Below are 230686 nucleotides of genomic sequence, written 5' to 3'. Positions count from 1 at the left end.
GGCATAGCCGGTCAGGACGTTCAACCCGAGCGCGGCCAGCGCGAACACCAGGAACGGGATCAGGATCGCCGAAAACCAGTACTCGCTGCCCAGAAAAGGCACGGCGACGAAGGCCACCGCCATGAACAGCGCAAATACGATCCGATCCTGCCGGATCGGGAAGATCTGGCTGTCGGCGATGTAGCTTGTCTTGAATTGTCCTGCTTCACGGTACAGCATGTTTTTCTCCTATGCCTTGCCCACTGCGCTTCATCTCTTCCCGTTCGGGCTGAGTAGCCGCCATCGGCGGCGTATCGAAGCCAGCGCACATGTGTTTCCGTCCCGCTCCGAAACTGCCCTTCGATACGGCCTGCGGCCTGCTCAGGGCGAACGGCGCCGTATCGCATCCATCCTTTTTCTCACACCCGGTCGATATGCCGTTCGCCGAACAATCCCTCCGGCCGCACCAGCAGGAACAGCAGCGCGAACACGTAGGGAAACCAGCCTTCGATGCCGCCGAAATTGCCGCCGAAGGCGTCCTGCATGACCGGTGGGATATAGATCTCGGCCAGCTTCTCGGAGGCGCCGATGATCAGGCCGCCGACGATGGCGCCGGGGATCGAGGTGAATCCGCCCAGGATCAGCACCGGCAGCGCCTTCAACGCCGTCATGGTGAGCGCGAACTGCACGCCGTTGCGCGAGCCCCAGAGCAGTCCGGCCACCAGCGCGACGAAACCGGCCACGCCCCAGACCACCGCCCAGATGTGCTGCAGCGGGATGCCCAGCGACAATGCCGCTTGGTGGTCGTCGGCTACCGCGCGCAGCGCGCGGCCGACCTTGGTCTTCTGGAAAAACAGCGCCAGCGCGGCCACCAGCACCACCACCATGCCGGAGGCGAACAGGTCGAACTTGGAAATGCCGATGCCGATGCTGTCCATTACCGACATGATGGGCTCGTCGACGATGCCCAGGTCGATCGGGCGCACTTCGTTGCCGAACAACAAGGGTCCCAGCCCCTCAAGGAAGAAGGTCAGGCCGATGGTGGCCATGAACAGCGTGATCGGCGGCTGGTTGACCAGCTTGCGCAGCACGAAGCGTTCGGTCGCCAGGCCCACCAGGATCATCACCAGGAAGGCGCCGATCACCGCCGCCCACATCGGCATGCCCTTGTCCATCAGCCCCACCACCGCCAGCGCCGCGAAATACACCATCGCGCCCTGGGCGAAATTGAACACGCCGGAGGCCTTGTAGATCAGCACGAAGCCCAGCGCCACCAGCGAATACATGAGGCCGGAGAGCAGGCCGCTCAGCGCCACTTCGAAAAAGAATTGCATGTCGTCTCCCGATCGCCTTGCGTTTTTATTTCCGGCCCGTTCAGTGCGAGGTGCCGAGATAGGCCTTGATCACTTCCGGATTGTTCATCACCTCGTCGGGCGTGCCGTCGCCGATCTTCTTGCCGTAGTCCAGCACCACGACGCGGTCGGAGATGTCCATCACCACGCCCATGTCGTGCTCGATCAGTACGATGGTGGTGCCGAACTGGTCGTTGACGTCGAGGATGAAGCGGCACATGTCCTGCTTTTCTTCCACGTTCATGCCGGCCATCGGTTCGTCCAACAGCAGCATGCCCGGCTCGGCCGCCAGCGCGCGCGCCAGCTCCACGCGCTTTTGCAGGCCGTAGGGCAAGCGCCCCACCGGAGTCTTGCGGATATGCTGGATTTCGAGAAAATCGATCACCTCTTCCACCTTGCGCCGGTGTTCGATTTCCTCGTTGCGGGCGGCGCCCCACCACAGCGCGTTCGACAGCAGGCCGGAACGCATCTTGGTATTGCGTCCGGTCATGATGTTGTCGAGCACGGTCATTCCCTTGAACAGCGCGATGTTCTGGAAGGTGCGCGCGATGCCCTGGCGCGCGATCGCGCTCGGGCGCATGCCGCGCCGCTGCTGGCCGCGGTAGACGATGTTGCCCTTTTGCGGATGGTAGACGCCGTTGATGACGTTGATCATCGAGCTCTTGCCGGCGCCGTTGGGGCCGATGATGGCGCGAATCTCGTGCTCGCGCACATTGAAGGAGATATCGGTCAGCGCCTTGACTCCGCCGAAGGACAGCGAAATGTTCTGCAAGTCGAGGATCACGCCGCCGATCCGGCGGCCGCTGGCGGCCGTGCCCGCGTCTTGCGCATCCGGGCTCGATACCGGCGGTTGCCCGGAGGGGATAATTTCTGCAGTCATGTGTCGTTTCATGATCGTATTCATCGATAGGTCAGGATACGCTTGGGTTCGGCCGGACCGACAGGCCCGGTTCGTGTGGCTGCATGCATGCGTCGGCGCGCCGTTCAGGCCGCGCGCCCCAGCGCCGCGAAGGTCTTGGCCTCGGCGATCTTCAGGTCGGCCGCAATCATGCCCTGCCGGCCGTCCTCGAACTTCACCTGCGTCTCGATGTATTGCGACGCACGGCCGTCATACAACGCCTCGATCAGCACCGCGTACTTGTCGGCGATGAAGCCGCGCCGCACCTTGCGGGTGCGGGTCAGTTCCTCGTCGTCGGGGTCGAGCTCCTTGTGCAGGATCAGGAAGCGGTGCACCTGCGAGTCGGCCAGCAACGGATCGGCGGCGAGGTCGGCATTGACCTTTTCCACGCATTCGCGCACCAGCTCGTAGACGGCGGGATTGGCGGCCAGGTCGGTATAGCCGCTGTACGGCAGGTTGCGCCGCTCGGCCCAGTTGCCCACCGCGTCCATGTCGATGTTGATGAAGGCCATGCACTTGTCGCGTCCGTTGCCGAAGGTGACGGCCTCCTTGACGAAGGGGAAGAACTTGAGCTTGTTCTCGATGTACTTGGGCGCGAACATGCTGCCGCTTGCCATCTTGCCGACATCCTTGGCGCGGTCGATGATCTTGAGGTGGCCGTCGCTGTCGAAGAAACCGGCGTCGCCGGTATGGAAATAACCTTCGGCGTCGATGGCTTCGGCGGTGGCGTCGGGGCGCTTGAAGTATTCCTTCATCAGGCCGGGTGAGCGCACCAGCACTTCGCCGTTGTCATCGATGCGCACCTCCACGCCCTTCATCGGCCGGCCCACGCTGTCGAGCTTGACGTCGCCCGAAGGCTGCATGCAGATGGTGACGCAAGTCTCGGTCATGCCGTAGAGCTGCTTCAGGTTGATGCCAAGCGAACGGTAGAAGTCGAACAGGTCGGGGCCGATGGCTTCGCCGCCGGTATAGGCCACGCGCAAGCGCGACATGCCCAGCACATTCTTCAGCGGGCCATACACCAGCAGGTCGCCCAGCGCGTACTGCAGGCGGTCGACCAGCGATACGCCGGGCTTCCTGTCGAGGATGCGCATGCCGACACGGCGCGCCACGCGCATGAAACCGTGGAACATCGTGCGCTTGATCCAGCCGACGTCCTCGATGCGGATCATCACCTGGGTCAGGATGTTTTCATAGATGCGCGGTGGCGCGAAGTAATAGGTCGGGCCGATCTCGCGCAGGTCGCTCATGACGGTATTGGGCGACTCCGGGCAATTCAGGCAGAAGCCCGCCACGTGCTGCTGGGCGAACGAGTACAGGAAGTCGCCGATCCAGGCCAGCGGCAGGTAGCAGAGGATGTCATCGTCTTCATCGAGGCGGTCGAACTCCACCAGCGTGCGCGCGGTGGCGATCATCGCGCGGTGCGAATGGCAAACGCCCTTGGGCTTGCCGGTGGTGCCGGAGGTATAGAGGATGATGGCGACGTCGTCGGGGTTGCCGGCCTTGACCTGGTCCATGAAGAAATCGGGATGCGCGCGCTCGTAGGCGCGGCCCAGTTCCTGGACGCGGGCAAACGACAGCAGTTCCGGCTGATGGTAGTTGCGCATGCCGCGCTCATCGTCGTAGATGATATGGGCGATGCGCGGCAGGTTTTCCTTGATCTCGAAGACCTTGTCGACCTGCTCCTGGTCTTCGGCCATGACGAAGTCGACATTGGCGTCGGCCAGCACATAGGCCATGTCGGCGGCCGGCGCATCCTGGTACAGCGGCACCGACATGCCGCCCAGCACCTGCGCGGCGGACATCGCCCAATACAGGCGCGGGCAATTGTTGCCGATGATCGCCAGGCTCATGCCGCGCCTGAAACCCAGCGCGGCCAGCCCGCAGGCGAAGGCGCGCACTTCGTCGGCCACCTGCTGCCAGCTCGTGGCTTGCCAGATGCCCAGATCCTTCTCGCGGAAGGCCGGGCGCTGCGGCCGTGCCTGCGCGTGCGCAAGCAGCAGCTGCGGAAACGTTGGCGTTTCCGTCTCTTGTCTCGTCTCCACCATCTTCCCACCTTCTTTTTGTAGGTTCGGAGGATATTGCCAGGATGCTGGAAATATCCGGTGTCGGATCAGTCTGTGCCGCCTTGCTTACGTCGGTCTTACTACGTCCGTCGTGAAGTCTTGCGTGCCAGCCGTCCTGTATTTACATATTCTTTTTTTGGATGATAGTAGAGTCAGTTGTTGCCAGCGGATGTCATCTCACCGACAATTGTCAAACTTTCGATATTGCGACGCATCATGATGGAGACACCGATCAGAACCATGCTGGCAAAAAGCATCTGGGCGCAAGCACTGACAGAAGCTCAGTTGGCCCGGGTGGAGGCCGAGGTATCGAGCCGCAAGATTGCCGCCGGCGGCTACGTATGCCGCAAGGGCGATCCGGTGACGCATTGGATCGGCGTGCATGAGGGCTTGTTGAAAATGAGCAGCGTCTCGCCGGAAGGCAAGACGGTCTCGTTCGCCGGCATGGCCAACGGCGGCTGGCTGGGCGAAGGTTCCCTGCTCAAGGATGAACCGCGCAAGTATGACGTGGTGGCGCTGCGCGAGAGCGAGTTGCTCTACATGCCCAAAGCCACCTACATCTGGCTGCTGGACAACAGCATTCCCTTCAACCGCTTCCTGGTCACGCAATTGAACGAGCGCCTGGCGCTGTTCATCTCGCTGGTGGAATACGACCGCATGCTGGAACCGGATGCGCGCGTGGCGCGTTGCCTGGCGGCGCTGTTCAATCCTTACCTCAATCCCGGCATCGGCCTGAACCTGCAGATTTCCCAGGAGGAAGTCGGCAATCTCTCCGGCACCTCGCGCCAGCGCGCCAACCAGGCGTTGCAGGTGCTGGAAAAGGCCGGTTTGCTGAAAGTGGATTACGGCAGCATCACCATCAACGACCTGGATGGGTTGCGCCAGTTCCCCGGATGAACTCCGCTTGGGCGTCCGGCATTTCTTCGCCCAAAGCCGGCAGGCCAGCCTGCGTTAATGCACGGCAACACCAAAGGACAACAAGCGCCGGAACCTGATTCCGGCTAAATCCCACGCTGGCTTTCGCCAAACAAGCGCACCTGCTCCCTCACCTCTTCGAACAAGGCCTTGCCCCAGTTGCTGCGCATCTTCGAGAATCGCACACACGATGCCTTCGGTCATTTCCTTCTTGATTCGGCCTACAACCTTCATCGTCCTCCCTGCTTTGATGTCATCGTCCCTGCGTGGCGGCCTGCGGTCTTTCAAAATTCATTGCCGCGGCGGCCTGGCCAGTTTTCGATATTGTTCTACAGCTGCCTCCAAGGCGCCATCTCCTGCGTCTTCCTCCGCCTTGGAAAAACCTTCGTCCCGGTTGCTGTTTTGGCCATTTACGGCATTCAGGGTGGTGACTACCTCATTGATTGCCACTTGTGCCGGCCGGGCCAGCTCTGCGATCGTCGGCAACGAGAGTGCCCCGCATAGCGGCGAATTCGGCGCGGCGGCGCAGGCGTCAGATGGGGTTTCCGGCGTGGGCTTCGGTATCAGCGTCGCCGTGACCGGGCCATTCCTGTCCGTGACAGTACCGCCGTTTTGCGTGTACGCCGTTGCCGTCATGGCCACCGTGCCGTTAGTCGATTTGACTACCGCCGCATTGCCGATAGTCAGCGTATTGTCCGGGTTATAGCCGGGGCCGGAGATCAGCGCAATCGAGCCGCTGTCCGACAACACCTGGCCATTCACCGCCAACGGGCCATTGGCTTGCAGCGTGATCGCTCCGGCGCCGGTCGAGACAGTGCCGGCAGTCGTCATGCCGCCTGTGTTGGCGATCTTGATGGCGCCGCCATTGCCGCCTCCGGCATCGACCTGCTGTACGTCATGCACGATCAACACGTTCGTATTATTGCCGGTGTTGGCGATATTGATCGGCGCGACCGAATTCGCACCGGCGGTATTGGTAGCAGTCAGTTCAGCCACCCTGGTCAGCAGCGCACTGGCGGCGCTGCCAACGCCGCCGGTGGTATTCAGGGTCAAGGCCTGCCCCGCCAGGGTGCCGGCGCCGCTGATATTGTTGGCTGACAGGCTGATGTTTTGCGTCTTGGCGTCTACCACGCCATCCACCGCGATATTGCCAGGCGTAGTCACGTTGATGGCGCCGCCGCTGCCAATGCCGGTCAGCGTGATGGCCTTCAATGCAATGCTGTCGGCATTGTTCACCGTCAGCGAGCCGATGCCGGGCGCCGTCAGTGCGCCAATGCGATTGGCGGTGCCGCTCAGGTTGGCCGAGCCAGGCGCTGCCACACTCAATAAAGGCGTTGTCAGCGTCGTGTTGTTATTCTGGTTGATGTTGCCGCCCGCCGTCAGCGAGATGCCGGTTGCGCCGCTGATATTGCCATTGATCGTCAAGTCGTTGGCAGCCGTGAAGCCGAAGTTGCCGGTGGTGGCGCTGCCGCTGATGCCGCCCGCCATATTGCTGCCGGTCAGCGCGACCGAACCGGCGTTGACGACCAAACTATTGGCGGTAACCGGCCCGGCGCCACTGACCGAGCCGCTCATGCCGTCCAATGTCAATTGGCCCCGGGTTTTGAGAGCATCGGATACCGTGATCAGATTGCCGCGCAGGTTGAGCTGTTGGTATCCGGCCGCGCTATTGGTCAAGTCGATCGCACTGGCTACTGTCAGTGCGGCGCTGTGGCTCGTGTTCTGGCCGATGTTCAGTATCGGTGCATCCAGTCGATTCAATTCGGCGTTGGTCAGGCTCAGCTGGCCGGCAACTTTGGCGCCGAGGTTGATACCCGTGCTTGTGCTGTAGGTATCGATATTGATGATGCTGCCTGTGACGCTACCATTCAGATTAATGTTGTCGGCAGTGAAGGACAGCGATGAGTTGCTGCCGGCGCTACTGCTGATATTGCCGTTGGCGCCAAGCGTAATAACACCTCCCGCCACGGTGGCATGCGCATCGAAATTGCCGCCGGACATTGATACAGCACCATTAATGGTGACATAACTGCCTTTCAAGGTCGCATTACTGCCGTAAGTGCTCAATGCATCAATACCGCCCAAGTTCGCCACTGTCACCCCTCCTGTGCCGGAGGCGCTGCCGCTGGCAGCATCGTTGGCACTGAGCGTGATGCCTCCATACATGTCAATCGGTGCATTGACTTGAATGTCGTTGCCGGCCTGCGCAGTCAGCGAAACATTGGCGCTGTTAAATATCGCGCTGTTGAAAGTGATGTCGTGCTTGGCTTGCAGCACGACATTGCTCATCGATTCCGAGATCAGGTCGGCCCCGATCGAAGTCACGCCGCTTGCGGGGCCTGTATCGAAGGTCGCCACATCGGTCAGGGCGCCGCCGCGGCCGGATACCACGGCAATATCATACGGATCCAGCAACCAGTTGCCGATCTTGCCTGCGGCCGCGCTGGTGTTGACGCGCGCGCCGGCAACATCGAGATAGCCTCCCGACGTTTCCACCAGCCCGCCATTGCCGCCGGCCGCGCCGCCGCGCGCCGTCAATGTGCCGTACATGCGCGTCGCATCCCGCCCCCACACCACCACGGTGCCGCCATTGCCGTTCTGCGTAGCGTCGGCGCGGATCGTCGCGTCCTGGCCGACGTAGACGGCGTCGGCATTCATCACCGCCGCATTCTTGCCCTGGTAGTCGCCGCCCACCAGCACCTTGCCGCCGCCGCTTTCGCCGCTGGCGTCCACCACGGCATTGCCGGCCACGCCTACCTTGGCGCCCAGCAGCATGATCTCGCCGCCGCTATTGAGATTGCTGCCGGTGGCGCTGGTCACGCTGCCGGCTTCCACCATCGTGGTGTCGCTGGCTTTGAGTACGATCTTGCCATTTTCGCCGCGCACCGCGCTGTTGGCGTTGATGATGCCGCGCTGATTGATCAGCGCGCCGTATACGCCCACCCGGCCGCCCTGCGCCACAATGCTTCCCAGGTTCAACGCCTGGTCCGACGGCGCCGATACCACGACCTGCACATTCGGATCGGCCGAATCGAATAGCTGCACGCTCTTGCCGGCCGCCAGCACCACATCGCCATTGGGTGAGGAAATGATGCCGCTGTTTTCCACCGATGGCCCGATCAGGAAAATCTGTCCGCCGGACGGCGTGGTAATCGTGCCCTGGTTGCTGACCTTACCGGCACTGTCGCTGCCGCTGAAAATATTTTTCCCGGCAAGAAAATCGGCATTGGAAATATTGAGGCTGGAAGCCACCAGGCCGTTGACATCCACGCGCGAACCGGCGCCGAAGATCACGCCGTTCGGGTTGATCAGGAACACCTTGCCGTTCGATTGCAGGGAACCGAGGATCTGGCTCGGATCCTGGCCGGTAATCCGGTTCAGTACCCGGCTGTCGCCGCCTTGCTGGATGAAACGGGTGATTTCCCCGGCCGCAATCGAGAAACTGTTCCAGTTGATGATGGTGTTGGGGGTGTTGGTGATGGTGTACTGATTGCCCTGCTGGCTGAACGTCGCGGCGCCATTGACCACCGTCGGAGCCACCGGATTGGCTTGCGCGGCACCGAAGGCGGCTGCCATCGTAACGGCCAGTGCATTGCGTCGCAAGTGGAATGGGGTGTGCTGTTTCATTTCGGATTTTCCTCGATTAGTAGGCCAGGGCCAGGCGCGCATGCAGGCGATTGGAATCGGCGCGAGGAGTGATGCCGGCGTTGATCACATGGCCGTAATCCAGTTGCAGGTTGGCATAGCCCGACAGCACGAAGCGCACCCCAACGCCGACGCTGGCGATGGTGAGGCTGTCCAGCTCGCCCGGCAGCGCCTTGTTGCGGCTGAGATGAGCGGTATCGTAGAAACCCAGCAGACGGCAATTCCAGCCGGCCTGTGGACACAGATTCGGTGTGTATGCTTCCAGGTTGACGGCCAGGCCGGAATCGTTGGCGAATTCGCGTTCGAGGAAACCGCGCACCGACGCCGCCCCGCCGGCGCCGAATTGCTCGCCGGGGACCAGCGCATCGCGAGTGTACTGGCCGTTGGCGATGGCGCGCAGTTGCCAATCGTTTGCCAGCGCACGGGTAATGCTGCCGCTCATGCGCAGGATCGAATAGTCGGCTTTGGCATTCATGCGGGCCTGCATGAAGGCATGCCGGTCGCCGTTCGGACCACCGGGGATGTTATGCAGCAGCGTGACCAGTCCCGCCACCTCGCCCATCCTGATCGGCGCATTGGCCTGATAACCGATGCTCACCGGATGTACCGTCACGTCGTTGCCCAGTTCTACCCCGGCAAACTGCACGCTGTTCTTGAAAGCCTTGACGTCGATGCCGTACGACAAGGTGGAGCTGAAATCGCTGCGCCGGACTAGGGCCTGGTTGTAGCGTGCGCCATACGCCGAGCCCTTGCCGCTGACTGCCAGGTTGAACAGGCCGGCATTGATGGTGCCGGAATCGATGTTGGAATAGCTGGCATACAGGTCCAGCGAGTCGCCCAACGCATAGAACGGAATATGATAGCTGGCGCCATAGACCTTGACGCGTCCCGGTTCCTCGGCCGAGGTGATGTACTGCAACGTGGCGAGATGGTCGCGGCCGAACAAGTTGGCGTTTTGCAGGGCCACGGCAAGCTGGGTCCTGCCGGTGGAGGCATTGCCGGTATTGGCGGCGCTGCCCATGATTTTCCAGGGCGACTCGTCTTGCACGTCCAACACCACGTCGACGCGATCCTTGTCCTCGCCGCCTTGCAGGCGCATCGTTACCTTCCTGGCCTGGCTTTCGTTGCCCTGCTTCAGGTTGGCAGAGACCGCGTCCAGGTCGGGCGGCTGCCCTTCCTTCAGCGCAGGCAGGCTGCGACGGATATTGGCTTCATCAACATACCGGTTGTCCCTGACCGTCACGCGGCCGACCTTGGTTTCCTCGACCCGCAACGTCACCACGCCACCGTTGAGCTCCTGCTCCGGCAGTTCGATGACGACCAGCTTGTAACCTTTGTCGCGATAGGCTTTTTCCAGCGCTTCCTGCGCCTCCTTGATATCGCCGAAACCACGTTCCTTGCCGGCGTACCTGCTCACTGCGGCGTCCACCTCGGCTTGCGGCAGCAAAGTGTTGCCCTCGACCTCGAAGCGCGAGATTTCAAAACGAACGGCGCTGTCATCCGCGCCCCAGGCCGACGCCATGGCAACGGCCAGAAGGGTGCCGGCAAGCAGACGCTTTAAACCAGGCTTCATTTGCGGATTCATGGTGCTTCTTTCTGATTCTTGTTGTCATGCGCGAGATGGGCGCAGTCACTGCTTGCCATTCTGCAAAACCGCAAGCCGTTTGTCTCTACTGCATATGTAGTATTGACACCTGCTTCGGATACCCGGAAATAGCGCACGGGAGAACGCTCCGATGCCAAAGCAGCCCGGGGGACGGACGGAAAAACGGTGAAAAAAAACCGCTCATTACCTGAGCGGTTTTTCATCTCCATCGATATCAGGCAAGAATACCTAACCGACCGGAAATAAGAATCGGAAGATTCGCTGCGCGAATCAAGGCGTAAACTCCAGGCATAAAACGTAAAAACGCCCGCTTACGCGGTAATGCCGTTCAGTTAAGGCCAATTCTGAAGCACTCATCACAAACCCGTTCGGGCTGAGTAGGCCCGCCAGGGCCGTATCGAAGCCAGCGTGTCGGCCCTACCTACCAGTCTTGCCTGCCCTTCGATACGCTGCTGCGCAGCTACTCAGGGCGAACGGAGTCTGGACTCCACAAACCTCCACAAACAAAAATGCCGTTCAGCGCTTAACTGAACGGCATTACCGCTTACGCGGGCGTTTTTATCTGGCGGAGCGGACGGGGCTCTCCTACACTTGCGCAGGCCGCGGAATCGCTTGCAAGCGATTCCCTTCTCGCCCCGCCGGGAGCCGCGCAGGCGGCTCCCTCCACTCCGCTTCCAATCGGAAGATTCGCTACGCGAATCAAGGCGTAAACGTAAAAACGCCCGCTTGCGCGGGCGTTTTTATCTGGCGGAGCGGACGGGGCTCGAACCCGCGACCCCCGGCGTGACAGGCCGGTATTCTAACCAACTGAACTACCGCTCCTAAACTTGTTCAACTGCTCGATGCCGATGGTGGGTGCTGAGAGGCTCGAACTCCCGACCTAAGCCTTGTAAGGGCTCCGCTCTACCAACTGAGCTAAGCACCCCGATACCTTAACAGTTTTCCGCTTTGTCACCAGCGGCGAAGTCCGTTATTTTATAGCATCTTTCAGCGCCTTGCCAGCTTTAAATTTGGGCACTTTCGCTGCCTTGATCTTGATCGCTGCGCCGGTCTGCGGGTTGCGACCGGTACGCGCTGCGCGCTTGCCGACTGCGAAGGTGCCGAAGCCAACCAGGGTCACGCTGCCGTTCTTCTTCAGCGTGGTCTTCACCGCGCCGATGAAGGCATCGACTGCGCGGCCGGCGGCGGCCTTGGAGATGTCTGCGGCACCGGCAATATGTTCAATCAGTTCGCCTTTATTCACTTACGCCCCTTGTACAAATAAGTTTGATTATTAGTGACAGCGCTTGCGACTCAACGACAGAGCCCTTTCACCGTCGCTTGCCTTGCGGAAAAATTCCGCAGCGGCTATTAAACAAGTCGCAAATCCTTGTGTCAAGCGGGTTTCCGTCTTTTGCGGCAATTTTCAGGCTGGCAGGCCTTTTTCCGGAAAGAAGCCAGGCCGGTAGCGGCTTCAGAAAGAAAAAACGCCTCCGAAGAGGCGTTTTCAACTTGTCGCGTTACCTGTTCCGAGGCAGCGCTTTTCAGTGCTTGACCACCGGATCAACAACGCCGTCCTTGGGGGCGACGGCCGATTCGACGATCGCCTCGTCTTCCGGCAGTGCAACCGGCTGGCGCTCCAGCGCGATTTCCAGGACTTTGTCGATCCAGCGCACCGGGACGATCTCGAGCTTGTTCTTGACGTTGTCCGGGATCTCGGCGAGATCCTTCACGTTCTGCTCGGGGATCAGTACGGTCTTGATCCCGCCGCGATGCGCCGCCAGCAGCTTTTCCTTCAGGCCGCCGATCGGCAGCACTTCGCCGCGCAAGGTGATTTCGCCCGTCATCGCCACATCGGCGCGCACCGGGATGCCGCTGAAAATCGATACCAGCGCGGTCGTCATGGCGATACCCGCGGACGGGCCGTCCTTCGGCGTCGCGCCTTCGGGCACGTGGATGTGGATATCGCTCTTCTCGAACACTTCGTTCTTGATGCCCAGCTTGCGGGCGCGGCTGCGCACCACGGTGCGAGCCGCTTCGATCGATTCCTTCATCACGTCGCCCAGCGTGCCGGTGCGGATGATCTGTCCCTTGCCGGGCATGTTGACCGCCTCGATCGTCAGCAGGTCGCCGCCCACTTCGGTCCATGCCAGCCCGACCACCTGGCCGATCTGGTTTTCCTTTTCGGCGATGCCGAAATCGAAGCGGCGCACGCCCAGGAACTTGTCCAGGTTGCGCGAAGTCACAGTGACCTTCTTCTCCTGCTTTTTCAGCAGCAGCATCTTCACCACCTTGCGGCAGATCTTGGACACTTCGCGTTCCAGCGAACGCACGCCGGCTTCGCGGGTGTAGTAGCGGATGATGTCGCGGATCGCCGATTCGGCGACGCTGATCTCGCCTTCCTTCAAGCCGTTGTTCTTGATCTGCTTGGGCAGCAGGTAACGCTGCGCGATGCTGGTCTTCTCGTCCTCGGTGTAGCCCGACAGGCGGATGACTTCCATCCGGTCCAGCAGCGCCGGCGGGATATTGAAGGAGTTCGAGGTGGCCACGAACATCACGTCCGACAGGTCGAAGTCCACTTCGATATAGTGGTCCGAGAAGGTGTGGTTCTGTTCCGGATCCAGCACTTCGAGCAGGGCCGACGACGGGTCGCCGCGGAAATCCATACCCAGCTTGTCGATTTCGTCGAGCAGGAACAGCGGGTTGCGCACGCCGACCTTGGACAGGCTTTGCAGGATCTTGCCCGGCATGGAGCCGATATAGGTACGGCGGTGGCCGCGGATCTCGGCCTCGTCGCGCACGCCGCCCAGCGCCATGCGCACGAACTTGCGGTTGGTGGCGCGGGCGATCGACTGGCCCAGCGAGGTCTTGCCGACGCCCGGAGGACCGACGAAGCACAGGATCGGCGCCTTCAGCTTGTCGACGCGCTGCTGCACGGCGAGATATTCGAGGATGCGTTCCTTGACCTTGTCCAGGCCGTAGTGGTCGCCTTCCAGCACCTTCTCGGCGTTGGTGAGGTCGTTGTTGACCTTGGACTTCTTCTTCCAGGGCAAGCCCACCAGCGTATCGATATAGTTGCGCACCACGGTCGCCTCGGCCGACATCGGCGACATCAGCTTGAGCTTCTTGAGTTCGCCCTGGGCCTTTTCCAGCGCTTCCTTGGGCATCTTGGCCGCGAGGATCTTCTTTTCCAGCTCTTCCAGATCCGCGCCGTCTTCGCCTTCGCCCAGTTCCTTCTGGATGGCCTTGACCTGTTCGTTCAGGTAGTACTCGCGCTGCGACTTTTCCATCTGGCGCTTGACGCGGCCGCGGATGCGCTTTTCCACCTGCAGGATGTCAAGCTCGCCTTCCAGCTGGCCGAGCAGGTGCTCGTAGCGCTTGGCGACGTTGAAGATCTCCAGGATCACCTGCTTCTGCTCCAGCTTCAACGGCAGATGCGCGGCAATGGTGTCGGCCAGGCGGCCGGCATCGTCGATGCCGGCCAGCGAGGTCAGGATCTCGGGCGGGATCTTCTTGTTCAGTTTCACGTACTGGTCGAACTGCTGCACGATGGTGCGGCGCATGGCCTCGACCTCGGCTTCGTCGCCCTGCTCGGACTCGACCGGGGTCAGGTCGGCCACGAAATGGGTTTCCAGTTCGCTGATGTGGTGGATGCGCGCGCGCTGGGCGCCTTCGACCAGCACCTTGACCGTGCCATCCGGCAACTTCAGCATCTGCAGGATATTGGCCACGCAACCGATTTCATAAATGTCATCGGCGGAAGGCTCGTCCTTGGCGGCGGCCTTCTGGGCCGCGAGCATGATGCTCTTGCCTTGCTCCATGGCCGCTTCCAGCGCTTTGATCGACTTGGGGCGACCAACGAAGAGCGGAATCACCATGTGCGGGAACACAACCACATCCCGTAACGGCAACAGCGGCAATTGCGATTGTTCTGTAAGTATTGGAGTCGTCATGGCGGGCCTTATCAATGAATACTGTGAATGATGTTGGCACGAGTGACCAAAACACAAGTCCGGCTGAGTTAAAAAATCAGTGCAGAAAGACCGATGTCATGATCGCAACAAAATAAAAAAAGCCACACACGAAGTCGCCCTCGGGTGGCTTTGCGATGGAAGCCAGAGTGAATTGCGCCGGTTTATTTTACCGCGTTTGGCGAATACCGGACTTGATGCGGCCTGTTACTGCGTGGAGCGCCGCACTATGCCGCGGCGCTCCCTTGCTGCTGAAACTGTTTCCGGGAATCCCGCGCCCCCTCAGGCGCCGGAAACCTTCGGCTGGTCATGGTAGATCATCAACGGCTTGGCGCCGTTGGTGATGGTGTTTTCATCGACCACGACCTTGGCCACATTCTGCTGGCTGGGCAACTCATACATCACGTCCAGCAAGGCATGCTCAAGGATGGAGCGCAAACCGCGCGCGCCGGTCTTGCGGGCCAACGCTTTCTTGGCGATCGCATTCATGGCGGCGGGACGGATTTCCAGTTCGGCGCCTTCCATCTGCAGCAGCTTGGCATATTGCTTGACCAGGGCGTTCTTCGGTTCGATCAGGATCTCGATCAGCGCGGCCTCATCCAGCTCGTTCAGGGTCGCAATCACAGGCAGGCGGCCGACCAGTTCCGGAATCAGGCCGAACTTCACCAGGTCTTCCGGTTCGGCGTTGAGCAGCACTTCGGAGGCGGTCTTCTCGGACTGGCTCTTGACGCTGGCCGAGAAGCCGATGCCGCTCTTTTCCGAACGGTCGGAGATGATCTTGGCCAGGCCATCGAAGGCGCCGCCGCAGATGAACATGATGTTGGTCGTGTCGATCTGGACGAAATCCTGGTTCGGATGCTTGCGGCCGCCCTGCGGCGGCACCGATGCCATGGTGCCTTCGATCAGCTTCAACAGCGCCTGCTGCACGCCCTCGCCCGAGACGTCGCGGGTAATCGACGGGTTGTCCGATTTGCGCGAGATCTTGTCGATTTCATCGATGTAGACGATGCCCCGCTGCGCCTTCTCGACTTCGTAATTGCAGTTCTGGAGCAGCTTCTGGATGATGTTCTCGACATCCTCGCCGACATAGCCGGCTTCGGTCAGCGTGGTGGCGTCGGCGATCACGAAAGGCACGTTGAGCATGCGCGCCAGCGTCTGCGCCAGCAGCGTCTTGCCGGAGCCGGTGGGGCCGACCAGCAGGATGTTGCTCTTGGCCAGCTCGATATCGTCCTTCTTGCCCAGGTGCTTCAGGCGCTTGTAATGGTTGTACACCGCCACCGACAGGATACGCTTGGCGGTCGACTGGCCGATCACATATTGATCCAGCAGGTCGCAGATTTCCTGCGGGGTAGGCAAATCCGACTTGGCGCCTGGAACAGACTCCACGCTGGCGGCTTCATCCCGGATGATGTCGTTGCACAAATCGATGCATTCGTCACAGATGAATACCGAAGGGCCGGCGATCAGCTTTTTGACTTCGTGCTGGCTTTTGCCGCAGAAAGAGCAATAAAGCAATTTTTCGCCGCTGGAAGATTTTTTCTCGGACATAGAGCTAAAGGAGATAATTTACGGCCTGATCATACCTGCGAAATGCGGATTCGTCACGGCTTGGTCATTTTCGACCATTCGGCCCAATCCCCAATCCATCACATGGCATTTATATGTCATCTCCGGCCCGATTTATCAAGGAAACAGAGCCAAAAAAGCCGTTCTTTGCGACATTCATAAGAAAAATGCCCGGACGGCAATTCGTCCGGGCATTTTCACGCAGCCTGCTGCAGCGCAAACTCAGGCGCGCTCGTGCAGCACCTTGTCGATCAGGCCATATTCCACGGCGGCATCGGCCGACATGAAGTTGTCGCGATCGGTATCCTTGCTGATCTGATCGACCGTGCGGCCGGTCTTTTCAGCCAGGATATTGTTCAGGCGCTCGCGCAGGTACAGGATCTCGCGCGCCTGGATCTCGATATCCGACGCCTGCCCCTGGGCACCGCCCAGGGGTTGGTGGATCATGATGCGGGAGTTCGGCAACGAGAAACGCTTGCCCTTGGCGCCGGCGGCCAGCAGGAACGCGCCCATGGACGCGGCCAGGCCGGTGCACAGCGTCGACACTTGCGGCTTGATGAACTGCATGGTGTCGAAGATCGCCATGCCGGCCGAAACCGAACCGCCCGGCGAGTTGATGTACAGCGAAATGTCCTTGTCCGGATTTTCGCTTTCCAGGAACAGCAACTGGGCGACGATCAGGTTGGCCGAAGCGTCATTGACCGGTCCGACCAGGAAAATGATGCGTTCCTTCAACAGGCGCGAGTAAATGTCGTACGCGCGCTCGCCGCGGCCGCTCTGTTCAATCACCATCGGCACCATGCCGAGCATTTGCGTGTCCAGTGCAGACTCCTTGATCAGACCTGTCATGTGTGCATCCTTAGCGTAAAAGTTTTCCGATACTACGCGAGAAAACCGGATTACGCTTGCGCCTGATTGCCCATCAGTTCGTCGAACGAAACCGGCTTTTCCGAAACCTTGGCCTTGCCGAGAACGTAGTTGACGACGTTTTCTTCCAAAACAAGAGCTTCGACTTCGGCCAGGCGGCGGCGGTCGGAGAAGTAGTACTTCAGCACTTGCTGCGGATCTTCGTAGCTTTGCGCGAAGTCTTCGATCTGCGCCTTGACCTGCTCTTCGGTGGCTTCCAGCTTGTTCTGCTTGACCACTTCAGCCAGGATCAGGCCCAGGCGCACGCGACGCTCGGCCTGGGCGGTGAACAGTTCCTTGGGCAGTTGCATGACCTTCGGGTCCATGCCGCGCTGGGCCATGTCCTGCTTGGCCATTTCCGACAGGCGCTCGACGTCCTGCTCGACCAGCGCCTTGGGCACTTCCAGGTCGCTCGCCTTGATCAGCGCGTCCATCACGCTGTCCTTGGTCTTGGCCTTGGTGCGCGCAGTCACTTCGCGTTCTAGGTTCTTCTTGATGTCTTCGCGCATCTTGGCCAGGTCGCCGTCTTCGATGCCCAGCGACTGTGCGAAGTCGGCGTCGACTTCAGGCATGTGCGCCCATTCGACCTTCTTCAGGGTGATGGTGAATTCGGCGGTCTTGCCGGCCACGTCCTTGCCGTGGTAATCCTCGGGGAACGGCAGCGGGAAGGTCTTGGACTCGCCGACCTTCAGGCCGAGGGTAGCGGCTTCGAATTCCGGCAGCATGCGGCCTTCGCCCAGCACGAACGGGAAATCGTCAGCCTTGCCGCCCTGGAATTCGACGCCGTCGATCTTGCCGACGAAGTCGACCGTCACGCGGTCGCCATTCTGTGCCGACTGGTCGGCGCCGCCGTCGCCGTGCGCGCCTTGCTCGCCCTTGACGTGGTAGTGCACGCGCTGCTTGCGCAGGATGTCGATGGTCTTGTCGATTTCAGCGTCGGACACCGATGCGGTGGTCTTCTCGACTTCGGCGCCGGACAGGTCGCCGATGGCCACTTCCGGATACACTTCGAAGGTGGCGTTGAAAGCCAGTTGGCCTTCGCCGGCTTCTTCGCTGGTCTTGGGTTCGATCGACGGGAAACCGGCCACGCGCAGGTTGTTCTCGACCGCGGCGTCGTTGAATGCGCGGCCGACCTTGTCGTTGAGGACTTCGGTCTCGACCTGGTAGCCGAACTGTGCGGCAACCATCTTCATCGGCACTTTACCTGGACGGAAGCCTGGCGCCTTGGCAGTGCGGGCACGCACCTTCAGGCGCTTTTCCACTTCAGCCTGAACATCGGCCAGCGGGAAAGTCAGGGTCATACGACGTTCGAGTTTGCTCAGGGTTTCGACTGCAGTTGCCATTTAAATCGTCCAAATAATTAAGAATTCCGTAAGCCGGAGCATTCGCTTTCCCATCCGCATCGATGTGCCCGGACGAAAAGCGGCCTGCCCGACCGCGCTAAAGCTCTCTATTTTATACGCAAAAACCGCGCGGAGTCCAAAATTGGACGCGCGGCCGCGCAAAGCCCATCCAAAGCGCCGGCACTGCCCTGAAACGCAGGCCAAGGCTGGCAGTTGCAAGAATTTCATCGCGCCTGGCGGCGGCCGCCTGCAACGCTGATTTCCGCCGGGCAAGCAGCACCGGCGAGCAGCGCCGGACCACCGCAACGGTTACGTTACTTGACCGGAATCGGCGTCGACGCCGCCACCGGCACGGCCGTGACCGCATTCATCGGGCTGCCGTCGATCAGCTTGTCCGAATAGGTCAGGTAGACCAGGGTATTGCGCTTGACGTCCACCACCCGCACCACATGCAGGCGCTTGAACAGGATCGACATGCGTTCGGTAAACACGTCTTCCTGCAGCGGCAGCTTGCCGTTGAATTGCACCGCGGGCGCAACCTGGCGGCAGGCGATCGACGCTTCCGCCTTGTCTTCGGCAAGGCCGACCGTCCCCTTGACGCCGCCGGTACGCGCGCGGGAGACGTAACAGGTCACGCCGGTCACCTTGGGATCGTCATAGGCTTCGATCACCACGCGGTCGTTCCTGCCCAGCCAGCGGAAGGCCGTGCTCACGTCCGCCAGCTCATCTGCCGCCGCGCTGCCTGCCACGACGGCGCCGACACAGAACAAAAGACCCACCAGGGAATGTGCGTTGAGTTTCATGATCATGGATCTCTATATCTGCCAGCTGTGAATGGATGAAAGAAAAAGGCTGCGGCAACAATATGCCAATGTACCGTCAACGCCGGCCGCAACCGGCTGTCAGCGAATCAGTCGGCCAGCCGCTCGAAGCGCGGCACTTGCTTGCCGTCGACATCGACCGTCTCATGGAAGACCTCGCGCGGCCGTATCCACAAGCTGCCGTTGGCGGCGCGATAGACCACCATGGGCGTCAGATCCGACTCCAGCGTGGCTTCGCCGACGAATTCATAGATGCCGCCTTTGTAATGGCGATAGCGTGTCATGGCAATGTCCGAAAAGTGAGATAAACACTGGCGCAACGCCAGGCCCGGCATGGTACTCCCGCACCGGCAAAACGCAACTCCCGGCGGCAGCGCGCAAGCGCGTGCGGCCCCTTGCCCGCGGCGCGCACCGGGCGTTTCCGAAAAACACAGACATGCGCAACGGCTTGCAGTACAATAGCGCGCTTTACGAAAATGCTACCCGCATCGGTAGCGGCAGGCCTGCCGCAACACGGCTTCCAGACTGCTATCGCGCCGATGTCCGACACCTTCAGCGAGGATGGCGAAATTGGTAGACGCACCAGGTTTAGGTCCTGACGCCAGCAATGGTGTGGGGGTTCGAGTCCCCCTCCTCGCACCAGACGATCCCTTGATATTGCATGCCTCCCGGCCCTGAACGATCCAGGCACCCGGAGGCCGTTCAGGCCAGCGCCCAGGAACCACCATGCCGACCCAGGAAGAATTCGACGCCTTGAAGCAAAGCCACAACGCCTTGCTCAACAAATTCATCGAAAACAATACCGCCGACCAGATCCTGTTCTCGACGTTGTTTACCGCCGCCGCGGTGCTGTCCAAGGATGGCCGCCAGTTCACCCAGGGCGCCATGGGCATCGCGCGTTCGCTGGCCTCGCAATTGGCGGCCGGGGGCACCATGCCCAAGTCGCTGCTCGACACCGTCGAAACCCGCATCGCCACCATCGAAGCGCTGCTCCAGGACAAGTTCTGAGGTCTCTCCGCCCGCTGCATGCCATGGCGTATAGTCGACCCCACATTTTGCAACGCGAATAGAAAAGCGGCTTCATGGCTGTCGACCACTACGAAAACTTCCCTGTCGCCTCCCTGCTGTTGCCGGCCCGCCTGCGGCCTGCGGTGAGCGCCATCTATGGCTTCGCACGCAGCGCCGACGATATCGCCGACGAGGGCGATGCCCAGCCCGCGCAGCGCCTGGCCGCGCTGCAAGCCTACGAAGAACAGCTCGACCTGATCGCCGGCGCCGGGCATTGCGAGGCCCCCATCTTCCAGCGCCTGCAGCAGGCCATCGGTCAACACCAGTTGCCGCTGCAGCCCATGCGCGACCTGCTCTCGGCCTTCAAGCAGGATGTCGTGACCACCCGCTATGCGCGCTATGAGGATCTGCTGGACTATTGCCGCCGCTCGGCCAATCCGGTCGGCGCCCTGATGCTGCACCTGTACGGCGCCTTGACCGAACAGAACCTGCGCGACTCCGACGCCATCTGCATCGCCCTGCAACTGACCAATTTCTGGCAAGACGTCGCCATCGACTGGCAAAAATCGCGCATCTACCTGCCGCTGGAAGACCTGGCGCGCTTCGGCGTGAGCGAGCAAGACATCGCCGATGCCCGGGCGGATGCGCGCTGGCAGGCGCTGATGCGGTTCGAGGTGGAACGCGCGCGCGCGCTGATGCTCTCGGGCGCGCCCTTGGCAAAACGCCTGCCGGGACGGATCGGCTGGGAGCTGCGGCTGGTGGTCCAGGGCGGGTTGCGCATCCTGGAGCGCATCGGGCAAGTCAACGGCGATGTATTTCGCCACCGGCCCAAGCTGGGCCGGGCCGATTGGCTGGCAATAGGCTGGCGCGCCCTCACCATGTGACAACGCCCGCCGGGCCATTCCGGCCGGGCGGGCGCAGCAGCGTCGGCAGTGCCAGCAGCTTGCTGATCAGACCAGCAAGGCCGTAGTCAGCGAGCGGATCTGCTCTTCCGAATCGTCCAGCAGACCGCGCAACGACTGGTCGCCGATGTAGTCGTCGACCAGGCTCTCGCCGCCGATGCCGGCTTCTGCCACCGTACGCTGGAACGGCGAAGGCACCGGCGACAACTCCTTGGCCAGCAGCAAGACATCGCCGATGGTGACCGGCGGCAGCACGCGCACGCCATGCCACAAGGATTCGATCGCCTCCGTCACCGGCTGCGGCACCCCCAGCTTCTTGAGCACGGCGCGGCCGATCATCTTCTCGCCATACTCCGCCCAATCCTCGGCCCCGCCCGCCAGCAAATCGGGGAATTCATCGGTGCGCGAGAGCAGGTAAAAACCGCCGACCTCATGGACGATGCCGGCAAACATCGCCGTTTCCGGGTCGCCGTTGGTCAGCTTGGCAGTCAGCACGTGGGCCGTGGCCGCCACGTGGGCGCAGTGTTCCCACAGCTGCGCGGCCTTGATGCGCATGGCCGGGTTGCCGATGGTGCGGCCCAGTTGGCGCACGATGACCGAGGTGGTGATGGTATTGAGGGTGCGAAAACCCAGCCGCATGACGGCGACGCGCACATTGTTGATCTCGCCGCCGGAGCGGTTGTAGGCGGCCGAATTGGCGATGGCGACGGTGCGCGCCGACACCAGCGGCTCGGCCATCACCAGCTTGGCGGCCTGTTCCAGGTGGCAGTCGGGGTCCGACAATGCCTGCTGCAACTTGATCGACGCGCTGACGTTGGCCGGGAACACCAGCTCCCCGCGTCCGGCCTGCGATGCGATGTTGCGAAAGATTTCCAGTCTGTCCATGACGTCTCCAGCCTCCCAGGTTATCCGGCGGCATGCTGCAAGGCAGCATGCCGTCCGCGTGCGTTCTTTCTTGTCCGTGCGACCGTCCAGTTGCTTCCATATCGGCAGGAGCCGTCCTGTTTTTACAGGCTTCGCGCATTTTTTACAGCGGCGATTCGATGCATTCGATGCCTTGAGCTTAATGGACATCGATGACCGCCGCAATACAATGGCCGCGCCGCATTTGCCCTCCCGTGCGCACTCGGCTAGCATAGCGCCTTTGCCGGATTTTGCCCGTCCCGGCGCCAAACGGCCCTCAAAGGCATTTGTACGCCACGCCACCCACCGCCGCCATCCATGTCTCCAGACGAATACTGCCAGCAGAAGGCCGCCGCCAGCGGCTCCAGCTTTTACTACAGCTTCCTGTTCCTGCCGCCGGAACGCCGGCGCGCGATCACGGCGCTGTACGCTTTCTGCCGCGAAGTCGACGACACCGTCGATGAAATCGAAGATGCGATGGTGGCCCGCACCAAGCTGATGTGGTGGCGCAAGGAAATCGCCGCCATGCTGGAGGGCGCCCCGACCCACCCGGTGACCAAGGCCCTGCATCCGCACGTGGCCGTCTACCAGCTCAAGGGCGAGCACCTGCAGGCCATCATCGACGGCATGGAGATGGACCTCGACCAAAGCCGCTATCTCGACTACCCCGGCCTGCAGCGCTATTGCTGGCACGTGGCCGGCGTGGTGGGCATCCTCTCGGCCAGCATCTTCGGCCATACCCAGGGCGGCACCCTGCTCTACGCGGAAAAGCTGGGCCTGGCCTTCCAGCTCACCAACATCATCCGCGATGTCGGCGAAGACGGCCGCCGCGGCCGCATCTACCTGCCCGTCAACGAACTGCAGCAATTCAACGTCACCGCCGCCGACATCCTCCACGGCCGCCACAGCGACCGCTTCGAGGCGCTGATGAAATTCCAGGTGCAGCGCGCCCAGGCCATCTACGACGAAGCCTTCGCCCTGCTGCCCAAGGAAGACCGCCGCGCACAGCGCCCCGGCCTGATGATGGCGGCGATCTACCGCACCCTGCTCGACGAAATCGAGCGCGACGGCTACCAGGTGCTGAGCCAGCGCATCTCCCTCACGCCCATCCGCAAGCTGTGGCTGGCGTGGAAAACCTACGTGTTCGGCTGATGCCCAACCACGCCGCGCGCCACTACGCCGTCATCGGCGGCGGCTGGGCCGGCTGCGCGGCGGCGGTCACGCTGGCGGCGGCCGGCCGCCGGGTCAGCCTGTTCGAGGCCGGCAAGATCCTCGGCGGACGCGCGCGCCGCGTGGAGATCGACGGCCGCACGCTGGACAACGGCCAGCACATCCTGCTGGGCGCCTATGGCGCCTCGCTCAAGCTGATGAAGCAGGTCGGCGTCAAGCCGGCCGCGGCCTTGCTGCGCCTGCCGCTGCAGATGCGCTATCCGCTGCAAGCCGGAGGCGAAGGCATGGACTTCGTCGCGCCGCGCCTGCCGGCGCCGCTGCATATGGCCATCGCGTTGCTGCGCGCCAAGGGGTTGGGCAAGGCAGACAAGATGGCGCTGGCGCGCTTTTCCACCAGCGCGCGCTGGATGGGCTGGCAGTTGCACCAGGACTGCAGCGTGGCCGAGTTGCTGGAACGCTTCGAACAGACGCCGCGCCTGATCCGGCTGATGTGGAACCCGCTCTGCATTGCGGCCCTGAACACGCCCCCGGAACGGGCCTCGGCCCAGGTATTCCTGAACGTGCTGCGCGACAGCCTGGGCGCGCGCCGCGCGGCATCCGACATGCTGATCCCGCGCATCGACCTGAGCGCCCTGCTGCCGCAGGCTGCCGCCGCCTACATCGAACGACGCGGCGGGCAAGCCATCGCCGGCGCCGCGGTCGCCGGCCTGCACGCCAGCGGCGCGGCCGGCGCCTGGCGCCTGCAAGACCGCCAGGGCGGCAACCTTGGCGAATTCGCCGGGGTCATCGTCGCCACCGGCCCCGATGCCGCCGCGCAATTGCTGGACGGCGCCCAGGGGCTGGCCGACGCTTGCGACACCGGCGCCTTGCATGCGCTGGCGTACGAACCGATCACCACCTGCTACCTGCAATACGCGCCGACGCTGCGCCTGCCGCTGCCGTTCTGCGCGCTGGCCGACGACGGGCAGCGCCGCGCCTGGGGGCAATTCGTCTTCGACCGCGGGCAACTGAGCGCCGATGCGGCCGATGCCGGGCTGCTGGCGGTCGTCGTCAGCGCCGCCGGCCAGGCCATCGCCGACGGCCACGCAGCGCTGCTCGACGGCATCGCCCGGCAATTGGCGGCCGACTTCGGACGTCCCGAGTTGTCCGTTCCGCAATGGGGCAAGGTCATCACCGAAAAGCGCGCGACATTTTCCTGCACGCCGGGGCTGCAACGGCCGACCAATGCCGGCCTGCCGCCCGGGCTCGCGCTGGCCGGCGACTATGTGGCGGGCGACTACCCGGCCACGCTCGAAGGCGCGGTGCGCAGCGGCATCGCGGCCGCCCGGGCCATGCTGGCCTGAAGCGGATGCCAAAGCAGATGCCAACGCGGATGCCGCACCGGGAAAATCCGCATCCACATCATCCAAAACCCATAGCGCAGCGCAGGTTGGGCCACTATCCCGGCAACCCGGCGCCATATAAAATTTTCATGGATCGGCGGAAAGGGATTCACCCCACGCATCGCCGCTTTGATCTAGCATACGGACAAGCTCGGAGCAGCCCCGATTCCGGTTCGTGCCGGCGCTCCAACCCGCCCCGCGGCCATGTGCCGCGTTTCATTTTTACGGAGAAAACAATATGCCGGTCATGACCTGTGTCGAAGACTTTCGCCTGCTTGCGAAAAAACGGGTTCCCAAGGCCTTCTACGACTACGCCGACAGCGGCTCCTATACCGAGAGCACCTACCGCGCCAACAACGACGACCTGGCTGCGCTGAAGCTGCGCCAGCGCGTGGCGATCAATGTCGACGAACGCAGCACCCGCAGCACCATGATCGGCCACGACGTCACCATGCCGGTGGCCATCGCCCCAACCGGCCTGACCGGCATGCAATGGGCCAACGGCGAAATGCTGGGCGCCATCGCCGCCGAGAAGTTCGGCATTCCCTTCACCCTGTCGACCATGAGCATCTGCTCCATCGAAGACGTCGCCAGCGTGACCACCAAGCCGTTCTGGTTCCAGCTTTACGTGATGCGCGACCGCGGCTTCGTCAAGTCGATGATCGACCGCGCCAAGGCCGCCAAGTGCTCGGCGCTGGTGCTGACGCTGGACCTGCAGATCCTCGGCCAGCGCCACAAGGACCTCAAGAACGGCATGTCGGTGCCGCCCAAGCTGACCCTGGATACCCTGCTGGACCTGGCCAGCAAGCCCGGCTGGGCGCTGCGCGCGCTGGGCGGCCGCAAGACCTTCGGCAACCTGGCCGGCCACATCAACGGCGGCAACAGCGGCAGCGGCGTGCAAACCCTGTCCAAGTGGACCGCCAGCCAGTTCGACCCGACCCTGAACTGGGACGACGTCGCCTGGATCAAGGAACAATGGGGCGGCAAGCTGATCCTCAAGGGCATCCTCGACGTCGAAGATGCCAGGATCGCGGCCCAGACCGGCGCCGACGCGCTGGTGGTCTCCAACCACGGCGGCCGCCAGCTGGACGGCGCGATGTCGTCGATCCAGGCGCTGCCGGCGATTGCCGAAGCGGTCGGCGACCAGATCGAAGTCTGGTTCGACGGCGGCATCCGCTCCGGCCAGGACATCCTCAAGGCCGTGGCGCTGGGCGCCAAGGGCACCATGATCGGGCGCGCCTTCCTCTACAGCCTGGGCGCCATGGGCGGCGAAGGCGTCTCGCAGATGCTGGAAATCCTGCGCAAGGAACTGGACGTGAGCATGGCGCTGACCGGCACCAAGGACATCAAGGATGTCGGCCGCCAGATCCTCGTGCCCTGATTCCTCACAAGAAGCTGCAGCCAATAAAAATCCCGGACGCCGCAAGGCGGCCCGGGATTTTTTGTATCAGGAAAAACTGTCCAGACATACTACCGCCGTCGCCCGGACGAAGGTCAGGGCCCAGCGTCGTTCAGCGGCCACGGGATACAACGAAAGACACTGGATCCCGGCCTTCGCCGGGACGACGATTTGCAGAGTACCAGGGCTTAACTGAACGGCGGTTCAGGAACGCGGCTTTTCCTGCAATACCCCGATCACTTCGGTCTGCCCGTAGCGCCGCGCCAGGTCCAGCGCGGTCAGGCCATCCTTGTTCTTCAGCGTGAGGTCGGCGCCGCCGTCGCGCAATGCCGCGACCGCCGCCACCCGGCCGCGCATGGCGGCCAGCATGACCGGGGTCATCTGCTCGTCCGGCGACTCGGCATCGATGTAGGCCGACGCTTCCAGCAGCAGGCCGACGATTTCGGCATTGCCGTTGATGGCGGCGTAATGCAAGGGCGCCCAGCCCGGCCGGTTGACCTCGACCTCGCGCGACAGCAGCAGCTTCACCACCGGCACGTTGCCGTAGAAGGCCGCCAGCATCAGCGGCGTATCGCCGTTGGTGGCTTGCGCCTCCAGGTTGACGTCAGGCGCGTTGACCAGCAGGTCGAAGGCCTGCATGGAATCCTCGCGGATGGCCAGCATCAGGCCGGTATAGCCGCGCTTGGGTTCGATCAGGTTGGGTCCCATTCCCCGCTGCATCAACTGCTTGAGGAAATAGACATTGTCCATGCGGATCGCCTGGAAATAGTCCTCATAGGCGCCGGCCCGGGCCGCGCCCGGCAGCAGCATGGAGGTGTACAGCAATACCCGGCCGAAACGGCCGAAGCGGGAACGGATCTTTTCCAGCAAAGACGTCATGGCGCGATTCCAAACAGCTTGAAGAAATTGTCGCTGGTCTGGCGTGCGACTTCGGCGGCGGAAATGCCGCGCAGGTCGGCGATGAATTCGCCGACGTGACGCACATAGCCGGGTTCGTTGGTCTTGCCGCGGAACGGCACCGGCGCCAGGTAGGGCGAATCGGTCTCGATCAGCATGCGCTCCAGCGGAATGGTGCGCGCCACCTGCTGCAGCTCCTTGGCCGACTTGAAGGTGACGATGCCGGAAAACGAGATATAAAAACCCAGCTCGATGGCGGCATCGGCCACTTCCTGCGACTCGGTAAAGCAGTGCATCACGCCCGCCGCGCCGCCGGCCGCCGGGCTGGCGCCTTCTTCGCGCAGGATGCGGATGGTGTCTTCCGAGGCGGAGCGGGTATGGATGATCAGCGGCTTGGCCGTGGCGCGCGAGGCGCGGATATGCGTACGGAAACGCTCGCGCTGCCATTCCAGGTCGCCTTGCAGGCGGTAGTAGTCCAGCCCGGTCTCGCCGATGGCGACGATGCGCGGATGGTCGGCCAGCCTGACTAGTTGCTCGACATCCGGCTCGGGCGTGTCTTCATAGTCGGGATGCACGCCGACCGATGCGTAGATATTGGGATATTGCTCGGCCAGCGCCAGCACTTGCGGAAAGTCAGGCAGGTCGACCGATACGCACAAGGCATGGCTGACTTGGTTTTCGGCCATCTTGCCGAAAATCTCGGGCAAGCGCGCGGCGAGATCGGGAAAATTGATGTGGCAATGGGAATCGATGTACATGGGCACTATTGTAAAGCGATGCGTCCCCGCCTGGGGCTTTGACGGAATGCTACTTCGCCACCGGCCGCTTGGCGAGCTTGCGCTGCAAGGTGCGGCGATGCATGTTCAGCGCGCGGGCGGTGGAAGAGATATTGCCCTCGTGCTCGGCCAATACCCGCTGGATATGCTCCCACTCCAGGCGCTCCAGCGACAGCGGAGCCGCCTCGTCGGCCGGCGGGGCGATGCCGGGCGCCGCCTCCCGCGCATCCCCGTGGGCCAGCGCCGACAGGATGGAGTCGACATTGGCCGGCTTGGACAGGTAATTGTCGGCGCCCGCCTTGATCGCCTGCACCGTGGTGGCAATGCTGGCATAACCGGTCAGCACCAGCAGGCGCGCATCCGGCAATGCCTGGCGCAACGGCGACACCCATTGCAGGCCGGAATCCTTTTCCAGCTGCAGGTCGATGGTGGCGTAGTCGAAGCTTTCCCTGCGCGCCGCCGCCAGCGCCTCCTCGCCGCTGTGGGCCACGGTGGCGCGAAAACCCCGGCGCGTGAGCGAACGCGCCAGGGTACCGGCAAAAACGTCGTTGTCGTCGAGGATCAGGAAAGCGGCGCTCATCAAAAAATCGGGAACCTGTCGTTATCGATACGTAAAACCAAACCGCGTCAGGATACAGGAAACTGCAATTCAGCCACCGTGCCCACCCCCGGCGCCGAACGCAATTGCAAGCGGCCGCCCATGTGCGCCGCCGCGGCGAAGGCCAGCATCAGGCCGATGCCTTGCCCGCCGGAACGGCTGTCCACCGGCATGCGGCCCAGACGCGCCAACAATTCGGGAACGATACCGCAACCGTTGTCGGCAACCCGGATGATAGCCGTCTTTCGCCCAGCCTTGGCGGCGGCGCTGTCGTCGGCGGCCAGCGACAGGCGCACTTCGCCATCGGCGTTGCGCGCCTTGATCGCATGCGCTGCATTGTCGAGCAAGGTCAGCAGGATCTGCGACAAGTCCTGCAACTGGCCCGCAGCCGCGCCTTCCCAGCGCAGGTCGGCGGCCAGCGGCACGGCCGGATGGCGCAGGCGCCAGCCGTCGATCAGCGTTGCCAGCCACGGCCCCAGCGCGGCAGTCCGGTCGGCCTGGGCATCCGCATCCAGGCGCATGCTTTCCAGCGCCGCCTTGCAGACGGCAATCTGTTCCTCGATCACGCGCAAGTCTTCCTGGTACGGCGCCAGCGCGGCGTTGCCGGCCATGTCGCGCCGTATTTCACCGACGATCACGGCCACGGTGGACAGCGGCGTATTGAGCGCATGCGCCGCGCCGGCGGCCTGCGTGCCCAGCGCCAGAATGCGCTGGCTCTGCAACTGGCGTTCGCGCGCCAGCGCCAATTCGCCGTCGCGCGACCTGACGGCTGCGGCAATGCGGGTGACGAACCAAGTGATCAGCAGCGCCGAGATCGAGAAGTTGATCCACATCCCGGCCAGGTGGTAGGCCATCGCCTGCCCCTGGTCGTGGATGTGCAAGGGCTGGTAGAAGTAGACCAGCCCGGAATAGGCGGCCAGCGCGCACAGCGCCAACGCCAGGGCATACGGCCAGGCCAGCGTCGCCGCCCCGGCCGCCAGCGCCGGCAGGTAGAACGAAACAAACGGATTGGTCGCTCCCCCCGAGAAAAACAGCAGGGCCGAGAGCACGGCGATATCCAGCAGCAGTTGCAGGAACAGCTCGCCCTGCCCGGCCGGCGACACCCAGCGCATGCGTCCCCAGGTGGCGCCGTTGATCAGCACCTGCAAGCCGATCAGCGCCAGCAAGGCCGGCAGCGGCAAGGCGATCTGCAACCAGAAATGCGCGCCGGCCAGTACGAGCAGTTCGCCGGCGATGGTGGCCCAGCGCATCCAGAACAGGCGCGCCAGGATCTGGTGCTGCGGCAAGACAGGCACGCCGCCGGAGAAGAGAAAGGGAAAGGAAGGCTGCATGGCCCGATTATAAATGTCCGCCAGCGCAGCGCCCTGGGTGCCGGGCATGTCCGCAACGGCGCATGCCCGGCAGCGATCAGGCCACCCGCTTGCCCAAGATCACCAGGTCGCGCTCCACGCCATCCAGCGTCGCCACGCGCGGCATATGGGCCCAACGTTCGAAAGCGAAGGCTTCGAACAGCTTCAGGCTGGGCGCGTTATGGCCGAAGACGAAGCCCAGCAAGGTATGCACCTTGATCTGCGGCGCATGGGCGATGGCCTGCTCCAGGAAATAACGCCCCAGGCCCTGGCCGCGCGCCTTTTCATGGATGTAGACCGACAACTCGGCGGTGCCGGCATACGCCGGGCGGCCATAGAAATTGGAATAGGACAGCCAGCCGAGGATGTCGCCATCGCGCTCGGCCACCCATAGCGGGCGCTTGCCCGGTTCGTGGTCGTCGAACCAGGCCTGGCGCGACTGGACTGCGACCGGTTCGGTATCGGCCGTGACCTGGCGCGAGGCGATTGTGCTGTTGTAGATGGCGACGATGGCCGGCAGGTCGCCCTGGACGGCGAGGCGATGGGTGTAGTGGGAAGCGCTCATGATAAAAACAAGGGAAACAAAACAGGAATGCCGGCCGGCACGGCCATCAATCAATCAATCAATCAATCAATCAATCAATCAATCAATGAGCGATGACCGATGATCGGTCATCAATCATCGGTCAGTCGAACAGGCCGGCGTAATCGATCAGCATCTCTTCGATAAACAGCTTGGCCGACAACGGATGGTCGGCGATGGCGCGGCGCTCGCCCATGCCTTTGATCGCGCGGGAGATGGCAATGGCGTCGGCGCGTTCGGCCAGCCGGCCCAGCTCTTTCGCATAACGCGGGTAATAACGGATGTGGCCGGCGGACTTCAATGAGAACAGGTCGTACAGCCAGCGCTGCACCCAACCGACCAGCTCGGACACCGGCGCCTTCTGCAGCTTGTCGGCCGTGCGCAATGCGCCATCCACACCCGGCTGGGCCAGATGGCGCAACAGTTCGTCGAGCGCCTCGCGGCTGTCGCCCTGGGCCGCTTCCAGCGCCGCCAGCGGCGCGCCGCCCTGTTCGGCCAGCCAGGCATCGGCGTCCTTGACGCCCTGCTCCTTGAGCCAGGCCAGCGCGGCCTCCCGCGGCGGCGCCGGCAGGGCGAACTTGCGGCAGCGCGAGAGGATGGTCGGCAACAGCCGATCCAGGCGGTTCGACAGCAGCAGGAACATGGTGCCCGGCGGCGGTTCTTCCAGCGTCTTGAGCAAGGCGTTGGCGGCGGCGGTATTGAGCGCTTCGGCCGGGTACAGCATCACCACGCGCAAGCCGGAGCGGTGGGTGGAGACGTTCATGAAGTCGGCCAGCGCGCGGATCTGGTCGATCTTGATTTCCTTGGAGGGCGTCTTGCTGGCCTTGGCGCTTTTCTTTTCCTCGCCGCCCTCGTCGTCGGCGATTTCGTCTTCCAGCGCCTCGGGTCGCACGCGGCGGTAGTCGGGATGGTTGTATTGCGCGAACCAGTTGCACGAAGCGCAGGCGCCGCAGGCATGCGCCTCGGGCGTCGGGGTCTCGCACAGCAGCGACTTGGCGAAGGCTTCGACGAAGACGGTCTTGCCGGTGCCTTGCGCGCCATAGAACAGCAAGGCGTGCGGCAGGCGTTCGCGCAACTGCTGCAGTTGCGTCCAGCTCTCGTGCTGCCAGGGCAGCAGCGTTGAATCAGTGGGTGTGCTCATGGAATGGCGATCTCAATCTCAGCCTCAGAGGGCCGCGACGATGCCGCGCAGCTCTTCCCGGATCTCGGGGATGGGCCGGGTGGAATCGATGATGCGAAAACGCGCCGGAAATTCGGCGGCGCGGCGCAGGTATTCGGCGCGGGTGGCGGCGAAGAAGTTGCTTTTCTCCTGCTCGAACTTGTCCGGCGTGCGCTCGGCATCCAGGCGCGCGCGCGCCACGTCGAGCGGCACGTCGAACAACAGCGTCAGGTCCGGCTGCAGATGCGGATGGACCCAGCGTTCCAGCGCGTCCAGCTTGTCCAGCGGCAGTGCGCGGCCGCCGCCCTGGTAGGCGAAGCTGGCATCGGTGAAACGGTCGGAGATCACCCAGTCGCCGCGCGCCAGTGCCGGCTCAATCACCTGCGCCAGATGTTCGCGGCGCGAGGCGAACATCAGCAAGGCTTCGGTTTCCAGGTGCATTTTCTGGTGCAGCAGCAGTTCGCGCAGCTGTTCGCCCAGCTCGGTGCCGCCCGGCTCGCGCGTGGCGACCACGGTCAGGCCGCGCGCGCGCAGCTGCTCGGCGACGAATGCGATATGCGTCGACTTGCCGGCGCCGTCGATGCCTTCGAAGGTAATGAATTTGCCTGATGCCATGAAGGGATCGCTGAATGGATAAGTGAAGGAATCAACGCTGGTAACGGTTGACGGCCTGGTTGTGTTCGTTGAGGTTGCTCGAAAAATGGCTGGTGCCGTCGCCGCGCGCGACGAAGTACAGGGCCTCGGTCTTGTCCGGGTTCATCGCCGCCGCCAGCGAGGCGGCGCCGGGCAAGGCGATCGGCGTGGGCGGCAGGCCCGAGCGGGTATAGGTGTTGTAGGGCGTATCGGCCAGCAGATCGGCTTTGCGGATCTTGCCCTGGTAGCGCTCGCCCATGCCGTAGATCACGGTGGGATCGGTCTGCAGCAGCATGCCTACCCGCAGGCGGTTGACGAACACCCCGGCCACCATGCCGCGTTCGGATTTCTGGCCGGTTTCCTTTTCCACGATCGAGGCCATGGTCAGGGCTTCGTAGGGCGTGCGGTACGGCAGCGACAGGTCGCGCTTGCTCCAGGCTTCGTTCAGTTTCTTGTTCATCAGGGCGAACGCCTGCCTGTAGACCTGCAGGTCGCTCGCGCCCTTGGCGAAAAGATAGGTATCCGGGAAGAACAGGCCTTCCGGGTGGGTATATTCGGTCGTCAGCTTGGCCAGTACCTGCTGGTCGGTCCAGGTGATGGTGTCGTGCTTGAGGGCCGGCTGTTCGGCGATGGCGCGGCGCATCTGCTTGAAGGTCCAACCCTCGATCACGGTCAGCGCCTCCTGGGCGAACTCGCCGCGCACCAGTTGCTGCAGCAGGCGGGCCGGCGTGTAGCCGGGCTTGAGCTCATAGCTGCCGGCCTTGATGCGGCTGCCCTCGCCGCTCAGGCGCGCATACATGGTGAACAGGTCGGGGTTGATCGGCACGCCCGCCGCCGCAATCTGCTGCGAAGCGCCCGACACGCCGCTGCCCGGCGTGATGGTAAAAGCGATGGCCTGCCCGGTCGCATCGACGATGGGCTGCTTGGACCAATAGAGGCCGGCCGCCGCCACCAGGGCCGCCAGCAAGAGCAATGTCACAAATAACTTCTTCATACCAAATCGAAAATCCCTGTTTCCTGACGCGTTTTTTCGGACATCACTATAATCGAGGCATCAATGATAATCGCTGGCACGGCAGTTGCCTAATTTGCCTGCCGCGCCGGCATCTTTCGGCTGCGATTCGAAGAATTTGCGACAATTTATGACAATTGCAGCAGCAACCGGCAAGCAACACTTCTATCGCACGTTTAAACCGTGCGTAAATTATTTATGACTGAACTGACCGCCTCGACCTCCGTCTGGCTCGACTTCCTCAAACAGCAAGGCGCCCGCTTCGACGCCGACGGCGCCGAACTGCTCGGTTTCGGCGCTGCGGCGCCCGCGCCTGAGAGCCTGGAAAGCTTCATGGCGCCGCTGACCGGCCTGGGCATCATCGGCGTGGCCGGCGACGATGCCGCCAGCTTCCTGCACAACCAGCTCACCAACGATGTGGAGCACCTGGACACCTCGGCTGCCCGCCTGGCCGGCTATTGCTCGCCCAAGGGCCGGCTGCTGGCCAGCTTCCTGATGTGGCGCAATCCCGAGTTCATCTTCCTGCAACTGCCGCGCCCGCTGCAGGTCGCCATCCAGAAGCGCCTGCAGATGTTCGTGCTGCGCGCCAAGGCCAAGCTGTCCGACCAGGGCGCCAACACCGCCATCATCGGCCTGGCCGGCCCGGCGGCGAACAATGCGCTGGCCGAATGGTATCCGGTGCTGCCGGCCGCGCCGTACGCCAAGATCGACAACGCCAACGGCACCCTGATCCGCCTGGCCGATTCCGCCGGCAGCGCGCGCTACCAATGGATCACCACGCCGGAGATCGCCATCGCCGCCTGGCCCAGGCTGTGCCAGCACCTGACGCCGACCGGCCCGCAAGCCTGGCGCCTGTCCGACATCCGCGCCGGCGTGCCGCAGATCACCGCGCCGACGCAGGAGCAATTCGTGCCGCAGATGGTCAACTTCGAGCTGATCGGCGGCGTCAATTTCAAGAAAGGCTGCTACCCCGGCCAGGAAATCGTGGCGCGCAGCCAGTACCTCGGCAAACTCAAGCGCCGCACCATGCTGGCGACCGTGGACAGCGATGCCGCGGCGGCCGGCAACGAGGTGTTTGCCAGCGCCGATCCGGCGCAACCCTGCGGCATGGTGGTCAATGCCGAGGCGGCCGGCCCAGGACACTCGCTGGCACTGGTGGAAATCAAGCTGGCGGCAGCCGACGGCCCGGTCCGCCTGGGTTCGGCCGATGGCCCCGCCCTGCACTTCCACGACCTGCCCTACGAACTGGCCGATCCGCAATAAGCGGACCACGCCCCCAGGCCATGGATCTCTACATTTACTACCGCGTCCCGTCCGCGCAAACGCAGGCGCTGCAAGCCAGGCTCAAGGATGTGCAGGCGGCGCTGCTGGAGCGCTTCGGCGTGGCCGGCGGCATCAAGCGCCGCCCGGGCGAGCAAGACGGCCGGCAGACCTGGATGGAGGTCTATGAACATATCCCATCCGGCCAGGAAGACGGTTTCAGCCGCGCGCTGGAACAGGCCCTGGTCGATGCCGGCATCCCGACCCTGATCGACGGGCCGCGCCATGTGGAACATTTCGAGGATGTCGCCCTATGTGCCTGATCATCTTCGCCTGGAAAGTCATCCCCGGCATGCCGCTGATCCTGGCGGCCAACCGCGACGAATTCTATGCCCGCCCGACGGCCGATGCCGGCTGGTGGAGCGATTATCCCAAGGTGTTCGCCGGCCGCGACCTGCAAGGCGGCGGCACCTGGCTGGGCACCACCCGCGACGGCCGTTTTGCCGCCTTGACCAATGTGCGCTCGCCGTCGGAACGCCGCGCCGATGCGCCGACCCGCGGCCTGCTGGTGTCCGACTACCTGGCCGGCGACATGGCGCCGGACGAATACCTCAGGCACATCGAGCCCACCGCCCAGCGCTACAACGGCTTCAACCTGCTGGTGGGCGACCGCAACACCATGCTGTGGTATTCGAACCGCGGCCTGGACGACGCCCGCAATGGCAAGCCGCTGGATTACGGCGTCTACGGCCTGTCCAACGCCCTGCTCGACTCGCCCTGGCCCAAGGTCACGCGGGCCAAGGCGCAGTTCGCCAGCCTGCTGTGCCAGGGCGCGCCGGAAGAGACCTTCTTCGAGATGCTGACCGATGCCACCCGCGCCAACGACTGCCGCCTGCCCGATACCGGCGTCGGCCTGGAAAAGGAGCGCATGCTCTCGCCGATCTTCATCCGTTCGCCGGACTACGGCACCCGCTGCTCGACCGTGTTGCGCGTGCCCATCGTGGGCGAGCCGCTGCTGACCGAACATGTCGTCGACCCGATGGCCGTGCAATATGCGGCCGAGCCCCGCACCGACGCCAAATGCAAGATCCCCTGCAAACCCGGCGTGCAGCCCGCCGCCGAAGAAACCACGACCGCCGGCAAGACCATCGACGGCATCTGAAGGCATGATCTGAAGGCATGGCCGGGCTGCACAGGGAAGATTCCCACAAGAAATAAGCAAATCGAATATCTGATATTTGAAAGATAAATTGGCCTGATTTGATGCGCAGCAGTAAAGTTGCACCTGTCTCCTCCAATTTCCTCCTTAAAGAATTGGATTCAAGCCCACACCGCAAGGTCGTGGGCTTTTTTTTCGCCTGCACGCGGCCTGTTGGCGCCGCACCAAAAAGAAAAGCGGACCGAAGTCCGCTTTTCCGCTTGCCGGCCATCCCGGCGGCGCCGTTTCCGGCCCATCCGGGGATCAGTTGTGCATCTTGGATTGCGTGCGATCCAGCACGGCTTCCGGTGCACTTGCCTCCTCGTTGGTCTCATTGTTCAGCGCCGCCTGCAGGCGCTTCTCATCCAGCTCTCCACTCCATTTCGCCACGACCAGGGTCGCCACGCCGTTGCCGATGGTGTTGGTCAGCGCGCGCGCTTCGGACATGAAGCGGTCGATGCCCAGGATCAGCGCCAGCCCCGCCACCGGCAAGTGGCCCACCGCCGACAGCGAGGCCGCCAGCACGATGAAGCCGGAGCCGGTGATGCCGGCCGCGCCCTTGGAGGTCAGCATCAGCACCGCCAGCAGGGTCAGCTCCTGGACGAAGGTCATCGGCGTATTGGTCGCCTGGGCGATGAAGACTGCCGCCATGGTCAGGTAGATCGCTGTGCCATCCAGGTTGAACGAGTAGCCGGTGGGGATCACCAGGCCGACCACGGTCTTCTTGGCGCCGGCGTTTTCCATCTTGGCCAGCATCCGCGGCAGCACCGATTCCGACGACGAGGTGCCCAGCACGATCAGCAGTTCTTCCTTGATGTACTTGACGAACTTCCAGATCGAGAAGCCGTGCAGGCGGGTGATGATGCCCAGCACCACGAAGATGAACAGCAGGCAGGTCAGGTAGAAGGTGCCCATCAGCTTGCCCAGCGACAACAGCGAACCGACGCCGTACTTGCCGATGGTAAAGGCCATCGCGCCGAAGGCGCCGACCGGGGCCACCTTCATGATGGTGCCCACCACCGAGAACAGCACGTGCGAGATCTTCTCGATGAAGTCGAACACCAGGGTGCCGCGGCCGCCGAACTTATGCAGCGCGAAACCGAACAGCACGGCCACCAGCAGCACCTGCAACACATCGCCCTTGGCAAAGGCATCGAACATGCTGCTGGGAATGACGTTCATGATGAAGTCGGTGGTGCTGCCCAGCTTGCCCGGCGCGGTGTAGGCGGCAATGCTCTTGGTGTCCAGCGAGGCCGGGTCGATGTTCATGCCGGCGCCCGGCTTGAGCACATTGACCAGCACCAGGCCGATGATCAATGCCACGGTACTGACGATTTCAAAGTACAGCAGGGCCAGGCCGCCGGTCTTGCCGACCTTCTTCATGTCTTCCATGCCGGCGATGCCGATCACGACCGTGCAAAAGATCACCGGCGCGATGATCATCTTGATCAGTTTGACGAAACCGTCGCCGAGCGGCTTCATGGCTTCGCCGGTGGATGGGTAGAAATGGCCCAGCAGCACGCCGATCGCGATGGCGACCAGGACCTGAAAGTAAAGCGACTTATACAAAGGCTGTTTCGCCGTCATTTGTCATTCTCCAAAAAACATCAATTTCCGGCCTGCCCCGGGTAGGTATGGCGTCAGGCGCCGGGCAAACCGCCGGCCCGTCGCCGTTCGTCGCCCGCGCAGGCCATTTCGCGTCCGGGAGGCTCCTCCTCCCCGGTTCGGGCGCAAGTATGTATCAGAGCGGGCCCTGGCCGGTATTGTGGGAAACCACATCGGCGGGCAAAGACGGCTCATCCCGGGCTATTGCACCGGGGGGAACGCACCGGAATGGGAACGGGAAGGCGATTCGCCGGCCGCCATCGGGCGATGGCGCCGGCAACGAGGCATGCTTACCGAGGTATGCTTACGCCAGGCTGGCGCGCATGGTGATGTGGGGAATGCCTGCCTCCATGAACTCTTCCCCTTCGCGGGCAAAGCCATGGGCGACGTAGAACTGCTCGGCGTGGGTCTGGGCGTTGAGGATGACCTCCTTGTCGCCGCGCGCGCGGGCCGCCCCGATCAGGGCCTGCAATACCGCCCCGCCGACGCCCTTGCCGCGCCCCGCCTTCAATACCGCCATGCGGCCCACATGGCCATCCGGCAGCAGGCGGCCGGTGGCCAGCGGCGAACCGTCCTCGGCATAGGCCACGGCATGCACGCACACCGCATCCATCTCGTCGAGCTCGATCTCGGCCGGCACTTTCTGTTCGTCGACGAAGACCTCGAAACGGATCGGCTGCGCGTGGGCGCGCAGTTGCTCCCAATTGCCGACGATGATGTTCATTGGCGTCTCCCTGCGCTTGGCTGTTGCATTACTCATGGTCGAGCTTCCTGCCGATGTCGAGCCGGCGGATCAGCTTGAAGGTGCCCATGGCCTTGGCCACCAGCTTGTCGCCGTTCCACAGCTCGGCCTGGCAGAAGCACATGGTGGTCGAGCGATGATAGGTATGCCCGCGCGCGACGATGGTCTCGCCCGCGTGGCCGGCCGGCTGCAGGAAGCTGCTGCTCATCTCCACCGTGGCCGACGACTTGGCATCCGGCACGCCGGCGCGCGCCGACAGGCCCATCGCCACATCCATCAGCGTCATCGAGATGCCGCCCTGGGCCACCTGCCAGCTGTTCATGAATTCCGGCTTCAGGCGCAGCGCCATCACGGCGCGGTCGTCGCCGTATTCCAGCACCTCCACGCCGAGTTCGTGCAGATAAGGATTCCCCTGCGGGAACACATCGGTCAAGGCAAGGCTCATCGTCTGGCCGCTCAGATTTCGTAATCCATGCACTGGCGCGCTTCGCGCACCGCGCCGATGAAGGGCTTGATGGCCACATGGTCGGGGTGCTCCTGGTAGGCATCCAGCGCCGCGCGCGACTCGAACTCGGAGTACAGCACCACGTCGTAGGTCGCTTCCAGGCCGGGCTGGGCCACTATCGCCTCGAACTTCAGGATGCCGGGCACCACGTTGGCGCAACTGTCGAGCAGCGCTTTCATCTTGACGATGTTGGTGGCGCGGTCGGCGCCTTCGGCTTGCTCTTTCAACTTCCACATCACGATATGCTTGATCACGTCCGGTCTCCGATGACTTTCTTGGGCAAACCGTAATGATAAGCGAAAGGCCTCTTTCCGGCAGGGAACTGCGCCTCAGCCGCGCGCCGCGATCTTCATGAAGGAGCCGACCAGCCGCCCCTCGCGCCGCTCGGCCAGGCAGTACACATAGGTGTGCGTGCTGACCGGGTCGCCCTCGATGCGCACCATGCGAAAACGCGGGTCCGGCACGAACTCCGCCTCCGACACCGTACCCAGCCCCAGCCCGCGCGCCACCGCCTCGCGCAACGCTTCGCGGCTGCCGATCTCCATCACCACCCGCGGCGCCACGCCGGCATCCTGCATGGCCTTCTCCAGCGCCAGGCGCGTGGTCGAGCCCTTCTCCCGCATCAGCATCGGCTGCCCGGCCAGCTCGGCAAGCGCCACCGATTCGCGCTTGTAAAAGGGATGGCTGCGGTGCGCGAACAGCACCACCGCGTGGTCGGCATAAGGCACCGCGAAAAAACGCGCATCGTCGGTGAAGCTGGCCAGCACCGCCACATCGGTGACGTAGTTCTCCAGGTCGGCCAGCGACTGCGCCGAATTGCCCAGCTTGATCGACAGCTCGACCTTGGGAAAACGCGCCCGGTAGGCATCCACGATCTCGATCACATGGAACGGCCCGACCGCGCCGATGCGCAAGTGACCCACATGCAGCGCGCCGGAATTGACCAGCAGGTTCAGCGCATCCAGCTCCAGCTCGGCGATGTTCTGCGCGATCGGCAGCAGGCGCTGCGCGGTCTCGGAAAGGTCCAGCCGGCGCCCGCGGCGGAAGAACAGCTCGACATTGTGCTCGCGCTCCAGCAATTGCACCTGGGTGGTCAAGGTCGGCTGGCTCACGCCCAGGGCGCGCGCCGCGGCGGAAAAACCGCGGTGGCGGGCCACCGCCAGGAAAGCGCGCAGTTGCGAAGGAGTCATCTATAGCTCCAATCAATAGTTGACGGTATTTTTTCGGATTATATCGATAATACAGCCGTCACAAAGCCTCTTTAATCTTTGCCCTGTCCGGACCGAATCCCTCTGTCACCCCCGCATGCCTGCCTCCGCCCGGGCAGCGCCTGCCGACCGCGCCACAAGATTAAGGATAGAACATGAAACGACGCTCCCTCTTCGCCCTCTGCCTGGGCGCCCTGACCGCATCGCTGCTGAGCCAGCCGGTACTGGCGGTACAGCCGCTGACCGTGGGCCTGATCCCGGCCGAAGACTCGCAAGCCATGCTGGAAAACAGCAAGGCCGTCATCGACAGCCTGCAAAAGCAGCTCGGCATGCCGGTCAAGCCCTTCATCGCCACCGACTACAACGGCATCATCGAAGCGCTGCGCGCCAGGAAGCTCGACGTCGCCTACCTCGGCCCGTTCTCCTACGTGCTGGCCAGTTCGGTCGCCAATGTCGAAGCCTTCGCCGTGGCCGAAACCAAGAAGAGCGGCAAGAGCGCCTACAAGAGCCTGATCATCAGCCGCAAGGACAGCGGCATCCAGAACCTGGAGCAACTCAAAGGCCGCACCATGGCCTTCGTCGATCCGTCGTCCGCCTCCGGCCACCTGTTCCCCAGCGCCGGCCTGCAAAAGCTCAATATCGATCCCAACAAGTACTTCTCGCGGGTGATCTTCTCGGGCTCGCATGACGCCAGCATCCTGGCGGTAGCCAACAGGAAGGTCGACGCCGCCGCGGTGGCCGACCGCATCCTGGCCTCCGCCGTTGCCAAGGGCGTGGTGCAGCAGTCCGACCTGAACGTGGTGTGGACCTCGCCCGACATTCCCGAGTCGCCGATGGTCTGGCGGCGCGACCTCGACCCGGCGCTCAAGCAAAAGATCGCCGCCGCCTTCGCCAGCATCAAGGATGTGCAATGGGGCGACCAGAGCATGCTCAACGGCTTCGTGCCCACCAGCGACGCCGCCTATAACGTCGTGCGCGACACCGCCAAGATCCTCAATCTCGACCTCAAGGCAATGAAATGATCAGGATCAGTTCGCTCACCAAGCAATACGGCAGCAATGCCGTGCTGCGCGGCATCGACCTCGATGTCGCCGCCGGCGAGTTCCTGGTGGTGCTAGGCCCTTCGGGCGCCGGCAAGTCGACCCTGCTGCGCTGTATCAACGGCCTGGTCGCACCGACTTCCGGCGAACTGGTGGCGGCCGGATACGACGCCACCGAAGCGCGCAACGTACGCCGCCTGCGCCGCAACGTGGCCATGATCTTCCAGCACCATAATGTGGTGCCGCGCCTGTCGGTGCTCAAAAACGTGCTGACCGGCCGCCTCGGCCAGGTGTCCTCGCTGGCGTCCATCCTGCAGCTGTTCTCGCGGCAGGATGTGGCGCTGGCGATGGATTGCCTGCGCCGGGTCGAGCTCGACCACAAGGCGCATGAGCGCACCGACGCCCTCTCCGGCGGCCAGCGCCAGCGGGTGGGCATCGCGCGCGCCCTGGCGCAGCGGCCGCAGGTGATCCTGGCCGACGAGCCGGTCGCCAGCCTCGACCCCAAGACCTCGCGCCTGGTGCTGCAATACCTGCGCGCGGCCTGCCGCGAACTGGGCATCACCGTGGTGTGCAACCTGCACCAGGTCGACTACGCCCGCGAATTCGGCGACCGCATCGTCGGCCTGGCCGGCGGCAAGCTGGTGTTCGACGGCCGCGGCGACGAGCTGCGCGAGTCGCACCTCAACCTGATCTACGCCGGCCTGGAGCAGCTGCAGGGCGCGGAACCCGGCGCCGCCCACCCGCCGGCGCCGGAACTGGCCTTGCAAGGAGCCCTGTGATGAACACGCCCATGCAATCCGTCCAGGCGCGCAGCAGCTACCACGACTACATCTGGACCGGCCCGCGCCCGCTGAACCTGCGTTCCTGGCTGCTGTGCGTAGCGGCTGTCGCGCTGGCCGCCCTGGTGCTGGCCTGGAGCGCGCAAGGCACGCAACTTTCCTGGAGCGAACTGGCCAGCGGCCTGCCGCAGATCGGCGATTTCCTCAGTCGCTCCTTCCCGCCCAACTGGAGCATCCTCGGCAACCTGCTCGATCCGGCCATCGAAACCGTGCAGATCGCGCTGTGGGGCACGCTGCTGGGCGTGCTGGGCGCCATCCCGGTGTCCTTCCTCGCTGCCCGCAACCTGAACCGCAACCGTGTCGTGTACCAGGGCGTGCGCCAGTTGCTCAACGTCACGCGCAGCATCAACGAACTGATCCTGGCGCTGGTGTTCGTCTCGGCGGTGGGCCTGGGGCCCTTCCCCGGCGTGCTGGCATTGGCGCTGCATGGCGTGGGCATGGTCGGCAAGTTCTTCGCCGAAAGCATCGAGGAGATCGACGACGGCCCGCTGGAAGCGCTGCGCGCCACCGGCGCCCGCCCGCTGCAGGTGATCGCATTCGGCGTGCTGCCGCAGGTCATCACCGCCTGGATCGCCACCGTGCTGTACCGCTTCGAGGTCAACCTGCGCCAGGCCACCGTACTGGGCATGGTCGGCGCCGGCGGCCTGGGCTTCGAACTGGTCAACAGCCTGAAACTGTTCAAGTACCAGGACACCGCCACCTGCATCGTCGTGGTGACGCTGATGGTGGTGGCCGCCGACACGATCTCCAGCCGCCTGCGCCAACTGATCCAGGACGGCCGCGTCCACTGATCCCTCCCATCCGAGAACCCGAACGACAAGCCCCCGAACGACAATCTTATGTGGACCTATCACAACCCGGTATCCATCCACGCCGGCAGCGGCAGCCTGGCGCAATTGCCGGCGCTGCTGGCCGGCCGCCACGCCCTGCTGGTGACCTTCCCGGAGGCCGCCGCGCTGGGCCTGGAGCAATCCATCGCCAATCTGCTCGGCGCGCAACTGGCCGGCACCGAAAATGCCGTGCAACCCAACCCCGACGTCAGCTGGCTGTCGGCCATGCATGAGCGCGTCTGGTCGGAACATGCCGAGGCCCAGTGCGTGGTCGCCTTCGGCGGCGGCAGCGTCATCGACTGCGCCAAGGCCATGCTGGCGTCCACCCCGTCGGGCCGCTTCGACGAATTGCTGGCGCACCTGCGCGACGGCGCGCCGCTGGCCGCGGGCCGCGCCAAGGCGCTGATCGCCATCCCCACCACCGCCGGCACCGGCAGCGAGGTCACGCCCTGGGCCACCCTCTGGGACGCCGCCGCCGGCAGCAAATATTCGCTGCACCGCGACTGGACCTGGCCCGAAGCCGCCATCATCGATCCCAAGCTGATGCTGAGCCTGCCGCCCGGCGCCACCCTGGCCAGCGGCCTGGATGCGCTATCGCACGCGCTGGAGGCGATCTGGAACGTCAACCGCAATCCGGTCTCCTCCAGCCTGGCCGCGGCCGCCGCGCGCGCCATCGTCGCCACGCTGCCGCTGCTCATGCGCAAGCCCGCCGACCTGGCCCTGCGCGAACGCATGGCCATCGCCGCGCTGCAGGCCGGGCTGGCCTTCTCCAATACCAAGACCGCGCTGGCGCACTCGCTGTCCTACGACATCACGCTGCACCACGGCATCGCGCACGGCATCGCCTGTTCGTTTTCGCTGCCGCACGTGATGCGCCTGGCCTTCGGCCGCGACGCCCAGGTCGATACCCTGCTGCTGCAGATCTTCGGCGCCGCCGACCGCGACGGCGCCGTGGCCCGCCTGTCAGGCTTGCTGGAAAACCTGGGCGTGTCGACCGACCCCGCCCACTACGGCATCGCCGATGCCTGGGACACGCTGGTACAGCGTGCCCTGCAAGGCCCGCGCGGACGCAACTTCATCGCCGCCGTCCACTGAAACATACACATACAGATTCATCGATAAAGGAGTCCCCATGCCCACCGCAAACAAAGCCGCCATCGCCCTCGAAGCCGTCATCTTCGATTGGGCCGGCACCCTGGTCGACTTCGGCTCGCTGGCGCCGACCCAGATCTTCGTCGACGCCTTCAAGAGCTTCGACATCGACATCACGCTGCAACAGGCGCGCGGCCCGATGGGCCTGTCCAAGTGGCAGCACATCCGCACGCTATTGGACGACGCCGATATCGCCGGCCAATGGCAGCGCTACACCGGCCATGCTCCAAGCGACAAGAATGTCGACGCCATCTACGCGCGCTTCATGCCGATGCAGATCGCCAAGGTTGGGGAATATTCGCAGCCCATCAACGGCGCCGCGCAGATGCTGGCCTGGCTGCGCGGACGCGGCCTGAAGGTCGGCTCCTGCTCGGGCTATCCGCGCGAAGTGCTCAATGTGCTGCTGCCGCTGGCCGCCAGGGAAGGCATTGCGCCCGACCACGTGGTCGCCGGCGACGAACTGCCAGCCGGCGGCCGCCCCGGCCCCTACATGGCGCTAGCCAATGTGCTGGCGCTGAAGATCGGCGACGTGGCCGGCTGCATCAAGGTCGACGACACCGTGCCCGGCATCGAGGAAGGCATCCGCGCCGGCATGTGGAGCGTGGGGGTGTCGCTGTCGGGCAATGAGGTCGGCTATACCCAACGGCAACTGGCCGGGCTTGAACCTGCCGAGGTGATGGCGCTCAAGGCGCAGGCAGAACAAAAGCTGCGCGCGGCCGGCGCCCATTACGTGATCGATTCGGTGGCGGATTTGCCGGAAGTCGTCGCGCAAATCGAGGCCCGCCTGAAAACGGGCGAGCGCCCTTGACGCAAGCCGAGGCCCGACGCCGCTCCCGGCGCCTTCAGGTCGCGCAGATGCTGCAGCTATGCCCCTTGCAGTTATGCAGCACGCTGCTGCGCGCCGCTCCCGCATGCGCGCCCGGGCCGGCGGCGCCCTGTCCGGCCAGTTGCTCGGCCCCGTTGCGCGGGCGCCAGCGCTCCTTCACCTGCAAGCCGACCCGCCCGCCCGTGAGCATGGGCGCGGCAGCGGTCTCCTGCTGGCAATAAGGGCAAGCCACCTCGCCATGCAGCGCCTGCATACTGAGGAATTTCTCGAAAATGCCCGCGCAGTGGCGGCAACGGATGTCGTATAAGGGCATATCTGACTCCCCCACAAAATGAAGTTCGGATTCGATTCCGCGCGGCTGCGATGGGATCGCGGCCGCGCGGCCACTCTTTTTTGAACTAGCGCGTTCGTCCCCAGTACGACTTGTCGTTGAGCATGCCCTTGGGCGTGATGTCCTGGTCGAAGATGGACGTCGGCAAGGCCACCGTGCAGGCGCAGTTCGGGATATCGACGATGCCGCCGATGCGCCCTTCCACCGGCGCCGCCGTCAGCAACATGTAGGCCTGGCTGCCGCTGTAGCCGAAGTGGGTCAGGTAGTCGATCGCCTTCAGGCAAGCCTGGCGATAGGCCACCGTGGCGTCCAGGTAGTAGTTGACGCCGTTCTCGACGCTGATGCCCTCGAAGGTCAGCCATTGCTCGTAGTGCGGCTTGACGATGCTGGGCATGAAGATCGGCGAGGTGATGTTGTACTTGGCCATGCCGCCCTTGATCAGGTCGAAGCCGACGTGGCTCACGCCATCCATTTCGATGGCGCCGCAAAAGCCGATCTCGCCGTCGCCCTGCGAAAAGTGCAGGTCGCCCATCGAGAAGCCCGCGCCCTTCACGTACACCGGGAAGAAGATGCGCGTGCCGGCCGACAGGTCCTTGATGTCGGTATTGCCGCCATGCTCGCGCGGCGGCACGGTGCGCGCCGCGACCTTGGCCATCTCGTCGAACTTGGCGCCGGAGAGGCCGCGCAGCACCGCGGTGCTCGGATCAGGCGGCTTGGCCAGGCCCTTGGCCGCCAGCGGCGCCTCGCGGCGGTTCCACTCGGCCAGCAGGTCATGCGACGGCAGGCAGCCCATCAGGCCCGGATGGGTCAGGCCGGCGATGCGCACGCCGGGGATGTGGCGCGAGGTGGCGTACAGGCCTTTCAGGTCCCAGATCGCCTTGTCGGCCTCGGGGAAGTAGTCGGCCAGGAAGCCGCCGCCGTTTTCCTTGGCGAACACGCCGGAAAACCCGACCGGCGTCACCGGCTTGATGTCCAGCAAGTCGATCACCAGCAGGTCGCCCGGCTCGGCGCCTTCGACGTGGAACGGGCCGGTCAGCGGGTGCGCGCGCGTGAGGTCGACATTCTTGACGTCGGAGACATCGTCGGTGTCCTTGATCTGGGCGTCGAGGAAGTCCAGCGACTCGATCAGTATCGACTCGCCCGGCTTGACCGACGCCAGGAACGGCAGGTCGGGATGCCAGCGGTTGTGGCCCAGTTCCGGCTGCTCTGCCAGCGGCACGCCGGGCTTGATCTTGAAGTGTTGCATGCGATCTCCTTGGTGGTAAGTAGGTTCGTGGGTTGCTGTGCGTAGAAAAGCACCTGGGCCGGCACCTTCCCTTCGCAGGGGTTTTCCCTGCTTTCTCCTCCCGTTCGGGCTGAGTAGCCGCAACGCGGCGTATCGAAGACGCTCCGGATATTGGCGGACGGCATGTGCGCCTTCGATACGCCCCTTCAGGTCTACCCAGTCCGAACGGAATTCCGGATTCCGGCAATGGAATGCTGTTGCGCGCTCATCCCGCCGGCTCGGCCGGGATTCCCGGCACCGGGCATTCCGGCGTGCCGGCGGTCTTGCGCGTGATGGCCTCGACCTGGCTGCGCGCGCCTTGCGGGTCGGTGACCCAGGTCTTGTAGAAATCGAAGGGGCAATCGGCCACGCCGGCCGGCGATTCGCCTGAGTTGATCTTGCCGGTGTAGCCGCGGTGCAGCAGCTTGAACAGGTGGTTCTGCGACTGCCAGTTGCGGCGCGCGTCGCGGATCGCGCCCACCGACAGCTCGGCGTACTGGATGCCCATCTCCTCGGTGCCGCATTCGCCCAGCGTGCGGCCGTCGAAACCGACGATGGCCGAGTGGCCGAAGTAGGAATACACGCCGTCGAAGCCGGCCGCGTTGGCCACGGCGACGTAGACGTTGTTCATCCACGCCATGGCCTTGGCCACCAGCACCTGCTGCTCCTTGGCCGGGTACATGTAGCCCTGGCAGCGTACGATCAGCTCGGCGCCCTTCATGGCGCAGTCGCGCCAGATCTCCGGGTAGTTGCCGTCGTCGCAGATGATCAGGCTGATCTTCAGGCCCTTGGGGCCCTCGCACACATAGGTCGTGTCGCCCGGATACCAGCCCTCGATCGGCGTCCACGGCATGATCTTGCGGTACTTCTGCACGATCTCGCCCTGGTCGTCGATCAGCACCAGCGTGTTGTACGGCGCCTTGCGCGGATGCTCCTCGTGGCGCTCGCCGGTCAGCGAGAACACGCCCCACACGCCTGCGATGCGGCAAGCCTCGGAGAAGATGCGGGTCTCGTCGCCCGGCACGGTGGCGGCGGTCTCGTACATCTCCGCCTCGTCGTACATGATCCCGTGGGTCGAGTATTCGGGAAACACCACCAGGTCCAGCCCCGGCAGGCCCTGCTTCATGCCGACCAGCATGGCGGCGATCTTGCGGGCGTTGTCCAGCACTTCGCTGCGGTTGTGCAGGCGCGGCATCTTGTAGTTGACTACCGCCACGCCGACGGCATCCTTGCTGCTCGATATGTCTCCATGCCTCATGGCTTCACTCCTTGGCGAAAACTACGGTAAAAATCGGCTTACACCGACAGGTACTTGCTGATGGTCGGCGCATCGACGTGGTCGCGCGTGTCCTCGTAGACGAAGCGCCCCTTGTCGATCACCAGGAAACGGTCGGCGATCTCCAGCGTGAAGCTGAGCACCTGCTCCGACACGATGATGGTCAGCGCGCGGATCTTGCGGATCTCCTTGAGGCTGCGCGCGATGTCCTTGATGATGGACGGCTGGATGCCCTCGGTCGGCTCGTCCAGCAGCAGCACGCGCGGATTGGTCGCCAGCGCGCGGGCGATCGCCAGCTGCTGCTGTTGCCCGCCCGAGAGGTTGCCGCCCTTGCGGCCGCGCATGTCGTAGAGCACCGGGAACAGCGCGTACAGCTCGTCGGGCACCTTGCCGCGCGCGGCCGGGCCGAGGCCGGTCTGGATGTTTTCCAGCACCGTCATGCCGGGGAAGATCATGCGCCCTTGCGGTACGTAGGCCACGCCGCGCGCCACGCGCTGGTGGCTTTCCATGCCGCCCAGCTCGACGCCGTCGATGCTGATGCTGCCGCCGCGCAGCGGCAAGATGCCCATCAGGGTCTTGAACAGCGTGGTCTTGCCCATGCCGTTGCGGCCCATGATGGCGACGATTTCTTCCTTGGCCACCGACAGGTTGATGTCGTGGATGACCGCGCTCTGGCCATAGCCGGAGGCGAGTTGCGAGACGTTGAACATGGCTGGCTCCGGATGGTTTAGTGGCCGAGATAGACGTCGATCACCCTGGGGTCGGACTGCACCTTGTCCATGCTGCCCTCGGCCAGGATCTTCCCCTGGTGCAGCACGGTGACCTTGTGCGCGATGCTCTTGACGAAGTCCATGTCGTGTTCGATCACCACCACCGAGCGCCCCTGGCTGATGCGCCCCAGCAGCTGCGCGGTCTGCTCGCGCTCGGAAACGCTCATGCCGGCCACCGGCTCGTCCAGCATCAGCAGTTCCGGCTCCTGCATCAGCAGCATGCCGATCTCCAGCCACTGCTTCTGCCCGTGCGAGAGCAGGTCGGCCTGGGTATGCAGTTGCCGCTCGAGGAAGATCTCGGCGGCCACTGCCTCCACCCGCGCCACCACATCCGGCGAACGCTTGAAGGTCAGCGCGCCGAACACCTTGCGGCCGCGCGGGAAGGACATCTCCAGGTTCTCGAACACGGAAAGGTTCTCGTAGATCGACGGCGTCTGGAACTTGCGCCCGACGCCGGCGCGCACGATGGCGTGCTCGCTCATCTTGGTAAGTTCGTGGTTGTTGAAGCGGATGCTGCCCGAGGTGGCGCGCGTCTTGCCGCAGATCAGGTCCAGCACGGTGGTCTTGCCGGCGCCGTTGGGGCCGATCACCACCCGCACCTCGTTGCGCTGCACGTACAGGTTCAGCTTGTCGACCGCCTTGAAGCCGTCGAAGGAAACGGTGAGGTCTTCGATCGCCAATACCGGGTGGGCATCCGATTCGAATCCGATGGGTGCGTCGCTCATTTGCTGGCCTCCAGGGTGGCGACGGGCTCGATGCCGTCGCGGGTAGTCTCGGCCACGGCGGCCTTGGGCTTGGCCGGTTCCGGCGCGGTGGCCGGCTTGCCGCGCAGGCGCGCCAGCAGCCGCTTGCCCTGGGTCTGGTACAGGCCGGCCAGGCCGTTGGGAAAGTACATGACCACCGCGATGAACAGGCCGCCCATCAGGAACAGCCAGAGCTCGGGGAAAGTCTCGGAGAAATAGGTCTTGCCGAAATTCACCAGCAGCGTGCCGTACACCGCGCCCAGCAATGACATGCGCCCGCCCACCGCGGCGTAGATCACCATCTCGATCGAGGGCACGATGCCCACGAACGAAGGCGACATGAAGCCCACCTGCAGCGTGAACATGGCGCCGCCGATGGCCGAGAACATGGCCGCGGCGCAAAACACGAAGATCTTGAAGCTGGCCACGTCGTAGCCGGAGAAGCGCACCCGTTCTTCCTTGTCGCGCATCGCCACCAGCAGGCGGCCGAGCTTGGAAGACAGGATGTAACGGCCGGCCAGGATGCAGGCGAACAGCAGCCCGGCATTGACGAAGTACAGGATCAGCCTGGCGCTGTCGGTACGGATGTCCCAGCCCATGAGCGTCTTCAGGTCGGTGATGCCGTTGACGCCGCCGGTCAGGCCCTGCTGGCCGATGATCAGGATCGACAGGATGGCGGCGATGGCCTGCGTGACGATGGAGAAATACACGTCGCCCACGCGCCGCTTGAACATCGCCAGGCCGATCAGGAAGGCCAGCAGCGTCGGCGCCGCCAGCACCGCCAGCACGGTGAAGCCGAAGCTGTGGAAGGGTTGCCACATGGCCGGCAGTTCGGTCAGCTGGTTCCAGTCCATGAAGTCGGGAATGCCCGGGGTCGACTGGATCTTGGTGCTGATGGGGTCGGACGCTTCCAGCTTCAGGAACATCGCCATGCAATAGCCGCCGACGCCGAAGAACACGCCCTGCCCCAGGCTCAGGATGCCGCCGTAGCCCCAGCACAGCACCAGACCCACCGCCACGAAGGCGTAGGACAGGTACTTGCCGACCAGGTTGAGGCGGAACATGTCCAGCGCCAGCGGGAACACCGCCAGCAGCAAGACCGCCATCGCCAGGAGCCCGATCAGGCCTGACTTGCCGCCCAATAATTTTTCATACGCTGCATTCATGGTCGAACCTCGCGGTGGATAAGTCGGGAAAAGGCCGCCGGCATCATTTGCGCACCTTGGACGAGAACAGTCCTTGCGGACGCAGCATCAGGATCAGGATCACCGCCGACAGCGTCAGCACCTTAGCCATCGAACCGGTCAGGAAGAACTCGGCGGTGGACTGGGTCTGGGCAATCGAGAACGCCGACGCGATGGTGCCGACCAAACTCTGCGCGCCGCCGAACACCACCACCAGGAAGGTGTCGACGATGTACAGCGAGCCGCTGGTAGGGCCGGTCGAACCGATCGTGGTGAACGCCGCACCGGCCACCCCGGCCACACCGCAGCCGAGTGCGAAGGTGGTGCGGTCGACCTTGCGGGTATTGATGCCCACCGCGCCGCTCATGACCCGGTTCTGCATCGTGGCGCGCACCTGCAAGCCCCAGCGCGAACGAAACAGCAGCACGAAGATGGCGCCGGTGAGCAGCACCGTCAGCCCCATCATGAACAGGCCGTTGATCGGGATGTCGATCGAGTCGGTCGGCTTGAACGAACCCAGCAGCCAGTCCGGCAAGGTGGCGCTGACTTCCTTGGCGCCGAAGATGGAGCGGAAGGTCTGCTGCATCGCCAGCGACAGGCCCCAGGTCGCCAGCAGCGTGTCCAGCGGGCGCTTGTAGAGGCGGCTGATCAGCAGCAGTTCGGTGAGATAGCCCACGCCGTAGGCCACCGCGAAGGACAGCGCCACCGCGCCGAAAAAGTAGAACGGCTGCAGGCTGGGCGCGTAGGTGGTGGTCAGGTGCGACAGCAGGTAGGTGATGTAGGCGCCGATGGTCAGGAACTCGCCATGCGCCATGTTGATCACGCCCATCTGCCCGAAGATGATGGCCAGGCCCAGCGCCATCAGCAGCAGGACGCAAAATACCGAGAGGCCATTGAAGCCCTGCATGGCGAGGATGGCGCCGAATTCGGATAGAGAAACCATGATTGACTCCCGCCTTGGGAAACGATTTACAGGGGCGGCAGCGCCCGCATGTCACAACAGGCGCCGCCGCTTTGCTGCAGGATGGCCGGGCGCCAATGCCCGGCGATAGCGCTTACTGGTAACCCTTGGGGAAAGGATTGGGCTCGATCAGATCGGACTCGTAGACGACCTTGAACTGGCCATCCTTCTGCGCCTGGCCGATGCGGGTCTTGCTCCACAGGTGATGGTTCTCGTGAACCTTGACGTAGCCTTCCGGCGCGGTCTTGAGTTCGATGCCGGGCGAAGCCGCGACCACCTTGTCGACATCGAAGCTGCCGGCCTTCTCGACCGCCGCCTTCCACAGCCAGGGGCCGAGGTAGGCGGCCTGGGTGACGTCGCCGATCACCGAGTTGGCGCCGAATTTGGCCTTGAACTCGGCCACGAATTTCTTGTTGTTGGCGTTGTCCAGGCTCTGGAAATACTTCATCGAGGCGAAGAAGCCTTCGACGTTCTCGCCGCCGATGCCCAGCATTTCATCCTCGGTCACCGAGATGGTCAGCAGGTTCTGGGTCTTGGCGGTGACGCCGGCCGCCTTGAGCTGCTTGTAGAAGGCCACGTTGCTGCCGCCGACCACGTCGGCGAAGATGACGTCGGGCTTTTTCAGCTTGATCTTGTTGATCAGCGAACCGAACTGGGTATTGCCGAGCGGGTAGTACTCCTCGCCCACCACCGAGCCCTTGAGCACGTTTTCGATATGCTTGCGCGCGATCTTGTTGGAGGTGCGCGGCCAGATGTAGTCCGAGCCGACCAGGAAGAAGGTCTTGGCCTTCTTTTCCTTGGCCACCCAGTTCAGCCCGGCCAGCACCTGCTGCGTCGCCTCCTGCCCGGTATAGAACACGTTCTTGGACTGTTCCAGGCCTTCATAGAAGGTCGGGTAGTACAACAGGCCGTTGTCCTTCTCGAACACCGGCAGCACGGCCTTGCGCGAGGCCGAGGTCCAGCAGCCGAACACGGCCGCGACGCGGTCGTTCTCCAGCAGCTTCTTGGCTTTCTCGGCGAAGGTCGGCCAGTCGCTGGCGCCGTCTTCCTGGATGATCTTGATCTTGCGGCCGAGGATGCCGCCCATGGCGTTGATCTGGTCGATCGCCAAGCGCTCGGCCTGGATCGAACCGGTTTCGCTGATGGCCATGGTGCCGGTGGCCGAGTGCAGCTGGCCGACGGTGACTTCGGTGTCGGTGATGGCCAATTTGGTGGTGTTGACCTTGGCGGTCGGGAACTGCTGCGCCGAAGCCAGGCCCGGCAGCGCGGCGGCAGCCGCACCGGCGGCCAGTCCCGCCAGGATCTTGCGGCGTTGGGGCGAAGGCGGTCTGGAAGAGGAACGGTGCGACATGCGGTACTCCTTTCGAGGCTTTGTTGGATGTTGTAGAAGCGATCGTGGCCTTGCCAGGCCGGCGCCGGAACGGGCCGGTCGAAACGAATGCGGACGGCGCCGCAACTTGGATGCGGGCATGCGAGCTGTTCCCCCGCTGCGCCCGCCGGCACTGCGCTGTCCGTCGTTCTGGGACGAAGAATAGGGTTGGCGATGCAGTGCAACAATACGTTGTTCGACGTAACGGCCGGGCGTATCCGGCCGGGCCCGCGCGCACATGTTTCGAACACGCGCGGCATGTTATTGGTGCATCGGGCATCCATCGCCGCGCCGCGCAAGCCTGCGCAAAACCCCTGGCCTGCGATGTTTTGGTGAAACCGGCGAGAAATGGCCCGGCGGCATACGTCATTTGACGTATGCCCTCGCCGGCCGATTGGTTTGAAAATTGCTAGCAAGAAGCGCAGGAAGCAGCGCCGCCGAAAGATGCTGTCCCGCAGGATGGGACAAGCTCCGCCGGCACGAGCGGGCTTCTCGCGCACGGCCTCCGGCCCCCTGACAACAACGCGAGCAATATGTGACCAATCCCGCCACGCAACGCATCGTCAAAGTCCGGCGCGACTACAACACCTGGGTCGCCAACGAGATGCTGGAAGACTACGCGCTGCGCTATACGCCGCGCTCGTTCCGGCGCTGGTCGGAGTTCCGCCTGGCCAACACGGCGCTGGGCGCGACCTCGTTCCTGGCGCTGGAGGCCATCAGCGGCGCCATCACCCTGAGCTACGGCTTTACCAACACCTTCTGGGCCATCGCCTGCGTGGTGGTGCTGTTCTTCCTGACCGGGCTGCCGATCAGCTATTACGCCGCCCGCTATGGCGTCGACATGGACCTGCTCACGCGCGGCGCCGGCTTCGGCTACATCGGCTCCACCGTCACTTCGCTGATCTACGCCAGCTTCACCTTCATCTTCTTCGCGCTGGAGGCGGCCATCATGGCCCAGGCCATCGAGATCTATTTCGGCCTGCCGCTGGTCTACGGCTATGTGCTGTGCTCGCTGATCATCATCCCCATGGTGGCCTACGGCATTACCCTGATCAACCGCCTGCAGATGTGGACGCAACCGCTGTGGATCGTGCTGCTGGCCCTGCCCTACATCTGCGTGCTGTACAAGGAACCGGAGGCGCTGGCCAACCTGCTCACCTTCGCCGGGCGTGCCGAGGATGGTAGCTCGTTCAACATCCTGCTCTTCGGCGCCGCCGCCACGGTGGCCTTCTCGCTGATCGCGCAGATCGGCGAGCAGGTCGACTTCCTGCGCTTCCTGCCGGAAAAGACCGCGGCCAACCGCGGCCGCTGGTGGACCGCCCTGCTGCTGGCCGGGCCCGGCTGGATATTGCTGGGCGGCGCCAAGATGCTGGGCGGCGCGCTGCTGGCCTTCCTCGCCATCCAGCACGAGGTGCCGATGGCCAAGGCGGTGGAGCCGACCCAGATGTACCTGATCGGCTACCAGTACGTCTTTTCCAATCCGGCGCTGGCGCTGGGCGCGGTGGTGCTGTTCGTGGTGGTGTCGCAGATCAAGATCAACGTCACCAACGCCTACGCCGGTTCGCTGGCCTGGTCCAACTTCTTCGCGCGGGTGACCCACAGCCATCCCGGCCGCGTGGTGTGGCTGGTGTTCAACGTGCTGATCGCGGTGCTGCTGATGGAGCTGGGCGTGTTCAATGCGCTGGAGCATGTGCTGGCGCTGTACAGCCTGGTGGCGATTTCCTGGATCGGCGCGGTGGTCTCGGACCTGGTCATCAACAAGCCGCTCAAGCTGAGTCCGGCCCATATCGAGTTCAAGCGCGCCCACCTGTACGATGTCAATCCGGTGGGCGTGGGCGCGATGGCGATCGCCTCGCTGCTGTCGGCGATCGCCATGTCGGGCGTGCTGGGCAAGCTGGCCGCGGCGATGGCGCCCTTCATCGCGCTGGGCACGGCGCTGCTGTGCGCGCCGCTGATCGCCGTCGCCACCAGGAGCCGTTACTACATCGCCCGGCGCGACACCTTGTCCGACCACAGCCACGCCCAGGGCCAGCTCGACTGCGTGATCTGCGGCAACCGTTTCGAAACGCCCGACATGGCGTACTGCCCGGCTTACCAGGGCTCGATCTGCTCGCTGTGCTGCTCGCTCGACGCGCGCTGCAACGACCGCTGCAAGGCGCCCGCGGCGCGCCTGCCCAACCAGATCTTCCAGACCTTGCGCAGCCTGGTGCCGGCGCGCTTCACGCTCAAGCTCAATACCCGCATCAGCCACTACCTGATCGTGTTCGGCACGCTGGCCGGCGGCCTGGCGGTCATCCTGTGGATGCTGTACTTCCAGCAGATGGCCGACAGTTCCGGCCTGGCGACGGCCGGGCCGGCCTCCATCAAAAGCATCTTCGTCAAGCTGTTTTGCATGCTGCTGGTGCTGCTCGGGGTCGGCTCATGGTGGCTGGTGCTGACCAACGAAAGCCGCGCGGTCGCGCAGGAGGAATCCGAGCGCCAGACCAACCTGCTGCTGCAGGAGATCGAAGCGCACAAGCAGACCGACGCCGAACTGCAGCGCGCCAAGGAAGCCGCCGAATCGGCCAACCTGGCCAAGAGCCGCTTCGTGGCCGGCATGAGCCACGAGCTGCGCACCCCGCTCAACAGCATCCTCGGCTATGCGCAGATCCTGCATGTCGACGCCACCATCCCGCCGGCGCGCAAGGACGCCATTGCGGTCATCCGGCGCAGCGGCGAGCACCTGCTGAGCCTGATCGACGGCCTGCTCGACATCGCCAAGATCGAGGCCGGCAAGATGCGCCTGGCCTCCGACGAAGTGGCGCTGGCCGGCCTGCTGGAACAGATCACCGGTATGTTCGCGCCCCAGGCCGAGCAAAAGGGCCTGGCCTTCAGCTTCGAGAAGATCGGCCGCATCCCGCACATCGTGCACGCCGACCAGAAGCGGCTGCGCCAGATCCTGATCAACCTGCTGGGCAACGCCGTCAAGTTCACCGACCGCGGCAGCGTGACGGTGCGGGTCCACTACATGCGCGAGATCGCCTATTTCGACATCATCGATACCGGCATCGGCATCGCCGACGACGACCTGGAACGCATCTTCCTGCCCTTCGAGCGCAGCAATGCCGCCAACCTGCGCGAAGACATCGGCACCGGCCTGGGCCTGGCGATCAGCCGCATGCTCACGCACATCATGGGCGGCGAACTGTCGGTCAAGAGCGAGGTCGGCCGCGGCAGCAGCTTCCACCTGAAAATCTACCTGCCGGAAGTGCACGTGCCGCGCCCGCGCCTGCAGCTGGAAGACCAGATGACCGGCTATGCCGGCCCCGCGCGGCGGGTGCTGGTGGTGGACGACCAGGCCTCGCAGCGGCGCCTGCTCAAGGAGATGCTGTTGCCGCTGGGCTTCGAGGTGGCCGAAGCCGACAGCGGCATCGCCTGCATGGAAGCGCTGGCGCGGCGCGTACCGGACCTTGTGCTGCTGGATATTGCCATGCCGCTGATGGACGGCTGGTCGGTCGCGCGCGCCATCCGCGCCCGCGGCCTGGCGCAGCTGCCGGTGATCCTGGTCTCGGCCGATGCCTTCGAGAACCTGCACGAACGCAGCGACCCGCCGCTATACGACGACTTCGTCGTCAAGCCGGTGTCGTACAACGAACTGCTGGCCAAGATCCGGCAGCATCTGCGCCTGGAGTGGGTGGCGCCCCCGCCCGCTGCTGCAGCAGCGACGACGGCGCCCGCCCAGCCGGTGATGCTGGTGCCGCCCCGCCATAAACTGCAGGCGCTGCTGGAGCTGGGCGCGATCGGCTATGCCAAGGGCATCCTGCACCAGCTCGACGAACTGGAACGGCACACTCCCGCCTACCTGCCCTTCACCACCGACCTTCGCCAACTGGTCAGGCAATTCCGCCTGAACGAATATGTCACCCGCATCGAGGAGCTGATCCGCCATGATCTCAACGACGTTCGATAGGCACGTGGTCCTGATCGTCGACGACATGCCCGACAACCTGGCCATGCTGTCCGACGCGCTCGACGAGAGCGGCCATATCGTGCTGGTCGCCACCGATGGCCTGTCCGCGCTGGAGCGCCTGGACCGCATCACGCCCGACCTGATCCTGCTCGACGCCATGATGCCCGGCATCGACGGCTTCGAGACCTGCCGCCGCATCAAGCTGATCAGGAGCGTCAACCATGTGCCGGTGGTGTTCATGACCGGCCTGTCGGAAACCGAGCATGTGGTGCGCGGCTTCGAGGTCGGCGGCATCGACTACGTCACCAAGCCGATCCGGCCGCAGGAAGTCGTCGCGCGTATCGGCGCCCACATCCGCACCGCGCGCATGATGTCGCAAACGCGCGGCGTGCTGGAGCATGCCGCGCACGCGGTGATCGTGCTCGGCCACAACGGCCTGCCCCTGTGGCAGACCAGCAAGGCGTCGCTATGGCTGGAGAAGTATTTCGCCGGCGCCGGCCACAAGCTGCCGGCGGCGCTGCAGTCCTGGCTCAACGAAAGCCTGGTGCGCCATCGCCAGGACGGCGGCAAGATCGAAGACATCCCGCCGCTGGCGCTGCGGCAAGGCGAGTGCGAGCTGCGCATCGCCGTCTCGGGCGCCGGCGCCGGCCACGGCCTCACCCTGCTGCTGGAAGAAAAGCACCTTGCCGCGGCAGCGCCGGCCGGCGGCGAAACGCCCCCCTGCATCGAAGGCTTTCGCCTCACCCCGCGCGAGAACGACGTGCTGATGTGGCTGGGCAAGGGCAAGACCAACCGCGACATCGCCGACATCCTGGGCATGAGCCCGCGCACGGTGAACAAGCACCTGGAGCACATCTTCGTGAAACTCGGCGTTGAAACGCGTTCGGCGGCGGCGGTGCTGGCCAGCAACGGCCTGCTGCAATAAATGGCCGGCAATAACTGGCGCGCAAAGACGGCCGGGAAGATATTCCGGCGCGATCGCGGGCTTTGGCATATCCTTGCAGCTGCAGTGCCCGAACCTGAACGAAGCAAGGAAATATCATGCCCAAAAAAGAGAAACTGGATCCGGAAACCGAAGCCCTGATCCAATGGTGCACCGAAGTCGAGCAGTTCCTGGTCAAGGGCGGCGCCACGCTCGACCAGGCCCAGGAACATATCGAAGAACAGGTCGAGTGGTTCACCGACCTCTTCTACGATGGCCTGACGCCGGAAGAAGCCGCCAAGGAAGCGCTGGCCTGAGCCTGCATCGCCCTCCCCAACCCGTCCCGGCCTTGCGCCGGGACTTTGCTTTTCTCACCGCCCGAAGCGGGACTCCAGTTTCTTCAAGGCCTCATACAGAGGCAGCGAGGCATCGGCCAAGCGCTCCAGGCTGGCCTCGCGCAGCGCGTCCAGGTCAACCGTGGCGGCGCCGTCCAGTCCAGCCCATGCCAGCAGCGCCGAAAACGCCTGCGGCGTGTCGAACATGCCGTGCAGGTAGCTGCCGAGGATCTGGCCGTCTTCCGACACCGCCCCTTCGCCGCGGCCATCGATGACGAAGGCCGGGCGCTGCAAGGCCGCGCCTTGCGATACACCCATATGGATTTCATAGCCGCGCACGCCGGCGTCCTCTGCGCCGAAAGTGCAGCGGCCGCTGACCTGCAGCAGGCGCTTGTCGCGCGTGAGCTCGGTGCACATGGCCAGCAGGCCCAGGCCGGGCGTGCTGCCCGGCGCGCCTTCCACGCCGTGCGGATCGTCCACGCTCTGGCCCAGCATCTGGAAGCCGCCGCAGATGCCGATCAGCTTGCCGCCATAGCGCAGGTGCCTGCCGATCGCCTCCGGCCAGCCTTGCTGCCGCAGCCAGGCCAGGTCGTCGCGAGTGTTCTTGCTGCCCGGCAGGATGATCAGGTCGGCCGGCGGAATCGGCCGGCCCGGCCCGATGAATTGCAGGTCCACCTCGGGATGCGCGCGCAGCGCATCGAAGTCGGTGTGGTTGCTGATGCGCGGCAGCACCGGCACCGCCACGCGGAATTGCCCGCGCGCGTTCTGCGATGAGGCGATTGCATCCTCCGCATCGAGGTGCAAGCCGTGCAGGTAAGGCAGCACCGCCAGCACCGGCTTGCCGGTGCGCTGCTCCAGCCAGTCCAGCCCCGCTTGCAGCAGGCCGGGGTCGCCGCGGAAACGATTGATGACGAAGCCGACCACGCGCGCACGCTCGCTCCCGGAGAGGCAATCCAGCGTGCCGGTCAGGTGCGCGAACACGCCGCCGCGGTCGATGTCGGCGACGATGACCACCGGGCAATCGACCGCCTCGGCGAAGCCCATGTTGGCGATATCGCGCGCGCGCAGGTTGATCTCGGCCGGGCTGCCGGCGCCTTCGACGATGATGGCGCGATACTGCGCGCGCAGGCGATGGTAGGACGCCAGCACGGCCTGCATGGCCTCGCTCTTGTAGCGGTGGTAGTCGCGCGCGTGCATGTCGGCGCGCACCTTGCCATGCACGATCACTTGCGCGCCGGTGTCGCTGGAAGGTTTCAACAGCACCGGGTTCATGTCGGTATGCGGGGCGATGCCGGCGGCCTGCGCCTGCAGCGCCTGGGCCCGGCCGATCTCGCCGCCGTCGGCGGTGACTGCGCTGTTCAAGGCCATGTTCTGCGGCTTGAACGGCGCCACCGTGATGCCGTCGCGCCGGAGCAGGCGGCATAGTGCCGCGACCAGCGTACTCTTACCGGCATCCGACGTGGTGCCCTGGATCATCAGGGTATGGAAGGGAAATTCAGCGGCCATCGGCGCTCCATTGCAGCAGCGTTTTTTCCAACGTTTTTTCCAACGCTTGTTCCAGCGCTTGTCCCTGCGCCTGTTGCAGTCGTTGCCAGCCGGCTTCATCCGGCGGCAAGCCGATGCGAATGCCGCCGGCGCCGCCCGTAAACAGCCGCACCCAGATGCCCTGCTGCGCCATCGACGCATGGAACTGCCGCGCCTGCGCCTGCGGCCACGGCCACCACTGGTACAGCGCGCTGCCGGATGAGGCGATGCCATGCCGCGCCAGCAAGTCACGCAAGCGCTCGCCTTCGGCCAACAAGCGCCGCAGCGTGGCGCGCTGCCAGGCAAGGTCGCGCAAGGCGGCCGTACCAATCTGCTGCGCCGGACCGCTGACCGACCACGGCCCCAGCCAGTCGGCCAGTTCATCCAGCAAGGCGGGTTCGGCGGCGACGAAGCCCAGCCGCAGTCCGGCCAGGCCGAAGAACTTGCCGACCGAGCGCAGCACGACCAGTCCCCGTTGCCCGGCATGCGCGGCCACGCTGCGCTCGCGCATGGTATCGCCGAAGGCTTCATCCACCACCAGCCAGCCGCCGCGCGCGGCCATCGTTTCGGCCCAGCGCAGCAATTGCGTCTGCTCGACCAGCGCGCCGGTGGGGTTGTTGGGATTGCACAGCACCAGCACTTCGCAATTGCCGGCATCGACCTCGGCCGCCAGCTGCGCGTAGGGCACTTCGCGCACCGCATGCCCGGCGCGTGCCCAGCAATGCGCATGTTCGGCATAGATGGGGGCTGCCACCAGCACGCGCGCGGGCCGGCCGTCGCGCCGCAGGCGCAGTTGCGGCAGCGCCTGGATCGCGGCCTGGGTGCCGGCCACCGGCAACATGTGCGGCGCGCCGTAGTAGGCGCAGGCAACCTGCGCCAACTCCACCGATGGTTCCGGCAGGCGGTGCCAGGCGTTGGCGCCCAATGCCGGCGCCGGGTACGGCACCGGATTGATGCCGGTCGACAGATCCAGCCACGCGCCGGGCGCACGGCCGTAGCGCGCCATTGCCTCGCTGAGGTTGCCGCCGTGTTCAAGCATGGAAGGCTCCGAAGGAAAGCAACGCCAGCGCGCCCACGATGGCCAGCCACAGCAAGGCGGCCTGCGCCACCAGGCGCCAGGCGCGGACAATGTCGGCGCCCTCAGGCGGTTTGCCGCAGCCCAGCGGCGGGCGCTGTTCGAGTGCGCCGTCATACACCGCGGGGCCGCCCAGCGTCACGCCCAGCGCGCCGGCGCCGGCCGCCATTACCGGCCCGGCGTTCGGGCTGCTCCAGGCGGCGGCCTGTTGCTTCCAGCAGGCCAGCGCCTGGGCGCGGTTGCCGAGCCAGGCGTAAGACCATGCGGTGAGCCGGGCCGGCGCCCAGTTGAGCGCGTCGTCGAGGCGCGCCGCGGCCCAGCCGAAATGGAGGAAACGCTCATTGCGATAGCCCCACATCGCATCCAGCGTGTTGGCCAAGCGGAACAGCAAGGCCCCCGGCCCACCCGCGACCAGGAACCAGAACAGCGTGCCGAACACGGCGTCGTTGCCGTTTTCCAGCAGCGACTCGACGCCGGCCCTGGCGAGCTCGGTTTCATTGGATTGGCGCGTATCGCGGCTGACGATGCGGGAGGCCAGTACCCGCGCCGCCGCCAGGTCGCCGCGCGCCAGCGCCAGCGCGATCGGCAGCGCGTGGTCGCGCAGGCTGCGCAGGCCGATGCAGAAATACAGCAGCGCCGCATGCAACAGGCAAGCCAGCCACCATGGCGCCAGCTGGATGATCCAGGCCGCCAGCGCCACGCCCGGCAGCACCGCCAGCATCCATACCAGGATGCCGCGCAGGCGCAATGCGGGCGCCCGGTTGAACGCGCCCTCGATGCGCTGGGCCAGGCTGCCGAAACCGACCAGCGGATGCCAGCGGCGCGCCTCGCCCAGCATCAGGTCGAGCGCCAGCCCGGCCGCCATCAGCAAGCCCAGCCAGGGCCAGGACAAGCCGCTCAGCATGAGGCGTCCTTGAAACTCAGCGGCAAGCCCGCGGCCACCCATTGCACCCGCTCGCAGATCGCCGCCACCGACTGGTTCAGGCGCCCGGCCTCATCGACGAACCAGCGCGATACCGCGCCGATGGGCACGATGCCCATGCCCACTTCGTTGGACACCAGGATCACCGTCCCCTGCGCCTCTTGCAGCGCGCCGAGAAAGTCCTCGCGTTGCAGCGCAAAGGCGGCCGGCGCGGCGATCGGCCCCAGCTCGGGAAACGCATGGCCTTCCGCGAACAGCAGGTTGGACAGCCACACCGTCAGGCAATCGACCAGCACCACCTTGCCGGGGCCGGCGTTGGCGCGCAATGCCTGGCCCAGCGCCAGCGGTTCTTCCACGGTGCGCCAGCGGCTGCCCAGCGCCTCTCGCCGTTGGCGATGGTGGGCGATGCGCGCGGCCATCTCGGCGTCGGCCGCACTGGCGTTGCGATCGGCGGTGGCAATGCAGACGATTTCGCCCGCGCCGGACCGGGCCGCCGCCAGTGCCTGCTGCTCGGCGTAGGCGCTCTTGCCGGAGCGGGCCCCGCCAAACACCAGGGTGCGCCGCGATTGCGCCGCGTTCGTGGGCACATTCGGGGGCACATTCGGGGGCACATTCGGGGGCACATTCGGGGGCGCGTTCGGGGGCGCGTTCGGGGGCGCGTTCATGGGCCTTTTCCTTGCCGGCGGTGTTCGAACATCATTTCATCCAATCGAAACGGATAGGGGGATAAACAGCCGCGCGGGGGTTCGCGCGCGGCTCATGAGGGCGGAGCGGGTATGACGGATATGGCGGATATGGAGTGGAAATCGAAGCGGAAATGCGCGCAGCGTGCCGTTGCGGCAAAGGCACCGGACGCCGGTAACGGGCATGCGGCTGCGGCCGTCCCCTATGCCGGAAAACCGCCCGGTCCGTGAATTTGTTTCGCGCACGATATAACGACCGGCGCATGCCGGCCTGATGGAGTTGAACAGCGATGGTGGAAGCTGCCAGTATGATCGCCCTCCGCGATGCCACCCTGAATTCGCTTCGGGCCGGTTTCCGGACTGGCGAGATGAAGCCGTCGGCTTCGCGGACAGATGCCTTCCCATGCATGCGCACAGTGGCGTGGTGCGAGCCCTTCTCGCTTACCGTTGCGGGGGCAGCGCCGGCTTTGGCGCCGCCATGGCGATGGCGGGCCGCACCGGCTTCCCGTTTCAATCCCTTGCGCGGCTGCGCGCGGGATACCAGAAGCAATCTTGTGCCGCGCAGTATAAAGGCCGGCCCCGCTTAGGGCAACCGCAGCGCCGGGGTCGGGCCGCCTCCTCAGCTCCCGCTGGAGCGGTCGACGGCGTCGCTGGCCGGGAAGGTATCGGCCAAGGCCTGGTCGATTTCGGCTTCCCGCTTGCGGTCTTGTTTGTCGTGCTCTTTATTGCGTTCGTTGTTGCGCACCGTCTTGTTTTGCTCGGCCAGCTTGCGCGCATCGTCCTCGACGATGTCGCGGCCCGGCTCATTGTCGGAAGCGGCCTGTTTCACTGCGGGTTCGTGCGCGCTGTGGCTGCGCCGGCGCTCCTGCTCGTCGGAGGCCGGCGACGCCGGCGCCACCGGCATGGCAATGAGCGAACCCATGCCCATCGCAAGCATCCTGGCGAAACGGGGAATGAGGAAATCGGGTTGGTGCATGGCAAGCTCCTCTATATGAAACCGGATGCGCTCCGGAACGCGGGGCTATCTTCCTTTTGCCGCATACGGACAGGCTTGTCCGCAGGGCGCGGATTGAGCGGCGGATCCTCGACCGGAATCGGGTCGTCGTCGGGCAATTCCGGCGGCGGCAGATGGGGATCGGGAATCGGCGGCGTTTCCTGCGGGGTATGCAAAGCGTTTTTCAAATGGCGCCTCCTGTTGCGCATCGCCCGGCGGCACGTTCATCCTTGCCGGTTGGGATGCTGGTGGGGAATCGGCTCTTGCGGCGGTGTCGGATCCAGGGGCGGAACCTCCACCGGCGGAACATCCTGGGGTTTGTGCATGATCGTCTCCGTGTGCATGGCGGCTCAGGCAGACCTCAATCCTTGCCTGGGCCGGACATCAGCGCATCGTCGGCGCTGGCGCCCGGGTCTTCGGTGCCGTCCGGTTCCGGCGCCTGGAGCGCTTCAGTCTCCGGCGCCGGCAGCTTGTGGCCGGCGGTCAGCGCGCAATTGCCGCCGAAACGCTTGCCCTTGGTGTCGCGCGCGGGGTCTTGCGCGCCCGCTGGCGCCTGCTTGTCCATATCCGGCCCTCCTGCCTGAATGTATCTGACCATCCTAGGGAGGCGGCAGCGACCGGGCAACCGGACATTGGAGCAATCGCATGTAGGAAGTCCGGAAGAAAAAACGCCGGTTGCCTTGCAGCAACCGGCGTTTGCAGGCAAGCGCGGATACTCGCTCAGCCGGCCTTCAGCGCGCGCGTCACGATCTCCTGCGCCTCGGCGAAGATCCTGTCCAGGTGCGCCTGGTCGCGGAAGCTTTCGCCGTAGATCTTGTAGATGTTCTCGGTGCCGGACGGGCGCGCGGCGAACCAGCCGTTGTCGGTGACGATCTTGAGGCCGCCGAAGGGCTTGCCGTTGGCCGGCGCGGTGGTGCGCACCTCGCGGATAGGCTCGCCGGCCAGTTCGGTGGAACTGACGTCGTCCGGCGAGAGCCTGGACAGGCGCGCCTTCTGCTGCGGCGTGGCGGCGGCTTCGATGCGGCCGTTGCGCGGCGCGCCGAGCTGCTGCGTCAGTTCCTGGTAGATGCGGCCCGGATCGTTGCCGGTGCGGGCGGTCATCTCAGCGGCGAGCAAGGCGGCGGTAATGCCGTCCTTGTCGGTGCTCCAGGGCTGGCCGTCGAAACGCACGAAGGAGGCGCCGGCGCTCTCTTCGCAGCCGAAGGCGATGCTGCCGTCATACAGGCCGTCGACGAACCACTTGAAGCCGACTGGCATTTCCAGCAGCTTGCGGCCGAGATGGCCGGCCACGCGGTTGATCATCTGGCTCGACACCAGGGTCTTGCCGACCGCCGCATCGGCGCGCCATGCCGGGCGGTGGCTGAACAGGTAATGGACGGCGACGGCGAGGTAATCGTTGGCCGGCAGCAAGCCGGTGCTGCCGGCGATGATGCCGTGGCGGTCGTGGTCGGTATCGCATGCCAGCGCGACGTCGAAGCGCTCCTTCAGCGCGATCAGCTCGCTCATCGCGTACGGCGAAGACGGGTCCATGCGGATCTGCCCGTCCCAGTCCTGCGGTACGAAGCGGAAAGTGGGGTCGACCTCGGTATTGACCACTTCCAGGTTGAGCTTGTAGCGCTCGGCGATGGCCGGCCAGTAATGCACGCCGGCGCCGCCCAGCGGATCGACCCCGATCCGGACGCCGGCGCCGGCGATCGCCGCCAGGTCGATGATGTTGGGCAAGTCGCTGACATAGTTGTCGAGATAGTCGTAGCGGCGCGTGGTGCCGGCCTTGAGCGCCTTGTCGAAGGTCATCCGCCTGACGCCGTCCAGGTGCTTTTCAAAATAGGCGTTGGCGCGCTGCTCGATCCATCCCGTGACATCGGAATCGGCAGGGCCGCCATTGGGCATGTTGTACTTGAAGCCGCCATTGTCCGGCGGGTTGTGCGACGGCGTGATGACGATGCCGTCGGCCAGCGCCGTCCGGTTGACGCGATTGTGCGCCAGGATCGCGTGCGACACCGCGGGCGTGGGCGCATAGGGGCTGCCTTCGGCCAGCATGGTCACCACTTCGTTGGCGGCCAGCACTTCCAGCGCGCTATGCCAGGCCGGTTCGGACAAGGCGTGCGTATCGATGCCCAGGAACAGCGGGCCGGTGAAGCCCTTGCCGTTGCGGTAGTCGCAGATGGCCTGGGTGATGGCCAGCACATGCCATTCATTGAAGCTGTGGGCATTGGCATTGCCGCGGTGCCCGGAGGTGCCGAAGGCGACCCGGTGGGTGGCCTCGCCCATGTCGGGGTGCAGGCTGTAGTAATTGGAGAGCAGGACTGGCAGGTTGACCAGTGCCGAGGGTGCCGCGCGTTTGCCGGCCAGTGGATTGGCGCTACTACTCATGGAATATTTTTTCTTGATGGAGGAAAACAGGGTCGGGCGTATTGACAGCCACTGTTCGCGCCATGCTCATCAAGCGCGACAATGACTCTGTCAAAACGGCATTGTAGGGCAAGCTTGCCGTCTCGGACAAAGCGAAAGAAGCCCCTTCCGATGCGGCGGCATCGGGGGAGCCTCGTTTTTCCGGCTGGGCCAGGCTACGCGCGCCTGGAAAACGCCCTCACGATGACGAGCAGGACGATCGCGCCCAGCGTGGCGGTGAGAATCGACGCCAGGATGCCGCCGCCGATGGAGATGCCCAGCAGTCCGGCCAGCCAGCCGCCGATGACGGCACCAACGATGCCGATCAGGATGTCGGCCAGCAAGCCGAAGCCGCCGCCCTTCACCAGCACACCGGCGAGCCAGCCGGCCACGGCCCCGATGATGAGCCAGGCAATGATTCCATGATCCATGATGTTCCCTTTCGTATGATGTTGTGGAGGGGACTTCTTGCGGTTGACGCTGTGCCGATGGCAGCAACGGATGAGGCAATGGTAGGCAGCCGCGCTCCGGCCAGCTATCGGACAGCGGCCCATTTCCTTGTAGGACAAGCGCGGCGTTTTCTTGCTGTTTTCCTCCCGCTTTCCTGCCGTTTTTCTCCTGTTTTCCTACAGGCCAAACAGCGGCTTTCCTATAGCCGGCATCCAGGTCTTTTTTTAAGCTTGCGCCAACCATGAAAAACGGAATCGGCAACCGGCAAGCAAGCCGGAACAATCGAAAAACAGGCCTCGAGCCTGCGCAGCAATGGGAGAGGACGCCACGTTCATCAATCAACCTCTACTTGGGCCTACCATGAAAAAAATCACCAAAGCAGTCTTTCCTGTCGCCGGCCTGGGCAGCCGTTTCTTGCCCGCCACCAAGGCGCAACCCAAGGAAATGCTGCCCATCGTCGACAAGCCGCTGATCCAGTATGCGGTCGAAGAAGCCGTCGAAGCGGGTATCACCGAAATGATCTTCGTCACCGGCCGCAACAAGCGCGCCATCGAAGACCATTTCGACAAGGCCTACGAGCTGGAGAGCGAACTGGAAGCGGCCGGCAAGCAGAAGCTGCTGGAAACCATCCGCAATGTCATTCCCAAGCATATCAATTGCGTCTACGTGCGCCAGGCCGAGCCGCTGGGCCTGGGCCACGCGGTGCTGCTGGCCAAACCGCTGGTGGGCAACGAACCCTTCGCGGTGCTGCTGGCCGACGACTTCATGGATATCGATGCCGGCCGCAAAAATGTCATGGCGCAGATGACCGAGATGTTCGAGCGCGAAGGCAAGAGCCTCCTGGCCGTGCAGGATGTGCCGCGCCAGGATACCCGCCAATACGGCATCGTCAGCGGCACCCGCTACCGCGACCGGCTGGAACAGGTCGGCGGCATCGTCGAGAAACCGACGCCTGAAACCGCGCCCTCCACCCTGGCCGTGGTCGGCCGCTATGTGCTGACGCCGGCCATCTTTACGCGCCTGGAAAACATCACCGCCGGCGCCGGCGGGGAGCTGCAGCTCACCGATGCGATCTCGGCCCTGCTGGCGGAAGAGCAGATCCTGGCATACCGCTACGAAGGCCGGCGCTTCGACTGCGGCTCCAAGCTGGGCTACCTGAAGGCCGCCGTGGCCATGGGCATCAAGCACCAGGAAATCGGCGGCGACTTCGCGCATTTCCTGCGCGACTTCAACGCCGGGCATGAGCTCCAGCCAAGCGCGCCATTGAAAGTTGCCGCCATCAAAGAATTCGAGCCCGCCGCCGCGCAGCAGCGCCGCCCGCTGCCCGCGGCTGCCGACAGCCAGCCGGCGGCGACAACCCGGCGCTTCATGTAATCCCCGGCGGGCAACCCAGCCCATCCGGAAGCCCGGCCGTTGGCGCCGGGCTTTTTCCATTGCGCCATGGCTCCGGCATCGCCTTTCGCCGGACTACGCAACGACTCGCCGCAGCGGGCTTATCCATCGCTGCGGCGAGTTCAAGACACAGTCTGCCAACGATCGGCATTCGAGCAGAGCCGCCTGATTTCCAGTTGCGCGCCCGCGATGAAAGCCTCAACCTCAGGCGCATGTTCGGCCAGATTATCCGGCGCTTCACCAAGATAACCGGCCCTGGCGTTGGCCAGCACCGCCCGATGCCGCGGTTCGATCCGCTCCAGCAGCCAGGTGGCCGAAAAATCCTTTGCGGCGATTTCGCCTGTGGTTGCCGTATACCAGATGCGAGCGAGCGCGAGAATGATGTTTCGCTCCTCGCCTTCCCAGTCTGCTGGCGCGTTCCATTGCGCCACCGTATCCAGGAGCGCGCGCACCAGGTCTGCGCGCGGGACTGCATTGAAGACGTCTCCCGCACTTGATCCGACGATTGCGATGCTGCTGGCCCGGGCTTTGGTAAGGAGGATAGCCAGGTCATGGTCCAACGCGGGTTCTTCGAAAACGCCTGCCAATATGTCCTCGCGCAGCCATTCGCCAAACTGGAGCTCCCGCCTTGGCGGATAACGCCAAGGCACGATCTGCCCAAGCGCCAGCACGGTGACTTCGAGCGCGCGCAGGGACGTTGATGATCCGGGAGCGGCGGATGCCGTCAACAGCTCAGTCATCAACGCGCGTCGGACCTCCTCGCCGGGAGGTTCGGCCACTGTGACAAGCAGGTCGATATCGCTGTAGGGGCGAAGTCCGCCGTCTACCGCGGAACCGAACAAGTGGATGGCGACCACATGGCCGCCCAGATGCCGCTCAATGATGGCTTGGGCCTGCGCCACTTGAGGCGCGATGGAGAGTGGAATGATATCTGTCATGGGGAGCAATAATAGCCGAGAATTCCCATGCAATATCCCCATCCGGCACGAGCGGCCCACAGCCATATTCGGCGACGCTGGCCTGAGCAACCAGCGTCGATCGCAACGTTGGAGAAGCGCCAGGTTTCGCCGGCCGTCATGAGGGCGAGCGGGCCGCGCCAACCGGCCGAAGATGGCAGGCATTTTCCATTTCCCCTCGCTCCCGCCTTGCCGGCCGGCGCGACGTAAATTGTTTTCCGGCGTTGTCACAATGCTTTAACCTGGGCTTGCTAGGATCGCCGGCATGGCATTCGCGCTGCTCCATCCCCTGCTCCGCCTGCGTTCCTGGGCATTTCCCGCCCTCGGGCGGCGGCCGCTTCTTTCCATCCGGTGTGTCTTTTTCCGGCACGGAAATGGCCGATGTAAACGTTTGCAGCGCAAACAGGAACGGATGGAATCGTTCACATCCTGCCGCCACGATTGCGGCAGCGTGACAAACAATATATATTGTTTATATTAATTTTTAACAGGAGGGTTCATGGCAACCAGAGTTCAAGCCGCAACAACCGCAAGAAAAAAAACCGTGGCCAAGGCCGCACCCGCCGCCCGGCCAACCGTGAAGAAGCCCGCCGCCAAACCGGCCGCGCGCCCTGCAGCCAAGGCATCACCCAAGACCGCCCCCAAGGCTGCAGCCCCCGCCCCGAAGGCGCCCGCGGCTACGCCGAAGGCAGCAGCGCCGGCGCCGAAGAAGCCTGCCGTCGCCGTGCCGGCCAAGCCGCTCCAGAAGCCGGCAGCGCTGACCAAGGCGGAGAAGAAAGCCGCCAAGCCGAAGAAGGTCAAGCAGGTGCGCGACAGCTTCACCATGCCGGAAAACGAATATGCGGTGCTGGCGCAGGTCAAGAAGTCCTGCCTCAAGGCCGGCGTCGAGATCAAGAAGAGCGACCTGCTGCGTATCGGCGTGTCGCTGATCAAGAACCTGAAGATCGCCGATCTGAAGGACATCCTCAGCAGCCTGACGCCGCTGAAGGTCGGCCGCCCCAAGAAATAAGGGAACGCTGCGTGGTGCAGCGGTTCGCCAGCGGGCCGCGACATCCAAAAAAAGCGCCGCTCCGAGATCATCGGAGCGGCGCTTTTCGCTTGGAGCCGCCAACAGGAGCCGCAACGCCGCCGCCGGCGTTTTGCCGTCGGAGCTTGGCTCAGAAATTCAATTCCCAGCCGCAGGCCTGTCCCGCGCGTATGCGGCCGCCCATGCCGCCGACCACGATGGCATTCTGGCCGAAGGTCAGGCCGCCACCCACGCGCGGATTGGCGCGGTAGGCTGCCAGCGTATCGAGCGGTTCGTCCGGCCATTGCGGATCGCGCAGGCCGGTGCGCTGGTCGATTCCCGGCACCGGGCAGCGCGCGCAGGGCTTGACCAGCTTGAGCGTCACGACGCCGCCATCGCCATCGTCCAGGGTGATGGTATCGATGAAATCTTCCTCGTAGGCCTCCAGCCCCTGGATCACCAGGTTCGGGCGAAAACGCTCCATCGGCAACGCCGGCGCGCCCTTGGCGCCCAGCCGCGCATTCAGGTCGTCCAGCGATGCCTGGCCGATCACCAGCAGCGGATAACCGTCGGAAAATTGCGTCGTCGCACGGTGCTCGCCGGTCCAGCGTTGGTTGCAGGCGCGCGTTGCATTCGGATCGAAGCGTACCAGGCGGGCGTCGATGCCCAGATAGTCCGAGAACCACTGGCGGGCGCGCGCGCCCTGGTCCAGGGCGGCCACCCTATCCTTCCACACCTGCACCAGAACGCTTGCGCCATCTTCGCCGGCGGCCGCCAGCTGCAGTTCGGGCATGCCGGGGGCCGTCAGCAGCAGCGCGCCCTCCTCGAAACGCGGAACGATGCAGGCCATGCGCGCATGGCTGCGCTGCGTCAGGAACTCCCCGGCGCCGTCCACCACCATCCAGTGGCGGTCCAGCGCCAGCCCGAGCGGGCCGATCTGGGCCTGCTCCAGGGCGATGCCGCCGCACGACTTGATCGGATAGATATTGATTGCGCTGAGTATTGCCATGCCGCTCCCTGTTCTCGATGATCGTTGCCGTAGCGAACGCCGCGATACGACGTTGCCATTAAGGCATGACATTATCACAGCCAGCGCGCCGATATCCGGCGCAACGACACGGGCCGCGCCATCATGCGACAATGCGCCAATCGTTCTTCCAACTGCGCTTACCTGACGAGATTGAAATGCTGCTTGCGAAATTCTTCCATCTGCTTGGGCTGACCATCTGGGTCGGCGGCATGTTCTTCGCCCACATGGCGCTGCGTCCGGCGCTGGCGTCCTTGCAGCCGCCGCAGCGCCTGGTGCTGATGGCGGCGACGCTGGGCGCGTTCTTCATCTGGGTGTGGATTTCCATCGCGCTGGTGCTGGGCAGCGGCCTGCACATGATGCTGCTCATGGGCGGCCACGCGGCGCCCTATGTCCACGCAATGGCCGGCATCGGCATCCTGATGATGCTGGTTTTCGGCCACATCTTCTTCGCGCCGTTCCGCCGCCTGAAACTGGCCGCCGCCCGGCAAGACTGGGATCGCGCCTCGCGCGCCCTGGGCCAGATCCGCATGCTGGTGGGCATCAACCTGTGCCTTGGCCTGCTGACCATCGCCATCGGCGCGCTGGGACCGATGATGGCTTGAGAAGCTGTTCCGCGCGGCGGCCCGGCATGGCCGCGCCATCGCCGCATATCGACAATACGACAACAATAGGGGGAAATAGACGTGCTGAATGAATCGCAACGCCAGCAGGCCGCCGACTTGCTGTGGGACTGCTGGGCGCATGGACGCCGTATCGCACAGCTGCCGCCGGAGCTGTGCCCGGCCGACCGCGCGGAAGCCTATGCCGTCCAGGCGCGACTGGAAGCGCACAGCTTCGCGCCGCTGGCCGGCTGGAAGATCGGCGCCACCGGCCCCGGCGGCCAGAAGCTGCTTAACGTCGACGCGCCGCTGGCCGGCCGTCTGCTGGCCGAGCGCATCCATCGCAACGGTGCCGTCATCTCGCTGGGCAACAGCCTGATGAGCGTGGTCGAGGTGGAAGTCGCCTTCCGCATGCGCACCTCCTTGCCGCCGCGCAGCGCGCCTTATTCGCAAGAGGAAGTGCTCGATGCGGTGGGCTCGGTCTACCCCGCCATCGAACTCCCCGATACCCGTTACGACAACTTCAAACAGGTCGGCGCCGCCCAGCTGATCGCCGACAACGCCTGCGCCGACCAATTCGTGCTGGGCGCGCCGGCCGACGTCGACTGGCGCGCGCTCGACCTGGCCGCGCTCCCGACCTTCGGCCGCATCAGCGGCGGCGAGCAACGCGACGGCAGCGGCGCCCAGGTGCTGGGCGACCCGCGCATCGCGCTGACCTGGCTGGCCAACGAACTGTCCCGGCAAGGATTGACGCTGGCCGAAGGCCAGATCGTCGCCAGCGGCTCGACCATCGTGCCGTTGCCGGTGCGCGCCGGCCAAGGCGTCCTGGCCGACCTGGGGCCGCTGGGCTCGGTCGCCATCGAGCTCGCCTGAAGCGAAGGCGCAGTGCAATAAAAAAAGGGACAGCCAACCGGCTGTCCCTTTTTCATTGGTGCGCGACGCTGGCCAGCCGATGGCCGGCCATCAGCCCGGCTTGACTTCCTCGAAACGGCGCTCCAGCTCCTTGCGCAGCGACTTGCGCAGCACCGCGGCCTCGAAACGGCGCTTCTCTTCCCGGGAGAACGGCCGCAGCGGCGGCACGGCGATCGGCTTGCGCTGGTCGTCCACCGCCACCATGGTGAAGAAGCAGCTGTTGACGTGGCGCGTTTCCTGGGTGCGGATGTTCTCGGCCACCACCTTCACGCCGATCTCCATCGACGACGTGCCGGTGTGGTTGACGCTGGCCATGAAAGTCACCAGTTCGCCCACATGGATGGGCTGGCGGAACATCACCTGGTCGACCGACAGGGTCACCACGTACTGGCCGGCGTAGCGGCTGGCGCAGGCGTAGGCGACCTGGTCCAGCAGCTTCAGGATGGTGCCCCCGTGCACATTGCCGGCGAAGTTGGCCATGTCGGGCGTCATCAGGACCGTCATGGTGAGTTGGTGAGATGGCAGATCCATGGTGCTTGGCTCTCTCTGTATTGCTGTCAGCGTTTGGAATGGATGAAAGCCGGAGCGCATCCCCGCGCAATCCGGCCGGCCGCAGATATTACCAGCCTTGGACGGGCTTGAGGCGCCTCCCGGCCCTCAAAAAACCCGCAAATCCGCCGTTCAGGCCCGTACCGCCGGCTCGGCGGCGGCGAAATGCTCTTCGCAGTTGCGCAGGAACTGTTGCACGGAAGCATCGATCGATTCCGGCGACCAGCCGGCGACGTGCGGCGTCAGCACCACATTGGACAGGCCGACCAGCTCCTGCGGCGGCTTCGGTTCGCTCTCGTAGACATCCAGCCCGGCGCCGGCCAGGCGGCCCTCGCGCAAGGCGGCCGCCAGCGCGGCGGTATCGACGATGCTGCCGCGGCCGATGTTGACCAGGTAGCCTTGCGGGCCCAGTTCATCGATCACGCGCGCCGACACCAGATGCTGGGTATCGGCCCCGCCCGGCGCGGCGACGATGATGAAATCGGCCCAGGCGGCCAGTTGCGCCACATCCGGGAAATAGTGGAAATCGACGTCGTCGCGCTTCTTGCGGTTGCAATAGCCGACTTCGATGTCGAAGCCAGCGGCGCGCCGGGCGATCTTCTTGCCGATGTTGCCCAGCCCGACGATGCCCAGGCGCTTGCCCGTCATCTGCGGCTGCAGCGGCAGGCTGTCGCGCCAGCCGCCGGCACGGGTGGCCTGGTCCAGCGCCGGGATATGGCGCACGGTGGCCAGCAGCAGGCCCATTGCATGGTCGGCCACGCAATCCTCGTTGGTGCCGGCGCCGGTGGCGATGTCGATGCCGGCCGCCTCGGCGTGGGCCACGTCGATGTTTTCATAGCCGGCGCCAAAGGCGCACACCAGTTGCAGGCGCGGCAAGGCGCGCATCTCGTCGGCACGCAGCCCGGTGCTGCCATTGGTCAGCACCACCGCGACATGCCGGGCCGGGCCGGCGATCATGTCGGCGCGGCGCTGCTTGTCGGGAGCGTAGAGGATGTCGTAGTGTTCGCCGATGGTGGCGAGGCTGGTGTCGGAAAGGTGGATCAGGACGAGCAGTGGCGGCTTCATAGGGTCGGGACGTGAATGTGAAAAATCGCGGTGCCCGACATTCTATGGCGAAAAGCGGCCAACCGTATGCACGGCTGCCGCGTCGGGCGGGCGCATTTCCCCATGCGATTTCCATGCCACCGGAGATGCGGCCCGGCGCCGCTGGCGCAGAAACAACACCAGCGACGCCAGCAGCGCCAGCGGCATCGGCTCAGTGATGCGATCCCGGGCCTCGGCGGGACTCCAGCAGCTCATGCGCCACCTGCAAGGCCCCCTGCTCGGCCGATTTTTCATCGCCGAAAGTCTGGTCGGGCAACACCCGTTGCGACGGAAATACCGGATTGCGGTGCATGGGGTTGTGCGACGGCCCAAAGATGGCCACATTGGCCACCCACTCTTCGCCGCCGATCACGCGCACGCCCGAGTACTCGATATCGTAGTCGCCCATGTGTTCGGTTGGCATGACGGTTTCCTCCTTGGTTCATGTGGCATTGCGCACGGCATCATGAAGCGCCGTCGCCGGCGCGGTCGCCCAGGTGGGTAATGGCATAGCCCTTCTGGCTGATCTGCACGAATGCGTCATCCGGCTGCAGCGTGAAATGCCGCCGCCCGTCCTGCTCGACATCGGCGCCCCGTTCATGCATCTGCCAATCGGTATTGGTGACCTCTTGCGGCAATAGCTTCTGGTGCGGGATGAGCAAATAGGAAAACAGTCCGTCGCTGTCCGGGCGTTTGTAAACGTCGACTTTCATCGTGGGGCTCCTGGTCGGGTTGAACACGGTTTGCGCAATGCTGCAAACATCGATGCAAGTACAGCCCGCGCCGTGCCATGGCAACACGGCTTGCTGGTCCGACTTGGGCCTGTTTTATAAGTTCAGGCACGAATGTGCACAGCACCACGCCTTCAACATAGCACTTGCACAGGGGCGATGCCAGTAATCCCGATTCGGTTCCCGCTATGGATCAGCTATTGGCCGGAGATTGCAAGGGAAGAACGCGGCGGGACCGGCAAGCCGCTGGCGGCAGCCTCAATCGGCCTGGCGCCGCAGCCAGGCCAGCGCCCCGGAAAAGCTGCGGAAGTCGGACAGGGAGCGGCATTCGATCTGCGGATGGCGACCGCGCAGCATGCGCGACAGGGCCGCGCAAGAACCCAGCTCCAGCGCGACCGTGACGCCGCGTTCGGCGCAGGCGTCCATGCAGGCGGCCCACTGGATGGTCTCGGTCAGTTGCCTGGCAAGCAAGGTACGCGCTTGCGCCGCGTCGTCGACGGCCTGCCCGGTGATGCCGGCCAACAAGGTCAGCGCCGGCGCTGCGCAGGAAGCCTGCGCCAGCACATCGGAAAACGGCGCGGCGGCCGCCTGCATCAGCGGCGTATGCGAAGCCAGCCCGACCGGCAGCTCGCCGGTGCGCGCGCCCATGGCGGCCAGCTCATCGGCGGCGGCGCGCAGGTCGCGGCTGGCGCCGCCCGCAATCAGCGACTCTTCGCCGGTATCGATGGCCACATAGGCGCCGTGGCGTTGCAGCACCGCGCGCGCCGCGGCGGCGGCCATGCCGCTGACCGAGATCAGGCCCTGCTCGCGCTGCATGGCCGGCGCCTGCTGCCGTGCAGCATCCATCAGGCCTGCGCGCCGGGCCGCGATGCCCACGGCCTCTTGGGCCCCGAACACGCCGGCCACCGCATAGGCGGACAATTCTCCGACGCTATAGCCGGCCACTACCGCAGGCGCGCCGGCGATAGCGGCCAGCTCATCGGCAATGGCATGCCAGGCGGCAAGCTGGGCCGCGACGATCAGCGGTTGCGCATGGCGGTTGGCATAGAGCTGCTGCGGATCGGCCAGCACATCGGCCAGCGGCGCATCCAGCCACTGTTGCAGTCCGCATTGCGCCAGGAAAGCGGCGCCGTTCGCATCGGCGCGCGCCATGTCGAACATGGCGGGATGCTGGCCGCCCTGGCCGGGACAAAGGATCGCCAGCCGCATGTTCAGCCCCTCCCGCGCGACGGCAAGCCGGACGCATCGCCCAACGCGCACGCCTGATGCACCAGGCACGCCGCCGCCAGCAGGTCGGCCGCGCCGCCCGGCGACAGGCGTTGCGCCACGAAGGCGCGGTGGCAATCGAGGGCCATCGCATGCCAGCCGGGATTGGCGGTGCCGCCGGCGGCCAGGAAAGCGGCGCTGCGCGCACGCACCAGCGCAGCCCCCTGCGCACCGCCACGGTGGTAGACATTGGTATCGCTGACATGCTGCATCAATGCAAACAGCGCATCGATCTTGGCCGCTTGCCAGTCGCGGCCGTGTGCCAGCGTCTGGCGCATGCGCGGCAGCGCGATCTCGAACACCGACGGAAATCCCAGCGCGCCCTCTTCGCGCGCGCCGCCCACGGCATGCGCGGCGGCCACTTGCTGGCCGTGGCTGGGCTGGCCCGGCGCCTGCGCATGGGTATGGCCGGCCAGCGCATCGCCCCACTGGATCAACAGCGTGGCGCGTATCGTGGCGTCCGACAGCGGCATCTTCTGCGCCCGGCAATATGCCATCGCCGCACATAGCATGCCCAGCGCGAAAATGGCGCCGCGATGGGTATTGATGCCGCCGGTGGCGCGCAACATGCGCCGTTCCGCGGCAATCGCCAGGCGCTGCAATTCATTGAAGGGCGCGCCCCGCATGCCGGCTTCGGCAATCAGGAAGAAATAACGGCGCAGCGCAAACAGGCTGCGCATGAAAGTGGAGGCATCCATATCGCGATGGCTGCCGTTATCCACCAGCGAGACCAGCCCCGGCTTGGGATATAGCACCAATTCCTGATACAGGCTGCGCAGCGCCAAGCGCGCCAACGTGCGGCTGAAGGCAAGGTTATCGCGCGCATCGCGGCGCTTCTGCGTGTAGTGCGGGACCGGCGCAAGCGCAGCGCGCCAACCGTCTCCGGGAGGATTGGCGGGACGGTTCAGGCCGCGCATGGTCGGCCCTCCTGTAGTTCGCGCCCCTGTGGTTCACTGTCACTGCACGATTGCGGCAGGCTTGCCGCGAGTGCGCCGACGCGTTCCAGCTTCACCGCCTCCGGCGTCTTGACCAGCACCTTGTTGTCGGGATCGCCGCCCTTGACGGCGACCTGCCGCCATTCCTTCCACGACACCGCGGCGCCGCCGGGAAAGACGATTTCCCCATCCAGCGGCAAAAACATCGCGTGGTAGGCCAGCAGGCGCACGCCCTGCGCCAGTTGCGCCTGGCTGGCCGGCTCGAACAGCAGGTCGATGTCGGAGCCGCCGCGCAGATATTGCTGTCCGGTGATGGCCTGCCAGGCCAGCGAGCCGAACACGCCCAATGCAATCCCTTCGCGCGCCATGCTTTCCTGCAATTGCGCCATCGGCTCATGCCATGCCGGCGGCAGGCCCGGCAAGCGCGCGGCGGCGATGTCGCGCAGCAGGAACGGCGCGCGGCGCGACGCCACCTCCGAAGCATGCAGGCGCAAGGCGATGCGCGGCTTGTTGCCGTGCGCATCGGGCGGCAAGGCGATGCCGGCGCAGATCTCGCCGGCATCGGCGTCGATATCGGCATCGGCGCGGCGCACCACCACCGGCCAGCGGTTGCGCTGCCAGTGCGCCATCGCCTCGCGCTGGCGGGCGTCTCCCGCGCGCTCCTGCGCGCGCTGCCAGCCCGCTTCGCTCAGCCAGACCAGGTGATGGCGTGCATCCATGGGGCAATCCCGTTCAATCGAGCGGCACATCGTCGGCCACGGCATCGATCACGCGCTGGGCCAGCTTGCGCCCGCCGCGCTCCAGGCCGTCGATGGCGCGCCGGTCGGTCGAGCGGTCCACCGCCAGCGCCTCGCGCAGCGCCTGCGCCAGGTCGCCGTTCCAGATTCCGGCCACGCCGCCCATGCGCAGATAGTTTTCCGGGCCGGGCGCGAACACCGGGTTGCTCCGGGCCAGTTCGGTCAAGCGCTCTTGCGGCACCTTGGTAATGCGCGCCATGGCCGGCAGGCCCATGACGCGGATGGTGGCGTCCGGCAAGGCATAGCAGGCGTCGGCGATGAGTCCGCTGGTGATGAAGCCGCCCGACAGCGCCTGGTCATAGACCAGCCCGACCACGCGGTGGCCGGAACGGCGCGCCAGTTCCACGCATTTGCCCAGGTGCGCCATGTAGCTGTTGATGCCCAGCATCTCGTCGCGGTGGCGCAGGCGCTGGCCTTGCGTATCGACCAGGATGACGATGGCGCGGCCGGGATGCTCGCGCACCGTCTTGAGTATCTCGGCGGCCTGCGCCAGCGCGATCTCGATGCCGATGGGCGTATGGCCGGTGGTGCCGACCACGGTCACGGCGGCGCCATCGACCCGGGCCGTGCCGGTCAGGAAATTGTCCTGCTCGGCGATGTCATGCCCCTGCGGGAACAGCTGTTGCGCGAGCGCGCGCCAGTCGACTTGTCTGATCTCTTCGGCGGCGGTATTGGCTGCGGTTTGCATGCGTGGATTCCTTATGCTTGGGTGCGGACGCGATGGGCATCGGCCAGGGCGACGAAGGGTTCGGCTTCCAGCATCGGCACCGCCTCCGGTTGCGCTATGCCCAGCGCTTGCCAGATCTCCATCGGGTCGCGGGCCTGGCCGAAACGCGCGATGCGCTGGCGCAGCGCCTCCTGCTCCGCTTCCAGCCCCTGCAGCGTCAGCGCGGTCGGGCCGGCATTTTCCAAGGCCTGCGCAGCGGCGGCGCGGAAGGCGCGGATATCGTCATTGACCAGCGCCTGGCAATCGCCGGTCAGGTAGCGATGCTTGCCGCCGGTGGTGCGCCACACCAGCGCACGGTCGCGCGAGTCGAACTCTTCCACGCCGTTGGCGGTCTCGATCACCTCGGGGCCGGACATGGCCAGCCGCCCTTCTTCCGACATGATCACCGTGCTGGCGCAACGCGCCACGATGCCCATGCCGCCGAAGCAGCCGTTGGCGCCGCCCACCAGCACGATCACCGGGATACCCTCCGCGCGCGCATCGAGCACGGCGCGCATGACTTCCGATACCGCGATCAGGCCGGCGTTGGCCTCATGCAGGCGCACGCCGCCGGTTTCCAGCAGCAGCACCACGCCCGCGGCTTTCTTGCGGATGGCGCGCTTGAACAAACCGACCAGCTTGGCGCCATGCACCTCGCCCACCGCGCCGCCCATGAAGCCACCCTCCTGCGCGGCCGCCATCACCGCGCGGCCGTCCAGCATGCCTTCACCGATCACCACGCCGTCGTCGAACGAAACCGGCGCATCCAGTTGCCCCAGGTGCGGGCTGACCACGCGCTGCGCGGGCGGCAGCAGTTCCTTGAAACTGCCGGCGTCGAGCACTTGCAGGATGCGTTCGCGGGCGCTGGCTTCCAGGTAGCTGACGCTCATTTGGCGTCCTCCACTATGGCTTCCACCGCCTGGTCCAGACGCAGGCTGACCACCGCCGGGGTGGCGCCCATGTCGTTGATGGAAATGCGCGCGTCGGCCAATTGCCAGCGCTGGAAGAAGTCGCCCATCACCGCCTCCCAGATGGCGCCGAAACCGCGCGCGGCGGTCTTGACCTCGATCGCGCAAGCGCCATTGAGCGCGGCGTTCTCGATCAGCACTTCCAGGTTGCCGGAGCTGACCACGCCGACCAGTTCGGGTGCGGCCTTGAGACGGCGCCTGCCGTTTTGAAAGCGAAAATTTAAGGTTTCCATAGCCAATATCGTCGTTGCCTGTGCTTGCGATGCGTGTTGATGTTCATGCCTGCAGCAGCGCCGGCCGCCGCTTGCGTTCCCAATGGGTGGCCTGCTCGTAGGCATAGGCCAGCTGCAGCACTTCGTAGTCAAAGAACCGTTTGCCGATGATCTGCACGCCCATCGGCAGTCCTTGCCTGCCGAATCCGGCCGGGACGCTGATGGCGGGCGTGCCGGCCAGCGACGCCGGGATCACCGCTTCCATCCAGCGATGGTAGGTGTCCATCGGTTTGCCGGCGATACTCTTGGGCCAGTGCTCCTGCGCGCTGAACGGGAATACCTGGGCAGTCGGCATGAGCAGGTAATCGTAGCGTTCCAGCAGGCGATGGATGGCTTTGTACCACGCGCTGCGCTCCACCGATGCGCGGTAGAAATCGCGCGCGCTCCACTTCATGCCGTTTTCCACTTCCCATACGAATTCCGGTTTCATCAACGCGCGCCTGGCCGGGTCGGCGTAAGCCTCGCCCCAGGCGCCGGCCAGTAGCGACTGGCGGTGCACCAGCCACGAATGCCACAAGCGTTCCGGCGCGAAATCCAGTTCGGCCTTGCCGACTTCGGCCACGCTGCAGCCCAGGCTTTCGAACGCGCCGAAGCTGCCGCGACAGACCTCCATGACGCCCTCTTCCATGGCCAGGTAGCCATGCAGGTCACCCAGCCAGCCGATGCGAGTGCCCTTGAAGTCGCGCTGCAGCGGCTGCGCATAGCGCGCCGCATCCTGCACCGTCGACATCGGCGCGCGCTCGTCGTAGCCGACCTGGGTCGCCATCAATCTTGCCAGGTCGCTGACATTGCGGCCCATCGGGCCATTGGTCGACAGCCCGCCGAGATAAAGCTCCGGCCCCGGCCCGCTGGGGATGGCGCCGGCCGAGGGACGAAAGCCGTAGACATTGTTGAAGGCCGCCGGATTGCGCAGCGAACCCATCATGTCGCTACCGTCGGCCACCGGCACCATCTGCAAGGCCAGCGCAACCGCCGCGCCGCCGCTGCTGCCGCCGGCGATGCGGCTCTGGCCGTAAGCGTTGAGCGTGATGCCATAGACCGGGTTGTAAGAGTTGGAACCCAGCCCGAACTCCGGCGTGTTGGTCTTGCCGATCAGGATCGCGCCCTGCTTCCTGATGCGTTCGACGAAGATATCGTCGGTCTTGGGCACATTGTCCTTGAACATCGGCGAACCGAAGGTGGTGCGGATGCCGCGCGTGAGCGCCAAATCCTTCACCGCGTGCGGCATGCCGTGCATCCAGCCCAGATACTGGCCGGCAGCCAGTTGGCGGTCTTTCTCATCGGCCTGCCGCAGCAAGGCATCGCCGTCCTGCAGCGCGACGATGGCGTTGACCCTGGGATTGACGCGTCCGATGTGCGACAGGTAGGCCGCCATCACTTCGCGGCAGGAAACCTGCCGGTCGCGGATGGCGGCCGACAACGACAGCGCGTCGAGCGCGACGATGTCCGGCGGCGAATAACGTTGCGATGAAGTCATGGTCTTGCCGTTGTCTGTTGAATTTGCCGTGGTTGCGCCCGCTGCCGGCCCGGATGCCGCCATGCCAAGCGCAGTCCCTCCCAATAGCAGGCCGCTGCCTGCGACGAACCGGCGCCGTTGCTGGTTCACCTCCGAGGAATCTATACCGCTGATGCCGTCACACTGCCGCATGGTGTCCTCACTATCGGATAACTGCGGTTGAGAATGCCTGCCCAATAACGTGATACGGGGATACAGGCAGGTTGCGTTTTTCGACCGCCTTACCTTCCCGCCAACCGGCTGTTTTCCATCGTTACCAGTTGCGGAACCGCTTGGGCGGGTTGTACAAGCCGCCCGATGCGCGCACCAGGTCCTTCATGTTCTTGGCCGCCAGCAGGTCGCGGGTAGCCAGGCGCTTGTCGATGCCCATGTCTTCGGCGCGGCGGATCACGCCGCGGTCGCGCAGGTTTTCCACCATGCGCTTGTCGCGCCCCAGGCCCACCGGCGTGTAGCCGGCCACGCCGCGGATGGCTTGCTCGCGCTCTTCGTCGGTGCGGCACAGCAACAGGTTGGCGATGCCTTCCTCGGTCAGGATGTGGGTCACGTCGTCGCCGTAGATCATCACCGGCGGGATCGGCATCTTGGCCTGCTCGCCCAGTTGCCACGCATCCAGCCGTTCGACGAAGGCCGGCTGCATGTGCTCGCGGAAGGTTTCCACCGTCTGCACCACCAGCTTCTGGCCGCGCGGGATGGTATTCCTGCCGGCGCGCGCCTGCTGCCCGGCCTTCAACCAGGCGGGGCTGGCGTGGCGCCGGCCGCGCGCGTCGGCGCCCATGTTGGGAGCGCCGCCGAAGCCGGCGATGCGGCCCAGCGTGGCGGTGGAAGAATTGCCCTGCAAATCGATCTGCAGCGTGGAGCCGATGAACATGTCGCAGCCGTAATGGCCGGCCGTCTGCGAGAACGCCCGGTTGCTGCGCATGGAGCCGTCGGGGCCGACGAAGAAGATATCGGGCCGGGCGCGGATGTATTCCTCCATGCCCAGCTCGGAACCGAAGGAATGGATCGACTCGACGAAACCGGCCTCGATCGCCGGGATCAGTGCCGGGTGCGGGTTGAGCGCCCAATGCTTGCAGATCTTGCCGCGCAGGCCGAGCGACTCGGCATAGGTCGGCAGGATCAGCTCGATGGCAGCGGTGTCGAAGCCGATGCCGTGGTTCAGGCGCTGCACGCCGTATTCGGCATAGATGCCCTTGATGGCCATCATCGCCATCAGCACCTGGATCTCGGAAATCTGCGCCGGATCGCGGGTGAACAGCGGCTCGATGTAATGCGGCGTGGGCGCCTTGATGGCAAAGCTGACCCAGTCCGAGGGAATGTCCACGCGCGGCAGTTCATCGACGATCTCGTTGACCTGGGCGATCACGATGCCGCTGGAAAATGCCGTGGCCTCGGCAATCGCCGGCGTGTCTTCGGTGTTGGGGCCGGTGTACAGGTTGCCGTGGCGGTCGGCCGCCTGCGCGGCCACCAGCGCCACGCGCGGCGTCAGGTCAATGAAGTAGCGCCCGAACAGTTCCAGGTAGGTGTGGATCGCGCCGATGTTGAGCTTGCCGGCCGAGGCCAGTTTCGCCAGCCGTCCGGCCTGCGGACCGGAGAAGGAAAAGTCCAGCTTCGAGGCGATCCCCTTTTCGAACACGTCCAGATGCTCCGGCAAGGCCAGCACCGAGAACAGCATGTGCAGGCCGTGCACCCGCGCCGGATCGAGCGCGGCCAGGCCCTTGGCCAAAAAGTCGGCCTGCTTCTGGTTGTTGCCCTCGACGCAGACCCGGTCGCCCGGCTCGATCACCGCATACAGCAGCTCGGCCAGTTGCGCCGCCGGCGCGATCTTGCCTTGCAGTTTTCCGCCCAGCACCGCCGCGGCGCGCGCCAGCCGGTCGTCCCGGTTCTTCTGGCGCACGTTCCAGACGCGTTCGCTACCGCTCATATTTACTTCGCTCCCATCAGTAAGTCAGGCAATACGGTCGCGATGCCGGGGAACATGCACAGCAGCACGACCGCCAGGAACATCAGCGCCAGGAAAGGAATGGTGCCCTTGATGACGTCGCCCAGGGGAATGTCCGGCGCGATGTTCTTGATCACGAACAGGTTCAGCCCCACCGGCGGGTGGATCAGCCCCATCTCCATCACCACCGTCATCACGATGCCGAACCAGATCAGGTCGAAACCGGCTGCCTTCAGCGGCGGCAGGATGATGGGTGCGGTCATCAGGATGATCGACACCGGCGGCAGGAAGAAGCCCAGCACGATCACCATCAGCAGGATCACCGCCAGCAGCAGCCATTTGGACAGGTGCAGGTCGACCACCCATTGCGCCGCCGACTGGCTGATGTGCAGGTAGCTCATCACGTAGGAATACAGCAGCGACATGCCGATGATCAGCAGCAGCATGCCCGACTCCTTGATCGTCGAGGAGAGGAACGGCGCGATCTCGCGCGGCTTGTAGATGCGGTAGACGATGGCGATCAGCACCAGCGCCAAGAGCGCGCCCAGGCCGGCGGTCTCGGAGGGCGTGGCCAGCCCGCCGTAGAGCGCCACCATCACGCCGATCAAGAGGATCAGGAACGGCAGCACGCGCGGCAGCATCTCCACCTTCTGCGCCAGCGTGAAGTGCTCGTCGTCCAGGTAGGCCGACTTGGCGCCGCCGGCGCTGTAGACCGCATGCGCCAGCTTGTATTCCTTGCGGGCGCGGTAGACGGCATAACCGGCGAACAGCAGCACCAGCAGCACGCCCGGGCCGATGCCGGCCAGGAACAGGCGGCCCAGCGACTGCTCGGCGGCCACCGCGTACAGGATCATGGTGATCGACGGCGGCAACAGGATGCCCAGCGTGCCGCCGGCGGCGATGATGCCGGCCGCGAAGCCCGGCGAGTAACCGCGCCGGCGCATTTCAGGAATGCCGGCCGAACCGATCGCCGAGCAGGTCGCCGGCGAGGAACCGGCCATGGCGGCGAACAGCGCGCAGGCGAACACGTTGGCGATGCCCAGCCCGCCCGGCACGCGGTTCAACCAGGCGTGGATGGCCGAATACAGGTCCTTGCCCGCCGGCGACTTGCCGATGGCGGCCCCCTTCAGGATGAACAGCGGGATCGACAGCAGCGTGATCGAGGCGATTTCTTCGTAGACGTTTTGCGTGATGGTGTCCAGCGAAGAGGCCGGCATGAAGACGTACATGAAACCGGTGGCCACCACGCCCAGCGCGAAGGCGATGGGCATGCCGGAACACATGACGGCGATGGTGACGATCCCGTACAGGGCGCCAAGCGTGAGCGGGCTCATTGCGCGCCCCCTTTCGCTTCCACCGTGCCGGTGATGCGCACCAGCACCTGCACCAGCAGTTGCAGCGTGAGCACGGTCATGCCCAGCGCCATCATCGAATAGGGAATCCACAGCGGCGGCGCGAAGGTCGACGATGTGGTCTGGCCATCGACCCAGGCCTCATGGAACAGCGTCCACGATTTCCACGCGAAGAAAGCGCAAAAGAAAAAGGAAAACAGGTCGACGATGAACATGCGCACGCGGTTGGCGGCCGGCGACAGGAAGCCGGCCAGGGCTTCGATGCCGATATGGCCGCGCAGCGACTGCACGTAGGCCGAGCACAGGAAGATCACGCCCACCAGCATGAACACCGAGGCCTCATCCTGCCAGTCGGTGGGATGGTGGAAGAAATAACGCACCACTACCGAATAGGTCAGGATGCACGAGGTCACCACCAGCGCGATCATGCCCAGGAACACCGCCAGCTTGTGGAACTTCTCCAGCGCCGCGGCCAGCCACGCCAGCGGCGCCCAGGCCGGCACCACCGGACGTGCCGCAGCGGCGCCCGGCATCTCGAAACCGTGGCTCATAGGGTTTTCTCCGCCAGCTTCAGCAGGTTGGCGCAGTTGGCGTTACGCGCGGCGAAATCCTTCCAGGCGGTATTGCGGGCGATGTCCTGCCACTTCTTGACCACTTCCGCATTCAGGTCGACCACCTTGGCGCCGGCCTTCTGGTAGACCTGGGCCACGGCGATGTCGTCGGCCTGCGCCGCCTTCATGGCGAACTGCTCCATCTCGGCGCCGACCGCCATGACGACGGCCTGCTGGTCCTTGGACAGGCGCTCGAACACCGCCTTGGACATCATCAGCGGCTCGAACATGTACCAGTAGGCCTTGTCGCGGCCGGTGGTGAGCGCCTTGGCGACTTCTTCCAGGCGGAACGACATGAAGGAGGTCGACGAAGTCATCGCCGCATCCATGGCGCCGGTCTGCATGGCGGCGTAGATTTCGTTGGAAGGCAGCGTCACCACGGCCGCGCCGGCTTCCTTCAGGATCAGGTCCATCTCGCGCGAGCCGCCGCGCACCTTCATGCCCTTGGCATCGGCCGGATCGACGATCGGCTTGCCGCGCGAAGCCACCCCGCCGGCCTGCCAGATCCAGCTGACGATGACCACGCCCTTCTCGCCCAGGATGCGCGCCAGCTCCTTGCCGACTTCGGCGTTCTTCCACGATGCGCCCTGCTGGTAAGAAGTCACCAGGCCGGGCATCAGGCCGATGTTGGTTTCGGGGACTTCGCCGCCGGCGTAGTTCAGCGGCACCAGCGACATGTCCAGCGCGCCCTTGCGCATGGCGGAGAACTGCGCATTGGTCTTCATCAGCGAAGAACCGGGATAGATCTCGAACTTCAGGCTGCCCTTGGTGCGTTCGCTGACCTGCTGGGCGAACATGCGCACCAGGCGGTCGCGGAAGTCGCCTTCATTGATGGTGCCGCCGGGAAACTGGTGCGAGATCTTCAGGTTCGTCGCCTGGCCCCAGGCCAGTTGCGTCCCCGCAAAAAAGGGCGCAGCAGCGAGCGCGCCCAGCAAATGCCGACGTGTCTTGGAAGTCATTTCGTGTCTCCTCCTTAGGATTGATGGATACTGCGTGTGTTTTTATGATCTCATCGTGTATACAATTTCTTAGGAAACGAATACATTGTCAAGCATAAATTCATATAAAATAATTGTCTTGTATGCAATCCCAAAAAAGGATTCCCAAGATGGAGACCGCCAAGAAACGCTCTGAAACCCTGCGCGAATCGATCGAGGAAATGATCGCCGTCGGCAAGCTGGCGCCGGGGCAGCACCTGGACGAGACCTCGCTGGCCGAGGAATTCGGGGTTTCGCGCACGCCGATCCGGGAAGCGCTGATCCAGCTGGATTCGATGGGCATCGTCGAAATGCGCCCGCGGCGCGGCGCCATCGTGGCCGAGATCGGCCCGCAGAAACTGATTGAAATGTTCGAGGTCATGGCCGAGTTCGAAGCCATGTGCGGCCGCCTGGCCGCGCGCCGCATGACGCCGGCCGAGCATGCCGAGCTGATGGCGGCGCACCAGGCCTGCAAGGCGGCGCGCGATGCCTCCGACCCGGACGCCTATTTCTACCTTAACGAAGCCTTCCACGACCGCATCTACGCCGGCAGCCACAACAGCTTCCTGGCCGAGCAGGCGCGCGCGCTGCACCGCCGGCTGCGCCCGTACCGGCGCCTGCAGTTGCGGGTGCGCGACCGCCTGAAGATGTCGTTCGACGAGCATCAGGCGGCGGTCGACGCCATCATCGCCGGCGATGCGGAAAAGACGGTGGAGGTGCTGCGCCAGCACATCATGATCCAGGGGCAGCGCTTCGCCGATCTGGTGGCGTCGCTGCACCAGCTGAAATCGGCAGCCTGAGCCTGTTCGAGACCTGACCCCGCAAAAAAACGGCGGCCCGTCACCGGGGCCGCCGTCTTTCCTTCCTCTCCTGCCTGTCCTTCGTGACTTACTGCCGCTTCAACGGCGCATTCACTTCACCGTATTTACTTCACCTTATCCTGCGCCACGTCCATGATCAAGCGCGTGGACAGGTACAGGCGCGGCACGATGGTATCGAGCAGCACGTATTCGGCATCGTTGGAGTGTGCGCCGAAGCCGCTCAGGCCCATGCCTTCGATCACCGCGCCGCGGCTCTTCAGGGCCGCGAAGGCCGCATCGGTGCCGCCGCCGGTGGCGACTTCGGCGACCTTCAACGGCATGCCGATTTCTTCATAGATGGCGCGCGCATGCGCCGCCACCTTGCGCGAGGCTGGCGTGGCTTCCAGCGGCGGACGACGCATCTCGAACTTGACGCTGACCTTGGCCTCGGGGATCAACTGCTGCCTGATGCCGTCGTTCAGGCGCTGCTGCAACTGTTCGAAGTCGCTCACTTTCAGCGCGCGCGCATCGGCCTGCGCGCTGGCGGCAGCGGGAATGACGTTGCGGTTGGTGCCGGCCTGGGCCACGGTCCAGTTCAGCTTCAGGCCGCGCTCGGGCTGGGACAGCTTGTCCAGCTGCAGCAACTGGTGCGACAGCTCGTACAGCGCGTTGACGCCCTTCTCCGGCGCCGCGCCCGCGTGCGAGGACTTGCCGGCCACCGTCAGGTAAGCCGCGCCGATGCCGCTGGTGGCCAGGCGCAACTGGCCATCGGCGCCGCCGCCTTCGAACGACAGCACCACGTCCTGCTCGGCGCCGTATTTCGTGTGCAGGCTGCGCCCGCCCGGCGAGCTGATTTCCTCGTCGCCGTTGATCAGCACGGTCAGCGTGTCATAGTCCTTGAAACCCGCCTTCTGCAGGATGGCGATGGTATGCAGGATGGTGGCGATGCCCTGCTTGTCGTCGGCGATGCCCAGGCCGTAGGCCTTGTTGCCGTCGACGCGGAACGGCTGGTCTTTCAACATGCCGCGGAGGTACACGGTATCCATGTGCGCGATCAGCATGATCTTGCGCCGGCCGCTGCCCTTGAATTCGGCATGTACGATCTGGCCGATCTTCTCCGGCGTGTCGCCCATGCGGTAGACCTCGGGCGCATCCAGCAGCTCGGCCTTGCCGCCGAGCGCGGCCAGGCGGTCGCGGATCAGCGCGGCGATCTTCGCCAGGCTCTCCAGGTCCTTGCTGCCCGACTCGATGCCGACCAGGTCGCGCATGGTGTCGATCAGGCCGGCCTTCTCTTGTTGCGCCATGTCGTAGAACGGCGCCTGCGGCGCGGCCAGCGCGGATTGCGCGCCGAGCGCGAACAACATGGCGGCAAGGATGTTCAACGGGGTTTTCTTATACGGTGCGAAAGCAGATGTCATCTATGTCTTTCTCTTGGATGGATTGTGATCATGCCGGTACCGATTGTAGCGGTCTTGCCGCTGAGAACCTATCGGCTTCTCAGAGGGTGCGTTCGCTGCGGAAATGGCGCTCGCTGCCGTCCAGCGGATCGATGAAGAACAATGAACGCGCCAGCAGCTTCAACGGCTTGTCGAGGTCATCGGCCACGCCCACCGGCACCGCCTCCGGATAGAACAGGTCGTTGAGGATGGGAATGCCCAGCGAGGCCATGTGCACGCGCAGCTGGTGGCGCCGTCCGGTCACCGGCTCCAGGCGATACAAGCCCAGTTCCCCGCGCGGCTCGACTAGCGAGATATGGGTTTCCGAATTGGGCTCGCCCGGCGCTTCATGCATCTTGAAGAACTGCCCCGGGATCTCTTCCACGCGGCTGCGATGCACCAGCGGCAATGCCAGCTCCGCGCGCAATGGCGCGATGGCTTCGTACACCTTGTACATGGCGCGCCGCTGGAACATGGACTGGTATTTGCCGCGGCTGCCCGGATGGTGCGAGAACACGATCACGCCGGCCGTCTCGCGGTCCAGGCGATGGATCGGCGTGAGATGTTCCAGCCCGGTTGCCTTCTTCAGGCGCACCAGCAAGGTCTCCTGCACGAAACGCCCGGTCGGGATCACCGGCAGGAAATGCGGCTTGTCGGCCACCAGCAGATGATCGTCGATGTGAAGGATCTTTTCCTCCACCGGAATGCGCGCCTCGCCTTGCGGCAATTGGCGGTAATAAAAAATGCAGTCGCCGCTGCGGTAAGGGGTTTCCGGCCGCAGCGCTTCGCCGCGCTGGTTGCGCACTTCGCCGCGCAGCAGGCGTTCGCGCCACACGGGCGGCGGGACGGCGGTGAAGCGCTCGGCCAGGAAGGACAGCATGTCGGGCCACGGCCCCGGCTGCAGCCATAGGTAACTGGGCGCAAGGCCGTCGCGCACCGGCAAGGTCGGCGTCGGCCTCACTGATTTTCTCCTCGCGCGGTTTGCTTGCGCGCCGCGCGCCGCCGCCATGCGGCCACGCTGGCATTGGCGTCGATATGCGCCAGCAGCTTGCCGCGCTGCGCGTCGGTAAACGGCAATTGCGCGATCAGCGCCGGCCAGTGCGTCATGGCGCGCGCTACCGTCTCCACCAATACCGCCTGCAGCTTGGGTTCCGGGATACCCCAGATATTGGCAAGCTGGCGCAGGATCGCCGGCGTGAGCAGTTGCTTGCCCTGTTGCCCCGGCACGAAATTCAAGGCATGGCCATTGCCGCCGACATACGCGGCATAGGCGACGATGTCATAGGCCGGCGACAGCGCGGCCTGCCGCGGCGTGCGGTACAGGAGGCTGAAGTTTTTCAGGTGCGCATCGAAATTGCCGAGCAGTTCATTCACCTTGATCCGCCGCAGCAGTTCGAACACATCGTCGGCGCCGCGCACGCTGCGCTCCAGCAGCACCATGCCGATGGCGGCATAGGTGCCGGCGTATTTGGCGCCGGGCGCGGTGCCGGTGACCTGGGCGAAATCTTCCATGTGCAGACGGCCGGTGGGCGTAGGCGCGTCGCGGTCGAAACGGTGCACCAGCAAGAAACGGCTGGCGTCGTTGCGCAGGCCGAACGGCAGGTGGTCGGCAATGGCCGACAGCGGCTCCAATGCGAACTGGCAGACCTCGACGCCGGCGGCGGCGGCCAGCGTCAGCGAAGCGAACTCCACCTGCGGCATGTTGGGATAGTCGGAGGCCGGCAGCTTGGCGATGAAATGGCTGCCCTGCCGATCCCTGGAACGCATCACATAGCGGCCGCCCTCCTGCACCAGCGCCAGTTTCGGCTGCACGCCGGACAGCGATTCGCCCTCCGGCACCGGCAATTGCCCCGAACTCATTTCGTAGCTGTCATGCCCCTGGCCGAGCAGGCGCCCCAGGTGCCTGTCATCGAGCTGCTCGGCCAGGGCCGAGACATCGCCGGGCAAGTCCTTGCCGCAATAGGCCAGCAGGCCGAATTCGTCATCCGGCGACAAGCCTGCGCGCTGTATCAGGTGCTTGCGCAACTGGCCTTCCGGCAGCAGGTTCTGGAAAAACGGCGGCAAGCCGCCCTTGCCATCGCCGCGGTTGACTGCCAGGGTCGGGTTCAGGAGCTGGGCCGCGGTGCGCTCTTCGCTGGCGGCCTGGTACAGCTGCGACAGCACGGGGCGTGCGGCGTTGGCGGCATAGGCGTCGTCAAACCGGAAATAGCAGCGCCCGTCATCCAGGGCAAACAGCGAGCCGACGTCGTCGAGCCCCAGGCGGATGCGCAGGGAACGCAGCATGCTCATGGGCGGCTCCGCTTATGCATCAGCCCGTGCAGTTGCTCGGACAACTCGGTCATGCTGCCGGCGCCGGCAGCGTCGGCATCGGCGCGGCGCAGCCGGGCTACCGCCTGCGGCACCAGCTCCAGCTCCAGCTCCAGCTCGCTGCAGATGGCCAGCAACCTGGCCAGTTCGATATTGCCCTTGCCGGTTTCCAGCGCCAGCAGCGTATTGCGATGAATGCCGGCCTGGGCCGCGAGTTCGACCGCGCTCAGTTTGCGGGCCTTGCGGGCGCGCCGGATCTGCTCGCCGATATCCAGGATGCTGGCCATGGGATGTGCCTCAGTGTTCAGGTTGAGAATGTATTTTTACCCAAATAACTGTTCAAAACAAGAAATGACTAATTTATTGTTTATTTATATAAAAAATCAATTAAATGGTCATTTTAAAACCCCATTTTTTGATTGCCGCCGGGTCAAGACAGCCGGCCAGCTTGCGCAAAGCCCGCGCCCCCGGCTGGCAGGCAGCCGGTGGGGCCGTCGCATGCTCCCCGCAAGCCATGGACAAAAAAAATCGCAGCCCGAAGGCTGCGATTTCCTAAACCCGACGACAACTGCTCAGGCGGTCGTATTCACGTTCCGCCCGATATTCGGATTGGCCGGCAACTGCGGCAGTGCCTGCAGCAGCCCGATTGCGGCTGCTGCCTGTGTATTCAAGGCTTTCTTGAGCACCAGCATGTTGACCGCATCGGAGGTTTGCGCCGAGGCCAGGTTGGTTGCCACCGAAGCAATTTGAGTAACATCCATGAACCACTCCTTTTGAGGACAAGATCACTGCCGGCCGACTTCAGGCAGGCAGTATCTGCATAACGGCATTCAAACCCGTTTCTTTACATCAATCAATCATTTTAAAGAAATAAGGGGAATTCTTTTCATGGCGCCCTCAATATTTCCAATAAGAAATATTAAAAAATAATCAAGCACGGGCAAAAAAATCGCACCCCGGAGGATGCGATCCAAGCGCATGCGCCCGACTGCTGCGCACAGCATGCCCAGGCGACTAGGCGATGGTGTTGATGATGCGGCCTATATTGATATTGGCTGGCAGGCGGAGAACCGCCCCCACGGTATCGACCACATCGTTCGCCACATTCTTGGCGACCTTGGTCAAATCCACGCCGACGGACTGCGCCGCCTTGTCGGCCAGCCAGGCGGTTGCCGCCCCGCTGGCAATCGTTGCCATCTCCATGAGAACTCCTTGATTGATATGCAACAGGATGCCATCGCGCAAAGCTTGCCCGCCGCATGCATGCCTCCTCCCCGATCTGGCAAGCATACAGGCGTGTTCTTTACCCAATGACCACATGTGTTAGCGGCAAGCGCCATCGAAGTCTTAACCGCGATTGCATCGTCCTTACCTTAATTTTCAGATGTTAATTTCTCCGGCGAGCGAGCACGGTAAACTTCGCCGCTAGACTTGCCCCTTTTCACTGACGAAGACTTCATGCTGCCTGCCCTCGAAAAAATTGCCTCCGCCCCGCTGTCCACCGATCTCTCCGGCATCGCCGAACTGGTCGCCTGCCTGCGCCCGGGGCGCAACGGCGACCCGGCTTCGGCGCTGGGCCGGGTGCAGACGCTCACGCTGCTGCTGCATGACAATGCGCACTACGCGGCGGCGTTGCGCACCCACCTCCTGCATCTGCTGTCGGTACGGCGCCAGGCCAGCCTCTACACGGACACCGGCATCCTCTCCAACGACGGCTTCTTCCATGAGCTGCGCCGGCGCTTCGCCTATCGCGTGCTGCCGCCGGCGCTGGATGAGCGCAACCTGCAGGATTGCCTGGATATCGTTTTCCCCGATGCACGCGATCACCTGTGGTTGCAGGCCATCCCATTCGAAACATGGGATGCGCTGTGGCAAACCATCGCCGCGGCGGAGCCAACGCCGGCCTTGCCGCCCGGCGCCGGCCAGCCGGACCGGGGCAAGACGCTGACTGAATTGCTGCAGGCAATCCAGGTGCTGTCCTACCGCATCAGCGCCATCGGCACGGAACCGGAGCTGATCCGCATCTACAGCGACGTCAAGGCTTTCGAATCGCCGTTCCTGATGCAAAACGTGGAGCTGCATGCCTGGATGGAAAGCTACCGCCGCCGCCTGCAGGACGAGACCGCGCCGATGGAGGATGCGCGGCATGTGCTGGTGCTGCTGGACCAGTGCCAGGAGGTGGTCGACAAGATCCGCAAACATGCGCTGCGCCTCGGCACCAGCGTCTCGCTCACCTACCGCCTGCTGCGCCTGGAACAGAACCTGTTGCGCCTGCGCCAGTTGCTGGCCTTGGCCGAGCCCGACGCCGGCGGGGATGCGCAGGAAAAACGCCGCACCGGCTTCGCGCTGGCGATGGAGCTGGTGGAGGCGCACAACCGCAAGTACACCATCCGCGGACTGCTGGCCGGCAACATCAACCTGCTGGCGCGCAATATCATCGAAAACGCCAGCCGTACCGGCGAGCACTACATCGCCGAGAACCGCCGCGAATTCGGCGCCATGTACCGCTCGGCCGCCGGCGCCGGCTTCATCATCGGCTTCATGGCGCTGATCAAGATCCTGTTTTCCGAACTGCATGCGGCGCCGCTGGTGGAGGCTTTCCTGTTCAGCATGAATTATTCCCTGGGTTTCATGCTGATCCACGTGCTGCATTTCACCGTGGCCACCAAACAGCCGGCCATGACCGCCTCGCGCATCGCCGCTGCCCTGCACCGCAGCGGCGACAGCCGCAACATCGACATCCAAAGCCTGGTCGACATCATCGTGCAGGTGTTCCGCACCCAGTTCATCGCGGTGCTGGGCAACCTGACGCTGGCCTTCCCGATGGCTTACCTGCTGGTGACCGGGTATTTCCGCCTGACCGGCTCGCACTTCGTCGACGCCGACAAGGCCGCCCACCTGCTGCACGACCTCAACCCGATCGGCAGCCTGGCGCTGTTCCACGCCGCCATCGCCGGCGTCTGCCTGTTCCTGGCCGGTCTGATCTCGGGCTACTACGACAACAAGGCGCTCTATACCCGCATGTCGCAGCGCGTGGTGCGGGCGCGCTGGCTGACCGCCATCATCGGCCAGCGTCGCGCGCGGCGGCTGGGGGATTATCTGGAAACCGGCCTGGGCGGCCTGATGGGGAATTTCTACTTCGGCATCATGCTGGGCACGATCGGCACCATCGGTTTCCTGCTCGGCCTGCCGATCGACATCCGCCACATCACCTTTTCCGCCGCCAACCTGGCCATCGCCATGGAGGCGCTGCAATGGGGCGTCGGGGTCAAGGTGTTCGTGCTGTCGGCGGCAGGCGTGCTGGCGGTGGGCGCGGTCAACCTGTGGGTGAGTTTCGGGCTGGCGCTGTTCGTGGCGCTGCGCTCAAGGCAGGTGCGTTTCCGCCAGGGCGGCAAGCTGCTCAAGGCCTTGTCGCAGCGTTTCCTGAAAAAGCCGGGGGAATTCTTCTGGCCGCCCAAGGATGCGCCGCAAGCGGCGGACGGCGCCGCCGACGAGGCGCGCCAGCCGTAAGGACGGCGCATCGCTCAATCGGCCGCAGGCGGCGCCGTTTCCAATTGCGCGTAGACCGAGCTGGCGATGCGCGAGAGTTCATTGCGCGCAATGCCGCCCGAAAGCGCATAGCCGAACTGGCCGTCGATCCAGTAGAACACGTTGACCTTGCCTTCCTGGGCGAAACGGAAGCCCGTTCCCCGGCTTTGCACCTGGTCGCGCGAGACATACAGGGTCAAGCGCTGGCCGCCGGCATCCTGGTACATGAACTGCGCCACCGGCCCGCTCTGCCCCGGCAGCAAGCGGCCGCCGATCAGGTCGTAGCCCAGCGGCGCCAGCTTGGGCGCACGCACATTGGCGCCGATGCGGCGCGACAGCCAGGTGACCAGCGCCTGCTCCTGGTCGGCGCCGACTTCGACCGGACGCCGCAGGTCGGGGCTGTAGACGTTATGCGCCACCGCCGCCTGGCGCGCCAGGGTGATCGGCGCCACCGCCGCCAGCCGGGCGTGCGTACCGGGCAGCCATTGCATCGCCCCATCCTGGGCGGCATCGCGCAGCAGCCAGCCGCCGGCGCCGCCGGCCAGCACCAATGCCAGCATCGCCGCATAACGCAGCCAGGAGGCGTAGTTCGCCGCGCCGGCGGGATTGGCGCGTGCCGCCCCGGTTAAGCGCGCAGGGATGGCCTCGTCCAACACCTCGTCATACAAGGCATGCAGCGCGGCGTTTTGCCGCCGGTAAGCGTGCACGCGCTCCAGCGCTTCCAGATGCGCGGGGTCGCGCTCCAGCCAGTCCGCAACCTCGCGCTGGCGCGCAGCCGGCAACTGGCCGTCGATATAGGCGTGCAGGTCGTTTTCGCTGATTGCCGAGGATTTCATTTCACCACCTTCAACGACGCCGGCCCGGCCCCGTGCGCCCCGCCATCCATCAGCAGGCGCAAACGCTCGCGGCCGCGCGACAGGCGCGACATCACCGTCCCCACCGGGACGCCGAGCGCCGTCGCCGCCTGTTCGTAGGACATATCTTCCAGCACCACCAGCAGCAGGGTTTCGCGCTGCCCTGCGGGCAACAGGCGCAACGCCGCCTCCAGGTCCAATGCCAGGCCGTGGTCGGCCGGCATCGCGCCGGATTCCGGCAGCTCCATCTCGTCCAGCCCGACCATGGCCAGCGCGGGCCGGCGGCGCTGGTCCACATACAGGTTGTGCATGATGGCAAACAGCCAGGGACGCATGTCATCGCTGCGCTGCCATGAGGCCAGCTTTTCCCAGCCGCGCTCCAGGGTGTCCTGCACCAGGTCGTCGGCGGCGCTGCGCTCGCCCAGCAACGCGCGGGCGTAGCGGCGCAAACGCGGCAGGCAGGCGAGCATCAGTTGCTCGTCGGCCTGCCGCGCTGGTTGCTGCCGGGCTTTGCGTCCGAACATATGAGGTGGAAGGGAACGGCCCGGGTCGGGCTTATTGCTTGACCACGTGCCAGATGTCCTTGAAGTTGTCGCCGGCGCGCTCGCCCGGTTTCTGGTCTTTTTCGTACAGGTACAGCGGCTTGCCGTCATAGGCCAGCTGGGCGCTGCCGTCGTCGCGGGTGATGCTGGAATACGGCGCGGCCGGCGTGCCCATCGGCGCCACCGGCGGCCATGCCTTGGCGCAAGGGCCGTTGCAGACGCTCTTGCCGCTGTTGGCGGTGTCCTTGTCGAAGGTGTAGACGGTCATCCCCTTGCTGTCTACCAATATGCCGCCCATGGCTTTCACGCCGGCGCCCTGCGCCGATGCGCCCAACGAAACGGTGGCGCAAGCCAGCGCTACCAGGGAAGTTGCAAGCAGTCTCATGTCATTTTCCTTTCAAAGAACCTGCCCAACTCCCGCCGAGGCGTTGAACAGGTTCTTAACTGGGTTACGCGATGTGCCATACCCTGACTCGGTATACGCCAACCATCCCCGATTATTCCAGTCCGGGAAAAATATTTTTCCTGAGAACAGGCTCTGACAACTGGCCCTAACAACAGGTGCTAACTGCGCGACGCGGTCAGGTAGCCGATCACGGCCGGCAGGATTTCCGGACGCACGCTGCCGGCGGACAGGCCACCGGGGCCGGTCAGCACGACGGCGTTGATCAGCGCCTTGAGCATGCGCTGCAAGACGAAGGTCGCCACGTCCAGGTCGGGCGTGGTGATGCTGCCGCGATGCTTCTCCAGCACGCCGCGGATGGCGTCGAAGAAGCGCTGGCGGATTTCGGTGGAGACCGGCAGGTTGTAGGCGGGAAACTCTTCTTCCAGGATGCGGTTGAGTTCGGGCTCGACCAGGTGGGCGGCGACCAGCGCGTCGATCAGCGCCTCGAAGTCGCTGTGCAGCGAACCGGCGCCGTCGATGTGCGCGGCCACGTCTTCGAACAGCGCCAGCATGCGCGTGACATGGCGTTCGCGCAGCGCGAAGATCAGGGCGTCCTTGTTGGGGAAGTACTGGTACAGCGAGCCGACGCTGATGCCGGCCGACTCGGCCACGAGATTGGTATTGGTCTTGGCGTAGCCGCGCTCGACCAGCACGCGCGACATGGCATCAAGGATAGTGTCGACCATCGCACGGGAGCGTGCCTGGCGAGGTTCTTTGCGAGGTTGCAGTTTCATTTTCCGCTTCAGTGAGGAATCCGCCGTCTCCGACGCGGATTCGCAACATGAGTTATTGTTCGTATCTCAGAGTATAATACAAAAATGAGTTTTTACTCGCCAGCATGCGCGGCGGGCTCGCGTCGATCGGTGCGGGCAGCAGGACTTCCCCGCCGCGCCTGCTCCAGCGCCCGATGCGGCAACGCCGGGCCAGGCGGGGCAAAACCGTTATACGAGATCCCCAAGAAACTCGCATCGCCAAAAATTTTCAACGTGGAGAATTCTATGAAACGCACCATGTCGCCCGCCCTCCGGCCGCGGGCGATCGCCGCTTGCGCCGCCATGATCGGCCTGCTGGGCCTGTCCGGTTGCGCCAGTTTCAGCGGCATCGGCAGCGACCGGCACATCGCCCAGGCAAGCGATTTTGCCACGCAGCGCAGCTTGTCCGATCCGCAGCAGCAAAACGCCGGCCAATGGCCCGGCAGCGACTGGGTCAGGCAATTCGGCGATCCGCAACTCAATGCCCTGATCGAAGAAGCGCTGGCCTCCAGCCCCAACCTGCAACAGGCGCAGGCGCGCATCGCCGCCGCCGGCGCCCTGGCCGAGGCCCGCGGCGCGCCGTTGCTGCCCACGGTCACGGCCGACGCCTCGGTGATCCGCAACCAGTTCTCCAGCACCACGATCTATCCCGAGCCGTATGGCGGCAACTGGTACAACGAGAAGAAGGCGATGCTCAACATCGGCTACGAACTCGACCTGTGGAACAAGAACCATGCCGCGCTGGCGCAAGCCATCTCCAGCGAAAAGGCGGCCGAAGCCAGCGGGCAGGAAGCGCGCCTGGCGCTGACCGCCTCGATCGTCTCGGCCTACAGCCAGCTGGCGGCGCAATATGCGCTGCACGATATCCTGCAGCGCACCGTCGACCAGCGCGAAGCGCTGCAAAAGATCACCATCGAGCGCGTGCGCACCGGCCTGGATACCCAGATCGAACGCAACCAGTCGCGCAGCAGCAGCGCCGACGCCCGCGCCCAGCTTGAGCAAAGCGAAGGCCAGATCACGCTGATCCGGCAGCAGCTGGGCGCCCTCACCGGCCGCGGCCCCGACCGCGGCCTGCAACTGGCGGCGCCGCAGATGACCCGGCTCGCCACGCCCGGCCTGCCGGCCGACCTGCCCCTGAACCTGCTGGGCCGCCGCCCCGACATCGTGGCCGCGCGCTGGCAGGTGGAGGCCGCGACCCAGGGCATCGATGTGGCCAAGTCGCGCTTCTATCCCGACATCAACCTGAGCGCGGCCATCGGCTTCGACACCCTGCTCAATACCAATCCGTTCACCGCGGCCAGCAAGTCGATCGCCTTCGGACCGGCCATCAGCCTGCCGATCTTCGAAGGCGGCGCCCTGCGCGCCGGCCTCAAGGGCGAGTACGCCAATTACGACCTGGCCGTGGCGACCTATAACAAGGCCGTCAACGACGCCTATGCCGACGTGGCGCGCCAGATCGCCTCGATCCACTCCACCGAGCGCCAGTTGCCGATCCGCCGCGAAGCGCTGGAAGCGGCCGAGCGCGCCTACGACCTGGCCAGGGAACGCTATCGCATCGGCCTGGCGTCGCAGCTCACGCTGCTGTCCGCCGAAACCGGGGTACTGGTGCAGCGCCAGGCCATGGTCAGCCTGGAAGCGGCGCGCCGCGACCAGCAGGTGGCGCTGTACAAGGCGCTGGGCGGCGGCTTCGAGGCCCAGCAGGCCGGCCTGGCGCTGGCCGGCAAGCCCGGATCGGGACAGCCGCAACAACCCTGAATGCAAACCTGACATGGCCTGCCGCCGGACTCTCATCCATCCGGCCGGCGGCAGGCCCGCTGTGCCGGCCAGGACGGCGCAGCCAGACAACCGCTACGAAGAAAATCAAACGGAGTAATCCATGAGTGAAAGCACCACCCAAAACGCCAACGGCAACGGTAATGGCAAGGCCAACGGAAATGGCAACGGCAAGCGCAAGCGCCAGTTGTTCCTGCTGACGCTGGCCCTGCTCATCGTCGCCGCCATCTGCTTCCTGTACTGGTTCCTGCACGGCCGCTTCTTCGAAGAGACCGACGATGCCTACGTCGGCGGCAACATCGTGCAGATTTCCGCCCAGGTCGGCGGCACCGTCACTGCCATCAAGGCCGACGATACCCAACTGGTCAGCGCCGGCCAGCAGCTCGTGACGCTGGATGCGGCCGACACCAGGCTGGCGCTGTCGCAGGCCGAAGCCGCGCTGGCCCAGGCCGTGCGCCAGACCCGCCAGCTGTTCCTCAACAACGACACGCTGGCCGCCAATGTGGCTGCCGCCGAATCGAACCTGGCGCGCGCCAAGGACGACCTGCAGCGCCGCCAGGCCGGCCTGGCCTCGGGCGCGGTATCGACCGAAGACGTCTCGCACGCCCGCGACGCCTTCAAGAGCGCCACCGCCGCCCTCGACCAGGCGCGCGCCGCCGCCGCCGCCAACCGCGCGCTGACCGACCACACCAGCGTGACCGAACACCCCAACGTGCAGCAAGCCGCCAGCGCCGTACGCAACGCCTACCTGAACTACGCCCGCGTCAATATCGTGGCGCCGGTGTCGGGCTTCGTCTCCAAGCGCTCGGTGCAAGTCGGCCAGCGCATCGCCGCCGGCAACCCGCTGATGGCCATCGTGCCGCTGGAACAGATCTGGATCGACGCCAACTTCAAGGAAGGCCAGATCAAACACATCCGCATCGGCCAGCCGGTTGAAGTGGTGGCCGACGTCTACGGCTCCGACGTGAAGTACAAGGGTACCGTGGTCGGCTTCTCGGCCGGCACCGGCGGCGCGTTCTCGCTGCTGCCGGCGCAGAACGCCACCGGCAACTGGATCAAGGTGGTGCAGCGGGTGCCGGTGCGCATCGCGCTCGACCCCGAGCAGGTGCGCGCGCATCCGCTGCGCATCGGCCTGTCCACCACCGCCACGGTTGATATCCACGGCGACGGCAAGCAGCTGGAAAACGCCCCGGCCAGCTACCAGACCAGCGTCTACGACGACCTGGGCAAGCAGGCCGACGCCATCGTCGAGCGCATCATCGGCGACAACGCCGGCGGGCTGTCGATGCAGAAAAAGGGCAAGGCATCCGTGGCCGTGCCGCATACCTGATTTGCAAGACCTGACCTGAACCGTACCCGAATCATTTATGGCGAACAGCCCTACTCCCTATACACCGCCACCACCGCTGACCGGCGCCAACCTGGTGCTGGGCACGCTGTCGGTATCGCTGGCGGTGTTCATGAACGTGCTCGATTCGTCGATCGCGAACGTGGCGATCCCCACCATTTCGGGCAACCTCGGCGTTTCCGTCGACGAGGGCACCTGGGTGATCACTTCGTTCGCGGCGGCCAATGCGATCTCCATTCCCCTGACCGGCTGGCTGACCCAGCGCGTGGGCGCGGTGCGCCTGTTCGTCACCTCGGTGCTGCTGTTCGTGCTGGCGTCGTGGCTGTGCGGGCTGGCGCCGACCCTGCCCATCCTGCTGGCCGCGCGCGTGCTGCAAGGCCTGGTGGCGGGGCCGATGGTGCCGCTGTCGCAGTCGCTGCTGCTGGGGGCCTACCCCAAATCCAAGTCTTCGTTCGCGCTGGCGCTATGGGGCATGACGGCGGTGGTGGCGCCGGTGGCAGGACCCGCCCTGGGCGGCTGGATCACCGACAGCTATACCTGGCCGTGGATCTTCTACATCAACGTGCCGGTGGGCCTGGTCGCGGCCGGGGTCACGCTGGCCATCTACCGCTCGCGCGAAACCCCGACCCACAAGCTGCCGATCGACAAGATCGGGCTGGCGCTGCTGGTGACCTGGGTGGCGGCCTTCCAGATCATGCTCGACAAGGGCAAGGACCTGGACTGGTTCTCCTCGTCCACCATCGTCACCCTGGCCATCATCGCGGCCGTGGCCTTCGCCTACTTCATCGTGTGGGAGCTCAACAACGACCACCCGGTGGTGGACCTGCGGCTGTTCGGCCGGCGCAATTTCGCCGGCGGCACCATCGCCATCTCGATCGGCTACGGCGTGTTCTTCGGCAACCTGGTGATCCTGCCGCAATGGCTGCAGCAATACCTGGGCTACCGTTCGATCGACTCCGGCCTGTCGACCGCGCCGATCGGCATCTTCGCGGTGATCCTGATGCCGTTGATCGGGCGCTTCCTGCCGCTGGTGGATGCGCGCAAGGTGGCGACCGCTTCCTTCATCGGCTTCGCCCTGGTGTTCTGGCTGCGCTCGCGCTACAACCTCGATGTCGACCAGTGGACGGTGATCATGCCGACCCTGCTGCAGGGCATCCCGACGGCGATGTTCTTCGTGCCGCTGACGGTGCTGTTGCTGTCGGGCCTGCCGCCGGAACGGATTCCGGCCGCGGCCGGCCTGTCGTCCTTCGTGCGCGTGTTCTGCGGCGCGGTCGGCACCTCGATCTCGACCACCGCCTGGAACAACCGCTCCATCATGCATCACGCGCAGTTGACCGAGCATGCCACGCCGTACAGCCCCTGGCTGCAGCAATCGGTGGGCAACATCAGCAGCCTCTTGGGCCTGGACCAGCAGCAGACGGCCGGCATGATCGAGCGCACCATCACGTTCCAGGCGGCGATGCTGGGGATCAACGACATCTTCTATGTGTCGGCGCTGATCTTCCTGGCGATCATCCCGCTGATCTGGATCATCAAGCCGTCCAAGGGCGGCGCCGGCGCCGCCGAAGCCTCGGCGGCGCACTGATGGCCGCACGGACCGGCCAGGCGCTCAACGCAGCCTGGCCAGTCCGTTCTGCAGCCGGACGATGTCGATCAGCTTGCGCAAGGCCGGATGCGCATGGCGCCGGCTGCTGTAGTACATATGGAAAGGCTCGCTGGGCGCGGCCCACTCGGGCAGCACCACCTCCAGCGCGCCCTCTTCCAGTTCCTTCCTGATTCTTCCCTCCAGCAGGTAGGCAATGCCTACTCCCGCCCTGGCGGCCGCAATCGTGGCGGCCGTATTGTTGATCGTCACCAGCCCCGGCACACGCAGGCGCCGGCTGTTTTTCCCCTTGCCGAATTCCCACTTGTAGCTGGAGTTGTCGCCCAGCAGCAGCTGGATGCAGTTGTGGCCGGCCAGCTCTTCCAGCGCCTGCGGACGCCCATGCCGCTCCAGATAAGCCGGCGAGGCCGCCGCCACCCAGCGCTGCGCGCGCGTGAGCGGCGCCGTCGCCATGCCCTCGGGCACGTAATGCCCATAGCGGATTCCCGCGTCATAGCCTTCGCCGATGATATCGATGGGCCTGTCATCGACCACCACCGTCAGCTTGACCTGCGGGCATTGCCGGACGAATTCGGGAATGGCCGGCTCGATCAGCAGATGCGCCGCATCGGCGAAGACATTGATGCGCAACTGGCCCAGGCTGCCGAGCACGGCGCTGTCCAGGTTGCCCAGTGCGGCGCCGATCTTCTCGAAGCCCTCCTCCAGGCGCTGCGCCAGCTCCGCCCCGGCAGCCGTGGGCGCCACCGCCCGGCTGGAGCGGTACAGCAGCTGCGTCGAAAGCCTTTCTTCCAGCCGCTTCATCGCATGGCTGGCGGCCGATGGCGTCAGGCCCAGCTGGATCGCCGCGGCCTTGAAACTGCCGGTGCGCAGGATGGTGACGAAGATGCGCAGGTCTGAAAAGTCGATGTGATCGAGGAGGGACATGGATGAATTGTGTTCACTTCATGAATTAACACGAATCATCTTAAACCATCCTCACGCGCGCGTGCCGCGCGGTATAAATGACGGTCTGCCATGGATCGGCCTCGGCATGCCGTGCAAGGCGATCCATGCAATGCCAACGCAAAGGAGCAAGCAACATGAAATCAAGACAGTTCGCCCGCACGGGCGCGGCGGTATCGGAAATCGGCTTCGGCGCCTGGGCCATCGGCGGCTCCTGGGGCGATGTCTCCAGCCAGGATGCCAAGGCCGCCCTGCACGCGGCCCTCGATAGCGGCGTGAGCTTCATCGATACCGCCGATGTCTATGGCGACGGCCGCTCGGAACAGCTCATCGCCCAGGTGCTCAAGGAGCGCGGCGGCGCGCGCCCCTTCGTCGCCACCAAGGCCGGCCGCCGGCTCTCGCCCCATGTCGCCGACGGCTACACGAAAGAGAACCTGCAAGCCTTCGTCGAACGCTCGCTGGCCAACCTGGAGGTGGATTGCCTGGACCTGGTCCAGCTGCATTGCCCGCCCACCGAAGTCTATTACCGGCAGGAAGTCTTCGGCGCCATGGATGAGCTGGTCGCCGCAGGCAAGATCCGCCACTACGGCGTCTCGGTCGAGAAAGTGGAAGAAGCCCTCAAGGCGCTGGAGTATCCCAACGTCGCCTCGATCCAGATCATCTTCAACATCTTCCGCCAGCGTCCCAGCGCCCTGCTGATGCGCGAGGCGCAGCGCCGCAACGTCGCCATCATCGCGCGCGTACCGCTGGCCTCGGGCCTGCTGAGCGGCAAGATGTCGGCGCACACCACCTTTGCCGCCGATGACCATCGCCACTTCAACCGCAATGGCGAAGCCTTCGATGTCGGCGAGACCTTCTCCGGTGTACCCTATGAGGTAGCGCTGGCGGCGGTGGAAAAGATCCGCCGGCTGGCGCCGCAGGATGTACCGATGGCGCAGTTCGCGCTGCGCTGGATCCTCATGGAAAGCGGCGTGAGCACCGTCATCCCCGGCGCGCGCAACGTGCAGCAGGCGCAATCCAACAGCGCCGCCAGCGCGCTGCCGGAGATCCCGGCTCCGCTCATGCAGGCCCTGCGGCAGCTGTACCTGGACGACATCGCGCCCTACGTGCACCAACGCTGGTAATCCCTCGCCACTGATTCAACAACAAGGACAATATGGAGCCCATTCAACTTGCCATCGCTGGCGTCGGAAAGATCGTCCACGACCAGCACGTTCCCGCCATCCGCGGCAATGCCGACTATGCGCTGGCGGCCACGGCCAGCCGCAACCACAGCATCGAGGGCGTGCGCGCCTACAAGACCATGGCCGAGATGCTGGCCGCGGATATCCGCATCGACGCCATCTCCCTGTGCATGCCGCCGCAATACCGCTACGAAGCGGCGCGCCAGGCGATCTGCGCCGGCAAGCATGTATTCCTGGAAAAGCCGCCCGGCGCCACCCTGTCCGAAGTCGAGTCGCTCAAGGCGCTGGCAGCGGAACACGGCGTGACCATGCTGGCCAGCTGGCACTCGCGCCATGCGCCGGCCGTGCAGGCGGTCAAACGCCACCTGCAAGAACATCGCCCGCGCCGGGTCCAGGTGATCTGGCGCGAAGACGTGCGCCACTGGCATCCCGACCAGGAATGGATCTGGCAACCGGGCGGGCTGGGCGTGTTCGATCCGGGCATCAATGCCCTGTCGATCGTGACGGAAATCCTGCCGGAAATGGTCTTCCTGACCAAGGCGGCCCTGGAAGTGCCGGCCAACAGACAAACGCCGATCGCGGCGCGGCTGGCCTTCACCGATGCGGCGGGCACGGAGGTGCAGGCCGATTTCGACTGGCGCCAGACCGGTGAGCAGACCTGGGACATCGTCATCGATACCGACAGCAGCCACCTGCACCTGAAGAAGGGAGGCCACGAGCTGTGGATCGACGGCGCCCAGTGCGCGCTGGCGGCCGAGGGCGAGTATCCCTCGCTCTACCGGCACTTCAGCCAGCTGATCCGCGGCAAAGCGTCGGATGTGGATGTGGCGCCGCTGCGGCATGTCGCCGATGCCTTCATGCTGGGGCAGCACATCGTCACGGACGCGTTTATCTGAGGCAGGTGCTGGCAGAAAAGACCCAGGCCAGCCAGTAATGCCGTTCAGTTAATCCGAAATCTTTCTCCGTCGCCCTGACGAAAGTCAGGGTCCTGTGTCGTCCAACGGCCATTGAGGCACAACGAAAGACACAGGCTCCCGGCCTTCGCCGGGACGACGAGTTTCAGAGGGAAGGATTAACTGAACGGCATGGCAGGCCAGCCAGGGATTTAGCGGGTCAGGATGCCGTGATGGAAGCGCAGATGGTCTTCCATGAAGCTCTGGATGAAGTAATACCCGTGGTCATAGCCCTCATGGCGGCGTAGCGTCAGCGGCTGCCGCGCCGCCTGGCAAGCCGCCTCGAACTGCTCGGGCAGCAATTGCCCGGCCAGGAATTTGTCGGCCAGCCCCTGGTCGACCAGGATCCCTTGCGGGAATGGCGAACGCAGTCCCCGCATCAGTTCGCTGGCGTCGTAGGCCTTCCACGCCTGGCGATCGGCGCCGAGGTAATTGCCGAACGCCTTATGGCCCCACGGGCATTGGCTGGGCGCGGCAATCGGCGCGAACGCCGACACCGAGCGGTAGATGTCGCGGTTGCGCAGCGCCAGCACCAGCGCCCCGTGGCCGCCCATCGAATGGCCGAAGATGCCGATGCGTTGCGGGTCGGCCGGGAATTCGCGCAGGATGGCCTGGCGCAGGCCATGCACCACGTACGAATACATGCGGTAGTTCTTCTCCCACGGCGCCTGGGTGGCATCGACGTAAAAACCCGCGCCTGCGCCGAAGTCCCAGCTGTCGCTCTCGCCTTCGATGCCGGCGCCGCGCGGACTGGTGTCCGGCGTCACCAGGATGATCCCCAACTCGGCCGCCACGCGCTGCGCGCCGGCCTTGATCATGAAGGTTTCCTCGGTGCAGGTCAGGCCGGCCAGGTAGAACAGCACCGGCAGCTTGCCGCCGGCCCCGGCCTGCGGCGGGACGAACACCGAGAAGCGCATCGGCAGGCCGATCTCCGCCGATTCGTGGCGATAGTAGCCCTGGACGCCGCCGAAGCAGCCGTGCTCGCTGATGGTCTCCAGCATGCCCGTTCCTTTCATCAGAACTCGACCACCGAGCGGATCGACTCGCCGCTCTTCATCAGGTCGAAGCCTTCATTGATGCGCTCCAGCGGCAGCTTGTGGGTGATCAGGTCGTCGATGTTGAGCTTGCCTTCCATGTACCAGTCGACGATCTTGGGCACGTCGGTGCGGCCGCGCGCGCCGCCGAAGGCCGAACCCTTCCAGACGCGGCCGGTCACCAGCTGGAACGGACGGGTGGAAATCTCCTGGCCGGCCGCCGCCACGCCGATGATGATGGACTGGCCCCAGCCCTTGTGGCAGCACTCCAGCGACTGGCGCATGGTGGTGGTGTTGCCGATGCATTCGAAGCTGTAGTCGGCGCCGCCGTCGGTCAGGCCGATGATGGCGTCGACCACGTTGGGCACGTCCTTGGGATTGATGAAGTCGGTCATGCCGAACTTGCGCGCCATGGCTTCGCGCGCCGGGTTCAGGTCGACGCCAATGATCTTGTTGGCGCCCACCATCCTGGCCGCCTGGATCACGTTCAGGCCGATACCGCCCAGGCCGAACACCACCACATTGGCGCCCGCCTCCACCTTGGCGGTGAACAGCACCGCGCCCACGCCGGTGGTGACGCCGCAGCCGATGTAGCAGACCTTGTCGAAGGGGGCGTCGGAACGGATCTTGGCCAGGGCGATCTCGGGCACCACGATGTAGTTGGAGAAGGTGGAAGTGCCCATGTAATGGAACAGCGGCTTGCCGTCCAGCGAGAAGCGGCTGGTGGCGTCCGGCATCAGGCCGCGGCCCTGGGTGGCGCGGATGGCCTGGCACAGGTTGGTCTTTTGCGAGAGGCAGAACTTGCATTCGCGGCATTCCGGGGTGTACAGCGGGATGACGTGGTCATCCTTTTTCAGCGACTTCACGCCGGGGCCGACATCGACCACCACGCCGGCGCCTTCATGGCCCAGGATGGCGGGGAAGATCCCTTCCGGGTCGGCGCCCGACATCGTGTAGTAATCGGTGTGGCAAATGCCTGTGGCCTTGATCTCAACCAGCACTTCGCCGGCCTTGGGGCCGCCCAGCTCGACTTCCTCGATGGTCAAGGGCTTGCCTGCCTGCCACGCTACCGCTGCTCTTGTTTTCATGGGGATGTTGTCCTTTGTCAATGATGGTGAAATAACTCCGCGCCTGGTCCGCCCGCGGCCGGACACACAAGGCTGCATCGCCTGGATATGCCCGGAAACGACGGGAAATTCCTGATGTTCGCGCGAAACCAAGGCGGTATTATCGCATCGCAAACAGAAATGGGGCAGCGGCGCCTCCTTGCCGAAAACTTTCCCCCCGCCTGCGCAATCCCTCCGGAGATCCATTCCCGGTAGCGATAATGACAAAGGCCGCCGCATGCGGTAAGGTTCGGACAAATAAAAGCACCGAGACGCCCGCAAAAAAAGCAGGCGCGAGTGCAAACGGGAAGACGCACTGGCCTGCCGAACGAACAGCAACAAAACATCCGGCGGGCAAAACAGGGAGTGGCACACTGCCTGGCTGGTTAAGCCAACTTGATGGTATCTGCACGCAACGCATGCGCGCCCTGGTCGCGCGGGATGCGTTGCGGCGGATGCGCGCCTGCAACGCGCCGCATACCGGGCGCGCTGGCGCATTCCCGGCAATGGCCGGCGCCGCCTGTTGCCGCAGGCGGCCGCTGCAAGCTGGCGGCAAGTTGGCAATGGACGGCCGGCAGTGCTAAGCCGCATGGCCGCGGGTGTTATCGATATTCGTCTACATGGGAAAACAGAAAAAGACCGCCGGACGGGCCGGCAGCGCCCTCCGGACCCTGTTGATCTTCGTCGCCTTCGTCGGCTCGTTCATCGTCATCCAGACATGGTGGGAAATCCGCCAGGATCGCCTTCTGACCATCGCAGCGGAAAAGAGCAGCTCGATGGTCGCCGTGCGCAGCGTGCAGGAACACGCCGAGCGCGCCTTCCGCGACATCGATGCCATGCTGTGGGCGACTTCCGAGGCCATCCGGCACGCCGGAGCCGGCCTGCCGGACGACGGCCCCGGCCTGCACCGCCTGCTCGCCGGGCAAAAGCAGCCGCTGCCATCGGTGCTGGCGCTGCGCTATGTCGACCCGGCCGGGATCAACCGCGCCAGCTCCTGGTTGCCCCACGAGCAGGACAACTTCGCCGACGACCTCAAGCTGAAGTATGCGGACCGCGATCCGGCGCGCCCGCGCCTGTTCGTCGGCCAGCTCATGCGCAGCCATTACAACCGGGAACTGGTGCTGCCGGTGGCGATGAACCTGTACGACAGCGCCGCCCGCCCGGCCGGCATGCTGGTGGCCGAACTGCGCGCGGCCTATTTCTTCGACTTCTACAAGCACATCACCAACTACCAGGCGATCGTCTCGTTGCGCAGCGACGACGGCGCCATGATGATCCGCTCCCCCTTCGAAGAGCGCTGGCTCAATGCCAGCATGCGGGATGCCAGGAGCATGGCCAGGATCAGCAGCGGCCCGGAGGAAGGCGGCTTCGAGGAAGTCTCCTACCTGACCGGCGAGCAGTTGCTGTTCACCTACAAGCGCCTGCGGGACTGGCCGATGCTGGTGGTGTATGCGCGCCGCATGGACGATGTGCTGGCCCCGTGGCGCAGCCGGACCGCAAACCGCATCCTGCTGGCCGCCGGCATCCTCGGCTTCATCCTGATCGCGCTGGTGTCCTTCCTGCTTTACTATCGCTACCAGCGCCGCATCGACAATGCGCTCTCGGTCAGCGAATACCGCTACCGCAAGCTGTACGAAGACGGCAACGACCCTATCGTGCTGATCTCGGCCGACCTGCGCTATCTCGACTGCAACGCGGCCGCGGTGCGTTTCTTCGGCGTGCTGGACAAGCAACGCATCATCGGCCGCAAGGTCGGCCTGTTTTCGCGCCACAAGTCGCTGCATATCGCGCAGCCGGACATCGACGACCTGGTCGCCAAGACCCTGTCCGGCCAGCCCCAGCAATTCGAATGGGTGACGATACGCCGCAACAAGATCGTCTATACCGACGTCACCCTGCACCGCGCCGAACTCGACCGCGGCTACGCCATCTTCACCATCCTGCGCGACATCACCGCCCGCAAGCGCGCCGAGTTGCTGCAAAACGAGCAAAACCGCGTGCTGCATATGGTGATGGCCGACGAGGAGCTGGACGCCATCCTCTCCGCCATCGTCAGCTTCGCCGATGCCCAGATTCCCTACAGCGCATGCTGCATCCTGCTGGCCAACGAACATGCCACGCATTTCACCTCGATGCTGAGCCACCGCCATCCGCAGCGCATCGCGCGCATGCTGCAGGGCATGGCCATCCGCCACGGCAACGGCGTGGCGGCCGAAGCGGTGCTGCGGCGCGCGCCTTGCATCGTCACCGACATCGCGCGCGACCCGATGATGGAGCATCTGCGCCCGCTGATCGACACCGAGGCCTATCCCTCCTGCGGCGCCTGGCCCATCATCGGTAAGGAAGGCCAGCTGCTCGGCGTATTTTCCGCCCTGCTCAAGGAAAACCAGGCGCCCAGCAGCGAGTACCTGCAATTGGCCAACATCGCCGCCGACCTGGCCAGCGTGGCCATCGAGAGCCGCCGCGCCGACGAGCGCATCCGCCACCTGGCGCACTATGACGAACTGACCGGGCTGCCCAACCGCTTCCTGTGCACCCAGCACGTGAGCAATGCGATCACCCACGCCGAACATCGCGAGGGCATGGTGGCGGTGCTGCTGCTCGACCTGGACCGCTTCAAGAACATCAACGACACCTTCGGCCATGAAACCGGCGAGGCCGTGCTGCAGGAAATCGCCCTGCGCTTTCGCGGCAGCCTGCGCGAACTGGATATCCTGGCGCGCGTGGGCGGCGACGAATTCATCGTGCTGGTGGACGATTTCGACGATCCGCTGCAACTGGGCGAAATCGCGCAAAAACTGCTGGCCGAGGCGCGCAAGCCCTTCGTCATTGCCGGCCAGGAGGCGACGCTCTCGGCCAGCATCGGCATCGCCACCTATCCCGGCGACGGCAACAATGCGCAAGCGCTGATCAAGAACGCCGACATCGCCATGTACCGCGCCAAGCACCACGGCAAGGACGACTACCGCTTCTTCTCCGACGAGGTCAACACCAACACGGTCGAGCGCATCGCCTTGGAGTCCGAGCTGCGGCGCGCCATCGAACGCGGCGAGTTCGTGGTCCATTACCAGCCCAAGGTCAACCTGGCGGGCGCGCGCATCGTCGGCGCCGAAGCGCTGGTGCGCTGGCAACATCCGGTGCGCGGCCTGCTGCCGCCGGCCGAATTCATCATGCTGGCCGAAGAAACCCGCCTGATCGACCAGATCGGCCTGGCGGTGCTGGAGGCCGCCTGCCGCGATGTCGGCCAGTTGCTGGCGCGCAGCCTGGAATTCGGGCGCATCTCGATCAACCTGGCCGGCAGCCAGTTCGGCGACGCCAACCTGCTGGAAGACATCAAGCGGGTGGTCGAACGCCACGGCACACCGCCCTCCTGCCTGGAGTTCGAAATCACCGAAAGCATGGTCATGCACAACCGCGACCAGGCCATTGCGATCATGGACGGCATCCGCGCCGAAGGCTTCACGATCTCCATCGACGATTTCGGCACCGGCTATTCCTCGCTGGCCTACCTGAAGCGCTTCCCGGTCAATACGCTGAAAATCGACAAGTCATTCATCAGCGACATCCCGGACGATCCCAACGATAGCGCCATCGTGCAGGCCATCATCGCGATGGGCCATGCATTGAACCTGAAGGTGGTGACCGAAGGCGTGGAAACCGAGAAGCAATTGAATGCGCTGCGCGAGTTCGGCTCGGACGATTACCAGGGCTACTACTTCAGCAGGCCGGTACCCTATGCGCAATTCCTGCAGTTGCTGCAAGCCCAGCAACCGGCGTGAGCCGCCGGAGGGATGCCGCCTGCAATGAAAAAGCAGCGCGGCTATACTCCTTTGCTACGCCCACAACGACAAGGAGAAATGCATGCAGTATCGCCAACTTGGCCGCACCGATGCCAAGGTCAGCCTGATCACCCTGGGCACCATGACCTGGGGCCAGCAGAACACCGAAGCCGAAGCCCACTCCCAGTTCGACCTGGCGGTGGAGCGCGGCGTCAACCTGATCGACGTGGCGGAAATGTATCCGGTGCCGCCCAAGGCGGAAACCCAGGGCCTGTCCGAACGCTACCTGGGCACCTGGCTGAAGAAGTCCGGCCTGGGCGACAAGCTGCTTATCGCCACCAAATGCACCGGCCCCGCGCGCAAGCCGCACAACCCGCGCCACATCCGCGGCGGCGTCAACGACCTCGACCGCAAGGGCCTGACCGATGCGCTGCACGGCAGCCTGGAGCGGCTGCAGCTGGATCACGTCGACCTTTACCAGTTGCACTGGCCCGACCGCAGCGTCAACAGCTTCGGCCAGCTCGACTACCAGCACGTGGCCGATGAAAAGACGGTGCCGATCGAAGAGACGCTGAAGGTGCTCTCCGAATTCGTGCAGGCCGGCAAGATCCGCCATATCGGCCTGTCCAACGAAACCTCATGGGGCGTGGCGCAATTCCTGCGCGCGGCCGAACAGCACGGCCTGGAACGCGTGGTCACCATCCAGAACCCGTACAACCTGCTCAACCGCACGTTCGAGATCAACCTGGCCGAGTTCGCCCACCGCGAACAGGTCGGCCTGCTGGCCTATTCGCCGCTGGCCTTCGGCATGTTGAGCGGCAAATACCTGGATGGCGCGCGCCCCGCTACCGGCCGCCTGACGCTGTTCGAACGTTTCGTACGCTATACCAACCCGCAAGCCGAACGCGCCACCGCCCAATACGTGACGCTGGCCAGGCAGCACGGGCTGGATCCGGCGCAGATGGCGCTGGCCTACGTCAACAGCCGTCCGTTCCTGAGCTCCAACATCATCGGCGCCACTACCCTGGAACAGTTGCGCAGCAACCTGGACAGCGTAGAGGTGAAACTGAACGATGAAGTGATCGCCGGCATCGAAGCCATCCACAAGGGCCAGCCGAACCCGGCGCCCTGATGCGGATGCCCTGATACACACTCCCGCACCAACAACAAAACCGGCCTGATGGCCGGTTTTGTTTTCATGGCATTGGCATTGCATCCATTTCAATCGCCGCCGCTCAATCGCCGCCGCTTTCCGTCGCGGCTGCCGCCTGCGCCTCTTCCCTGCGCGCGCCGTAACGTTGCGCCAGCACCGCGCACACCATCAGCTGCAATTGGTGGAACAGCATCAGCGGCAGCAGCACCATGCCGATGGCGCCGCTGGAAAACAGCACCTTGGCCATCGGCACGCCGCTGGCCAGGCTCTTCTTGGAGCCGCAAAAGACGATGGTGATTTCATCTTCCTTGTTGAAGCCGAGGCGGCGGCTGCCGTAGGTGGTGATCAGCATGATGGCGGCCAGCAGCAGCACATTGATCACCAGCACCGACACCAGCATGGTGGGCGGCACCTGGCGCCACAAGCCCTGCACCACCGCCTCGCTGAAGGCGACGTAGACCACCAGCAGGATGGAGCTCTGGTCGACGAACTTGAGCCAGGATTTGTTGCGCTCGATCCAGCCGCCGATCCAGGGACGCAACGCCTGGCCGGCGACGAAAGGCAGCAACAGCTGGTAGACGATCTTGAGGATCGAGCCCAGCGAAGCATGGCCGTCGCCGTTGTGCGCCACCACCAGTATGCCCACCAGCAGCGGCGTGAGGAAAATACCCAGCAGGTTGGAGGCGGAAGCCGCGCAGATCGCCGCCGGCACATTGCCGCGCGCCACCGCGGTAAACGCGATGGACGACTGCACGGTGGATGGCAGCACGCACAGGAACAGCAGGCCGAGATAAAGCTCTGGCGTGATGAAATAAGTGAGCAGCGGCTTGGCGGCCAGGCCGATCAGCGGAAAAATGGCGAAAGTGCACAGCAGCACCGTGACATGCAAGCGCCAGTGCGTCATGCCGGCCACCACCGCCTGGCGCGAGAGCTTGGCGCCGTGCATGAAAAACAGCAGCCCGATCATGAACGTGGTCAGCCAGTCGAAACCGATGGCAACGTCGCCGGTACAGGGAAAAATGGACGCCGTCGCCACTACGGCGATCAGCAGCAAGGTCATGTTGTCGGGAATAAAGCGTGGGCGGGCCATGGCGTTGTCGTTGATTTTTCCGGATGCGTGGTACTTCTTCTGGATGCGGGAAGGCGGCCGCAGGAGGCCGCCCGGGAATCGTTCAGACTTTCTTGACGAACTCGGTCTTGAGTCCCATCGAGCCGAAACCATCGATCTTGCAATCGATGTCATGGTCGCCGTCGACCAGGCGGATGTTCTTGACCTTGGTGCCCATCTTGACCACGCCGCCTCCGCCCTTGAGCTTCAAGTCCTTGATCACGGTCACCGTGTCGCCATCCTGCAGGACGTTGCCGGCGGCATCGCGCCAGACCTTGGTTTGTTCGACGGCAGGCGCGGCCTGCTGCGCCGACCATTCATGCGCACATTCCGGACAAACCAGCATGCCGCCATCCTCATACGTGAATTCGGATTGACATTGGGGGCAGGCGGGCAAGGTACTCATGGCGGATTCCTGTACGAAAAATGGAAAGGCGGGATTGTACCGCGCCGTGCCCGGGCCGGCCTTGCGCCAACCCGGGCCGGCAACAAAAAACGGCAAATTCCTTGATCAGAATTTGCCGTTTTGCCAAACCGTTCAGTGCCGCCATCTCACCAGAGCCAGAACATCAGCAGCCAGGCATAGTTGACCAGGGCCAGGCCGCCCACCAACGGCGCCATGGCGACCAGGCGCTGCGGCCAGGATGTGGCGTAGCGCGCCACCACCTTCCAGGCCAGCACCAGGCTCCACAGCGTCATCGCCGACAACAGTGCGGCGCGAACGTCGTTGGCCCAGTACACCGGCCAGTGCTCGGCGCGCAACAGGCTGATGGTGGTGGCCGACAGGCCGACGAACACGCCGCAGCCTGCCAGCGGGATCAGCGACTGCACCAGGTGGTTGAAGCGGCTCCATTCCCACTTGCCCAGGAGACGCGTGCCAAGGGCGAACAGCAGCGACACCCCGGTGCCCAGCACCAGCGCGGTCGCCATGATGTAACCCACCACCATGGCGCCGTCCAGCCAGGTGAAGACGTCGCTTTGCTGCGGGTAATTGGTCAGCAGCCACCAAGGCGCCTGGGTGCCGAAGGGCCACATGATGTCGCGCTCGATCAGCCAGGTGGCGATGTCCTGCTTGATGGCGATGAACCAGGGGCTGGCGGTCCAGTGAAAGGCGCCGATGGCGATGCCCAGCAGGCCGTAGAGCACCAGGGCGCTTTCCCACAGGTTGTTCTGGGTCTTGCCGAACTTGACCACTTCGACCGTGGGCGCCCGGAAGCTCAGTTCGATGGCGTCGCGATGGCCGCTGCAGCGTCCGCACATATGGCAGTCCGAGGCGCCCTTCATGTTGCGCAACGGCACCAGCGGCGCGCAGTTGATCGGGATGATCTTGTGCTGGGGATGGTAGGAGGCGCGCCAGGCATCCTCATTGACCTTGTAGTGCAGCGGCGCCAGTTTGGCCAGCAGGCCGAACACGCCATTGACCGGGCACAGGTACTTGCACCAGACGCGCTTGTCGCGGCCGTACAGGTAGCCGACGATCATGGCGCCGACGGTGGAGCCGCCCAGCACCAGCAGCACTGCCTTGGGATATTGGTAGACGCTGACCATCTGGCCGTAGACCGTGGTCAGCGCGAACGCGACGAAAGGCCAGCCGCCCCAGCGCATCCATTTGGGAATGGCGCGGCCGCGGCCGTACTTGCTGGCGAATTCAGTGAGCGCGCCTTCCGGACACAGCACGCCGCACCATACGCGTCCCATCAGCACCATGCTCACCAGCACGAACGGCCACCAGATGCCCCAGAAGGCGAACTGGGCGATGAGCGTCATGTTGGACCAGAGGTGGGCGGTTTCGTCAGGCAGCGGCATGAATACCGGCACCAGGATCAGGATGGCGTACACCGCCACCACGATCCACTGCAAGCCGTGGATGAATGCGCCGTTGCGGCGCATCCAATCGCCCGTACGCGAGAGCAGGGTCGGCGATTGCGCACAGGTATTCATAGCGGGCTCAGACGGCTTCTTGCCTCTTGGGCTGAAGCTTGGGTTTTCGGTAAAGGGCCGAGCATATCACAAGCCAATAACCCGCATAGACGATCACCGAGAGCAGCGCCGGGCGCGCGCGGTAGCCGGTCAGCGTCGACAGCAGGCTGCCGATGGTGGAAGAGTCGTCCAGCAGCCAGGAGGTGTCCCACACCGGCGCCGTCAACGTCATGGTCCAGTCGGCCGAGGCCAGCGCGTCGGAGCTTTCCAGCAGCACGTCGAACAGCTTTTCCACGCCGGTGACCAACAGGCCGGCCGCCAGCAGCAGCAGGATCACTTCGGTGACCTGGAAAAAGCGACGCCAGGAGAAGACCTTGCCGCCCAGTTGCAGGATATAGAAGGTCAGGAACGCCAGCCCGAAACCGATGATGCCGGCCAGCACCAGCGAAGCCGTGCTGGCCTCCTGCTGCCCCAGGCCGATGCCGTACAGGAACACGGCGGTTTCGCTGCCCTCGCGCGCGATGGCCAGCGCCACCAGCACGAACACGCCCCACCAGTTGCCGCTCTCAACGCTGGACTGCACGGAGCTTTCCATGTCCTTCTTGAGCGTGCGGCCGTGCTTGCGCATCCAGAACACCATCTGCACGATCAGCACCGAGGCGATCAGCACGATGGCGATCTGGAAATACGTCTGGGCGTCGCCCGACAGCAATTCGGAAAAGCCCAGCAGAGCCGCGCCCAGCGCCAGCGCCAGCAGCACGCCGGCCACCACGCCGCTCCACAGGTACGGCAAGCCGCGGCGCGCGGAGATATCGCCGTTCTTCAGCCAGGCATACAGGATGCCGACCACCAGAAGCGCCTCGACGCTTTCGCGCCAGACGATGAACATGACCTGTCCCATTGAAACCCATCCCTTGCAAAACTTGCTGCGTTCAATTCATTGCGCCCGGCCGCATGGCAGCCGGGACGACGCCGTTGCTCCCCGCGTCTCGCGCTTGGGCGGAATACCGCCCTTTGTTTTTACCCCGCCCCCGGGCGCGCTCCGGTGGGGGTTCCAGGTTGCCCGGGTTATTTGGCGACGATCACGCCTTGCGGCATGTTCAGGTGAAAGTCGTCGAAGAACTTGTACTCGCCGGGACGCAACGGGGCGATCACCACGAAGGACTGGGCGCCGGGCGCCAATACCTTTTCCTTGCGCAGTTCGATGCTTTCGAACTCGGCGGCGGATTTGCCGATGTTGTGGATCTCGATCTTGATGCGCTGGCCGGCCGGCACCTCGATGCGCGGCGGGATCAGCTTGCCGTCCTGCATTTCCAGCTTGAAGGTCGGCAAGTCGGAGGCCGACGCCAGCGACGCGCCGGCCATCAGCAGCGCTGCGCCGAGCATCAGTCGGGCTTTACGTAAAAACATGGGCGCTCCAAAACTCTGGGAACCGGTTCACCCCTGGCCGGGATCTTGAACAGGTTCACAATGGAAGCCGGCTGCTCTGGCGATCAGGCAGCCGGTATTCAACACTGCACATTGGCGGCACCGTGCGGTTCTGCCGCAGGAAGCATCCTTCCTGTCGCAGAACCGGCGCGGATCAGTAACCGCCCTTCTTGCCGATGCCGGCGAAGGTGAAGTCGTAGTTCAGTTCAAACGTCTTGAACCATGGGCCGACACCGGTTTCCTTGTCGACGTGGCGGCCGAAGTGGGCGTGCTCGTTGGCAGTCGGGGGGGAGATGATCAGCTTGAGCTTGTACTTGCCCGGGCCTTCCAGCTTGACGTTGTCGCCATAGTGCGGGCCGTCGTTGGCCACCATCGGCATCATGTCGCCCTTGATGGTCTTGGTGGAACCAACCTTGGTCAGTTCGTACTTGATCGCCAGGTAAGGCATCCAGTCGCCCTCGGCGAAGCCGTTGGGGTTCTTGGCCACGGCGCGGATGTCGGCCTCGAGGTGGATATCGGACTCTTCTGCCTTGCGCATCATGCCGTCCGGTTCCATCTTGACCGGCTGCAGGTAGACGGCATTGACTTCGAAACCGTTCTGGATCTGCGGCTTGCCGATCGGGTATTCGGCGGCCATGGCCACGCCTGCGGTACATGCCATCAGGGCGGCGGCAACAGCGAGTTTCTTGATACCAATCATCGTAGTGTTCTCCTGGTCGATCAAATGATAATGATTAGCATTAATTGTATCATTTCTAAATAGCGGTTGCATGTCCGGATGGAAACCAGGCGGCGCGATTGCCCCGCGCCCTTCCGGGCATAAAAAAAGCCCTTCGTCGAGGTAGTGCCGTTCAGTGAAGACTCATTCTGGGGCGCCCATCACAGAACCCTGTTCGGGCTGAGCAGGCCCGCCAGGGCCGTATCGAAGCCAGCGTATCAGCGTGCCAACCTTACCGATCTTGCCTGCCCTTCGATACGCTGCTGCGCAGCTACTCAGGGCGAACGGAGCCTGGGCTGCACAAACAAAAATGCCGTTCAGCGCTTAACTGAACGGCATTATCCTCATCGAGGAGCTTTCTCTTGCAGCAGGAACACCGGGTTATTTCAATCCCCGCCCTGCCCAACTGGCGGGATCAGAATTCCATCAGAACTCCTCCAACTCCATTTCCAGCTTCTTCACCGTTGACGCATCGCTCCTGAGGCGCGCGCTTTGCGGAGTGATGTCGATGGAACTGCGCGCCATGGCCGGCGCCGCGGCGGCCGGATTGGCCAAGCGGTTGGCATCCAGCTTGAAGACGCTGACCACCCGCTCCAGCGTCTCGGCCTGCTGCTGCAAGGCCTGCGCCGCAGCGGCCGCTTCTTCCACCAGCGCGGCATTTTGCTGCGTGGTCTGGTCCATTTGCGAAACCGCCTGGTTGACTTGCGCAATGCCTGAACTCTGCTCTTCGCTGGCTGACGAGATGTCGCCCACGATCTGGGTGACGCGCCCGACGCTGTCGACGATCTCGCTCATGGTGACGCCAGCCTGTTCGACCAGCTTGCTGCCGGCGCCGACCTTCTCCACCGAATCGTCGATCAGCGCCTTGATCTCCTTGGCCGCCGCCGCCGAACGCTGTGCCAGCGAACGCACTTCCGACGCCACCACCGCGAAGCCGCGGCCCTGCTCGCCGGCGCGCGCCGCTTCCACCGCCGCATTCAATGCCAGGATGTTGGTCTGGAAAGCGATGCCGTCGATCACGGCAATGATGTCGACGATCTTGCGCGAGGAGTCGTTGATCGAATTCATCGTTTCCACCACCTGGCGCACCACGTCGCCGCCTTGCGAGGCGATATGCGATGCCGACAGTGCCAGCTTGTTGGCTTCGCGCGCGTTTTCGGTGTTTTGCTGCACCACCGAGGTCAATTGCTCCAGGCTCGACGCGCTTTCTTCCAGCGCCGCTGCCTGTTGCTCGGTACGGGAAGAGAGGTCGGCATTGCCGGCGGCGATCTGGCGGGCGGCCACGGTCACCGAATCGGTCGAGCTGCGGGTGGTGGTCACCACCTCCACGATGCGCGCCAGCAGCTTGTTGAAGGCGGTGGCGGTACGGCCAATTTCATCCATGCGATCGACCGGCACCGGGCGCGACAAGTCCAGCGTCTGGCTGACATGCTCGAAGGTGTGCTGGATCTTGGACAGGCTGCCGCTTACATTGCGCAACGTCTGGAAACCCAGCAAGGCGGTCAGCAGCACCGCAACGACGATCACCGCCACCATGGTGCGGAAGGCGAAGGCGTAGGCCTCGTCGCTCTCGGCGCGTATGGCCGCAATCAGCTTGCCGCTGGCGACGATATGGTCATCGAAGCCCTTCTTGGCCGCAGCGGCAGTGAGGGCCAGCGGCGTGCCGGCTTCCAGCGTGGCGCGCACGCCATCCATGTCGTTGGCATAGGCGGCTGCGAAGAACGGCACCAGCGCCTTGCGATAGGCCTCGACGTTGGCCTTGTCGACCTCCAGCAGCTTGCGGTCGTCGTCGTTGAACACGCGTTCGCGGTCATAGCGCGCGAACTCGTCATCCAGGGATTTATTGGCCGCGTCGATCGCCTTTTGCAGACCGGTCTTGTCGGACAGGTTGGCGAACACCGACAGACGATAGCCGGCCAGGCGCGAATCGGCAAGGAAACCCTTGAGGGCGTTAAGGCTTTCGATGCCTGGAATGATGCGGTTCTGGATCGTATCCAGGCGTTGCTGGGCACGCTGCAATTGCCACAGGCCGTCGATACCGACGAACAGCAGCGCCAGCAAGGCGGTCGATAAGGTAATGATCAGGCGCTTGGTGATCGTCATGATGAAAAGTCCATGAAATGAGTGAACAAAACCGGAAGCATGTCCGGCGCCGTGGTTGTCTCCGCCTCCGCGATGCCTGGGGCGCCGGCAGGTCCTTATGCCGCCAGCGGCGCCGTCCGTTCCGGCACGCCCAGCGCATCGCCATGCGTACGGCAGAATTCGAGGCCGGCGCGGTAGCCGACATCGAACAGCAATTGCATGTTGGAAGATGACCAGTCCAATATTTCCGGCCAATGCTGCTGCGGCACGTCCCTCATCAGGTCGACCTTGAGCATCTTGCGGCGCGGCTTGCCGGTGGCCGGATCGGTATTGTGCTCGAGTTCGAACAGGCGTTGCTCGGCCTTGGAAATCTTGACCAGCGGCGTGATGATGGAACGCACCCAGGCATCGTAGAGATTGCGCGGCTTGCGGATCAGGCGGTCCTCGCCCAGGATGTCCAGCACCACCAGCGTGTCGACATCGTCGTGCAGCGGCGGCTCGCCGTTGGCGCCCGGGATGAACGGATCGAAATTGAGGGTATCCAGCGCCGCGCCTTCGATGTAGTTCTCGCCATCGATCTCGGTCGGCGCATAAAGGAAGGGAAACGACAGCGAGGCCCGCACATGGGCCGCGGTGATGTCGCGCTTGCCCCAGACCTGCATGCGGTGGCGGTCGATGTTGTAGGCGTTGATGTAGAACTCCGGCCCCATCCTGGCGACGGCGTCGAAGTCGATGGATTGCTCCAGGAACGGCAGGTGCGCGCACAGGCCAAGGCTGCCGGAATGCAGATCGGACGGCGACAGGGCCGACATCAGCAGATGCATCCAGTCGTTCCATTTGGCCGAGGCTTCGGCGAAATGGTGGGTAAACATCTCGGCGAACGGGTTCACCCCCATGCTGGGCAGGCTCTTGAGCTGCGCCATCATCGAATCGCGATAGCTTTCGGCTTGCGATCCGGGTTTCTTGAACACCTTGTAGTTGACTGGGAACAGCTTGTAGATGCTGTCGGCCACGCCGACCTCGGCCCAGCGCATGAGCGCCTCGCGCGGCGATGCATCGCGCGGCGCGGTGTACAGCAAGCCCATCAGGACGCCGGCGCCGGACGCCGAAATGACGTCGAACTCGACGCCCTCTGAAAGGAAGGCCGCCAATGCCCCTGCGATCAGCGTCGAATTCGGCGCGCCGCCCCCGATCACCAGCGCCTTTTTTCCCTGCCCTTGCGAATTACCCATGAAATTCCCCCGTATGCGCATTTGCCCGCCAGGTTTCCCCACCATCGCGCTGCATGAAGTTGCCAGGGAGGCGTGACCTCCCAACGTAACTATCGCGTACGTCGAGAATATATCCGCAAAGCAACTAGCGATTCCCGGGACGCGCGATTTTATTCCCGCATATCAGGCATTCAGAAATTTAATAAGATTGGCCTGGCATAGCCAACAAGGAAAAGTGAACGATCGTTCAGCGGCAAGCCCGACAGTTTGTAATCGTGCCGTAAGGAAATTCGGATACGCCGGGCGATGGCGCGATATCCCGGATCTGGAATTTCAATAAGCCGCAGGCACTTTTCTCCCGCACACCGGGAAAATCAAGATGTCCTCCTACCCTCTTCGTCTTACAATTTCAACAACAATAAAAATCGAAAAACGAATTGGCCTGTCCCGTCGATATGCCTGCTGGCGCGCCCTCGCCCATGTCGCCAGCCCTTTCATTTTATTAATTTATTTACAATATTTATCGTAGTGACGGTGCATTGCCGGCCTCAGGCAATCCCCAAAGGAGAATAAAAATGAAATGGTTCTATGATCTGAAAATTTCCAAAAAACTGATCACTACTTTCCTCGTCATCGTGGCCATGGTCGCCGCCCTCGGCGCCTTCTCGGTACGCGAGCTGGACAAGGTCAACGGCGCCTCCACCGAAATCGCCGTCAACTGGCTGCCCAGCATCCGCACCTTGTCCACCATCCAGCTGACCCTGTCGCGCATCCGCAGCTTCGAGATGCAGCACCTGCTCGCCAAGGATGCCAAGGAATATGAGGAAATCGAGCGCAGCGCCAATACGCAGATCGCCGCCCTGAAAAAAGAACAGGCGGCATACCTCACGCAGATTTCCGAGCCGGAAGAAAAGGCCCTCTATCCTGAGATCGACAAGCAGATCGCCGCCCTCCTGTCCGAGCATGACAAAATCCTCGCCATTTCAAGACAAGGCAATAGCGAAGAGGCGCGCAACCTGCAGCGCGGCGAAGCCACGCTCGCCTATCGCAACGTGCTGCAAGGCCTGGACAAGCTGATCGCCATCAACAACAAGGGGGCCGACGCTTCCAATGCGCAGGCAGATGTCCTCTATGACCAGGCGCGCCTGATGATCATGGGCACCGTCGTCATCTGTATCGCGCTGGCCATGCTGCTGGCGGTCTGGGTTTCGCGCCTGATCGCCCGGCCGCTGGAGCAGGCCGTTTCGGTGGCCCAGCGCGTGGCCGGCGGCGACCTGACCGCAGATATCCGCTCTTCCAGCAAGGACGAAGCCGGCCAGTTGCTGGATGCATTGAGGAGCATGAACGACAGCCTGCTGGGCATCGTCACCGAAGTGCGCCAGGGCACCTCCACCATCACCGTCGCATCGACTGAAATCGCCAGCGGCAACCTCGACCTTTCCTCCCGCACCGAACAGCAGGCCAGCTCGCTGGAAGAAACCGCCTCGGCCATGGAAGAACTGACCTCTACCGTCAAACAGAACGCCGACAATGCGCGCCAGGCCAACCAGTTGGCGACGTCCGCCTCGGAAGTGGCGGTCGCCGGCGGCAACGTGGTCGGCAAGGTGGTCGACACCATGGGAGCGATCAACCAATCCTCGCGCAAGATTTCGGACATCATCGGCGTCATTGACGGCATCGCTTTCCAGACCAACATCCTGGCGTTGAACGCGGCGGTGGAAGCGGCGCGTGCCGGCGAACAGGGCCGCGGCTTCGCGGTGGTGGCCTCCGAAGTGCGCAGCCTGGCACAGCGCTCGGCTGCCGCCGCCAAAGAAATCAAGGGACTCATCGAAGGCTCGGTGGCGCAGGTCGACCTGGGCAGCAAGCTGGTTGAGGAAGCCGGCAATACCATGAGCGAAGTGGTCAACAGCGTGCGCCGCGTGACCGACATCGTGGCCGAGATCAGCTCGGCCAGCCAGGAACAGAGCGACGGCATCGAACAGGTCAATATCGCCATTTCGCAAATGGATGAAGTTACGCAGCAAAACGCTGCGCTGGTGGAACAGGCCGCCGCCGCTGCCCAGTCATTGCAGGAGCAGGCCGAGAAGCTGACCGATACCGTGAGCATCTTCAAGCTCAACCAGCATGCCGTGTCATCGCCTGCCAGGACGGCCAAGACGGCGCCGCCGAAAAGCGCCGCCGCCCGGCCGGCCGCAGCCGCGCGCAAGCACACTGCAGACGTGACGCCGAAGAAAGCGGTATTGCCCGCAAAACCAGTCGCCGCCGCCAGCGCCAAATTGACGGCCGGCAGCGATGGCGACTCATGGGAACAGTTTTGATCAGGACCTGACTTGATTCCGGCGTGCCCGGGATCAACGCATGAACGCATGCGCAGAAGAAGGCGGGCCGTTTCATACGGCCAGCTTTGTTTTCCGGCAACAAGGAAGGCGAGAAAGAAAAAAGGGCCCATCTTGCGATGGACCCTTTATATCTGGTGCGGCTGGCAGGAATCGAACCCACGACCCCTTGGTTCGTAGCCAAGTACTCTATCCAGCTGAGCTACAGCCGCGAAAAACAAAATTATAGCACCGGCCTTGCATTAATGGGAAGCCCCTCTCCTGAAATTTCTCGTTTGCCGGCCTCAATGGCATAGCGACAAGATTTTCCGGCGCGGCGCGCCCGCTTTGCCCTGCATCAACCTTCTGCGCAGCGACCTGGTGACCGCGCTGCGCATGCCGGATATGATTGGCGTTTTCAATTCCGACCGCGCCCGACATGCCCCAGGAAATCATTTCCGGCGACCCATCCGAGGAAGCCCTGTCTCTTACCGAAAAAATCCGCGAACAAGAGCGCGCGCGCATCGCCCGCGACCTGCACGATGAGCTCGGCGCCCACCTGACCGGCATCAAGATGGCCCTGGGGCAATTGCGCGAATCGCTGGCCCAGGCGGCAGGAATGGAAAAACAGCATGACCAGGCGCATTACGCCGAGGAACTGGTTGACGAGGCGGGCGACGCCATGCACGGCATCATCGATGACCTGTGCCCGCCCATCGTCGAGTTCGGCCTGGCCGAGGCGCTCGAGTGGCAAAGCCGCATGTTCACCCGCCAGACCGGCATCGTCTGCCGCCAGCGCTGCGGCGACGGCCTGGAAGGACTGGAGGAATTCGAGGTGATCACGCTGTTTCGCATCGTGCGGGAAGCCCTCAATAATGTCGCCAAGTATGCGCAGGCCGACAACGCCTTGATCACGGCCGGGCGCGAAGGCGATGTGCTGTCGCTGCGCATCGAGGACGACGGATGCGGTTTCGATCCCTCCGCCGCCCTGCGCAGCGGCCACGGCCTGGGCAACATGCGGCGCCGCGCGCAGGCGCTGGGCGCAACGCTGCAGCTCGATAGCGCGCCAGGCAAAGGCACTGTGATCCGGGTGGAGATTCCTGTCGCGCGCTGAGCGAACGCTATAGAATACCGGCTCGCCATATACAGAGGGTCGACGCATCCCGCCCATGAGCAAAAAAAACACCGCTTCCATCAAAGTCCTCATCGCCGACGACCATGCCATCGTGCGCGAAGGCTTGCGCCAGATCTGCGCCGGCACCAAGGATATCGTCGTGGCCGGCAATGCCGCCAACGGACTGGAAGCGATCAAGCTGGCGCGCGTGGGCAACGGCGACGTGATGCTGCTCGACATCGTCATGCCCGACCGCAATGGCATCGACATCCTCAAGCAGATCCGCAAGGAGCATCCCCAGTTGCCGGTATTGATGCTGTCCATCCATCGCGAAGACCAGTATGCGATCCGTGCGCTGCGCGCCGGCGCGGCCGGCTTCCTCAACAAGCAGGTGGCGCCGTCCGAACTGCTGGCTGCGATCCGCCAGGCCGCCACCGGGCGCAAATACATCAGCCCGTCGCTGGCGCAGGAGCTGGCCAACCAGATCGGCTTCGACCATGAGACGCCGCTGCACGAGACGCTGTCGGACCGCGAATACCAGACCATGGTCATGATCGCCTCCGGCAAGACGGTCGGCGATATCGCCGCCGAGCTCTCGCTCTCGGTAAAAACCATCAGCATGTACCGCTCCCGGGTGCTGGCCAAGATGAAGATGCGCCATAACGCCGAACTCACCCACTACGCCCTGAAAAACGACCTGGTGGAATAAAAAGGCATTCCCGCCGGTCGCCCGCCGGCCTTGACAAAAAACCTTCAACGCCAAAACGCTTGACGTAAAATGGCCCGAGATTTTTCGAACCGATCGCAAGCCTTGCGACTGTCGCGCGCATGCAATGCGCGATTGCCAACGGGCCCTAAAGGAAAAGGCCGGATGAGCCGTTACCAGCGCACAATACTCCTTGTCGCAGTGATATAAAGCGGCCAACAACATTGTCTGCCGACATGTCCAAGAAAACGTCCACCTTAAGCCCCGTCGAAATCGCCCGCGAGGCTTTCCAGCGCCTCGGCACCCGCCGCATCGCCCCCACCCCGGAAGCCTATCGCGTCGCCTATGAGGAAATCCTGGGCGGCCCGCCCGAAATCCGCGCAGAAACGGTACTGGCCGACCTGGCCGCCAGCTTGGCCAGGCAGCCGGGCGAGAACGGCCTCCTGGGGATGCGCCTGGTGCGCGCCCAGGAAAACAGCGACTGGGGAGAATATGCGCGGCAACTAGGCGAATTCGCGCAAGAGAACTGGAGCACACGCCCGCTCGTCCCGCACGGCGAACTGATGCCGGTGGACCTGGAGCGGCAGTTCATCCGCGACAGCAAGAAGGAAAAGATGCTGCGCGAAGTGCTGGCGCGGGTACTGGTGTTCAACCTCTCCTCGCTGCTGGAAAGCGCGCCGGAACTGGCCAACGAGTCGAAATCCAGCGGCCAGGACCTGAAGACGGCGTTCTCCGAACAGGCGATGACCGAGATCATCGGGCGCATCAAGCAACTGAGTTTCCAGATCGAGCTCAAGGCCGACGACATGGCGCAGCAGCAGGAATTGCTGATGCGCCTGTTCCAGCTGCTGCTGGAAAACATCAACGGGTTGCTGGAACAGGGCTCCTGGCTCTCCACCCAGATCGAAACCGTGCAAGCCCTGATCGCCGGCCCGATCAGCAAGACCTCGCTGGCCGACGCGACCAAGAACCTCAAGGAAGTGATCTACAAGCAAGGCTTGCTGAAGAACACGCTGGCCGAGGAAAAGGTGGTGGTCAAGAACATGATGCTGACCTTCGTCGACCGGCTCTCGGCGATGCTCTCGACCACCAGCAACTACCAGAAGACCATCAGCGGCTTCTCGCAGCAGATCAGCCAGGCCGGCAACATCAGCGACCTCAACTCGGTACTGAGCGACATCATGCGCGAAACCCAGAACGCCCAGGAAGAAACCAGCCGTTCGCGCGACGCCATGGAAGATGCGCGGCAGGAAGTGGAAAAAGCCGAAGCCCGCATCCATGCGCTGGAAAGCCAACTGGTGCAGATGGGCGAACTGGTGCGCGAAGACCAGCTGACCGGCAGCCTGAACCGGCGCGGCATGGACGAGTCGCTGGAGCGTGAAATCGCCAACGCCGAACGGCGCGACACGCCGCTGTGCATCGCCTTGCTGGACCTGGACGACTTCAAGCGCATCAACGACACCCACGGCCACGACACCGGCGACGAAGTGCTGGTCCACATGGTCAAGGTGATCAAGGAAACCTTGCGCAAGCTGGACGTGATCGCGCGCTTCGGCGGCGAGGAATTCATCGTGCTGATGCCGGAAACCGAACCGCAGGATGCCGTCCAGATCATCACCCGGGTCCAGCGCGAACTGACCAAGCGCCTCTTCATGCATGAAAGCCAGCGCCTGCTGATCACCTTCAGCGCCGGCGTCGCCGAACACCACAAAGGCGAAAGCCAGGCGCAACTGATCAAGCGCGCCGACGTGGCCCTCTATAAAGCCAAGAATGCGGGCAAGAACCGCATCGTCTTCGCCGATCCGCCGGCGCCCGACGCCTTGCCGGCGGCATAGGACGCCGCATCCGGCCTTGTTATTCCGAACGCCGCCAGCTGCGCCAGCCGGCCATCGCCATGATGACGAACAGGCCGTACAGTATCGCCGTCAGCGTCAGGTGCTTGTAGAGGTAGAGGCCGACATACAGCACGTCCACCAGGATCCACACCAGCCAGTTTTCGATTTTCTTGCGCGACAGCAGGAGTTGCCCCACCAGGCTGCCGGCGGTAAGGAAGGCATCCATGTGCGGCACGTCGGTATCCGTATAGCGGCGCAGGAACCAGGACAGGAGCGCAAAGCCGGCGCCCCATGCCGCCAGCGTCAACGCCCAGCCGGCGCGGTCCAGGCGCGACACCGGCAACGGCCGGTGCTGCTGGCCGCCGCGCAGCCATTGGTACCAGCCCCAGATGGACACCGCGACGAAGACGAACTGCAAGCCGGAGTCGCCGTACAGGCGGGCATCGACGAACACTGCCGCATACAGCAACGAAGACAGAATGGAAAACAGCCAGGCCCAATGGTTCTGGCGGATGTTGAGCCAGACGGTGAGCACCGCCAGCAGGAACGACAGCAGCTCCAGCGGCGTGGTGGACAGGCCGGACAACGACAGCGGCGTATCGATCGACATTCGTGCAGGTCCGGGACGGTAGGAAAATGGTCGGGAGATCGGGGGCCGGGCAGGCCTGCATTCGGCTTATCCCGCCGCAGCCTGCGCAACGTGCGCACAACGTGCGGCTAGCGCGCGGCCCTGGGCGCTTCGGCGCTCCCGCCCGACGACGGCGCCGCGGCAGGCACGGAAACGCTGTTGGGCTGGCCGGAGCCTGGCATGTAGGGATTGGGATTGGCCGACGCGAATGGCTTGCCCGATGCGCCATCGATCACCTGGATAAAGACCTCGTTCTGCTTGATCATCCCCAGCTCGAAACGCGCGCGCTCTTCGACCGCGCCCTTGCTCTGCTTCAGGTCGTCGACTTCGGAAGCCAGCTTGGCATTGCGTTCCTTGAGCTCATCGTTCTTCTTGCGCGCCTGCTGGACCTGGCGGTCGAGTTCCCAGACCTTGAGCCAGCCGCCCTTGCCCAGCCAGAGCGGATACTGGATCAGCACCAGCAAGAGTGACAGGCAAAGGATGATCAGGCGCATGGCCGGGAGCTCTCAGCGCGGCGCGTGCATCGGGTTGCGAGGCACGCGCCGCTACGCTTTACTTCAGGTTGTAGAACGCAGCGCGGCCCGGATAGGTGGCGATATCGCCCAGATCCTCTTCGATGCGCAGCAGCTGGTTGTACTTGGCCATGCGGTCCGAACGCGACATCGAGCCGGTCTTGATCTGCAGCGCGTTCATGCCCACGGCGATGTCGGCGATGGTCGAGTCTTCGGTTTCGCCCGAACGGTGCGAGATCACGGCGGTGTAGCCGGCGCGCTTGGCCATTTCGATGGCGGCGAAGGTTTCGGTCAGGGTGCCGATCTGGTTGATCTTGATCAGGATCGAATTGGCGATGCCCTTGTCGATGCCTTCCTTCAGGATCTTGGTGTTGGTGACGAACAGGTCGTCGCCCACCAGCTGCACCTTCTTGCCCAGGGTTTCGGTCAGCAGCTTCCAGCCGGCCCAGTCGTTCTCGGCCATGCCGTCTTCGATGCTGATAATCGGGTACTTGTCGCACCACGACGCCAGCAGGCCGACCTTCTGCGCCGGGGTCAGCACCATGTTTTCGCCGGCCAGGTGGTAGTTGCCGTCCTTGTAGTACTCGGAAGCGGCGCAGTCCAGGCCCAGGGCGATCTGGGTGCCCGGCTCGTAGCCGGCCTTTTCGATGGCTTCGATGATCAGCTTGATGGCTTCTTCATGGCTGGAGACGTTCGGTGCGAAACCGCCTTCGTCGCCCACCGAGGTAGCCAGGCCGCGGTCGTGCAGGATCTTCTTCAGGGTGTGGAACACTTCGGCGCCGTAGCGCAGCGCTTCACGGAAGCTCGGTGCGCCCACCGGGATGATCATGAACTCCTGCAGGTCCAGGTTGTTGTCGGCGTGCGCGCCGCCGTTGATGACGTTCATCATCGGCACCGGCATCTGCATCGAACCGCTGCCGCCGAAATAGCGGTACAGCGGCAGGCCCGACTCTTCAGCGGCGGCCTTGGCCACCGCCATCGAGACCGCCAGCATGGCGTTGGCGCCCAGGCGGCTCTTGTTCTCGGTGCCGTCCAGGTCGATCAGGGTGCGGTCCAGGAAAGCCTGTTCATTGGCGTCCAGGCCCATGATGGCTTCGGAGATTTCGGTGTTGATGTTCTCGCAGGCTTGCAGCACGCCCTTGCCGAAATAGCGGCTCTTGTCGCCGTCGCGCAGCTCGATCGCCTCGCGCGAACCGGTGGACGCGCCCGAAGGGACAGCGGCGCGGCCCAGCACGCCGGACTCCAGCAGCACGTCGCATTCAACGGTGGGATTACCGCGGGAGTCGATCACTTCACGGCCGATGATATCAACGATTGCACTCATTCCAAATCTCCATCAAGGTTTTAAAAATTGTAGGCGGTGGCGCGGGCCTGTCGGGGAGGCTGCTGCAACCCGGCGTGCGCACACAACGAAGCGGCCGCCGGACGGCGGCCGCTTGACGCGCGATCAGGAAAAGTTGTTTTCCAAAAAGCCCGCTTTCTTCACGATGCGGTCCAGCTCGATCATCGTGCCCAGCAAATCCTTCATGCGCGCCAGCGGTACGGCATTGGGGCCGTCCGACTTGGCTTCGGCCGGGTTCGGGTGGGTTTCCATGAACACGCCCGACACGCCCGTGGCGATCGCCGCGCGCGCCAGCACCGGCACGAACTCGCGCTGGCCGCCCGAAGACGTGCCCTGCCCGCCCGGCAGCTGCACCGAGTGAGTGGCGTCGAACACCACCGGGGCGCCGGTCTCGCGCATGATCGCCAGGCTGCGCATGTCCGAGACCAGGTTGTTGTAGCCGAAGGACACGCCGCGCTCGCAGGCCATGAAGTTGTCGGTCGGCAGGCCGGCTTCCTTGGCCGCGGCGCGCGCCTTGTCGATCACGTTGACCATGTCGTGCGGCGCCAGGAACTGGCCCTTCTTGATATTGACCGGCTTGCCCGACTGCGCGCAGGCGCGGATGAAATCGGTCTGGCGGCACAGGAAGGCCGGCGTCTGCAGCACGTCGACCACGGCGGCGACCGGCTTGATCTCGTCGATCTCGTGGATGTCGGTCAGCACCGGCACGCCGATCTCTTTCCTGACCTTGGCCAGGATCTCCAGCCCTTTCTCCATGCCGAGGCCGCGGAAAGACGAACCGGACGAGCGGTTGGCCTTGTCGAAGGACGACTTGTAGATGAACGGGATGCCCAGTTCGCCGGTGATTTGCTTCAAGGTGCCGGCCGTATCGAGCGCCATCTGTTCGGACTCGATGACACAGGTGCCGGCAATCAGGAAGAACGGCTGGTCGAGGCCGACCTCAAAACCGCAGAGTTTCATGCTTTTCCTTTTGCGGCCGCATCGTGGTGAACCAGCGCATGATGGGCCAATGCTGCGCGGATGTACGAAATGAACAGCGGGTGGCCGTCACGCGGGGTCGACTTGAACTCCGGGTGGTATTGCACGCCGATGTAGAACGGGTGGGCGTTCTCGCCGGTACGCGGCAACTCCATGATTTCGCACAGGTCTTCGGTCGGCGTACGCGCCGACACGACCATGCCGGCCTCTTCCACGCGGCCGAGATAAAAATTGTTTGCTTCGTAACGGTGGCGGTGACGCTCGGTCACCGTTTCCCCATAAATTTCAGCCGCCAGCGTGCCCGGCTTGATGCTGCAAGTCTGCGCACCCAGGCGCATGGTGCCGCCCAGGTCGGAATTCTCGTCGCGGCGCTCGACGCGGCCATCGTGGTTTTGCCACTCGTCGATCAGCGCCACCACCGGCTGCTCGGTATCCGGATCGAACTCGGTCGAGTTGGCCTTGGCCAGGCCGGCCTTGTTGCGCGCGTATTCCAGCAGTGCCACCTGCATGCCCAGGCAGATGCCCAGGTACGGCACCTTGTTCTCGCGGGCATAGCGGGCCGCGGCGATCTTGCCTTCCACGCCGCGCTTGCCGAAACCGCCCGGCACCAGGATCGCGTCGTACTTGGCGAGGCTGCCGGTGCCGTTGGCTTCGATTTCTTCCGAATCCAGGTATTCGATGTTCACGCGGCTGCCGGTATGGATGCCGGCATGGCGCAGCGCTTCGGTCAGCGACTTGTACGACTCGGTGAGGTCGACATACTTGCCGACCATGCCGATGGTCACTTCGTGCGAAGGATTGTTCTGCGCGTCAATCAGCTTGTCCCACATCGACAGGTCGGCCGGCTTGGGCGACAGGCCCAGCTTTTCGCAGATGATGGTATCCAAACCCTGGTCGTGCAGCATCTGCGGAATCTTATAGATGCTATCGGCATCCCACACCGAAATGACGGCGTCGACGGCAACGTTGGAGAACAGCGAGATCTTGTCGCGCTCGTCGTCCGGGATGCGGCGGTCGGCGCGGCACAGCAGGGCGTCCGGCGAAATGCCGATTTCGCGCAGCTTTTGCACGCTGTGCTGGGTCGGCTTGGTCTTGAGTTCGCCGGCCGATGCCAGGAACGGCACCAGCGTCAGGTGGACGAAGGCGGTGGCGTTGCGGCCCGAGCGCAGACTCAATTGGCGCGCGGCTTCGAGGAAAGGCAGCGACTCGATGTCGCCGACGGTGCCGCCGATTTCCACCAGCGCAACTTCATAGCCTTCGGCGCCGCGATGGATGAATTCCTGGATCTCGTTGGTGATGTGCGGGATCACCTGCACGGTCTTGCCCAGGTACTCGCCGCGGCGCTCCTTGCGGATCACCGACTCATATACCTGCCCGGTAGTGAAGTTGTTGACCTTCTTCATCTTGGCCGAGATGAAGCGCTCGTAGTGGCCGAGGTCGAGGTCGGTCTCTGCGCCGTCGTCGGTGACGAACACTTCGCCGTGCTGCAGCGGGCTCATCGTGCCGGGGTCGACGTTGATATAGGGATCGAGCTTGAGGAGGGTGACTTTGAGGCCACGCGATTCGAGGATCGCAGCCAGGGACGCGGCGGCAATCCCTTTACCCAGGGAAGACACGACGCCGCCAGTGACAAATACAAACTTGGTCATTACAGATGAGTGCCGAACGGCACATGCGGGAAATTCAAATTATACCCCAAAGCGCTCGTATTTTTAATCCCCTTGCGCCGATATCTGTCTCGCCGCGGCGAAACTTGCGTGGAGAAAACACGGCCCGCGAGGCCTCCCGTCTTGACAACCTCCGCCCCGCTTAGTTCTTCGCCCTTTCCGCTTGCAACAAGGCCTGGATCATCTCGTGCGTGGCCTGGGCCGCCAGCAGCGGCGACTCCATGGGAAACAGGTGGCCGCCGGGGATCTGCCGGAAGTGATTGCCCACCAGGCGCCGGGTGGCGTCCAGCCCGGCCAGCCGGCACTCGACCGAATCGGCGCCGCCGACAAACCCGACCGGCACCGGATAAGGCCGGCGCGTCAGGCCGCCAAGATGATGGGGAATGGTGCGATAGACCGCGGTTTCCGCCTCGCGCGTGAAACGCAGGCGCACGCTGCCGTCCGCTTGCGGCGCCAGGCCATGTTCCACGTAATCGCGCAGCACGCGCTGCGGCCAGGCGGCGAACATGGCCTTGGCGGCGTAATGCCGGTAGGCGCTCTCCATGTCCGGCCAGACATTGCGGCGCTTGACCGACGCCACCGCCGGCGAACGCTTGCCCTCCAGCTTGAGCAATTTGGCCACGCGCAAGGCCTGCGCGCGCCAGCCCGCCACGATGGGCGAATCCAGCAGCACCACGCAGCGCGCCAGGTCGGGACGCTTGCGCGCGGCCATCAGCGACAGGATGCCGCCCATCGAGTGCCCCACCAGGATCGCCGGTTCGCGGTAATTGCGCTCCAGCTCCTCGACCAGCTCGCGCCCCAGCTTGCGCCAGCCGTCATCGACCGGATAACGCGGGTTGTGCGCATGCATGGCCAGCGCGCGCACGTCGTAGTGCTGGCGCAGTTGTTCGAAGAACATGCCATAGGTACCGGCCGGGTAACTGTTGGCATGCGCGAAATGCAAGATCGGCAAGCTCATAGAATGCGATGGAAGAAAGTAATGGCAGCATAGCAAAACCGCAATCACCCTGAGCGTGCTATTTTCCTGGATCGCGAAATATTGCGACTAGCGTCCGTACCAATAGCGCGCATGCGTCTTGCGGTACTCCTCCACATTCAACTGGTCGCCGAAGGTGAGCGTCACCGCCCCCGATTCATCGGTACGCAAACGGCGGATGCCCAGGCGCTGGTAGCGCTCGAAGACTTCCGGATTGGGATGGTTGAAGCGGTTGCGGTAGCCGACCTGGAAGATCGCCACCTCCGGCCGCACGGCGCGCAGGAACGGCTCGGTCGAGGAAGTCTTGCTGCCGTGATGCGGCGCCAGCAGCACGGTTGACGGCAACTGCTCGGCCATGGCGCCATTGAGCATCTGATCTTCCTGTATCGCCTCGACATCGCCGGCCAGCAGAATCGATTGGCGCCCGATCTGCACCTTCAGCACGCAGCTGAGCGCATTGGGTTTCCACTTGGTGCTCTCATAGATGGCCGGCACCGGATGCAGCATGGTGAAGCCGATGCCGTCCCAATTCCACGATTGCCCCGCCACGCAGCGCTGGTGCGACGGCGCAGCCTTGACGATGGGGCTGCCCTCGGCCAGCGACGAATAGACGCTGTCGATACGCACACCCTTGAGCAGGGACAAGGCGCCGCCGGAATGGTCGATATCGCTATGCGAAATGACCAGGCGGTCGATCCGGTCGATGCCACGCGCGCGCAGGTAAGGCAGGAGCACCCGGGTGGCGCCGTCGGATTGCGGCGTGTAGTACGGGCCAGTGTCATACAGCAGGCGATGGCCCGGGGTTTCCACCAGCAGCCCCATGCCCTGGCCGATATCGAAGGCGGTGACGCGCATGGTGCCCTCCGCCGGCGTGCCGGGCGCATTCAGGATCAGCGGCAGCCAGCCGAATACCCCCAGCCAGCGGGCCGGCCAGCCGCGCGGCGCCAGCACCAGCAGCGTGCCGCCCAGCGCCAGCAGGAACATCCACCAGCTCGGCAACGGCGTTTCCCATACCGCGAACGGCAGCGCCTCGAGCCAGCCCAGGAATCCGGCCAGCCACACCAGCAACTGGTGCGGCACCTGCAGCACCCATTCCGCGGCAAATGCCGGCAAGATGCTGCCCAGCAGCGACAAGGGCGTGACCACCAGCCCTACCAGCGGGATGGCGACGGCATTGGCGATCGGGCTGACCAGCGAATATTGGCCAAACAGCAATACCGTCAGCGGCACCAGGCCGAGCGTGATGATGTACTGGGCCTGGGCGCCGGACTTGACTGCCAGCCACAGCTTCTGCCACCAGCGGGTACGCGCCGCCGCCGCCATCGCATGGCGCGGCTGCATGCGTCCGACCGTGCCGTACAGCAGCAAGCCCACGGCGCCGAAGGACAACCAGAAGCCCGGCCACAGCAGGGACCAGGGATCGAGCAGCAGCACCAGCCCCAAGGCCAGGCACAGCACCACCGACACGCGCACGATGCGCCCGCTCCAGAAAGCGACGCCGACCACGATCAGCATGTAAAGCGTGCGTTGCGCCGGCACGCCGAAGCCGGCCAGCAAGACATACACCAGCGCCATCAGCATGCCGGCGATGACCGCTACCTTCTGCGCCGGCAGCAACAACGGCAATTGCGCGCCGGTAAAAAAAGAGCGCCGCCACAGCCAGCTCGCAAGACCGCCGCACATGGCCGCCAGCATGGTGATGTGCAAGCCTGAAATCGCCATCAGGTGGCCGATACCGGTGCGGTTGAAGATGCTCCAGTCGGATTGGCTGATGCCGCGCTGGTCGCCCATGACCAGCGCCGCAACCACCGGCGCGTAGGGTTCGCCCGGCAATGCCGCCAGGATGCGGTCGCGCAGCCAGCCGCGCGCGTATTCGATGGCATTCGACGGCGTCCAGACAAAGGCGTCGAGGCGCCGGTTGGCCGCGCCCGCGGCCGCGCCAGGCGCAGCCGGCGTCCCCACGACGTAGCCGGTGGCGCGCACGTCGTCCTGCAACAGCCACACCTCGTAATCGAAACCGCCCGGATTGGCGTTGCCGTGCGGACGCTTCAGGCGCACCGTCAGCCGCCAGCGCTCGCCGGGCCGGATATCGGCCACCGGCTGGCGTCCCGGCGCCGCCGCTTCGCCATCCTCCACCGGCGCCTGATAACGGCGGTTGCCGTACCACGCCAGGGCCAGCCTGGGCGGCACCGGCGGCGTCACCGCCTCCTGCTGCGTCACCTGCTGCACCACCTGCTCGACATCGAAACGAAAGCGCACGCCCTGTTCATTGCGGTCCGGCAGGTTGGCCACGGTGCCGATCACGGTCACGTCCCTGCCCTCCCACGCCGATGGGAGTTCCTGCTCCAGGTAATAGTGCGCAAAGGCCGCGGCCCACAAGAACCCCACCCAGGCGCCGCAGGTCAGCAGCAACGGGATGCGCAGGAAGGGTTGCCAGAATTTCCATGCGGTGAGCGCCAGCAGCACGGCCAGCACCAGGCCGGCCGCATACCACTCCACGCCAGGCAGCCGCGCCTGCATCTGCAGTAATCCAATACCGAAGGCAAAGCCGATGATCACACTGCGCATCAGAGGCCCAATCCGGAACAGGCAAGCCTCGGCAAGGCGGCCAGGGCATTGGCGCAAGTGGCGGCGGCGATCTCTGACGGCGGCATGCCGCGCAACTCGGCCAGCACCTCGCCGATGCGCGGAATCTGGTCGGGCGTGTTGACGCCGGGATGGCGCCAGGCGGGGGCGATGTCAGGGGCGTCGGTCTCCAGCACGATGGCCGGCAACGGCAGCTCGGCGGCCAGCCGGCGGATCTGCAGCGAACGCGGGAAGGTCATGGCGCCGCCGAAGCCCAGGTGCAGCCCCAGGCCGATAAACGCCTGCGCCTGCTGGAAACTGCCATTGAAGGCATGGGCGATGCCGCCCGGCACGCGGATGCGGCGCAGATGCTTCAAGATGATGTCCTGCGAACGGCGCACATGCAGCAGCACCGGCAGCCCGAAATCCCGGGCCAGCTTCAGTTGTTCGGAAAAGAAGAACTCCTGCTTCTCGCGCAGCGGCGCCTCCTTCAGTTCCGGCACGAAGAAATCCAGGCCGATCTCGCCCACGCCGATGAACAGCGGGTCGGCCAGGGCGCTTTCGATGGCGGCGCGCAAGGCTTGCAGGTCGGCTTCCTGGGCGGTCGGCACGTAAAGAGGGTGGATCCCCAGCGCATAGACGCCATTGCCTACCTCACGCGCCAACTGCGCCACGACGCCGAAATTGGCGCGCGCGATGGCCGGAATCACGATCGCCCGCACACCGGCCAGCGCCGCATCGTCAGCGACGGAGGCGTTATGGCCGCCGAATTCCCCGGCGTCGAGATGGCAATGCGTGTCGACCCACATGTGCGTACTGGTATGGCGTGAAGACTCAATGAAAACACATTAAGAGCCGCCGGCCTGCGCCGGCGCGCACGCAAGGAGGACTGGACTGCCATGATCGTCCTGGCATGCTTCCCCCGAAGCGTATTTTTTTAATGCAGCATACCCGGATTCGTTCCAGGTCCAGGAGAGGGAGTTTACCGTTTAACCGCCGCTTGCAACTCTTAACATGAGTAAAGAAACGGACAAACAGAATTTAACCCGGATAAACCGCAATCCATCCCATCTCCGACAGGACAAACAAAAAAAAGGACGCAATCTCTTGCGTCCTTTTTCCTGAGCCTGGCACGACAAGCCCGGTGCTATCCCTGCAATCTCGTCAGACCGCTTCCAGCGACTTGCCCAGCTTGCGCAGGAACTGCTCGCAATGATCCAGCTGCGCCAGCGTCACGAACTCGTTGGGCTTGTGCGCATTGTCGATGCTGCCGGGGCCGCACACGATGGTGGGAATGCCGATCTGCTGGAACAGGCCGGCTTCGGTGCCGTAGGCCACCTTGCGCGTCTGGCGGTCGCCGGTCAGCGTGCGCACCAGCTCGGTGATCGCCGCCTGCTCGGCCGCCTCCAGCGCCGGGCTGCCGGCGAAATTGTCGATCTCGATGCGGGCGTCGGCGAACTCCGCCTTCATCTTCGGCAACAACACGTCGCGCACGTAGACATCGATCTGCGCCTGGATATCGGCCACCGTCATGCCCGGCAGGTTGCGGAACTCGTAGGTGAACTCGCACAGCTCGGGAATGGTGTTGACCGCGATGCCGCCGCGGATCTGGTTGGTGGTCATGGTGGTAAACGGCACGTCGAAGAACTGGTCGTACGGGCCGTTGGCCTTGTAGGCGTCGGCGAAGTCGCGGATGGCGCAGATCATGCGCGCGGCGTATTCGATGGCGTTGCAGCCCTGCGGCGTGAGCGACGAGTGGGCCGACTTGCCGTGCACCTTGCAGGCGAACACGTTGATGCCCTTGTGCGCCACCACCACGTTCATGCTGGTCGGCTCGCCCACCACGCAGCCGTCGACCTTGATGCCGCGCTTGACGATTTCTTCCAGCATCGCCGGCGCGCCGATGCAGCCGATTTCTTCATCATATGAGAACGCCAGGTGCAGCGGCCTGGTGCGCGGCATGGCCAGGAACTCCGGCGTGAGCGCCATGGCCGTGGCGATGAAGCCCTTCATGTCGCAACTGCCGCGCGCGTACAGGGCGCCGTCCTTCTCGACCAGCTTGAACGGGTCGGTGTCCCATTTCTGTCCGTCCACCGGCACCACGTCGGTATGCCCGGACAGGACGATGCCGCCCTGGGTCGCGCCCGCATTGGCGCCGGCCGTGGCCGGCAGCGTGGCGAACAGGTTGGCCTTGGTCTTTTCCTTGTTGTGGGCGAACCAGGGCTTGATGCCCTGCTGCTCCAGGTTGTCGCGCAAGGCGGCGATCAGTTCAAGATTGGAATTGCGGCTGGTAGTGTCGAAACCGACCAGTGTTTCCAGCCATTGTCGCTTATTCATTTGGTATTACTCCCTTTCAAAACAGGTACGCGGCAGGCGCCCGCTGGGCCCCGCCGCCACCGATGCAGCTATGCAGCAAGCTTACTCCGTAATCGGCCCGGCCTGCTGCAGGCCGTTTTCCGACAATCTCAAGACCCGCCCGCAACGCGCGGCCAGGTCGCTGTCATGGGTCACGATCACGAAGGCCGTGCCCAGCGTCTGCGACAGTTCGAGCATCAGCTCAAAGGTCTTGTCGGCGGTGGCGCGGTCGAGGTTGCCGGTGGGCTCATCGGCCAGCACGCAGGCCGGATGCGTGACCAGGGCGCGCGCCAGCGCCACGCGCTGGCGTTCGCCGCCGGAGAGCTCGCCCGGCACGTGCGACACGCGCTGTTCCAGGCCGACCCGGGCCAGGATCTCGCGCGCCTGCTGCTGCGCCTGGTCGCGCTTGACGCGGCGGATCATCAGCGGCATGGCGACGTTATCCAGCGCCGAGAATTCCGGCAGCAGGTGGTGGAACTGGTAGACGAAACCCAGCGACTTGTTGCGCAGCTCGCCGCGCGCCGACTCGCCCAGGCTGGCGAAATCCCGGCCCTGCAGCACGACCGAGCCGGTGGATGGCGTATCCAGCCCGCCCAGCAGATGCAGCAAGGTCGACTTGCCGGAACCCGAGGCGCCGACGATGGCCACCTGCTCGCCATGACGCACATCGATGTCGATGCCGGCCAGCACCTTCACCGAATATTTTCCTTGGGTGAAGGTCTTGCCCAGGCCGCGCGCGGCCAGTACCACTTGGTTGTTGTCCATTGCCTTATTCATAACGCAGGGCCTCCGCCGGTTTGACGCGGGACGCGGCCCAGCTCGGATACAACGTCGCCAGGAAGGCCAATACCACCGCCACGCCGCCGATGGTGTAGACATCGGACCAGATCAGGTCGGAAGGCAACTCGGAGATCACGTAAATGCTCTTGGGCAGGAACTGCACGTGGAGCGCGCGTTCGATGGCCGGCACCACGACGTCGATGTTGAGCGCCACCGCCACGCCCAGGCCGACGCCGATGGCCGTGCCGATCAGCCCCACCAGCGCCCCCTGGATGACGAAGATCTTCATGATGGAACCGGGCGAAGCGCCCAGCGTGCGCAGGATGGCGATGTCGGCCTGCTTGTCGGTCACCGTCATCACCAGCGTGGACACCAGGTTGAAGGCGGCCACCGCAATGATCAACGTCAGGATGATGAACATCATGCGTTTCTCGGTCTTGACCGCCGCGAACCAGTTGCTGTTCTGCTGCGACCAGTCGCGCAGGTAGAGGTCGCCGGTCAGCGTCGAGGCCAGTTGCTGGGTCACCTGCGGCGCCTGCAGCATGTCGCGGATGCGCAGCCGCACGCCGGTCGGGGCATCGAGACGGAACAGGGTTTCCGCGTCCTGGATATGAATGAAGGCCAGCGAAGAGTCGAACTCATAGTGTCCGGCCTCGAAGATGCCGCCCACCGTGAATTGCTTCAGGCGCGGCAACACCCCGGCCGGCGTCACCTGCCCTTGCGGCGCGATCAGCGTCACCTTGTCGCCGATGCCCACGCGCAAGCCGCGCGCCAGCTCGCCGCCCAGGACAATATTGAATTCACCGGGCTTGAGCGAGGCGAAACTGCCCTGCTTGATCTGCTTGGCGACATCGGAAACCTTGGGCTCCTCTTCCGGCAGCACGCCGCGCACCAGGACGCCGCGCACATTGTCATCGCGCGTCATCATCGCCTGCGCCGCCACGTAGGGCGCGGCGCCCTGCACTTCCTTGTTCTGGAAGGTCTGCTTGGCCACCGCTTGCCAGTCGCGCATGGCGCCGGAAGCGTCGAATACCTCGATGTGCGCCAGCACCGACAGCATGCGATCGCGCACTTCCTTCTGGAAACCGTTCATGACCGACAGCACCACGATCAGCGCGGCCACGCCCAGCGCGATGCCGGCCATGGAAATCAGGGAAATGAAGGAAATGAAACTGTTGCGGCCGCTGCGCTTGCCAGCGCGCGTATAGCGGATGCCGACCAACCATTCGAACGGCAGGTTTTTTATTAGACTCAAAATTGCTCCGAGAGAAGGCTGAATCAAAAGCGCGGCCAATCATGTCCCCATCACGACAGATAGCGGCGCATTTCGACAGGCGAAGCGCGAAGTTTGCCACAGAATGGGCCAGGCGGCCCACCCCGGTCACACGTTCGCTGCCGTGCCGGGATAGAGCCCGGCTTTGCCCATAGGTTCTCGGCGACATGAAGTCTTACATTTGCGGCAAGCGCCGCGGCCATCCCAAAACACGTTCCATCCCGGCAACTTCTGCCGCGCATTTTGCCACGGCGCCGCATCCGATATTGCGCACGGAACTGGTTATATATACAGTACAAAGCTTTAAGCAACACCAACCCCGCCACCCCGATGCTGCCAGATCCAGCCGCCGCCCTTGATACCGCCGCGCCCGCCGCCGATGCCCGCCACGCCCTCTTTGCCAAGCTCAACGAGCAACAGCGCGCCGCGGTAGAACATGGCGGCACGCTGCCGCCCGCCCGGCATGATCCGTTGCTGATCGTGGCCGGCGCCGGCTCCGGCAAGACCAGCACGCTGGCGCACCGGGTCGCCAGACTGGTGCTGGATGGCGCCGATCCGCAACGCATCCTGCTGCTGACCTTTTCGCGCCGCGCCGCCGCCGACATGGGCCGGCGCGTCGGCCAGGTGATCGGGCAGGCGCTGCAACTGCCGCCGTCGGCGCAGCCGCCGCAGTTGCCGTGGTCGGGCACCTTCCATGCGATCGGCGCGCGCCTGCTGCGCGACTATGCGGCGCAAATTGGCCTGGAAAAAAATTTCACCATCCAGGACCGCGGCGACTCGGAAGACCTGATGGGCCTGCTGCGCCATGAGATGGGGCTGACGGCCACCGACAAGCGCTTCCCGCTGAAGGCCACCTGCCTGGCCATCTATTCGCGCGCGGTCAACACCCGCGAAAATCTCGGCACGGTGCTGCACACGCAATTCCCTTGGTGCCGCGAATGGGAGGCCCAACTGGCCGAACTGTTCTCTGCCTACGTCGACGCCAAGGAACGGCAGCACGTGCTGGACTATGACGACCTGCTGCTGTTCTGGGCCGACATGCTGTCCGACGCCGAGCTGGCGCGTCATGCGGGTGAACGCTTCGACCATGTGCTGGTGGACGAATACCAGGATACCAACCGCCTGCAGGCCGAGATCCTGAAGCGCATGAAGCCCGACGGCGCCGGCGTCACGGCCGTGGGCGACGACGCCCAATCGATCTACTCCTTCCGCGGCGCCACGGTGCGCAACATCCTCGACTTCCCCGCGCTGTTCTCGCGCCCGGCGCGCATCGTCACGCTGGAGCGCAATTACCGCTCGACCCAGCCGATACTGGCGGCTTCCAACGCCGTCATCGCCGAGGCTCCCGAACGCCACCACAAGAACCTGTGGAGCGACCGGGCCTCCTCGCAAAAGCCGCAACTGGTGCTGATCCCGGACGAAGTGGAACAGGCGCGCTGGATTGCCAACCGGGTGCTGGCGCACCGCGAACAGGGCCTGACGCTGAAGTCGCAGGCGGTGCTGTTTCGCACCGCCACGCACAGCGCGGCGCTGGAGCTGGAACTGGCCCGCCGCAACATCCCTTTCCTGAAATTCGGCGGCTTGAAGTTCCTCGAAAGCACCCACATCAAGGACCTGCTTTCGCTGCTGCGCCTGGCCCACAATCCCAACGGCCGCATGGCGGGCTTTCGTGCGCTGCAGTTGATCGCCGGCATCGGCCCTACCACCGCCAGGAAGGCGCTGGACCTGATGGCCGCCGCCGACAACCCGGCCGCCGCCCTGCTCAACTTCGCCCCGCCGGCCAATGCGGCGCTGGAGTGGCAGGCCTTCGCCGACACCTATGCGCTGATGCGCCATGCATCCACGCCATGGCCGGACGACCTCCATGCCGCGCGCGACTGGTACCTGCCGCAACTGGAACGCAAGTACGATGACGCCGGCGCCCGCAGCGCCGATATCGAACAGCTGGCCGCACTGGCCGGCGGCTATGCCTCGCGCGAGAAGTTCCTGACCGAACTGACGCTGGATCCGCCCGAAGCCAGCAGCGACTATGCGGAACCGCCCTACCGCGACGAGGACTACCTGACGCTGTCCACCATCCACTCCGCCAAGGGCCAGGAATGGCGCTCGGTGCATGTGCTCAACGTGGTGGACGGCTGCATCCCGTCGGATCTGGCCACCGGCAACGAAGCCGAGATCGCCGAGGAGCGCCGCCTGCTGTACGTAGCCATGACGCGCGCCAAGGAATACCTGCACCTGGTGGTGCCGCAGCGCTTCTACGTCACCCAGCAGACGCCGCAAGGCGACCGCCACGTCAACGCCATCCGCAGCCGTTTCATCACGCCGCGCATGCTGCCGCACTTCGAGGACAGCCTGTGGCTCTCGGCCGAAACCAACGGCGCGCGCACGCCCATGCCCGACAGCGTCAGGATGCTGGTGCGGCAGCGGGCCAGGAATGCCTGGAAGCAAGACTAGGCCCGCCTTCCAGGCGCAAGCCGGTCCCGACTGCGCCAGAACGACGGGTGCAATGCGGGATGCCCGCAGCAACGCCCGCATCGCTTGGGCTGCCAACCGCTAAAATAGCGTCCCATGAATCAACTCGACATCCTGATCCCCTTCGCCCTGCCCCCGGCTGCAATGGCGCGCGACTTGCTGCGCCAATGCCAGGCGCCGGCGCTGGCGATGCTGCTGGCGCGCGGCAAGCACGCCGCGCCGCCCCAATCCCACGATCCTTTTTCGCGCGCCTTGCCGCATGAGCACTGGCTGGCGCAACGCTTCGGCCTGCCGCAGCCGGCCCAGGACAGCAGCCCGGCCGCCGCCGCGGCGCTGATGCGCGGCTTCGGCCACACGCCGACCGCCGGCCAATGGTTCGTGCTGCATCCGGCCCACATCCACGTCGCGCGCGACCATCTGGTGCTGACCGATGTGGCGCAGTTGCAGCTGGATGAGGCGCAATCGCAAAAACTGTTTGCCTCGGCCGCGCCGCTGTTGACCGACATCGGCCATGAAGTGGTGTATGGCGACGCCCGCACCTGGTTCATCCGCGCCGACGCCTGGGCCGGCCTGCGCACCTCGACCCCGTCCGCTGCCAGCGGCCGCAATATCGATATCTGGATGCCGGAAGGCCCGGGCGAACTGGCCTGGCGCAAGCTGCAAAACGAAGTGCAGATGCAATGGTTCTCGGAAAGCCTGAATGAAGAGCGCGAAATGCGCGGGCTGAAGGCGGTCAACTCGATGTGGATCTGGGGCGGCGCCGATGCCGCGGTTGGCGCCACGCCGGCCTATGCCGCCAGCTATGGCCTGAACGGCTGGATGCAAGCGTTCGGCGCCGCGACGGCTACTCCACCCACCGCCGCCGAGGTCGCCGCCGGCAGCGGCCACCGCTTGCTGCTGCTGGACCAGTTGCTGGAAGTCGCCCTGGCCGAGGAATGGGGGCTGTGGCTGCAGCGCATGGAAACCCTGGATCGGGAATGGCTGGCGCCGCTCTTGGCATCGCTGCGCGGCGGCGCCTTCGACGTCATCAATTTGATCCTGACCGGCGCCGACCAGCTGGCGCAGATCTCCACCACGCGCAGCGCGCTGCGCAAGTTCTGGCGCAAACCCTCGTTACAAAGACTCGCCGCATGATCCGCATCGCCACCCGCCCCTATTCCATCCAGCAGTCCGAACAACTGATCGCCGAAGGCGTGCATCCGGTGCTGGCGCGCGTGTACGCGGCGCGCGGCCTGGCCAGCGCGCGCGAACTGGCCAGCGAGCTCAATGCCCTGATCGCGCCGTCCGGCCTGCTGCATATCGACGCCGCCGCCAGTTACCTGGCCGACGCCATCGCCGCGCGCAAGAAGCTGGTGATCGTGGCCGACTACGATTGCGACGGCGCCACCGCCTGCGCCGTCGGCCTGCGCGGCTTGCGCCTGCTGGGGGCGCAGGTCGACTACATCGTGCCCAACCGCTTCGAGTACGGCTATGGCCTTACGCCCGAGATCGTCGCGCTGACCGTGCGCGAAAAGGCGCCGGACGTGATCATCACGGTCGATAACGGCATCGCCAGCATCGACGGCGTGGCCGAGGCCAAGCGGCGCGGCATCGACGTGGTCGTGACCGACCACCACCTGCCGGGCGACGCACTGCCCGACGCGCGCGTGATCGTCAATCCGAACCAGCCCGAATGCGGCTTCCCCAGCAAGAACCTGGCCGGCGTGGGCGTGATGTTCTACGTGCTGCTGGCGCTGCGCGCCGAGATGCGCAAACGCGGCATCTTCGATGCGCAAACCCAGCCAAGGCTGGATACGCTGCTGGACCTGGTGGCATTGGGCACGGTGGCCGACGTGGTCAAGCTGGACGCCAACAACCGCATCCTGGTGGCGCAGGGTTTAAAGCGCATGCGCAGCGGCAAGATGCATGCCGGCATCGCCGCGCTGTTTCGCGCGGCCGGGCGCGAAGCGCGCCGCGCCACGCCGTTCGACCTGGGTTTCGCGGTCGGCCCGCGCCTGAACGCGGCCGGACGCCTGGCCGACATGGCGCTGGGCATCGAATGCCTGACTACCGACGATGAAGGCAGGGCCTGGGCCATCGCCCAGGAGCTCGACGCCATCAACCGCGAACGGCGCGACATCGAAGCCGGCATGCAGGACACCGCGCTGAACCTGCTGGACGACTTCAACCCGGCCGACCGCCGCACCATCGCTGTTTTCGACGCCTCCTGGCACCAGGGCGTGATCGGCATCGTGGCTTCGCGCCTGAAGGACAAGTTCTACCGCCCGACGATCACCTTCGCGCCCGGCGACGAAGGCTTCATCAAGGGCTCGGGCCGCTCGATCGCCGGCTTCCACCTGCGCGACGCGCTCGACCTGGTTTCCAAGCACGCGCCGTCGGTGATCACTAAGTTCGGCGGCCATGCGATGGCGGCCGGGCTGACCATCCATGCCGAGGCGTTCGACGCCTTCGCCCAGGCGTTCGAAGCGGTCGGCCAGGACTGGCTGACGCAAAACCAGCTGGAGCGGGTGATCGAAACCGACGGCGCGCTGGAGGACGCCTATTATTCGGTGCAGTTCATCGGCGTGATGGATGAGCAGGTCTGGGGCCAGGGCTTCGCGCCGCCGGTGTTTTGCGACACCTTCCGCGTGCTCAACCAGCGCATCCTGAAAGAAAAACACCTGAAGCTGCTGCTGGAAAAGAATGGCCAGAAATACGACGCCATCTGGTTCGGCCACGCCGATGCCCTGCCCGACTACGCCACCGTCGCCTTCCGCCTGGACGCCAACGAATACAACGGCAAGACCACCGTGCAATTGATGGTGGAGCACGCCGAACCGGCCTGACAGTTTCCCGCCTCCATCCCGCGACACGATGCGCAAACAGCATGCCCGCCGGATCAGCGTACTGGCAGGAACTGCAGGAACGAACCGCCCAGCAGGTTCTGCACATAGCTGATCCCGGCGCGGCGATATTTCTCGGTGATGAAGGTGGCGAGCAGGTCGAGGCGTCCGACGATCTTGCCGAACTCCCGTTCGAAACTGAGGTTGCGCATGTCGGCGCTGATCTCGTCGGACAGCAGCAGCGGGCCGCCTGCCGCATTGCGGCGGCTGGCCAGGATCCAGGCGCCAATTTCGACATTGCGCGCGGCGTTGTACAGGTGCTGGGCGTCCAGCCCGTCGATGAGGAAAAATTCGATCTTGTTGCCGTGCGCGACAATGAGCATGTCGGCGGTGGCGTAAATGAAGGCGGCCACGCGGTCGCCCTTGAAGTCCGTGCTCAGCGCCAGCGCCATGGCAGCGATATCGCGCTTGCCCTGCAACTCGGGCCAGGGCTGGCGCTTCTCCACCGCCTCTCTTACCTTGGCGAGCGCCTCTTCGCGGCTGGCGGCGGTCTTTTTCCATTCCCCCGGGTTGCGCCGATAGAGCTTGTCCATCAGCAGGTAGAGCCCGTCGAGGTTGGCGCGCATGGCCAGCGTAGACATCCGGTTGGTGTCGGACTGCCCCATCTCGCGCGAACTGGCGTCCGCGCCCTTGACCTGCCCGTGCGGCGCCGGGGAACTGGCGCAGCCGGCCAGCAAGGCGGTGCACAGCAGCGTGATCGGCAGGAGACGCGTTCCGGTTATTGTCATCGGCAGGCAAGTGAAAGCAAGCTGATAGGACTGATCCTAGCAGATTGCGTTCACTGCCCGAATGACGATTTCAGGTTGCGCCCTGCCAGGGCGCCGCCGGATGGGATATCACCCCAGCGGCACGCCGGTCAGGTAACCGACGGTGGCGCCGAAACGGTCCTTGTAGTTGGCGCGCACCAGCGGATCGAGCGTAGCCTTGACCTTGTCGTGCAAGCCTTTCTCCCAGTCGCCGGCGTGCTGGAAATTGCTCATCACATAGGTCCAGCCATTGATCTCGTCGACCGCGTGCAAGCCGGTCGACTCGGCCCCCGCCGGGCAGGACAGCACGCGCGTCAATGCCTTGGTATCGACGTTGTAGGCCCACAGGAAGTTGTTGACGTGCATGCCGCTGTCTTCGCCGATGAACAGCGTGCGCAGCTTTTCCGAGAACTTGATGTTGTCCGGGTTGGCGATGCTGTCTTGCGCTGCCAGGTTGCCCAGCGCGTCCGGCGTCTTCAGGTCCACGCCCACCAGTTCGGCCGGAGGCGCCATGTCGACCGGCACCCATTCGCTGGCGATAGCATGGCCCGCCGCGTCGCGCTGGCCGCCGCGCAGGTTCAAGGCATACACGGCGCCGGCCTTGGGGCCTTGCACCTTGATATGGCCGGAGCCGTCCAGCATCGAGGTCTGCACATAGGACATGGCCGAATAGGCGATCTTGTCGCGCGCGTTGACGGTGGTGCCTTCCATCTTGGTGAAACCCAGGCTGCCGCCGGCCAGCGCGGCGTAGCGGTGGGTTTCGAGGAAGGCCGCGGCCTTTTCCATGCCCGGCTTGAGGCGTACCCAGTTGGTCTTGCCGCCGAACGGAATCTTCGTGAACGAGGCATCCGAGGGATCGCTGGTGCGGATATCCATGATGTCGGCGGCCTTGTAGCGCTCGGCCATGGCCTTGATTTCATCGCTGGTGGCGCTGCCCAGCTTGACCCACGACAGCTTGCCGGCCCCCGGGCCGACGCCCGAGACCTGATCCCAGCGCGCCACATACAGGGTACCCGCCGACAGGTCGGCCGCGCGCTCGGCGATGAACATGAACAGGCCGCCATTGGTGGCGTCGTCGCCCATCAGCACGGTGCGCCGGTCGGGCATGACCTGCACCAGTTCGTGCGAGATGCGGCCCAGGCAATAATGCTTTTTGATCGAACCGGTACCGTCGGCATGTACCGTGACTTCGGGCAAGTGGCCGTAGTGGTAGGGATTGGCGCGGGTTTCGTCGCCGTACAGGTTCTTGCTGAAGGCCTTGAATTGCGGGTTGGAAGCGATGGCCGCGGCGTCCGGCTCGTACTCTTCGCTGGAGAGGTGGGTGTTCCACGGCGACAGGCTGGCGCCGCAGGTGATCCACAGGCCGTTGACCTGCGAAGTGTCGACATTGTGGTACCTGACCAGCGACAGCTTGCCCGAGGACGGGTCCTGGTCCAGCGTCAGCACCGCGATCGGCGATGGCAACTGGCCGTACATCGCGGCCTGCTTCTGGTCGCGCGTGGTGTATTCGAACTGCACCACGGCGAACACCGTATTGCCCTTCACGCCGGGCACGCTGGCGCCCTTGACGGTCAGCAGCGACGAGCCGTCCGGGCAGTCCGAGAAGAACTGGCGCTCCTTGCCCGGCACCGAGCGGTCGATGATCGGATTGTTGTTGATATCGACATAACCGCCGGCCAGGATGGCGCCACCACGGCCGTCCGGCACCATGTCGCCGGTCATAAAGAAAGGCTGGTAGGCCAGTTGGTAGGTCTGCTTGCTGCCGTCGGCGAACGCCACTTCCAGCGCCGAGCCCACGGTGGTGCTGGCCATCGCCGCCGGATCGGCCAGGGTCGGCGCCGGCATGCCGGTGAAACGGGCCGACACGAAAGGCTTGCCCGCGCCCGGCGTGGCGCAGGCCGATAACATGGCGGCGGCGCCGCCGGCCAGCGGCAGCAGCGGCGCGGCGGCCAGCGCCTTGAGCAGGCCGCGGCGGCCGGCCTGCGGGATGCCGTCTGGGGCGTCGGATTGGATGGCGTGTTGCTCAGGCTGTCTCATTGATGTTTCTCCGTATCAACGTATCAACTTAAAGGACCCGCGGCGCATTGCGCCCGAGGCGGCGTCAGTGTTTTGTCAGTCATGCAAGCGCTGCGATGGTAGCGGCCGAAAATGACAGGCTTGTGACGGGGCGGCAGCCGAATTGGCGCGCTCCTCTTGTATAATGTGCGGTTTGATCGCAAAAGAAACCATCATGGAAGCAGAACGCCTCAATTCCCTCCAATCCCTGCTCGACGACCTGGCCACCCGCGCCACCGAGCTACGGAGGTATCTTTGACTTCGATGTGAAGTCGGAGAAACTCGAACAAGTCAACGCCGAACTGGAAGACCCGAACGTCTGGAACGACCAGAAGCGGGCGCAGGACCTCGGCAAGGAAAAGAAATCGCTGGAAGCGATTGTCCACACCCTCATCAAGATCGACGCCGACCTCGGCGACGCCAAGGATCTCTTCGAGATGGCGCGCGAGGAAAAGGATGAAGACACCATCGCCTCCATCGAAAGCGATGCCGAAGGCCTGAAGAAGCTGGTGGAAGAAATGGAATTCCGCCGCATGTTCAGCGGCCAGATGGACGCCAACAACTGCTTCATCGACATCCAGGCCGGCGCCGGCGGCACCGAGGCGCAGGACTGGGCGTCGATGCTGCTGCGCCAGTACCTGCGCTATTGCGAGCGCAAGGGCTTCAAGGCCGAGATCCTGGAACAGTCCGACGGCGAAGTGGCCGGCATCAAGACCGCCACCATCAAGGTCGAAGGCGACTACGCCTACGGCTTCCTGCGCACCGAGACCGGCGTGCACCGCCTGGTGCGCAAGTCGCCGTTCGACTCGAGCAACGGCCGCCATACCTCGTTTTCGAGCCTGTTCGTCTACCCGGAAGTGGACGAATCCTTCGACATCGAGATCAACCCGGCCGACGTGCGCGTGGATACCTACCGCGCCTCCGGCGCCGGCGGCCAGCACATCAACAAGACCGACTCCGCGGTGCGCCTGACGCACGCGCCGTCCGGCATCGTCGTGCAATGCCAGAACGACCGCAGCCAGCACCGCAACCGCGCCGAAGCGTGGGAAATGCTCAAGTCCAAGCTGTTCGAGCTGGAACTGCGCAAGCGCATGAGCGAGCAGCAGAAGCTGGAAGACTCCAAAACCGACGTCGGCTGGGGCCACCAGATCCGCTCCTACGTGCTGGACCAGTCCCGCATCAAGGACCTGCGCACCAACCATGAAACCGGCAACACCAAGGCGGTGCTCGACGGCGACCTCGACGACTTCATCGCCGCTTCGCTGAAACAGGGCGTCTGACGGCGCGCGCCGCGGAGCCCCCGCTCCACGGCGCCGCCTCCTCCGACCGACCGTTCAACATTCAAGAATTCCAACCATGACCACGCAAAACAACAACGCCGCCCAGCCGGCACCTGCCGCCGACGAGAACAGCATCATCGCCGAGCGCCGCGCCAAGCTGGCCGCCATCCGCGAACAGGGCATCGCCTTCCCCAACGACTTCCGCCCGGCCGACAAGGCTTCCGAGCTGCACGCCAAATACGACGGGCTTGAGAACGAAGCGCTGGAAGCCAACCCGGTGAACGTCTCAGTGGCCGGGCGCATGATGTTGAAGCGGGTCATGGGCAAGGCCGCCTTCGCCACACTGCAGGACGCCTCGGGCGAGCGCGCCGACGGCCGCATCCAGCTCTACGTGACCAAGGACGTGACCGGCGACGAAGCCATGGCCGCCTTCAAGCATTACGACCTGGGCGACATCCTTGGCGCCGAAGGCACGCTGTTCAAGACCAAGACCGGCGAGCTGTCGGTCAAGGTGACCCGCCTCAAGCTGATCACCAAGTCGCTGCGCCCGCTGCCGGACAAGTTCCACGGCCTGGCCGACCAGGAAATGAAGTACCGCCAGCGCTACGTCGACCTGATCATGAGCGAGGAAACCCGCCGCACCTTCAAGGCGCGTACCGCGGCCATGTCGTCGATCCGCCGCTTCATGGAGACCAACGGCTTCATGGAAGTGGAAACCCCGATGCTGCACCCGATCCCGGGCGGCGCCGCGGCCAAGCCCTTCATCACCCACCACAACGCGCTGGACATGCAGATGTTCATGCGCATCGCTCCCGAGCTGTACCTCAAGCGCCTGGTGGTGGGCGGTTTCGAGCGCGTGTTCGAAATCAACCGCAACTTCCGCAATGAAGGCGTCTCGCCGCGCCACAATCCGGAATTCACGATGATGGAGTTCTATGCCGCCTACGTGGATTACCAGTGGCTGATGGGCTTCACCGAACAGGTGATCCGCCAGGCCGCGATCGATGCCCACGGCACCGCCACCCTGACCTACCAGGGCCGCGAGCTGGACCTGTCCAAGCCGTTCGACCGCCTGACCATCACCGGCGCCATCGTCAAGTACGCGCCGCAATACACCGAGGCGCAACTGGCCGACATCGCGTTCCTGCGCACCGAACTGAAGAAGTTCGGCGTCAAGGCCGACCAGGCGCCGCTGGCCGGCGCCGGCATCGGCGCGCTGCAGCTGGCGCTGTTCGAAGAGACCGCCGAATCGCAGTTGTGGAACCCGACCTACATCATCGACTACCCGGTTGAAGTCTCGCCGCTGGCGCGCGCCTCCGACACCGTGCCGGGCATTACCGAGCGCTTCGAGCTGTTCATCACCGGCCGCGAGATCGCCAACGGCTTCTCCGAGCTCAACGACGCCGAAGACCAGGCCGCGCGCTTCCAGGCGCAAGTGGCCGCCAAGGACGCCGGCGACGAAGAAGCGATGTACTACGACGCCGACTACATCCGCGCGCTGGAATACGGCATGCCGCCGGCCGGCGGCTGCGGCATCGGCATCGACCGCCTGATGATGCTGATCACCGATTCGCCCAACATCCGCGACGTGATCCTGTTCCCGCACCTGCGCCGCGAAGACTGAATCCCGCTCTCCCGCGCGCTTTCCCGCACCCCGGCTCCGGGGTGCGGGCGCCTTCCCTGTCCCGCCGACGCAACATTGCCGCGGCGACAACATCCATCCCCCTCCAACCGCGCCCTGCGCGCCTTCTCTGCTGCCCAGCCGGCAAGCTGCCGGTTTCACCCTCCCTGCCATTACAAGTTTTTACAACTGACACACTATCCCGATTTTTTTCGACGACATACCTCGCCATAATCACCATCACATCAACACAATAAATGGAGAGGCCATCATGGACACTACCGTAGCCAAGCAATCGTCTTCGAACCGTCTGCACCCGCTGGTCGCCGGCGCGGCCGTTGCCGTCATCCTGGCCAGCCTGGTCGGCGTCGCCGCCATCACCGGCTTGCTGCCGAGCTCGAACAGCGCCAACTCGCCGCAACAAGCGGCGGCCATGGAACAGCAGGCCAACCAGCCGCAGTCCAATGTCCAGCAACCCGTGCCGGCCCAACGGGCTCCGGCCAGACAAGCCGCAATGGCCGGCGCGCCCAGCCAGGCAGCCCCGGCTGCCATCTGCAATAGCTGCGGTGAAGTAGTCGCCGTGCGCGCGATACAGCACACCCCCAGCACCAGCGGCGTAGGCATTGCCGGCGGCGCCATCGTCGGCGGCCTGCTGGGCAACCAGATCGGCGGCGGCACCGGCCGTACGCTGGCCACGGTGGCTGGCGCGGTAGGCGGCGGCTATGCCGGCAACGAAGTGGAAAAACATGCGCGCACCACCACCAGCTATGTGGTCGACGTGCGGATGGAAAATGGCAAGACCCGCAGCTTCCCGCAAACCGCCGACAACTGGCGCCCCGGCGACCAGGTGCGCGTCGTCAACGGCCATCTGGAAGGCCGCGGCTAACCGACCAGCAAAAAACGACAGGCAAGCCCCCTGCCCGGCCCTTCGATGCAAATCGAAGGGCTTTTTTCATTGGGCGGGATTTCCCCTTGCCGGCGGTCGATTTCATGGCGGCAAGGCGGCGCATGTAAACCAAGGAGGGGGGTGTTGCGTTAGAAGCGGATGGCATCGCCCGACTCCCGTCCATTGAAACTCCCCCGCCCGCATGGACGCATCGGAACGATTAACGCTGGCAACATTCAGCCCGGACGGTTAGACTTTTGCAAAAAAGCCCGCCCGCGCCACGGGCGACCATCGGAAATGCATCCGGGAAACACAGAGCGCGCGCCAGGCAGCCGCGCCATCCTGCATGCTCGGGGGCGAATGGTTCGCCAGAAAGATTGCCGGCTTGAATGCGGGCGAATAATGATTTATGGACTCACCGTCATCCACTGACATCACGGCAGCCCTCGCCGGCTCGCCGCAGGCTGAAGAACGCCACGGCGGTCCGCACAAGGAACATGCCGTCATCCTGCTGCACGGCTTGTGCGGCTCCCTGCTCGAGCTGGGCTCGATCCCCAAGCAATTGAAGAAGGCCGGTTGCGCCGTCATCCCGATGGCGATCGACAACTATTCCGCCTCGCTCACCGATCCGCGCGTCTCGCCCAATTGGGAAGACTGGTGCGCCGCCGTCGAAAGCAAGGTGGCGCGCCTGCGGGAAGAGTTCAAGACGGTTTCCGTCTGCGGCCTCAGCATGGGCGCGACGCTGGCGCTGGCGGTCGCCTCCCGCAGCAACGAGCTGCTGAGCGTGGTGCTCCTGTCGCCGGTGCTGCAATACGACGGCTGGTCGGTGCCCTGGTACCAGAAGCTGCTGAGGCTGGTCTACGACGCCGGCATCCGCAACTGGTCGTACAAGGAAAGCGAACCCTACGGCATCAAGAATTTCGACATGCGCCGGCGCGTGGCCAACGCCCTCGAAAAGGACGGCGTGGCGGCGGTCGGCGCGGCGTCGATACCGGCGCGCCACCTGCGCGCGGCGCAGCGGATGATGGCGTATGTGCGCGCGTCGCTGCCGCTGGTGCGCGCCAACACGCTCATCATCCACTCGATCGACGACGAAACCGCCTCCCCGAAGAATGCGGAAATCATCCTGCAAGCCATTTCCTCGGAAGTACGCAAGGTGATCTGGCTGGGCGACTGCTACCACATCATCACCGTCGACAACGAGCGCGAGATCGTCACCAACGAAACGGTGATGTTCATCAAGCGCGGCATCGACCTGCACGGCAACGAACTGTCGCGCAAGTACCTGGCGCACTCCTCGCCGCTGAAAGACCGCCGCCAGTAGGCCGGCGCCCCTGAATACGACATCGGCCGCATGAAAAAGGCTGCCGTAAGTTCTTAGACAGACAAGTTTCTTAACATGAGGCCATTGCACCGTGCTGCAATGCAAGAGAAGATGGATCCGACCCGCACCCACTCCAGAGCCGTCATGAGCCTGATCAAACTCAAAAATGCAAAAAGCTGGCGCCCGCAGGGGTTGCGGCCGCTCTACATGAGCGTGGTCGGTTTCATCGTGGCCTTCGGCCTACGTTACGCGCTGGCCCCGTTCGTCGACGAGGCGCTGTCGATGTTGTTTTTCGCGGTCAATTGCATCGTCATCAGCTACCTGGCCGGTTACCTCTATGCATTGGGGCTGCTGGCGGTCAGCATCCCCACCGCGATGTTCTTCTTCCGCAAGCCGTTCTACATGATCGACGGCATCAACGACAAGGACATCTTCATGATCATCGTCTACACCGTGATCGTCATGACCGCCTCCATCATCATCGAATGGCTGCAGCGCGAGCGCTATGCCGCCGTACTGCAGCAGCGCGTCTCCGAAACCCGCTACCAGTTGCTGATCGAATCGGACCAGGCGCGCCGCGCCGAATATGGAAAACAGTTCGAAGGCGGCGCCGAAAGCTAAGAAACCGCCCTTCCGCCCCCTCCCTGCGTCGCCCCTTCGCTCAAGCCTGTCTGAGCGCCCATAAGGCATCCAGCATGTACTGCGTGGCCGGCTCCGGTTGACCGGTCCGGTGCGCAATCCCCAGCGGCCGCCACAGTTTCGGCTTGAGCGGCCGCATGGCAATACGCGGGTCGGCCGGCGGCACGTCCGTTTGCGGCTGGCCCCGCTGTCCTACCTCATGCGGCAGCAAGGTAGCGCCATAACCTGCCGCCACCAGGCTTTTCACCGCATCGTTGAAATTGAGCTGGATGCGCGCCGCCGGATGTTCGCCCGCGGCCGCGAACCACTCCGCCGTCAGGCGCGACAGCCGCGTATTGGGCGCATTGAGGATCAGCGGCTGCGCCGCCAGCCATTGCGGCGTGACCGTGCGCGGCGCATTCCAGCCGGCCGGCACAAACGCCATCACCGGATCGCGCCGCCACGGCTTGACCGACAAGCCGTCCACCGCCGCCTGCGGCAGCGCCACCAGGCCGATATCGAGAGTGCCGCCGGACAAGCGCGCCAGGGTCTCTTCCGATGTCAGCACCATGACCTGCACATCGATGCCGGGATGACTTTGCCCCACCATTTCCAGCGCCTGCGGCAACAGGTAGGCAATGGCGCCGGTCGACGCCCCCAGCCGCACCCGCCCCTCCAGCCCCTGCACCTGGCGCTTGACCTCCTCCAAGGCCTGCTCGGCATCGGCCAGCAATTGCCGCGCCCGGGCCACCAGCGTCTCGCCCACGCCCGAGGGCCGGACCCGGCCGCGCTGGCGCAGCAGCAAGGTCGCGCCGATGCGGCTTTCCAGCTCGCTGATGTGCAGGCTCACCGTCGGCGGCGCCAGATGCAAAGCCCGCGCGGCAGCGGCAAAAGAGCCCAGGTCGACAATGGCGACCAGGGTACGCAGGCGGTCGAGATTGAGTTCGCGCATGGTGGCTGGTGGAAACAGGTTGGATTGGCTCGGATTCCGGTAGTCATTCATAAAACCTGAATCATCCCTTTTAAATATTCAACTTTTCCAATTATAGGGTTTATCGCAAGATAGCTGCCTGACCCCATTTCAACGCGCCGTACCGGCGCACCGACAGGAGAACCACCGTGAGCAAGCTTCCGCTGATTTTCATCGACGGCGACCAGGGCACCACCGGCCTGCAAATCAATGAACGCCTGCGCGGCCGCACCGACCTGCGCCTGCTGAGCTTGCCGTCGGCCGAGCGCAAGGACCCGCGGCGCCGCGCCGACGCCATCAATTCGGCCGACATCGCCCTGCTGTGCCTGCCGGACGCCGCCGCGCGCGAAGCCGTGTCGCTGATCGACAACCCCAAGGTACGCGTCATCGACGCCAGCTCGGCGCACCGCACCGATCCCCAATGGACCTATGGGTTTCCGGAAATGGCCTCCGGCCAGTCCGAACGCATCGCCGCCGCGCTGCGCGTGACCAACCCCGGCTGCTACCCGACCGGCACCATCGCCCTGCTGCGCCCGCTGGTGCAGGCGGGCTTGGTGCCGGCCGACTATCCGCTGGCGATCCACGCGGTATCGGGCTATTCCGGCGGCGGCCGGGCCCAGGTCGAACAATACGAAGGCGCAGACGCCGCCAACGCGGCGCCCTTCGTCACGTACGGCCTGGCCTTGCAACACAAGCACCCGCCGGAAATGCAGTTGCACACAGGCCTGTCGCAGCGCCCGATCTTCGTGCCGTCCTACGGCGCTTTCCGCCAGGGCATCGTGCTGACCATCGCCCTGCATGCGCGCCTGCTGCCCGCGCATGCAGGCCAGGAACAACTGCGTACGGCACTGCAGCGCCACTATGCAGGCGCACGCCACATCAAGGTGCTGGCGGCCGGGCAAGGCGCCGCCGCTGAACGCCTCGACCCCACCATGCACAACAACAGCAACGACATGACGCTGGGCGTATTCGGCAACGATGGGGAAGGCCACATCCTGCTGTGCGCGGTGTTCGACAACCTGGGCAAGGGCGCCTCGGGCGCGGCGGTGCAGAACCTGGATCTGATGCTGCGCGCCCTGTGAGCCGGCACAGGCGGAAAAACCCAAAGCCGGCAGCCTCCGGGCCGCCGGCTTTTTACGTCATCGATTGATGGTCGATTGATGATCGATTGACGGCAACCGTGTTCAGGCATGCTCCGGGATCTGGTCGAGAAAACCGGTAACGTCCTTGATACGGCCATCCTCCAGCACCACGAAATCGGTGCCCTTGACCGGGCCATCCGCGCCATCGGGTCCCAGCGACCACGAAAAGCGCAGGTAGGAACCGTGCAGGTCGGGCGTGCCCAGCAGGCTGAACTTCCAGCCCGGAAAACGGTTCTGCACGGCCCCGATCAGCCCGTCGATCTGCTCGCGGCCGGCGCCGCTCATCATCGGATCGACGTAACTGGGCGCGTCGCTCCATGCCGACTCCAGCAGCAGCTTGCGTTGCTGCGGATCGCTGGCGTTCCAGGTGTCGAGATAGCTGTGGGCGAGAATGGCGGCATTGGTTTGTACGGTGCTCTGGCTGGCGTTGCTCATGCTGCTCTCCTTCAAGGTAATGAGGTAAGGGCAAATAAATAAACTCGATCGATTGCCGCGGCGCTGCTTCGGACTTCTCCCGTTCGTCACGGTGAGTGAACTATCGCCGCCTTCGCGCGGCCAGTCGATTACCTGCGAGGTAATGGACTGCACGCACGCCGTTGCGCTATCCTGCGCAGCATCATGAGCGCTCCCTCCTCCCCCTCCTCCCTTGGCGACCACCTGCGGCACTGGCGCCAGCAACGGCGCCTGAGCCAGCTGGAGCTGGCGTGCGATGCCGGCATCTCGGCCCGCCACCTGAGCTTCATCGAGACCGGGCGCTCGCAGCCCAGCGCCGAACTGCTGCTGCGCCTGGCCCAACAGCTCGACATTCCGCTGCGCAACCGCAACAGCATGCTGCTGGCGGCCGGCTATGCGCCGCGCTACCGGGAGCGCCCGCTGGACGATAAGGCCATGCAGCAGACGCGCAGCGCCATCGAAGCCATCCTGCATGCGCATGAACCCTATCCGGCGCTGGCGGTGGACGGCCACTGGCACATGCTCATGGCCAACCGCGCGCTGGCGCCGCTGCTGCAAGGGGTGGACGGCACACTGCTGCAGGGGCAAGTCAACGTGCTGCGCCTGTCGCTGCATCCGCGCGGCGTCGCGCCGGCCATCATCAACCTCAGGCAATGGCGTGCGCACCTGCTGCACCGGCTCTCGCACCAGGCCGCGCAGACCGCGGATCCCTTCCTCTCGGCTTTGCTGGAAGAACTGGCCGCCTATCCCGACGAAAACAGCTTCAGCGCCGCGCAGCCCGCTGCGGCACATGACGGCGGTGACGCCATCGCCGTGCCGTTGCGGCTGCATGCGCCCGGCGCGCCGGGAAACCAGCTCTCCCTCATCAGCACCACCATGGTCTTCGGCACGCCGCAAGACATCACGCTCTCCGAACTCGCCGTGGAAACCTTCCTGCCGGCCGACGGCGGCACGGCCCAGGCGCTGCGCGACATGCTGGCCGGCAGCGCCGGGCTGTCGTCCTGACGATCGGCCGTATCGGCTAGAATTCCCGGAGCCACCGTACGTGGTTTCCATCAGACCGACAAAGAACAAGGACCAGCGAGACATGAAGAAACTCATCAACGACGTCGCCCATGTCGTCCCCGACATGCTGGCCGGCCTGGCCGCACTGCACCCACACCTGTCGCTCTTGCAGGGCAAGAACATCGTGCTGCGCGCCGACGCCCGCGAGGCTGCCGCACGCGGCGAAGTCGCGCTGATCTCTGGCGGCGGCGCCGGCCATGAGCCGGCGCACGGCGGTTACGTTGGCGCCGGCATGCTCAGCGCGGCCGTGGCCGGCGAAGTATTCACCTCGCCTTCCACCGACGCCGTGCTGGACGCCATCCGCGCCGTCGCCGGCCCGGCCGGCGTGCTGTTGATCGTGAAAAACTACACCGGCGACCGCCTCAACTTCGGCCTCGCGGCCGAGATCGCGCGCGCCCAGGGGATCGCGGTGGAGATGGTGGTGGTGGCCGACGATGTCGCCCTGTCGGCCCATGGCGACCATGCCGGGCGACGCGGCCTGGCCGGTACCGTGCTGGTGCACAAGATCGCCGGCGCCGCGGCCGCCCGGAGGGCATCCCTGGCCGAGGTGGCGCAAGCCGCGCGCGCAGCCGCCGCCGCATTGGGCACCATGGGCGTGGCGCTCACGCCCTGCACCGTTCCCGCGGCGGGCAAGCCCGGCTTCACGCTGGCCGACAACGAAATCGAATGGGGCCTGGGCATCCACGGCGAAGCCGGCATCGAGCGCGGCATGCTGGTATCGGCCGATGAAGCCGTGGCGCGCCTGCTGCGGCAGATCGCCGACGACCTCAAGCTGGAGCACGGCGATCGCGTCGCCCTGCTGGTCAACAACCTGGGCGGCACGCCGGCCAGCGAACTGGACATCGTCGCCGGCGCGGCAATGAAGCTGCTGGCGCAGCGCGGCATCCGGGTCGAACGCGCCTGGGCCGGCACCTTCCTGTCGGCGCTGGAGATGGCGGGCATTTCGTTGACCCTGCTGCGCGTGGACGAGCAACGCCTGGCGCTGCTGGATGCGGCAACACCAGCCCCGGCCTGGCCGTCCACCGGTGGGCGCGTGGCGGCCGCGGCCGACGCCGCGATGCACGTCGCCCCCGTCCCCCCGCCGTCCGCCCACACCGAACGCCTGTCGCGCGACGCCCAACTGCGCCGCGTGATCGATGCCGTCTGTGCCTGCCTGGAACAGGCCGAACCCGTGCTGACCGACATGGACCAGAAGGTCGGCGACGGAGACCTCGGCATCAGCATGGCGCGCGCCGCGCAAAGCATACGCGAAGAGATCGGCGACTGGCCGTCGGAACAGGATCCGGCCGCGGTATTGCGCGCCATGTCGTCCACCGTGCGCCGCGTGGTCGGCGGCACCTCGGGGCCGTTGTACGCGATCATGCTCATGCGCGCCGCCGCCAGCCTGGAACAGCAAGGCCGCGCCGATGCCGCGGGCTGGGCCGCCGCTTTCAGCGAAGCGGTGGCCGGCGTGATGGAACTGGGCGGCGCCAGGGCCGGCGACCGCACCATGGTCGACGCATTGCTGCCGGCCGCCGAGGCGATGCGCTCTGCCCTGTCATCCTCGACCGATGCCCATGCCGCCGTTGCCGCCGCCGCGACCGCCGCCGCCGAAGGCGCCAGCGCTACGGCAGCGATGGTGCCGCGGCGCGGCCGCTCCAGCTATATCGGCCAGCGCGCGCTGGGCCACCCGGATCCGGGCGCGCATGCCGCCGCCTTGTGGCTCGCATCGGTACGGGATGCCCTGAAGCTCTGAGGCGCCTTGGGCACGCCGCAAAAAAAATCGGCTTGCAATAAGGCAGCCGGCGTCAGTTCGGTCAGTTCATCTTCACGCCAGCGGCTTCGCTTTCCTTGTAGATGGCGTCGATCAGGTCCTTGCCGACGCGCGACGCCATGCTCTTGTGCACGGTCATCAATGCCTTGCGCCACTCGGCCTTTTCTTCATCGCTCAGGTAATAGACCTTGGTCTTGCCGGAGGCCTTGATGGCGGCCAGCGCATCGTCGTTTTCCTTCTGCGCGATGGTGTTGGCATAGGCCGTGGCTTCCTTCATCGCCCCTTCCAGCTGGGTGCGGACATCGGCCGGCAGCGAATCCCAGAACTTCTTGTTCACGATCACCGCATAGCCGATGTAACCGTGGTCGGACACCGTCAGGTTGGTCTGCACCTCATGCATTTTTTGCGTGAAGACGTTCGAAGGCGTGTTCTCGCTGCCATCCACCACGCCGGTCTGCATCGCCTGGTACACCTCGGAGAACGCCAGCACCTGCGGATTGGCCTTCAGGGCGCGGAATTGTTCGTCCAGCACCTTGGAGGACTGGATGCGCATCTTCAAGCCACGGAAGTCCGAGACCTTGTGCAAGGGCTTGTTGGCCGTCATCACCTTCATGCCGTTGTCCCAGTAGGCCAGCCCCTTGATGCCCTTGCCTTCCAGCTTCTGGAACAGCCCCTGGCCGACCGCTCCTTCGGTCACGCGCTGCAGCACCGTGCGGTTGGGGAAGATGTAAGGCAGGTCGAACACCTCGAACTCCTTCACGCCCAGCGGGCCGAACTTGGCCAGCGACGGTGCCAGCATCTGCACCGCGCCCAGTTGCAACGCTTCCAGCTCTTCCTTGTCCTTGTACAGCGTGCTGTTCGGATAGACCTCGACCTTCACGCGGCCGTGGGTGGCCTTCTCGGCCAGTTCCTTGAAACGCTCGGCGCCCTTGCCCTTGGGCGTGTCGTTGGCCACCACGTGGCTGAACTTGATGACGATGGGCTGCTGCGCGTATGCAAATGGCGAGTGCAGCGCCAGGGCGCCCAGGCCGGCCATGGCAATGGCGGCCTGGATCGCCCTTCTCGTGCTGCTGAATGTTTTTTTGGTCATGCCGGGTCTCCTCCTTGTGATGCCTCCGCGCGGAGGCGTTAAAACACGATCAGGTCCCGCAATCCTTCGCCGCTGTGCAAACGGTCGAAGCCGCGGTTGATATCGGCCAGCGCCATGCGCTCGCCCATCAGTTTGTCGATCGGCAGGCGGCCGGCCTGGTACAGCCCGATGTAGCGCGGGATGTCGCGCAGCGGCACGCAGGAACCGATGTAACTGCCCTTGACCGTACGTTCCTCGGCCACCAGGCTGACCTGCTGCAGCGGCCAGCGCGCGTCCGGCGGCGGCAGGCCGGCGGTCACCGTCATGCCGCCGCGGCGCGTCATGCGGTAGGCCATTTCCATCGCCTGCACCGAGCCGGCCATCTCGAACGCGTAATCGACGCCACCCTTGGTGAGCGCCTTGACCTTCTCCACCGCATCCGGGTCGCGCGCGTTCACGGTGGCCGTGGCGCCCAGCGACTTCGCCACTTCCAGCTTGCTGTCGTGCAGGTCGACCGCGATCACCTCGCGCGCGCCGGAGGCCAGCGCCCCCAGCATCGTGCACAGGCCGACGCCGCCCAGGCCCAGCACCACCGCGCTGGTGCCGGCCTTGACCTCGGCCGTATTGACCGCCGCGCCCACGCCGGTCAACACCGCGCAGCCGAACAGCGCCGCCTCGACCGGATCGATGTCGGCCTCGACCTTGACGCAGGAACGGCGCGACACCACCGCATGGTCGGCAAAGGCCGACACGCCCATGTGATGGTTCACATGCCCACCCTGCTGATGCAGGCGGCGCTGGCCCGACAGCAGTTCGCCCAGCGTATTGGTCGCGGCGCCCGGTTCGCACAGCGCCGGCCGGCCCTCCATGCAAGGCATGCAATGGCCGCAGCTGGGCACGAACACCAGCACCACCGGGTCGCCGGCGCGCAGGTCGGTCACGCCGCTGCCCACCTGCACCACCTCGGCCGACGCCTCATGCCCCAGCGCCATCGGCACCGGGCGCGGACGCACGCCGGTAATCACCGACAGGTCCGAATGGCACAGGCCCGCGGCCTTCATCTTCACCAACACCTCGCCCGGACCGGGCGGATCCAGTTCCAGCTCTTCTATCTTCAGCGGCTGGCTCTGCGCAAATGGGTGGACGTCGGTCATTTCGCGCAATACGGCGGCCTGGATTTTCATGTCTCGCTCCTTAGCTGTTGGGAAGAAACATTCAGGTTACACGACGCCGCCGCGTTGCAGGAAGCGCTGCGCCTGCAGGATCACCGGCTTGTCGATCATCTTGCCGTCCAGCGAAATGGCGCCGCCGTCGCTCTTGTCCACGGCCGCCATCACCGCCTTCGCCCAGGCCAGTTCCCCTGCCGTGGGGCGAAAGCCTGCGTTGACCGCCGCCACTTGCCTGGGATGGATGCACAGCTTGGCGCCGAAACCCAGGCGCAGCGAGCGCTGCACGGCGGCCGCCAGGAACGGCATGCCATCGAACGTGGTGGTCACGCCATCGATGGGCGGCGCGATCCCGGCCAGACGCGAGGCCAGCACCATCTCCACCCGCAAGTGCGCCAGCTCGCTCTCGATGGCATCGCATTGCATGCCCAGGTCCACCTGCAGGTCGATGGAGCCGAAGGCCAGCCGCGCCACGCCGGCCGTACGCGCGATGTCGCGCATGGCGGCGATGCCGGCCGCAGTCTCGATCAGGGCGATCACGCCCTGCCTGTGCTCCTTCAAGCGTCTGGCGATGGCGGCAACGGCCGCCGGATGCTCCGCCTTGGGCAGCACGATGCCGGCGATGTCCATACCGGCAAAAGCGGCCACATCGGCTTCGTGCCAGGCGGTGTCCGCGGCATTGACGCGCACCCACAACCTGGGTTGCGCGCCGTTGTGCCGCAGCCATCCGGCCAGCGCGGCGCGCGCCTCATCCTTCAATTGCGGTCCGACGGCGTCCTCCAGATCGACGATCACCGCGTCGGCGCCGCTGTCCAACGCCTTGGCATAACGATCGGTACGATTGGCCGGCACGAACAGGTAGCTGGCTGCGGACATCGTCTGCGGCGCTGCCATCACACCGCCCCCCGTGCGCGCATCGCCGCGATCTGTTCGGCGCCGTAACCCAGCGATTCCAGGATGCCGTCGGTGTGCTGGCCCAGCGCCGGCACCGCATCCATGCGGTAGTCGTAGCTGTCGTTGGCGCCCGGCGGCAGCAAGGCCGGCAGCGCGCCGGCCGGCGAGCCGACTTCGGTCCAGCGCTGGCGCGCGGCCAGTTGCGGGTGCTGCCACAGGTCTTGCATGGTGCTCACCCCGGCGTTGGCGATCTGGGCCTCGTCCAGTCGCGCCACGACTTGCTCTGCAGTCATATCGGCGAACATCTTGAGGATCAGCGCGCGCAATGCGTCGCGATGCTCATGGCGACGCGAGTTGTTGGAAAAGCGCTCGTCGGACGCCAGCGCCGGGTCCCGCAACACCACTTCGCAAAACACCTTCCACTCGCGCTCGTTCTGCAGGCCCAGCATCACCGTCTTGCCGTCGCCGGCGGCAAAGGGGCCGTAAGGGTAGATGGTCGCGTGCTCGGCGCCCGAGCGCACCGGCGCCGACGCGCCCTGGTAGGCGTAGTACATGGGAAAGCTCATCCATTCGGTCAACGCCTCCAGCATGGAGAGGTCAATGTGGCTACCTTTGCCGTCGCGCCCGCGCTTGATCAGCGCGGCCAGGATATTGGAATAGGCATACATGCCGGCGGCGATGTCGGCGATCGAGCAACCGGCCTTGGCCATGTCGTCGCGCGTGCCGGTCACGGACAGGAAACCGGCCTCGCTCTGGATCAGCAGGTCGTAGGCTTTCTTGTCGCGGTAAGGGCCGTCCTCGCCATAGCCGGAGATGTCGCACACGATCAGGCGCGGATGCTTTTGGTGCAGCACCTCGGCCGACAGGCCCAGGCCGGCGGCCGCGCCTGGTGCCAGGTTCTGCACCAGCACGTCGGCTTGCTCCAGCAGCTTGCCGATGATCTTCTTGCCCTCGTCATCCTTCAGGTTCAGCGTCAGGCTTTCCTTGGAGCGGTTGGTCCAGACGAAGTGCGATGACAGGCCATTGACGCGGGTATCGTAGCCGCGCGCGAAATCGCCCACGCCGGGGCGTTCGATCTTGATCACGCGGGCGCCGAGATCGGCCAGTTGGCGCGTGCAGAACGGCGCGGCAATCGCGTGTTCCAGGCTGATGACGGTGATGCCCTCAAGGGGGCGGTTGGAGTGCAGCATGATGTTTCCTTTTTTCCTTCACCCGGGGCGGCCGGGCCGGCCCCGCTCAAAACAGTTCGGAGAGTTGTTTTTCTTCGTGCAGGCGCCAGGCGCGCGCGATGATGTTGCCGATCTCGGCGTCGCTGGCGGCGCCGGAGAAAGCGATCAGCTTGGCCGCCTTGCGCTCCAGCTCGGGGCGCGACAGCGTATTGTCCGGATCGCCCTTGGGCACATCGACGGCCGCCGACAATCTACGGCCATCGGTGGTTTCCACCTCCACCCGGCCTAGCCAGCGCGCGGGATAGGCGCCGTCGACCTCCTTGTCCAGCGTCATCTTCACTTTCTCGCGGAACTGCGCAACGCGCGGATCCTGCAATGCCTGCTGCTCGAACTCGGTCAGGCCGGCCTGCTGGTGCACCGCGATCAGGCCCAGCACGGTGCCCATCGAGAACTTGGCCTGGTGCACCGTCTGCGGATTGAGCACCGGCCCCAGCACATCGATGGCGCCCTGGTGCACGCGCGTGTTGACGGCGGCGATCTGGTCGTGGCGCAAGCCTTCGCGCTGCATCAGCACTTGCAAGGCATCGGCTGCCGGATGCGTATGGCGGCAGGAGGCGTGGAACTTGAACGACGTCTCGGCCGTGGCCCAGCGTGTGCCCAGGCCGTCGGTCAGCCTGGCCGGATCGGCATCCGACGACATGCCGGCGGCCATGCCTTGCGCCCCTTCCAGGATGCGCTGCGCGCCGGTAAAGCCGTCGCGCGTGAGGTAGGCCGCCAGCAGGCCATCGGCGGCGGCCTTGCCGGTATGCAGTTGCTTGGAATCGGCGGCGTCGCGCAGGAATTCCCACAGGCCGGCGGCCTGGGTGCCGGCCGAACCGAGCGCGTGCAGGAACTGGTTGATGTCGAAGTCCATCAGCTTGCCCACCGCCACCGCGGCGGCCAGCGTGCCGACGGTGCCAGTGGTGTGGAACACGCAGTAGTGCGAACGGCCCATGAATTCGCCGATGCGGATGCCCGCCTCGTAACCCGCCACCGCCGCCGCCAGCAGCTCGGCGCCCGACTTGCCGAGATCCTGCGCCGCCGCCAGCGCGGCCGGGAACACCACCGCCGCCGGGTGGAACACCGAACCGTTATGCACGTCGTCCTGCTCGACCAGGTGCGAAGAGGCGCCGTTGACCAGCGCCGCGAAGTAAGGCGAGCTGGACTTGCGGCTGGTGAGGATGGTGCTCGGCCCATCCTGCGGCCCCATCGCGGCGGCATAGCGCTCGATGATCTCGATCTGGCGCGCGCCCTTGCCGGCCAGCGCCGAGGCGAACCAGTCGAGGAACAGGTCTTCGGCGCGGGCGATCACCGCCGGCGGGATGTCCCGGTAGCGCAGGCCGGCCAGGAAGGCGGCCAGGGTGCGGGATGGGCTGTCGCTGGTCTGGCTCATGGGCGTCTCCTTGTTGTTATACAGGCTCAGAACTACAGGCGTCAGAACGAGCGCGGCAGGCCGAGGATGTGCTCGGCCACGTAGGAATAGATCAGGTTGGTCGAGATCGGCGCCACCTGGTACAGCCGGGTCTCGCGGAACTTGCGCTCAACGTCGTATTCGCAGGCGAAGCCGAAGCCGCCGTGCGTCTGCAAGCAGACGTTGGCCGCTTCCCACGAGGCCTTGGCCGCCAGGAACTTGGCCATGTTGGCCTGGGCGCCGCAGGGCTGGTGCGCGTCGAACAGTTCGCAGGCCTTGTAGCGCATCAGGTTGGCCGCTTCCAGTTCGATGAAGCTGTCGGCGATGGGGAACTGCACGCCCTGGTTCATGCCGATCGGGCGGTCGAACACCACGCGCTCCTTGGCGTACTGCGCCGCCTTGTCGATGAACCAGTAGCCGTCGCCGATGCACTCGGCGGCGATCAGCGTGCGTTCGGCGTTGAGCCCGTCGAGGATGTATTTGAACCCCTTGCCCTCTTCGCCGATCAGGTTCTCGGCGGGGATTTCAAGGTTGTCGAAGAACAGTTCATTGGTCTCATGGTTGACCATGTTGAGGATGGGGCGCACTTCCATGCCACGGCCGATGGCCTGCTTCAGGTCGACCAGGAAGATCGACATGCCTTCCGATTTCTTCTTCACCTGGTCCAGCGGCGTGGTGCGCGCCAGCAGGATCATCAGGTCGGAGTGCTGGATGCGCGAGATCCACACCTTCTGGCCGTTGACCACGTAGCGGTCGCCCTTCCTGACGGCCACGGTCTTGATCTTGGTGGTATCGGTGCCGGTGGTGGGTTCGGTCACGCCCATCGACTGCAGGCGCAGCTCGCCGCTGGCGATCTTGGGCAGGTACAGCTGCTTCTGCTGCTCCGAACCGTGGCGCAGCAGCGTGCCCATGTTGTACATCTGGCCGTGGCAGGCGCCGGAGTTGCCGCCGGTGCGGTTGATCTCTTCCATGATCACCGAGGCCTCGGTCAGGCCCAGCCCGGAGCCGCCGTAGTCTTGCGGAATCAATGCCGCCAGCCAGCCTGCCTTGGTCAGCGCATCGACGAATTGCTCGGGATAGCCGCGCGCTTCGTCTACCTTGCGCCAGTATTCGGGGGGAAAGGTATTGCACAGATCGCGCACTGCATCGCGCAAATCGCCATAAGCGTCATTGGGCGCCTGATACGACATGGTAAGTCTCCGGAACGTTATCGGTTATTGATGAATCAGGGGAATCGGGTCAGCCGAGGATCGCCTCGGCCTGCATCGCCAGCTCGCCGCGCAGGTTCTGCGCCCACAGCTCGGCCGACTTGCCGTCGGCGGCCAGCTTGCCGCACAGCTCGAAGCCCTCGGTGTCGAATAGGCTGCCCACCGCGCGGAAATTGAATTCGCGCAGCACCGCCTGCGGCAGCTCGCGCGCCAGCAGGTCGGCCAGCAAGGTGGCGATCAGCGGGCCGTGCACGATCAGGCCGGGATAGCCTTCCACGCCGGTGACGTAACTGCGGTCGTAGTGGATGCGGTGGCCATTGAAGGTCAGCGCCGAATAGCGAAACAGCAGCACCGGATCGGGATCGACGCGGCGCTTCCACTGCGCGCCCGTCGGCGCCGCCTTGGGCGGCACCGGCGCGGCGCCGGGCCGCGGCATGTCGCGGTAGACGATGTCGTGCTCTTCATGGATGCAGACCTGGCCGCCGTAGCCGATCTCATGCTTGACGGTGACGAAGGCCAGCGCGCCGCTGCGGCCCTGCTTGACGTCGACGCTGGCGATGCGCGAGGTCTTGTGCGCGGCCGCGCCGATGGGCAGCGGCGCCGCGAAGCGCAGGCGGCCGCCGGCCCACATGCGGCGCGGCAAGGGAATCGGCGGCAAGAAACCGCCGCGCTGGGGATGGCCGTCGGCGCCGACTTCGGATTGCTTGCACACCGTCCAGAAATAGATCCAGTGCCACAGCGGCGGCAAGGCCTCGCCCGCCTGCGGCTGGCGCGGGCCGTCGATGGTGGCCGCCAGCGCCGCGGCGAAAGCCGGGTTGATGTGGTCTTCGCGGCCTTCGGTCTTGTCCACCCATTGCCGCAGCATCGTCAGATCGAGATCCTGATTCGACATGTGCTCCTCTGCATTCTTGTTGATCCGTTGGAATGCGGGCAAGTCTGTTCCGGCGTCGGCTGGAGGACAATCTGTATTTTTGGAAGGGGGGCTTTGGCAAGGATGAAGCCACGCCCCATGCGTTCCGCGCCTCGGAACAAGGCGCGCATGCGGCGACGCAGCAAGAACAGCCGGCATGGGCATCGGCAAATCGGCGTAACATGGCAAACCACCAAGGCGACGCACAAGCGCAAGATTTCTGTGCAGCGCGAACGCGCCCTCTGCATCCTTAGTCACCATCAGCCGGAACACACCATGCTCTTCGACCTGACCGACCTGCGCCTTTTCATCCTGATCGCCGAACTCAACAGCTTAACGCGCAGCGCCGAGCGCATGAACCTGTCGCTGGCGGCCACCAGCAACCGCATCAAGGAACTGGAAACGCGCTTCGGCACCCGCCTGCTCTACCGCGAAAGCAAGGGCGTGCAACTGACCCCGGCCGGGCAGACGTTGCTGCACCATGCGCAACTGTTCATGCAGCAAGTCGAGCACCTCAAGAGCGATATGCAGCAGTACAACAACGGCATCAAGGGCTATATCCGCATCTTCGCCAATACCACGGCGGTGACCGAATTCATGCCGGAGATCCTGGGCAAGTTCCTGGCGCTGTATCCGCAAGTCAACGTGGCGCTGGAAGAGCGGCTCAACCACGACATCATGCGCGGCATCCAGGAAGGCACCGCCGACATCGGCATCGTGGCCGGTCCGGTACAGGGCGACGGACTGGCCATCCTCAATTTCTCCACCGACCGCCTGGTGCTGGCCACCGCGCTGGAACATCCGCTGGCCGGCGCCGGCGCCATCCCGTTCGTGGAAACGCTGGAGTACGAACACGTCGGCCTGCATGAAGGCAGCACGCTGCATCACTTCCTCAACAAGATCGTGTCGGAGAACGGCCAGCGGCTCAAGCTGCGCATCCAGGTGCGCAGCTTCGAAGCCATGTGCCGCATGATCGAGACCAACGTCGGCATCGGCATCGTGCCGCTGTCGGCCGCGCAACGCCACCAACAGACCATGCAACTGGCCATCGTCGAACTGTCCGACCCCTGGAGCGTGCGCGAGCGCAGCATGGTGTTCCAGGACATCGACACGCTGTCGCCGCATGCGCGCAACCTGGTCGACTTCATCGGCGAGCAGATGGCGCAAGCCGCCGATGCCGCCGATACTGCCGCCGAGGGCAATGTCAGCGCCATCGCCAAGGCAGCGAGGAAGAAACGTCGCAGCGACGTCAAATTCGGATAAGGCAATCCGGCGTCCCCGATGCCGGCGCTGTGCCGGCTACCGGCCTTATTCGTTTTTCCGCCCCTGTGCAGCGCATGCCCCCGGCACGCATCCGACGGTGCCCCGCCATCAAAGACTCTGCAGCAATAATCCCGCTCTGGGGGCAACGGATCTGGGGGCACGGAATAAGACCTGCCGCGCCGCAAACATAAATTTACAAAAGATAACAATTATCATTTAGAATCCCGTTTTTTCGAATATTTACGGATTCTTATGTTTGTCCGCATGGCCAACTCGGCCTCTGCTCGCGTTCTTGCCGCTGGCTTGCTCTCCGCTTCTCCTTTCGCCTGCGCACAAGGCGCCGGCAGCGAAGCCGCCGAAGGCGCCCTGCCGGAAATCCAGGTGTTCACCGACAAGGCCGCCACCCGTTCCTATCGCCAATCCAGCAGCAGCGGCGCCACCCGCACCGACACCCCGTTGCGCGAAGTGCCGCAGTCGGTGCGCGTCATGGGCGCCCAGCAAATCGAAGACCTTGGCGCATTGCGCCTGGCCGACACGGTGGACTTCGTCAGCGGCATCGCCCGCTTGAACGATTTCGGCGGCACCTGGGACAACTTCGGCATCCGCGGCTTCAGCAGCACCGACATGGGTTTCCTGGTCAACGGCTTTCCCGGCTCGCGCGGCTACAATCCCCCGCGCGATACCGCCACCGTGGAACGCTTCGAGTTCCTGAAGGGACCGGCCTCGGCCATCTACGGCAGCAGCGAGCCCGGCGGCACCATCAATATCGTCACCAAAAAGCCGGAGTTCACCTCGCGCAATGTAGCCGACCTGTCCATCGGCAGCCGCGGCCTGCGCCGCACCACCTTTGACAGCACCGGCCCACTCACGCAGAACCTGGCCTATCGCCTGAACCTGATGGCCGAGGAAGGCGACAGCCGCTCCAACCTGCTGCACAACAAACGCTCGCTGATCGCGCCGGCCTTTGCCTGGGTCATCGACAGCAGCACCATCCTCAACTACGAGGGAGAATTCCTGCGCGCCAATACGCCGCTGGACCGCGGCGTAATCAACGTGCGCGGCGTGCTGGGCACGCTGCCGCGCGACCGCGTGCTCAACGAACCGGCCGATGGCAACATGACGCTGACCAGCAATACCCACCAGCTGACGCTGGATCGCACGCTCTCGGACACCTGGCGCGCGCGCTTTGGCGCCAGCTACAAGGAAAGCACCTTCAGCGGCAACTACACCGAAGCCACTTCTCTGGCGACCGATAACCGCACCCTCAACCGCCAGGCCACCTGGCGCCAGCTGCCCTCGCGCGATACCTCGTTCCAGGCCGAGCTGGAAGGCAAGCTCAAGACCGGCGGCATCGAACACACGCTGCTGTTCGGCGCCGAAGCCTCCAGCCTGTGGATGAACACCGAGATCCTGCGTTCGGCCAACTACCCGATCGATATCTACGATCCCATCTACGGCAAGCCGGCGCCGGCGCTGACCAGCCGCACCTCCAGTTCGGACGAGCAACAGCGCGTCAAGGCCCTGTTCGTGCAGGACCAGCTCAGCCTGTCGCCGCAATGGAAGCTGCTGGCCGGCCTGCGCTGGGACCAGTACGACCAGAATCTGCAGAACCGCGTGGCCAACACCGACATCTCGCAGCGCCAAAGCGCGCTATCGCCGCGCGCCGGCGTGACGTATCTGCCCAATGCGTGGAGTTCGCTGTACCTGTCGGCCGGCAAATCCTTCCGCGCCAACAACGGCACGGACATCAATGGGCGCGCGTTCGATCCGCAGCATTCCACCGCCTATGAAGCCGGCTGGAAAATACAGACCGACGACGACCGCCTGGGCGCCAACTTCGCCGTATTCGACATCGCCAAGACCAATGTGCTGACCGCCAGCGACGTGCCCGGCTACTCGGTAGCGGCCGGCGAAGTCAAGAGCAGCGGCTTCGAAGCCGATGTCTACGGCCAGATCGACACCCATTGGCGCCTCTCCGGCAATTTCGCCTGGACCGACGCCCGCGTGACCAAGGACAAGACGCTGGCCGCCGGCACGCGCCTGAGCAACATCCCGCAGTTCAGCGCCGGCCTGCTGGCGATCCGCGAAGACGCCCTGGCCAACGGCAGCCGCTATGGCGTGGGCGGCGGCGTGAACTACGTGGGCAACCGTTCGGGCAACACCGGCGATACCTACTCGCTGCCGGCCTACACCATTGTCAAGCTGCTCAGCTACTGGCAGGTGAGCAAGAGCGTACGGCTCTCGCTGGATGTGCACAACCTGTTCAACCGCAACTACTACACCTCGTCGTGGAATGCGCTGTACGTCACGCCCGGCGCCGAGCGCAGCGTCGTGGCCCGGATCAAGGTGGATCTCTGAACGGGGCAGGCGCCCTTTCCAACGCAAAACGGGGAGCCGCGCTGGCTCCCCGTTTTGCATTGCCCCGCGGCCCCGCTCAGCCGTTGAACATCATCCAGATCGACAAGGCGATCAGCGCGCCGCAAAATAGGATGCGCAAGCGGCGCTCCGGCAGGTGGTGCGCCAAGGCCACGCCCCATGAAATGCTGAGCATGCCGCCCAGCGCCATCGGGATGCCTACCGCCCAGTCGACATGGCTGGCATGGGCATAGGTCCATAGCGCCACCAGCGTGCCCGGCGTGACCATCGCCAGCCCCAGCCCTTGCGCCGCGGTCTGCGTGGCGCCGAAGAAAGCCGTCAGCATGGGTACCGCGACGATCGCGCCGCCGACGCTGAAAAACCCCGCCGACGCCCCAGCCGCCATGCCCACCGCGAAGATGTACTTGCGCGGCAGCACGATGGACGACTGCACATTGCGCTGCCGGCGCAGCAAGGTCCACAGGTAGTACAACGCCAGCAGGCCCATGAAGGCGGCAAAGCAGAAATGCAGGCTGCGCGCATCGATGCTGGTGGCCACGCGCGCCGAGAAATAGGTGGTCACCACCGCCGGCACGCACATCATCAATGCCGAACTCCATTCGATCCGGTTGCGCTGCTTGTAGCGCCAGAAGGCGATCACCACGTTGGGCACGATCATCACCAGCGAGGTGCCCTGCGCCAGTTGCTGGTCCATGCCGTACAAATAACCCAGCACCGGAATGGCGATCAGCCCGCCGCCGATCCCGAACAGCCCGCCCATCGCCCCCAGCACGCCGCCCAGCAGGAAGTTGAGCGCGCTCGACAAAAACAAAGAATCCATCATCGGTGTAAAGTTACGGGTCTGCCGCACAGGCATGGCCTGGCATCACTGCCAGCCCTGCCGTGCGGCGTTCAAATCAGACAAGGAGACTGTCATGAGCGGCGCCATCGTATTCGCGTTGGAAATAGGCGTAGTCGCCATCATCGCGCTGGCCATCTACATGGTGGTCAAGAAGTAGGCTCTGCAGCGCCCCGCTGCATGCGCCTGCCAAGCCCGTCAGTGTAGCGCAGCCGGCCCGGGCTGTCATAAGCCTGGGCATGCGCGCGCCGCCCGGACCGATCTCCTGGAATGCAATGGCATGCATGATGTACCACAATCGGCACAAAAGACGGTCACCAACCGTTCCTCACCTCATGCAAAGGAAGAAAACAAATGGATTTAGGACTCAAAGGTAAAACCGCGCTGGTATGCGCTTCGAGCAAGGGACTGGGCCGCGCCTGCGCGCTCTCGCTGGCGCGCGAAGGCGTGGCCGTGACCATGCTGGCGCGCGGCCGGGAGGCGCTGGAAGCGGCAGCCGCCGAGATCCGCGCGGAGACTGGCGCCACCATCACCACCGTCGCCTGCGACATCACCACCCCCGAAGGCCGCGCCGCCGCGCTGGCGGCCTGCCCCGACCCGGACATCCTGGTGACCAATGCCGGCGGCCCCAAGCCGGGCGATTTCCGCGACTGGTCGCGCGACGACTGGATCGCCGCGGTCGACGCCAACATGCTGACCCCGATCGAGCTCATCAAGGCCACGGTGGACGGCATGATCGCGCGCGGCTTCGGGCGCATCGTCAATATCACCTCCAGCGCCGTGCGCGCGCCGATCGACATCCTCGGCCTGTCCAACGGCGCCCGCTCAGGCCTGACCGGCTTCGTCGCCGGCCTGTCGCGCAAGACCGTAGCGCATAACGTCACCATCAACAACCTGCTGCCGGGCCCGTTCGAGACCGACCGCCTGCGCGCCACCGCACAAGGCGCCGCCCGCGACAGCGGCAAGAGCGTGGAAGAGGTGCTGGCCGAACGACGCAAGCAGAACCCGTCCGGCCGCTTCGGCGACCCGGCCGAGTTCGGCGACGCCTGCGCCTACCTGTGCAGCGCCCAGGCCGGCTTCATCACCGGCCAGAACCTGCTGCTGGACGGCGGCGCCTATCCGGGAACGTTCTAGGTTGGCGTGAAGGCGCGACAATGCCTCGCCCCGCCAATCGGCGGGGCGAGGCATTGCATCACATGACAGGCGCCTTAGCGTGCGGCGGGAGCGGCAGCGCCCGGCGCCGGCGAGCTTTCCAGCCTGGTCACGACGTAGCCGACAGGCGTCCAGCGGTCTGCGGTTTGCACCATCGAGACCTTCTCCACCGTCGGGGATTTAGCGAAACGGGAGGCGAACACCACATTCACGTATTCTCCCGGCGGCAGGTTGGCCGGGTTATTGATGCGCACGATCTGTACCCATTCGCGGCCGCCGGCGCTGCCCAGCTCGCTATGCAGGGCGGCCAGGTACTTGACCCAGTCTTCCTTGCTCACGCCTTTTTGCATGATGGGGCCGCTCAGGCTCCACATCCGATCGGCTTGATTGGCGTCTGCCAGTACCGCCCAGCGCGTCGCCGCGGCGACGGCGGTATCGATCGAGGCGGTTGATTGCGCCGCTGCCTGATGCGCCGACATGATGGCCCCCAGGGAAAATGCAGCGATGCAAGCGGATTTCTTAAGCGATTGGTATGAGGCCATTTTTCTCTTCCTATAAAGTGACACGACAATTCAACGAACAAAGATCGACTACGGGTACTGCATAAAGATGTATTCGCGACAATGCGATTCAACGCAATGTCATCCGACTCAATTCGATGCGACGAAGTTGGCGCACGCCTGATCCTTCCAGTAGGCGCCTGCGACCAGCATGTCATCGTCGAATTGCACCTGATACTGGCAACTGACGATGTCATTGCCCTTGCGGAATTTGAACAGGTAATTCCATGCCCGCACGCGCCAGAAGCCTTCGTCGAAGTGCGGCACTCCCAGCAGGTCCCTCGTCTGGTCCTTGTTCAGCCCGATGGCCACCTTCCTCAGGTTGCCCTGGATCGGAAATACGCCGCCCTTGAGCGTGATCGCCGACAGCGGCGGAAATACCGGCGCGGCCTCTTGCGCCTTGGCCAGCGCCGCCACCGAGAGCAGCGCCGCCGCCATGCAAGCCCCCTTGCAATACGCCCCGATCAGTTTTTTTCTCATGTTGTTTTCCCTTTTTCAATCCGGCACATCACCATTGGAAACCGGCGCCGACCACCGCGCCGGTCTTGCCGCGGCTGTTTGTCGTTGCCGCGGCCTTGATGATCCAGCGACCATTGTCGGTATAAGTCGACAGGCCCAACGCCAGGCCGGTTTGCCCTTCATAGGTGCTGCCGGCAATCGCGACCATGCTCTTGCCAGGCGCCCCAGGTTGCGGCAAGCCGGCCACCGCCATGGCCGATGCCGTGCCGCCGTTGGCATCGTTGCGATACTTGTCCAGGTCGCCGCGCAGATTGCTGATCTGGCTATCGGTGTATTGCTTGGATTGCGTCACCGCGGTGTTGATATCCCCGAGATTCGTCACATTGCCGGGGCCGTTGGTAATGCCGGCCGCCACCGCCTTCAACTGGCTGACGTTGACCGCGTCGGTATCGGCGCTGCCGGCCGCCACGCCGGTGATCTTGCGGTTGCCGATATTGACTTCGCCGGCCGATGTCTGCGCCGCCGCCAGCGCATAGGCTACGTAGCCGACCTGCGCGCCGACCGTCGTGGCCGATCCGGAGCCCAGCGCGATACTGTCCGCATGCGCGGCGTTGGCGCCGGAACCGATGGCGATGCTGGAACCGCCGGCAGCCTTGGCGTTGGCGCCCTGGGCAATCGATTGCGCGCCGCTGGCGATGGCGCCATTACCCATCGCCATGGCATCGGCCTGCAGCGATTTCGCGTTTTGCCCGATCGCCATGCCGCCGACGGCCGCGATGTTGACCACGGTGCCGTTGCCGATGCCAATGCCGTTATCGCCGTTGACCACCGTATTGGGCCCCACTGCCACCGAGTTGATGCCCACTGCCAGAGAATCCGATTCGGTCGAGTTGGCGTGGAAATACTTGGTGGTGCTCGTCGCAAACGAGGTCAGCGCGCCGGTCAGTTGCCGCACCGTGACCGCATCCTGCGCTTGCGTGCCGTCGGCGACATTGGTGATCTGGCGGTAAGTGCCGGCAGCGCTGTCGCCAACCGAGATCGCGCCCAGCAATATCTTGTCCCCCGTGTTGTAGGGAATCCCGGTCGAGCCGACAGGCATAGTGCCGTTCGTTGCCGCAATCACGCGATCGGAGACGGAACCGGAACCCAGCGCCACCCCGCCGAAGACCGAAGCCACCGCGGTATTGCCGATCGCCACCGCATTCTCGAACGATGCCTGCGCGTTGTAACCGACCGCTGTCGCGCCCTTGGCCGACGCATGCGCATCGTCCGCCGTCAGCCCGGTATCGTTGGTGCGCACATATTTGACGCCGCTGCCGTTGTTGGTGATATAGGTTGCCGACGTATTGCCGGCGATATTGTTGATCACGTTACCGAGGTTGGTGACGTTGGTATTGGTCGCGAACAATTGCGAACCGTTGACCGCGTCGGTGCTGGTCGCGCTCAGCGTGCCATCGGCCACATTGGTGATCTTGTTGGTCGGCGATGCGCCATGCGCCGCACTGAAAGCGCCGAGCGCCGGATCCCACAGCAAGGCGTCGCTCACCGTTGCCGCCACCGCCTTCAACTGGCTGACATTGACCGCGTCGGTATCGGCAACGCCGGCAGCCAGGCCGGTGATCTGGCGGTTGCCGATATTGATTTCACCGGCCGACGTTTGCGGCGCGGCCAAGGCGTACGCGGTGTAATTCGTCAACGCCCCCACCGTGGTGGCAGAACCGCTGCCCAAGGCGATGCTGTTGTCCTTGTCGGCAACCGCGCCGGCGCCCATTGCGATTGCTTGCACGCCGCTGGCGTTGGCATCGTCGCCCATGGCGATGCCGCCCTGCAGGCTGGCCTTCGCATTCGATCCCAGCGCCAGCGACTTGATGCCGCCGGCGTTGGCGTTGTTGCCCAGGGCGATGCCTTCAGCGCTCAGCACCGTCGCCGCCTGGCCGATGGCGATGCCGCTGGTTGCCGTACCCTGTATCGTTGCGCCATGCCCGATGCCGATGCTGTCGTTGCCGGCAGCGACGGTACTGGCGCCCACCGCCACCGAATACGTGCCGGACGCCACTGAATCGTCAGCGCCGCCGGCAACCGGCGATTGCGCGTGGAAATACAACTGCCCCGAGACCGAGAACGAAGACAAGGCTCCCACCAATTGGCGCAAGGTCACCGCATCGTTGGCCTGGGTCGCGTCAGCCACGTTGGTGATCTGGCGGTAGCTGCCGCTGGTGCCATTGCCCAGCGATACCGCGCCCAGCAGGGTGCCGTCGGTGGTGTCGTAAGACACCGGGCTGCCGGCAACCTTCCCTTGCGTTGCCGCAACCGCACGGTCGGATACCGAGCCGGAGCCCAGGGCCACGCCGCCGGCCACCGAAGCATTGGCGCCGTTGCCCATCGCCACCGAATTGGCGGCCGAAGCCGTCGCCAACGGACCCACAGCCACCGAATCGGTACCGGTCGGCGTGGAATCGCCCAGGATCGAATTGGCATGGAAATACTTGGTGCCGGTCGTCGTCAGCGCATCGAACACTTGCTGCACGCTGGTATAACTCGAGTTGCCGGCGTAGGTAAAGCCGCCCGTGACCTGGCCGGTGGCCGGGTTGTAGCTGGTGGCGCCGCCGAAGACATTCGAAATCGAATTGCCCAGGTTGGCCGCCGCGCCGGTAAGTTGGCTCACGTTCACCGCATCGGTTGGCGCGCTACCCGCGGCGACGCCTGTGATCTGACGTTCGCCCTGCGTATAAACAGTGCCGTTGTCGGGATCGGTGAAGAGATACCGGCCAACGGCGACTTCACCAATCGAAGTTTGCGCCGAAGAAAGGCCAAAGGCCGTATAACCGGTGTTGGCGCCTCTGGTTGCGCTGGACAGAGACCCCAATGCCACACTCTGGTCCTGATTGGCAAGCGCGCCAATACCCAGTGCCACGCCGCCGCTGCCGCTGGCTTCGGATGCAAAGCCAAGTGCGGTCGCATACTGTCCCGACGTATTTGCGCCGCGACCAATCGCCGTCGAATACAAGCCTCCCGCAACTGCGGCATTACCGAACGCCGATGTGCTGACATTGGTTGCCTGCGCACCTTCGCCCACTGCGGTGCTGTTGGCCGCGCTGGCCAAGGCGCTATTACCGATAGCGGTTGAGATCGTGCCGCTTGCGACCGCGTTATTGCCAACTGCCGTCGCGCTTTGCGCCGTGGCCTTCGCATTCGTTCCCAATGCCAGCGTGTCATTTCCGCTGGTCACGACGTTGTTGCCCAGCGCCAGGGAACCCGTACCGGAGGCATTGTTATTGATACCGATGGCCAGGGAGCCATCGCCCGTTGCGCTATTGTTGTTGCCCAGTGCGGCCGCACCGATGCCGCTGGCCGTATTCGTATTACCGATCGCCAGGGCGCCATCTCCGTTCGCCGTATTGGCATTGCCCAAGCCGACAGCGCCGGTTCCGGTGACGGTGTTATTGGCCCCCAGGCCGACCGCTCCGGTGCCGCTCACCACGTTCGGATCGCCGATCGCCACCGCGCCATCGCCATTGGCGGTATTGCCGACACCGATGGAAATCGCTTTGCCGCCTTTCGCAATCGCGCCATCGCCGATTGCAATCGCGCCATCGGTTTGCGCTTGTGCGTTACGCCCCGCTGCGATGGCGGCGACACCGGCCGCAATCGCATTGGGTCCCATTGCAGTCGAGTCAAGGCCCGTTGCCTGACTGTCGGCCAGGATGGAATTGGCGTGGAAATATTTGACGCCCGCGCCGTTGTTGATGCTGTTGAGCGCGGTATTGGTCGCAAACAATTGCGAACCGTTGACGGCATCGGTCGAGGTAGCCGAAAGCTGGCCCGCCGCGACGTTGGTGATCTGCCGCTCGGCGCCGCCGGCGCCGACGCTGACCACCCCGGCCGGGCTGGCGCCGGCAAAGCCGTAGTTGACGCCGCCGATGGTGGCGCCGGCAGTGCCGACCGCAGCCGTTGTCACGCTGCCCGCGCCCAGCGCCACATCGTTGGCATTGGCGGCAGTCGCGTTGGAACCCAGCGCCACGCCGTTGGCTGCCGAAGCCTTGGCGGTATCGCCCAGCGCCAGGGCGCCGGCCGCCAGCGCCTGCGAAGCATTGCCCAAAGCGACCGAACCCTGGCCGGTGGCCGTGTTGGTATTGCCGAGCGCGACTGCGCCCTGGCCGTTGGCGGTGTTATCGGCGCCCATCGCCACCGCGCCGGTGCCGGTCGCATTGTTGGGGTCGCCGATGGCGACCGCGCCGTTGCCGCTGGCGATATTGCCCAAACCGATCGATACGGCCTTGCCGCCGGTGGCGGTAGCCCCCAAACCGATAGCCACCGCACCGGCCGAATCGGCGACGGCGGTATTGCCGATCGCGATGGAATTACCGCCGGTCGCTTTTGCCGTGTTGCCGATGGCGACATCGTTGGTGATCGTGGCCGCCGATCCCGATACGCCTGCGACCGCACTCAGGCCAATCGCAATGCTCTGATCACCGTAAGAGTTGGAAAGCCGGCCAACGGCAATCGAGTAACTGCCGGAAGCCGCCGCCGCGATACCTACGGCGACAGTACTGAAATTCGAAGCCTGTGCATTGGAGCCCAAGGCCGTGCTGGACGTACCTGAAGCCTTAGCGCCGGAACCAAAGGCTGACGACGTATTGGCGCCAGTAGCTTGTGCGCCGTTACCCACCGCAGTGGCATTATTCGCGCCTGTTGCCTGCGCGTCATTGCCCATGGCAATCGCTTGGCTGCCTGACGCCACGGAGTTCAAGCCCAGTGCAATGGCAGCGGCGCCCGACGCCGTCGCCGTGTTGCCGCCTGCGATGGAATTGCCGCCAGTGGCCATGGCTGCGTTGCCGATGGCTACATCGTTAAGGACCGTTGCCGCGGCTCCCGATACACCGGCCACGGCACTCTTGCCGATGGCAATGCTTTGATTTCCATAAGCGGTCGCATTGCCGCCCGCGAACGAATAACTGCCCGCTGCAGTGGAACCGTAACCGACAGCAACCCCCGCAGAAGCCGATGCAACAGCGTTGTTGCCGACCGCCACGCTGGCGCCGCCTGAAGCATTTGTGTTGGCGCCAAGAGCCACGGCTTGCCCGCCGGAAGCCCTCGCGCCATTACCGCCCGCGAAGGTATTGCCGCCCGTCGCCTGCGCGCTATTGCCGATGGCGACATCGTTGCCAATCGCTGTTGATCCCGAGACACCGGACACGGCACTCTTGCCGATGGCGATACTTTGGGGGCCGTAGGCATTCGCACCGGCCGCTGCAGCGAACGAATAATCTGCCGATGCTGCCGCAAACGCACCGATTGCGGTCGCGCGAACCCCTGAAGCGGTCGAATTACCGCCGAGAGAAGTCGAATACGCCCCCGCTGCGTTGGCCGACGCTCCCAGGGCCGTAGCGGCCTGTGCAGTTCCCCTCGCGCCGTTACCCACGGCCAGAGAGTCTGCGTTGGAGCACGTAGCCACCGCAGCGAATGTCCCCGATCCGCCGATTGCGACGCAAGTGGCTCCGGCTGAAGCGCTGCCTATCGCAAAACCCTGATTATTCCCGGTGGTCGAGACCTGGGCATAAACCAACGTAGGATTGAACAGCGCCAGCGACAGTGCAATCGGCGACACCGACAAGGCCACTGCCCGCGTTATCCACTGCCATGCATCGATATCGTCGGCCGTGGCAACCGTCGAGACATCTGCTGATGCGCCAGCATCACAACGCCCTGCGCTATTGCGCTTGCCCTTGGCCGATGTCAGTTCGGATACAACTACCCAGGTACCGGAAACATGGCTCCAGATGGTGTGGAATGCGCGATTCATTGTCACCCCTTATCAATTCATAGGCGCGAGTTACCCCTATCGGTCAGGACTGGCCTCCGATACCTTTCAACTCGCCTCGGTTTTTTCGATCAGAACTACGTTGTTCTTGGTTTATGGCGCATCTGACTTATTAGTGAACATCTTTCCCCCTCGCCTTCCTCCCCCGAAGTAATGCCGGATGCACATCGGGCTGGGCGCCCGCGTCCGCCTGGCGTTGTGGCATCGATTCCGGCGCCGCAGCAACGCTGTGCTGCGGGCCGGCGATGCGGCATTTTTCTGGCACGCCTCGATTTTCTTGTCATGCGTTGCCAGAAATGCCTCCCCCTCCCCCTCTAAAAACCCCGTCAAAGTCCTTCCTTCAACACTCCCCTCATTCCGCAATCTGGACAAAATCGATCGCGTTGGTATGCGTGCAGATATATCCTTCGCTATAAATATTGCGGATGCCGATCGGCACGCCGGGCAAGGCGCGCAACTTCCGGCGAATCCGATACACCAGGGCATCAACGCGATGCGTGTCGAGACGATCGTTCAATACGCCCAGCGTTTGCAACAAGCGCGTATTGCTGATGGGGAAATGCGGGCTTTCCAGCAAGGCTGAAAAAATCCTGCTTTCGCGATCGGTGAACGTGAGCGTGATGCCTTCCGGGCCGGTCAGGTTGCCGGTCTTGCGGTCGAATTTCCAGGTCACCTGGGCCGGCGCGGCAGTTCCGGGGGCGGTTCTCAAGCGGCGCGACAATGCGGTCAAGGTGGCCGATAATTCCGGCAACTTGAGCGGTTTGGTGAGGTAATAGTCGGCGCCGCTTCCCAGGCTGCGCACCCGGTCCTGCAATTGAATACGGCCAGTGACGACGACGATGCCCATCGATGGGAACCGTTGGCGCAGGTCGGCCAATTCGGGCAATGCATTGCCGTCTGGCAATGTTGGATCAAGGATCAGAATATTCGGCGTCTGCGCCTGCAAAGCATCCTTCATTTCCCGCAGTGTCCCCCCTGCACGCACGGACAAACCGTGACTGGAAAGATGCTCAATCATCATATCGCGCCAATCTAAGTGGTCTTCGATGACAAGAATGTTCACGTGAAACTTTCTATTCGGTTATAGGGAAGAAATAATGCGATTCCTTGCAAAAAATCTGGCCTGGGCCGATTAAAGAAAGAGGTGGTAAAGTGCTCATCCGTATTCTCACCAGAGAGAAAACTAGAAACTTTACCAATGTGTATCTGCTATTTACTACGAGAATCTTTTCGTATTTATACAGAAAAAAAATCTTGAAAATTTACAAAAATTCACAAATACACAATTCACATAAGGACGTGCTGAAAAAACTGTTCCTGTTGTTGTTTTTTTCTTTTTTTCCATTCGGTCTTCCGGCAGCAATCGCCGCTCCCGCCCTCAACGAAGATATCCAGCAAATCGACCTGACACGGATGATGTCGGTATTCGATCCGGCCGGCAGGACGCTGTCTCCGGAAGATCTGGACGCGCCCACCTATCGCGATCAATTCAAGCCCCTGTCGGCAGACCTGGCGGCCGGCTTCGGTGGTCCGCTATGGTTGCGCATCGATTTGACGGTAGCGCATGGTGGCGGCGGGCAATGGTGGCTGGAATTTGGCCCGCCCTATGTGAATTCGGTCCGGCTTTACAGCAAAGACAAGAATGGTTCCTACTCCTATAAAGAAGCCGGCAGCCAGGTCGCCCCCACCATGCGCGACCTGGCCTACCGGAATCCAGTGTTCTTCCTCGACCTTGAGGAGCGGCAAGAGCCTCAGCACCTGTATGTCTTGCTGCAAACCAAAACCACCCGCGCCCTGTTCGCCACCTTGTGGCGGCCGCCGGCGTTTGCGACATCCAAACTATGGGAAGGCCTGCTGTTCGGCATTTTCTTCGGCGGCCTGATTATCACCGCCCTGTCCAATGCCATCTTCGGCCTGTATCTCAAGACCCGCCTGTATCTGGTGTATGCGGCTTACGTGTTCTGCTCGGCGCTGACGCAATCCCTTGGCATGGGCTTTGCCGCGACATGGCTGCCGCTGTCCCTTTTTCATCCGCTGGTGGGAATGGGCATGGCCTTAGGCATCGGCTTTGGCGCCGAAATGCTGCGCGTGGCGCGCGCCGATCTGCATTACCCGCGGTTGTTCCGTGATTACGTCAACATTTCCTGGATCCTGGCCATCGGTGCCTCGCTCATCGCCGTGAGCGGCGCGTTCCAGATCGCCTCGCCGCTGATCCAGGCCACCTACTTTGCGCAGGCTGTCTTCACCTGCATCATCAGCTACAAGCTGCTCAGAAAAGGCGAAGCCGCCGCGTATTATTATCTCGGCGCGTTCCTGGTCCAGATCCTCAGCGCGCCGGTGTTTATCGCCCACAATGCCGGCCTGATCGAAGGCAACAGCATTTCGCGCAACATCTTGCCGTTCTCCACCTATTTGCACATCATCCTGATGAATCTGGCGGTCATCCGTCAAGTCAAAACGATGCGCGAAGAACGCAAGCGCGCCCAGGACGACCTGGTCAGGCACCTGCGACATTCGGAACACAGCCTGGAAATCAAGGTCGCGCAGCGCACACGGGCATTGGAAAGCGAGATTTCCCGGCGCCGCATCATCGAGCAAGAACTTTCGGTGGCGCACGACAAACTGACGGAGGCCCTGAAAACCGAAAGGGAAGCCTGGGAAAGCCAGCGGCAGTTTTTCCTGACCGTCTCCCACGATTTCGGCGCGCCGCTGGGCATCCTGGAAGCCGGGCTGCATGCCCCGGGACCGGCGCATCCGCGACGCCAGCAACAAATGCAACGCGCCGTGGCCGAGTTGATCGACATCGTCGAGCAATGCCTGGTGATCGAACGTTTCGAATCGTCCGGCGCCTTTTTCCCGAAGCCGGCAATCCCCTTGCAGGACATCATCGACTATGCGGCCAAGCGCACCCAGCGCCTGGCAGCGGAGCATTCGCTCCTGATCCAGCCCGCCGCCCCTGGCCTGCATGTCGCCGGCGATGAGTTATGGCTGCAGATGATGCTGGCCAATGTGATGACCAATGCCATCGTCCATACCGCCCCGGGAACCCAGGTCAGCCTGGTCGCGGCCCAGCGGCTGGAATGGATAGATATCGTCGTGCGCGACAACGGAGAAGGCATGCCAGAAGACGAACTGGCGCAACTGTTCACCCGCTTCCGGCGTGGACGCCACGCCAAGGCCAAGGGCAGCGGTCTTGGCCTGTACCTGGTGCGGCAGATTGCGCAACGCCACGGCGGCGTGGTGGAAGTAGCCAACATCGTTCCGCATGGCCTGGAAATCAGGATATCCCTGCCGCGGGCCGATGCTTCCCGCATCCCGGATGCGACAAATGGCGGCGCGGCCTAGACTCCCCGGGCAAGCGGCCAACCCGGCCGCCATCGTCAACGGTCATGCGGCCGGCCCCCGGCGAAAACGCGAACAGGCTGCAGCCCCCGGAAAGGTTTTGGCGCGGCGCAAGTGATGTATAATGCGCCCCTCGCGATGCCTGCCCCGCAGCAGGCATCCGCAGCCAAGGAGGTTTGGGTGAGTGGTTTAAACCAGCAGTCTTGAAAACTGCCGACGGGGTGACCCGTCCGTGAGTTCGAATCTCACAGCCTCCGCCAGAACACCATATAGAACGGGCCTTACAGGCCCGTTCTTCATTTCTGTCCACAAATCGGCCCCAAACGTCATTGGGATGATCTGCATCGGCGAAATCGGATCAAACATGGCGTGAGCTTTTCGGCCTTCACCTTCAACGCATGATCAGGCATCCCCGCGCGCTTGTCGCCGCAGGACGACATGGGTGGCCTTCTCCGACGCCACGAACTCCACGCATTCGTATCCCAGAGCCGGCAAGTCAATCCCTTCGAACAGCGGCTCGCCCCGGCCGAGCAAAACCGGCGAGATCGCAACATGCAGTTCATCAATGAGGCCTTCGCGCAGATACTGCCGGATCGTGTGTGCCCCACCGCCGATCCGCACATCCATGCCGGCCGCCGCCGCGCGCGCACGATCGAGCGCCTCGCGAATGCCTCCGGTGATGAAGTGGAACGTCGTGCCGCCCGCCATCTCGATGGAAGGACGAGCGTAATGGGTCAAGATGAAGACCGGGACGTGATACGGTGGATTGTCTCCCCACCAGCCTTTCCAGTTCGTGTCCTGCCAGTCCCCACGATTGGGGCTGAACATGTTGCGTCCCAGGATCCAGGCGCCGACATTGCGAAAGCCACGGGCCGCAAAATCATCGTCAACCCCGGCCGTACCGCCGTCCGTGCCGAACAAGGCCTGCTGGAACGTGCGTGTCGGAATGAGCCACTGGTGCAGTTCCGTCGCGCCAACGCCGAGCGGATTGTTAATGTCTTGATCCGGACCTGCGCCGTATCCGTCGAGCGAAACGCTGAAGCCCTCAACGCGAACTCGTGTCATCGTTGCCTCCGTTCAGACGCTTAACCATCTTGATGGGAAAAAGTTTCTATCCAGCTGGCTCGCCGTTCCGCCTGACAACAGACCGATGAGCCGCATCGAAAAAGATCCGGCGCCGGACATGCAATTACGGCGATGGCGGCAATACCGAGGAGTGGTGGCTGGTAATCAGCCATTGCCCGCCATCCCAGCGATACGTATAGGTATAGCGCGCATGCACGTCGACCGACCTGGCTTTGAGTGCGAATGTATAGAGGCCGGTATCGACTGCAGTATTGCAACCGATATAGATGCGGCGCATGTCGATTGCGCCGACCGGTTTATTCTGCAGGAAGTATTCGAAGTAATCGATGCGCTCGGCCGTTGTCAGTCTCGGCTTGCTCGATACCGTCGGCAACAGGATGGCGTCCTCCGCATAGTTGGCTGCCACCGCTTTAGGGTCGTTGGTTTGCAGCGAAGCGTTCCAGCGATCAAACAAGGCCGCGATTTCCCGCTCGTCCGTCTTGTGGCAAGCCACCTCGTCAACAGGCTGCTCTGCTCCGCGCCGCGCATTGATGCACACCCCGACAAGAGCAGCAGCGCCGCCCCTGACACGCAAAAAAACTTGTTCATTTCCCCTCCAGGCAAGCCAATGGGTTGTTGGAATTTTCTTTGGCACATACGTCCCCCGCATGAGGGCATCGGCCAATTATGCCATTCCGGAGATGCCTCCCAATGCCCAAAAAATACGACTTCCCCTGCCAGATCAAGGGAGCAGCATCCCAAATTGGCACATGTTTGCCGCTTGGAAACAAAAGGAGTATTCTTCCCCGAAAGCAATAAAAACGATAACGGAGATAACGATGCGTCAGTTCTTGATTGTGGCCGCCTGTGCAGCGGCAATCAGCGGTTGCGGCAGGTCGCCGGCGGAGCAATTGGCCTATGACCATGCCGAAGCGCAATACCAGATCAATCGCGAAAACTCCGCCCGCTACCGGCAATCGGTCGAGGATGCGGCCAATGAAGAGGTCAAGCCCAGGGACGCCTCCCCGCGCCCAAGAAGCTGAACCGATCGCTGAACCGGCAAAGAAAACGCCGCTACGAAGTCATTCGTAGCGGCGTTTTCCATGGCGCCACCGCAATATCCGCTTGGCGTTCTTCCTGACGCTCTTTCTCTCTTTTCCTGGCCGGCGCGCGCCGCATCCGTCCAGTTCAGGCATCGGCCAGGTGATCGCGCCGGATGGCATCGAGGCGGGTCACGCCCAAGAGCCCCATGTCGCGCCTGATCTCGTCATGGATCAGTTTCAATGCATGGCTGACCCCGGCCTCGCCGCCCACGGTGGCGGCGTAGTTGAAGGGCCGGCCGATCCAGGCGGCCTTGGCGCCCAGCGCCAGCGCCTTCAGGACGTCGGTGCCGCGCCGCACGCCGCTATCGATCATGACCGGCATGCCGCCGGCGGCCTCGACCATCTGCGGCAGCACCAGCAGCGGCGCCACGCTGCCGTCCAGCTGGCGCCCGCCGTGGTTGGACACGATCACCGCGTCCGCCCCCATCTCCCTGGCGCGCCTGGCGTCGGCCGGGTTGAGGATGCCCTTGATCACCAGCGGCCCTTTCCATTTCCTGCGCACATCGGCAGCATGCGCCCAGTTCAGGTGGCCGCGGTCGGAGAAATCGCGCAGCACATTGGATGACATGATGGGCGCACCGCGCGTGGCGTAGTTGTTTTCAAAATGCGGCATGCCGTGCCGCAGCAGGGTCTTGATGAAGGTGCCGCACAGCCAGCGCGGATGCGACACGCCTTGCCACGCCAGCGACAGGCTGGGACGCAGCGGCGTCGAGAAGCCGGCGCGGATATTGTTCTCGCGATTGGCCGCGACCGGGGTATCGACCGTCAGCACCAGGGTTTCCACGCCGGCGGCGGCAACGCGCGCGATCAGCGCATCGATCTGGGCCGGCTGCCCGGGCAGGTAAGCCTGGAACCAGGTGCCCGGGGCCGCGTCCATGACCTCTTCCAGCCGGATCAGCGAGGAGCCGCTCATGATGCATGGGGCGCCGGCCTTGCGCGCCGCCACCGCCATGGCGACATCGCCGCGGTAACTGGTGATCGCCGCCAGCCCCATCGGCGCGATGCCGACCGGGCAAGCGTAACGCTGGCCCAGCAGCGTCACCGAGGTATCGACCTGGGAAACGTCGACCAGCACATCCGGCCTGAAGGCATAACGGCGAAAGGCGCTGCGGTTGGCGTTGACGGATTGCTCGTCTTCGACCGCGCCCGAGACATAGGCATACAGCGGAACGGGAAGCCGGCTTTTGGCGGCCGGCTCGAAATCATGCAGCGACAGGAAACGCTTCATCGATCTGCTCAACATGTTCTCCGTCAGGATGGAGTTTACGGCGGGTATCCGGCGGATAAATGGTTAAAGACCGAAGGGCTTGAGCACCTTGTCGAGCCAGGCCTGTTCGAGCTTGCCGTTGGCGATCTCGGCCTTGATCGCGTCTTCGTTGGCGGCGGTCTGGCGGGCGGCGGCGATCAGCGCGGCGGCCTCGGCCTGCGGGAAACTGACAATGCCGTCTTCGTCGCCCACGATCAGGTCGCCGGGGCCAATCACCTGGCCGTCGATGGACACCGGCACATTGATCTGCCCCGGGCCGTTCTTGTACGGGCCGCGATGGCTGACAGCGCGCGCGTAGCAAGGGAAGTCGGCCGCGTAGAAAGCGGCCGTGTCGCGCACCGCGGCATCGATCACGAAGCCGGCGCAACCGCGTTGCTGCGCGTACAGCATGATCAGCTCGCCGACCAGTGCATTGCTGGCCTCGCCGCCGCCATCGACGACCAGTACATGGCCCGGCTGCATCATCGTCAGCGCCTTGTAGATCAGCAGGTTGTCGCCCGGCCGCGTCTTCAGCGTGAAGGCCGTGCCGACCAGTTTCGTAGAGCGATGGATGCGCTGCAGGGCGGTCACGCCGGACAGGCGCTGCAGGTTATCGCTCAGGTGCGAGACCACGATGCCGCGCAGGGCATCGACGACGCCTGCCTCGGCCACGGCCGGCGCGGGATTGATGATGAAAGATGGATTGCTCATGCTTGGCCTCAGGTGGGGAATCGGGAGAAATCCGTGGCGCTCATGCCTCGACCGGTTCGGCAATCGTCAACAGCACCACGAAACTGGCCAGCGAACCGATCGCCATGAAGGCGAATACATAGTCCCAGCCATAGCTGTCGAGCAGCATCCCGGTCGCCAGCGGGGCGATGGCGCCGCCGATCTGGCCGCCCATGTTGACCACCGAGCTGGCGATCGGGAAGGTCTTCTTGTCGGCCACGCCCATCGGGTAAGCCATGTAGGCTGAGAAACCGAAACTCAGCAGCACGCCGGTGGCAAACAGCAGCAAGCCATAGCCCACCGGATCGGCTGGCGAGTTGATCAGCGCATACATCATGCCGGCCGTGGCCAATGCCGAGAGCATCATGCCGGGCTTGCGGCGCTTGGCCAGCAGGCGGTCCGATACCAGGCCGCCCAGCAGGTTGCCGATCACCGCCCCCACCCAGGGTGCGGCGGCAACGAAGCCCATGTTCATGACCGAGAATTTCTTCACGCTCAGCAGGTAAGTCGGGATCCACGCCAGCAGCACATTGGAAATGCCGAGCTGGAAGCAGTAACCCAGCGCGCAGCCCAGCACATTCCACGAGCGGAACACGCTCTTGCTGTCGGTCAGCGGGGCCAGCTTGCGGGCGCGCACGAACTTGTCCAGCCAGGCGGGCGCGGCTTGGCGGGCTGCCGCAGCAGCGGCTTGCTGTTGCGCCTGGGCCAGCGCGCCGGTGATGTAGTCCAGTTCCGCCGCCGACACATGCTTGCTCTGCGACGGATGGTTGGTGACCAGGAAGAACCAGATGATGGAGAAGATGATGCCGGGCACGGCGAAGAAGATGAAGATCTCGCGCCAGCCCCACATGGCGATGATGGCCGCGCAGATCGGCGGCACGATCACCGGGCCGAATTTCACCGCCGACAGGAAGATGCCGCTGGCGGTGCCCTTTTCATGCGGCGGAAACCAGTTGTTGATGGTGGCGGCGATCCCCACCGGCAGGGGGCCTTCGGCCAGGCCCAGGGCGAAGCGGTAGATCTTCAGGCCGAGGATCGAGGTAGTGGTGCCGATCATGCCGGTAAACACCGAGGTCAGGATCATCGCGCCCGAGAAGATGCGGCGCACGCCGAAGCGGCTGGTGGCAAAACCGGACGGCAACTGCGCCAGGGCGTAAGCGAACAGGAACAGGCTCAGCAAGGCGCCCGCCTCGGTGTTGCTCATCGCGAATTCCTTGCGGATGAAAGGCAGCGCCACGCCGATGTTGGCGCGGTCGGCCGCGGCGATCGTATAGATCAGGAAAATCAGTCCGGCCACGACCCAGCGAAAACGGGTCGGCCTTGCAGGCGTCGAAGCAGTGGATGCGGCGGCATCGGCCAGGGGTTGGTTCATCCGGTATCTCCAAATGTGATTATCGTTGCCACACGCGAATGTGGCTGGAATGTGGCTGGCGTGGTGGGCGCGCGTCTTGTGTATTGGGATTGTCGCGATGCTTCCCGCGCGGCTTTGGGCGAATTCTAAATAGGATATTTTTACCAGTAAAATGACAAATATGACGATAAAATAGTCATAAAAAGACTATTTAAAGACGATTAAAGAACTATCATGGGTATCAACGCCCTCTGCCCGAGCTTCCCGCCACCATGTTTTCACAAGCCATCGAGACCTTCCTCGCTATCATCCGCAGCGGCAGCCTGAGCGCTGCCGCCGAAGAACTCAGCCTGACCCAGACCACGGTCAGCAAGCGCATCAAGGCATTGGAAGAGGAACTCGGCATGCAACTGATCGAACGCGGAAAAGGCATGCGGCAGGTGAAACTCACGCCCAGCGGCGAAGAGTTCGCGACACTGGCCGAGCAATGGAGCCTGATCTCGCGCGAAGCCAAAATCCTCGGTTCGCAGGGGCCCCGGCTGTCATTGACCATCGGCGCGGTGGACAGCCTGAACGTGTTCGTGCTGCCGCGCCTGTATCGCGCGCTGCATGCCGAACATCCGTCGATGAAGATGGAAATCCGCACGCTGCACTCCGACGAGATGTACGAAAAAATCGAACAGCGGCAACTGGACCTGGCCTTTACCTTGCGCGAGCGCAGCCTGGCCAACGTCTCGGCGGAAGTGTTTTTCTCCTCGCCCATGGTGGTCCTGAGCCTGGACGGCAAGGCCGCGAGGAAAGGCCAGACGGTACGCCCGCAGGACTTGTCGGCGGACCATGAGCTGTTCGTCCCCTGGGGCCGCCGTTTCGATGCCTGGCATGACCAGTGGTGGGATCCCCTGACGCCGTCGCGCATCAAGCTCGATAGCGGCCACCTGATCCTTTCTATGCTGCACCACCCCAGCCAGTGGGCCATCGTGCCCTTGTGGCTGGCGCGCGCCGCGCTGGACAAGGGCCCGTACATGATCCGCGAACTGAGCGCCCCGCCGCCCCCGTATATCTGCTATCGGCTCACGCACAAGCAGCCGACCACCAGCACCAGCCGCTCCATCGCCATCGTCGACACACTGTGCCGCCAGATCTTCGGCGAGCAGATGGCGCAACCGTACCTGGGCGATGAACCGGTTGCGCGATGAGACGCCTGATGCGCCCTTGATGCTCACTTGATGCATCCCGGCAGCGCAAGAAGCTGGCAGACATCTTCAACTCCCATCGGCCCAGTCGCGGAGAAAAATCCGGGGCAAGGTCAAAAAAGACACTAAAATCTGAACGCCCATCTGAACGCTCGACAATCGCCAGGAACGGCCGGGGCGTGCCTGGCCAATCCATGACATGCACGCATGCATACAAACAGCGACGCAACTTATTTAGCAGACATCCACAGGCCGATACCATGAGCGACCACTTCGAGATTTTCCTGCGCCTGCTCATCGCCATGCTGATCGGCTGCGCCATCGGCATCGACCGCAACCTGCGCGGCAAGCCCACCGGCATGAAGACACTTGGCCTGGTGGCGCTGGGCTCGGCGCTGGCGACCATGGCCAGCATGAACTTCGCGCTCACGGCCGACGGCTACAGCCACGATGCGGTCAGCCGCGCCATCCAGGGCGTGATCACCGGCATCGGCTTTCTCGGCGCCGGCGTGATCATCCATGAACAGGCGTCCGAGAAAGTGCGCGGCCTGACCACGGCGGCTTCGATCTGGGTCACGGCGGCGGTGGGCATCGTGTGCGGCATCGGCTGGTGGAAAGTGGCGCTGATGGCCACCGTGCTGGTGCTGCTACTGTTTACCGTCGGACGCCGAATCGAGAATGTCCTCCACCGCCGCTGGATGAAAAAAGCCGACCACGAGCGCGCCGCCATCGCCGCGCGCGAAGAAGATTGATGGCGCCCCGGCCGGATACGGGAAAACGACCGCAATGAAAACCCTGTTTCTATACCTCTGCACTGCCCTGGCCGAAATCGTCGGCTGCTACCTCCCTTACCTGTGGCTCAAGCAAGACCGCTCCGCCTGGCTGCTGCTGCCGGCCGCCGCCAGCCTGGCCTTGTTCGCCTGGCTGCTGACCTTGCACGATGCGGCCTCCGGACGCGTGTATGCCGCCTATGGCGGCATGTACATCGCGGCAGCGATCGCCTGGCTGTGGCTGGTGGACGGCATCCGCCCATCGGCCTGGGACGCGGCCGGCGTCGCCGTAGCGCTGGCAGGGATGGGGATCATCGCCTTTCAGCCGCGCTAAACGCCTGCCTCCCGCCCAAAACGATTCAATGCACCGCACCATTTGCGCGCAGCATGCACTGCAATACATCACGCGATGATATATATCCATCCCCGCCGGTGTTTCCGCGCGCCGTCCCTCCCTCCTCTCCCTACTCTGTAAAACCGCATACAGCGGCGTTTTCCGGCCGATTGATGACGCTGGCACGGGCTTTGCATTAACCCGTTCAGGATCAAAGGCGATCCCACCAATTTCTGATGCTGGTCTAACGATGGATCCGCAGCGCACAAGGACAATGGCGTCCGCTTGACCCGAGGCAATGCCCGGGCTTGAGCGGGCGCCATTTTGCTTTTAGGGATCAAACATGAGCAAAGCAAACCGTATCGCGTTGTTTTCGCTGGGCACGCCCCAGATGCGCGCCTTCCATCTGACCTGGATGGCTTTCTTCGTCTGCTTTTTCGCCTGGTTCGCCTGCGCGCCGCTGATGCCGTTGATCAAGGGCGAGTTCCACCTCAGCGCCGGCCAGATCGCCAACATCAACATCGCCGCCGTGGCCGTGACCATCCTGGTGCGCCTGGTGATCGGCCCGATGTGCGACCGCTTCGGGCCGCGCAAGGCCTACACCGGGCTGTTGCTGGCGGGCGCAGTGCCGGTCATCGGCGTGGCCTTCGCGCAGAGCTATGAGAGTTTCCTGTTCTTCCGCCTGCTGATCGGCGCGGTGGGCGCCAGTTTCGTGATCACGCAGTACCACACCTCGGTGATGTTCGCCCCCAATGTGGTGGGCACCGCCAACGCGGCCACCGCCGGCTGGGGCAATGCCGGCGGCGGCGTGGCGCAGGCCGTGATGCCGCTGCTGGTGGCGGCGCTGCTGATGCTGGGCGTGTCGCACGGCTGGGGCTGGCGCGTGGCGCTGCTGGTGCCGGGCCTGCTCATGCTGATCATGGCCGCGCTCTACTGGCGCTACACCCAGGATTGCCCGGAAGGCAATTTCGATGCATTGCGCGCCGCCGGCGTGAATATCGAAAGCGGCAAAAAAGGCGGCTGGGCCAGCTTCCGCACCGCCGCCGGCAACTACCGCGTGTGGATGCTGTTCGTCACCTACGGCGCCTGCTTCGGCGTGGAGATCTTCATCCACAACATCGCCGCCATCTATTACGTCGAGCATTTCCAGCTGTCGTTCGAGGCCGCAGGCATGGCCGCCGCCAGCTTCGGCCTGCTGGCGCTGTTCGCCCGCGCGCTGGGCGGCTTTATCTCCGACAAGGTGGCGCTGGCTGGCGGCCTGAACCGCCGCGCCACGCTGCTGTTCGCGATGATGCTGGGCGAAGGCCTGGGCCTGCTGTGGTTCGCCCATGCCGGCAGCGTGGCCGGCGCGGTAGTGGCCATGCTGTGCTTCGGCCTGTTCACCCACATGGCCTGCGGCGCCACCTACGCGCTGGTGCCCTTCATCGACCGCCGCGCCCTGGGCGGCGTGGCCGGCATTATCGGCGCCGGCGGCAACGTCGGGGCGGTGGCGGCCGGCTTCCTGATGAAAGGCATCGGCAATACGCAACAGACGCTGTCGATGCTGGGCGTGCTGGTCGCCATTTCGGCGCTGTGCGCGGTGGCGGTGCGCTTCACGGCATCGGACAAGAACGACGAACCGGTACTGGTCGACAACAAGGCTGCAGCCTGAGGAGCAACCCAACATGAGCATGAACATCATCGTCATCGGCCACGGCATGGTCGGCCACAAGTTCCTGGAATGCCTGGCCGAGAGCGGCGCGCCCGGCCTCAAGGTCACCATCCTGTGCGAAGAGCCGCGCCCGGCCTACGACCGCGTGCACCTGTCCGAATTCTTCGCCGGCAAGAGCGCCGACGACCTGTCGCTGGTGGCGCCGGGCTTCTTCGACGCCGGCAAGAGCCCGGTGCAGTTCGACCTCAGGCTCAACGCCAAGGCCCAGCGCATCGACTGCGTGGCCAGGACGGTGCTGGTCAATATCGGCGGCGTGGAACAGACGCTGGCCTACGACAAGCTGATCCTGGCGACGGGCTCCTACCCTTTTGTGCCGACGGTGGCCGGTAACCAGCGCCGCGATTGCTTCGTCTACCGCACCATCGAAGACCTGGAAGCGATGCTCGAATGCGGCAGGCGCTCCACCAGCGGCGTGGTCATCGGCGGCGGCCTGCTGGGTCTGGAATGCGCCAAGGCGCTGCGCGACATGGAACTTCAAACGCATGTGGTGGAGTTCGCGCCGCGCCTGATGGCGGTGCAGGTCGACGACAGCGGCGGCCGCATCCTGCGCCGCAAGATCGAAGAGCTGGGCGTGACCGCGCATACGCAAAAGAACACCGTGGAGATCGTGGACGGCAAGAACCACACCCACCGCATGAATTTCGAAGATGGCTCGCACCTGGAAACCGACATGATCGTGTTCTCCGCCGGCATCCGCCCGCGCGACGAACTGGCGCGCGAAGCCGGCCTGAAAGTGGGCGACCGCGGCGGCATCGCGATCGACAACAGCTGCCGGACTTCCGATGCGAACGTCTACGCCATCGGCGAATGCGCGCTGTGGAACGGCCGCATCTTCGGCCTGGTGGCGCCCGGCTACGACATGGCCCGCACCGCCGCCAAGCACCTGCTATCGCACATGGATGAAGCGGTCGAAGTACCGGCCTTCAACGGCGCCGACATGAGCACCAAACTGAAGCTGATGGGCGTGGACGTGGCCAGCATCGGCGACGCCCACGGCAAGGAGGCCGGCAGCCGCTCCTTCCAGTTCACCGACGAGCGTCGCCAGATCTACAAGAAGATCGTGGTCTCCGAATCCGGCAAGCACCTGCTGGGCGCGGTGATGGTGGGCGACGCCGCCGAGTACGGCACGCTGCTGCAGATGATGTTGAACAAGATCGAGCTGCCGGAGTCGCCGGAGTTCCTGATCCTGCCGCAATCCGACGGCAAGGCCAAACCAGGCCTGGGCGTGGATGCGCTGCCCGAGTCGGCGCAGATCTGCTCCTGCAACAATGTCTCCAAGGGCCAGTTGTGCGCGGCAGTCGCCGCGGGCGCCGTCACCATCGGCGAACTGAAGGCCTGCACCAAGGCCGGCGCCACCTGCGGCGGTTGCGTGCCGCTGGTGACGCAGGTGATGAAGGCCGAGATGAAAAAGCAGGGCCTGGCCGTCAACAACCATGTCTGCGAACACTTCCCCTACTCGCGCCAGGAGATCTACCACCTGGTGCGCGTGGGCCAGATTCGGAGCTTCGACGCCCTGCTGGAAAAGCATGGCAAGGGCCTGGGCTGCGACATCTGCAAGCCGCTTGCCGCCAGCGTGCTGGCATCGGTCTGGAACGAGTTCGTGCTGAAGAAGGAACATGCCAGCCTGCAGGACTCCAACGACTACTTCCTCGGCAACATCCAGAAGGACGGCACCTATTCGGTGGTGCCGCGCATGGCCGGCGGCGAAGTGACGCCCGACGGCCTGATCGCGGTCGGCCAGATCGCCAAGAAGTATGGCCTGTACACCAAGATCACCGGCGGCCAGCGGGTCGACCTGTTCGGCGCGCGCGTGGACCAGTTGCCCGACATCTGGGAAGAGCTGATCGCCGCCGGCTTCGAGACCGGCCATGCCTACGGCAAGTCGCTGCGCACGGTGAAGTCCTGTGTCGGTTCGACCTGGTGCCGCTATGGCGTGGGCGACAGCGTCGGCTTCGCGGTGCGCCTGGAAAACCGCTACAAGGGCCTGCGCTCGCCGCACAAGATCAAGTTCGGCGTCTCCGGCTGCACCCGCGAATGCGCCGAGGCGCAAGGCAAGGACGTGGGCATCATCGCCACCGAAAAAGGCTGGAACCTGTACGTATGCGGCAACGGCGGCATGAAGCCGCGCCACGCCGAACTGATCGCCTCCGACCTCGATGAGGAAACCCTGGTGCGCTACGTCGATCGCTTCCTGATGTTCTACGTGCGCACTGCGGACCGCCTGCAACGCACCAGCACCTGGCGCGAGAACCTGGAAGGCGGTATCGATTACGTCAAGAGCGTGGTCATCGACGACAAGCTGGGCATCGCCGCCGAACTGGAAGCCGAGATGCAGCACGTGGTCGACACCTACGAATGCGAATGGAAAAAGGCCGTGACGGATCCGGAAACCCGCAAGCGCTTCCGCCACTTCGTCAACAGCAAAGCGGCCGATGGCAACATCCGGTTCGTCGAGGAACGCGGCCAGATCCGCCCGGCCACGATGGCGGAAAAGAAGCTGCTGGAGATTCCGGTGGTGGCGGAAATTGCCTGATCTGATGAAACGGTAACCACGCCTTCGATACGCGGCTGCGCCGCTACTCAGTCCGAACGGTTTTCCGTGCATTGAGATCCGTTCGGGCTGAGTAGCCGCAACGCGGCGTATCGAAGACGCACCAACGCCAACAAGGAGCAAGAAAATGCACAGCGACCAACAAATCAAGCACTGGATCCCGGTCTGCGACCTCGCGGACATCGTGCCCAACACCGGCGTGTGCGCCCTCATCGACGGCGAGCAGGTGGCAGTATTCCACGTGATCGACACCAGCGGCGGCGGCAAGGAAGCGCGCGTGTTCGCCATCGGCAACTACGACCCGAACGCGGAGGCGTCGGTGCTCTCGCGCGGCCTGGTGGGCAACCTGGGCGAGCGCATCGTGGTGGCCTCGCCGATCTACAAGCAGCACTTCGACCTGCAGACCGGCGAGTGCCTGGAAGAGCCGGCCAATTCTGTCACCGCATGGCCGGCCCGCATCGAGGCCGGCCGCGTCTGGATCGGCGCCTGACATGGAGACCCCGGCCAACAAGGATGGCAAGCCGGCGCTGGTCGTCATCGGCAATGGCATGGCCGGCATGCGCACGGTCGAGGAGTTGCTCAAGCTGGCGCCGGAACTGTACGACATCACCGTGTTCGGCGCCGAGCCGCACGGCAACTACAACCGCATCATGCTCTCGCCGGTGCTGGCCGGCGACAAGAGCATCGACGACATCATGCTCAACACGCGCGAGTGGTATGCGCAGAACGGCATCACGCTGCACGCCGGCGACCCGGTCGAACACATCGACCGTCGCCGCCGCGTGGTGCGCGCCAAGAGTGGCATCGAGGTGCAGTACGACCGGCTGCTGCTGGCCACCGGCTCCACCCCGTTCATCATCCCGGTGCCGGGCCATGAACTGCCGGGCGTGATCGCCTTCCGCGACATCCAGGATGTCGACGCCATGCTGGAGGCGGCGCGCAAGCATCGCCACGCGGTGGTGATCGGCGGCGGGCTGCTGGGGCTGGAGGCGGCCAACGGCCTGATGCGCCAGGGCATGGAGGTGACCGTAGTACACGTCACCGACACGCTGATGAACCAGCAACTGGACAAGCCGGCCGCCGAGCTGCTGAAGAAGGCGCTGGAGGCCCGGGGCCTGCGCTTCCTGCTCAATGCCGACACCGCCGGAATCGTCGGCCCGGACCGGGTGAGCGCGGTGCGCTTCAAGGACGGCAGCGAGATCCCGGCCGACCTGGTGGTGATGACCGCCGGCGTGCGCCCCAATATCGCGCTGGCCAAAACGGCCGGCCTGCATTGCGAGCGCGCCATCATCGTCGACGACACGCTGCAGACCTACGATCCGCGCATCTACGCCGTGGGCGAGTGCGTGCAGCATCGCCGTGCCACCTTCGGCCTGGTGGCGCCGATCTGGGATCAGGCGCGCGTGGCCGGCGCGCACCTGGCCGGCGCCGGCCATCGCCGTTACGTGCAGCAAGCCACCGCCACCACGCTCAAGGTGACCGGCGTGGATCTCTATTCGGCAGGCGACTTCATCGGCGCCGACGATACCGAAGACCTGGTGCTGCGCGACCCGCGGCGCGGCGTCTACAAGCGCCTGGTGCTGCGCGGCAACCGGCTGGTGGGCGCGGTGCTGTACGGCGACGTCAAGGACGGCCCGTGGTATTTCGACCTGATCCAGAGCGGGCGCGACATTTCCGCCTTCCGGCGCGAGCTGCCGTTCGGGCAAGCGATGTGCCAGAAGGCTGCCTAGTTTCAAAGGAACCCATACGTGAACCTGTCCCAAACCCCGATCGCCATCGCCGTCTCCACCGTCCAGACCACCTGCCCCTATTGCGGCGTGGGCTGCGGCGTCTCGGCCTCGATGCAGCAGGACGGGAGCATCGGCGTCAAGGGCGACGAGCTGCATCCGGCCAATAAGGGACGCCTGTGCGTGAAGGGTTCGGCGCTGGGCGAGACGCTCGACCTCGGCGGCCGCCTGCTCCATCCCAAGATGCGCGACGGCAACGGCGCCATGCAGCGCGTCTCCTGGGAGGCGGCGCTGGACACCGTGGCCGGCAAGCTGTCGTCCATCGTCGCCGAGCACGGCCCGGATGCGGTGGCGCTGTATGTCTCCGGCCAACTGCTGACCGAGGACTACTACATCGCCAACAAGCTGATGAAGGGCTACATCGGCAGCGCCAACATCGACACCAATTCGCGCCTGTGCATGTCGTCGGCGGTAGCCGGCCACAAGCGCGCCTTCGGCGAAGACCTGGTGCCGCTGGCCTATGAAGACCTGGAACTGGCCGACCTGGTGGTGCTGGTCGGCTCCAACGCGGCGTGGTGCCACCCGATCCTGTTCCAGCGCATCGCCCGGATCAAGGAAACCCGGCCGCACGCCAGGCTGGTGGTGATCGACCCGCGCCGCACCGCCACTTGCGAGCTGGCCGACCTGCACCTGCCGGTCAAGGCCGGCACCGACGTCTGGCTGTTCAACGGCCTGCTGAGCTACCTGGCGCATCGCGGCGCGCGCAACAACGCCTTTATCGAAGCCCACACCAACGGCTTCAATGAGGCGCTGGCGGTAGCCGACGCCGACTGCGCCGATCCCGCCACGGTGGCGCGCATCTGCAAGGTCGACCTGAAAGACCTGCTGGCCTTCTACGAAGCCTTCGCCGCGACCGAGAAAGTTGTCACCGGTTTTTCGATGGGCGTGAACCAATCCTCGGCCGGCACCGACAAGGTCAACAGCATCATCAACTGCCACCTGATCACCGGCCGCATCGGCCGACCGGGCATGGGGCCGTTTTCGATCACCGGCCAGCCCAACGCGATGGGCGGGCGCGAAGTCGGCGGCCTGGCCAACATGCTGGCCGCGCACATGGACCTGGACAACGCCGTGCACCGCGAGATCGTGCAAGGTTTCTGGGCTTCGCCGCGCATCGCCGACCAGCCGGGCTACAAGGCGGTCGACCTGTTCCGCGCGATCGAGGATGGACGCGTGAAGGCGGTCTGGGTGATGGCCACCAATCCGATGGTCAGCCTGCCGGACGCCGACCTGGTACAGCGCGCGCTGGAGAAATGCGAACTGGTGGTGTCTTCCGACATCATCGAAAAGACCGATACCAACGCCTTCGCCCATGTGCTGCTACCGGCGCTGGGCTGGGGCGAGAAGGATGGCACGATCACCAATTCGGAGCGCCGCATCTCGCGCCAGCGCGGCTTCCTCTCGGCGCCGGGCGAGGCGCGTGCGGACTGGAAGATCATCTGCGACGTGGCCCGGCGCATGGGCTTCGAGGGCTTCGACTTCGACGGCCCGCATGCCATCTTCGACGAACACGCGCGCCTGTCGGCGCACCGCAACGGCGAGCCCGAGACGGCTGTCGGCGGCGTCGCCAAATGCCGCCGCGTATTCAACCTGGCTGGCCTGGCCGGTCTCGACAAGCCGCAGTACGACGCCCTGCAACCGATCCAGTGGCCGGTGCAGCGCCTGTCCGACGGCAGCGTGGCCGGCGCCGCGCGCGTGCTGGAAGACCTGCGCTTCACGCATCCCGACGGCCGCGCGCGCTTCGTGGCGACCGCCCCGCGCCAGCCGGCCCACCAGACCTGCGATGCGTTCCCGCTGGTGCTCAACACCGGCCGCGTGCGCGACCACTGGCACACCATGACGCGCACCGGCAAGTCGGCCACGCTGGCCAACCACATCCCGGAATCCTTCATCGACATCCATCCGCAGGATGCGCTGCTGTATGGCGTACGCGAAGGCGGACTGGCGCGCATTTCCAGCCGCTGGGGCGCGATGGTGGCGCGCGTGCAGCACGGCGGCGGCATCCCGCGCGGCAGCGTGTTCGTGCCGATCCACTGGAACAACCAGTCGGCCTCGGATGCGCGCGTGGGCGCGCTGGTCAACCCGGTGGTCGACCCGGTCTCGGGCGAGCCGGAGTTCAAGCACACGCCGGTGGCGATCGAGGAGTTCCGCGTCTCATGGCATGGCTTCATCCTGACCCGGCACGACCTGGCGCTGGACGACATCACGCACTGGACGCGCGTGCAGGGCCGCGACTTCACGCGCTTCGAGCTGGCCGGTCGCAACAACATCGCGGACCATGCGGCATGGGCGCGCAAGCTGCTGGGCGTGGACGATCCCGAAGCCGACTGGCTGGAATACGAAGACCGGACCGACGGCACCTACCGCGCGGTGCACGTGGTGGACGACCGCATCGACATGTGCCTTTTCATGTCGCCCCGCCCCGACCTGCCCTCGCGCTCATGGCTGGCCGGCCTGTTCGCCAAAGAACGGCTGGAAGAAGCCGACCGCGTCGGCCTGCTGGTGGGGCAACCGATCGAAAAAGGCGCCGACGCCGGGCCGACGGTATGCTCCTGCTTCGGCGTGGGCCGCAACACGATCTGCGACGCCATCCGCGGCAAGGGTCTGAAAGAAGTGGGAGAAGTCACGGCTTGCCTGAAGGCCGGCGGCAACTGCGGCTCATGCGTGCCGGAAATCAAGAAACTGCTGGTTGAGATCAGGGTCGCGGATGCTGCCGAGGCAGCCTGAACGCCTCGCCGCAAACATTTCCGCCAAGGCAAGTTGACCTGGATGGGAAGATGCTGCTATTATCTCGCTTCTCGGAGTGTAGCGCAGCCCGGTAGCGCACCTGGTTTGGGACCAGGGGGTCCAAGGTTCGAATCCTTGTACTCCGACCACTCATCAAAACGGGCTGTCTTGCGACAGCCCGTTTTCTTTTCCGCAATCGTTTCGACCTGCTTTCCGGCCTCATCGGAAACGTGACTGCAGAAACGGCTTGCATCTCTGCCCTTAGCTCAACCGGATAGAGCAACGGCCTTCTAAGCCGTAGGTTAGGGGTTCGATTCCCTTAGGGCAGGCCAGCTTTCCTCCAGTTCAACACTTCTGCCGTGTACGAAAAGCGTACCAAGCGCACATCAGGCCAATCGCCCGCAGTTCCTTCTGTTCGCTTATCTCACGGCTCACGGCAGTTTGTAATCAAACTTATAAGAATGCTGCCCTTCAGCAATGGTGATCACCATCCGGCCGGCAAGACCGACAAGATGTCCGGTGCCGGAGCCCGGCACGACACTAATGGACTGCTCGGGTGTTCCTCGCGTCATGGCGGAGCTGTGCTGCAACACGAAGCTGCCGTGACGGCCATGCAACGTGCCGGTTACTGTTTCCATCGCCACGTAGCCTGCCGAGCCCTGCTCGCTGCTACGGAAAGAAAGCATTTCACCTTGGCTGGCAGCGACTAAATCGCCGTCAAATTTCTTGTTGAGGGACATACGTCCAAGGCCTGTTCCTTGCGCAACGTCGCTAAGAGGTTCGGGACTTAACTCGACTTCAAAAGAGCCGTTCGCTTGAGTGCTTGCCATAGGGTGTTCTCAAAAAAGAATAGGCTATCTCAATCGTATCCAGCAGGCTGCAACTAGGCGGCATTCTCCACCTTGGCGTAGATATCCGGCCGCGAGATGTGCCACACGAAATCGCCGCGGGCAATCGCCTCGAAACCGCAGCGCGCATACAGCCATGGCGCCGAGGATGTGGTCAGCATGACCCGCCGCAGCTTGAGCAGCGTGGGATGCTGGTTGCACGATTCGATCAGCCAGCGTCCCAGCCCGTGCCCCCGTTGCCCGTCGACCACGAATACATCGCACAGATAGCCGAAGGTCGCGTGGTCGGTCACGACGCGCGCGAAACCGACCTGCTGGCTGCCGCGGTACATGCCGAAACACAAACTGTTGGCGATCGAGGTGCGCACGGTGTCGATGCCGATGCCGGCGGCCCATGTCGAATGGGTCAGCACGTCGTGCACCAGCGCGATGTTCAGGCGCTCCGGATCGGTATCGATGACAAGATCGTCGCGGCGCCAGATGAGGTGTTCGCTCATATTGTTGATTCCCTTTGTCCTGAGTTTTTGCAATGGAAACGGATCAGCTTCCGCTGCGAGACATTGGCCTTCATGATGCCACAGCACTTGGCTGCAGCGCAGCAGTTGCCATAAAGGAATACATCCCCCGCCCCGGCCGAAGGCCTTGAAACATCGCTTGCAATCCCGTTACACCTGCCTGCGCCATCCTGGCCGATCATGGGTTTATCGTTGGCGCGCGAGGCCTGGCGTTTGCGCACACAGCACAACAGACAGGAGGACGATGTGAACAAGAAGACTCTGGCCTGGGCTACCTGCCTGGTGTTTTCACTGGTATCGGGCATGCCCGCCGCGCAAGCCCAATCCGCTTATTCCGCCTATCCGCCGGCGTCGGCAAGCTACACCCAGGAACAACTGGACCAGATGCTGGCGCCGGTGGCGCTGTATCCCGACTCGCTGCTGGCGCAGGTGCTGATGGCCTCCACCTATCCGCTGGAAGTGGTGCAGGCGCAGCGCTTCGTCGAAGCCCGTCCGGGCTTGCAGGGAGACGGCCTGGCGCGCGCGGTGGCGCCGATGCCCTGGGACCCCAGCGTGAAGTCGCTGGTGCAGTTCCCGTCCGTGCTGGCGATGATGAATGATCGCCTCGACTGGATGCAGCAATTGGGGCAGGCTTTCCTGTCGCAACAGGCAGCGGTGATGGACACCGTGCAAAACCTGCGTGAGCGCGCACAGATCGCCGGCTCGCTGCGCAGCAGCCCGCAACAGCGCGTGCTGGTAAGCGACGATGTGATCGTGATCGAGCCGGCCGATCCGCAGGTGGTCTACGTGCCTTACTACAATCCGGTGGCGGTGTATGGCAGTTGGTGGTGGCCGGCCAATCCGCCGGTGTACTGGGTGCCGCCGCCGCGCTATCGGCCGCCCCAGTACAATCCCGGCGTGACGGTCGGCATCGCCTTCAGCAGCGGCATCGGCATTGGCGTGATCCGCGCCGCTTTTGGCGACGCCCGCCCCGACTGGCGCCAGCGGCAGGTGATGGTGACGCAGACGAACATCAATAATGTGACCAACAACGTCACCAACAATGTCACGGTGAACCGCAACGTGACCGTCCACCAGCGGCCGGTGGCATGGCGCCACGACTATTCCCGCTATGACGGCGCGCGCTACCAGCCGCGGCCCAATGCGCAGCAGTCCAATATTCCACCCTCCCGCCCGCAGCAGGCGCAACCCGCGACGCCATGGCAAGCCCAACAGCAGCATCCGGGGCGCCCGGCCATGCCGCCTGCGGCCAATCCGCAGCAGCGCGTCGTCCAGGAAGACCAGGCCCGCCAGCGCCAGGTGCGCGAACAGCAAGCCAGCCAGGCGCGGGAAGTCCAGGCGCAGCAGCAGCAACGGGAACATCTGGCGCAAGAGCAGCAGCGCCAGCGCGAACAACAAGCCAACAACCAGCAGCGCCAACGCGAACAGCAGGCGCAGCAACAGCAGAGGCTGCAACAACAACGCCAGCAGCAGATGCGGGAACAACAGTCGCATGAACAGCAGGTACGTGAGCAGCAAGCACGCGAACAGCAACGCCAGGCCCGGCAAGCCCGCCCGCAACCGGAACAGATGCATCGTGAACAACAGGCCCGGCCGCCGCAACAGCAGCGCGAGGAACGTCCGCAGGAACGCCGGCGTGACGAACGGCGCGATGACAGGGGCTGAGGCCCGCATTCCCGGCGGGCGGCAGCGTCCTCGAAGGCGTTGTTGCAGGCTTGCAAAGATGGGCCCGGGCATTCCGGATAAGTTATAATCACGCTCTTTCCAGAGCTTTCCGAACATGCTGCGCCGGCCATTGGCGGCGGCGCACGCAAGGCCAGTCAAGGGTTGGATTTTCCAGCCCTTTTTTCATTGGCCGCCAGCCGGGAAGCGCGGCGCCGGGCAGCCGTTTTTCGTTTCCCCGGCGCCCCGACCTGAACCGACAGATCCGACATGCAAGAACCAAGCAACGACATCACCGGCGCCAACGCGGCCGCCGAAGCCAACGAAGGCGGCAACCGCAAGGTGTCGACCGAACTGATCGCGCGCGAAGTCAAGCGCCGCCGCACCTTCGGCATCATCTCCCACCCTGACGCAGGCAAGACCACGCTGACCGAAAAGCTGCTGCTGTTCTCGGGCGCGATCCAGCTGGCGGGCACCGTCAAGGCGCGCAAGAGCGGCCGCCATGCGACTTCGGACTGGATGGAGATCGAAAAGCAGCGCGGCATCTCGGTGGCCAGCTCGGTGATGCAGTTCGAATACCGCGACCACGTGGTGAACCTGCTCGACACCCCGGGCCACCAGGACTTCTCGGAAGATACCTACCGCGTGCTGACCGCGGTCGACTCGGCGCTGATGGTGATCGACGCGGCCAAGGGCGTGGAAGAGCAGACCATCAAACTGCTCAACGTCTGCCGCATGCGCAATACGCCCATCATCACCTTCATGAACAAGATGGACCGCGAAACGCGCGATCCGCTGGAATTGCTCGATGAGCTGGAATCGGTGCTGAAGATCCAGTGCGCGCCGGTGACCTGGCCGATCGGCATGGGCAAGAATTTCCGCGGCGTGTACCACCTGCTGCGCGACGAGATCATGCTGTTCAAGGCCGGCGAGGAACGCGCCGATGGCAATGTCGAGATCATCAAGGGCATCGACAATCCCAAGCTGGTTGAGATGTTCCCATTGGAAATCGACCAACTGAAAATGGAAGTCGAACTGGTGCATGGCGCATCGCATCCGTTCAACCTGGACGACTTCCTGGCCGGTATCCAGACTCCCGTGTTCTTCGGTTCGGCCATCAACAACTTCGGCGTGCGCGAGATCCTCAATGCGCTGCTGGACTGGGCGCCGGGCCCAGGCGGGCGCGACGCCACCGTGCGCAGCGTCAAGCCGACCGAAGAGCCGTTCTCGGGCTTCGTATTCAAGATCCAGGCCAACATGGACCCGGCGCACCGCGACCGCATCGCCTTCCTGCGCGTATGCTCGGGCCGCTTCGAGCGCGGCATGAAACTGAAGCACCTGCGCCTGAACCGCGACATCAAGGTGTCGTCGGTGGTGACCTTCATGGCGTCCAGCCGCGAGCAGGTGGAAGAGGCGTATGCCGGCGACATCATCGGCCTGCCCAACCACGGCAATATGCAGATCGGCGACAGCTTCTCCGAAGGCGAGATGCTGCAGTTCACCGGCATCCCCTACTTCGCGCCGGACTTCTTCCGCGTGGCGCGCATCCGCAATCCGCTCAAGATCAAGCAGTTGCACAAGGGCCTGCAGCAGTTGGGCGAAGAAGGCGCGGTGCAGGTGTTCAAGCCGGTCACCGGCAGCGACCTGATCCTGGGCGCAGTCGGCGTGCTGCAGTTCGAAGTGGTGGCCAGCCGCCTGTTGAACGAATACGGCGTCGATGCGGTGTTCGAAGGCACCAGCATCAGCAGCGCGCGCTGGATCACCTGCGACGACAAGAAGAAACTGGCCGACTTCGAGAAATCCTCGGCCGGCGCCAACCTGGCCATCGATGCGGCCGGCAACCTGGCCTACTTGGCCAGCTCGGGCGTGAACCTGCGCCTGACGCAGGAGCGCTGGCCCGAAGTCGTGTTCCATGCGACGCGGGAGCATGCGGCCAAGCTGGACTGAGCGGCCCTTACCTTACCCGCCGCTCTGACAAGAAACGCCCGGCCAGGTTGTTGCCTGCCGGGCGTTCAGTTAAGGCTCATTCTGAACGGCTCACCACAGAATCCGTTCGGGCTGAACAGGCCTATCGAGCCGTATCGAAGCCAGCGTGCCAACGTCAGCGGACTTGCCTGCCCTTCGATACGCTGCTGCGCAGCTACTCAGGGCGAACGGAATCTGGACTCCAAAAAAAAACAAATGCCGTTCAGCATTTAGCTGAACGGCATCAGGCGCAAGGCCGGTTTCTTGCTACAGCGGTTTGCGACGACTTACTTGGCGGCGTTCTTGTACGCTTCGACGCCAGCCAGGATCTCGGCGCGCGCAGCGTCCGGGCCTTCCCAGCCGTCGACCTTGACCCACTTGCCCTTTTCCAGGTCCTTGTAGTGTTCGAAGAAGTGCTTGATCTGGTTCAGGCGCAGTTCGTTCATGTCTTCCGGCTTTTGCCAGTGGGTGTAGATCGGCAGGATCTTGTCGACCGGCACGGCCAGCAGCTTGGCGTCGACGCCGGACTCGTCGGTCATCTTGAGCACGCCGATCGGACGGCAGCGCACCACCACGCCCGGGAACAGCGGGAACGGGGTGATCACCAGCACATCCACCGGGTCGCCGTCTTGCGACAGGGTCTGCGGAACGTAGCCGTAGTTGCACGGATAGTGCATGGCGGTGCCCATGAAGCGGTCGACGAAGATCGCGCCGGTATCCTTGTCCACTTCGTACTTGATCGGATCGGCGTTCATCGGGATCTCGATGATCACGTTGAAGTCATTCGGCAGGTCGCGGCCGGCGGGAACGTTGTTCAGGCTCATGGGGATTTCTCGCTAAAGGGGAAAGAAAAACGGAAAGCAGGCTTCTGGATTGGCGAATACACCGCCGACATACGCAGAAAACGGCAATTATAGCGGCTTTCTGTCCGAATTCAGGCCCGAACCGACAGGAAAAACCACCACATCGACGCATTGGCACACTATGCCGGCCGCAGCTTACGCCAGCATGACGCCGCGGTAACGCCAGTGGCCAAAGAAAAGGCGGAAGGGCCGTGGCCGCTTCCGCCTTTGTTCTCAACCAACTGCAACCGGCAATGACCGCGGTCAGCGGATCGCCGTCGCCAGCGCGCATTGCTTGTAATGCGCCGCCGCCTGTTCGGACTGGTCCAGCGCCTCGTGCAGCTGCGCCAGCGCCAGGTGCGATTCGCGCACGGTGCGCGGCTCGATGGCGTCCGACAGCGCCTGCTCCAGATGGCGTTGGGCCTTGCCCCACAGCTTCTGGCGCAGGCAGAACATGCCCAGCGTCAGCGCCAGTTCGGCGTCGGTCGGATTCTTGGCCAGCCAGGATTCGCAATGCTCGATCTGCGCCAGCAAGGCCGCCGAACCGGCTTCGGCGGTCGACTCACGGTAGGCGCGCAGCAGGCGGATATCCCAGTCGGCGGCCAGGGCGCGCTCCAGCAAGGTGCGCGCCTCATCGTGCAGGCCGCGGCTGGAGAAGGCATGGGCCGCGCGCGCGGCGATGAAGGGCTTCAGCTTGTCGGCGTTGGGCACCTCCGCCCACAGCCGGCGGATCGATTCGGCATCGTGCGAACGGTCCGACAACAAAGCATCGTAAGACATTTCGCGCAGGCGGTTGGACAGGGCCGGATGCAGCGCGTTGCGCTTGTCCAGCGTCTGCACCAGGCGCAGCACTTCGGTCCAGTTCTTGGCTTGCTGGTTGGCCTTGAGCGCCCATTGCAGGGCCTGGATGTGGCGCGTGCCGTTGGCGTTGAGCTCTTCCACGGTGTCCAGCGCCTGCTTGAACTGGTGCTCGTCGACTTGCAATTCAAGCGCGGTCATCAGGCGCGCGGCCTTGAGCGTGGGATCGACCTCGGTACTGGCCAGCCAGATATCGCGGCGGTCGGCCTGGCGCATGCGGTGCGCGGCACGGGCGCCGATCAGGGCCGAGATGCCGGCGTTTTCCGGCAGGTCGGAAGCGCGGGTGGCGGACTTCTCGGCCTGGCCGAAGCGTCCCTCGAAGTACGCCTTGAGCGCATCGCGCAAGGCCTTGTTGCTTTCATTCTCGCGCTTGGCGCGACGATAGGCGATCACGCGGCCGGGCAGTTTCTGGGTCAGGCGCACGGCGCGGATGACCACGTAGATCGCCAGGAACAGCGCCAGCACCAGGAAGATGAAGAAGTTCAGCGAGAGATCCAGGCGGTATGGCGGGTAGAACAGCACCACGTTGCCCGGATTGAAGCGCGCCAGCACGGCCAGGCCGATGGCGGACGCGAACAGGGTGAGAAGCCAGAGCAGTATTTTCATATCGCTATTCCGTCATCCGCTCAGCGACGGGCTTTGTAGTTGCGCACCGCATTGAGGCTTTCGGCCAGCGAGGGCATCTGGATGGACAGGTTGCTGCCCTGCACTTGCTTGAGCAAGGCCTGCGTCGTCTGCACCTGCTTGGCGCGGGTGTCGAAATACTTGGCGATGTTGTCCTGTGCGGCCGACAGGTCGTTGCGGAAGGCGAACTCGTTGCGCGAGAGCAGCGCCAGGCGCGCGTTGAGCAGGCGCAGCTTCAGGTTCTCGCGCACGAAGTAGGCCTGGCCCGGCGACAGCAGGATCGCGTCCGGCGTCTGCACTTCGCGGATGCGCACCAGTTGCTTGAGCTCGGCCCACATCTCGGTGCTCATGCTTTGCCATGTGTCTTGCGCGCCGGCCAGCCATTGCGACCATGCCGAGGGCGGTTCGGCGGGGGCGTCCGCCGCCTTGGCGTCCCTGGCAGCCTTGCCGTTGGCGGCCTTGGCCGGCTTGATCGGCTGCGGCTGCATGCGCTTGGGTTCGGTGGCCGACTCGACCGGCTTTTCATCCACCAGCAGCGGCATGTTGTCGACCTGGCCGATGGCGCTGTCCAGGCGTACGGCGATGCCGGCGATGTCCACCGTCGGCAATGCCTTGAGGCGGTCGATGTCGCGCGCGATGGCGCGGCGGATGGCGATGAACTGCGGCTTGTCGGAACGCGACAGGTTCTTGTCGGCATTCTGCAAGGCGATCAGCGCGCCCTGCACGTTGCCGGCCAGCTCCAGTTGCTGGTCGGCGGTGGACAGTACGTCCTCGATCTCGGAGAGCGCCCAGTCGTCGCGGTTCTTGTTGAGATCCTGGTACATCTGTTCCAGGGCCAGTTGCTGGCTTTGCGACTCGGCCTGCTTGCTGTCGAGCACGCTGACCTTGGCTTGCAGTTCCTTGGTGTTCTCCTGCACCGCCTTGAGCACGCCCTTGACCTCGTTATTGGTGTTGTCGCCGCTTTGCAGGCGCTGCGCGACCTCGTTGCGCAGGCTGCGCAGCTCGGTATGCGATGTCCACCATTGCGCGGCCAGCGCGGCGATGACCAGCAACAACAGCACGGTCAGGAGGCGCATCCTCCTGCGCAATGCCGCGGCGCCATCCGGCGCGGATGAAAAATGGGGGGAGCTCGCAGGGCTGGTGTAACTCGCCTCCGGCTTGGCTTCCGGCAGATTGGGCTCGGGTGTGGATTGCTGTTCGTTCATGGGCTGGATTGTAACGCGGCAAGTAGTCGTTCGTCGCCCGAACCGGTCAGGGTGACGCTGCAAAAGCCCAATGACTGGGCGGTTTGCGCGATCCTGTGGTGCGAAACGAAGATTCTCTGTCGTTGCAGTTTTACCACACGATCATCGCCTCCGGCTAGTCTTGCCATCTCAAGCAAATTGCGCAATGCCTCGGAACTGGTGATGACCCAGTCGGCGCCGGCATCGGCCAGCGCCAGCAATTGCGCGCGATTGCGTCCATCCAGCGACGGCATGAGGCGGCGATAGGCGGTGACGTAGTCGACCGCGATGCCCTGCCCCCGCAACGCCTCGCCGAGGAAATCGCGCCCGGCCTGGCCGCGCACGATCAATGCGCGCTTGCCGCGCAACTGCGCCAGCGGCAGCGCCTTGAGCAACTCCTCGGAATCCATCTTGTCGGTGCGCTGCGGGCCGAAGATGACGGCATTGCCGTCATCGATGCCGTGCGCGCGCAAGGCCGCGCGGCTGCCTTCGCCGACGATGCCGATGGCCACTTGCCGCGGCCACTGCAGGCGCAGGCGCAATGCCGCGTCGATGGCGTTGGGGCTGACGAACACCGCCAGGGCGAACGCTTCCAGCCGGTCCAGTGCAGCTTGCAGTTCGGCAGCGTCTTGCACCGGCTCGATCGCCAGCAAGGGAAAGATTTCAACCCGGCGCCCCAGCGCTTCGACCCGGGCGGCGAAGGCTGTCGCCTGCTGCAGCGGCCGCGTGACAACAACTGGCACCGCTGCGACCGGCACGGCAGCGCCCGGCACCGCCGGGGATGGATCAGGACGGTTCGGCATCGGCCTGCGCCTTGCAGGCCGCGAGAATGGCATCGGCATCCTTGGCCTTGAGCAAGCCTGCAACCTGCTCGCCCAATGCCTCGGGCGCGTTGACGGAACCCTCGGCTTCGGCCGCGGCGATGCGGCTGCCATCGGGGGTGGCGATCATGGCGCGCAGATGCAAACGCTGGCCGTCGACGGCGGCGTAAGCCGCCAGCGGAATCTGGCAGCTGCCGCCGAAAATACGCGACACCGAACGCTCAGCGGCCGAAGCCACGGCGGCGGTATCGTCATGCAGCGGCGCCAGGAAGCGTTTGAGATCGTCGCGACCGGCCGGGATTTCGATGGCCAGCGTGCCCTGGCCCGGCGACGGCAGGCTTTGTTCGGGATCGAGATAGGCGCGGATGCGCTGCTTCAGGCCGAGGCGGTTCAAACCGGCCACGGCCAGGATGATGCCCGCATAATCGCCGCGATCGAGCTTGGACAGGCGCGTGTCGAGGTTGCCGCGCAGCGGCTTGACCACCAGTTGCGGATAGCGCGCGGCGATCATGGCCTGGCGGCGCAGGCTGCTGGTGCCGACGACGGCGCCGGCCGGCAGCGCGTCCAGCGAGGCGAAGTCGTTGGAGACGAAGGCGTCGCGCGGATCTTCGCGCTCCAGGATGGCCGCCAGTTCGAATCCTTCCGGCAACTCCATCGGCATGTCCTTGAGGCAATGCACGGCGAGATCGGCGCGCCCTTCGGCCATTGCCACCTCCAGTTCCTTGACGAACAGGCCCTTGCCGCCGACCTTGGACAACGTGCGATCCAAAATCTGGTCGCCGCGCGTGGTAGTGCCGAGGATACTGATGCTGCACTGCGGATATAATGCTTTGATCCGGTCGCGCACGTGTTCGGCCTGCCACATGGCCAGGCGGCTTTCACGGGACACGATGACGACGTTCGAAGGAGGAAATTCTTTCAAGGCGGGCTTTCCAATTCAGTCGTGGCACCCGCGGCAGAGGCGGCAGGACAAAGCAGGCGACCGGCGATCACAGACTGAAATTTAAATTTAAATACATAAAAATATCGAGACAAATTCTAGCACCTAGTAGCACGCAACACCCCGGCAGTTCGATCCACAAGCACGACTTTCTTCCTTGAAAACCGCAGCAACCGTCGATCATGGCAACTACAAATAACCAGACTAAACGCAGTGCCCGCTCCGCCCCATCCACCGCTCGTTCCGGCAACACCAAGGCCGCCACCGCCGCCAAACCCGCCCGCAGCACCGACAAAGACGCGCCGCTGAAAGAGGACATCCGCCTCCTGGGCCGCCTGCTCGGCGAAGTGGTGCGCGAACAGGAAGGCGACGAGGTCTTCGACGTGGTCGAAACCATCCGCCAGACCGCCGTGCGCTTTCGCCGCGAATCCGACGCCAAGGCCGGCGCCGAGCTCGACAAGTTGCTCAAGAAGCTTACCCGCGACCAGACCAATTCCGTGGTGCGCGCCTTCTCGTATTTCTCGCACCTGGCCAACATCGCCGAAGACCAGCACCACAACCGTCGCCGACGCGCGCACTTGCTGGCCGGTTCGGCGCCGCAGCCCGGCAGCGTGGCCTATGCGCTCTCGCGGCTGGACGATACCGGCGTTTCCGGCACGCAGGTGCGCTCCTTCTTGAAAGAGTCGCTGATCTCGCCGGTGCTGACCGCCCACCCCACCGAAGTGCAGCGCAAGAGCATCCTCGATGCCGAGCGCGAGATCGCGCGCCTGGTGGCCGAACGCGACAACCCGCTCACGCCCAAGGAACTGCGCCACAACACCGAACTGCTGCGCGCGCGCATCGCCACGCTGTGGCAGACGCGCATGCTGCGCTATACCAAGCTGACGGTGGCCGATGAAATCGAAAACGCCCTGTCCTACTACCGCATCACCTTCCTGCGCGAACTGCCAGCGCTGTACGACGACATCGAAGGCGAGATCGACAGCCAGTTCCCCGCTCGTGCCAGATCAAGCGCCAAGTCGCTCGGCGGCGCCGAGCTGCCGCCTTACCTGCAGATGGGCAGCTGGATCGGCGGCGACCGCGACGGCAACCCCAACGTCAATGCCGGCACCATGCAGCATGCGTTGAAGCGCCAGTCCGCCACCATCTTCGACTATTACCTGGAAGAAGTGCACACGCTGGGCGCCGAGCTGTCGATCTCGACGCTGATGGTCGATGCCAGCCCGGAACTGCTGGCGCTGGCCGCGGCCTCGCCCGACCATTCCGACCACCGCGCCGACGAGCCCTACCGCCGCGCGCTGATCGGCGTGTACGCGCGCCTGGCGGCCACCGCCCGCGCGCTGGGCGTGGTCAACATCCTACGCCAGGAAGTCGGCGCCGCCGCCCCCTACGGCACACCGGCCGAATGCGTGGCCGAACTGGATGTGCTGGTCGCCTCGCTGCAGGCCAACCACGGCGCCGCGCTGGTCAAGCCGCGCCTGGCCGGCCTCAAGCGGGCGGTGGAAATCTTCGGCTTCCACCTGGCCACGCTGGACATGCGCCAGAGCTCCGACATCCACGAGCGCGTGCTGGCCGAGCTGTTCGCCAAGGCCCAGGTCGAAAGCGACTACGCAAGCCTGGCCGAAGAGCGCAAGGTGGCGCTGCTGCTGGGCGAACTGGGCAAGCCGCGCCTGCTGTACTCGCCCTACCTGGAATACGCCGACGAAACCAATTCCGAGCTGAGCATCCTGCGCACCGCGCGCGAAATCCGCCGCCGCTATGGCGAGCGCGCCATCCGCAACTACATCATCTCGCACACCGAGACCCTGTCCGACTTGCTGGAAGTGCTGCTGCTGCAAAAGGAAACCGGCCTCCTGCACATCGAAGGCAACCAGTTGAAGGAACTGGAGCTGATGGTCATCCCGCTGTTCGAGACCATCCCCGACCTGCGCTGCGCGGCCGGCATCATGGGCGGCTGGCTGGCGCTGCCGCAGGTCAAGCCGCTCATCGCCCGCCAGGGCAAGCTGCAGGAAGTCATGCTGGGCTATTCGGACTCCAACAAGGATGGCGGTTTCCTGACCTCCAACTGGGAGCTGTACAAGGCCGAGAACCAGCTGGTGGCGCTGTTCAATGAGGCCGGCGTCAAGCTGCGCCTGTTCCACGGCCGCGGCGGCACCGTCGGCCGCGGCGGCGGCCCCAGCTACCAGGCCATCCTGGCGCAGCCGCCGGGCACCGTGAACGGCCAGATCCGCCTGACCGAGCAAGGCGAAATCATCGCCTCCAAGTTTTCCAATCCGGAAATCGGGCGCCGCAACCTTGAACTGCTGGTCGCGGCCACGCTGGAAGCCAGCCTGATGCCGCCAGCCACCGATGCCAAGGAAACCCGCAAGCTGGCCGAGTACGAACGCGTGATGGAAGAGCTTTCCGAACGCGCCTACCGCGCCTACCGCAACTTGGTCTACGAAACGCCCGGCTTCACCGACTACTTCTTCGCGGCCACGCCGATCGCCGAGATCGCCCAGCTCAACATCGGCTCGCGCCCGGCCTCGCGCAAGGCCACCCAGCGCATCGAAGACCTGCGCGCCATTCCCTGGGGCTTCTCATGGGGCCAGTGCCGTCTGCTGTTCCCGGGCTGGTACGGTTTCGGCAGCGCGGTCTCGGGCTGGCTGGCCGATGCCGGCAACGCCAAGGAAAGCGCCCGCCGCCTGGCCACGCTGCGCGGAATGTGCAAGGAGTGGCCATTTTTCGCCGCCCTGCTGTCCAATATGGACATGGTGCTGTCCAAGACCGATCTCGCCGTGGCGTCGCGCTATGCCGGGCTGGTGGCCGACCGCAAGCTGCGCAACGCCATCTTCGGGCGCATCGCCGATGAGCATGAACGCACCAGCGCCATGCTCAGCACCGTCACCGGCAGCAAGGAACGCCTGGCCGCCAACCCGCTGCTGGCGCGCTCGATCAAGAACCGCTTCGCCTATCTCGATCCGCTCAACCACCTGCAGGTCGAACTGATCAAGCGCTACCGCACCGCCATCGCCGCCGGCCGGGCGCCGGAAGAACGCGTGCAGCGCGGCATCCACCTGACCATCAACGGCGTCGCCGCCGGCCTGCGCAATACCGGTTGATCGTCGCCCCCTCCCCGGCATGGCCGGCCAGCAACGGCTGGCCGGCCATGCCGCTCATCCCCTCTTCGCTTTTCCCGTGCCGGCCCATGACAGGCCGGCACGGGCCTTCCTGTTCCGGCAACCTTTCCCGCCCGCCTGGAAAAAGATGAAACGCCCCGTCTCAAGAACTGCGTTTCCTTGCCGTTAACGTTTCGTCAGGGGTGTATCTGGCAGCCGGGCAACTGTGTTGCGCCTGCCGTACAGCTGGGTGTTTTCATGCGCCGGATCGGTTTTTTGCGCCAAAAGGATCTGCCGTAACCTCAGCGCCGCCCTCCAATTTTGTAAAATGGAATCTCATCAGGATTTCAACCGCAGCTGTCGCAGCCGGGGTGTTGGCTTTATCGAAAGACCAACATGTACGGCGCGTGGAGACAAGCCGAGAACGGCGGCGCGGGCATCGACACGAGGAATCACACAACATGCGTATCCGGGGAAAATCTCTCGTCTCGTTTTGCGTCGGCGCTCTCTTTTTCGCAGCCGCGCCCGTGTTCGCCCAGACCGCGCCCAATGCCGCGCCGTCGGCGCAGCTGGTTGCCGAACGCGTCTCGCTGACCAGCGTCGACGGCAAAGGCGGCAAAGCCACCGCGCTGTATGGCGTGTGGATCAAGGCGCGCAAAACGGCATCCACTGACAAGAATGGCAAGCGCCCGACCGTCATCGCCCTGCATGGTTGCGGCGGCCTGTACAGCATGATCCGCGAAGGCAAGGGCGAATTCACGCCGCGCCACCTGGCCATGGCGCGCGTGCTCACCGATGCCGGCTACAACGTGCTGTTCCCGGACAGCTTCACGCCGCGCGGCCGGCGCTCGATCTGCCAGGACAATGCCACCCAGCGCGAAGCCAGCGTCATGAACCGGCGTTACGATGTGCAGGCGGCGCTGCACTGGGTCACTTCCCAACCCGATGTCGACATGTCGCGCGTGGCGCTGCTGGGCTGGTCGCATGGCGCCAGCACCGTGCTGGCCGCGATGAACCTGGCCGACACCGATGTGGCCGTGCGCAAGGTGCAGCCGCGCGCCGCCGTGGCTTTCTATCCGAACTGCCAACCCTACGCCAAGCCCGGCACGCCGTTCAAGCCGGCCGCGCCGCTGCTGGTCCTGATGGGCGAGAACGACGACTGGACGCCACCCCAGGCTTGCGAAGCGATGGAAAAGAAGATGGAAGGCAGCGATACCGAAATCGCCTTGCGCCTGTATCCGGACACCTACCATGACTTCGATGCCCCGGGACTGCCGGTCCATGTGCGCATGGACATCAACGGCATCGGCAAGCCCGGCTCGGGCGTGACCAGCGGCAGCAATCCGGACGCGCGCGCGATGGCCTACCGGTCGATGCTGAACTTCCTCGAAGCCAAGCTCAACTAAGAACCTGTTGACGATACCTCCGAGGTTGTCGGGTCGCCGTCGCACCGCCACGCGACGCCCGCCCCAAAAAAATGCCGGCACATTTTGTGTGCCGGCATTTTTGTTGAGCGACGATTGGCGCGTCAGTCGATCATGTCCCGCATGCCCTCGCCCAGCTCGGCCAGCGGCGGCATTTCCTCGGTGAAGGTTTCCAGCGTCAGGCCCAGCTTTCCGGCCACCTCGGCCGGGAAGGTCGACTCCAGTTCATCGGCCGAATACCGGTTCTCTTCGGCGCGGGCGCGCCAGGCGGCCAGGTGCACGATGGCGGCGAACTGGTCGAACTTGCCTTCCAGCGGCTGCGGGAAGGCCTTGATCACTTGCGAGAACTCGTCCGGGAAGCGCCAGCGCTTGGCCAGCTCGGCGCCGACGTCGGAAAAATCGTAGCCGAAGGATTTGCGCTCCACCTCCAGGCGGCGCGCATCCAGCGGCCCCGCGATCTTGTCTACCTGCAATGCCTGCTCCGGCATGCCGGCATGCATCACCAACTGGCCGATGGCGTGCATCAGGCCGACAATGAAGGCGAAATCGGAATTGGCCCTGACCCGCTTGGCCAGCCACCTGGAAATGATGGCGGTGTCCAGGCTATAGCGCCAGAACAGCTTGAGGTCCACCCCCGGCAGCTTCTTGAAGCTGCCCGCCATGCCGGTGGACACCACCAGCGTGCGCACGGTCATGAAACCCAGCATCAGCACCGCGTCCTCGACGGTGCCGATGGTGCGCGAGACATGGTAGTAGGATGAGTTGGCCAGGCGCAGGATCTTGGCGCTGAGCACCTGGTCTGCCGTCAGTTTCTTGCCGATCTCTTCGATGGAGACGGATTCGTTGTTGAAGCTTTCGATGACTTCCTGCACCACCCTGGGAATGCTGGGCAATGCGGTTTGCTGCTGGAACAGTGCCTCCAGATTCATGACCATTTCTCCTGTATCAGTAAGACGACCCCCGAACATCTTTCCAATCTCTCAGCGAGTGCCGCTTAACTTTCCCCTTGCTTTCCAGTTGAGCCGGCCAGTCATCGCGGCTCAAGTATAGCGACTTGATTTGCCAATCATGCAAGCTTTTTACGGGTTGCATTACGGGTTGCATTCTGGGCTGCCGACAGGCTGCTCAGGAGCGGCATGCGCCAGCGATGCCGCACGGAAATATCGTGTGCGTCGCATCAGGTGATGGGAATCCGAAAACGGGAAGAGGGAAAAACATGCATGCCGCAGTGCGGCAGATGCGAAAAAGCCGCGGCACGCAGCATTTCCGGCTGCCGCGACATGGCTTGACGCTGCCGCGCTTGCTATAATCGCCCATTCTCCGGAATTCCCAATATGACAGACCAATTTTCGAAAAAAGGCGAAGCCTGGTCGGCTCGCTTTTCTGAACCCGTCTCCGACCTCGTCAAGCGCTATACCGCATCGGTCTTCTTCGACAACCGCCTGGCCCAGGTCGATATCCAGGGCTCGCTGGCCCATGCCGAGATGCTGGCCCACCAGGGCATCATCAGCGCCGCCGACTACGCTGACATCCAGCGCGGCATGGCGCAGATCAAGGGCGAGATCGACGCCGGCAAGTTCGAATGGCTGCTGGATCTGGAAGACGTCCACCTCAACATCGAAAAGCGCCTGACCGAACTGGTCGGCGACGCCGGCAAACGCCTGCACACCGGCCGTTCGCGCAACGACCAGGTCGCCACAGACATCCGCCTCTACATGCGCGGCGCCGTGGACGACATCATCGGCCTGCTGCGCGAGTTGCGCGGCGCCCTGCTGGACCTGGCCGAACAGCACGCCGACACCATCCTGCCGGGCTTTACCCACATGCAGGTGGCGCAGCCGATCACCTTCGGCCACCACGTGCTGGCCTATGTCGAGATGTTCGGCCGCGACGCCGAACGCATGGCCGACGCCAGGAAGCGCATCAACCGCCTGCCGCTGGGCGCCGCGGCGCTGGCCGGCACCACCTTCCCGATCGATCGCCTGCGCGTGGCCAGGACGCTGGGCTTCGACGACGTCTGCCGCAACTCGCTGGACGCCGTCTCCGACCGCGATTTCGCCATCGAATTCTGCGCCGCCGCCGCGCTGGTGATGACCCACATCTCGCGCATGTCCGAAGAGCTGGTGATCTGGATGAGCCCGCGCGTGGGCTTCATCGACATCGCCGACCGCTTCTGCACCGGCTCCTCGATCATGCCGCAGAAGAAGAATCCGGACGTGCCCGAACTGGCGCGCGGCAAGACCGGCCGCGTCAACGGCCACCTGGTGTCGCTGCTGACCCTGATGAAGGGCCAGCCGCTGGCCTACAACAAGGACAACCAGGAAGACAAGGAACCGCTGTTCGACACCGTCGACACCCTGACCGACACGCTGCGCATCTTCGCCGACATGGCGCGCGGCATCAGCGTCAAGCCGGACGCCATGCGCGCGGCCGCGCTGCAGGGCTACGCCACCGCCACCGACCTGGCCGACTACCTGGTCAAGAAGGGCCTGCCCTTCCGCGACGCCCACGAAGCCGTCGCGCACGCGGTGCGCACCTGCGTGGACAAGGGCTGCGACCTGGCCGACCTGTCGCTGGACGAGCTGCGCGCATTCTCGTCGCTGGTCGGCGAGGATGTGTTCGAGGTACTGACGCTGGAAGGCTCGGTCGCCGCGCGCGACCACATCGGCGGCACCGCGCCCAACCAGGTGCGTGCGGCCATTGCGCATATCCGCAACGAATTGAAGAACTGAAGCAAGCACCACCCGCCAGCCCTTCGGGACTGGATTCGCATGCCGCTGCGATGCGCCCTATCCGGACGCATTGAAGCGGGTTGTAAAAGCCGGCGCGCGTATTTTTGGGATATGCTGTGCCGGCTGTATCGAAAGAGGCCGCAAAACGGTCTTCAGAGGATGGAGCACAAGTCCCGTTATCCCGGGCGCCTTTTGCATCATCCTCGATGAAGGAATCACTGTAAGAACCCGCGCCGGTCTGCACGGGAGGCGACAGCCGATTTCTACAATATCTAACTGAGGAGAGAACTCGATGCAATTCAATACCATGCTCAAGACCATTCCCGCGCTGCTGCTGGGCGCGACCCTGTCGACCGGCGCACTGGCCGCCGACATCAAGCTGGGCGTCGCCGAAGCGCTGACCGGTCCGGCCGCCAAGTACGGCGTGGCCATCAAGAACGGCTTCACCCTGGCCGCCGAGGAAGTCAACGCCAAGGGCGGCATCAACGGCAACAAGCTGGCCCTGGTGATCGAAGACGAACAAGGCAAGAAGGAAGAAGCCATCAACGTCTTCAAGAAACTGATTTTCCAGGACAAGGTGCTGGCGGTATTCGGCCCCACCCTGTCGAACTCGGCCTTCGCCGCCGACCCGATCGCCAACGCCGCCAAGGTCGTGGCTTTCGGCACCAGCAACACGGCTGACGGCATCACCGCGATGGGCCCGTTCACCTTCCGCAACTCCGTGATGGAAGCCGACGTGCTGCCGGTCACCGTGAAGGCTGCCGTGAAGCACTTCGGCATCAAGAAGGTCGCCGTGATCTACGGTAACGACGACGCCTTCACCAAGTCCGGCTACGACGTCTTCAAGGCCACGCTGGAACAGCAGAAGATCCCGACCACCACCACCGAGGCCTATGCCAAGGGCGACGTCGACTTCAAGGCCCAGCTGACCAAGATCAAGGCCGGCAATCCGGACGCCATCGTCTGCTCCTGCCTGGCCGAGGAAGCCGCCAACATCATCCTGCAGACCCGCGCGCTGGGCATGAAGCAGCCCTTCATCGGCGGCAACGGCCTGAACTCGCCGAAGCTGTTCGAGATCGCCAAGGACGCCGGCGACAATACCCTGATGGGCAGCCCCTGGTCGTCGGAAAACCTGACCCCGGTCAACAAGGCCTTCATCGCGGCCTACAAGGCCAAGTTCGGTTCCGATCCCGACCAGTTCGCGGCACAGGCCTACGATGCCCTGTACATCATGGCTGAAGCGCTGAAGAACGTGAAGCTGTCGGGCAACCTGGCCAACGACCGCGACGCCGTGCGCAAGGCGCTGCCCACGGTGAAGATCGAAGGCGCGACCGGCAAGTTCGCGTTCCGTCCAGCTCCGGCCGTCGCCGGCAAGCAGGTGGGCTTCGACGCCGACCAGGAAGCGATCGTCAACATCGCCAAGGGCGGCAAGTTCGTCCTGCTGAAGTAATTCGGCATCGGCAATACGCAAGCACGCAGCGAAACTCTCCTGAGTTGCGGTACCGCATGGCCGGCCTCTTGGCCGGTCATGCGCATCCCCGCAGACGCACCAAGGATCGCCGGCTGCCATCCGGTTTGAACAGAACGGAAACCAGAACAGGCCTGTAACGAGAAAGGGCCGCACTTCCGATGTAACGAGGGATACATCGCCCGCCTGACCGGGACAAGCCAGGCGCGAGAGCGATTCCCATTACCTATCGCAGGCTCTATGTTAGAACAACAGCTCATCAATGCCCTCTCGCTGGGCAGCGTGTATGCGCTCTTCGCGCTCGGTTTCACGCTGGTCTTCGGCGTGCTGGGCGTGATCAACCTTTCGCACGGCGCGATCTTCATGCTGGGCAGCTACGCCGCCCTGCTGCTGGTCGAGCAGATGGCGCTGCCGCTGTGGCTGGCGCTGGTCCTGGCCATGGTCGCCACCGGCCTGCTCGGCCTCATCATCGACGTGCTGGTCCTCAAGCCCTTGCGCCGCCGCAACGCGCCGCACCTGATCCCGATGATCGCCACCATCGGCGTGGCCATCATGATCACCAACATCGCGCAGGGCCTGTTCGGCGCCGAGAACAAGCGCTTCCCGGTCGGCACCATCCCCGAGGAAAGCGTCAGCCTGGGCAACCTGCACATCACTGCGGTGCAAGTGGCTATCGTGGTGATCGCCTTCGTGCTGATGGTGGTGCTGCTGGGCGTGATGCGCAAGACCCAGCTCGGCCGCGCGCTGCGCGCCATCGCCGAGTCGCCCAAGGCGGCTTACCTGCTGGGCATCAACGTCGAGGGCCTGTTCCTGCTGACCTCGTTCGCCGCCGCCGCGCTGGGCGGCGCCGCCGGCGTGCTGGTGGGCGTGTCGTTCAACGCGATCTCACCCTTCATGGGCCAGCCAATGCTGCACAAGGGCATCGCCGTGATCATCCTGGGCGGCATGGGCGACATCCGCGGCGCGATGATCGGCGGCCTGTTCCTCGGTTTCGCCGAGGTGCTGACGGTGGCCTATATCTCGAGCGACTTCCGCGACGCGGTGGCCTTCGGCCTCCTGTTCCTGATCCTGCTGGTCAAGCCGTCCGGCATGTTTGGCAAAGTGCTGGAAAGAAAGGCATAAGACCATGAGCTTTATGGAATGGTGGGATGGCTTCTGGGCCACCTACAACACAGTCATTTTCAGCATCGGCGTCAACGCCATGCTGGCCCTGTCGATCTATGTGACGCTGTCGTGCGGCCTGCTGTCGCTGGCCAACGCGGCGTTCATGGGCATCGGCGCCTACACCGCGTCGCTGCTGACGATGCAGTTCGAGATGCCCTTCCCGGTCGCGCTGGCCGCCGGCGGCGTGCTGCCTTCGCTGGTGGCATTGGCGATCGGCATCCCGACCCTGCGCCTGTCGGGCGTCTACCTCGCGATGGCCACGCTGGGCTTCGGCGAAGTGGTGCGCGTGATCGTGCTGAACCTGGAGATTACCGGCGGCCCGATGGGGCTGAACGGCGTGCCGCCGCTGACCGAATGGTGGCACATCGTGCTGCTGCTGGGCGTGACCATCTATTGCCTGGCGCGCCTGCGTCGCTCCAAGACCGGCCGCGCCTTCGAGGCGATCAAGGAAGACGAGGTGGCGGCGCGCCTGATGGGCGTGAACGTGGCCGGCTACAAGCTGCTGGCCTTTGTCATCGGCGCGGCCATCGCCGGCGTGGCCGGCGGCCTGAACGCCCACTTCACCTTCACCATCGGCCCCAACAACTACGGCTTCGAAAACGCGGTCGACATCCTGACCATGGCAGTGTTCGGCGGCACCAGCAACCTGATCGGCCCGATGATCGGTTCGACCATCCTCTCGCTGCTGCCCGAAGTGCTGCGCCACTTCAAGGACTTCCGGCTGGCTATCAACGGCCTGATCCTGATCCTGGTGGTGCTGTACCTGCCCAAGGGCATCTGGGACCCGCGCCGCATTCGCGCGATCCTGGGCCGCAACGCTGCTGACAAGAAGGTGAAGTGATGCTCTTAGAACTCAAGCAGATCAGCAAGAACTTCGGCGGCCTGCAGGTGCTGCAAGGCGTCGATTTCAACGTCCGCGAAGGCGAGATCTTCGGCCTGATCGGCCCCAACGGCGCCGGCAAGACCACCGTCTTCAACCTCATCACCGGCCTGCTGCGCGCCTCTTCCGGCAGCATCGCCTTCAACGGCGAAGACATCGGCGAGGTCGCCCCGCACAAGATCACCGAACGCGGCATCGCGCGCACCTTCCAGAACATCCGCGTGTTCAAGGAAATGACGCTGCTGGAAAACGTGGTGGTCGGCATGCACGACCACCTCAACTACGGCGTGGCCGGCATGCTGTTCAACCTGGGAGGCTTTCGCAAGGCCGAACAGGAAGCGCGCGAGCGCGCGCTGGAACTGCTGTCCTGGGTGCGCCTGGAGCACAAGGCGCACATGCTGGCCGACAGCCTCTCCTACGGCGAGCAGCGCAAGCTGGAGTTCGCCCGGGCGCTGGCGACCAGGCCCAGGCTCTTGCTGCTGGACGAGCCGGTGGCCGGCATGAACCCGGCGGAAAAGACCGAACTGATGGCCGAGATCGTCAACATCAAAGAGCGCGGCTTCACGATCTTCATGATCGAGCACGACATGCGCTTCGTGATGGGCCTGTGCGAACGCATCGCGGTGCTCAACTTCGGCAAGATCATCGCCGAAGGCACGCCGGACCAGATCAAGAACAACCAGGAAGTGATCGAGGCCTACCTCGGCAAGGAAGAAGCATGACAGGCAACAGCAAACCCATCCTGCAGATCGAGGACCTGGCCGTCGCCTACGGCCACATCGAGGCGGTCAAGGGCATCAGCCTGACCTTGAACGAGGGCGAGATCACCGCGCTGGTCGGCGCCAACGGCGCCGGCAAGAGCACCTCGCTGCTGGCCATCTCGGGCCTGGTGAAGGCGCAGCGCGGCCGTGTGCTGTACAGAGGGGAAAAAAACGAGGGCGACGATCTGGTGCAGATGTCGCCGCACCGGATCGTCGAAGCCGGCGTGGTGCAGGTGGCCGAAGGCCGCGCCACGCTGACCACGCTGACGGTCGAGGAAAACCTCGCGCTGGGCGCCTATACCCGCAAGGATAAGGACGGCGTGGCGCGCGACCTGGACTGGGTGTATTCCCTGTTCCCGGTGCTGAAGAACCGCGCCGCCGGCCTGGCCGGCAACCTCTCCGGCGGCGAGCAGCAGATGCTGGCGATCGGCCGCGCGCTGATGGCCAGGCCCAAGGTGCTGCTGCTGGACGAACCGTCGATGGGCCTGGCGCCACTGATCATCCAGGAAATCTTCCGCATCGTGCAGGAGATCAACAAGACCGGCATGACGGTGCTGCTGGTGGAACAGAACGTGCGCCAGGCGCTGCGCATCGCGCAACGCGGCTACGTGCTGGAGACCGGCAAGATCGTGCTGGAAGACACCGGCGCCAACCTGCTGGGCAACCCGAAGGTGGTGGAAGCGTATCTGGGCGGCTGAGCGCCCCGCCCGCCTTCCGGCGCAAACGGCGGCCCTTGTGCCTAATGCCGTTCAGTTAAGCCTTCCATCTGCAAATCGTCATCCCGGCGAAGGCCGGGATCCAGTGTCTTTCGTTGTGCCTCAATGGCCGTTGAACGACGCTGGACCCTGACCTTCGTCAGGGCGACGGAGAAATTTCGGCTTAACTGAACGGCATTAGGCCCTTATGCCGCCGTTTCTTTTTGCCGCCGGCGCGATTGAAAAGGCCGGATACGCATGCCGTTTGGGGCGGCTCCAAAAAATCCGTAAAAAATTCAATTCCCCTGTTGACCCCTCGCCCAATTACCCTTAATATGCAGCCTCTTTCAAGCACAGCAGCTTTATCGCCGTGTCTGATAAGCCCACGTGGCGGAATTGGTAGACGCGCATGGTTCAGGTCCATGTGCCGCGAGGTGTGGGGGTTCGAGTCCCTCCGTGGGCACCAAAACATAAAAGGTCGATTGATGAAAATCAATCGGCCTTTTGCGTTTTGGGGTGCGTTATTTCTTCTTCGTTTTTTCCTGCGGCCGCTCCACCGCGCCGCGCACTTCAAAGCGGATGCTATCCAGCTCCGTCCCCGACTTGTCCTGCAGCACGAGCACATGCTTGCCGGGCCATGGCATCCAGTCATACGCCAGTTCCTGATCCGTGTCCGCAGAAGCATTGGCAGCAATCTGCCGCACATGCACGCGACCGGAACGCAGGATGGCTTCGGGAATCACTTTGCCATCCAGCACCCAACGGCTGCCAAGCGGCGCGCCTTGCGCGCGGAAGCGGATGCGCTGGCGTGCCGGCGGGATGTCGGGATCGAGCGCCGCCAGCATGCCGCTGGTGGGGTAAGTGATGGCGGGACGGATCTCGCGCGCGCGGGCGATGCGAATGTCGGATTGCGCGGTGCCCGGCAAGAAGTATTCGGTGCGCGCCGCCTCGATGTCGTCCTCGTAGCGAATGGTGCGCGCCACCACGTTGGCGGGCTTGGCCGGCGCCGCCTCCGGCCGGCGCGTGTGCAGGTATTGCATCACCTCCTGCCACACTGGCGCGGCGCCGGTCACGCCGGACACGTCCCACATCGGCGCGCCCGAGGCGTTGCCGACCCACACCCCGACCGTATAGCGCGCCGAGTAACCGACGCACCAGTTGTCGCGCATGTCCTTCGAGGTCCCGGTCTTGACCGCGCTCCAGATGCGCGTGGACAGCGCATTCTCCAATCCGAAGGTGCGCGCGCGGGCGCTGCGGTCGGCCAGGATGTCGCCAATGATGAACGAGGCATCGGCATCCATGACCCGGGTAAAGCGGGCTGGCGCGCGGCCTTCATCAAGGCGGGTACGCAATGGCGAATACCGCCCCTGGTTGGCCAGCGCCCGATAGGCATTGGCGAGGTTGGCCAGCGTCACGTCGGCGCTGCCCAGCGCCAGGCTGTAACCGTAATAGTCCCCGCTTTCGCGCAGGTTGAAACCCAGCGCCTGCAACCGCTGGAAGAAACGTTCCGGCGTCACCGTCACCAGCGTGCGCACGGCCGGGATGTTGAGCGACGATCCCAGCGCGGTGCGCAGGCTGACCAGTCCCTTGAATTGCTTGTCGTAGTTCTGCGGAATGTAGAGCCCGGCCGAGGTGGCGAGGTTGACCGGCGAGTCGTCCAGCAACGAGGCGACGGTCATCCATTTCTTTTCGATCGCCAGTTCATACAGGAACGGCTTGAGCGTCGAGCCGGCCTGGCGCTGCGACACCACGCCGTCGACATTGGCCGCCGCCGACAGCGCGCTGCCGCTGGAGCCGACCCAGGCCAGCACCTCGCCGCTGGCGTTGTCGATGACGATCACCGCGCCGTCTTCGATGTTGCGCTCGACCAGGCCGGCCAATTGCCGGCGCAAGGCTTGCGAGGCGAAGCGCTGCAAGTCGGCGTCCAGCGTCGAGCGCAGGCGCTGGCCAGGTTGCGTGAGCAGCTTGCGCGCCAGATGGGGCGCCAGTTGCGGCGCATCGCTGGCGCCCGGCAAATCGCGGCGGGCATGGGCGCGCGCCAGCGCCAGTTCGGTGGCGCCGTCCAGCCCGTTGCATTGCTCCGACGCGCGCTCTTCCTTCAGGATCGCGCAGGCGCGTTCGAATACGCGCCGCGGCGTCGCGTTGGGCGCGCGGATCAGCGCCACCGCAATGGCCGCCTCGCTCTGATTGAGGCCGCTCGGATGCTTGCCGAACATCACGCGCGACAGCGCATGCACGCCGACCAATTCGCCGCGGAACGCCACCATGTTGAGGTAGGCCTCCAGGATCTGGTCCTTGCGCCATGAGCGTTCCAGCGCCTGCGCCACAAACGCTTGCGAGATCTTTTGCGTGACCGAACGCGGGGAAGATTTGCGGCGCAGGTCGGCATCGATCAATCCGGCCAGCTGCATGGTGATGGTGGACGCGCCGCGCGTGCGCGTGTGCCACAGGTTGCCCCAGGCGGATGCGGCCACCGCGTTCCAGTCGATGCCGCTGTGCTGGTAGAAGCGCCGGTCTTCCGAGGCGATCAGCGCATTGCGCAGCGCCGGCGATACGTCTTCCAGCCCGACCCAGGCCAGCTTGCGCTCGTCCATGTTGACGCGCTGCTGCTGCAACAGCTCGCCGTGGCGGTCGTAGAGGCTGGCTTCGGACGGCATGAAATCCCGTTTGACGTCGGCAAAGCCGGGCACGGCATGCGCGGCCGCGGGCGCCAGCAAGGCTGCCAGCAGCAGCAATCTTGCAAGCTTGCGTCCCATTGCGCATCGGATCGACATGCCTGCTCCCTTATTGCGCGGCCTTGACCACGACCTTGCGGTTCGGGATTTCGCCGAACATTTCCGGCGCATACATCGCCTCGACCCGCGTTGGCGGCAAATTGAACTCCCCAGCGTTGTTCAGGCGCACCGTGTAGCTGATACTGGTACGCCCCTTGGGCATCGATTCGTAGTAGGCGCGATAGCCTTCGAAGCTGCGCTCCTCATACGCCAGCCAACCCAGGCCGCGCTCCTTCGGCTGGTTCTGCTCGCCCTGGGCGATGGCCGAATCGCGGCCCAGGCCGGAACCCAGCAAGGTCGCGCCGCCCGGCACCGGGTCGGTGACCACGACCCAGGTCATGTCGGCCTGGGCATCGATCTCCAGCGTCACGCGCAGCACGTCGCCGCGGGTATAGCTGCCGGCCTGCTTCTGCTCCACCGCTTCCACCTTGCGCGTGATCCGGTAGCCGCTGGAGAACGGCTGCGCCAGCGGCGCCGCGGCCAGGCTTTGCAGCGTCACCCATGGCTTGCCGCTGCCTTCCTGCGTGAAGCGTACCGTGCCGCCCGCGGCATCGGCCTTGGGCCAGGGCAATTGCAGCTTGCCGCCGGCAGCGGCTCCGCCCCATGCCAGGACCTGGGCAGCGACCGTGGCACCGCCCTGCTCCAGCGTGGCACGCGTGCTGCCGCTGACCGGCTCGCCCTCGAACTTACGCGCGAATTTCTCCAGCGCCAGGCTGCCCCAGACGTTGGCGGTGGTGGTATTCCAATGGCCGCGCTGCTGGCGTCCGATCGCACCGGCCACCAGGCGCGGCATGTCGTCGCGCCAGGCCGGATTGTTCAGCGTCAGCAGGATCAGACGGTTGGCGTTGGCATCGCCGCCGCTCATCAGCCACCACCAGTAATCGCCCTCCTCGTTGGAGAAGCCCATGCGCGTGCCCTGGAAGTTCAGGCGCGCGCGCAGGATCTGCTCGGCCTCATCGAGCTTCTTCTGGCGCTCGGGGATGGCCGGCACGCGCTGCAACAGCGCGATCCAGTCCAGCAGGCCGGAAGTCGGCCACTGGTTGGGATTGATCTGCAGCGAGCCGAGCATGGCGGGCTGCACGCGGTTGTAGCGCGACAGCGCCTCCAGCGCGGCCAGCTTGCGCACGTCCAGGTCTTTTTGCGGCGACCAGAAATCGCGTGTGACGCGCCCTTCGACGAAGTTGGCCAATCCCTCCAGCATCTTGTCGCGACTTTGCTGCGGGATCGCATAGCCGGCCTCGCTGGTGGCTGCCAGCAGGTAGGCGGTCAGGGTATCGCTGCCGCGCCGCGCGCCGCTGTCGGACGGCGGGAAGTAATACGCCAGACCGTCGCCATCGAGATAGGTCGGCAGGTCGGCGGCGATCTTCTGCCAACCTGCCTCGTCGCGCAGGCCGATGGCTTTGGAGGTTTTCTGCTCCAGGCAAGAGAATGGATAGTCGGTGAAGTAGCGCGTCAATCCCTCGGCGCCGCCGGCCAGGCTGGGCCTGAGCGTTGCCGTCAAACCGCCGCGCCCCGGCAGGCTGCCCGCAGGCTGGGCGACGCTGATGGTCGCGCTCTTGTCGAGCTGGAACAGCGTGGCTTGCTGCACCGTGACCGGCACCGCCGGCAATACGCGCTGGCTGAACTTCATGGCGTCCCGGGCCCCTTGCCCGCCCTGTTCCTGCGCGCCGATTTCCCAGGACAGTTGCGCAATGCCTTCCGGCACCTGCACCGGCCACGCCACCTCGGCCGACTGGCCGGCGGCCACCGCCACGTCACGCTCCGGCAGGCTCAGCGCGACAGCCGGCAGGTTGCCCTGGGCGCGCGCGGTCAGCTTGATCTTCATGTCATGCGTGGTGGTGTTGCGCACCGTGACCATGCCGCTGAAGCTGTCGCCTTCACGCACCAGCGGCGGCAAGCCCGAGATCACCTGCACATCCTGGGTCGAGCGGATATTGACACTGCCGGTGCCGAAGTAGTTGGCGCCGCTTTCGGCCACGGCGACGATGCGAAACGACGTCAGCGCATCGTTCAACGGCACCTCGAGCTGGGCGCGGCCTTGCGCGTCCAGCGTCACATTGGGCTTCCACAGCAGCAGCGTGTCGAACAGTTCGCGCGTGAGCGCGCGGCCGCCGCCGCCACCGGCCGGGGTGGCCTTCTTGCCGTAGTGGCGCTTGCCGACCACCTGCATCTGCGCGGTCGCGGTTTCCACCCCATAGCTGCGCCGCTGCAGCATCGCATGCAACACATCCCAACTGGTGTTGGGCTGCAGTTCGAGCAAAGCCTCGTCCACCGCCGCCAGCGCGAATTCGGCGCCGGCCGCCGGCTGGCCGTCGGGCAGTTTGACCTGCACCGTGACCTTGGCCGTGGCCCGGATCGGATAGGCCGGCTTGTCGGCGCTCACCGTCACTTGCAGCTGGTGCCCGGCCTCGCCGACGTTGATCTCGGCAACGCCGAACTTCCAGGCCGGCTTGGAGAGATCGACGATGGGGCCCGGCGCCTGGTATTCGCGGAACTCATGCCACCAGTTGATCGGCTCCTTCCAGCCCCACAGGAAGAAGGAATACCACGGCACTTCGCGCATGCGCCCGCGCACGGCCAGCACCGACACATAAACGTTGGGCCCATACCCGGCCTTGACCGGCACGGCGATGCTCGGGTCCTGCCCCGACAATTGCACTACCTGGGTATCGATCACGCCTTCGCGCTCCACCGCCACCAGCGCGGTGGCGTAGCGGAACGGCATGCGCACCTGGAACCTGGCGGTGTCGCCCGGCTGGTAGCTCTTCTTCTCCGGCAGGATGTCGATGCGGTCCTGGTTCTCGCCCTCGAACCACAGTTCGCCACGGCCGGTCACCCACACCGACGAATACGCTGCGGCGGCATTGCCGCGCGCATCCTTGGCCAAGGCGATCAGATCCACATTGCCCGGCTCCGACAATTCGGTATCGCACAGGAACATGCCGTGCGCATCGCTCTTGCCCGAGCACAGCTTGCCGAGGTCTTGCGTGCTCTGGTCGTTTTCGTAGGCATAGAAACCGCCGACCATGCGCTTGCGGTGCGAATTGGTCTTGCGCGCGATGGCGCGGATCTCGACCGGCACACCGGCCTGCGGCCGGCCGGCGGTGTCCAGCGTCACCGCCGTCAGCGTCAGTTTCTTCTTGACCGAAATCCAGTTGCCGGCGCGCAGGCCGACCACCACGGCGGACGGCCACAGCGGCGTCACGTTGGAGATGGTCTGCACCTCGCCGTTGGGGTCGCTGTAGGTCATCTCGGTGACCAGTTCCTGCGGCCGTGGCGAGGCCGGCAACCGGGCGATCACGGCGCGTCCGGCGCCGTTCTTGTCGAGCGTGACGGGCAGCTTGTCGGCCACGATCTTCTGGTCGTCGGCATTGCTGCTGTCGTCGGCGCGCGGCGGCTCAAAGGAGAAACCGTCGTAGCCGCCGATGCTGACGCTGCGCGAACGCACCAGGCTGGACACGCTCACGTTCTGGCCGGCGGCGCCGCCGCCGTTGATGTAGTTCAATTGCAGGTCGAGCGGCAATTCCTTGATCGCTACCTGCGCGCCCTTGGGCGGCGTGATGCGCCCCTGCATCAGCGGCAGGCGGAACTCCTCGACGCGGAAGCTGCCGGTATAGTAGCTGCGGCGCCCGCCATCCCAGCCGCGTTCGCCACCGGCCTGGTTGTCGTTCGTATCCTGGCCATTGGCACTGGCGCTGACCTTGCCGTCGTCCAGCACCACCTCATAGATGCCGAGCTTGGCCTGCCTGGGCAAGGCAAAGACCGTTTCGGCGCTCTTCTGCCCTCGCCAGGCCAGCGGGAACTGGAACTCCTGGCCGCTGCCCTGGTGGACGATGCGCGCGCGCGTGGGCAGGTCTTCCTTGCGCAACGTAGCGAAGCCTTGCATGGTTTCGCTACGGATCACATGCTTCATCGATACCGTTTCGCCCGCACGAAACAGCGTACGGTCGAAGATGGTGGTGGCGCGCGTGGTGGCGACTTTTGCGGTCTCGGTCGGCAGGTTGAAACGCCAGGGCTCGATGCCGTCGTTCCACGAACTGAGCGCGAACGCCATGTCGGCGCGGCCTTTCTCATCGGTCTTGCGGGCGCTGACAAACAAGCCGTTGATGCTGCCCGCATTCGCTTCGCTGTAGGGCCGGCTGGCGCAGGCGTCTTCCAGCGCCGGCATGATGGCCACGCCGTTGGCGTCGGTCCGGCCTTGCCATAGCTGCGTGCCTTCGCAATTAGACACGCGCACATCGGCATCGGCAACCGGCTTGGCGTTATCCAGCCGGGTCACCCACACGGCGCCATTGGCGCGGCCCAGCTTGACGTGGACGGCAAGGTTGGTCACCAGTGCGCTGGTGCGCACATACATCGGCTGCGGTTTGCCCAGCAGCGATGCGCCGAGCTTGTGCGACTCCAGTTCGACCACATAGAAACCCGGGCCCTTCAACGGAATGCCCACCACCTCGAAGGGCCACACGCCATCCTTGGCTTCCTTCAGCGGCGGCAGGTCGAGCAGCTTCACGCCCGGCTCCTTCTGCAACAGGCTGATGCTGCGCGAATCGACCTTCTTCGGGTCGCCCCATTTCTCGTGGTACTTGTTCAGGCGGGCGAGCCAGGCGATGACGCCCTTGTCGCCGTCGACCTTGAGGTCGGCCACCTTGCCGGGCATGGCTTTGCCGTCCGCGCCGCGCACCTGCAAACCGGCTTCGACACGACGCAAGGTCACCGGCAGGGCCGGGTCGGCATTGAGTTCGATGATGCCGAACGGCGCCGCGGGGAATTTGGCCAATGGCGGAAAGTCCGCCAGCGCCGACTTCAGCGGAAACGACCCGGCATTGCCCAGCGTGCGGCCATCCTCGTCCTGGAAGCCGGCCGGCAGCGTGATCGTGAATTCGGACTTTTCCGGGAATGGTGGTTTGAAGCTGAGATCATGGATGGTCTCGCCCTGATCGTTCGGATTCAGGTCGGGCTTGATCTTGCCGGTGGTGGCGTTCATCACGATTTGCGCGGCCAGCTTGCGCGGCACCGGCGAGGAGAACGACAGCGTCACCGGCAGGATGGGCGAACAGGCGGCATTGGCATTCTCGCGCTGGCAACTGAAACTGGCGGTGAACTCGCTGCGCACCTGGAACTTGAACACCTGCGGCTGCGCGGTCACGATCGCGGGGGCATTGGCGGGCGCATTGGCGGCGGCGATGCCGCGGTCCCACACCAGTTGCACATGGGCGTCGTTGGGCAGGCGCTGCTGGCATTGCACCGTGGTGACCGAGGCGGGATCGATATTCCTGGCGAATTCCTTGAGCAGCGCCTGGCGGTCGCTTTCGGCCAACGGTTTGGTGGGGATGCGTTCATTGACGCCTTCTGCTTCGCAGTACAGATGGTCGCGCACCGAAGCTGCCGTCGCCGCGCCGTTCTGGAACAGGATGAACGCCTGGTCTTCGGCGATGCGCGCGCCGGCATAGGGTTGCACGCGCGTCACGGCCGGGCCGCTGGTGCTGAACTGGAAGCGCCCCTTGCCGCCGAGCGGATTGCCGGCCACCGACCTGGTTCCCGTGCGCAGGTTGAAGCTGCAGCTGGTGCCGGGCGGCAGGTCGCGTTCGAAGTCGAAGATCCAGTTCTTGTCATCGGCCCAGCGCGAGGTGCCGGCCACCGGGCAATCGACGTCGAAGGGCGAGCCGGCCTTGGGATCGCCGAACTTGACCATGGCTTCGGAAAAACGCGCCCGTACCTGGCGGATGCGCGACACTTCGCCCTGCGGCGAGAAGCTGGTGACACTGGCGCCGGCCGCCGCCGCGCTGGAGGGCGACAAGGCCATGCCGGCCAAGACGCCGATGGCCAGCAAGCTCGCGCCGAATGCGCTGAACCGATTGAGCATCTTGCGGATGACAACCCGCGTCTGCAGCATCTGCTTTGTCCTGGCGTTCCATGCTGCGGCCATGCAGGCCTCCGTTTGCTTCATCTTGTTCTCCGGATCGATCTTGTTATGGCGCTGTGACCTGAATTACGGCAATTTGTTGCCTGGCTGGAGAGCGTATCAGAGCTTGCATTGCAAAAAGTCCAGAAAGCAGCTGATGCGCCTCGAAAGTTGGGTATTGCGATAATAGACCGCCGAAATCTTTTGCCGGTAACCGCTGTAGGCTGGCTCAAGCAACTTGACCAGCCGGCCGGCGGCGATATCGGCATCCGTCATGAAGTTCGACAGCGAGGCGATACCCTGCCCGTGCAACGCCAGATGGCGGATGGTCTCGCCGCTGGAAGCGCGGATCGCCGGCCTGGCCGGATAGCGGTCGCCGCCGGCATGCAACAGCGGCCACTGGTTCAGCGATTCAGGCTGGGCGAAGCCGATCAGCCGGTGCTGCTCCAGCGCCTCCACCGATTTGGGTTCGCCATGGCGCGCCAGGTAACCGGGGCTGGCGACGATGTTCAGGCGCGCCGAACTAAGCGGCTTGGCATGCAATGTGGAGTCCTGCAGCTCGCCGATGCGGATGGCAATGTCGGTGCGCTGCTCCACCAGGTCGATGAAACGGTCATTGGTGGTCAGCTCCAGCTCGATCTCGGGATACGCCTCGCGGAAAGCGCCCACGTGCGGCACCACGCAATGGAGCATGAATGGCACGGCCGCATCCACCCGCAGCTTGCCGACCGGCTTTTGCGTGCGCGCCCGCACCGCCTCCTCGGCCTGCTCCATTGCGGCCAGGATATGGCGCGCCTGTTCGAGGAAGGCCTGCCCTTCTTCGGTCAGGTCCATGCGCCGCGTGGTGCGGGTCAGCAAGCTCGCCCCCAGCTTTTCTTCCAGCCGCGACAGGGCCCGGCTCACGCCGGAGGTGGTCTGCTCCAGCACCTCCGCCGCGGCGGAAAGGCTGCCGGCTTCCACCACGGCAACAAAGGTGCGCAATTCTTCCGATTGAATTGACATCATTGACTCCGAATCAAATATTCTTTGATTTTAATGGTATTTTTCTCAAGAAAGATCGCAGGCACAATCCCGACCATCGCTGGCAACGCCTTTTCGGACGCCGCCAACAACAAGGATTTGATAGGCCAATTGCGCACAAGGCTGCCGCGCTACCTTCGGCCGGCGTCGAAGCCTGCTGACCTTACCTTGATCGGAGAAACCGGATGTCTACTGAAAACACTGGCAAGCAAACTGCCCTGGTGGTCGGCGCCAAGGGCGTCATCGGCAGCAAGCTGATCGAGCACCTGCTCACGCTGCCCGAGTGGGACGTTATCGGCCTGTCGCGCCGCGGCGGCGAAGACCGTGCGGACGGCCGCCTGCGCCATATCGCGGTCGATCTGCTGGATGCGGGCGACACGCGCGCGAAGCTGGCGCCGCTGGAGCATGTCACCCATATTTTCTATACGGCTTATCAGCATCGCGCCACCTGGAGCGAACTGGTGGCGCCCAACCTGGCGATGCTGGAGAACACCGTGGAAACAGTCGAAGCGGCCGCGCCGGGACTGCGCCACATCAGCCTGATGCAGGGCTACAAGGTCTATGGCGGCCACCTGGGCCCCTTCAAGACGCCGGCGCGCGAAACCGATGCCCAGTTCATGCCGCCCGAATTCATGTTCGACCAGCAGCGTTACCTGGAACAGCAGCAGGCGCAGTCAGGCCAGCGCTGGAGCTGGTCGGCGATCCGGCCGGCAGTGGTGGGCGGGGCGGCGCTGGGCAATCCGATGAACCTGGCGTTGGCCATTGCGGTGTATGCCAGCATCTCGAAAGCGCTGGGCTTGCCGCTGCGCTTTCCCGGCAAACCGGGCGCCTATGACAAGCTGGTGGAGATGACCGATGCCGGCCTGCTGGCCAAGGCGACGGTCTGGGCCGCGGCCAATGAGGGCTGCGCCAACCAGGCCTTCAACATCGGCAACGGCGATATCTTCCGCTGGAGCGAGATGTGGCCGAAGATCGCGCGCTGGTTCGACATGGAAGTCGGGCCGCCGCTGCCATTGGCGTTGGCCGACGTGATGAGCGACAAGGCGCCGCTGTGGGAAAGCATCGCGCGCGCCCACGGCCTGGCCGCACATTCCTACGATACGCTGTCGTCATGGGGATTCGCCGATTTCGTGTTTTCGTGGGA

Annotated in this window: 195 protein-coding genes, 8 tRNA genes, 1 pseudogene and 1 riboswitch (2 of these 205 only partly in view); of the genes and pseudogenes, 75 read left to right on the top strand and 129 right to left on the bottom strand. The window is 64.4% G+C overall.

All coding sequences use genetic code 11. The features are described from left to right. The 4 genes from FB598_RS16995 to FB598_RS16980 form a co-directional block, all read right to left on the bottom strand. Positions 1-219, bottom strand: the 5' portion of a protein-coding gene (locus FB598_RS16995; RefSeq protein WP_141916737.1) for a branched-chain amino acid ABC transporter permease. 858 nt of this gene lie to the left of the window's left edge; only the first 219 of its 1077 coding nucleotides appear in the window; the start codon lies at positions 217-219; its stop codon lies beyond the left edge, outside the window. 179 nt (positions 220-398) lie between these two features. Next, entirely contained in the window at positions 399-1313 is a 915-nt protein-coding gene (locus FB598_RS16990) for a branched-chain amino acid ABC transporter permease (protein WP_141916734.1), read from the bottom strand. Positions 1314-1353: 40 nt separating this feature from the next. Next, positions 1354-2235 (bottom strand): ABC transporter ATP-binding protein, encoded by an 882-nt coding sequence (locus tag FB598_RS16985; protein WP_141916732.1) that lies wholly within the window; start codon positions 2233-2235, stop codon positions 1354-1356. Positions 2236-2315: 80 nt separating this feature from the next. Beyond that, positions 2316-4277, bottom strand: coding sequence for a long-chain fatty acid--CoA ligase (locus FB598_RS16980; protein ID WP_141916729.1), 1962 nt, complete (start codon positions 4275-4277; stop codon positions 2316-2318). A 258-nt stretch (positions 4278-4535) separates the two neighbouring features. On the opposite strand from FB598_RS16980, the gene FB598_RS16975 reads away from it, so the two are divergent. Next, positions 4536-5192, top strand: coding sequence for a Crp/Fnr family transcriptional regulator (locus FB598_RS16975; RefSeq protein ID WP_255464063.1), 657 nt, complete (start codon positions 4536-4538; stop codon positions 5190-5192). A 309-nt stretch (positions 5193-5501) separates the two neighbouring features. Here FB598_RS16975 and FB598_RS16970 read toward each other — a convergent pair whose 3' ends face one another. From FB598_RS16970 to FB598_RS16920, 11 genes are all read right to left on the bottom strand, one after another. Continuing rightward, positions 5502-8786, bottom strand: a complete 3285-nt coding sequence (locus tag FB598_RS16970) for an S-layer family protein (protein WP_255464079.1) — start codon at positions 8784-8786, stop codon at positions 5502-5504. Positions 8787-8853: 67 nt separating this feature from the next. After that, entirely contained in the window at positions 8854-10428 is a 1575-nt protein-coding gene (locus FB598_RS16965; protein WP_141916723.1) for a ShlB/FhaC/HecB family hemolysin secretion/activation protein, read from the bottom strand. A gap of 778 nt (positions 10429-11206) precedes the next feature. Then, positions 11207-11283: transfer RNA gene (locus FB598_RS16960), tRNA-Asp, on the bottom strand. 27 nt (positions 11284-11310) lie between these two features. Continuing rightward, a tRNA-Val gene (locus FB598_RS16955) sits at positions 11311-11386 on the bottom strand. A 45-nt stretch (positions 11387-11431) separates the two neighbouring features. Continuing rightward, positions 11432-11704, bottom strand: a complete 273-nt coding sequence (locus tag FB598_RS16950) for an HU family DNA-binding protein (protein ID WP_141916721.1) — start codon at positions 11702-11704, stop codon at positions 11432-11434. A 280-nt stretch (positions 11705-11984) separates the two neighbouring features. Next, positions 11985-14393, bottom strand: coding sequence for an endopeptidase La (gene lon, locus FB598_RS16945; protein WP_141916718.1), 2409 nt, complete (start codon positions 14391-14393; stop codon positions 11985-11987). A 300-nt stretch (positions 14394-14693) separates the two neighbouring features. Further along, positions 14694-15959, bottom strand: a complete 1266-nt coding sequence (gene clpX, locus FB598_RS16940) for an ATP-dependent Clp protease ATP-binding subunit ClpX (RefSeq protein WP_141916717.1) — start codon at positions 15957-15959, stop codon at positions 14694-14696. A 240-nt stretch (positions 15960-16199) separates the two neighbouring features. After that, complete coding sequence (clpP, locus tag FB598_RS16935) at positions 16200-16826, bottom strand: ATP-dependent Clp endopeptidase proteolytic subunit ClpP (protein ID WP_141916714.1); 627 nt, start codon at positions 16824-16826, stop codon at positions 16200-16202. 50 nt (positions 16827-16876) lie between these two features. Next, positions 16877-18226 (bottom strand): trigger factor, encoded by a 1350-nt coding sequence (gene tig, locus FB598_RS16930; protein WP_141916711.1) that lies wholly within the window; start codon positions 18224-18226, stop codon positions 16877-16879. A gap of 314 nt (positions 18227-18540) precedes the next feature. Further along, on the bottom strand, positions 18541-19029 hold the full coding sequence (locus tag FB598_RS16925; RefSeq protein WP_141916708.1) for a CreA family protein: 489 nt from the start codon (positions 19027-19029) through the stop codon (positions 18541-18543). A 107-nt stretch (positions 19030-19136) separates the two neighbouring features. Continuing rightward, complete coding sequence (locus FB598_RS16920; RefSeq protein WP_141916706.1) at positions 19137-19331, bottom strand: DUF1653 domain-containing protein; 195 nt, start codon at positions 19329-19331, stop codon at positions 19137-19139. 271 nt (positions 19332-19602) lie between these two features. On the opposite strand from FB598_RS16920, the gene FB598_RS16915 reads away from it, so the two are divergent. The 3 genes from FB598_RS16915 to hpnC all read left to right on the top strand — a co-directional run bounded on the left by FB598_RS16915 (position 19603) and on the right by hpnC (position 20939). After that, positions 19603-19689 (top strand) — tRNA-Leu (locus tag FB598_RS16915). 84 nt (positions 19690-19773) lie between these two features. Beyond that, positions 19774-20055 (top strand): hypothetical protein, encoded by a 282-nt coding sequence (locus FB598_RS16910; RefSeq protein ID WP_141916704.1) that lies wholly within the window; start codon positions 19774-19776, stop codon positions 20053-20055. A gap of 74 nt (positions 20056-20129) precedes the next feature. After that, a complete protein-coding gene (hpnC, locus tag FB598_RS16905) occupies positions 20130-20939 on the top strand; it encodes a squalene synthase HpnC (RefSeq protein ID WP_141916702.1) in 810 nt (269 codons plus the stop codon). 66 nt (positions 20940-21005) lie between these two features. Here the strand turns inward: hpnC and FB598_RS16900 are convergent, their stop codons facing one another. Next, positions 21006-21842 carry an HDOD domain-containing protein gene (locus tag FB598_RS16900; protein ID WP_141916699.1) on the bottom strand — a complete coding sequence of 279 codons (837 nt, stop codon included), beginning with the start codon at positions 21840-21842 and terminating at the stop codon, positions 21006-21008. Between the two features lie 336 nt (positions 21843-22178). Between FB598_RS16900 and hpnD the strand changes: the two genes are divergently transcribed. The 3 genes from hpnD to FB598_RS16885 all read left to right on the top strand — a co-directional run bounded on the left by hpnD (position 22179) and on the right by FB598_RS16885 (position 25793). Continuing rightward, on the top strand, positions 22179-23012 hold the full coding sequence (gene hpnD, locus FB598_RS16895) for a presqualene diphosphate synthase HpnD (protein WP_141916696.1): 834 nt from the start codon (positions 22179-22181) through the stop codon (positions 23010-23012). After that, entirely contained in the window at positions 23012-24373 is a 1362-nt protein-coding gene (gene hpnE, locus FB598_RS16890) for a hydroxysqualene dehydroxylase HpnE (RefSeq protein WP_141916693.1), read from the top strand. Before hpnD ends, hpnE begins: the two co-directional genes overlap by 1 nt. A 277-nt stretch (positions 24374-24650) precedes the next feature. Further along, on the top strand, positions 24651-25793 hold the full coding sequence (locus FB598_RS16885) for an alpha-hydroxy acid oxidase (RefSeq protein WP_141916691.1): 1143 nt from the start codon (positions 24651-24653) through the stop codon (positions 25791-25793). Between the two features lie 222 nt (positions 25794-26015). On the opposite strand, the gene FB598_RS16880 is transcribed toward FB598_RS16885, so the two are convergent. The 8 genes from FB598_RS16880 to mltG all read right to left on the bottom strand — a co-directional run bounded on the left by FB598_RS16880 (position 26016) and on the right by mltG (position 32800). Beyond that, entirely contained in the window at positions 26016-26690 is a 675-nt protein-coding gene (locus tag FB598_RS16880; protein ID WP_141916688.1) for an ankyrin repeat domain-containing protein, read from the bottom strand. Next, positions 26687-27466 carry a TatD family hydrolase gene (locus tag FB598_RS16875; RefSeq protein WP_141916686.1) on the bottom strand — a complete coding sequence of 260 codons (780 nt, stop codon included), beginning with the start codon at positions 27464-27466 and terminating at the stop codon, positions 26687-26689. The genes FB598_RS16880 and FB598_RS16875 overlap by 4 nt, the downstream gene beginning before the upstream one ends. A gap of 49 nt (positions 27467-27515) precedes the next feature. Beyond that, positions 27516-28064, bottom strand: a complete 549-nt coding sequence (locus FB598_RS16870) for a response regulator transcription factor (protein WP_141916684.1) — start codon at positions 28062-28064, stop codon at positions 27516-27518. A 47-nt stretch (positions 28065-28111) separates the two neighbouring features. Beyond that, the gene (locus FB598_RS16865; RefSeq protein ID WP_141916681.1) at positions 28112-29413 is read right to left on the bottom strand and encodes an ATP-binding protein; all 1302 of its coding nucleotides are present in this window, start codon (positions 29411-29413) and stop codon (positions 28112-28114) included. 76 nt (positions 29414-29489) lie between these two features. Continuing rightward, positions 29490-29996, bottom strand: a complete 507-nt coding sequence (locus FB598_RS16860) for a GNAT family N-acetyltransferase (protein ID WP_141916679.1) — start codon at positions 29994-29996, stop codon at positions 29490-29492. A 121-nt stretch (positions 29997-30117) separates the two neighbouring features. Then, a complete protein-coding gene (locus FB598_RS16855) occupies positions 30118-31155 on the bottom strand; it encodes a DNA polymerase III subunit delta' (RefSeq protein WP_141916677.1) in 1038 nt (345 codons plus the stop codon). A 24-nt stretch (positions 31156-31179) separates the two neighbouring features. Continuing rightward, positions 31180-31788 (bottom strand): dTMP kinase, encoded by a 609-nt coding sequence (gene tmk, locus FB598_RS16850; protein ID WP_141916675.1) that lies wholly within the window; start codon positions 31786-31788, stop codon positions 31180-31182. 31 nt (positions 31789-31819) lie between these two features. Continuing rightward, positions 31820-32800, bottom strand: a complete 981-nt coding sequence (gene mltG, locus FB598_RS16845) for an endolytic transglycosylase MltG (RefSeq protein WP_141916672.1) — start codon at positions 32798-32800, stop codon at positions 31820-31822. Positions 32801-33016: 216 nt separating this feature from the next. Between mltG and FB598_RS16840 the strand changes: the two genes are divergently transcribed. Genes FB598_RS16840 through FB598_RS16830 form a run of 3 tightly spaced genes read left to right on the top strand, consistent with a single transcriptional unit; the run spans position 33017 to position 35240 of the window. Continuing rightward, positions 33017-34081 (top strand): folate-binding protein YgfZ, encoded by a 1065-nt coding sequence (locus FB598_RS16840; protein WP_141916670.1) that lies wholly within the window; start codon positions 33017-33019, stop codon positions 34079-34081. Between the two features lie 20 nt (positions 34082-34101). Then, the gene (locus FB598_RS16835) at positions 34102-34401 is read left to right on the top strand and encodes a DUF4936 family protein (protein ID WP_141916667.1); all 300 of its coding nucleotides are present in this window, start codon (positions 34102-34104) and stop codon (positions 34399-34401) included. After that, positions 34392-35240, top strand: coding sequence for an NRDE family protein (locus tag FB598_RS16830; protein WP_141916665.1), 849 nt, complete (start codon positions 34392-34394; stop codon positions 35238-35240). Before FB598_RS16835 ends, FB598_RS16830 begins: the two co-directional genes overlap by 10 nt. A 300-nt stretch (positions 35241-35540) precedes the next feature. Here the strand turns inward: FB598_RS16830 and FB598_RS16825 are convergent, their stop codons facing one another. From FB598_RS16825 to FB598_RS16805, 5 genes are all read right to left on the bottom strand, one after another. Further along, on the bottom strand, positions 35541-36863 hold the full coding sequence (locus FB598_RS16825) for a dicarboxylate/amino acid:cation symporter (protein ID WP_141916663.1): 1323 nt from the start codon (positions 36861-36863) through the stop codon (positions 35541-35543). Between the two features lie 322 nt (positions 36864-37185). Then, entirely contained in the window at positions 37186-37605 is a 420-nt protein-coding gene (locus FB598_RS16820) for a GNAT family N-acetyltransferase (RefSeq protein WP_141916661.1), read from the bottom strand. A gap of 28 nt (positions 37606-37633) precedes the next feature. Continuing rightward, positions 37634-38068, bottom strand: a complete 435-nt coding sequence (locus FB598_RS16815; protein ID WP_141916658.1) for a PaaI family thioesterase — start codon at positions 38066-38068, stop codon at positions 37634-37636. Positions 38069-38079: 11 nt separating this feature from the next. Then, positions 38080-38382, bottom strand: a complete 303-nt coding sequence (locus FB598_RS16810) for a Dabb family protein (RefSeq protein WP_141916656.1) — start codon at positions 38380-38382, stop codon at positions 38080-38082. A 75-nt stretch (positions 38383-38457) separates the two neighbouring features. Next, the gene (locus FB598_RS16805; RefSeq protein ID WP_141916654.1) at positions 38458-39318 is read right to left on the bottom strand and encodes a LysR substrate-binding domain-containing protein; all 861 of its coding nucleotides are present in this window, start codon (positions 39316-39318) and stop codon (positions 38458-38460) included. A gap of 173 nt (positions 39319-39491) precedes the next feature. On the opposite strand from FB598_RS16805, the gene phnD reads away from it, so the two are divergent. Genes phnD through phnX form a run of 5 tightly spaced genes read left to right on the top strand, consistent with a single transcriptional unit; the run spans position 39492 to position 44005 of the window. Further along, positions 39492-40358, top strand: a complete 867-nt coding sequence (gene phnD, locus FB598_RS16800) for a phosphonate ABC transporter substrate-binding protein (RefSeq protein WP_141916652.1) — start codon at positions 39492-39494, stop codon at positions 40356-40358. Next, positions 40355-41155, top strand: coding sequence for a phosphonate ABC transporter ATP-binding protein (phnC, locus tag FB598_RS16795; protein ID WP_141916649.1), 801 nt, complete (start codon positions 40355-40357; stop codon positions 41153-41155). Before phnD ends, phnC begins: the two co-directional genes overlap by 4 nt. Beyond that, on the top strand, positions 41155-42006 hold the full coding sequence (phnE, locus tag FB598_RS16790) for a phosphonate ABC transporter, permease protein PhnE (protein ID WP_141916647.1): 852 nt from the start codon (positions 41155-41157) through the stop codon (positions 42004-42006). The genes phnC and phnE overlap by 1 nt, the downstream gene beginning before the upstream one ends. Before the next feature lie 48 nt (positions 42007-42054). Next, on the top strand, positions 42055-43140 hold the full coding sequence (gene psrA, locus FB598_RS16785) for an iron-containing alcohol dehydrogenase PsrA (RefSeq protein WP_141916645.1): 1086 nt from the start codon (positions 42055-42057) through the stop codon (positions 43138-43140). Between the two features lie 37 nt (positions 43141-43177). After that, positions 43178-44005 (top strand): phosphonoacetaldehyde hydrolase, encoded by an 828-nt coding sequence (gene phnX, locus FB598_RS16780; RefSeq protein WP_141916642.1) that lies wholly within the window; start codon positions 43178-43180, stop codon positions 44003-44005. A 34-nt stretch (positions 44006-44039) separates the two neighbouring features. On the opposite strand, the gene FB598_RS16775 is transcribed toward phnX, so the two are convergent. The 8 genes from FB598_RS16775 to urtA all read right to left on the bottom strand — a co-directional run bounded on the left by FB598_RS16775 (position 44040) and on the right by urtA (position 51903). Beyond that, positions 44040-44336 (bottom strand): FmdB family zinc ribbon protein, encoded by a 297-nt coding sequence (locus FB598_RS16775; RefSeq protein WP_141916639.1) that lies wholly within the window; start codon positions 44334-44336, stop codon positions 44040-44042. An 85-nt stretch (positions 44337-44421) separates the two neighbouring features. Then, the gene (gene fmdA, locus FB598_RS16770; RefSeq protein WP_141916636.1) at positions 44422-45600 is read right to left on the bottom strand and encodes a formamidase; all 1179 of its coding nucleotides are present in this window, start codon (positions 45598-45600) and stop codon (positions 44422-44424) included. A 244-nt stretch (positions 45601-45844) separates the two neighbouring features. Continuing rightward, a complete protein-coding gene (locus FB598_RS16765) occupies positions 45845-46876 on the bottom strand; it encodes an aliphatic amidase (protein ID WP_141916634.1) in 1032 nt (343 codons plus the stop codon). A 38-nt stretch (positions 46877-46914) separates the two neighbouring features. Next, on the bottom strand, positions 46915-47604 hold the full coding sequence (urtE, locus tag FB598_RS16760; protein ID WP_141916631.1) for an urea ABC transporter ATP-binding subunit UrtE: 690 nt from the start codon (positions 47602-47604) through the stop codon (positions 46915-46917). A gap of 17 nt (positions 47605-47621) precedes the next feature. Next, positions 47622-48389, bottom strand: a complete 768-nt coding sequence (gene urtD / locus FB598_RS16755; RefSeq protein ID WP_141916629.1) for an urea ABC transporter ATP-binding protein UrtD — start codon at positions 48387-48389, stop codon at positions 47622-47624. Then, the gene (urtC, locus tag FB598_RS16750; protein WP_141916627.1) at positions 48386-49573 is read right to left on the bottom strand and encodes an urea ABC transporter permease subunit UrtC; all 1188 of its coding nucleotides are present in this window, start codon (positions 49571-49573) and stop codon (positions 48386-48388) included. The genes urtD and urtC overlap by 4 nt, the downstream gene beginning before the upstream one ends. Before the next feature lie 43 nt (positions 49574-49616). Then, entirely contained in the window at positions 49617-50534 is a 918-nt protein-coding gene (gene urtB / locus FB598_RS16745; protein WP_141916624.1) for an urea ABC transporter permease subunit UrtB, read from the bottom strand. Positions 50535-50646: 112 nt separating this feature from the next. Beyond that, the gene (urtA, locus tag FB598_RS16740) at positions 50647-51903 is read right to left on the bottom strand and encodes an urea ABC transporter substrate-binding protein (RefSeq protein ID WP_141916621.1); all 1257 of its coding nucleotides are present in this window, start codon (positions 51901-51903) and stop codon (positions 50647-50649) included. 553 nt (positions 51904-52456) lie between these two features. On the opposite strand from urtA, the gene FB598_RS16735 reads away from it, so the two are divergent. The 3 genes from FB598_RS16735 (at position 52457) to FB598_RS16725 (ending at position 57109) form a co-directional block, all read left to right on the top strand. Next, positions 52457-55870 (top strand): ATP-binding protein, encoded by a 3414-nt coding sequence (locus FB598_RS16735; protein WP_141916619.1) that lies wholly within the window; start codon positions 52457-52459, stop codon positions 55868-55870. Next, positions 55848-56795: a response regulator transcription factor gene (locus FB598_RS16730; RefSeq protein WP_141916617.1), complete on the top strand. Its 948-nt coding sequence runs from the start codon at positions 55848-55850 to the stop codon at positions 56793-56795. The genes FB598_RS16735 and FB598_RS16730 overlap by 23 nt, the downstream gene beginning before the upstream one ends. A 116-nt stretch (positions 56796-56911) precedes the next feature. After that, on the top strand, positions 56912-57109 hold the full coding sequence (locus tag FB598_RS16725) for a hypothetical protein (RefSeq protein ID WP_006713029.1): 198 nt from the start codon (positions 56912-56914) through the stop codon (positions 57107-57109). Positions 57110-57163: 54 nt separating this feature from the next. Here FB598_RS16725 and FB598_RS16720 read toward each other — a convergent pair whose 3' ends face one another. From FB598_RS16720 to FB598_RS16680, 9 genes are all read right to left on the bottom strand, one after another. Further along, a complete protein-coding gene (locus tag FB598_RS16720) occupies positions 57164-58633 on the bottom strand; it encodes a cobyric acid synthase (protein WP_141916615.1) in 1470 nt (489 codons plus the stop codon). Continuing rightward, positions 58623-59690, bottom strand: coding sequence for a threonine-phosphate decarboxylase CobD (gene cobD, locus FB598_RS16715; RefSeq protein WP_141916612.1), 1068 nt, complete (start codon positions 59688-59690; stop codon positions 58623-58625). Before cobD ends, FB598_RS16720 begins: the two co-directional genes overlap by 11 nt. Further along, on the bottom strand, positions 59683-60630 hold the full coding sequence (cbiB, locus tag FB598_RS16710; RefSeq protein WP_141916610.1) for an adenosylcobinamide-phosphate synthase CbiB: 948 nt from the start codon (positions 60628-60630) through the stop codon (positions 59683-59685). The genes cobD and cbiB overlap by 8 nt, the downstream gene beginning before the upstream one ends. Continuing rightward, the gene (cobU, locus tag FB598_RS16705) at positions 60624-61235 is read right to left on the bottom strand and encodes a bifunctional adenosylcobinamide kinase/adenosylcobinamide-phosphate guanylyltransferase (protein ID WP_255515795.1); all 612 of its coding nucleotides are present in this window, start codon (positions 61233-61235) and stop codon (positions 60624-60626) included. Before cobU ends, cbiB begins: the two co-directional genes overlap by 7 nt. A gap of 424 nt (positions 61236-61659) precedes the next feature. After that, positions 61660-61891: riboswitch (cobalamin riboswitch) on the bottom strand. A 59-nt stretch (positions 61892-61950) separates the two neighbouring features. Then, positions 61951-62307, bottom strand: coding sequence for a hypothetical protein (locus FB598_RS16700; protein WP_141916606.1), 357 nt, complete (start codon positions 62305-62307; stop codon positions 61951-61953). Positions 62308-62318: 11 nt separating this feature from the next. Next, positions 62319-62513 (bottom strand): hypothetical protein, encoded by a 195-nt coding sequence (locus FB598_RS16695; protein WP_255464064.1) that lies wholly within the window; start codon positions 62511-62513, stop codon positions 62319-62321. A 173-nt stretch (positions 62514-62686) separates the two neighbouring features. Continuing rightward, positions 62687-62890 (bottom strand): hypothetical protein, encoded by a 204-nt coding sequence (locus FB598_RS20785; RefSeq protein WP_183405879.1) that lies wholly within the window; start codon positions 62888-62890, stop codon positions 62687-62689. Positions 62891-63045: 155 nt separating this feature from the next. Next, a complete protein-coding gene (gene pgm, locus FB598_RS16685) occupies positions 63046-64698 on the bottom strand; it encodes a phosphoglucomutase (alpha-D-glucose-1,6-bisphosphate-dependent) (RefSeq protein ID WP_141916601.1) in 1653 nt (550 codons plus the stop codon). Between the two features lie 194 nt (positions 64699-64892). Continuing rightward, the gene (locus FB598_RS16680; RefSeq protein WP_141916598.1) at positions 64893-65147 is read right to left on the bottom strand and encodes a GlsB/YeaQ/YmgE family stress response membrane protein; all 255 of its coding nucleotides are present in this window, start codon (positions 65145-65147) and stop codon (positions 64893-64895) included. 379 nt (positions 65148-65526) lie between these two features. Here FB598_RS16680 and galU point away from each other — a divergent pair, with 379 nt between their 5' ends. Then, positions 65527-66540, top strand: coding sequence for a UTP--glucose-1-phosphate uridylyltransferase GalU (gene galU, locus FB598_RS16675; protein WP_141916595.1), 1014 nt, complete (start codon positions 65527-65529; stop codon positions 66538-66540). Between the two features lie 140 nt (positions 66541-66680). Here the strand turns inward: galU and FB598_RS16670 are convergent, their stop codons facing one another. Continuing rightward, a complete protein-coding gene (locus FB598_RS16670) occupies positions 66681-67496 on the bottom strand; it encodes an aminoglycoside adenylyltransferase family protein (protein ID WP_141916593.1) in 816 nt (271 codons plus the stop codon). Between the two features lie 517 nt (positions 67497-68013). On the opposite strand from FB598_RS16670, the gene FB598_RS16665 reads away from it, so the two are divergent. Further along, positions 68014-68523, top strand: coding sequence for a hypothetical protein (locus FB598_RS16665; RefSeq protein WP_141916585.1), 510 nt, complete (start codon positions 68014-68016; stop codon positions 68521-68523). Positions 68524-68671: 148 nt separating this feature from the next. On the opposite strand, the gene FB598_RS16660 is transcribed toward FB598_RS16665, so the two are convergent. Further along, a complete protein-coding gene (locus FB598_RS16660) occupies positions 68672-69529 on the bottom strand; it encodes an MOSC domain-containing protein (RefSeq protein ID WP_141916583.1) in 858 nt (285 codons plus the stop codon). Between the two features lie 176 nt (positions 69530-69705). Between FB598_RS16660 and FB598_RS16655 the strand changes: the two genes are divergently transcribed. Together FB598_RS16655 and FB598_RS16650 are read left to right on the top strand one after the other, a co-directional pair. Continuing rightward, complete coding sequence (locus FB598_RS16655) at positions 69706-70152, top strand: CopD family protein (RefSeq protein ID WP_141916581.1); 447 nt, start codon at positions 69706-69708, stop codon at positions 70150-70152. Between the two features lie 81 nt (positions 70153-70233). Further along, positions 70234-71022: a 2-keto-4-pentenoate hydratase gene (locus FB598_RS16650; RefSeq protein ID WP_141916579.1), complete on the top strand. Its 789-nt coding sequence runs from the start codon at positions 70234-70236 to the stop codon at positions 71020-71022. A 90-nt stretch (positions 71023-71112) separates the two neighbouring features. On the opposite strand, the gene FB598_RS16645 is transcribed toward FB598_RS16650, so the two are convergent. The 15 genes from FB598_RS16645 to dctP form a co-directional block, all read right to left on the bottom strand. Continuing rightward, complete coding sequence (locus FB598_RS16645; protein WP_141916577.1) at positions 71113-71592, bottom strand: acyl-CoA thioesterase; 480 nt, start codon at positions 71590-71592, stop codon at positions 71113-71115. A 150-nt stretch (positions 71593-71742) separates the two neighbouring features. Continuing rightward, positions 71743-72675 carry a 2-hydroxyacid dehydrogenase gene (locus FB598_RS16640; RefSeq protein WP_141916575.1) on the bottom strand — a complete coding sequence of 311 codons (933 nt, stop codon included), beginning with the start codon at positions 72673-72675 and terminating at the stop codon, positions 71743-71745. Between the two features lie 190 nt (positions 72676-72865). Next, positions 72866-73117, bottom strand: coding sequence for a hypothetical protein (locus FB598_RS16635; protein ID WP_141916573.1), 252 nt, complete (start codon positions 73115-73117; stop codon positions 72866-72868). Positions 73118-73157: 40 nt separating this feature from the next. Beyond that, positions 73158-73406 carry a DUF6139 family protein gene (locus tag FB598_RS16630; RefSeq protein ID WP_141916571.1) on the bottom strand — a complete coding sequence of 83 codons (249 nt, stop codon included), beginning with the start codon at positions 73404-73406 and terminating at the stop codon, positions 73158-73160. A 276-nt stretch (positions 73407-73682) separates the two neighbouring features. Then, on the bottom strand, positions 73683-74639 hold the full coding sequence (locus FB598_RS16625; protein WP_141917058.1) for an ACP S-malonyltransferase: 957 nt from the start codon (positions 74637-74639) through the stop codon (positions 73683-73685). Next, positions 74636-75607, bottom strand: coding sequence for a triphosphoribosyl-dephospho-CoA synthase MdcB (gene mdcB / locus FB598_RS16620; protein WP_141916569.1), 972 nt, complete (start codon positions 75605-75607; stop codon positions 74636-74638). The genes FB598_RS16625 and mdcB overlap by 4 nt, the downstream gene beginning before the upstream one ends. Next, positions 75595-76344: a malonate decarboxylase holo-[acyl-carrier-protein] synthase gene (mdcG, locus tag FB598_RS16615; RefSeq protein WP_141916566.1), complete on the bottom strand. Its 750-nt coding sequence runs from the start codon at positions 76342-76344 to the stop codon at positions 75595-75597. Before mdcG ends, mdcB begins: the two co-directional genes overlap by 13 nt. 13 nt (positions 76345-76357) lie before the next feature. Further along, positions 76358-77110 carry a biotin-independent malonate decarboxylase subunit gamma gene (gene mdcE, locus FB598_RS16610; protein ID WP_141916564.1) on the bottom strand — a complete coding sequence of 251 codons (753 nt, stop codon included), beginning with the start codon at positions 77108-77110 and terminating at the stop codon, positions 76358-76360. A gap of 11 nt (positions 77111-77121) precedes the next feature. Further along, on the bottom strand, positions 77122-78018 hold the full coding sequence (locus tag FB598_RS16605) for a biotin-independent malonate decarboxylase subunit beta (protein ID WP_141916562.1): 897 nt from the start codon (positions 78016-78018) through the stop codon (positions 77122-77124). Continuing rightward, the gene (gene mdcC, locus FB598_RS16600) at positions 78015-78329 is read right to left on the bottom strand and encodes a malonate decarboxylase acyl carrier protein (RefSeq protein ID WP_141916560.1); all 315 of its coding nucleotides are present in this window, start codon (positions 78327-78329) and stop codon (positions 78015-78017) included. The genes FB598_RS16605 and mdcC overlap by 4 nt, the downstream gene beginning before the upstream one ends. 43 nt (positions 78330-78372) lie before the next feature. Next, positions 78373-79845, bottom strand: a complete 1473-nt coding sequence (locus tag FB598_RS16595) for an amidase (RefSeq protein WP_141916558.1) — start codon at positions 79843-79845, stop codon at positions 78373-78375. A 292-nt stretch (positions 79846-80137) separates the two neighbouring features. Continuing rightward, complete coding sequence (gene mdcA / locus FB598_RS16590; RefSeq protein ID WP_141916554.1) at positions 80138-81805, bottom strand: malonate decarboxylase subunit alpha; 1668 nt, start codon at positions 81803-81805, stop codon at positions 80138-80140. Positions 81806-81807: 2 nt separating this feature from the next. Further along, the gene (locus FB598_RS16585) at positions 81808-83157 is read right to left on the bottom strand and encodes a TRAP transporter large permease (RefSeq protein WP_141916552.1); all 1350 of its coding nucleotides are present in this window, start codon (positions 83155-83157) and stop codon (positions 81808-81810) included. Next, entirely contained in the window at positions 83154-83726 is a 573-nt protein-coding gene (locus FB598_RS16580) for a TRAP transporter small permease (protein WP_141916550.1), read from the bottom strand. The genes FB598_RS16585 and FB598_RS16580 overlap by 4 nt, the downstream gene beginning before the upstream one ends. Continuing rightward, positions 83723-84745, bottom strand: a complete 1023-nt coding sequence (dctP, locus tag FB598_RS16575; protein ID WP_141916547.1) for a TRAP transporter substrate-binding protein DctP — start codon at positions 84743-84745, stop codon at positions 83723-83725. The genes FB598_RS16580 and dctP overlap by 4 nt, the downstream gene beginning before the upstream one ends. Before the next feature lie 149 nt (positions 84746-84894). Here dctP and FB598_RS16570 point away from each other — a divergent pair, with 149 nt between their 5' ends. Continuing rightward, entirely contained in the window at positions 84895-85563 is a 669-nt protein-coding gene (locus FB598_RS16570) for a GntR family transcriptional regulator (RefSeq protein WP_141916545.1), read from the top strand. Positions 85564-85688: 125 nt separating this feature from the next. Here the strand turns inward: FB598_RS16570 and FB598_RS16565 are convergent, their stop codons facing one another. From FB598_RS16565 to FB598_RS16540, 6 genes are all read right to left on the bottom strand, one after another. Continuing rightward, on the bottom strand, positions 85689-86981 hold the full coding sequence (locus FB598_RS16565; RefSeq protein ID WP_183405880.1) for a M20/M25/M40 family metallo-hydrolase: 1293 nt from the start codon (positions 86979-86981) through the stop codon (positions 85689-85691). 79 nt (positions 86982-87060) lie between these two features. Continuing rightward, on the bottom strand, positions 87061-87960 hold the full coding sequence (locus FB598_RS16560) for a pseudouridine synthase (protein WP_141916543.1): 900 nt from the start codon (positions 87958-87960) through the stop codon (positions 87061-87063). Then, the gene (locus FB598_RS16555; protein ID WP_141916540.1) at positions 87957-89288 is read right to left on the bottom strand and encodes a type II toxin-antitoxin system HipA family toxin; all 1332 of its coding nucleotides are present in this window, start codon (positions 89286-89288) and stop codon (positions 87957-87959) included. The genes FB598_RS16560 and FB598_RS16555 overlap by 4 nt, the downstream gene beginning before the upstream one ends. Further along, positions 89285-89593 carry a helix-turn-helix transcriptional regulator gene (locus FB598_RS16550; RefSeq protein WP_141916537.1) on the bottom strand — a complete coding sequence of 103 codons (309 nt, stop codon included), beginning with the start codon at positions 89591-89593 and terminating at the stop codon, positions 89285-89287. Before FB598_RS16550 ends, FB598_RS16555 begins: the two co-directional genes overlap by 4 nt. 285 nt (positions 89594-89878) lie before the next feature. Beyond that, positions 89879-90067, bottom strand: coding sequence for a YjfB family protein (locus tag FB598_RS16545; RefSeq protein ID WP_141916534.1), 189 nt, complete (start codon positions 90065-90067; stop codon positions 89879-89881). A gap of 253 nt (positions 90068-90320) precedes the next feature. Continuing rightward, a complete protein-coding gene (locus FB598_RS16540) occupies positions 90321-90509 on the bottom strand; it encodes a hypothetical protein (RefSeq protein WP_141916532.1) in 189 nt (62 codons plus the stop codon). Between the two features lie 255 nt (positions 90510-90764). Here FB598_RS16540 and FB598_RS16535 point away from each other — a divergent pair, with 255 nt between their 5' ends. Next, positions 90765-92816 carry a site-specific recombinase gene (locus FB598_RS16535; RefSeq protein ID WP_141916529.1) on the top strand — a complete coding sequence of 684 codons (2052 nt, stop codon included), beginning with the start codon at positions 90765-90767 and terminating at the stop codon, positions 92814-92816. Between the two features lie 14 nt (positions 92817-92830). Here FB598_RS16535 and FB598_RS16530 read toward each other — a convergent pair whose 3' ends face one another. From FB598_RS16530 to FB598_RS16515, 4 genes are all read right to left on the bottom strand, one after another. After that, positions 92831-93670, bottom strand: a complete 840-nt coding sequence (locus FB598_RS16530; protein ID WP_141916527.1) for an anti-sigma factor — start codon at positions 93668-93670, stop codon at positions 92831-92833. Beyond that, a complete protein-coding gene (locus tag FB598_RS16525; RefSeq protein ID WP_141916524.1) occupies positions 93667-94212 on the bottom strand; it encodes an RNA polymerase sigma factor in 546 nt (181 codons plus the stop codon). Before FB598_RS16525 ends, FB598_RS16530 begins: the two co-directional genes overlap by 4 nt. Positions 94213-94243: 31 nt before the next feature. Then, positions 94244-94615, bottom strand: coding sequence for a hypothetical protein (locus FB598_RS16520; RefSeq protein ID WP_141916521.1), 372 nt, complete (start codon positions 94613-94615; stop codon positions 94244-94246). Between the two features lie 179 nt (positions 94616-94794). Beyond that, positions 94795-95409, bottom strand: a complete 615-nt coding sequence (locus FB598_RS16515) for a TetR/AcrR family transcriptional regulator (protein WP_141916519.1) — start codon at positions 95407-95409, stop codon at positions 94795-94797. A gap of 264 nt (positions 95410-95673) precedes the next feature. On the opposite strand from FB598_RS16515, the gene FB598_RS16510 reads away from it, so the two are divergent. The 3 genes from FB598_RS16510 to FB598_RS16500 all read left to right on the top strand — a co-directional run bounded on the left by FB598_RS16510 (position 95674) and on the right by FB598_RS16500 (position 100133). Beyond that, positions 95674-97182 (top strand): efflux transporter outer membrane subunit, encoded by a 1509-nt coding sequence (locus FB598_RS16510; protein ID WP_141916516.1) that lies wholly within the window; start codon positions 95674-95676, stop codon positions 97180-97182. Between the two features lie 121 nt (positions 97183-97303). Continuing rightward, the gene (locus FB598_RS16505) at positions 97304-98530 is read left to right on the top strand and encodes an HlyD family efflux transporter periplasmic adaptor subunit (protein ID WP_141916514.1); all 1227 of its coding nucleotides are present in this window, start codon (positions 97304-97306) and stop codon (positions 98528-98530) included. A gap of 37 nt (positions 98531-98567) precedes the next feature. Then, entirely contained in the window at positions 98568-100133 is a 1566-nt protein-coding gene (locus FB598_RS16500; protein ID WP_141916512.1) for a DHA2 family efflux MFS transporter permease subunit, read from the top strand. Between the two features lie 24 nt (positions 100134-100157). Here FB598_RS16500 and FB598_RS16495 read toward each other — a convergent pair whose 3' ends face one another. Continuing rightward, positions 100158-101075 carry a LysR family transcriptional regulator gene (locus FB598_RS16495; protein WP_141916509.1) on the bottom strand — a complete coding sequence of 306 codons (918 nt, stop codon included), beginning with the start codon at positions 101073-101075 and terminating at the stop codon, positions 100158-100160. Positions 101076-101230: 155 nt separating this feature from the next. Here FB598_RS16495 and FB598_RS16490 point away from each other — a divergent pair, with 155 nt between their 5' ends. After that, positions 101231-102217 (top strand): aldo/keto reductase, encoded by a 987-nt coding sequence (locus FB598_RS16490; protein WP_141916507.1) that lies wholly within the window; start codon positions 101231-101233, stop codon positions 102215-102217. 32 nt (positions 102218-102249) lie between these two features. Then, a complete protein-coding gene (locus tag FB598_RS16485) occupies positions 102250-103173 on the top strand; it encodes a Gfo/Idh/MocA family protein (RefSeq protein WP_141916505.1) in 924 nt (307 codons plus the stop codon). A gap of 209 nt (positions 103174-103382) precedes the next feature. On the opposite strand, the gene fghA is transcribed toward FB598_RS16485, so the two are convergent. Both fghA and FB598_RS16475 read right to left on the bottom strand, forming a co-directional pair. After that, positions 103383-104231, bottom strand: coding sequence for an S-formylglutathione hydrolase (gene fghA / locus FB598_RS16480; RefSeq protein ID WP_141916502.1), 849 nt, complete (start codon positions 104229-104231; stop codon positions 103383-103385). Positions 104232-104245: 14 nt separating this feature from the next. Further along, complete coding sequence (locus tag FB598_RS16475) at positions 104246-105352, bottom strand: S-(hydroxymethyl)glutathione dehydrogenase/class III alcohol dehydrogenase (RefSeq protein WP_141916500.1); 1107 nt, start codon at positions 105350-105352, stop codon at positions 104246-104248. Between the two features lie 638 nt (positions 105353-105990). Here FB598_RS16475 and FB598_RS16470 point away from each other — a divergent pair. Together FB598_RS16470 and FB598_RS16465 are read left to right on the top strand one after the other, a co-directional pair. Then, the gene (locus FB598_RS16470; RefSeq protein WP_141916497.1) at positions 105991-109149 is read left to right on the top strand and encodes an EAL domain-containing protein; all 3159 of its coding nucleotides are present in this window, start codon (positions 105991-105993) and stop codon (positions 109147-109149) included. An 82-nt stretch (positions 109150-109231) separates the two neighbouring features. After that, the gene (locus tag FB598_RS16465) at positions 109232-110281 is read left to right on the top strand and encodes an NADP(H)-dependent aldo-keto reductase (protein ID WP_141916495.1); all 1050 of its coding nucleotides are present in this window, start codon (positions 109232-109234) and stop codon (positions 110279-110281) included. A 103-nt stretch (positions 110282-110384) separates the two neighbouring features. Here FB598_RS16465 and FB598_RS16460 read toward each other — a convergent pair whose 3' ends face one another. The 8 genes from FB598_RS16460 to FB598_RS16425 form a co-directional block, all read right to left on the bottom strand. Then, entirely contained in the window at positions 110385-111392 is a 1008-nt protein-coding gene (locus FB598_RS16460) for a bile acid:sodium symporter family protein (protein ID WP_141916492.1), read from the bottom strand. An 82-nt stretch (positions 111393-111474) separates the two neighbouring features. Beyond that, complete coding sequence (locus FB598_RS16455) at positions 111475-111816, bottom strand: zinc ribbon domain-containing protein YjdM (RefSeq protein WP_141916490.1); 342 nt, start codon at positions 111814-111816, stop codon at positions 111475-111477. A 146-nt stretch (positions 111817-111962) separates the two neighbouring features. Then, positions 111963-113300, bottom strand: coding sequence for a 4Fe-4S binding protein (locus FB598_RS16450; RefSeq protein ID WP_141917053.1), 1338 nt, complete (start codon positions 113298-113300; stop codon positions 111963-111965). A 58-nt stretch (positions 113301-113358) separates the two neighbouring features. After that, complete coding sequence (locus FB598_RS16445) at positions 113359-114231, bottom strand: FTR1 family protein (protein ID WP_141916488.1); 873 nt, start codon at positions 114229-114231, stop codon at positions 113359-113361. Between the two features lie 167 nt (positions 114232-114398). Then, on the bottom strand, positions 114399-114740 hold the full coding sequence (locus FB598_RS16440; RefSeq protein WP_141916485.1) for a cupredoxin domain-containing protein: 342 nt from the start codon (positions 114738-114740) through the stop codon (positions 114399-114401). 172 nt (positions 114741-114912) lie between these two features. Beyond that, the gene (locus FB598_RS16435; RefSeq protein WP_141916483.1) at positions 114913-115458 is read right to left on the bottom strand and encodes an iron transporter; all 546 of its coding nucleotides are present in this window, start codon (positions 115456-115458) and stop codon (positions 114913-114915) included. Positions 115459-115902: 444 nt separating this feature from the next. Continuing rightward, the gene (locus FB598_RS16430; protein WP_141916481.1) at positions 115903-117579 is read right to left on the bottom strand and encodes a methyl-accepting chemotaxis protein; all 1677 of its coding nucleotides are present in this window, start codon (positions 117577-117579) and stop codon (positions 115903-115905) included. A gap of 95 nt (positions 117580-117674) precedes the next feature. Next, the gene (locus FB598_RS16425) at positions 117675-118790 is read right to left on the bottom strand and encodes a patatin-like phospholipase family protein (RefSeq protein WP_141916478.1); all 1116 of its coding nucleotides are present in this window, start codon (positions 118788-118790) and stop codon (positions 117675-117677) included. Between the two features lie 554 nt (positions 118791-119344). Between FB598_RS16425 and FB598_RS16420 the strand changes: the two genes are divergently transcribed. Further along, positions 119345-121087 (top strand): methyl-accepting chemotaxis protein, encoded by a 1743-nt coding sequence (locus FB598_RS16420; protein WP_141916476.1) that lies wholly within the window; start codon positions 119345-119347, stop codon positions 121085-121087. A gap of 153 nt (positions 121088-121240) precedes the next feature. On the opposite strand, the gene FB598_RS16415 is transcribed toward FB598_RS16420, so the two are convergent. After that, positions 121241-121317 (bottom strand) — tRNA-Arg (locus FB598_RS16415). Between the two features lie 206 nt (positions 121318-121523). Here FB598_RS16415 and FB598_RS16410 point away from each other — a divergent pair. From FB598_RS16410 to FB598_RS16400, 3 genes are all read left to right on the top strand, one after another. After that, positions 121524-122198, top strand: coding sequence for a sensor histidine kinase (locus FB598_RS16410; RefSeq protein ID WP_141916473.1), 675 nt, complete (start codon positions 121524-121526; stop codon positions 122196-122198). Between the two features lie 55 nt (positions 122199-122253). Then, positions 122254-122907 (top strand): response regulator transcription factor, encoded by a 654-nt coding sequence (locus FB598_RS16405; RefSeq protein WP_141916471.1) that lies wholly within the window; start codon positions 122254-122256, stop codon positions 122905-122907. A 233-nt stretch (positions 122908-123140) separates the two neighbouring features. Next, on the top strand, positions 123141-124739 hold the full coding sequence (locus FB598_RS16400; RefSeq protein WP_141916469.1) for a GGDEF domain-containing protein: 1599 nt from the start codon (positions 123141-123143) through the stop codon (positions 124737-124739). A 19-nt stretch (positions 124740-124758) separates the two neighbouring features. On the opposite strand, the gene pnuC is transcribed toward FB598_RS16400, so the two are convergent. The 11 genes from pnuC to FB598_RS16345 all read right to left on the bottom strand — a co-directional run bounded on the left by pnuC (position 124759) and on the right by FB598_RS16345 (position 137797). Beyond that, a complete protein-coding gene (gene pnuC, locus FB598_RS16395) occupies positions 124759-125349 on the bottom strand; it encodes a nicotinamide riboside transporter PnuC (protein ID WP_141916466.1) in 591 nt (196 codons plus the stop codon). A 107-nt stretch (positions 125350-125456) separates the two neighbouring features. Beyond that, the gene (ftsB, locus tag FB598_RS16390; RefSeq protein ID WP_141916464.1) at positions 125457-125861 is read right to left on the bottom strand and encodes a cell division protein FtsB; all 405 of its coding nucleotides are present in this window, start codon (positions 125859-125861) and stop codon (positions 125457-125459) included. A gap of 58 nt (positions 125862-125919) precedes the next feature. Beyond that, entirely contained in the window at positions 125920-127203 is a 1284-nt protein-coding gene (gene eno, locus FB598_RS16385; RefSeq protein ID WP_141916461.1) for a phosphopyruvate hydratase, read from the bottom strand. Between the two features lie 123 nt (positions 127204-127326). Continuing rightward, positions 127327-128181, bottom strand: coding sequence for a 3-deoxy-8-phosphooctulonate synthase (kdsA, locus tag FB598_RS16380; RefSeq protein WP_141916459.1), 855 nt, complete (start codon positions 128179-128181; stop codon positions 127327-127329). Beyond that, entirely contained in the window at positions 128178-129848 is a 1671-nt protein-coding gene (locus FB598_RS16375) for a CTP synthase (protein WP_141916456.1), read from the bottom strand. The genes kdsA and FB598_RS16375 overlap by 4 nt, the downstream gene beginning before the upstream one ends. 160 nt (positions 129849-130008) lie before the next feature. Then, the gene (locus FB598_RS16370; RefSeq protein WP_141916453.1) at positions 130009-130824 is read right to left on the bottom strand and encodes an alpha/beta fold hydrolase; all 816 of its coding nucleotides are present in this window, start codon (positions 130822-130824) and stop codon (positions 130009-130011) included. 87 nt (positions 130825-130911) lie between these two features. Continuing rightward, on the bottom strand, positions 130912-133410 hold the full coding sequence (locus FB598_RS16365) for a DNA internalization-related competence protein ComEC/Rec2 (protein ID WP_141916451.1): 2499 nt from the start codon (positions 133408-133410) through the stop codon (positions 130912-130914). Next, a complete protein-coding gene (locus FB598_RS16360; RefSeq protein WP_141916449.1) occupies positions 133410-134216 on the bottom strand; it encodes a TatD family hydrolase in 807 nt (268 codons plus the stop codon). The genes FB598_RS16365 and FB598_RS16360 overlap by 1 nt, the downstream gene beginning before the upstream one ends. Before the next feature lie 355 nt (positions 134217-134571). Continuing rightward, the gene (argE, locus tag FB598_RS16355) at positions 134572-135744 is read right to left on the bottom strand and encodes an acetylornithine deacetylase (RefSeq protein WP_141916446.1); all 1173 of its coding nucleotides are present in this window, start codon (positions 135742-135744) and stop codon (positions 134572-134574) included. An 81-nt stretch (positions 135745-135825) separates the two neighbouring features. Further along, the gene (gene lolD, locus FB598_RS16350) at positions 135826-136539 is read right to left on the bottom strand and encodes a lipoprotein-releasing ABC transporter ATP-binding protein LolD (RefSeq protein WP_141916443.1); all 714 of its coding nucleotides are present in this window, start codon (positions 136537-136539) and stop codon (positions 135826-135828) included. Continuing rightward, positions 136532-137797: a lipoprotein-releasing ABC transporter permease subunit gene (locus tag FB598_RS16345; RefSeq protein ID WP_141916439.1), complete on the bottom strand. Its 1266-nt coding sequence runs from the start codon at positions 137795-137797 to the stop codon at positions 136532-136534. The genes lolD and FB598_RS16345 overlap by 8 nt, the downstream gene beginning before the upstream one ends. Positions 137798-138145: 348 nt before the next feature. Here FB598_RS16345 and FB598_RS16340 point away from each other — a divergent pair, with 348 nt between their 5' ends. The 3 genes from FB598_RS16340 (at position 138146) to recJ (ending at position 143112) form a co-directional block, all read left to right on the top strand. After that, positions 138146-140269, top strand: coding sequence for an ATP-dependent helicase (locus FB598_RS16340; protein ID WP_141916437.1), 2124 nt, complete (start codon positions 138146-138148; stop codon positions 140267-140269). A gap of 114 nt (positions 140270-140383) precedes the next feature. After that, positions 140384-141421, top strand: a complete 1038-nt coding sequence (locus tag FB598_RS16335) for a hypothetical protein (protein WP_141916434.1) — start codon at positions 140384-140386, stop codon at positions 141419-141421. Continuing rightward, positions 141418-143112, top strand: a complete 1695-nt coding sequence (gene recJ, locus FB598_RS16330; protein WP_141916432.1) for a single-stranded-DNA-specific exonuclease RecJ — start codon at positions 141418-141420, stop codon at positions 143110-143112. The genes FB598_RS16335 and recJ overlap by 4 nt, the downstream gene beginning before the upstream one ends. A gap of 53 nt (positions 143113-143165) precedes the next feature. Here the strand turns inward: recJ and FB598_RS16325 are convergent, their stop codons facing one another. Together FB598_RS16325 and FB598_RS16320 are read right to left on the bottom strand one after the other, a co-directional pair. Continuing rightward, positions 143166-143897, bottom strand: coding sequence for a hypothetical protein (locus FB598_RS16325; protein WP_141916429.1), 732 nt, complete (start codon positions 143895-143897; stop codon positions 143166-143168). A gap of 108 nt (positions 143898-144005) precedes the next feature. Further along, positions 144006-145952: a PhoX family phosphatase gene (locus tag FB598_RS16320; RefSeq protein ID WP_255464065.1), complete on the bottom strand. Its 1947-nt coding sequence runs from the start codon at positions 145950-145952 to the stop codon at positions 144006-144008. A 193-nt stretch (positions 145953-146145) separates the two neighbouring features. Between FB598_RS16320 and prfB the strand changes: the two genes are divergently transcribed. The 5 genes from prfB to FB598_RS16295 all read left to right on the top strand — a co-directional run bounded on the left by prfB (position 146146) and on the right by FB598_RS16295 (position 151702). Further along, a protein-coding gene (prfB, locus tag FB598_RS16315; RefSeq protein ID WP_141916427.1) for a peptide chain release factor 2 occupies positions 146146-147250 on the top strand; the annotation gives its coding sequence in 2 pieces (ribosomal slippage) (positions 146146-146226 and positions 146228-147250; 1104 coding nt in all). Positions 147251-147326: 76 nt separating this feature from the next. Further along, positions 147327-148874 carry a lysine--tRNA ligase gene (lysS, locus tag FB598_RS16310; RefSeq protein WP_141916425.1) on the top strand — a complete coding sequence of 516 codons (1548 nt, stop codon included), beginning with the start codon at positions 147327-147329 and terminating at the stop codon, positions 148872-148874. 268 nt (positions 148875-149142) lie between these two features. Beyond that, entirely contained in the window at positions 149143-149757 is a 615-nt protein-coding gene (locus FB598_RS16305) for a glycine zipper 2TM domain-containing protein (protein WP_141916422.1), read from the top strand. Between the two features lie 409 nt (positions 149758-150166). Then, positions 150167-151081: a carboxylesterase gene (locus tag FB598_RS16300; protein ID WP_141916420.1), complete on the top strand. Its 915-nt coding sequence runs from the start codon at positions 150167-150169 to the stop codon at positions 151079-151081. Positions 151082-151225: 144 nt separating this feature from the next. Beyond that, the gene (locus FB598_RS16295; RefSeq protein WP_183405881.1) at positions 151226-151702 is read left to right on the top strand and encodes a DUF4118 domain-containing protein; all 477 of its coding nucleotides are present in this window, start codon (positions 151226-151228) and stop codon (positions 151700-151702) included. A 40-nt stretch (positions 151703-151742) separates the two neighbouring features. Here FB598_RS16295 and FB598_RS16290 read toward each other — a convergent pair whose 3' ends face one another. After that, complete coding sequence (locus FB598_RS16290) at positions 151743-152651, bottom strand: LysR family transcriptional regulator (protein ID WP_141917049.1); 909 nt, start codon at positions 152649-152651, stop codon at positions 151743-151745. 167 nt (positions 152652-152818) lie between these two features. Here FB598_RS16290 and argC point away from each other — a divergent pair, with 167 nt between their 5' ends. After that, positions 152819-153751: an N-acetyl-gamma-glutamyl-phosphate reductase gene (argC, locus tag FB598_RS16285; protein ID WP_141916415.1), complete on the top strand. Its 933-nt coding sequence runs from the start codon at positions 152819-152821 to the stop codon at positions 153749-153751. A 102-nt stretch (positions 153752-153853) separates the two neighbouring features. Here the strand turns inward: argC and FB598_RS16280 are convergent, their stop codons facing one another. Beyond that, positions 153854-154246: a nuclear transport factor 2 family protein gene (locus FB598_RS16280; protein WP_141916412.1), complete on the bottom strand. Its 393-nt coding sequence runs from the start codon at positions 154244-154246 to the stop codon at positions 153854-153856. Positions 154247-154429: 183 nt separating this feature from the next. Here FB598_RS16280 and FB598_RS16275 point away from each other — a divergent pair, with 183 nt between their 5' ends. Both FB598_RS16275 and dhaL read left to right on the top strand, forming a co-directional pair. After that, complete coding sequence (locus FB598_RS16275) at positions 154430-155269, top strand: helix-turn-helix domain-containing protein (RefSeq protein WP_141916409.1); 840 nt, start codon at positions 154430-154432, stop codon at positions 155267-155269. Between the two features lie 82 nt (positions 155270-155351). Beyond that, positions 155352-157064: a dihydroxyacetone kinase subunit DhaL gene (gene dhaL, locus FB598_RS16270; RefSeq protein ID WP_141916406.1), complete on the top strand. Its 1713-nt coding sequence runs from the start codon at positions 155352-155354 to the stop codon at positions 157062-157064. Positions 157065-157125: 61 nt separating this feature from the next. Here the strand turns inward: dhaL and FB598_RS16265 are convergent, their stop codons facing one another. The 7 genes from FB598_RS16265 to FB598_RS16235 form a co-directional block, all read right to left on the bottom strand. After that, on the bottom strand, positions 157126-158118 hold the full coding sequence (locus tag FB598_RS16265) for a TRAP transporter substrate-binding protein (protein WP_141917046.1): 993 nt from the start codon (positions 158116-158118) through the stop codon (positions 157126-157128). Between the two features lie 92 nt (positions 158119-158210). Beyond that, on the bottom strand, positions 158211-159335 hold the full coding sequence (locus FB598_RS16260) for a zinc-dependent alcohol dehydrogenase family protein (protein ID WP_141916403.1): 1125 nt from the start codon (positions 159333-159335) through the stop codon (positions 158211-158213). A 36-nt stretch (positions 159336-159371) separates the two neighbouring features. Then, complete coding sequence (locus FB598_RS16255) at positions 159372-160193, bottom strand: CoA ester lyase (RefSeq protein ID WP_141916401.1); 822 nt, start codon at positions 160191-160193, stop codon at positions 159372-159374. 17 nt (positions 160194-160210) lie between these two features. Beyond that, positions 160211-161401 (bottom strand): CaiB/BaiF CoA-transferase family protein, encoded by a 1191-nt coding sequence (locus tag FB598_RS16250; protein WP_141916398.1) that lies wholly within the window; start codon positions 161399-161401, stop codon positions 160211-160213. A 46-nt stretch (positions 161402-161447) separates the two neighbouring features. Continuing rightward, positions 161448-162812, bottom strand: coding sequence for an MmgE/PrpD family protein (locus tag FB598_RS16245; protein ID WP_141916396.1), 1365 nt, complete (start codon positions 162810-162812; stop codon positions 161448-161450). Positions 162813-162853: 41 nt separating this feature from the next. Next, entirely contained in the window at positions 162854-164020 is a 1167-nt protein-coding gene (locus FB598_RS16240; RefSeq protein WP_141916393.1) for an acyl-CoA dehydrogenase family protein, read from the bottom strand. A gap of 49 nt (positions 164021-164069) precedes the next feature. After that, on the bottom strand, positions 164070-164930 hold the full coding sequence (locus FB598_RS16235; protein ID WP_141916391.1) for a MaoC family dehydratase N-terminal domain-containing protein: 861 nt from the start codon (positions 164928-164930) through the stop codon (positions 164070-164072). A gap of 294 nt (positions 164931-165224) precedes the next feature. Between FB598_RS16235 and FB598_RS16230 the strand changes: the two genes are divergently transcribed. Beyond that, positions 165225-166211, top strand: a complete 987-nt coding sequence (locus FB598_RS16230) for a LysR family transcriptional regulator (RefSeq protein WP_255464066.1) — start codon at positions 165225-165227, stop codon at positions 166209-166211. Between the two features lie 264 nt (positions 166212-166475). After that, a complete protein-coding gene (locus tag FB598_RS16225; protein ID WP_370455034.1) occupies positions 166476-168569 on the top strand; it encodes a TonB-dependent siderophore receptor in 2094 nt (697 codons plus the stop codon). A 76-nt stretch (positions 168570-168645) separates the two neighbouring features. Here FB598_RS16225 and FB598_RS16220 read toward each other — a convergent pair whose 3' ends face one another. Continuing rightward, positions 168646-169410, bottom strand: a complete 765-nt coding sequence (locus FB598_RS16220; RefSeq protein ID WP_141916386.1) for a sulfite exporter TauE/SafE family protein — start codon at positions 169408-169410, stop codon at positions 168646-168648. Between FB598_RS16220 and FB598_RS20780 the strand changes: the two genes are divergently transcribed. Both FB598_RS20780 and FB598_RS16215 read left to right on the top strand, forming a co-directional pair. Next, the gene (locus FB598_RS20780) at positions 169376-169585 is read left to right on the top strand and encodes a hypothetical protein (RefSeq protein ID WP_183405890.1); all 210 of its coding nucleotides are present in this window, start codon (positions 169376-169378) and stop codon (positions 169583-169585) included. The genes FB598_RS16220 and FB598_RS20780 overlap by 35 nt on opposite strands. A gap of 194 nt (positions 169586-169779) precedes the next feature. Continuing rightward, entirely contained in the window at positions 169780-170559 is a 780-nt protein-coding gene (locus FB598_RS16215) for an SDR family oxidoreductase (RefSeq protein WP_141916384.1), read from the top strand. A gap of 74 nt (positions 170560-170633) precedes the next feature. On the opposite strand, the gene FB598_RS16210 is transcribed toward FB598_RS16215, so the two are convergent. The 5 genes and pseudogenes from FB598_RS16210 to FB598_RS16195 all read right to left on the bottom strand — a co-directional run bounded on the left by FB598_RS16210 (position 170634) and on the right by FB598_RS16195 (position 178480). Then, positions 170634-171119: a DUF4019 domain-containing protein gene (locus tag FB598_RS16210; protein ID WP_141916381.1), complete on the bottom strand. Its 486-nt coding sequence runs from the start codon at positions 171117-171119 to the stop codon at positions 170634-170636. Between the two features lie 108 nt (positions 171120-171227). Next, on the bottom strand, positions 171228-171617 hold the full coding sequence (locus FB598_RS16205) for an outer membrane protein assembly factor BamE (RefSeq protein ID WP_141916379.1): 390 nt from the start codon (positions 171615-171617) through the stop codon (positions 171228-171230). 28 nt (positions 171618-171645) lie between these two features. Then, positions 171646-176178 carry an S-layer family protein gene (locus FB598_RS16200; protein ID WP_255464067.1) on the bottom strand — a complete coding sequence of 1511 codons (4533 nt, stop codon included), beginning with the start codon at positions 176176-176178 and terminating at the stop codon, positions 171646-171648. 15 nt (positions 176179-176193) lie between these two features. After that, positions 176194-177399, bottom strand: a pseudogene (locus tag FB598_RS21000) (ESPR-type extended signal peptide-containing protein); the annotation flags it as partial. Between the two features lie 370 nt (positions 177400-177769). After that, positions 177770-178480 (bottom strand): response regulator transcription factor, encoded by a 711-nt coding sequence (locus FB598_RS16195; protein ID WP_255515792.1) that lies wholly within the window; start codon positions 178478-178480, stop codon positions 177770-177772. Between the two features lie 44 nt (positions 178481-178524). Here FB598_RS16195 and FB598_RS16190 point away from each other — a divergent pair, with 44 nt between their 5' ends. Together FB598_RS16190 and FB598_RS16185 are read left to right on the top strand one after the other, a co-directional pair. Further along, entirely contained in the window at positions 178525-180762 is a 2238-nt protein-coding gene (locus FB598_RS16190) for a sensor histidine kinase (RefSeq protein WP_141916374.1), read from the top strand. 167 nt (positions 180763-180929) lie between these two features. Then, a tRNA-Ser gene (locus FB598_RS16185) sits at positions 180930-181019 on the top strand. 142 nt (positions 181020-181161) lie between these two features. Here the strand turns inward: FB598_RS16185 and FB598_RS16180 are convergent. Beyond that, on the bottom strand, positions 181162-181824 hold the full coding sequence (locus tag FB598_RS16180) for a dihydrofolate reductase family protein (RefSeq protein WP_141916372.1): 663 nt from the start codon (positions 181822-181824) through the stop codon (positions 181162-181164). Positions 181825-181948: 124 nt separating this feature from the next. Further along, positions 181949-182509 (bottom strand): SgcJ/EcaC family oxidoreductase, encoded by a 561-nt coding sequence (locus tag FB598_RS16175; protein WP_370455031.1) that lies wholly within the window; start codon positions 182507-182509, stop codon positions 181949-181951. Between the two features lie 154 nt (positions 182510-182663). Here FB598_RS16175 and FB598_RS16170 point away from each other — a divergent pair, with 154 nt between their 5' ends. Beyond that, positions 182664-182867 (top strand): hypothetical protein, encoded by a 204-nt coding sequence (locus FB598_RS16170; protein ID WP_141916369.1) that lies wholly within the window; start codon positions 182664-182666, stop codon positions 182865-182867. Between the two features lie 145 nt (positions 182868-183012). Here FB598_RS16170 and FB598_RS16165 read toward each other — a convergent pair whose 3' ends face one another. Genes FB598_RS16165 through FB598_RS16155 form a run of 3 tightly spaced genes read right to left on the bottom strand, consistent with a single transcriptional unit; the run spans position 183013 to position 186274 of the window. Beyond that, a complete protein-coding gene (locus tag FB598_RS16165; protein ID WP_141916367.1) occupies positions 183013-184170 on the bottom strand; it encodes an alpha-hydroxy acid oxidase in 1158 nt (385 codons plus the stop codon). A 48-nt stretch (positions 184171-184218) separates the two neighbouring features. Then, a complete protein-coding gene (locus FB598_RS16160) occupies positions 184219-184884 on the bottom strand; it encodes an RraA family protein (protein ID WP_141916364.1) in 666 nt (221 codons plus the stop codon). Positions 184885-184924: 40 nt separating this feature from the next. Then, entirely contained in the window at positions 184925-186274 is a 1350-nt protein-coding gene (locus tag FB598_RS16155) for an MFS transporter (RefSeq protein WP_141916361.1), read from the bottom strand. Positions 186275-186525: 251 nt separating this feature from the next. Between FB598_RS16155 and FB598_RS16150 the strand changes: the two genes are divergently transcribed. From FB598_RS16150 to FB598_RS16105, 10 genes are all read left to right on the top strand, one after another. Further along, positions 186526-187449: a LysR family transcriptional regulator gene (locus FB598_RS16150; RefSeq protein ID WP_141916359.1), complete on the top strand. Its 924-nt coding sequence runs from the start codon at positions 186526-186528 to the stop codon at positions 187447-187449. Between the two features lie 257 nt (positions 187450-187706). After that, positions 187707-188198, top strand: coding sequence for an MgtC/SapB family protein (locus tag FB598_RS16145; protein WP_141916356.1), 492 nt, complete (start codon positions 187707-187709; stop codon positions 188196-188198). Positions 188199-188232: 34 nt separating this feature from the next. Continuing rightward, positions 188233-188550 carry a YnfA family protein gene (locus FB598_RS16140; RefSeq protein ID WP_141916354.1) on the top strand — a complete coding sequence of 106 codons (318 nt, stop codon included), beginning with the start codon at positions 188233-188235 and terminating at the stop codon, positions 188548-188550. Positions 188551-188893: 343 nt separating this feature from the next. Beyond that, positions 188894-190201 carry an MFS transporter gene (locus FB598_RS16135; protein WP_141916352.1) on the top strand — a complete coding sequence of 436 codons (1308 nt, stop codon included), beginning with the start codon at positions 188894-188896 and terminating at the stop codon, positions 190199-190201. A gap of 19 nt (positions 190202-190220) precedes the next feature. Next, positions 190221-192794 carry a nitrite reductase large subunit NirB gene (gene nirB / locus FB598_RS16130; RefSeq protein ID WP_141917040.1) on the top strand — a complete coding sequence of 858 codons (2574 nt, stop codon included), beginning with the start codon at positions 190221-190223 and terminating at the stop codon, positions 192792-192794. Between the two features lie 145 nt (positions 192795-192939). Continuing rightward, positions 192940-193302, top strand: coding sequence for a nitrite reductase small subunit NirD (gene nirD / locus FB598_RS16125; RefSeq protein ID WP_141916350.1), 363 nt, complete (start codon positions 192940-192942; stop codon positions 193300-193302). A gap of 1 nt (position 193303) precedes the next feature. Continuing rightward, positions 193304-194542, top strand: a complete 1239-nt coding sequence (locus tag FB598_RS16120) for an NAD(P)/FAD-dependent oxidoreductase (protein WP_141916348.1) — start codon at positions 193304-193306, stop codon at positions 194540-194542. 18 nt (positions 194543-194560) lie between these two features. Beyond that, positions 194561-197326: a nitrate reductase gene (locus tag FB598_RS16115; RefSeq protein ID WP_141916346.1), complete on the top strand. Its 2766-nt coding sequence runs from the start codon at positions 194561-194563 to the stop codon at positions 197324-197326. A 72-nt stretch (positions 197327-197398) separates the two neighbouring features. Continuing rightward, positions 197399-197475, top strand: a tRNA-Pro gene (locus FB598_RS16110). A 106-nt stretch (positions 197476-197581) separates the two neighbouring features. Further along, a tRNA-Arg gene (locus tag FB598_RS16105) sits at positions 197582-197658 on the top strand. Positions 197659-197757: 99 nt separating this feature from the next. On the opposite strand, the gene FB598_RS16100 is transcribed toward FB598_RS16105, so the two are convergent. After that, entirely contained in the window at positions 197758-198156 is a 399-nt protein-coding gene (locus FB598_RS16100) for a DUF3224 domain-containing protein (protein ID WP_141916344.1), read from the bottom strand. 53 nt (positions 198157-198209) lie between these two features. Next, positions 198210-198671: a GNAT family N-acetyltransferase gene (locus tag FB598_RS16095; protein WP_141916342.1), complete on the bottom strand. Its 462-nt coding sequence runs from the start codon at positions 198669-198671 to the stop codon at positions 198210-198212. A gap of 264 nt (positions 198672-198935) precedes the next feature. On the opposite strand from FB598_RS16095, the gene FB598_RS16090 reads away from it, so the two are divergent. Both FB598_RS16090 and FB598_RS16085 read left to right on the top strand, forming a co-directional pair. Next, positions 198936-200354, top strand: a complete 1419-nt coding sequence (locus FB598_RS16090) for a DUF3300 domain-containing protein (protein ID WP_183405885.1) — start codon at positions 198936-198938, stop codon at positions 200352-200354. Between the two features lie 267 nt (positions 200355-200621). Further along, complete coding sequence (locus tag FB598_RS16085) at positions 200622-202298, top strand: peptide chain release factor 3 (RefSeq protein ID WP_141916340.1); 1677 nt, start codon at positions 200622-200624, stop codon at positions 202296-202298. Between the two features lie 305 nt (positions 202299-202603). Here the strand turns inward: FB598_RS16085 and ppa are convergent, their stop codons facing one another. The 5 genes from ppa to hemC form a co-directional block, all read right to left on the bottom strand. After that, positions 202604-203140, bottom strand: a complete 537-nt coding sequence (ppa, locus tag FB598_RS16080) for an inorganic diphosphatase (RefSeq protein WP_141916339.1) — start codon at positions 203138-203140, stop codon at positions 202604-202606. A 282-nt stretch (positions 203141-203422) separates the two neighbouring features. After that, the gene (locus FB598_RS16075; protein ID WP_141916337.1) at positions 203423-204622 is read right to left on the bottom strand and encodes a heme biosynthesis protein HemY; all 1200 of its coding nucleotides are present in this window, start codon (positions 204620-204622) and stop codon (positions 203423-203425) included. A 20-nt stretch (positions 204623-204642) separates the two neighbouring features. Continuing rightward, positions 204643-205845 (bottom strand): uroporphyrinogen-III C-methyltransferase, encoded by a 1203-nt coding sequence (locus FB598_RS16070; protein WP_141916335.1) that lies wholly within the window; start codon positions 205843-205845, stop codon positions 204643-204645. Beyond that, positions 205842-206666, bottom strand: a complete 825-nt coding sequence (locus tag FB598_RS16065; RefSeq protein WP_141916333.1) for a uroporphyrinogen-III synthase — start codon at positions 206664-206666, stop codon at positions 205842-205844. The genes FB598_RS16070 and FB598_RS16065 overlap by 4 nt, the downstream gene beginning before the upstream one ends. Then, positions 206650-207606, bottom strand: a complete 957-nt coding sequence (gene hemC / locus FB598_RS16060) for a hydroxymethylbilane synthase (protein ID WP_141916331.1) — start codon at positions 207604-207606, stop codon at positions 206650-206652. Before hemC ends, FB598_RS16065 begins: the two co-directional genes overlap by 17 nt. Before the next feature lie 200 nt (positions 207607-207806). Between hemC and ppc the strand changes: the two genes are divergently transcribed. Together ppc and FB598_RS16050 are read left to right on the top strand one after the other, a co-directional pair. Next, the gene (gene ppc, locus FB598_RS16055) at positions 207807-210725 is read left to right on the top strand and encodes a phosphoenolpyruvate carboxylase (RefSeq protein ID WP_141916329.1); all 2919 of its coding nucleotides are present in this window, start codon (positions 207807-207809) and stop codon (positions 210723-210725) included. A 524-nt stretch (positions 210726-211249) separates the two neighbouring features. Continuing rightward, on the top strand, positions 211250-212128 hold the full coding sequence (locus FB598_RS16050) for a dienelactone hydrolase family protein (RefSeq protein WP_255515791.1): 879 nt from the start codon (positions 211250-211252) through the stop codon (positions 212126-212128). A 122-nt stretch (positions 212129-212250) separates the two neighbouring features. Here the strand turns inward: FB598_RS16050 and FB598_RS16045 are convergent, their stop codons facing one another. Next, the gene (locus FB598_RS16045) at positions 212251-213075 is read right to left on the bottom strand and encodes an HDOD domain-containing protein (protein ID WP_141916326.1); all 825 of its coding nucleotides are present in this window, start codon (positions 213073-213075) and stop codon (positions 212251-212253) included. Between the two features lie 405 nt (positions 213076-213480). Here FB598_RS16045 and argH point away from each other — a divergent pair, with 405 nt between their 5' ends. From argH to FB598_RS16010, 7 genes are all read left to right on the top strand, one after another. After that, positions 213481-214878: an argininosuccinate lyase gene (gene argH / locus FB598_RS16040; RefSeq protein WP_141916324.1), complete on the top strand. Its 1398-nt coding sequence runs from the start codon at positions 213481-213483 to the stop codon at positions 214876-214878. A 292-nt stretch (positions 214879-215170) separates the two neighbouring features. Further along, positions 215171-216328, top strand: coding sequence for an ABC transporter substrate-binding protein (locus FB598_RS16035; RefSeq protein WP_141916322.1), 1158 nt, complete (start codon positions 215171-215173; stop codon positions 216326-216328). 258 nt (positions 216329-216586) lie between these two features. After that, entirely contained in the window at positions 216587-217468 is an 882-nt protein-coding gene (locus tag FB598_RS16030; RefSeq protein ID WP_141916320.1) for a branched-chain amino acid ABC transporter permease, read from the top strand. Between the two features lie 4 nt (positions 217469-217472). Beyond that, entirely contained in the window at positions 217473-218351 is an 879-nt protein-coding gene (locus FB598_RS16025; RefSeq protein ID WP_141916318.1) for a branched-chain amino acid ABC transporter permease, read from the top strand. Then, a complete protein-coding gene (locus FB598_RS16020; protein ID WP_141916316.1) occupies positions 218351-219112 on the top strand; it encodes an ABC transporter ATP-binding protein in 762 nt (253 codons plus the stop codon). Before FB598_RS16025 ends, FB598_RS16020 begins: the two co-directional genes overlap by 1 nt. Then, entirely contained in the window at positions 219109-219849 is a 741-nt protein-coding gene (locus FB598_RS16015; RefSeq protein ID WP_141916314.1) for an ABC transporter ATP-binding protein, read from the top strand. The genes FB598_RS16020 and FB598_RS16015 overlap by 4 nt, the downstream gene beginning before the upstream one ends. Positions 219850-220227: 378 nt before the next feature. After that, positions 220228-220312, top strand: a tRNA-Leu gene (locus FB598_RS16010). Positions 220313-220367: 55 nt separating this feature from the next. Here FB598_RS16010 and pbpC read toward each other — a convergent pair. The 3 genes from pbpC to FB598_RS15995 all read right to left on the bottom strand — a co-directional run bounded on the left by pbpC (position 220368) and on the right by FB598_RS15995 (position 229524). Next, positions 220368-222602, bottom strand: coding sequence for a penicillin-binding protein 1C (gene pbpC, locus FB598_RS16005; protein WP_255464068.1), 2235 nt, complete (start codon positions 222600-222602; stop codon positions 220368-220370). A gap of 28 nt (positions 222603-222630) precedes the next feature. Next, positions 222631-228423, bottom strand: coding sequence for an Ig-like domain-containing alpha-2-macroglobulin family protein (locus FB598_RS16000; protein WP_255464087.1), 5793 nt, complete (start codon positions 228421-228423; stop codon positions 222631-222633). 219 nt (positions 228424-228642) lie between these two features. Continuing rightward, positions 228643-229524, bottom strand: a complete 882-nt coding sequence (locus tag FB598_RS15995; RefSeq protein ID WP_141917032.1) for a LysR family transcriptional regulator — start codon at positions 229522-229524, stop codon at positions 228643-228645. A 203-nt stretch (positions 229525-229727) separates the two neighbouring features. On the opposite strand from FB598_RS15995, the gene FB598_RS15990 reads away from it, so the two are divergent. Next, positions 229728-230686, top strand: partial view of an SDR family oxidoreductase gene (locus FB598_RS15990; protein ID WP_141916309.1) — the 5' portion only. Its footprint extends 121 nt past the window's final position; the window shows 959 of its 1080 coding nt (coding positions 1-959); it begins with the start codon at positions 229728-229730; the stop codon falls past the right edge of the window.

This window comes from Herbaspirillum sp. SJZ106, assembly GCF_006715495.1.
Lineage (GTDB): Bacteria > Pseudomonadota > Gammaproteobacteria > Burkholderiales > Burkholderiaceae_D > Herbaspirillum.
The sequence above is the reverse complement of the archived record's forward strand: the minus strand, read 5'-3'. Positions and strand labels throughout refer to the sequence as shown.

Bases quoted from the DNA above. Each gene is read 5' to 3' on its own strand.
- dctP (WP_141916547.1), bottom strand. From the start codon at position 84,745: ATGACTTCCAAGACACGTCGGCATTTGCTGGGCGCGCTCGCTGCTGCG.
- FB598_RS16885 (WP_141916691.1), top strand. From the start codon at position 24,651: ATGCCGGTCATGACCTGTGTCGAAGACTTTCGCCTGCTTGCGAAAAAA.
- nirB (WP_141917040.1), top strand. From the start codon at position 190,221: ATGAACATCATCGTCATCGGCCACGGCATGGTCGGCCACAAGTTCCTG.
- FB598_RS16585 (WP_141916552.1), bottom strand. From the start codon at position 83,157: ATGAGCCCGCTCACGCTTGGCGCCCTGTACGGGATCGTCACCATCGCC.
- clpP (WP_141916714.1), bottom strand. From the start codon at position 16,826: ATGACAGGTCTGATCAAGGAGTCTGCACTGGACACGCAAATGCTCGGC.
- ftsB (WP_141916464.1), bottom strand. From the start codon at position 125,861: ATGCGCCTGATCATCCTTTGCCTGTCACTCTTGCTGGTGCTGATCCAG.
- FB598_RS16235 (WP_141916391.1), bottom strand. From the start codon at position 164,930: ATGTCGAATCAGGATCTCGATCTGACGATGCTGCGGCAATGGGTGGAC.
- mdcA (WP_141916554.1), bottom strand. From the start codon at position 81,805: ATGAGCGGTAGCGAACGCGTCTGGAACGTGCGCCAGAAGAACCGGGAC.
- FB598_RS16360 (WP_141916449.1), bottom strand. From the start codon at position 134,216: ATGTGGGTCGACACGCATTGCCATCTCGACGCCGGGGAATTCGGCGGC.
- FB598_RS16835 (WP_141916667.1), top strand. From the start codon at position 34,102: ATGGATCTCTACATTTACTACCGCGTCCCGTCCGCGCAAACGCAGGCG.
- FB598_RS16370 (WP_141916453.1), bottom strand. From the start codon at position 130,824: ATGAGCTTGCCGATCTTGCATTTCGCGCATGCCAACAGTTACCCGGCC.
- clpX (WP_141916717.1), bottom strand. From the start codon at position 15,959: ATGTCCGAGAAAAAATCTTCCAGCGGCGAAAAATTGCTTTATTGCTCT.
- FB598_RS16510 (WP_141916516.1), top strand. From the start codon at position 95,674: ATGAAACGCACCATGTCGCCCGCCCTCCGGCCGCGGGCGATCGCCGCT.
- FB598_RS16970 (WP_255464079.1), bottom strand. From the start codon at position 8,786: ATGGCAGCCGCCTTCGGTGCCGCGCAAGCCAATCCGGTGGCTCCGACG.
- fmdA (WP_141916636.1), bottom strand. From the start codon at position 45,600: ATGCAACACTTCAAGATCAAGCCCGGCGTGCCGCTGGCAGAGCAGCCG.
- FB598_RS16855 (WP_141916677.1), bottom strand. From the start codon at position 31,155: ATGAGCACACCCACTGATTCAACGCTGCTGCCCTGGCAGCACGAGAGC.
- FB598_RS16520 (WP_141916521.1), bottom strand. From the start codon at position 94,615: ATGAGACTGCTTGCAACTTCCCTGGTAGCGCTGGCTTGCGCCACCGTT.
- FB598_RS16880 (WP_141916688.1), bottom strand. From the start codon at position 26,690: ATGACGTCTTTGCTGGAAAAGATCCGTTCCCGCTTCGGCCGTTTCGGC.
- FB598_RS16465 (WP_141916495.1), top strand. From the start codon at position 109,232: ATGCAGTATCGCCAACTTGGCCGCACCGATGCCAAGGTCAGCCTGATC.
- FB598_RS16215 (WP_141916384.1), top strand. From the start codon at position 169,780: ATGGATTTAGGACTCAAAGGTAAAACCGCGCTGGTATGCGCTTCGAGC.
- mdcE (WP_141916564.1), bottom strand. From the start codon at position 77,110: ATGCAAACCGCAGCCAATACCGCCGCCGAAGAGATCAGACAAGTCGAC.
- FB598_RS16325 (WP_141916429.1), bottom strand. From the start codon at position 143,897: ATGACAATAACCGGAACGCGTCTCCTGCCGATCACGCTGCTGTGCACC.
- FB598_RS16470 (WP_141916497.1), top strand. From the start codon at position 105,991: ATGGGAAAACAGAAAAAGACCGCCGGACGGGCCGGCAGCGCCCTCCGG.
- urtC (WP_141916627.1), bottom strand. From the start codon at position 49,573: ATGAATGCAGCGTATGAAAAATTATTGGGCGGCAAGTCAGGCCTGATC.
- FB598_RS16020 (WP_141916316.1), top strand. From the start codon at position 218,351: ATGCTCTTAGAACTCAAGCAGATCAGCAAGAACTTCGGCGGCCTGCAG.
- FB598_RS16085 (WP_141916340.1), top strand. From the start codon at position 200,622: ATGCAAGAACCAAGCAACGACATCACCGGCGCCAACGCGGCCGCCGAA.
- hpnE (WP_141916693.1), top strand. From the start codon at position 23,012: ATGCCCAACCACGCCGCGCGCCACTACGCCGTCATCGGCGGCGGCTGG.
- mdcB (WP_141916569.1), bottom strand. From the start codon at position 75,607: ATGCGCGGCCTGAACCGTCCCGCCAATCCTCCCGGAGACGGTTGGCGC.
- FB598_RS16765 (WP_141916634.1), bottom strand. From the start codon at position 46,876: ATGAGGCATGGAGACATATCGAGCAGCAAGGATGCCGTCGGCGTGGCG.
- mdcC (WP_141916560.1), bottom strand. From the start codon at position 78,329: ATGGAAACCTTAAATTTTCGCTTTCAAAACGGCAGGCGCCGTCTCAAG.
- FB598_RS16990 (WP_141916734.1), bottom strand. From the start codon at position 1,313: ATGCAATTCTTTTTCGAAGTGGCGCTGAGCGGCCTGCTCTCCGGCCTC.
- FB598_RS16820 (WP_141916661.1), bottom strand. From the start codon at position 37,605: ATGAACATCATCGTCGGCAATTGGGAGCAACTGCGCGCCCACGCGCAG.
- cbiB (WP_141916610.1), bottom strand. From the start codon at position 60,630: ATGCTGAGCGGCTTGTCCTGGCCCTGGCTGGGCTTGCTGATGGCGGCC.
- phnC (WP_141916649.1), top strand. From the start codon at position 40,355: ATGATCAGGATCAGTTCGCTCACCAAGCAATACGGCAGCAATGCCGTG.
- FB598_RS16565 (WP_183405880.1), bottom strand. From the start codon at position 86,981: ATGACATCTGCTTTCGCACCGTATAAGAAAACCCCGTTGAACATCCTT.
- tmk (WP_141916675.1), bottom strand. From the start codon at position 31,788: ATGGCATCAGGCAAATTCATTACCTTCGAAGGCATCGACGGCGCCGGC.
- FB598_RS16720 (WP_141916615.1), bottom strand. From the start codon at position 58,633: ATGGCCGCTGAATTTCCCTTCCATACCCTGATGATCCAGGGCACCACG.
- FB598_RS16425 (WP_141916478.1), bottom strand. From the start codon at position 118,790: ATGGGTAATTCGCAAGGGCAGGGAAAAAAGGCGCTGGTGATCGGGGGC.
- FB598_RS16210 (WP_141916381.1), bottom strand. From the start codon at position 171,119: ATGGCCTCATACCAATCGCTTAAGAAATCCGCTTGCATCGCTGCATTT.
- ppa (WP_141916339.1), bottom strand. From the start codon at position 203,140: ATGAGCCTGAACAACGTTCCCGCCGGCCGCGACCTGCCGAATGACTTC.
- FB598_RS16860 (WP_141916679.1), bottom strand. From the start codon at position 29,996: ATGAGCGCTTCCCACTACACCCATCGCCTCGCCGTCCAGGGCGACCTG.
- FB598_RS16065 (WP_141916333.1), bottom strand. From the start codon at position 206,666: ATGCCGAACCGTCCTGATCCATCCCCGGCGGTGCCGGGCGCTGCCGTG.
- FB598_RS16655 (WP_141916581.1), top strand. From the start codon at position 69,706: ATGCTGCTTGCGAAATTCTTCCATCTGCTTGGGCTGACCATCTGGGTC.
- FB598_RS16910 (WP_141916704.1), top strand. From the start codon at position 19,774: ATGCCGACCCAGGAAGAATTCGACGCCTTGAAGCAAAGCCACAACGCC.
- hpnC (WP_141916702.1), top strand. From the start codon at position 20,130: ATGGCTGTCGACCACTACGAAAACTTCCCTGTCGCCTCCCTGCTGTTG.
- FB598_RS16205 (WP_141916379.1), bottom strand. From the start codon at position 171,617: ATGAGAAAAAAACTGATCGGGGCGTATTGCAAGGGGGCTTGCATGGCG.
- FB598_RS20785 (WP_183405879.1), bottom strand. From the start codon at position 62,890: ATGGACAAGCAGGCGCCAGCGGGCGCGCAAGACCCCGCGCGCGACACC.
- FB598_RS16455 (WP_141916490.1), bottom strand. From the start codon at position 111,816: ATGAGTACCTTGCCCGCCTGCCCCCAATGTCAATCCGAATTCACGTAT.
- argH (WP_141916324.1), top strand. From the start codon at position 213,481: ATGACAGACCAATTTTCGAAAAAAGGCGAAGCCTGGTCGGCTCGCTTT.
- FB598_RS16015 (WP_141916314.1), top strand. From the start codon at position 219,109: ATGACAGGCAACAGCAAACCCATCCTGCAGATCGAGGACCTGGCCGTC.
- FB598_RS16230 (WP_255464066.1), top strand. From the start codon at position 165,225: ATGCTCTTCGACCTGACCGACCTGCGCCTTTTCATCCTGATCGCCGAA.
- FB598_RS16225 (WP_370455034.1), top strand. From the start codon at position 166,476: ATGGCCAACTCGGCCTCTGCTCGCGTTCTTGCCGCTGGCTTGCTCTCC.
- FB598_RS16420 (WP_141916476.1), top strand. From the start codon at position 119,345: ATGAAATGGTTCTATGATCTGAAAATTTCCAAAAAACTGATCACTACT.
- FB598_RS16605 (WP_141916562.1), bottom strand. From the start codon at position 78,018: ATGAGCGTCAGCTACCTGGAAGCCAGCGCCCGCGAACGCATCCTGCAA.
- FB598_RS16660 (WP_141916583.1), bottom strand. From the start codon at position 69,529: ATGGCAATACTCAGCGCAATCAATATCTATCCGATCAAGTCGTGCGGC.
- FB598_RS16630 (WP_141916571.1), bottom strand. From the start codon at position 73,406: ATGAAAGTCGACGTTTACAAACGCCCGGACAGCGACGGACTGTTTTCC.
- psrA (WP_141916645.1), top strand. From the start codon at position 42,055: ATGTGGACCTATCACAACCCGGTATCCATCCACGCCGGCAGCGGCAGC.
- FB598_RS16545 (WP_141916534.1), bottom strand. From the start codon at position 90,067: ATGGATGTTACTCAAATTGCTTCGGTGGCAACCAACCTGGCCTCGGCG.
- FB598_RS16000 (WP_255464087.1), bottom strand. From the start codon at position 228,423: ATGGCCTTGTCGCCCTCCAGCGCGGCGGCGGCCGGCGCCAGTGTCACC.
- FB598_RS16980 (WP_141916729.1), bottom strand. From the start codon at position 4,277: ATGGTGGAGACGAGACAAGAGACGGAAACGCCAACGTTTCCGCAGCTG.
- FB598_RS16485 (WP_141916505.1), top strand. From the start codon at position 102,250: ATGGAGCCCATTCAACTTGCCATCGCTGGCGTCGGAAAGATCGTCCAC.
- FB598_RS16135 (WP_141916352.1), top strand. From the start codon at position 188,894: ATGAGCAAAGCAAACCGTATCGCGTTGTTTTCGCTGGGCACGCCCCAG.
- FB598_RS16300 (WP_141916420.1), top strand. From the start codon at position 150,167: ATGGACTCACCGTCATCCACTGACATCACGGCAGCCCTCGCCGGCTCG.
- urtA (WP_141916621.1), bottom strand. From the start codon at position 51,903: ATGTCGCACCGTTCCTCTTCCAGACCGCCTTCGCCCCAACGCCGCAAG.
- lolD (WP_141916443.1), bottom strand. From the start codon at position 136,539: ATGAATAAGGCAATGGACAACAACCAAGTGGTACTGGCCGCGCGCGGC.
- hpnD (WP_141916696.1), top strand. From the start codon at position 22,179: ATGTCTCCAGACGAATACTGCCAGCAGAAGGCCGCCGCCAGCGGCTCC.
- FB598_RS15995 (WP_141917032.1), bottom strand. From the start codon at position 229,524: ATGTCAATTCAATCGGAAGAATTGCGCACCTTTGTTGCCGTGGTGGAA.
- FB598_RS16515 (WP_141916519.1), bottom strand. From the start codon at position 95,409: ATGAAACTGCAACCTCGCAAAGAACCTCGCCAGGCACGCTCCCGTGCG.
- FB598_RS16340 (WP_141916437.1), top strand. From the start codon at position 138,146: ATGCTGCCAGATCCAGCCGCCGCCCTTGATACCGCCGCGCCCGCCGCC.
- phnE (WP_141916647.1), top strand. From the start codon at position 41,155: ATGAACACGCCCATGCAATCCGTCCAGGCGCGCAGCAGCTACCACGAC.
- FB598_RS16595 (WP_141916558.1), bottom strand. From the start codon at position 79,845: ATGACTTCATCGCAACGTTATTCGCCGCCGGACATCGTCGCGCTCGAC.
- FB598_RS16805 (WP_141916654.1), bottom strand. From the start codon at position 39,318: ATGACTCCTTCGCAACTGCGCGCTTTCCTGGCGGTGGCCCGCCACCGC.
- fghA (WP_141916502.1), bottom strand. From the start codon at position 104,231: ATGCTGGAGACCATCAGCGAGCACGGCTGCTTCGGCGGCGTCCAGGGC.
- FB598_RS16030 (WP_141916320.1), top strand. From the start codon at position 216,587: ATGTTAGAACAACAGCTCATCAATGCCCTCTCGCTGGGCAGCGTGTAT.
- FB598_RS16165 (WP_141916367.1), bottom strand. From the start codon at position 184,170: ATGTTGAGCAGATCGATGAAGCGTTTCCTGTCGCTGCATGATTTCGAG.
- FB598_RS16640 (WP_141916575.1), bottom strand. From the start codon at position 72,675: ATGAAGCCGCCACTGCTCGTCCTGATCCACCTTTCCGACACCAGCCTC.
- FB598_RS16825 (WP_141916663.1), bottom strand. From the start codon at position 36,863: ATGACGGCGAAACAGCCTTTGTATAAGTCGCTTTACTTTCAGGTCCTG.
- FB598_RS16815 (WP_141916658.1), bottom strand. From the start codon at position 38,068: ATGAGCCTTGCCTTGACCGATGTGTTCCCGCAGGGGAATCCTTATCTG.
- FB598_RS16245 (WP_141916396.1), bottom strand. From the start codon at position 162,812: ATGAGCCAGACCAGCGACAGCCCATCCCGCACCCTGGCCGCCTTCCTG.
- FB598_RS16505 (WP_141916514.1), top strand. From the start codon at position 97,304: ATGAGTGAAAGCACCACCCAAAACGCCAACGGCAACGGTAATGGCAAG.
- FB598_RS16635 (WP_141916573.1), bottom strand. From the start codon at position 73,117: ATGCCAACCGAACACATGGGCGACTACGATATCGAGTACTCGGGCGTG.
- FB598_RS16540 (WP_141916532.1), bottom strand. From the start codon at position 90,509: ATGGAGATGGCAACGATTGCCAGCGGGGCGGCAACCGCCTGGCTGGCC.
- FB598_RS16100 (WP_141916344.1), bottom strand. From the start codon at position 198,156: ATGGCAAGCACTCAAGCGAACGGCTCTTTTGAAGTCGAGTTAAGTCCC.
- mltG (WP_141916672.1), bottom strand. From the start codon at position 32,800: ATGAAGAAGTTATTTGTGACATTGCTCTTGCTGGCGGCCCTGGTGGCG.
- FB598_RS16240 (WP_141916393.1), bottom strand. From the start codon at position 164,020: ATGTCGTATCAGGCGCCCAATGACGCTTATGGCGATTTGCGCGATGCA.
- FB598_RS16410 (WP_141916473.1), top strand. From the start codon at position 121,524: ATGCCCCAGGAAATCATTTCCGGCGACCCATCCGAGGAAGCCCTGTCT.
- FB598_RS16250 (WP_141916398.1), bottom strand. From the start codon at position 161,401: ATGCTGCACTCCAACCGCCCCCTTGAGGGCATCACCGTCATCAGCCTG.
- cobD (WP_141916612.1), bottom strand. From the start codon at position 59,690: ATGCTTGAACACGGCGGCAACCTCAGCGAGGCAATGGCGCGCTACGGC.
- FB598_RS16830 (WP_141916665.1), top strand. From the start codon at position 34,392: ATGTGCCTGATCATCTTCGCCTGGAAAGTCATCCCCGGCATGCCGCTG.
- FB598_RS16555 (WP_141916540.1), bottom strand. From the start codon at position 89,288: ATGAGCATGCTGCGTTCCCTGCGCATCCGCCTGGGGCTCGACGACGTC.
- FB598_RS16025 (WP_141916318.1), top strand. From the start codon at position 217,473: ATGAGCTTTATGGAATGGTGGGATGGCTTCTGGGCCACCTACAACACA.
- FB598_RS16500 (WP_141916512.1), top strand. From the start codon at position 98,568: ATGGCGAACAGCCCTACTCCCTATACACCGCCACCACCGCTGACCGGC.
- FB598_RS16400 (WP_141916469.1), top strand. From the start codon at position 123,141: ATGTCCAAGAAAACGTCCACCTTAAGCCCCGTCGAAATCGCCCGCGAG.
- FB598_RS16645 (WP_141916577.1), bottom strand. From the start codon at position 71,592: ATGGATCTGCCATCTCACCAACTCACCATGACGGTCCTGATGACGCCC.
- lysS (WP_141916425.1), top strand. From the start codon at position 147,327: ATGACCACGCAAAACAACAACGCCGCCCAGCCGGCACCTGCCGCCGAC.
- FB598_RS16525 (WP_141916524.1), bottom strand. From the start codon at position 94,212: ATGTTCGGACGCAAAGCCCGGCAGCAACCAGCGCGGCAGGCCGACGAG.
- FB598_RS16445 (WP_141916488.1), bottom strand. From the start codon at position 114,231: ATGGGACAGGTCATGTTCATCGTCTGGCGCGAAAGCGTCGAGGCGCTT.
- pgm (WP_141916601.1), bottom strand. From the start codon at position 64,698: ATGAGTAGTAGCGCCAATCCACTGGCCGGCAAACGCGCGGCACCCTCG.
- FB598_RS16290 (WP_141917049.1), bottom strand. From the start codon at position 152,651: ATGCGCGAACTCAATCTCGACCGCCTGCGTACCCTGGTCGCCATTGTC.
- FB598_RS16700 (WP_141916606.1), bottom strand. From the start codon at position 62,307: ATGCACCAACCCGATTTCCTCATTCCCCGTTTCGCCAGGATGCTTGCG.
- FB598_RS16865 (WP_141916681.1), bottom strand. From the start codon at position 29,413: ATGCAGCCTTCCTTTCCCTTTCTCTTCTCCGGCGGCGTGCCTGTCTTG.
- FB598_RS16965 (WP_141916723.1), bottom strand. From the start codon at position 10,428: ATGAAGCCTGGTTTAAAGCGTCTGCTTGCCGGCACCCTTCTGGCCGTT.
- FB598_RS16335 (WP_141916434.1), top strand. From the start codon at position 140,384: ATGAATCAACTCGACATCCTGATCCCCTTCGCCCTGCCCCCGGCTGCA.
- FB598_RS16275 (WP_141916409.1), top strand. From the start codon at position 154,430: ATGAGCGCTCCCTCCTCCCCCTCCTCCCTTGGCGACCACCTGCGGCAC.
- FB598_RS16875 (WP_141916686.1), bottom strand. From the start codon at position 27,466: ATGTACATCGATTCCCATTGCCACATCAATTTTCCCGATCTCGCCGCG.
- FB598_RS16490 (WP_141916507.1), top strand. From the start codon at position 101,231: ATGAAATCAAGACAGTTCGCCCGCACGGGCGCGGCGGTATCGGAAATC.
- pnuC (WP_141916466.1), bottom strand. From the start codon at position 125,349: ATGTCGATCGATACGCCGCTGTCGTTGTCCGGCCTGTCCACCACGCCG.
- eno (WP_141916461.1), bottom strand. From the start codon at position 127,203: ATGAGTGCAATCGTTGATATCATCGGCCGTGAAGTGATCGACTCCCGC.
- galU (WP_141916595.1), top strand. From the start codon at position 65,527: ATGAAAAAAATCACCAAAGCAGTCTTTCCTGTCGCCGGCCTGGGCAGC.
- FB598_RS16320 (WP_255464065.1), bottom strand. From the start codon at position 145,952: ATGAGACAGCCTGAGCAACACGCCATCCAATCCGACGCCCCAGACGGC.
- FB598_RS16570 (WP_141916545.1), top strand. From the start codon at position 84,895: ATGGAGACCGCCAAGAAACGCTCTGAAACCCTGCGCGAATCGATCGAG.
- FB598_RS16430 (WP_141916481.1), bottom strand. From the start codon at position 117,579: ATGACGATCACCAAGCGCCTGATCATTACCTTATCGACCGCCTTGCTG.
- FB598_RS16220 (WP_141916386.1), bottom strand. From the start codon at position 169,410: ATGATGGATTCTTTGTTTTTGTCGAGCGCGCTCAACTTCCTGCTGGGC.
- nirD (WP_141916350.1), top strand. From the start codon at position 192,940: ATGCACAGCGACCAACAAATCAAGCACTGGATCCCGGTCTGCGACCTC.
- argE (WP_141916446.1), bottom strand. From the start codon at position 135,744: ATGAATAAGCGACAATGGCTGGAAACACTGGTCGGTTTCGACACTACC.
- FB598_RS16095 (WP_141916342.1), bottom strand. From the start codon at position 198,671: ATGAGCGAACACCTCATCTGGCGCCGCGACGATCTTGTCATCGATACC.
- FB598_RS16900 (WP_141916699.1), bottom strand. From the start codon at position 21,842: ATGGACAGACTGGAAATCTTTCGCAACATCGCATCGCAGGCCGGACGC.
- FB598_RS16870 (WP_141916684.1), bottom strand. From the start codon at position 28,064: ATGAGCGCCGCTTTCCTGATCCTCGACGACAACGACGTTTTTGCCGGT.
- urtE (WP_141916631.1), bottom strand. From the start codon at position 47,604: ATGTTCAACGTCTCGCAACTCGCCTCCGGCTATGGCCAGAGCGCGGTC.
- FB598_RS16725 (WP_006713029.1), top strand. From the start codon at position 56,912: ATGCCCAAAAAAGAGAAACTGGATCCGGAAACCGAAGCCCTGATCCAA.
- FB598_RS16305 (WP_141916422.1), top strand. From the start codon at position 149,143: ATGGACACTACCGTAGCCAAGCAATCGTCTTCGAACCGTCTGCACCCG.
- dhaL (WP_141916406.1), top strand. From the start codon at position 155,352: ATGAAGAAACTCATCAACGACGTCGCCCATGTCGTCCCCGACATGCTG.
- FB598_RS16535 (WP_141916529.1), top strand. From the start codon at position 90,765: ATGCTGCCTGCCCTCGAAAAAATTGCCTCCGCCCCGCTGTCCACCGAT.
- ppc (WP_141916329.1), top strand. From the start codon at position 207,807: ATGGCAACTACAAATAACCAGACTAAACGCAGTGCCCGCTCCGCCCCA.
- FB598_RS16975 (WP_255464063.1), top strand. From the start codon at position 4,536: ATGCTGGCAAAAAGCATCTGGGCGCAAGCACTGACAGAAGCTCAGTTG.
- FB598_RS16145 (WP_141916356.1), top strand. From the start codon at position 187,707: ATGAGCGACCACTTCGAGATTTTCCTGCGCCTGCTCATCGCCATGCTG.
- FB598_RS16375 (WP_141916456.1), bottom strand. From the start codon at position 129,848: ATGACCAAGTTTGTATTTGTCACTGGCGGCGTCGTGTCTTCCCTGGGT.
- FB598_RS16070 (WP_141916335.1), bottom strand. From the start codon at position 205,845: ATGAACGAACAGCAATCCACACCCGAGCCCAATCTGCCGGAAGCCAAG.
- FB598_RS16920 (WP_141916706.1), bottom strand. From the start codon at position 19,331: ATGACACGCTATCGCCATTACAAAGGCGGCATCTATGAATTCGTCGGC.
- FB598_RS16075 (WP_141916337.1), bottom strand. From the start codon at position 204,622: ATGAAAATACTGCTCTGGCTTCTCACCCTGTTCGCGTCCGCCATCGGC.
- lon (WP_141916718.1), bottom strand. From the start codon at position 14,393: ATGACGACTCCAATACTTACAGAACAATCGCAATTGCCGCTGTTGCCG.
- FB598_RS16045 (WP_141916326.1), bottom strand. From the start codon at position 213,075: ATGAATCTGGAGGCACTGTTCCAGCAGCAAACCGCATTGCCCAGCATT.
- FB598_RS16160 (WP_141916364.1), bottom strand. From the start codon at position 184,884: ATGAGCAATCCATCTTTCATCATCAATCCCGCGCCGGCCGTGGCCGAG.
- FB598_RS16450 (WP_141917053.1), bottom strand. From the start codon at position 113,300: ATGCGCCGCAACGGCGCATTCATCCACGGCTTGCAGTGGATCGTGGTG.
- FB598_RS16985 (WP_141916732.1), bottom strand. From the start codon at position 2,235: ATGAATACGATCATGAAACGACACATGACTGCAGAAATTATCCCCTCC.
- kdsA (WP_141916459.1), bottom strand. From the start codon at position 128,181: ATGAAACTCTGCGGTTTTGAGGTCGGCCTCGACCAGCCGTTCTTCCTG.
- FB598_RS16460 (WP_141916492.1), bottom strand. From the start codon at position 111,392: ATGGCCCGCCCACGCTTTATTCCCGACAACATGACCTTGCTGCTGATC.
- FB598_RS16730 (WP_141916617.1), top strand. From the start codon at position 55,848: ATGATCTCAACGACGTTCGATAGGCACGTGGTCCTGATCGTCGACGAC.
- pbpC (WP_255464068.1), bottom strand. From the start codon at position 222,602: ATGGGACGCAAGCTTGCAAGATTGCTGCTGCTGGCAGCCTTGCTGGCG.
- FB598_RS16530 (WP_141916527.1), bottom strand. From the start codon at position 93,670: ATGAAATCCTCGGCAATCAGCGAAAACGACCTGCACGCCTATATCGAC.
- FB598_RS16120 (WP_141916348.1), top strand. From the start codon at position 193,304: ATGGAGACCCCGGCCAACAAGGATGGCAAGCCGGCGCTGGTCGTCATC.
- FB598_RS16550 (WP_141916537.1), bottom strand. From the start codon at position 89,593: ATGGCCAGCATCCTGGATATCGGCGAGCAGATCCGGCGCGCCCGCAAG.
- FB598_RS16170 (WP_141916369.1), top strand. From the start codon at position 182,664: ATGCGTCAGTTCTTGATTGTGGCCGCCTGTGCAGCGGCAATCAGCGGT.
- FB598_RS16775 (WP_141916639.1), bottom strand. From the start codon at position 44,336: ATGCCCTTATACGACATCCGTTGCCGCCACTGCGCGGGCATTTTCGAG.
- FB598_RS16405 (WP_141916471.1), top strand. From the start codon at position 122,254: ATGAGCAAAAAAAACACCGCTTCCATCAAAGTCCTCATCGCCGACGAC.
- FB598_RS16840 (WP_141916670.1), top strand. From the start codon at position 33,017: ATGACTGAACTGACCGCCTCGACCTCCGTCTGGCTCGACTTCCTCAAA.
- urtB (WP_141916624.1), bottom strand. From the start codon at position 50,534: ATGGTTTCTCTATCCGAATTCGGCGCCATCCTCGCCATGCAGGGCTTC.
- phnX (WP_141916642.1), top strand. From the start codon at position 43,178: ATGCCCACCGCAAACAAAGCCGCCATCGCCCTCGAAGCCGTCATCTTC.
- FB598_RS16580 (WP_141916550.1), bottom strand. From the start codon at position 83,726: ATGAGCCACGGTTTCGAGATGCCGGGCGCCGCTGCGGCACGTCCGGTG.
- FB598_RS16670 (WP_141916593.1), bottom strand. From the start codon at position 67,496: ATGACAGATATCATTCCACTCTCCATCGCGCCTCAAGTGGCGCAGGCC.
- FB598_RS16280 (WP_141916412.1), bottom strand. From the start codon at position 154,246: ATGAGCAACGCCAGCCAGAGCACCGTACAAACCAATGCCGCCATTCTC.
- FB598_RS16035 (WP_141916322.1), top strand. From the start codon at position 215,171: ATGCAATTCAATACCATGCTCAAGACCATTCCCGCGCTGCTGCTGGGC.
- FB598_RS16680 (WP_141916598.1), bottom strand. From the start codon at position 65,147: ATGGATCATGGAATCATTGCCTGGCTCATCATCGGGGCCGTGGCCGGC.
- FB598_RS16440 (WP_141916485.1), bottom strand. From the start codon at position 114,740: ATGTTTTTACGTAAAGCCCGACTGATGCTCGGCGCAGCGCTGCTGATG.
- phnD (WP_141916652.1), top strand. From the start codon at position 39,492: ATGAAACGACGCTCCCTCTTCGCCCTCTGCCTGGGCGCCCTGACCGCA.
- FB598_RS16475 (WP_141916500.1), bottom strand. From the start codon at position 105,352: ATGAAAACAAGAGCAGCGGTAGCGTGGCAGGCAGGCAAGCCCTTGACC.
- mdcG (WP_141916566.1), bottom strand. From the start codon at position 76,344: ATGGATGCACGCCATCACCTGGTCTGGCTGAGCGAAGCGGGCTGGCAG.
- FB598_RS16495 (WP_141916509.1), bottom strand. From the start codon at position 101,075: ATGTCCCTCCTCGATCACATCGACTTTTCAGACCTGCGCATCTTCGTC.
- FB598_RS16260 (WP_141916403.1), bottom strand. From the start codon at position 159,335: ATGAAAATCCAGGCCGCCGTATTGCGCGAAATGACCGACGTCCACCCA.
- FB598_RS16435 (WP_141916483.1), bottom strand. From the start codon at position 115,458: ATGATTGGTATCAAGAAACTCGCTGTTGCCGCCGCCCTGATGGCATGT.
- FB598_RS16140 (WP_141916354.1), top strand. From the start codon at position 188,233: ATGAAAACCCTGTTTCTATACCTCTGCACTGCCCTGGCCGAAATCGTC.
- urtD (WP_141916629.1), bottom strand. From the start codon at position 48,389: ATGAGCGACGCACCCATCGGATTCGAATCGGATGCCCACCCGGTATTG.
- FB598_RS16925 (WP_141916708.1), bottom strand. From the start codon at position 19,029: ATGAAACTCAACGCACATTCCCTGGTGGGTCTTTTGTTCTGTGTCGGC.
- FB598_RS16295 (WP_183405881.1), top strand. From the start codon at position 151,226: ATGAGCCTGATCAAACTCAAAAATGCAAAAAGCTGGCGCCCGCAGGGG.
- FB598_RS16180 (WP_141916372.1), bottom strand. From the start codon at position 181,824: ATGACACGAGTTCGCGTTGAGGGCTTCAGCGTTTCGCTCGACGGATAC.
- recJ (WP_141916432.1), top strand. From the start codon at position 141,418: ATGATCCGCATCGCCACCCGCCCCTATTCCATCCAGCAGTCCGAACAA.
- FB598_RS16365 (WP_141916451.1), bottom strand. From the start codon at position 133,410: ATGCGCAGTGTGATCATCGGCTTTGCCTTCGGTATTGGATTACTGCAG.
- FB598_RS16665 (WP_141916585.1), top strand. From the start codon at position 68,014: ATGGCAACCAGAGTTCAAGCCGCAACAACCGCAAGAAAAAAAACCGTG.
- FB598_RS16255 (WP_141916401.1), bottom strand. From the start codon at position 160,193: ATGTCCGCAGCCAGCTACCTGTTCGTGCCGGCCAATCGTACCGATCGT.
- FB598_RS16155 (WP_141916361.1), bottom strand. From the start codon at position 186,274: ATGAACCAACCCCTGGCCGATGCCGCCGCATCCACTGCTTCGACGCCT.
- tig (WP_141916711.1), bottom strand. From the start codon at position 18,226: ATGGCAACTGCAGTCGAAACCCTGAGCAAACTCGAACGTCGTATGACC.
- FB598_RS16150 (WP_141916359.1), top strand. From the start codon at position 186,526: ATGTTTTCACAAGCCATCGAGACCTTCCTCGCTATCATCCGCAGCGGC.
- FB598_RS16265 (WP_141917046.1), bottom strand. From the start codon at position 158,118: ATGGCCGGCCTGGGCGCCCTGGCGCTGCACTCGCCATTTGCATACGCG.